186 protein-coding genes, 10 tRNA genes, 3 rRNA genes, 1 pseudogene, 2 riboswitches and 1 other annotated feature (2 of these 203 cut by a window edge) are annotated in these 230,686 nt (G+C 38.0%); of the genes and pseudogenes, 154 read left to right on the top strand and 46 right to left on the bottom strand.

Translation table 11 applies throughout. The features are described from left to right. The 3 genes from folP to ltrA (JP39_RS08380) all read left to right on the top strand — a co-directional run. Window positions 1-714, top strand: partial view of a dihydropteroate synthase gene (folP, locus tag JP39_RS08390; RefSeq protein ID WP_053856741.1) — the 3' portion only. 312 nt of this gene lie to the left of the window's left edge; the window shows 714 of its 1,026 coding nt (coding positions 313-1,026); its start codon lies off the left edge, out of view; its stop codon occupies window positions 712-714. Between the two features lie 48 nt (window positions 715-762). Next, a complete protein-coding gene (locus JP39_RS08385) occupies window positions 763-1,287 on the top strand; it encodes an NUDIX domain-containing protein (protein WP_245626322.1) in 525 nt (174 codons plus the stop codon). Between the two features lie 726 nt (window positions 1,288-2,013). Continuing rightward, window positions 2,014-3,399 carry a group II intron reverse transcriptase/maturase gene (gene ltrA, locus JP39_RS08380; RefSeq protein WP_041500509.1) on the top strand — a complete coding sequence of 462 codons (1,386 nt, stop codon included), beginning with the start codon at window positions 2,014-2,016 and terminating at the stop codon, window positions 3,397-3,399. Window positions 3,400-3,520: 121 nt separating this feature from the next. On the opposite strand, the gene JP39_RS08375 is transcribed toward ltrA (JP39_RS08380), so the two are convergent. The 5 genes from JP39_RS08375 to JP39_RS12685 all read right to left on the bottom strand — a co-directional run bounded on the left by JP39_RS08375 (window position 3,521) and on the right by JP39_RS12685 (window position 8,926). Next, entirely contained in the window at window positions 3,521-4,360 is an 840-nt protein-coding gene (locus tag JP39_RS08375) for a peptidoglycan recognition protein family protein (RefSeq protein ID WP_048698708.1), read from the bottom strand. A 186-nt stretch (window positions 4,361-4,546) separates the two neighbouring features. Beyond that, window positions 4,547-5,935, bottom strand: coding sequence for an ArnT family glycosyltransferase (locus JP39_RS08370; RefSeq protein ID WP_082330676.1), 1,389 nt, complete (start codon window positions 5,933-5,935; stop codon window positions 4,547-4,549). Window positions 5,936-6,088: 153 nt separating this feature from the next. Beyond that, a complete protein-coding gene (locus tag JP39_RS08365) occupies window positions 6,089-7,261 on the bottom strand; it encodes a glycoside hydrolase family 73 protein (RefSeq protein ID WP_048698710.1) in 1,173 nt (390 codons plus the stop codon). 193 nt (window positions 7,262-7,454) lie between these two features. Continuing rightward, complete coding sequence (locus JP39_RS08360) at window positions 7,455-8,207, bottom strand: LytR/AlgR family response regulator transcription factor (protein ID WP_041500512.1); 753 nt, start codon at window positions 8,205-8,207, stop codon at window positions 7,455-7,457. After that, window positions 8,207-8,926 (bottom strand): sensor histidine kinase, encoded by a 720-nt coding sequence (locus JP39_RS12685; protein WP_169751876.1) that lies wholly within the window; start codon window positions 8,924-8,926, stop codon window positions 8,207-8,209. The genes JP39_RS08360 and JP39_RS12685 overlap by 1 nt, the downstream gene beginning before the upstream one ends. Before the next feature lie 839 nt (window positions 8,927-9,765). Here JP39_RS12685 and JP39_RS08350 point away from each other — a divergent pair. The 8 genes from JP39_RS08350 to relB all read left to right on the top strand — a co-directional run bounded on the left by JP39_RS08350 (window position 9,766) and on the right by relB (window position 18,676). Next, window positions 9,766-10,614, top strand: coding sequence for a helix-turn-helix domain-containing protein (locus JP39_RS08350; RefSeq protein ID WP_041500515.1), 849 nt, complete (start codon window positions 9,766-9,768; stop codon window positions 10,612-10,614). A 93-nt stretch (window positions 10,615-10,707) separates the two neighbouring features. After that, a complete protein-coding gene (locus JP39_RS08345) occupies window positions 10,708-11,001 on the top strand; it encodes a hypothetical protein (RefSeq protein WP_041500516.1) in 294 nt (97 codons plus the stop codon). 78 nt (window positions 11,002-11,079) lie between these two features. Continuing rightward, complete coding sequence (locus JP39_RS08340) at window positions 11,080-11,565, top strand: hypothetical protein (protein WP_041500518.1); 486 nt, start codon at window positions 11,080-11,082, stop codon at window positions 11,563-11,565. 120 nt (window positions 11,566-11,685) lie between these two features. Further along, window positions 11,686-12,168: a hypothetical protein gene (locus JP39_RS08335; RefSeq protein WP_041500522.1), complete on the top strand. Its 483-nt coding sequence runs from the start codon at window positions 11,686-11,688 to the stop codon at window positions 12,166-12,168. Window positions 12,169-12,575: 407 nt separating this feature from the next. Continuing rightward, a complete protein-coding gene (gene nrdJ, locus JP39_RS08330) occupies window positions 12,576-14,816 on the top strand; it encodes a ribonucleoside-triphosphate reductase, adenosylcobalamin-dependent (protein WP_041500525.1) in 2,241 nt (746 codons plus the stop codon). Between the two features lie 854 nt (window positions 14,817-15,670). Next, on the top strand, window positions 15,671-16,093 hold the full coding sequence (locus JP39_RS08325; protein ID WP_041500527.1) for a CopY/TcrY family copper transport repressor: 423 nt from the start codon (window positions 15,671-15,673) through the stop codon (window positions 16,091-16,093). 13 nt (window positions 16,094-16,106) lie between these two features. Then, complete coding sequence (locus tag JP39_RS08320) at window positions 16,107-18,155, top strand: heavy metal translocating P-type ATPase (protein ID WP_082330675.1); 2,049 nt, start codon at window positions 16,107-16,109, stop codon at window positions 18,153-18,155. Between the two features lie 293 nt (window positions 18,156-18,448). Next, window positions 18,449-18,676: a type II toxin-antitoxin system RelB family antitoxin gene (gene relB, locus JP39_RS08315; RefSeq protein ID WP_041500529.1), complete on the top strand. Its 228-nt coding sequence runs from the start codon at window positions 18,449-18,451 to the stop codon at window positions 18,674-18,676. 263 nt (window positions 18,677-18,939) lie between these two features. Here relB and JP39_RS08310 read toward each other — a convergent pair whose 3' ends face one another. Next, complete coding sequence (locus JP39_RS08310; protein WP_041500531.1) at window positions 18,940-19,224, bottom strand: type II toxin-antitoxin system RelB/DinJ family antitoxin; 285 nt, start codon at window positions 19,222-19,224, stop codon at window positions 18,940-18,942. 194 nt (window positions 19,225-19,418) lie between these two features. Here JP39_RS08310 and JP39_RS08305 point away from each other — a divergent pair, with 194 nt between their 5' ends. From JP39_RS08305 to JP39_RS08295, 3 genes are read left to right on the top strand one after another with little or no spacing between them, the layout of a single operon-like run. Further along, window positions 19,419-20,162: an ABC transporter ATP-binding protein gene (locus tag JP39_RS08305; protein WP_041500533.1), complete on the top strand. Its 744-nt coding sequence runs from the start codon at window positions 19,419-19,421 to the stop codon at window positions 20,160-20,162. Then, window positions 20,137-21,246 carry an ABC transporter permease gene (locus JP39_RS08300; protein WP_041500534.1) on the top strand — a complete coding sequence of 370 codons (1,110 nt, stop codon included), beginning with the start codon at window positions 20,137-20,139 and terminating at the stop codon, window positions 21,244-21,246. The genes JP39_RS08305 and JP39_RS08300 overlap by 26 nt, the downstream gene beginning before the upstream one ends. A 15-nt stretch (window positions 21,247-21,261) precedes the next feature. After that, on the top strand, window positions 21,262-21,912 hold the full coding sequence (locus JP39_RS08295; protein ID WP_048698714.1) for a TetR/AcrR family transcriptional regulator: 651 nt from the start codon (window positions 21,262-21,264) through the stop codon (window positions 21,910-21,912). A 368-nt stretch (window positions 21,913-22,280) separates the two neighbouring features. On the opposite strand, the gene JP39_RS08290 is transcribed toward JP39_RS08295, so the two are convergent. Both JP39_RS08290 and JP39_RS08285 read right to left on the bottom strand, forming a co-directional pair. Further along, window positions 22,281-23,273: a sensor histidine kinase gene (locus tag JP39_RS08290; protein WP_041500535.1), complete on the bottom strand. Its 993-nt coding sequence runs from the start codon at window positions 23,271-23,273 to the stop codon at window positions 22,281-22,283. Between the two features lie 9 nt (window positions 23,274-23,282). Further along, window positions 23,283-23,957, bottom strand: coding sequence for a response regulator transcription factor (locus tag JP39_RS08285; protein ID WP_041500536.1), 675 nt, complete (start codon window positions 23,955-23,957; stop codon window positions 23,283-23,285). A 589-nt stretch (window positions 23,958-24,546) separates the two neighbouring features. Between JP39_RS08285 and JP39_RS08280 the strand changes: the two genes are divergently transcribed. Together JP39_RS08280 and JP39_RS08275 are read left to right on the top strand one after the other, a co-directional pair. Continuing rightward, window positions 24,547-25,317, top strand: coding sequence for an ABC transporter ATP-binding protein (locus tag JP39_RS08280; protein ID WP_041500537.1), 771 nt, complete (start codon window positions 24,547-24,549; stop codon window positions 25,315-25,317). Then, a complete protein-coding gene (locus JP39_RS08275) occupies window positions 25,298-27,298 on the top strand; it encodes an FtsX-like permease family protein (RefSeq protein ID WP_041500539.1) in 2,001 nt (666 codons plus the stop codon). The genes JP39_RS08280 and JP39_RS08275 overlap by 20 nt, the downstream gene beginning before the upstream one ends. A gap of 651 nt (window positions 27,299-27,949) precedes the next feature. Here JP39_RS08275 and JP39_RS12585 read toward each other — a convergent pair. Then, on the bottom strand, window positions 27,950-28,402 hold the full coding sequence (locus JP39_RS12585; protein ID WP_137619721.1) for a hypothetical protein: 453 nt from the start codon (window positions 28,400-28,402) through the stop codon (window positions 27,950-27,952). Between the two features lie 45 nt (window positions 28,403-28,447). On the opposite strand from JP39_RS12585, the gene JP39_RS08265 reads away from it, so the two are divergent. From JP39_RS08265 to JP39_RS08235, 7 genes are all read left to right on the top strand, one after another. After that, window positions 28,448-29,173, top strand: coding sequence for an MBL fold metallo-hydrolase (locus JP39_RS08265; RefSeq protein ID WP_041500542.1), 726 nt, complete (start codon window positions 28,448-28,450; stop codon window positions 29,171-29,173). Between the two features lie 258 nt (window positions 29,174-29,431). Further along, window positions 29,432-29,830 carry a transcriptional regulator SpxA gene (gene spxA, locus JP39_RS08260; RefSeq protein ID WP_041500544.1) on the top strand — a complete coding sequence of 133 codons (399 nt, stop codon included), beginning with the start codon at window positions 29,432-29,434 and terminating at the stop codon, window positions 29,828-29,830. A gap of 316 nt (window positions 29,831-30,146) precedes the next feature. Then, a complete protein-coding gene (locus JP39_RS08255) occupies window positions 30,147-32,624 on the top strand; it encodes a BspA family leucine-rich repeat surface protein (protein WP_041500546.1) in 2,478 nt (825 codons plus the stop codon). Between the two features lie 247 nt (window positions 32,625-32,871). Beyond that, window positions 32,872-35,355, top strand: coding sequence for a BspA family leucine-rich repeat surface protein (locus JP39_RS08250; protein WP_041500547.1), 2,484 nt, complete (start codon window positions 32,872-32,874; stop codon window positions 35,353-35,355). A gap of 354 nt (window positions 35,356-35,709) precedes the next feature. Further along, window positions 35,710-36,381: an adaptor protein MecA gene (locus JP39_RS08245; RefSeq protein ID WP_041500548.1), complete on the top strand. Its 672-nt coding sequence runs from the start codon at window positions 35,710-35,712 to the stop codon at window positions 36,379-36,381. A 183-nt stretch (window positions 36,382-36,564) separates the two neighbouring features. Then, complete coding sequence (locus JP39_RS08240) at window positions 36,565-36,846, top strand: type II toxin-antitoxin system Phd/YefM family antitoxin (protein ID WP_041500550.1); 282 nt, start codon at window positions 36,565-36,567, stop codon at window positions 36,844-36,846. Further along, window positions 36,836-37,099: a Txe/YoeB family addiction module toxin gene (locus JP39_RS08235; protein WP_041500552.1), complete on the top strand. Its 264-nt coding sequence runs from the start codon at window positions 36,836-36,838 to the stop codon at window positions 37,097-37,099. Before JP39_RS08240 ends, JP39_RS08235 begins: the two co-directional genes overlap by 11 nt. Before the next feature lie 112 nt (window positions 37,100-37,211). Here the strand turns inward: JP39_RS08235 and JP39_RS08230 are convergent, their stop codons facing one another. Continuing rightward, entirely contained in the window at window positions 37,212-37,541 is a 330-nt protein-coding gene (locus tag JP39_RS08230; RefSeq protein ID WP_041500553.1) for a hypothetical protein, read from the bottom strand. Window positions 37,542-37,690: 149 nt separating this feature from the next. On the opposite strand from JP39_RS08230, the gene JP39_RS08225 reads away from it, so the two are divergent. The 3 genes from JP39_RS08225 to JP39_RS08215 all read left to right on the top strand — a co-directional run bounded on the left by JP39_RS08225 (window position 37,691) and on the right by JP39_RS08215 (window position 39,510). Further along, window positions 37,691-37,975, top strand: coding sequence for a hypothetical protein (locus JP39_RS08225; protein ID WP_041500555.1), 285 nt, complete (start codon window positions 37,691-37,693; stop codon window positions 37,973-37,975). 24 nt (window positions 37,976-37,999) lie between these two features. Continuing rightward, on the top strand, window positions 38,000-38,293 hold the full coding sequence (locus JP39_RS08220; RefSeq protein ID WP_041500557.1) for a hypothetical protein: 294 nt from the start codon (window positions 38,000-38,002) through the stop codon (window positions 38,291-38,293). Between the two features lie 338 nt (window positions 38,294-38,631). Then, the gene (locus JP39_RS08215; RefSeq protein WP_041500559.1) at window positions 38,632-39,510 is read left to right on the top strand and encodes a competence protein CoiA; all 879 of its coding nucleotides are present in this window, start codon (window positions 38,632-38,634) and stop codon (window positions 39,508-39,510) included. A 27-nt stretch (window positions 39,511-39,537) separates the two neighbouring features. Here the strand turns inward: JP39_RS08215 and JP39_RS08210 are convergent, their stop codons facing one another. After that, window positions 39,538-40,185 (bottom strand): DsbA family protein, encoded by a 648-nt coding sequence (locus JP39_RS08210; protein WP_041500560.1) that lies wholly within the window; start codon window positions 40,183-40,185, stop codon window positions 39,538-39,540. A gap of 1,058 nt (window positions 40,186-41,243) precedes the next feature. Between JP39_RS08210 and yjbM the strand changes: the two genes are divergently transcribed. Genes yjbM through mgtE form a run of 4 tightly spaced genes read left to right on the top strand, consistent with a single transcriptional unit; the run spans window position 41,244 to window position 44,982 of the window. Then, window positions 41,244-41,897 carry a GTP diphosphokinase gene (yjbM, locus tag JP39_RS08205; protein WP_041500561.1) on the top strand — a complete coding sequence of 218 codons (654 nt, stop codon included), beginning with the start codon at window positions 41,244-41,246 and terminating at the stop codon, window positions 41,895-41,897. Beyond that, a complete protein-coding gene (locus tag JP39_RS08200) occupies window positions 41,897-42,709 on the top strand; it encodes an NAD kinase (protein ID WP_041500562.1) in 813 nt (270 codons plus the stop codon). The genes yjbM and JP39_RS08200 overlap by 1 nt, the downstream gene beginning before the upstream one ends. Beyond that, window positions 42,696-43,616 carry an RluA family pseudouridine synthase gene (locus JP39_RS08195; protein ID WP_048698716.1) on the top strand — a complete coding sequence of 307 codons (921 nt, stop codon included), beginning with the start codon at window positions 42,696-42,698 and terminating at the stop codon, window positions 43,614-43,616. Before JP39_RS08200 ends, JP39_RS08195 begins: the two co-directional genes overlap by 14 nt. Further along, window positions 43,609-44,982, top strand: coding sequence for a magnesium transporter (mgtE, locus tag JP39_RS08190; protein ID WP_041500564.1), 1,374 nt, complete (start codon window positions 43,609-43,611; stop codon window positions 44,980-44,982). Before JP39_RS08195 ends, mgtE begins: the two co-directional genes overlap by 8 nt. Before the next feature lie 292 nt (window positions 44,983-45,274). Here mgtE and JP39_RS08185 read toward each other — a convergent pair whose 3' ends face one another. From JP39_RS08185 to JP39_RS08175, 3 genes are all read right to left on the bottom strand, one after another. Next, window positions 45,275-45,919 carry a copper homeostasis protein CutC gene (locus JP39_RS08185; protein WP_041500598.1) on the bottom strand — a complete coding sequence of 215 codons (645 nt, stop codon included), beginning with the start codon at window positions 45,917-45,919 and terminating at the stop codon, window positions 45,275-45,277. Window positions 45,920-46,608: 689 nt separating this feature from the next. Further along, window positions 46,609-47,448, bottom strand: coding sequence for an undecaprenyl-diphosphate phosphatase (locus tag JP39_RS08180; RefSeq protein ID WP_041500565.1), 840 nt, complete (start codon window positions 47,446-47,448; stop codon window positions 46,609-46,611). Window positions 47,449-47,479: 31 nt separating this feature from the next. Then, entirely contained in the window at window positions 47,480-48,496 is a 1,017-nt protein-coding gene (locus JP39_RS08175; RefSeq protein ID WP_041500566.1) for a lactonase family protein, read from the bottom strand. A gap of 171 nt (window positions 48,497-48,667) precedes the next feature. On the opposite strand from JP39_RS08175, the gene JP39_RS08170 reads away from it, so the two are divergent. The 14 genes from JP39_RS08170 to JP39_RS08105 all read left to right on the top strand — a co-directional run bounded on the left by JP39_RS08170 (window position 48,668) and on the right by JP39_RS08105 (window position 65,282). Beyond that, window positions 48,668-49,780 carry an AI-2E family transporter gene (locus JP39_RS08170; protein ID WP_245626321.1) on the top strand — a complete coding sequence of 371 codons (1,113 nt, stop codon included), beginning with the start codon at window positions 48,668-48,670 and terminating at the stop codon, window positions 49,778-49,780. 717 nt (window positions 49,781-50,497) lie between these two features. Next, window positions 50,498-51,007, top strand: a complete 510-nt coding sequence (trmL, locus tag JP39_RS08165) for a tRNA (uridine(34)/cytosine(34)/5-carboxymethylaminomethyluridine(34)-2'-O)-methyltransferase TrmL (protein ID WP_041500570.1) — start codon at window positions 50,498-50,500, stop codon at window positions 51,005-51,007. Window positions 51,008-51,017: 10 nt separating this feature from the next. Next, entirely contained in the window at window positions 51,018-51,479 is a 462-nt protein-coding gene (locus tag JP39_RS08160; protein WP_041500572.1) for a DUF1149 family protein, read from the top strand. Window positions 51,480-51,881: 402 nt separating this feature from the next. Further along, window positions 51,882-54,290 carry a DNA translocase FtsK gene (locus tag JP39_RS08155; RefSeq protein ID WP_041500573.1) on the top strand — a complete coding sequence of 803 codons (2,409 nt, stop codon included), beginning with the start codon at window positions 51,882-51,884 and terminating at the stop codon, window positions 54,288-54,290. After that, entirely contained in the window at window positions 54,287-55,564 is a 1,278-nt protein-coding gene (gene yfmF / locus JP39_RS08150) for an EF-P 5-aminopentanol modification-associated protein YfmF (RefSeq protein ID WP_041500575.1), read from the top strand. The genes JP39_RS08155 and yfmF overlap by 4 nt, the downstream gene beginning before the upstream one ends. A 1-nt stretch (window position 55,565) precedes the next feature. Further along, complete coding sequence (gene yfmH, locus JP39_RS08145) at window positions 55,566-56,804, top strand: EF-P 5-aminopentanol modification-associated protein YfmH (protein ID WP_041500577.1); 1,239 nt, start codon at window positions 55,566-55,568, stop codon at window positions 56,802-56,804. Window positions 56,805-56,807: 3 nt separating this feature from the next. Beyond that, window positions 56,808-57,530, top strand: coding sequence for an elongation factor P 5-aminopentanone reductase (ymfI, locus tag JP39_RS08140; RefSeq protein ID WP_041500578.1), 723 nt, complete (start codon window positions 56,808-56,810; stop codon window positions 57,528-57,530). A 65-nt stretch (window positions 57,531-57,595) separates the two neighbouring features. Then, window positions 57,596-58,438 carry a helix-turn-helix domain-containing protein gene (locus JP39_RS08135; RefSeq protein WP_041500579.1) on the top strand — a complete coding sequence of 281 codons (843 nt, stop codon included), beginning with the start codon at window positions 57,596-57,598 and terminating at the stop codon, window positions 58,436-58,438. Window positions 58,439-59,093: 655 nt separating this feature from the next. After that, window positions 59,094-59,678: a CDP-diacylglycerol--glycerol-3-phosphate 3-phosphatidyltransferase gene (pgsA, locus tag JP39_RS08130; protein ID WP_041501701.1), complete on the top strand. Its 585-nt coding sequence runs from the start codon at window positions 59,094-59,096 to the stop codon at window positions 59,676-59,678. Window positions 59,679-59,701: 23 nt separating this feature from the next. After that, a complete protein-coding gene (locus tag JP39_RS08125) occupies window positions 59,702-60,244 on the top strand; it encodes a nicotinamide-nucleotide amidohydrolase family protein (protein ID WP_053085033.1) in 543 nt (180 codons plus the stop codon). An 88-nt stretch (window positions 60,245-60,332) separates the two neighbouring features. After that, window positions 60,333-61,469 (top strand): recombinase RecA, encoded by a 1,137-nt coding sequence (gene recA, locus JP39_RS08120; RefSeq protein ID WP_041501702.1) that lies wholly within the window; start codon window positions 60,333-60,335, stop codon window positions 61,467-61,469. A gap of 148 nt (window positions 61,470-61,617) precedes the next feature. After that, entirely contained in the window at window positions 61,618-63,183 is a 1,566-nt protein-coding gene (gene rny / locus JP39_RS08115; RefSeq protein WP_041501703.1) for a ribonuclease Y, read from the top strand. A gap of 117 nt (window positions 63,184-63,300) precedes the next feature. Further along, window positions 63,301-64,386 (top strand): glycosyltransferase family 4 protein, encoded by a 1,086-nt coding sequence (locus tag JP39_RS08110; protein ID WP_041501765.1) that lies wholly within the window; start codon window positions 63,301-63,303, stop codon window positions 64,384-64,386. Window positions 64,387-64,526: 140 nt separating this feature from the next. After that, entirely contained in the window at window positions 64,527-65,282 is a 756-nt protein-coding gene (locus JP39_RS08105) for a helix-turn-helix domain-containing protein (RefSeq protein WP_082330674.1), read from the top strand. 314 nt (window positions 65,283-65,596) lie between these two features. Here the strand turns inward: JP39_RS08105 and JP39_RS08100 are convergent, their stop codons facing one another. Beyond that, a complete protein-coding gene (locus JP39_RS08100; protein ID WP_041501704.1) occupies window positions 65,597-66,235 on the bottom strand; it encodes a YigZ family protein in 639 nt (212 codons plus the stop codon). Between the two features lie 31 nt (window positions 66,236-66,266). Between JP39_RS08100 and JP39_RS12580 the strand changes: the two genes are divergently transcribed. The 26 genes and pseudogenes from JP39_RS12580 to uvrA all read left to right on the top strand — a co-directional run bounded on the left by JP39_RS12580 (window position 66,267) and on the right by uvrA (window position 95,788). Continuing rightward, window positions 66,267-66,416: a hypothetical protein gene (locus tag JP39_RS12580; protein ID WP_157492459.1), complete on the top strand. Its 150-nt coding sequence runs from the start codon at window positions 66,267-66,269 to the stop codon at window positions 66,414-66,416. Continuing rightward, window positions 66,416-67,576: a DEAD/DEAH box helicase family protein gene (locus JP39_RS08095; protein WP_082330673.1), complete on the top strand. Its 1,161-nt coding sequence runs from the start codon at window positions 66,416-66,418 to the stop codon at window positions 67,574-67,576. Before JP39_RS12580 ends, JP39_RS08095 begins: the two co-directional genes overlap by 1 nt. Before the next feature lie 185 nt (window positions 67,577-67,761). Beyond that, a complete protein-coding gene (locus JP39_RS08090; RefSeq protein ID WP_245626320.1) occupies window positions 67,762-68,253 on the top strand; it encodes a ComF family protein in 492 nt (163 codons plus the stop codon). A gap of 96 nt (window positions 68,254-68,349) precedes the next feature. Then, the gene (gene hpf, locus JP39_RS08085; protein WP_041501705.1) at window positions 68,350-68,898 is read left to right on the top strand and encodes a ribosome hibernation-promoting factor, HPF/YfiA family; all 549 of its coding nucleotides are present in this window, start codon (window positions 68,350-68,352) and stop codon (window positions 68,896-68,898) included. A gap of 212 nt (window positions 68,899-69,110) precedes the next feature. Then, entirely contained in the window at window positions 69,111-71,471 is a 2,361-nt protein-coding gene (gene secA, locus JP39_RS08080) for a preprotein translocase subunit SecA (RefSeq protein WP_041501706.1), read from the top strand. Between the two features lie 42 nt (window positions 71,472-71,513). After that, window positions 71,514-72,627, top strand: a protein-coding gene (gene prfB / locus JP39_RS08075; protein ID WP_137619722.1) for a peptide chain release factor 2 whose coding sequence is annotated in 2 segments (ribosomal slippage) — window positions 71,514-71,585 and window positions 71,587-72,627 — 1,113 coding nt in all. Because the reading frame shifts where the segments join, the coding sequence is not laid out codon by codon here. Beyond that, window positions 72,627-73,292 (top strand): response regulator transcription factor, encoded by a 666-nt coding sequence (locus JP39_RS08070; RefSeq protein ID WP_041501708.1) that lies wholly within the window; start codon window positions 72,627-72,629, stop codon window positions 73,290-73,292. The genes prfB and JP39_RS08070 overlap by 1 nt, the downstream gene beginning before the upstream one ends. A gap of 1 nt (window position 73,293) precedes the next feature. After that, window positions 73,294-74,943: a sensor histidine kinase gene (locus tag JP39_RS08065; protein ID WP_041501709.1), complete on the top strand. Its 1,650-nt coding sequence runs from the start codon at window positions 73,294-73,296 to the stop codon at window positions 74,941-74,943. 98 nt (window positions 74,944-75,041) lie between these two features. Then, the gene (locus JP39_RS08060; RefSeq protein ID WP_041501710.1) at window positions 75,042-75,917 is read left to right on the top strand and encodes a phosphate ABC transporter substrate-binding protein PstS family protein; all 876 of its coding nucleotides are present in this window, start codon (window positions 75,042-75,044) and stop codon (window positions 75,915-75,917) included. A 1-nt stretch (window position 75,918) separates the two neighbouring features. Next, window positions 75,919-76,839, top strand: a complete 921-nt coding sequence (gene pstC, locus JP39_RS08055) for a phosphate ABC transporter permease subunit PstC (RefSeq protein WP_041501711.1) — start codon at window positions 75,919-75,921, stop codon at window positions 76,837-76,839. Further along, a complete protein-coding gene (gene pstA, locus JP39_RS08050; RefSeq protein WP_041501712.1) occupies window positions 76,839-77,726 on the top strand; it encodes a phosphate ABC transporter permease PstA in 888 nt (295 codons plus the stop codon). Before pstC ends, pstA begins: the two co-directional genes overlap by 1 nt. Before the next feature lie 3 nt (window positions 77,727-77,729). After that, window positions 77,730-78,536 (top strand): phosphate ABC transporter ATP-binding protein PstB, encoded by an 807-nt coding sequence (pstB, locus tag JP39_RS08045; protein WP_041501713.1) that lies wholly within the window; start codon window positions 77,730-77,732, stop codon window positions 78,534-78,536. A gap of 299 nt (window positions 78,537-78,835) precedes the next feature. Beyond that, window positions 78,836-79,984: an RNA-guided endonuclease InsQ/TnpB family protein gene (locus JP39_RS08040; protein ID WP_041501714.1), complete on the top strand. Its 1,149-nt coding sequence runs from the start codon at window positions 78,836-78,838 to the stop codon at window positions 79,982-79,984. Window positions 79,985-80,187: 203 nt separating this feature from the next. Then, window positions 80,188-80,523 (top strand): annotated as a pseudogene (locus JP39_RS08035) (phosphate ABC transporter ATP-binding protein); the annotation flags it as partial. A 72-nt stretch (window positions 80,524-80,595) separates the two neighbouring features. Beyond that, entirely contained in the window at window positions 80,596-80,853 is a 258-nt protein-coding gene (locus JP39_RS12495) for a PspC domain-containing protein (protein WP_082330671.1), read from the top strand. 29 nt (window positions 80,854-80,882) lie between these two features. After that, window positions 80,883-81,248, top strand: a complete 366-nt coding sequence (locus tag JP39_RS08030; RefSeq protein ID WP_041501717.1) for a phage holin family protein — start codon at window positions 80,883-80,885, stop codon at window positions 81,246-81,248. Window positions 81,249-81,925: 677 nt separating this feature from the next. Next, window positions 81,926-82,885 carry an HPr(Ser) kinase/phosphatase gene (hprK, locus tag JP39_RS08025; RefSeq protein WP_041501718.1) on the top strand — a complete coding sequence of 320 codons (960 nt, stop codon included), beginning with the start codon at window positions 81,926-81,928 and terminating at the stop codon, window positions 82,883-82,885. Then, window positions 82,885-83,694, top strand: a complete 810-nt coding sequence (lgt, locus tag JP39_RS08020) for a prolipoprotein diacylglyceryl transferase (protein WP_041501719.1) — start codon at window positions 82,885-82,887, stop codon at window positions 83,692-83,694. Before hprK ends, lgt begins: the two co-directional genes overlap by 1 nt. 65 nt (window positions 83,695-83,759) lie before the next feature. Further along, complete coding sequence (trxB, locus tag JP39_RS08015; protein ID WP_041501720.1) at window positions 83,760-84,701, top strand: thioredoxin-disulfide reductase; 942 nt, start codon at window positions 83,760-83,762, stop codon at window positions 84,699-84,701. Window positions 84,702-85,078: 377 nt separating this feature from the next. Further along, window positions 85,079-85,330, top strand: coding sequence for a helix-turn-helix domain-containing protein (locus tag JP39_RS08010; protein WP_048698728.1), 252 nt, complete (start codon window positions 85,079-85,081; stop codon window positions 85,328-85,330). Between the two features lie 135 nt (window positions 85,331-85,465). Further along, window positions 85,466-87,184, top strand: coding sequence for a phospho-sugar mutase (locus JP39_RS08005; RefSeq protein WP_041501721.1), 1,719 nt, complete (start codon window positions 85,466-85,468; stop codon window positions 87,182-87,184). A 732-nt stretch (window positions 87,185-87,916) separates the two neighbouring features. Continuing rightward, window positions 87,917-89,209, top strand: a complete 1,293-nt coding sequence (locus JP39_RS07995; protein ID WP_041501723.1) for an alkaline phosphatase family protein — start codon at window positions 87,917-87,919, stop codon at window positions 89,207-89,209. A 14-nt stretch (window positions 89,210-89,223) separates the two neighbouring features. Continuing rightward, window positions 89,224-90,468, top strand: a complete 1,245-nt coding sequence (locus tag JP39_RS07990; RefSeq protein ID WP_041501724.1) for an MFS transporter — start codon at window positions 89,224-89,226, stop codon at window positions 90,466-90,468. 97 nt (window positions 90,469-90,565) lie between these two features. Continuing rightward, window positions 90,566-90,787, top strand: a complete 222-nt coding sequence (locus JP39_RS12680) for a hypothetical protein (protein ID WP_169751875.1) — start codon at window positions 90,566-90,568, stop codon at window positions 90,785-90,787. 127 nt (window positions 90,788-90,914) lie between these two features. Beyond that, a complete protein-coding gene (gene uvrB / locus JP39_RS07985; protein ID WP_041501725.1) occupies window positions 90,915-92,924 on the top strand; it encodes an excinuclease ABC subunit UvrB in 2,010 nt (669 codons plus the stop codon). 2 nt (window positions 92,925-92,926) lie between these two features. Beyond that, a complete protein-coding gene (gene uvrA / locus JP39_RS07980; protein ID WP_041501726.1) occupies window positions 92,927-95,788 on the top strand; it encodes an excinuclease ABC subunit UvrA in 2,862 nt (953 codons plus the stop codon). 38 nt (window positions 95,789-95,826) lie between these two features. Here the strand turns inward: uvrA and JP39_RS07975 are convergent, their stop codons facing one another. Together JP39_RS07975 and JP39_RS07970 are read right to left on the bottom strand one after the other, a co-directional pair. Continuing rightward, entirely contained in the window at window positions 95,827-97,293 is a 1,467-nt protein-coding gene (locus JP39_RS07975; RefSeq protein WP_041501727.1) for an MDR family MFS transporter, read from the bottom strand. Between the two features lie 266 nt (window positions 97,294-97,559). Further along, on the bottom strand, window positions 97,560-99,584 hold the full coding sequence (locus tag JP39_RS07970) for a cation:proton antiporter (protein WP_041501728.1): 2,025 nt from the start codon (window positions 99,582-99,584) through the stop codon (window positions 97,560-97,562). A gap of 128 nt (window positions 99,585-99,712) precedes the next feature. Between JP39_RS07970 and rapZ the strand changes: the two genes are divergently transcribed. Genes rapZ through whiA form a run of 3 tightly spaced genes read left to right on the top strand, consistent with a single transcriptional unit; the run spans window position 99,713 to window position 102,577 of the window. Further along, complete coding sequence (gene rapZ / locus JP39_RS07965) at window positions 99,713-100,627, top strand: RNase adapter RapZ (protein ID WP_041501729.1); 915 nt, start codon at window positions 99,713-99,715, stop codon at window positions 100,625-100,627. After that, entirely contained in the window at window positions 100,614-101,648 is a 1,035-nt protein-coding gene (locus JP39_RS07960) for a gluconeogenesis factor YvcK family protein (protein ID WP_041501730.1), read from the top strand. Before rapZ ends, JP39_RS07960 begins: the two co-directional genes overlap by 14 nt. Next, window positions 101,648-102,577: a DNA-binding protein WhiA gene (whiA, locus tag JP39_RS07955; protein WP_041501731.1), complete on the top strand. Its 930-nt coding sequence runs from the start codon at window positions 101,648-101,650 to the stop codon at window positions 102,575-102,577. Before JP39_RS07960 ends, whiA begins: the two co-directional genes overlap by 1 nt. A 317-nt stretch (window positions 102,578-102,894) precedes the next feature. On the opposite strand, the gene JP39_RS07950 is transcribed toward whiA, so the two are convergent. From JP39_RS07950 to JP39_RS07940, 3 genes are all read right to left on the bottom strand, one after another. Further along, window positions 102,895-104,616 (bottom strand): hypothetical protein, encoded by a 1,722-nt coding sequence (locus tag JP39_RS07950; RefSeq protein WP_041501732.1) that lies wholly within the window; start codon window positions 104,614-104,616, stop codon window positions 102,895-102,897. Between the two features lie 191 nt (window positions 104,617-104,807). Beyond that, window positions 104,808-106,199, bottom strand: a complete 1,392-nt coding sequence (locus JP39_RS07945; protein WP_041501733.1) for a DHA2 family efflux MFS transporter permease subunit — start codon at window positions 106,197-106,199, stop codon at window positions 104,808-104,810. 618 nt (window positions 106,200-106,817) lie between these two features. Next, window positions 106,818-107,333, bottom strand: coding sequence for a MarR family winged helix-turn-helix transcriptional regulator (locus tag JP39_RS07940; RefSeq protein ID WP_053085034.1), 516 nt, complete (start codon window positions 107,331-107,333; stop codon window positions 106,818-106,820). A gap of 148 nt (window positions 107,334-107,481) precedes the next feature. On the opposite strand from JP39_RS07940, the gene JP39_RS07935 reads away from it, so the two are divergent. Both JP39_RS07935 and JP39_RS07930 read left to right on the top strand, forming a co-directional pair. Beyond that, entirely contained in the window at window positions 107,482-108,417 is a 936-nt protein-coding gene (locus tag JP39_RS07935) for an ATP-binding cassette domain-containing protein (RefSeq protein WP_048698731.1), read from the top strand. 20 nt (window positions 108,418-108,437) lie between these two features. Continuing rightward, window positions 108,438-109,214: an ABC transporter permease gene (locus JP39_RS07930; protein WP_041501734.1), complete on the top strand. Its 777-nt coding sequence runs from the start codon at window positions 108,438-108,440 to the stop codon at window positions 109,212-109,214. Window positions 109,215-109,431: 217 nt separating this feature from the next. Here the strand turns inward: JP39_RS07930 and clpP are convergent, their stop codons facing one another. The 3 genes from clpP to JP39_RS07915 form a co-directional block, all read right to left on the bottom strand. Continuing rightward, window positions 109,432-110,019, bottom strand: a complete 588-nt coding sequence (clpP, locus tag JP39_RS07925; RefSeq protein WP_041501735.1) for an ATP-dependent Clp endopeptidase proteolytic subunit ClpP — start codon at window positions 110,017-110,019, stop codon at window positions 109,432-109,434. A 155-nt stretch (window positions 110,020-110,174) separates the two neighbouring features. Next, on the bottom strand, window positions 110,175-111,302 hold the full coding sequence (locus JP39_RS07920) for an acyltransferase (protein WP_041501736.1): 1,128 nt from the start codon (window positions 111,300-111,302) through the stop codon (window positions 110,175-110,177). Window positions 111,303-111,388: 86 nt separating this feature from the next. Beyond that, window positions 111,389-112,264, bottom strand: coding sequence for a LysR family transcriptional regulator (locus tag JP39_RS07915; RefSeq protein WP_041501737.1), 876 nt, complete (start codon window positions 112,262-112,264; stop codon window positions 111,389-111,391). A 127-nt stretch (window positions 112,265-112,391) separates the two neighbouring features. Here JP39_RS07915 and JP39_RS07910 point away from each other — a divergent pair, with 127 nt between their 5' ends. The 7 genes from JP39_RS07910 (at window position 112,392) to JP39_RS07880 (ending at window position 119,336) form a co-directional block, all read left to right on the top strand. Continuing rightward, complete coding sequence (locus tag JP39_RS07910; RefSeq protein ID WP_041501738.1) at window positions 112,392-113,300, top strand: ACP S-malonyltransferase; 909 nt, start codon at window positions 112,392-112,394, stop codon at window positions 113,298-113,300. Continuing rightward, the gene (gene mdcA, locus JP39_RS07905; RefSeq protein ID WP_041501739.1) at window positions 113,293-114,933 is read left to right on the top strand and encodes a malonate decarboxylase subunit alpha; all 1,641 of its coding nucleotides are present in this window, start codon (window positions 113,293-113,295) and stop codon (window positions 114,931-114,933) included. The genes JP39_RS07910 and mdcA overlap by 8 nt, the downstream gene beginning before the upstream one ends. A gap of 1 nt (window position 114,934) precedes the next feature. Then, on the top strand, window positions 114,935-115,732 hold the full coding sequence (locus JP39_RS07900) for a triphosphoribosyl-dephospho-CoA synthase (protein WP_041501740.1): 798 nt from the start codon (window positions 114,935-114,937) through the stop codon (window positions 115,730-115,732). Window positions 115,733-115,920: 188 nt separating this feature from the next. Then, entirely contained in the window at window positions 115,921-116,220 is a 300-nt protein-coding gene (locus tag JP39_RS07895; protein ID WP_041501741.1) for a malonate decarboxylase subunit delta, read from the top strand. After that, entirely contained in the window at window positions 116,210-117,874 is a 1,665-nt protein-coding gene (gene mdcD, locus JP39_RS07890; protein WP_041501742.1) for a biotin-independent malonate decarboxylase subunit beta, read from the top strand. The genes JP39_RS07895 and mdcD overlap by 11 nt, the downstream gene beginning before the upstream one ends. Then, window positions 117,862-118,506, top strand: a complete 645-nt coding sequence (locus JP39_RS07885; RefSeq protein WP_041501743.1) for a malonate decarboxylase holo-ACP synthase — start codon at window positions 117,862-117,864, stop codon at window positions 118,504-118,506. The genes mdcD and JP39_RS07885 overlap by 13 nt, the downstream gene beginning before the upstream one ends. Before the next feature lie 170 nt (window positions 118,507-118,676). Continuing rightward, the gene (locus JP39_RS07880) at window positions 118,677-119,336 is read left to right on the top strand and encodes an alpha/beta fold hydrolase (RefSeq protein WP_245626375.1); all 660 of its coding nucleotides are present in this window, start codon (window positions 118,677-118,679) and stop codon (window positions 119,334-119,336) included. A 497-nt stretch (window positions 119,337-119,833) separates the two neighbouring features. Here JP39_RS07880 and JP39_RS07875 read toward each other — a convergent pair. After that, window positions 119,834-119,905: transfer RNA gene (locus JP39_RS07875), tRNA-Arg, on the bottom strand. Between the two features lie 234 nt (window positions 119,906-120,139). Here JP39_RS07875 and JP39_RS07870 point away from each other — a divergent pair. The 15 genes from JP39_RS07870 (at window position 120,140) to JP39_RS07800 (ending at window position 139,223) form a co-directional block, all read left to right on the top strand. Then, the gene (locus JP39_RS07870) at window positions 120,140-121,186 is read left to right on the top strand and encodes a sugar-binding transcriptional regulator (RefSeq protein WP_041501744.1); all 1,047 of its coding nucleotides are present in this window, start codon (window positions 120,140-120,142) and stop codon (window positions 121,184-121,186) included. Window positions 121,187-121,220: 34 nt separating this feature from the next. Continuing rightward, window positions 121,221-122,249 (top strand): type I glyceraldehyde-3-phosphate dehydrogenase, encoded by a 1,029-nt coding sequence (gene gap / locus JP39_RS07865; RefSeq protein ID WP_041501745.1) that lies wholly within the window; start codon window positions 121,221-121,223, stop codon window positions 122,247-122,249. Window positions 122,250-122,370: 121 nt separating this feature from the next. Next, window positions 122,371-123,585 (top strand): phosphoglycerate kinase, encoded by a 1,215-nt coding sequence (locus tag JP39_RS07860; protein ID WP_041501746.1) that lies wholly within the window; start codon window positions 122,371-122,373, stop codon window positions 123,583-123,585. 19 nt (window positions 123,586-123,604) lie between these two features. Further along, complete coding sequence (gene tpiA / locus JP39_RS07855; RefSeq protein WP_041501747.1) at window positions 123,605-124,357, top strand: triose-phosphate isomerase; 753 nt, start codon at window positions 123,605-123,607, stop codon at window positions 124,355-124,357. An 84-nt stretch (window positions 124,358-124,441) separates the two neighbouring features. Next, window positions 124,442-125,743 carry a phosphopyruvate hydratase gene (gene eno / locus JP39_RS07850; protein WP_041501748.1) on the top strand — a complete coding sequence of 434 codons (1,302 nt, stop codon included), beginning with the start codon at window positions 124,442-124,444 and terminating at the stop codon, window positions 125,741-125,743. A 723-nt stretch (window positions 125,744-126,466) separates the two neighbouring features. Beyond that, window positions 126,467-127,525 (top strand): oxidoreductase, encoded by a 1,059-nt coding sequence (locus tag JP39_RS07845; RefSeq protein WP_041501749.1) that lies wholly within the window; start codon window positions 126,467-126,469, stop codon window positions 127,523-127,525. 15 nt (window positions 127,526-127,540) lie between these two features. Beyond that, a complete protein-coding gene (locus JP39_RS07840; protein WP_041501750.1) occupies window positions 127,541-129,082 on the top strand; it encodes a ClC family H(+)/Cl(-) exchange transporter in 1,542 nt (513 codons plus the stop codon). A 76-nt stretch (window positions 129,083-129,158) separates the two neighbouring features. Beyond that, on the top strand, window positions 129,159-129,395 hold the full coding sequence (gene secG / locus JP39_RS07835; protein WP_041501751.1) for a preprotein translocase subunit SecG: 237 nt from the start codon (window positions 129,159-129,161) through the stop codon (window positions 129,393-129,395). 58 nt (window positions 129,396-129,453) lie between these two features. Beyond that, a complete protein-coding gene (locus tag JP39_RS07830) occupies window positions 129,454-130,191 on the top strand; it encodes an alpha/beta hydrolase (protein ID WP_041501752.1) in 738 nt (245 codons plus the stop codon). Between the two features lie 8 nt (window positions 130,192-130,199). Continuing rightward, window positions 130,200-132,530, top strand: coding sequence for a ribonuclease R (gene rnr / locus JP39_RS07825; protein ID WP_041501753.1), 2,331 nt, complete (start codon window positions 130,200-130,202; stop codon window positions 132,528-132,530). A 5-nt stretch (window positions 132,531-132,535) separates the two neighbouring features. Continuing rightward, window positions 132,536-133,006, top strand: a complete 471-nt coding sequence (gene smpB / locus JP39_RS07820) for an SsrA-binding protein SmpB (RefSeq protein WP_041501754.1) — start codon at window positions 132,536-132,538, stop codon at window positions 133,004-133,006. 184 nt (window positions 133,007-133,190) lie between these two features. Then, window positions 133,191-133,880 (top strand): hypothetical protein, encoded by a 690-nt coding sequence (locus tag JP39_RS07815; protein WP_041501755.1) that lies wholly within the window; start codon window positions 133,191-133,193, stop codon window positions 133,878-133,880. Between the two features lie 480 nt (window positions 133,881-134,360). Beyond that, the gene (locus JP39_RS07810) at window positions 134,361-135,326 is read left to right on the top strand and encodes a S66 family peptidase (RefSeq protein WP_041501756.1); all 966 of its coding nucleotides are present in this window, start codon (window positions 134,361-134,363) and stop codon (window positions 135,324-135,326) included. A 35-nt stretch (window positions 135,327-135,361) separates the two neighbouring features. Beyond that, window positions 135,362-137,161: a DUF2207 domain-containing protein gene (locus JP39_RS07805; RefSeq protein WP_041501757.1), complete on the top strand. Its 1,800-nt coding sequence runs from the start codon at window positions 135,362-135,364 to the stop codon at window positions 137,159-137,161. Window positions 137,162-137,414: 253 nt separating this feature from the next. Continuing rightward, the gene (locus JP39_RS07800; protein ID WP_041501758.1) at window positions 137,415-139,223 is read left to right on the top strand and encodes a DUF2207 domain-containing protein; all 1,809 of its coding nucleotides are present in this window, start codon (window positions 137,415-137,417) and stop codon (window positions 139,221-139,223) included. A gap of 59 nt (window positions 139,224-139,282) precedes the next feature. Here JP39_RS07800 and JP39_RS07795 read toward each other — a convergent pair whose 3' ends face one another. Then, on the bottom strand, window positions 139,283-141,496 hold the full coding sequence (locus JP39_RS07795) for an LPXTG cell wall anchor domain-containing protein (RefSeq protein ID WP_041501759.1): 2,214 nt from the start codon (window positions 141,494-141,496) through the stop codon (window positions 139,283-139,285). Window positions 141,497-141,756: 260 nt separating this feature from the next. On the opposite strand from JP39_RS07795, the gene JP39_RS07790 reads away from it, so the two are divergent. From JP39_RS07790 to JP39_RS07730, 13 genes are all read left to right on the top strand, one after another. Further along, complete coding sequence (locus tag JP39_RS07790; RefSeq protein WP_041501772.1) at window positions 141,757-142,401, top strand: deoxynucleoside kinase; 645 nt, start codon at window positions 141,757-141,759, stop codon at window positions 142,399-142,401. A gap of 467 nt (window positions 142,402-142,868) precedes the next feature. Continuing rightward, window positions 142,869-143,363, top strand: a complete 495-nt coding sequence (locus JP39_RS07785; RefSeq protein ID WP_048698734.1) for a QueT transporter family protein — start codon at window positions 142,869-142,871, stop codon at window positions 143,361-143,363. Window positions 143,364-143,442: 79 nt separating this feature from the next. Beyond that, complete coding sequence (locus JP39_RS07780) at window positions 143,443-144,642, top strand: glycosyltransferase family 4 protein (RefSeq protein WP_041501760.1); 1,200 nt, start codon at window positions 143,443-143,445, stop codon at window positions 144,640-144,642. Next, window positions 144,635-145,669 (top strand): glycosyltransferase family 4 protein, encoded by a 1,035-nt coding sequence (locus tag JP39_RS07775; RefSeq protein ID WP_041501761.1) that lies wholly within the window; start codon window positions 144,635-144,637, stop codon window positions 145,667-145,669. Before JP39_RS07780 ends, JP39_RS07775 begins: the two co-directional genes overlap by 8 nt. Then, on the top strand, window positions 145,669-146,712 hold the full coding sequence (locus JP39_RS07770) for a lysylphosphatidylglycerol synthase transmembrane domain-containing protein (protein WP_041501762.1): 1,044 nt from the start codon (window positions 145,669-145,671) through the stop codon (window positions 146,710-146,712). The genes JP39_RS07775 and JP39_RS07770 overlap by 1 nt, the downstream gene beginning before the upstream one ends. Beyond that, window positions 146,712-148,778: an LTA synthase family protein gene (locus JP39_RS07765; protein ID WP_041501763.1), complete on the top strand. Its 2,067-nt coding sequence runs from the start codon at window positions 146,712-146,714 to the stop codon at window positions 148,776-148,778. The genes JP39_RS07770 and JP39_RS07765 overlap by 1 nt, the downstream gene beginning before the upstream one ends. 679 nt (window positions 148,779-149,457) lie before the next feature. Next, window positions 149,458-151,024 (top strand): 16S ribosomal RNA (locus tag JP39_RS07760). Between the two features lie 85 nt (window positions 151,025-151,109). After that, window positions 151,110-151,184: transfer RNA gene (locus JP39_RS07755), tRNA-Ile, on the top strand. Between the two features lie 24 nt (window positions 151,185-151,208). After that, window positions 151,209-151,281: transfer RNA gene (locus JP39_RS07750), tRNA-Ala, on the top strand. A gap of 110 nt (window positions 151,282-151,391) precedes the next feature. Beyond that, a 23S ribosomal RNA gene (locus JP39_RS07745) occupies window positions 151,392-154,309 on the top strand. Between the two features lie 84 nt (window positions 154,310-154,393). Next, window positions 154,394-154,510 (top strand): 5S ribosomal RNA (rrf, locus tag JP39_RS07740). The 16S, 23S and 5S rRNA genes sit together here with 4 tRNA genes alongside, the layout of an rRNA operon. A gap of 9 nt (window positions 154,511-154,519) precedes the next feature. Beyond that, a tRNA-Asn gene (locus tag JP39_RS07735) sits at window positions 154,520-154,592 on the top strand. Between the two features lie 14 nt (window positions 154,593-154,606). Beyond that, window positions 154,607-154,697, top strand: a tRNA-Ser gene (locus JP39_RS07730). A 78-nt stretch (window positions 154,698-154,775) separates the two neighbouring features. Here JP39_RS07730 and JP39_RS07725 read toward each other — a convergent pair. Continuing rightward, window positions 154,776-155,243: a VOC family protein gene (locus JP39_RS07725; RefSeq protein WP_041501527.1), complete on the bottom strand. Its 468-nt coding sequence runs from the start codon at window positions 155,241-155,243 to the stop codon at window positions 154,776-154,778. A 182-nt stretch (window positions 155,244-155,425) separates the two neighbouring features. On the opposite strand from JP39_RS07725, the gene JP39_RS07720 reads away from it, so the two are divergent. Further along, window positions 155,426-155,499 (top strand) — tRNA-Arg (locus tag JP39_RS07720). 87 nt (window positions 155,500-155,586) lie between these two features. Here JP39_RS07720 and dapF read toward each other — a convergent pair. After that, window positions 155,587-156,552 (bottom strand): diaminopimelate epimerase, encoded by a 966-nt coding sequence (gene dapF, locus JP39_RS07715; RefSeq protein ID WP_041501528.1) that lies wholly within the window; start codon window positions 156,550-156,552, stop codon window positions 155,587-155,589. A gap of 16 nt (window positions 156,553-156,568) precedes the next feature. After that, on the bottom strand, window positions 156,569-157,927 hold the full coding sequence (locus tag JP39_RS07710; RefSeq protein ID WP_041501529.1) for an aspartate kinase: 1,359 nt from the start codon (window positions 157,925-157,927) through the stop codon (window positions 156,569-156,571). A 145-nt stretch (window positions 157,928-158,072) separates the two neighbouring features. Beyond that, window positions 158,073-158,254, top strand: a riboswitch (Lysine riboswitch). Between the two features lie 76 nt (window positions 158,255-158,330). On the opposite strand from JP39_RS07710, the gene lysA reads away from it, so the two are divergent. From lysA to JP39_RS07640, 11 genes are all read left to right on the top strand, one after another. Then, window positions 158,331-159,614 carry a diaminopimelate decarboxylase gene (gene lysA / locus JP39_RS07700; protein ID WP_041501531.1) on the top strand — a complete coding sequence of 428 codons (1,284 nt, stop codon included), beginning with the start codon at window positions 158,331-158,333 and terminating at the stop codon, window positions 159,612-159,614. A 15-nt stretch (window positions 159,615-159,629) separates the two neighbouring features. After that, window positions 159,630-160,334 (top strand): 2,3,4,5-tetrahydropyridine-2,6-dicarboxylate N-acetyltransferase, encoded by a 705-nt coding sequence (dapD, locus tag JP39_RS07695; protein ID WP_041501532.1) that lies wholly within the window; start codon window positions 159,630-159,632, stop codon window positions 160,332-160,334. 2 nt (window positions 160,335-160,336) lie between these two features. Continuing rightward, window positions 160,337-161,494: an N-acetyldiaminopimelate deacetylase gene (locus JP39_RS07690; protein WP_041501533.1), complete on the top strand. Its 1,158-nt coding sequence runs from the start codon at window positions 160,337-160,339 to the stop codon at window positions 161,492-161,494. Then, on the top strand, window positions 161,494-162,363 hold the full coding sequence (dapA, locus tag JP39_RS07685; RefSeq protein WP_041501534.1) for a 4-hydroxy-tetrahydrodipicolinate synthase: 870 nt from the start codon (window positions 161,494-161,496) through the stop codon (window positions 162,361-162,363). The genes JP39_RS07690 and dapA overlap by 1 nt, the downstream gene beginning before the upstream one ends. An 11-nt stretch (window positions 162,364-162,374) precedes the next feature. After that, window positions 162,375-163,148, top strand: a complete 774-nt coding sequence (dapB, locus tag JP39_RS07680) for a 4-hydroxy-tetrahydrodipicolinate reductase (RefSeq protein ID WP_041501535.1) — start codon at window positions 162,375-162,377, stop codon at window positions 163,146-163,148. 376 nt (window positions 163,149-163,524) lie between these two features. Further along, window positions 163,525-164,709: an aminotransferase class I/II-fold pyridoxal phosphate-dependent enzyme gene (locus tag JP39_RS07670; RefSeq protein WP_041501537.1), complete on the top strand. Its 1,185-nt coding sequence runs from the start codon at window positions 163,525-163,527 to the stop codon at window positions 164,707-164,709. 24 nt (window positions 164,710-164,733) lie between these two features. Beyond that, window positions 164,734-165,801: an aspartate-semialdehyde dehydrogenase gene (locus tag JP39_RS07665; RefSeq protein ID WP_041501538.1), complete on the top strand. Its 1,068-nt coding sequence runs from the start codon at window positions 164,734-164,736 to the stop codon at window positions 165,799-165,801. Window positions 165,802-166,242: 441 nt separating this feature from the next. After that, on the top strand, window positions 166,243-167,577 hold the full coding sequence (locus tag JP39_RS07655) for a hypothetical protein (RefSeq protein ID WP_041501539.1): 1,335 nt from the start codon (window positions 166,243-166,245) through the stop codon (window positions 167,575-167,577). A gap of 255 nt (window positions 167,578-167,832) precedes the next feature. Continuing rightward, a complete protein-coding gene (gene nrdD / locus JP39_RS07650; RefSeq protein WP_041501540.1) occupies window positions 167,833-170,043 on the top strand; it encodes an anaerobic ribonucleoside-triphosphate reductase in 2,211 nt (736 codons plus the stop codon). Continuing rightward, window positions 169,973-170,554 (top strand): anaerobic ribonucleoside-triphosphate reductase activating protein, encoded by a 582-nt coding sequence (gene nrdG, locus JP39_RS07645; RefSeq protein ID WP_041501541.1) that lies wholly within the window; start codon window positions 169,973-169,975, stop codon window positions 170,552-170,554. The genes nrdD and nrdG overlap by 71 nt, the downstream gene beginning before the upstream one ends. A gap of 282 nt (window positions 170,555-170,836) precedes the next feature. Continuing rightward, complete coding sequence (locus JP39_RS07640; protein WP_041501542.1) at window positions 170,837-172,636, top strand: heavy metal translocating P-type ATPase; 1,800 nt, start codon at window positions 170,837-170,839, stop codon at window positions 172,634-172,636. Here JP39_RS07640 and JP39_RS07635 read toward each other — a convergent pair. Further along, window positions 172,631-173,248: a DNA-3-methyladenine glycosylase gene (locus tag JP39_RS07635; protein WP_245626374.1), complete on the bottom strand. Its 618-nt coding sequence runs from the start codon at window positions 173,246-173,248 to the stop codon at window positions 172,631-172,633. The genes JP39_RS07640 and JP39_RS07635 overlap by 6 nt on opposite strands. Before the next feature lie 131 nt (window positions 173,249-173,379). Between JP39_RS07635 and JP39_RS07630 the strand changes: the two genes are divergently transcribed. Then, window positions 173,380-173,451, top strand: a tRNA-Glu gene (locus JP39_RS07630). A 5-nt stretch (window positions 173,452-173,456) separates the two neighbouring features. Continuing rightward, window positions 173,457-173,529 (top strand) — tRNA-Val (locus tag JP39_RS07625). A gap of 386 nt (window positions 173,530-173,915) precedes the next feature. Here the strand turns inward: JP39_RS07625 and JP39_RS07620 are convergent. Both JP39_RS07620 and JP39_RS07615 read right to left on the bottom strand, forming a co-directional pair. Continuing rightward, window positions 173,916-174,944 carry an IS30 family transposase gene (locus JP39_RS07620; protein ID WP_041501690.1) on the bottom strand — a complete coding sequence of 343 codons (1,029 nt, stop codon included), beginning with the start codon at window positions 174,942-174,944 and terminating at the stop codon, window positions 173,916-173,918. A 390-nt stretch (window positions 174,945-175,334) separates the two neighbouring features. Then, a complete protein-coding gene (locus tag JP39_RS07615; RefSeq protein ID WP_041501580.1) occupies window positions 175,335-176,009 on the bottom strand; it encodes a hypothetical protein in 675 nt (224 codons plus the stop codon). A gap of 92 nt (window positions 176,010-176,101) precedes the next feature. Beyond that, window positions 176,102-176,179: riboswitch (SMK box riboswitch) on the top strand. On the opposite strand from JP39_RS07615, the gene metK reads away from it, so the two are divergent. Further along, window positions 176,177-177,370 (top strand): methionine adenosyltransferase, encoded by a 1,194-nt coding sequence (metK, locus tag JP39_RS07610; protein ID WP_041501579.1) that lies wholly within the window; start codon window positions 176,177-176,179, stop codon window positions 177,368-177,370. Its footprint overlaps the riboswitch before it by 3 nt. Window positions 177,371-177,444: 74 nt before the next feature. Then, the gene (locus tag JP39_RS07605; protein ID WP_041501578.1) at window positions 177,445-178,920 is read left to right on the top strand and encodes an MDR family MFS transporter; all 1,476 of its coding nucleotides are present in this window, start codon (window positions 177,445-177,447) and stop codon (window positions 178,918-178,920) included. Here the strand turns inward: JP39_RS07605 and JP39_RS07600 are convergent. Next, complete coding sequence (locus JP39_RS07600; RefSeq protein WP_041501577.1) at window positions 178,867-179,517, bottom strand: phosphatase PAP2 family protein; 651 nt, start codon at window positions 179,515-179,517, stop codon at window positions 178,867-178,869. The genes JP39_RS07605 and JP39_RS07600 overlap by 54 nt on opposite strands. Window positions 179,518-179,597: 80 nt before the next feature. Between JP39_RS07600 and JP39_RS12830 the strand changes: the two genes are divergently transcribed. From JP39_RS12830 to JP39_RS07585, 3 genes are all read left to right on the top strand, one after another. Further along, window positions 179,598-180,851, top strand: coding sequence for a glucosaminidase domain-containing protein (locus JP39_RS12830; RefSeq protein WP_053085051.1), 1,254 nt, complete (start codon window positions 179,598-179,600; stop codon window positions 180,849-180,851). Continuing rightward, window positions 180,848-181,063 (top strand) — a binding site (T-box leader). (Overlaps the previous gene by 4 nt.) A gap of 43 nt (window positions 181,064-181,106) precedes the next feature. Beyond that, window positions 181,107-183,521, top strand: a complete 2,415-nt coding sequence (gene leuS, locus JP39_RS07590; RefSeq protein ID WP_041501576.1) for a leucine--tRNA ligase — start codon at window positions 181,107-181,109, stop codon at window positions 183,519-183,521. Between the two features lie 1,000 nt (window positions 183,522-184,521). Next, window positions 184,522-186,159: a putative polysaccharide biosynthesis protein gene (locus JP39_RS07585; protein ID WP_041501434.1), complete on the top strand. Its 1,638-nt coding sequence runs from the start codon at window positions 184,522-184,524 to the stop codon at window positions 186,157-186,159. Between the two features lie 60 nt (window positions 186,160-186,219). On the opposite strand, the gene JP39_RS07580 is transcribed toward JP39_RS07585, so the two are convergent. Continuing rightward, window positions 186,220-187,062, bottom strand: coding sequence for an NAD(P)H-hydrate dehydratase (locus JP39_RS07580; RefSeq protein ID WP_041501430.1), 843 nt, complete (start codon window positions 187,060-187,062; stop codon window positions 186,220-186,222). A 67-nt stretch (window positions 187,063-187,129) separates the two neighbouring features. Between JP39_RS07580 and JP39_RS07575 the strand changes: the two genes are divergently transcribed. Continuing rightward, window positions 187,130-187,214, top strand: a tRNA-Leu gene (locus tag JP39_RS07575). A 462-nt stretch (window positions 187,215-187,676) separates the two neighbouring features. Here JP39_RS07575 and JP39_RS07570 read toward each other — a convergent pair. The 4 genes from JP39_RS07570 to JP39_RS07555 form a co-directional block, all read right to left on the bottom strand. Further along, entirely contained in the window at window positions 187,677-188,018 is a 342-nt protein-coding gene (locus tag JP39_RS07570; RefSeq protein WP_041501429.1) for a hypothetical protein, read from the bottom strand. Then, on the bottom strand, window positions 188,011-188,508 hold the full coding sequence (locus tag JP39_RS07565) for a hypothetical protein (protein WP_041501428.1): 498 nt from the start codon (window positions 188,506-188,508) through the stop codon (window positions 188,011-188,013). Before JP39_RS07565 ends, JP39_RS07570 begins: the two co-directional genes overlap by 8 nt. A gap of 83 nt (window positions 188,509-188,591) precedes the next feature. Next, window positions 188,592-188,903, bottom strand: a complete 312-nt coding sequence (locus JP39_RS07560; protein WP_041501427.1) for a helix-turn-helix domain-containing protein — start codon at window positions 188,901-188,903, stop codon at window positions 188,592-188,594. Window positions 188,904-189,046: 143 nt separating this feature from the next. After that, complete coding sequence (locus tag JP39_RS07555) at window positions 189,047-189,433, bottom strand: hypothetical protein (protein ID WP_041501426.1); 387 nt, start codon at window positions 189,431-189,433, stop codon at window positions 189,047-189,049. 166 nt (window positions 189,434-189,599) lie between these two features. Here JP39_RS07555 and mscL point away from each other — a divergent pair, with 166 nt between their 5' ends. Continuing rightward, entirely contained in the window at window positions 189,600-189,995 is a 396-nt protein-coding gene (mscL, locus tag JP39_RS07550; RefSeq protein WP_041501425.1) for a large-conductance mechanosensitive channel protein MscL, read from the top strand. Between the two features lie 34 nt (window positions 189,996-190,029). Here mscL and JP39_RS07545 read toward each other — a convergent pair whose 3' ends face one another. From JP39_RS07545 to JP39_RS07535, 3 genes are read right to left on the bottom strand one after another with little or no spacing between them, the layout of a single operon-like run. Next, on the bottom strand, window positions 190,030-190,476 hold the full coding sequence (locus JP39_RS07545) for an ASCH domain-containing protein (RefSeq protein ID WP_041501424.1): 447 nt from the start codon (window positions 190,474-190,476) through the stop codon (window positions 190,030-190,032). 17 nt (window positions 190,477-190,493) lie between these two features. Next, window positions 190,494-191,828: a sensor histidine kinase gene (locus JP39_RS07540; protein WP_082330666.1), complete on the bottom strand. Its 1,335-nt coding sequence runs from the start codon at window positions 191,826-191,828 to the stop codon at window positions 190,494-190,496. Continuing rightward, window positions 191,791-192,483 (bottom strand): response regulator transcription factor, encoded by a 693-nt coding sequence (locus JP39_RS07535; protein WP_041501423.1) that lies wholly within the window; start codon window positions 192,481-192,483, stop codon window positions 191,791-191,793. Before JP39_RS07535 ends, JP39_RS07540 begins: the two co-directional genes overlap by 38 nt. Before the next feature lie 578 nt (window positions 192,484-193,061). On the opposite strand from JP39_RS07535, the gene JP39_RS07530 reads away from it, so the two are divergent. Next, window positions 193,062-195,485, top strand: coding sequence for a glycosyltransferase family 39 protein (locus tag JP39_RS07530; RefSeq protein WP_371851547.1), 2,424 nt, complete (start codon window positions 193,062-193,064; stop codon window positions 195,483-195,485). 110 nt (window positions 195,486-195,595) lie between these two features. After that, window positions 195,596-196,564, top strand: coding sequence for a glycosyltransferase family 2 protein (locus JP39_RS07525; protein ID WP_041501422.1), 969 nt, complete (start codon window positions 195,596-195,598; stop codon window positions 196,562-196,564). 587 nt (window positions 196,565-197,151) lie between these two features. Here JP39_RS07525 and guaC read toward each other — a convergent pair. Next, a complete protein-coding gene (guaC, locus tag JP39_RS07515) occupies window positions 197,152-198,129 on the bottom strand; it encodes a GMP reductase (RefSeq protein ID WP_041501420.1) in 978 nt (325 codons plus the stop codon). 906 nt (window positions 198,130-199,035) lie between these two features. On the opposite strand from guaC, the gene glnA reads away from it, so the two are divergent. From glnA to JP39_RS07495, 4 genes are all read left to right on the top strand, one after another. After that, on the top strand, window positions 199,036-200,364 hold the full coding sequence (gene glnA, locus JP39_RS07510) for a type I glutamate--ammonia ligase (protein ID WP_041501419.1): 1,329 nt from the start codon (window positions 199,036-199,038) through the stop codon (window positions 200,362-200,364). 530 nt (window positions 200,365-200,894) lie between these two features. After that, window positions 200,895-202,268 carry an Nramp family divalent metal transporter gene (locus JP39_RS07505; RefSeq protein WP_041501418.1) on the top strand — a complete coding sequence of 458 codons (1,374 nt, stop codon included), beginning with the start codon at window positions 200,895-200,897 and terminating at the stop codon, window positions 202,266-202,268. 8 nt (window positions 202,269-202,276) lie between these two features. Further along, window positions 202,277-202,888: a TetR/AcrR family transcriptional regulator gene (locus JP39_RS07500; protein WP_041501417.1), complete on the top strand. Its 612-nt coding sequence runs from the start codon at window positions 202,277-202,279 to the stop codon at window positions 202,886-202,888. Window positions 202,889-203,150: 262 nt separating this feature from the next. Then, window positions 203,151-203,588 carry a MerR family transcriptional regulator gene (locus JP39_RS07495; RefSeq protein WP_041501416.1) on the top strand — a complete coding sequence of 146 codons (438 nt, stop codon included), beginning with the start codon at window positions 203,151-203,153 and terminating at the stop codon, window positions 203,586-203,588. Between the two features lie 138 nt (window positions 203,589-203,726). On the opposite strand, the gene JP39_RS07490 is transcribed toward JP39_RS07495, so the two are convergent. Further along, the gene (locus JP39_RS07490) at window positions 203,727-204,008 is read right to left on the bottom strand and encodes a hypothetical protein (protein ID WP_041501415.1); all 282 of its coding nucleotides are present in this window, start codon (window positions 204,006-204,008) and stop codon (window positions 203,727-203,729) included. A 495-nt stretch (window positions 204,009-204,503) separates the two neighbouring features. On the opposite strand from JP39_RS07490, the gene JP39_RS12825 reads away from it, so the two are divergent. Beyond that, window positions 204,504-204,626: a hypothetical protein gene (locus tag JP39_RS12825; RefSeq protein WP_255312445.1), complete on the top strand. Its 123-nt coding sequence runs from the start codon at window positions 204,504-204,506 to the stop codon at window positions 204,624-204,626. 287 nt (window positions 204,627-204,913) lie between these two features. Further along, the gene (locus tag JP39_RS07485) at window positions 204,914-205,462 is read left to right on the top strand and encodes a TetR/AcrR family transcriptional regulator (protein ID WP_048699046.1); all 549 of its coding nucleotides are present in this window, start codon (window positions 204,914-204,916) and stop codon (window positions 205,460-205,462) included. A 105-nt stretch (window positions 205,463-205,567) separates the two neighbouring features. Here JP39_RS07485 and JP39_RS07480 read toward each other — a convergent pair. Beyond that, a tRNA-Gly gene (locus JP39_RS07480) sits at window positions 205,568-205,638 on the bottom strand. Between the two features lie 165 nt (window positions 205,639-205,803). On the opposite strand from JP39_RS07480, the gene JP39_RS07475 reads away from it, so the two are divergent. The 8 genes from JP39_RS07475 (at window position 205,804) to JP39_RS07440 (ending at window position 216,686) form a co-directional block, all read left to right on the top strand. Further along, window positions 205,804-206,286: a hypothetical protein gene (locus tag JP39_RS07475; RefSeq protein WP_041501414.1), complete on the top strand. Its 483-nt coding sequence runs from the start codon at window positions 205,804-205,806 to the stop codon at window positions 206,284-206,286. A 475-nt stretch (window positions 206,287-206,761) separates the two neighbouring features. Then, entirely contained in the window at window positions 206,762-207,991 is a 1,230-nt protein-coding gene (arcA, locus tag JP39_RS07470; protein WP_041501413.1) for an arginine deiminase, read from the top strand. Between the two features lie 60 nt (window positions 207,992-208,051). Continuing rightward, window positions 208,052-209,089, top strand: a complete 1,038-nt coding sequence (gene argF / locus JP39_RS07465) for an ornithine carbamoyltransferase (protein ID WP_371851546.1) — start codon at window positions 208,052-208,054, stop codon at window positions 209,087-209,089. A 282-nt stretch (window positions 209,090-209,371) separates the two neighbouring features. Continuing rightward, window positions 209,372-210,784: an arginine-ornithine antiporter gene (gene arcD / locus JP39_RS07460; protein WP_082330665.1), complete on the top strand. Its 1,413-nt coding sequence runs from the start codon at window positions 209,372-209,374 to the stop codon at window positions 210,782-210,784. A 310-nt stretch (window positions 210,785-211,094) separates the two neighbouring features. After that, on the top strand, window positions 211,095-212,201 hold the full coding sequence (locus tag JP39_RS07455; RefSeq protein ID WP_041501410.1) for an aminotransferase: 1,107 nt from the start codon (window positions 211,095-211,097) through the stop codon (window positions 212,199-212,201). A gap of 34 nt (window positions 212,202-212,235) precedes the next feature. After that, window positions 212,236-213,177: a carbamate kinase gene (gene arcC / locus JP39_RS07450; RefSeq protein WP_041501409.1), complete on the top strand. Its 942-nt coding sequence runs from the start codon at window positions 212,236-212,238 to the stop codon at window positions 213,175-213,177. A gap of 881 nt (window positions 213,178-214,058) precedes the next feature. Beyond that, window positions 214,059-215,753 carry an arginine--tRNA ligase gene (gene argS / locus JP39_RS07445; protein ID WP_041501567.1) on the top strand — a complete coding sequence of 565 codons (1,695 nt, stop codon included), beginning with the start codon at window positions 214,059-214,061 and terminating at the stop codon, window positions 215,751-215,753. A gap of 12 nt (window positions 215,754-215,765) precedes the next feature. Beyond that, window positions 215,766-216,686, top strand: coding sequence for a prenyltransferase (locus JP39_RS07440; RefSeq protein WP_041501568.1), 921 nt, complete (start codon window positions 215,766-215,768; stop codon window positions 216,684-216,686). Between the two features lie 71 nt (window positions 216,687-216,757). On the opposite strand, the gene JP39_RS07435 is transcribed toward JP39_RS07440, so the two are convergent. Further along, window positions 216,758-217,672: an RluA family pseudouridine synthase gene (locus JP39_RS07435; protein ID WP_048699050.1), complete on the bottom strand. Its 915-nt coding sequence runs from the start codon at window positions 217,670-217,672 to the stop codon at window positions 216,758-216,760. A 616-nt stretch (window positions 217,673-218,288) separates the two neighbouring features. Here JP39_RS07435 and JP39_RS07430 point away from each other — a divergent pair. The 7 genes from JP39_RS07430 to ltrA (JP39_RS07400) all read left to right on the top strand — a co-directional run bounded on the left by JP39_RS07430 (window position 218,289) and on the right by ltrA (JP39_RS07400) (window position 228,974). Continuing rightward, window positions 218,289-220,361, top strand: coding sequence for a PBP1A family penicillin-binding protein (locus JP39_RS07430; RefSeq protein WP_041501569.1), 2,073 nt, complete (start codon window positions 218,289-218,291; stop codon window positions 220,359-220,361). Window positions 220,362-220,370: 9 nt separating this feature from the next. After that, window positions 220,371-220,712: a YlbF family regulator gene (locus tag JP39_RS07425; protein ID WP_041501570.1), complete on the top strand. Its 342-nt coding sequence runs from the start codon at window positions 220,371-220,373 to the stop codon at window positions 220,710-220,712. Window positions 220,713-220,772: 60 nt separating this feature from the next. After that, entirely contained in the window at window positions 220,773-221,936 is a 1,164-nt protein-coding gene (locus tag JP39_RS07420) for a metallophosphoesterase family protein (RefSeq protein ID WP_041501571.1), read from the top strand. Between the two features lie 2 nt (window positions 221,937-221,938). Continuing rightward, window positions 221,939-224,371 (top strand): ATP-binding protein, encoded by a 2,433-nt coding sequence (locus JP39_RS07415; RefSeq protein ID WP_041501572.1) that lies wholly within the window; start codon window positions 221,939-221,941, stop codon window positions 224,369-224,371. Further along, entirely contained in the window at window positions 224,358-225,302 is a 945-nt protein-coding gene (locus tag JP39_RS07410) for a 3'-5' exoribonuclease YhaM family protein (RefSeq protein ID WP_048699054.1), read from the top strand. Before JP39_RS07415 ends, JP39_RS07410 begins: the two co-directional genes overlap by 14 nt. A 494-nt stretch (window positions 225,303-225,796) precedes the next feature. Then, window positions 225,797-226,867 carry a ribosome small subunit-dependent GTPase A gene (rsgA, locus tag JP39_RS07405; RefSeq protein WP_041501574.1) on the top strand — a complete coding sequence of 357 codons (1,071 nt, stop codon included), beginning with the start codon at window positions 225,797-225,799 and terminating at the stop codon, window positions 226,865-226,867. 730 nt (window positions 226,868-227,597) lie between these two features. Beyond that, the gene (ltrA, locus tag JP39_RS07400; protein ID WP_048698678.1) at window positions 227,598-228,974 is read left to right on the top strand and encodes a group II intron reverse transcriptase/maturase; all 1,377 of its coding nucleotides are present in this window, start codon (window positions 227,598-227,600) and stop codon (window positions 228,972-228,974) included. A 115-nt stretch (window positions 228,975-229,089) separates the two neighbouring features. Here the strand turns inward: ltrA (JP39_RS07400) and JP39_RS07395 are convergent, their stop codons facing one another. After that, window positions 229,090-230,457 carry an Nramp family divalent metal transporter gene (locus JP39_RS07395; RefSeq protein WP_048698891.1) on the bottom strand — a complete coding sequence of 456 codons (1,368 nt, stop codon included), beginning with the start codon at window positions 230,455-230,457 and terminating at the stop codon, window positions 229,090-229,092. Between the two features lie 53 nt (window positions 230,458-230,510). Next, window positions 230,511-230,686 carry the 3' portion of a universal stress protein gene (locus tag JP39_RS07390; RefSeq protein ID WP_041499518.1) on the bottom strand. The gene runs 286 nt beyond the window's last position, so only the last 176 of its 462 coding nucleotides appear in the window; the start codon falls outside the window, past its right edge; its stop codon occupies window positions 230,511-230,513.

Raw genomic sequence — 230,686 nt, 5'->3', positions numbered from 1 at the left:
ATAATAAATTGTACACCGGATTCTTTTTTTGATTCGGGAGTACGGGATACTACTTACAAAATTATTGATAAAATAGAAAATGATTTATATGAAGGTGCGTCTATAATCGAAATTGGCGGTAAATCAACGCGTCCGAATCATTTAGAAATATCTGATTATGAGGAATGGACGAGAGTAGAACCAGTTATTAAAGCTGTAAAAGAAAATTTTCCAAGTACTGTGTTATCAATTGACACAAACAGTTCTTTTGTTATGGAAAATGCACTTAATAAATATGGTGTAGATATTATTAATGATATTAATGGGTTTGAGAGCATCAAAAAATTAAAAATCATAAGTGAATATCAACCAAGTGTAATTGTAATGAATAATGGACGAGATGGTGGGAAAAACATTGTAGATTTATATAATTATTTTGATTCCAAATTGGATCAATTGTCATCTCTTGGTTTAAAAAAATCTCAAATAGCCCTTGATCCGGGCATTGGATTTTCATTGCATAGCAATCCGACAGATGACATGATTCGAATTAAAATCATTTCTCAATTAAATCATCCAACAATGATTGCAATTTCTAGAAAAAGTTTTATGGGAAAACTCTTTGATTTGGATGTGAATGATCGTTTGGTGTCGTCTATTATTCTAGAGGGAATAATGATACGGTCTGGGGAAGAATATTACGTGTACATGACGTTAAAGCAACAAAAAAATTAATTGAAATTGTAAATCTTTATGAGAAAACTACCTTGGGGGATAGTATTATTGCTTTTAAAAAATAGTATATTAAACAATTTAAAACATCTAAAAAAAAATACTTTTGACCCAAGTGATTTGAGAAGGATAAGCGAGGTAGAGGAATTAATTAAATTGAATAGAAATTTATTGAGAAAAGATAATTCAAAAATTCACTTATCTGCCAGTGCTGTTGTTTTCATTGGTAAAAAAATGATTTTAGTACAACACCCATATCTGAAAAAAAAGCTTTTACCAGCTGGACATGTGGAGGCTTTAGAAGATCCATTATCTACAGCCATTAGAGAACTTAGAGAAGAAACAGGTTATGTTGGTGAAAGCATAAGTACCTTCTCCCTTGTTGACGTGAATTTAATTAGTATTCCGCTAAATTTAAAAACAAACGAAAAAGAACACATCCATATAGATTATCGATATCAACTTAAACTTGGATCCGAAATCAAGTCGTTAGCTGCATTGCCAACATATTTACTAGATAAAGAAGCCACCCCTACAGAATTTAAAAAATATTTTGTATTTAACCGGATATTATGATTCACCAATTTGTATTTATGGATTATAAATTAATGAAATATGTATACGTAAGAGGTTAAGAATAAATACATGTAACTGACACTCGTGTATGGAAAGGTTAATAATAGATGATAGTTGTATGTTTGTTTACAAAAAATGTTTTAAGCGTCTGTTGTGTGGAATAAGTAAATCATTTTTAAAGCGTACTAAATATACTACTAAAAATTGAAAAAAGGGATAGTATGCTGTAGTTGCGCTTCTTTCTTAAACCTAGTTACCTTAAGCACTAATCTGATGTATTTTCAGATTAGCGCTTTTTGTGTGCGCCCGGCATGGGCGCTGACTTGGTGGTGAAAGTCCACTGTGAGCCGTAGTAGTCGGAATCACTAGCTGAGGACAAGGGTGTCTGCCGTGAGGCAGAATATGAAGGAAGTCTAAAGCAAAATACTGAGCTTACAAGAAGTGGCTATAAGGCTGTGTCTACTGGATAAGGATGCACAACAATCCAAAGTCCAATACTACTCGAAAGTAGATGCAGTAAAGCCAACAGCTACATGGTATGAAAGTTAGCGTTCTTACCCGGGGAGGTCTGTGTCATATGTTTGGCAAGGAAACGGAATGTATCCTACAAGCAAACTAGGCAGTGATGTCTAGCTGAATGGTACAGAAGTCAGCCGAGGTCATAGTAGTCGCTTGCGGCGAAGGACCGAACATTAATAACTCTTGTTGATATTGGGGGTGGAAGCGGTGCGAAAATCGCAGAAAGCAGAACAAAAAGCTGACCATCTGAAGAGGATAGGTCTGGAAGACCAAAGACAATCAGAGGCGCGTAGTACCGCCTCTGGTGAAAGTACGACGAAGAGTGGCATCTCATTCAAAGAACTAGTATTAAATAGAGAAAATCTCAACCTAGCTTACCAAAAGGTCTATGGAAATAAGGGTGCTGCTGGAATAGATGGTATGACTGTCTATGAATTATTTGATTACATCAGAGAGAATAAGTCTGAATTGGTTGAATCAGTGGCTGACCTTACATATAGGCCAAGTCCAGTCAGAAGAGTAGAAATACCAAAACCAGATGGGACTAAACGTAAATTGGGAGTACCAACGGTCGTTGACCGTCTGATACAACAGGCAATTGCGCAAGCGATGACGCCTGTCTTTGAAAGAGCCTTTTCAGATAACAGCTTTGGTTTTAGACCTAATCGAAGTGCTCACGATGCCATAAAACGTGTCACAGAATTTTATAATCAAGGCTATCACGTTGTGATAGATCTTGATTTAAAAGCGTATTTCGATACTGTCAATCATGACCTACTATTGAAGTTCATCAGACAATACATCGATGATGAATGGCTATTGAAAATGATTCGTAAGTTCCTAACTAGTGGAGTAATGGACGGACAATTGTTCCAAAAATCTGAAAAGGGTACACCGCAAGGTGGTAACCTCTCTCCATTGCTTGCCAATATCTATTTAAATGAGCTTGATAAGTTGTTGTCCGCTCGCGGGCACAAATTCGTTCGATATGCCGATGATTGTAATATATATGTCAAAAGCAAACGTGCAGGATATCGAGTTCTAGGTAATATTTCTAAATTTCTTGAGAAAGACTTAAAAGTAACGGTAAATCAGAAGAAGACCAAAGTTGGGTCTCCTTTAAGATTGAAGTTCTTGGGATTTTCGCTTGGCGTATCGGCCAAGGGCACTTACGTGCGCCCTTGCCAGCAATCCAAAAAGAGAGTTAAACAATCACTCAAGAAAATAACGAAGAGAAATCGAGGCAGAAGTCTCGATGAACTCTTCAAGGAAATTAACCAGAAAATGGTTGGTTGGATAAACTACTATGGAATTGGAAAAATGAAAGCATTTATCAAATCACTTGATGAATGGCTGCGTTCTAGAATCAGACAATACATATGGAAGTCGTGGAAGAAAATAAAAACCAGATTTAAAAATCTGATAAAACTAGGAATGACAAGAACCCAAGCTAGAACTTTCGACAACACCCGCAAAGGATATTGGCGAACAGCACATAGCAAGACGTTGTTGTACACTTTGACAAATGAAAAACTGGAATCACTTGGACTAATAAATATGTCCAAGAGACTCCAGTTTATTCAGAATGCTTAAATTAATGAACCGCCGTATACGGAACCGTACGTACGGTGGTGTGCGAGGACGATAAAAAGCAATTCCTACTCGATCAGCTAGAGAATATTTCCCAGCTCTGTAGACGGGATATTACAAAACATTAAGCCTTATAAGAATCAGCAACCCATTCATGAGTAGCAACACGATGGTAAGTAACCCCATCAACAACTTTCTTCTGATCAGTATACCAAACAGAATTATTACCTAAATCTCTATTTTCAATTGGCACAATCTGATTATCAGTATTAATACCAACAAGTGGAACAAAAGAACCATGAGCATTATGAACCTTTATAACATGATCATTATGACCATTAACATCGCCATAAGTTTTTAAATTATTATAGTAAGTTTTAATCAAATCATTGAACTGATCCATACTGTAACCCCAAGTACTGAAGTAGTAAACGGGATCTTGATGGTCAGTTTCGTGCCAAGTGTTGCTGGCTTGAGCGTGAGAGATGACCGTCTGACCAGGGATATCTGGTAAATTGTATTGAATCAATTTTGAAGCAATGTAATAAGCATCATTTGAAAGCGAGCGGGCAAAAGCATCATATGAATTAACCCGACAGAGTTCAACTTGAACGTAACGTGCGTTGGCTGTGGGACCGGCTCCCCAAACAGAATAATCAGTGTTGTGAATGTTGAGAATCTTATTGTCATCGACAAAAGCGTGAACGTAAGTTTCTAGAGTAGGCCAGTGAGCATTGAAACGGTCAGTAAATTGTTGTGCAGTCACGTTAGCTTCAGAGGTTTCATGAACAACAATGCCTTCGGGATGACCAACACCTTTGCGGTAACCAGTCCATTCACTGAAAGTACCTTTTTGATTTTGAATGGCAGCTGGTTTGATTTTGTTAGAAATAATGTAGTCATTGATTTTTGAGGCCGCTTTGACAGTGGTACTGTGAGTCAAGCTGATTAATGAAAATAACATAATAAAAAATGTGATTGAAAACAGTTTCTTTTTAGTGATAATAATTCCCCCTATAAATACCATTATCAAGGGTAACATAGTGGGGACTAAGGAAATTTTACATAATGGTTACAGTGTTTTCTTAATTCTAAATTACGTTAAAAAAAGACAGAATTCCTAGAAAATCTGGAAATTCTGTCTATTAATTTATAAAGTTTGATTCAATGGAACGCCTTTCTTCTGTCGCAAACGGATTGAACTGAAAATATGTAAGACTTGGTAGAATCCCACGCCACCAACAATTGCGATAACGGGTAAGAATTCAATTCGATAACGTCCTTGAACTTCAATCAATAATTGAACTACAGCGAAAGCCATCAATGGCAATAATAATAGGTACAAATTATCGTTGAACTTGGAGCGGAAGAGTTGCAATGAACCAATAAATGAGAAGACTATTAGGATGATTGAGCCAACGTAAGCTAAGAAATCGACTCGTGCAACTGTTGCGTCATTATGCATCATTTTGATATTGGCAAAATCGGTTGCCATGGTACGACTAGACCAGAGTACCTGAGTTTTGTGTAAGAAAAGTCGTAGCCAAGCATGATTTTCATTGAGATAAACAATTTCCTTATGTAACTGCTTCTTTTCAACTTTACTCATTTGAGCACGGGTATTACTTGGATCAATCAGCTTATCCATGTCAGGTGAATAAGTTCCGTTGGATTGATAGTTCAGACCAGTAACGAATTTCCACTCGGGGTCATTGTTAGTTAGACCGTAAGCGTTGATGTTGGAGGCTTTGATACCCCAACTTGCCATGGAGAAGAGGGCAAAGTAAATTACTAATGCTAAAAGCACTTTTAATGTGGCATGGAAATCGTGTTTCTTCATTAATAAGTAAATCACTGCGTAAACGACGATACCTGCAATAATTACAGGACCAATGGGGCGAATGAGACAGCCACCGGTCAAAGTAATACCTGCAAGAATGTAATATTTCAGTTTGTTTTGCATTAAAAGATAGAGTGTTATTAAGTAGAATAGTGAACCTAGGTATTGATTGCTGGCAACACTGTTGAGTGCAAACCAGTCGAGATCGACCATCAATATCAGAACGGAAAGTCGAGCCATTTTGATATTGTCGAAGACTTTGACAACCAGTAGGTAGGTGAACAGTAGAATCAATGCTTGATAGACGACGTTGAGAAATTGAACGGCAAAGATGTGATAGCCGAAGATTCTGGAAACTCCAAGGACGTAGACGAAGTAGCCTGATTGATAGGCATACTTAGAGAAGTAATCGTTGTCTGTTTGATAGAGTGGGTCGCCAACTTTGTAATCCAGTAGTCGGTCCCAGAAATTACCGAAGTCACTCAATTGAACTGAAGGAACTTTCGAAATCCAGAAGATAGCAGTTATCATGAAGACGAGTAACATCGTGATAAGAATCAACCAATTGAGGATACGGTCGTCAGTTTTAATCCGCGTTAGTCCATAGCCAAGAACGAGTACTAGGATGATGAAAGCTATGGCAATAATGACATTATGAGAATTCTCGAATAAAAAGTTTTGGTAATAGAAGACTAACATTAATAAGAAAACTGTTGTAGCGAAGATGGCAACACAAGTTAAAATAGTTTTGTTGATGATATTTTGAAATCTTTCGATAATGTTTTTCCCCCTTAAATGACAAAAGCAGCCTAAATTAGATGGGCTGCTTTTTAGTTTTAAAATTTAATTAGGTTATTTACCATTACCGAATTGTGTAAATTCCTTAGGAACGTATTCATCAGTAGCAATCTTGTACATGATTTGACCGTTAATCGTTGCTGCACCAGATGTTTTCCAAACTGAACCAGTCTTAAGAGTTTGGTTACTTCCGGGGATAGATGCGCCATTTAGATGATATCCGAGAACACCATAACCTTGGGTATAGTTGATAGTAACCGTGCCGTCAGCGCCAATAGTAGTGTACTGCTTGGGAATGTATTCGTTAGGAGATACTTGATACATTTCTTCACCATTGATTATCTTTGAACCAGCAGTTTGCCATTTAGTACCGTCAATAAACGTCTTGTTTGAACCACCGATTGAAGCACCTGAATCATTAAAAGCAAGGACTCCGTAGTTTTGAATATACTTGATAGTGATTACTGAAGTATCAACTGCAGCATGTGGAAAATCAGTTTCATTGAAAGCTTCTTGATCCCAACTAGTCAAACCAAAGGAGCTGATTATTCCATTTAATGAACGAGTATAAACTTTTGAAGTGGCGTAAGTACCTTGTAAGTAAGCTGTAACCTTTGTGTAGTCTCTTTGTCCAACTACAGGCTTATAGATAGGGTTTGTTCCAAGGAGAATATTATGATATTCCAAACAGTCAGAAAAAGATGCAAAATCTTTAAAATAAGCTTGTGTGGAGTAAGTACCATTTGGACCATCTTCTTGAGTCCAACATAATGTTCCTGGTTGACCTTTAATTCCTAAAAAATTATTTTTTCCGCTTATGTTCTGTCCCCAACCAGACTCCAAAGCTGTTTGAGCGGCGGTAACAGAAGGTAAAATTTTGTATTTTTTCCAACCGTCCATTGCTCCAGCTTTAACTTTTGCTAAAAAAGCTTCTTGTTGGGCTGGAGTTGCTGAAAGCGAGTTTCCAAATAAATAGTCTGATTTAGATGGTAATTTATAATATCCTGGACCTTTACTGCTATTTCGAGCAAAAACAGTAGCTCCGGCTGGAGCGGTTTCATGATCTTTATTATTTTCTTCGTTGTAATTCTGAGATGAACTTACATCTAACGTATCAGTTGTTTGATCGGCCGATTGATTGGTATCTGCTTTAGCAACTGTTAAATAAGTACTCGTCATAGATAATGAAGCTATGATCATTGAACAAATAAAAATTGATTTTTTCATTAAAGTAAAATCCCCTAAATGTTATTTATATCACAATTAAGAATATTACCACTCTTTTTTATATAACTAAATAGTATTTTAAAAATACTTTGAAAGTATTTTTTTTGCAAAAAAAACTTTGAATTCCTCTTATTGTTGTTTAAGAGAGATTCAAAGTTTTTAATAACGTGTTCAATTCTAGTTTCAAAACCACTTAATTCAGTTCATAAAGCTTCTTCAATGCTACTAACTTACGACGTGAAATATCGCAAGTTGATTTATCTTTGAAGTTCAGTTTATGATTTCTAATATCTATTTCTTTTATATTATCAATATTTACCACTAAACTTTTGTGTGCACGATAGAATTCTGGAAACTTTTGCTCGATAGATTTCAAAGTACCGGGAAATTCGATAACTTCAAAAGTAGAATGTAGAAATATATTATGGTTATTTTCAACTGATTCAAAATAATCAACCTGATCAAGTGTGAAACTATATTTTTTGGGACCAATATTAAATTCAAATGTGTTTTTTTTCTCATAAAGGTTTGGATTAATAGATTTTAATGCTTCATCAAGATCATCATACAATCGTTCTTTAATTTTTTCCATACCGATTTCCTTATCAATACAGTCCAACGGTTGTACTTTACGTTCAAAAATCAAAGGAGTCAATTCTTCATGAGTAGTAATGAAAATTATTTTAGCACGAGAATCCATATTTCTAATATCTGTTGCTAATTCGATACCTTTAATTTTTGAATTTGAAAATTCTATATCTAATAAAAAAAGTTTAACTTCATCAACTTGATTTTCAATATTTATGTCAACGTTCCTTGGATTTGAGGTTGATAATATTATTTTCATATCTACAGTAGGATGTTCTTTGATATAGTTCTTAATGATTAATTGATAGTACATTCTGAGTTCTTCGTTGTCTTCACAAATTATTATATTTAGTAACATTATTTTTCTTCCAATACAATTAGAGTAGTTGAATAATGATCGTTCTTTACTTTATTTTGCAAAAATAAATCATCATTCGAATTAACTATTTCTCTTACGGAAGCTAAACCTAAGCCACTATGATTTCTCTTTGTGGAATACCCACTTATATATATATTGTTGATATTGATAGAATCAGCAGAGACTATGTTATTTTTAATTATAAATTCACTGTACCCATCGAAAGAAATTAGAGCAAAGCTTAATTCGGGATGATCAGTCTCTAAACATGCATCGATTGCATTATCCAACAGAATCCCTAATATTCTAGTTATATCGACAGAATATTTAGAAGGTATTTTAACGTTATCGTCTATTTCAAAATCTGTCATGATTTCTTTGCTTTTTGCGAGCATTAATTTAGAAACTAGAATACCTTTTACTAATTTATCATTAATTCCGTAAAGATTTGTTCTATTTCTATTTGAATCAAGATTAACCCGCTTATAATGTAATAATTTATAAATTGATGACTTTAAATCCTCATTATCATTATTATTTATTGAGGCTGACAATGATAATAAAAGATTTTTATAGTCATGCTTAAAATTACGTAATTCATTATTATTTTTTTCTAATTCGTTAATGTATGAATTGCGTTCTTTAATTTGTTCAAGATTTAGCTTGGTTTTTATTTCTTTAACTTGACTATAAACCAATAATGAAATTCCGATAGTCATAAATATAATTGCTACTGTGATTATAACTAGTGTCAATTTTATATAAGACTGTTCTACTTTCAGTCGATTCGTAATATTATACAGCATTATATAGGATACATTTAATATAATCAGTGATAACAATATAGCTCTTTGAATTAACGGAGCTTCCAGAAATGAAAATATATGAGACTTTATATTTATGTATTTTAGTAAAAAGACTATAAGGAAAGAAAATGTATAGTTTAAAACTGTGAGGATGGTAAAAAGACATACTGATTGGATAGATGTTTTAGGATCTGATAGGGTAGGAAAGACGGTTAGTATTGCATTACTGGCTAATCCTTGTGTGAACGTGATTAAAAAGAATGAAAAGGTCCATCCGATTAGCTTTCCTACTAGTGTGTAATCAAATTTAATACAGATGGCAGAAGTAATAATTATTATAAGGGAATTTAAGCCTTGATGGTTAGAATTAAAAATATCTAATGAAACAAAAAGAATGCTTATAAATAATGATAAAAAATAATTTGATTTGTTCTTTGATTTTGGAAATATACATATAAATGTTATGAATAATAATAAATTATTTAGATAGTCATTTACAATCCAAGCAATATTGTAAATATTATTTAACATTAGTGTCCTCTGAGTCCCCACGTTTTTCCGATAGTTGATAGTACTTGAAAAATATTTAACATAGTTGCCATTCCTCCATTTATTAGTCTATTTATTTAGACAATACCAAGAATACTAACATAAATAGGTTCCTTATAAAATGACTAATCTGTGAAAGGTAAAATGTATCCTATAATGGTATAATTAATCGTAATTTGAATTTTTATTGTGGAGGTAGAAATATGTTCTTAGGATCAGTAATTTATGATAAAAGACGTAGCTTGAATTTAACTCAAGGAGAGCTTGCTAATGATATTTGTAATCAGAATACTATCAGTAAAATAGAAAAACATGATATGACTCCACATATTGATGTTCTTATTAAGATTTGTAATAGACTTGACTTGTCCTTAAATGATATTTTTAGCGATTTCTCTGGAGATACGAAAAAAGAAAAGGCTTTTGTTTTGGATGCCATTGAGGAAGAAGTCTTGCTTAATAATATTTCTGAAACAGCTGAAAAATTATCGTTAGTTGAGGCAAATCTTAATTCAAAAGATATGGCTCAGTTTTATTTTATTGAGGGTTTATTGAATTTTTGGCAAGGAAACTTGGAGCGGAGTTCTTTTAACTTGGACAAAGTTTTGCAGAAAACTAAATTGGATAATTACAATATTTATACATTATTATCTTACTTGGTTAAAGCTATGATTTACTTGGAGCAGAAACATGGTGATATGGCAGCATATTATGCTAAAACAATTTCAGATGAGCTTTCAGAAAATTTGAATGTGGAAAACTCTCGGGGAATAGAAATTTTATTTTTATGTAAAACATTAGGTGCAATTTATATTAATTTAAATGAGAATGATTTAGCAATTGAAACTTCTAAGCGGGGAGTCGAGTATGCTAATTCTAAGCATTTATCATATTTCATTGATGATCTGAACTATAATATTGCTTTAGCTATAAAAGAATCAAATGGTACAGATAAAGAGTTTGAGAAATATAAAAATATTGCTTATTACACAGCTGTTTCACAAGAAAACTCTAAGTTACAATTAAGAATTGAAAACGATAATGTTAAATAAATAGTTAAGATTCAAATATACGGTGGCTATTAATAATCTCCTGAGGTTATAGTATGTGTTGTTAAGGGAATTCTTACAAAGGGAGAGTTTACTATGCAGACGTTGGATCAATCGAAATCATATTACCGCCGAATTACAGTACTAGATATTGTAACTATGTTGATGATAATTGGATTGATGTTTTTTGCAAATGGATTTTTAATGTCATTATTATTGATAGTCGTTTATCCATTTAGTCATTCAAAAGTCTTAGTGTCAGATATTGGGGATAAGGATACTAAGATTTGGGTTCGCAAGATTGATTGGGACCACTATTGCAAAGGACATGGGATTGGTCGACTGATGCAGTATAAATCCCAGAGTACGGTTCATATGAAACAGGCTTAGCAGACTTTCGGGTCTGCTTTTTTTAATCCTCTTGAGGAGTATAATTAAATTAATAAATCGTATAGGGGGATATATATTATGAAGAAAATTACCACCTTTTTAGTAGCTTTCGCTGGTTTGTTGTTTGGTGCTTTGAGTTTAGCTAATACAACAACTGTTAAAGCTGATTCACCATTGCCTGCTGGTCGCTATAGTTTTGCCGTAACAAATAAGGCACAAACAAATGATATGCAAGGCAATGTTACGTCAACCGTTTTGGATGCCGGTTCCGTTTGGAAAATCAATAGTGAATATACTCATGGTGACCAAACATTCTTTGAATTAGCACCAAATATTTTGGTCAATCAAAGCGCTGGATATATGTATCTGCCAAGTGTTGGTACCTTAACTATCAGTAGTAAAACTGCTGCGCCTTTGTATGATCACAATGGTAAGTTGATTACTGACCGTGCTTTGTCACCAAAATCATCTTGGTATACTGACAGAACTATTTTCCGTGACAAGATGACATATTATCGTGTTGCAACTGATGAGTTTGTGTCATTAGGGGATGCACTCGATTAGTATCATATTTGAATAATGATAATTTTTAATATGAAGCAGCATAGGATACTCTATGTCTGCTTTTTTTATTTTTTATGAATCTATAATTAGGGCAATAAATATGTTAAGGAGGCTTTTAATATGAAGAAATTTGTAGCATATTTATCGGTAACAGTTAGTTTATTATTTGGTGCGTTGGCTTTGGAAAATACGACAACCGCTAAAGCTGATTCAACATTACCTTCAGGTCGATATGACTTTGCGGTTACTCAAAAGGCTCAAACGACTGATATGCAGGGCCACGTGACTCCAGTTATTTTGGATACAGGTACCGTATGGAAAGTTAATAGTGAGTTCTATCATGGAAATCAAACATATTTCCAATTGGCACCCAATGTTTTGGTTAATCAAAATGATGGTTATATGTACCTGCCAGAGGTTGGAGACTTAACAGTAATCAGAAAGACTCCAGCACCCTTATATGATCATAATGGTAAATTAATTACTGATCGCGAGTTAGCGCCTGGAAGTGTTTGGTATTCGGATAGAGCAATTTTTGTTGACCATATGTCATTCAATCGAGTTGCTACTAATGAATTTGTTTCAATTGCCGATGTTGATTAAAAATAAATTGGTATAGGTCCAATGATTTGGAAGTAAATCATTGGGCTTTTTTATGTCAAAAATTAATTATCTTGTGGAACACCTGATGTAACAACCATATGTTCGTGTCAAGGGAAATATTTGCCTTTATCCACTTGAATTTTGGCTCATAGTTTAAATTAAAAAAACCATTGCTAAGTCTCGAAGTGCAATATTAGAATAGTAATTGCGACCTTGGCTTTTCGCTTTGAATTCTGAAGAATTCATTAAGTTACAAGATGTATATTTTTATTTGAAATTGCCGAAATATCAACACTCAAAATAGCTCTTCAAAAGTCAATAACAATATTCGCATACAAGATATTGTCATTTTTTCTATTCGAGGGTACTATATATTGTGTTATTTAAAAAGTGTGGAGTGATTATTAATGGACGTAATTAATAAAGTTATTTTATCCGACGAATTCGTCGATGAAGTTAAGAAGACAATTAAACCTCACTGGGGTGAACTAGGCTGGGTTACATACAAACGTACATATGCGCGTTTCATTGACAAACTTGGCCGGACTGAAAATTGGTCCGAAACAGTTAAGCGTGTGGTCGAAGGAAATATCAATCTTGACCCTCGTTTAAAAGATAATAATTTAACTGATGAACAATATGCCGGATTAGTTAAAGAAGCTCAAAGTTTATACAAATTGGTCTATGGTTTAGCTGCCACTCCTTCAGGGAGAAACCTCTGGATTTCTGGTACTGAATATCAACATCGTAACGGGGATGCTTTGAACAATTGTTGGTTCATTGCTATCCGTCCACAAAAGTATGGTGACAGTCACATTGTGCCTAACTATCTTCAAAAGGAACAACTAGCTGTTTCAATGCCTTTCTCATTCATGTTCGATCAATTGATGAAGGGGGGCGGTGTCGGCTTCTCTGTCGTTCCTAGCAACATGAAGTTGATGCCTGTAGTTGATAACAAAGTCAGCTTAACTGTGCTTATTGGCAAGGAGAGTGCTTCATATAAGGACTCTATCGCTGCTGGTGCTGTTGACCGTGACGACTGGTTGGTAAAGAATGATATTTCTGCCACACGTCACTACGAATTGCCTGATACTCGTGAAGGTTGGGTCGTTGGAAATGCCAATATGATTGACGCTCACTTTAACGATACTAATGATGGTTTCAAAGATGTTGTCCTTGATATTACTGACATCCGTGCCAAGGGTGAAAAAATCAAAGGCTTCGGTGGAACTGCTTCAGGTCCCGTACCTTTGATTGAAATGTTCTTTGATATTAATGAAGTTTTGAACAGTGCTGTTGGTCGTAAATTGACTTCAGTTGACTGTACCGATATGGGTAACTTGATTGGTAAAACAGTTGTTGCTGGTAACGTTCGTCGTTCAGCTGAATTGGCTTTGGGCGGATCAACTGATGATGACTTTATTACTATGAAACAAGACCAAAAGAAACTTTATCACCACCGTTGGGCTTCTAATAATAGTGTTGCGGTTGATTCAGAATTCAACCGTTACGCTCCAATCGCTGATTCCATTACTCACAATGGTGAGCCCGGAATCGTTAACCTTGAGTTGTCACGTAATTATGGACGTGCCATTGATGGCTATCAACCCGGAATTGATGATGGCGTTGAAGGAACTAACCCTTGTGGAGAAATTTCATTGAGCAATGGTGAACCATGTAACTTGTTCGAAATTTTCCCATTGATTGCTGAAGAAGAGGGCTGGAATTTGAAAGAAGCCTTTGCCTTAGCAGCCCGTTATACAAAACGTGTTACATTCAGTAGTTACGATTGGGAAGTTTCACGTAATGTTATCCAAAAGAATCGCCGAATCGGTGTCTCAATGTCAGGTATTCAAGACTACATTTTGACAACCTTTGGCAACCGTGTTGTGACTGGTTTTGAACCTACCACTGATCCTGAATCTGGAGAAACAGTTCAAAAGCCTATCTACGATCAACGCGTTGTGAAGAAATTCGATGGCTTGTATCACACAGTCGTTGAAGCTGACAAGGAGTACTCAAACGCTCTTGGATGTAAACCATCAATCAAGCACACAACTGTTAAACCATCAGGTACAGTTGCTAAATTGGCTGGTGTTTCCGAAGGTATGCATTTCCACTATGCAGGTTACTTAATTCAAAGAATCAGATTCCAAGACTCTGATCCATTGTTGCCAGCTCTAAAGGCTTGTGGATACAAGATTGAACCTGACGTTTATACAAAACATACAATGTGCGTTGAATTCCCAGTTAAAGCTGCTAATGCCGACGACCCTAACTTTGCTTCTGCCGGTTCAGTTTCAATTGCTGAACAATTTGCTACACAAGCATTCTTACAAACTTACTGGTCAGATAATGCGGTTAGTTGTACGATTACATTCCAACCAAATGAAGCCGATCAAATCGCACCTTTGATGTATCAATACAGACATGTCACAAAATCAACATCACTATTGCCATACAGTGGTGCTGACTTTAAGCAAGCTCCTAAGGAACCAATCGATAAGAAAGTTTATCAAGAACGTGAATCAGAAGTAAACGAAAATGTTGCTGCTGTCTTCGCTGAACAAAATGATAATCACGATAAGAAAGATATCGAATTGGTTGATCAATCAGACTGTGCCGGTGGTGCATGTCCTATTAGATAGCTGTGCCGCCTACGGTCGACAGTGATGATGTAAGCCTGCTAACCGGTGTGAGCCAAAGTCTCACACCTCGATTTTGAACTTCGAGAAAACCACTCGAATTTCAAAATACGTCGGTGGAGTAAGGGATAAATCCCTAACTCCACTTGCACAGCTGTCTTCATCATCACTGTCGACCTCCGGCTAGGTTATCTTGATATTTGAATGTATAAATTGAAATTAATAATACCCATGATAGTTAGATTTATTTCTAACTTATCATGGGTATTTTTTTGTCCCTAAGTGTCTTCTGAATTATATTAATTTTTAGAATTTAAAATTTGAATTTTTGAACAATTATTAAGTATGTAATAGAATCAGTGAAAATGATTCGAGGTGGTTCTAATTTGGGTAATATAAATTGATTAATATTGATACTTTAAGTTCTGATATATCAAGCTTTGTATTGTATTCAGTCAATATAAAGTAGTGAACGTGACTTCGAATCCAGTATCAATTTTGTCAGATTCATTACTTTCAGATATACATAAGGTATTCTATGCAGTTTATATCAATCAACTAATCAAGCAGAAGCCAACAAAAACAAGAGCCAGCGGGAGAGAGATAGTCTACCAGCAGTGCAAGTGGAGTAAGAACTTCAGCTCTTACTCCACTGACGTATTTTGAGATTTGCGGTTTCTGCAAAGCTCAAAATCGAGGCGCGAGACCTTGGCTCGCACCGGTCACAGGGCGATGGCATCTATCTCTCCCGTTGGCGGAAAAACAAAAATAAGTAATAAGGCTTTACTTTTAAGGTTTACAGTTGTAAACTATGAATTGTTAAGAAGATTACAAATGTAAACCAAAGAGGAAATGACATGAAAGAAGTTGAAACAATGAGCCGGGCCGAATGGCAAGTGATGCGAATTATTTGGACTCTAGGACAGGCCACTAGTAAACAGGTCATTGAAATCCTAGAACAAAAGACTGATTGGAAAGCTGCCACAATTAAGACTTTAATTATTCGGCTCCAAAAAAAGCATTTTCTAAAAGCAATTGAAGATAAGCGTCCTTACGTTTACCAACCAACGATTCAAGAGGACGTAGCGATTAAAGAGAATGTGACTGATCTATTTGATAATCTTTGTTGCATGCGAAAAGGTAACGCTATTAATGAATTAATTGAATCTTCAGCAATTTCTCAAGCTGATATTGCAAAAATGATTGCTACATTGAATGAAAAAGCTAAGACAGCCCCAGAAGAAGTCGAATGTGACTGTTTGGAAGCTGATTTGAAGTAAGGGTGATGATACTATGAAAAATATGGATATGAAAGATATGGATATGAAGCACGAAGATATGAAAATGGATATGTCTAGTGGTCACGATATGATGATGCATGGTGGTCACATGATGGACATGGGTGATTTAAGACAAAAATTTTGGATTTCACTAGCTCTAGCGATTCCAGTCTTTATCTTGTCGCCATTTATGGGATTGCATTTGCCATTTCAATTTCAGTTTCCAGGCTCTGATTGGATTGTGTTGATTTTATCCACAGCACTTTACTTCTACGGTGGGAAACCATTTCTAACCGGTGCTCGTGGTGAATTGGCTGAGAAAAAGCCAGCGATGATGACCTTGATTACAATGGGTATCAGTGTTGCTTATATTTACAGTCTCTACGCCTTTGTTATGAACGACCTGTTACATTCTTCAACGCACATTATGGATTTCTTCTGGGAGTTGGCATCGTTGATTGTCATCATGTTGCTGGGTCACTGGATTGAAATGAAATCCACAATGAGTGCTGGTAATGCTTTACAAAAGATTGCTTCACTTGTTCCTAACCAAGTTCACATGGTTCATGGTGAAGAAACAATGGATCACGATATTTCAATGGTTAAAAAGGACGATATTGTTGAAGTTCGTGCCGGTGAATCAGTTCCTCTTGATGGTCACGTTATTGCTGGATCTGGTTACATCAATGAATCATTAATTACCGGTGAATCTAAAGCTGTTAAAAAGGAAATCGGCAGTAAAGTTGTTGGCGGTTCAATCAACGGTGACAGCACTATCAAAGTACAAGTTGATAAATCTGCTGGTGAAGGTTACTTGTCACAAATTAGTAAGTTGGTTTCTGACGCACAAAGTAAACGTTCTAAGACACAAATGTTAGCTGATCGAGTTTCTGGTTGGTTGTTCTATGCTGCTTTAACAGTCGGACTATTGTCATTCGTTTACTGGTTGATTTTCGGAGATATGAATACTGCTTTAAACCGTTTGGTAACCGTTCTAGTTATCGCTTGTCCACATGCTTTAGGATTGGCTATTCCACTAGTTATGTCACGTAGTACATCAATCGCTGCCACAAATGGTTTGATTATCCGTGATAACCAAGCTATTGAAAACAGTCGCAAAATTGATTACGTTGCCATGGATAAGACTGGTACTTTAACTGAAGGTAAATTTACTGTTAATGGACTTCAAAGTACTGATTCATCAATTGATAACAATGGCTTGTTAGCTATCATTGCTGGTATCGAAGGTAGCTCAAGTCACCCAATTGCCAACAGTATTGTGCAATATGCTAAAGATAAAAAAGTAACACCCGAAATTTTGGATAATGTCAAGGCTCTCAAGGGTTATGGTATGAGTGCCACTTTGAAGGACCAAGATTATTATCTAGTTAATATGAAGTATCTCAACGAAAACAAGATTGCAGTCGATAAGAAATTGGTTCAAACATACCTTGATAAAGGTAATACCATCAGTTTCTTAGTTAACAATGGTAAGGTTCTCGGATTCGTCGCATTGGGCGATACGATCAAGAAGAATACTGTTGAATTTATTAAAGAATTAAAAGCTAGAAATATTACTCCAATCATGTTGACTGGTGATAATAAAGAAGCTGCCGCTATCATGGCTAAACAAATGGGAATCGACGAGTTCCGTGGTGAATTATTGCCCGAAGATAAACACAATGTTATCAAACAACTCGAACTTGACGGTCACCATGTCATGATGGTCGGAGATGGTATCAATGATGCTCCAAGTTTGGCTTCAGCTACTATCGGTGTTGCTATTGGTGCTGGGACTGATGTTGCGATTGATTCAGCTCAAGTTGTCCTTTACAATTCAGATCCAAGCGACATCATTAAATTCTTGAAGTTGTCACACAACACTTATATGAAGACAATTGAAAATCTCTGGTGGGGAGCTGGATATAACATTCTAGCTATTCCATTAGCTGCCGGAATTTTAGCAGGTGTCGGATTTGTCCTCAGTCCTGCAGTCGGTGCGGTCATCATGTCATTGTCAACTGTCGTGGTTGCTTTGAACGCTATGACGTTGAAGATGTAGTGGATAGGTGCACTTGGAAAAGTTAACGGTACCAAAATTTTAATCAAAAAGTTTGACTATTTTACAGGTTTGAATCCAAATCAAAATACGGCTACCAGTAAGGTTGGGGGCCGTATTTTTGTGTCGTTATAGGCATAAATACATTAAATGCCAAAAATGTCTTTTGAGAATAAAAATAATTAATCAAATTATAGAATAATCTTTATATAAAGTTGAATTGTGAATAGGTTAACTATTGAAAAAAGCTATTCGACATAATAAACTGTATTTGAAAATAAGGTAGGTGACGGGAAATGGCAGTTATATCCTTTTATTTAGATGAACAGGACGAAAAGATGATCAAGAACTATGCGAAATCTAAAAATATCAGTGTTTCCGCCTTTCTTCGTTCAGCAGCGGTTGAAAAAATAGAAGACGAAATGGACGATCAACTTTATGAAAGAGCATTGTGCAATTCTGATGATCATTGTCCCGATATCTCGTTAGACCAAGTTCGTAAGGCGCTTGAGGCGTATTGTTAAATGGGCCGCTTCCGGTTGTCTGGGAAAATACAGTTCTGCCATGGGGACCGGTCCGAGCCAAAGAGCGGTCTCGCACCTCGATTTGAATCCTTGCCACAGTTCTGCAAGTATCCAAACTCGTCCCGTGGTGTAATGGCTAAAGCCATAACGCCACCTTCATGGCAAAATGTATTTTCCCAGACGACCTCCAGCTAGGTTATTGGTTTTATCTTATATATTGAAAACTCTGAGTTTTGGTTGGAGTTTTCTTTTTTTTGCCATTTTTATGAGTTTAGCATTCGGTTTAATTCTTCACGAGTGGTAGTAATATTTGGAGTGTCTTTCTGATTACTTATTACTTCATTAGCCTCTAATATTGAAGCAGTTAATTCTGAGGATGGATTTACGAAGTATTCAGGTAGTCCATTATTTGCGACATCTGTTAGGGCCATTTCCAAATATTCATTAATAGTTAAATCGTTGTTAGCGAGAATGCTTTGGGCCTTAATTTTAATATTATGATCAATAGTCGTACTAATCTGAACTTTTGATGTTTTCTCTAACTTCATTTTAATCACCTCGTATGTATATTGTGCTACAAGTAGTTCTGAATAGCATTAATTTAAAACGGCTTTAAAGAAAGAGAATAAGAAATGATACCCCAATTGTTGACAAAGTTTTTTTAGGGTATTATTCTTTATTCATCAAGTGAGTAACCAAACACTCACCTTTAAATTAATAAACAAGCTAGAAGGTAATAGTTATGGCAAATGCAATTATCTCCATGAAAGATGTTGTTAAAAAATTTGGTAAAGAAACTGTTCTAAACCATATTAATTTTGATATACCGCAAGGCAAGATAATCGGATTGATTGGGCCATCCGGTGCTGGTAAATCAACCATTATCAAGATTATTTTAGGGATGGAAAAGACACAACAGGGTACCGCCACGGTCTTTGGAAAAGTTATGCCGAATCGTCAATTGTTAAATCGAATCGGTTATATGGCACAGACGGATGCTTTATATGATGCCTTGACTGCCAAAGAAAATCTCCCGTTTTACGCTGATATGAAAGGCGTTGCTGGTCAAAAAGCTAATCGCCAGATTCTCCATGTTGCTGAAGTTGTTGAATTGACCAATGATTTGAACAAGCGTGTCAGTGGTTACTCTGGGGGAATGAAACGGCGGTTATCGTTGGCAATTGCGATGCTTGGCGATAGTGAAGTTTTGATTTTGGATGAACCTACTGTTGGGATTGATCCGGCGTTGCGTCGTCAAATCTGGGGTGAGCTGCATAAATTGCGGGATGAAGGCAGGACTATTTTGGTCACAACTCATGTTATGGATGAGGCTGAATTGGTTGATGATGTGGCATTGATTCTGGGCGGTCAGTTGATTGCTTATGATACTCCAGCCAATCTCAAGGCTCAATATAATGAAAATACAATCGAGAATGTTTTCTTAAAGGTGGAATACGAGAATGAAAAGAACGTGGTCTATCGCTAAACGTGTTTTAAAGGAGCTATTTCGTGACAAACGGACTTTAGCCTTAATGTTCGTCGCTCCAATCTTAATTTTAGTTTTGATGAAAGTCGTTTTTACGTCTAATTCGACAACCAATGTCAATATTGCGACCGTTAATGTTCAAAGCAGCTTGGTCACACAGATTAAGAAAGTTGACCATATCAAGGTTTATAAGTATGCAACTCAAGCCAAAGCTAACAAAGCTTTGAAAAATCAGAAAGTTGATGGGATTGTTCGTTATAAGAATGGTAATTTTTACGTAAAGAACGCCAATACCGATGCCAGTAAGACTACCGCGACAAAAGCAGCTTTGAAAGCTTCAATGGTTGCAACTAATATTGAGGAATTGAAAACTACATTAAAATCCCTGGCAGCCAACAATCCTCAAGCCGCCGCAATGATGCAATCTAAAAATCAGAAGACACCGAAGATTCACAATTCTTACGTTTACGGTGATAAAGATACGTCATTTTTTGATAAAATTTTGCCAATCTTAATGGGATTCTTTGTTTTCTTCTTCGTGTTCTTAATCTCGGGGATGGCACTGTTGAAAGAAAGAACGACCGGAACATTAGACCGCTTGTTAGCGACACCAGTCAGACGTTCCGAAATCGTTTTTGGTTATATGATCAGTTACGGCTTGTTAGCAATCGTTCAGACGCTTGTTATCGTTTTGTTCACAATTTATGTATTAAAAGTCGAAGTGATTGGAAGTATGTGGAATGTAGTTATCGTCAATGTCATTTTAGCGATGGTGGCTTTAGCATTCGGCATTTTGATGTCGACTTTCGCCAAATCAGAGTTCCAAATGATGCAATTTATTCCCATTATCGTGATTCCACAAGTATTCTTCTCAGGAATTATTCCGTTGGATACTATGGCACATTGGGTACAAAATATTTCGTATATATTGCCGCTCAAGTATTCTGGGCAAGCGACAGCCGATGTAGTTATGAGTGGAGCCAAGCTCAGTCAAATTCAGGCACCGATTGGCGCACTCTTGGTTTTCTTAGTAGTATTAACAATTTTAAATATCTTAGGACTGAAACGTTATCGTAAAGTATAGAAGGGACTTGATTTTGTGGCAGAGCAACAAATATCGAAAGATTTTAAAGCATGGGTAGAAGATTCTGACATGCCAGCTGGAAAGAAAAAGGTTGTTTTGGCAGCGTTGAAACTCTTTTCAGCACAAGGATTTGATGGTACATCGACTCAAGAAATTGCTAAAGAATCAGGGATGAGTCAAGCAACTATTTTTAAATATTTTAAGACTAAAGAAGATTTATTATATTTCATTATTGCTCCATTGATGGAAAATATTATTCCGGTGTACGTTGAGGACTTTCAGAATTCTTTGCAGGCTCACGGAAACAATTTAAAATCATTTATTCACTACGTGGTTCGTAGTCGCTATCAGTTCATTGCTGATAATCGTGAGGTTGCATCAATTATGCTTTCGGAGATTTTGACAAAGGATAAAGTTAAAGCTAAATTTATGGAATTAATCTCTGAACGTGGTGCAGGAATTTTTAAAGTGTTTACTGATTTAGTCGAGAACAGTGATGAAGTTAGGTCGGATATTAAACCGGAGTCAATCATTCGACTGATAGTTTCGCAGGTGCTGGTTTACTTTTTGCAAAATTACAAGATTTTTGGAGTTAAGAGCGATATGCAAGTAAATGAGGATCTTGATGAGATTGAAAAATTAATTATTTCTGCTATTGAGAAATAGGTTTCCGCCTCCGGGAGACAGGGATTTGGAAGCCGCTATGCGGACCGGTCCGAGCCGAAGTGCGGTCTCGAACCTCGGTTTTTGAAGCCTTACCACAGTTCGGTAAGTCTCCAAACTCGCCCGGTGGTGTAACGGCTAAAGCCGTAACGCCACTTTCACAGCAGTCTTCCAAATCCCTGTCTCCCTCCGACTAATGTATTCGTTGTTTTTTTGTTGGTTGGGGATTTAAAGTTAATAATTTGTGAACTCAAAAAGGATCAGTGAGAAATTTCACTGGTCCTTTTGTTGTGCATAAAATAAAAAAGCTGAAATCTATTTAGGCATTGATTCTTTACCAAAGAGATTTCAGCGTAGTAATAATTTTAAAATTACTTGTAGTATGGTAAATCCAAGAATGTAATTATGGTTTCGGTACCGTCGCCAGGATGTGAATTAACACTGATTGTATGGCCAAGTTTATCGACCATCTTCTTAGTCAAATACAATCCCATACCGGTAGACTTGCTGCCAGATTTCCGACCATTGCTACCGGTGAATCCTTTGTTAAAGATTCGACTGATATCTTGGTCAGCAATCCCGATACCGTTATCTTTAATATGTAATTCGATATTATTGTCGTCTGTAGTTGTGAAGACTGAAATCTTACCGCCGTTATCGGTATACTTCAAACTGTTAGCCAAAATCTGATTGATGATAAAGCTCAGCCATTTCTCATCGGTTAAAATTTTCTTATCGGTGATGTCAAAATTGATGCCGATACGTTTGCTGATAAATAGGCGTTTGTTGGTTCTGATGCAGGCTTTGACGATGTCGTTTAAATCTTGTTCTTGAATTAAATAATCATTCGAGAAATTATTTAAACGGGCAAAGTAGAGTGCTTGATCAACCAAATAATCGATTTGGTCTAGTTCTTCAGCAATCAAGTCGGGGTCCAAGTCGTCATCTTGGGATAACTTCAATGCCGCCAAAGGAACTTTAATGTCATGCACCCAAGATTCAGTGTATTCTCGCTGATCTTTTTGGTTCTGATAAAGTTCAGTCAACTCATTACGATATTCCATAGAAATATTGTTAATTTTTGATTGAATAAATTTTTGTTCATTATTTCGAGCACCGTATAATTCTTTCGACAGGTCCTCTTGATAATTTTCCAACTGTTGGAACCACGTCTTCTTGTGTGTATACGAAATAGCCAAATTTGCCACTAGGAAGACCATTGCCAGAATCCATGTGTAAATCAATGTACCCGGGTTAAAGTTAACGTGAGGGTCCAAATAGAGGACTAATTCGACAAAAGTCATCCCCACCAAGACAATGAGAATTGAATAAATATGATCGCGTAAGTATTTAAAAAATGTCATATTTCACCTCTAGGGAATGATGTATCCTTGTCCAACTTTAGTAACAATATAATTCTTCAAGCCAAACTTTTCGATTTTTCCACGGAGACGATTGATGTTAACGGTCAAAGTGTTGTCATCAACGAAACGCTCGTCATCCCACATAAAATTCAAAAGTTGCTCACGTGTGACAATTTTGCCTTGGTCCTTCAAAAGCCGTTGCAACAATTTGTACTCATTTTTAGACAAGTCAATTTTGTTATCAGCGATTTCCACCGAGCCGCTCGAAAGGTTGAGTTTGAGACCATTGTGTTCAATTACATCGCTGGTACTCTTGGTAAAGTCATATGTCCGGCGCAAAAGGGCGTTGATTTTAGCAATCAAGATATCAATTGAGAAAGGCTTTTCCACAAAATCGTCAGCGCCCATGTTCATTGACATGATTTGGTCCATGTTAGAATTACGAGATGAGATAATAATAATCGGAGTTTTGGAAACCTTGCGGATTTCTTGATTCCAATAGTAGCCGTCATAAACGGGAAGATTGATGTCGAGCAATACCAAGTCAGGTTTGTATTCGTTAAACTGATCCATGATATTATTAAAGTCTTTGGTAATATAAGAATTCATTTGCCACTTTTCAAGATTTTCACTGATTAGTTGGGAGATAGATGGATCATCTTCAATAATCATAATTTTAGCCATTATAAAATTCCCTCCGTGCTAGAATAAAGACACTATATAGTATGATAACAATAATCATTGTAAAAATGTAGATTCTTCCGCTGCCGCTTCCGGCTGTCGGGGAAAATGCAGTTCTGCCATGAGGACCGGTCCGAGCCGAAGTGCGGTCTCGAACCTCGATTTTGAACTTCGCACAGTTTGCGAATTTCAAAACTCGCCCTGTGGTGTAATGGCTAAAGCCATAACGCCACCTCCATGGCAGACTGCATTTTCCCCGACAACCTCCAGCTCATGCATTTTTGGATTGATTGTTGTTAGTAATATAGTTGTTATTATAGCTGATTCTTTGATTTGGTTTATGGATATAACTTCATTTCCATAATAATTTGAAAAGTTTCAGAATACTCTCACGTTTAAATATTTAATGTATTGATTTTAATAACAATACTCAATATCAAAAAATTAAATGTAAACTAAAAATATCCTAGCCGGGGGTAGTGAGTGATGAAGACAGCGAGGCTCAAGACCGTACTTTGGCTCGAACCGGTCCCATGGCAGACTTCGTCACTCGCTCACTGCCTCCGGCGGCTACCCAAGAAGGTAATTATTTATGCAAATTGCTGTAAAAAATATTTCAAAAGATTTCGGTAAAAAAAGAAACGCTGTGCATGCTATTAAGGATATCAGTGTTGAAGTTGAACATGGCGAATTCTTTGGTATCATGGGTCCCTCAGGGGCTGGGAAAACCACTTTGTTGAATATGATTTCAACTAATGAACGTCCTGATCACGGACAAATCATTATTGATGGCATGGATTTAACACAATTACATGATCGTGACCAAGCTAAATATCGTCGTAATAAAATGGGCTTTATTTATCAAAGTTTTGAATTGCTCGATTCTTTGAACGTTAAAGAAAATGTTATTCTGCCACTAGCTTTGAATCGTTCCAATAAACGATTAATTGAAGAGAGATTTAAATATATGATGCAACTGCTCAATATTGAAAATCTGTCCGATCGGGCGGTGGATGAGTTGTCGCTTGGTCAAAGGCAGATTGTTGCGGCAGCGCGTGCTTTGATTAATCGTCCCGAGATTTTGTTTGCGGATGAGCCTACGGGTTCGTTGGATTCGAAGTCAGCGACGATTTTGTTGAACTATATGCAGATGGTCAATGAGAAAGAAAAGACGACTATTTTGATGGCAACACATGATGCTTTTACGGCTAGTTATTGCAGTCGAGTTGTCTTTATTAAAGATGGGGTGATTTTCTCAGAGATTGTTAATCCGGGCAACCGTGACAAATTCTTTGAGCAAATTATCAACATGCAACGGACTATTGGCGGAGGGGATTATTTCAATGTATCGCAAAATAATTAAACGAAGTCTGTCCAATATGCGCGACAGTTATCTAATTTATATTTTAGCCTGCAGTTTCGCAATTGGAGTTTTCGGAATCCTGCTGTCGATGGGCGATAATCCGTCGGTTCACTATGCTTTGCGGTGGTGGAATTCGCTGATTTTTGATGTTGCAATCATTATGAGCAGTATTTTCGGTTTCTGTGCATTCGTATATATGGCGTACGTCGGAGGATTCTTCGTTAAACAGCAGCGAAATGAGTTTCTGACATTTGAAAAGCTAGGTATGCAACGCTGGACAATCATTATGATCAGCTTTCTGCAGACGACTATCGTTCAAGCGGTAGCCTGGATTATCGGACTGACATTTATGGTGATTTTTCAGAAATTTATGGGAATGCTATTAGTCTATTTGATGCAGATGCATTTTGATTTCGTGATGCACATTGGGATGAATAATATTCAATTGTTAATCGCGACATTTGTCTGGACAACGCTGACGTTGAGCATTATCAATGCTATTAAAACATATCGAATTTTGAAAAAGAAAGAACGCCGGACGATTGTCAAAACTCGTTGGTGGCTACGTGTTCCTGCGGGACTTTTTGGAGTTGTCTTACTAATTACTGCCGAAATTGCAACATTTTATCTGTTCAAAAATATGCGGACAATCAGTTATTCATCCAAGCCACTGACAGAAATTGTCTATATTTTGGGCTCCGATATTTTTGGAACGTATCTGGTTTACTTCGGTTTTCTGCCCACAATTTTAAATATTATGGAGAAAATTCACTCAGTTTCATATTCAGGTATCAATATTTTCTCGTTCAAATATATGAAAGAACGACTCTTTCAAAATATTTCTATCCTCTGGTTCGTTACCGAATTGTCAGCTTTGGCCTTGGCATTATTGACGTTTTGTTACTTCGGTTATCAAGCTGTTCATCAAAATTACAACAGCGCTTATCCGTTCGAATTGGCTGCCAACAAGGATACTGTCAATGTTATTCGTCATGAACTCAAAAAAAATGACGCCAAAATTAGGGGTAGTTACAAGACGGACGTTAAGATAAATCTGGTTTCTTACTATAACAAGTCCAGTGAGTCGTACATTCGCCAACCAATGACGTTTATGTCGTATTCAGATTACAAATCTTTGCCAAAAAGAATGCGAAAAAATAATTCCAAAATCAATGCTCACCAATTTTTGAAGATTGATTACAGCTCTTCAATTATGTATAGAAACAAGTCCGATGAGCACAATATCGAGGTCAAAGGTGCGCCAATGATTCAGACTGCCAAGCAGGGAAATTCGTTCCCATATGGAAGTTCGATGCATTTTGGCCCCATGATGATCGTGCCTAATAGCTATTATCAAAAGATGCCGAGCGAGGTCAAAGATACATTCTACGGTTGGGATTTCAAAAAAGGTGACCGCCTGAAACGTTCGCAATTACAGAAATTGGATAGTTATCGCGATGCTTATTATATGAGGGTTAAATTCAGGTCGTCATTGGCAGATTCTTCAATCGAAGTCATGAAAAAAGAACCCAATAAGTATGAGACCGCAATCTATACTCAATCTGGATTCTTACGACAAGGCAGTATTAAAAAGCATTTCAAACAAGGTGGAGGATTCTATCTCTTCATCGTGGCACTGTTCAGTGTGGCCTTGTTAGTTGCACTGGGAAGCGTGTTAACGTTACGAATTTTATTGCGTGATGATTATCAGTCAAGCCAATTAAGGACGTTGCAAAAAATCGGTGTTGAAGAAAGTGAGATCAAGGGGATTATCCGACGTGAAAATACCTTGACGTTCTTGATACCAATTGTGTTTGCGTTAGTGCAGTCCTTTGCGGCCATTGCGATGTTTGATTTTGGACGCCATATATCTAAGAACATTATCTTAATTTATGGTGGCTACATTGTACTTTATGGATTATTTGGAATTATCAGCTTTAAAGTTTCATGGCGGTGTGTTAAACAGAAATTCAAACTATGATTTGGATTTATTGAAATATGCCGCCTGCGGGTGACGGGAAAAATGCAGTTCTGCCATGTGGACCGGTCCGAGCCAATGTCTCGGGCCTCGATTTGAAGCCTTGCCATAGTTCGGCAAGTCTCCAAAGTCGTCCGTGGTGTAAGAGCTAAAGCTCTAACGCCACCTTCATGGCAGACTGCATTTTTCCCGTCACCCTCCGGCTCTAGTTACTCGGTTAGTTTGAATGTCTGTTTTATTTCCGCAGTGTTTTTAAATTATAATCGAATTGATCCAACGCTTTTGTCTTTATTATTATTTTACGTAATGTAATATGACTGGATTAAAGGATAGAAAATACTAAAATCAGTATCAATATATTAGGTAAAAGGGAATATCAAACAAATTCTAAAACAAGTAGCGCAATACTCTAGAAGATTAGTTACTGGTTTCAACCAACTAAATTTTTAAATAAAATAGCCTCCGATTGCCAGAGTTTTCGCCCGCAGTGAAACTAAAATAAGGACGAAGTCCTTATTTTAGGGGACGATTTTGAAATTCGCAAAGGTCCATGGCGAAGTTCAAAATCGAGGTTCGAGACCGTACTATGGCTCGAACCGGCCCCACAGCAGGCGAAAAACTCTGGCAATCGGAGGCGGCAGATGTCAATACAACCTAATCAGCAAGTGAGTAAGCTTTGGAGAAGAAACCAAAGTCCTCTTCAGTAGTGCCTTGAATTTGTTTTTGAATCTCTTCTTGAAGCATGAGCTGCCAAGCTTTAATCTGGCTGGTTTCAGAGAATGTCCGAATAATTAAATATTCTCGTGGACTTTCCCTTTTTTGCAAGGTAGCAGTTGCGTTAGAATTAAAGGAGTATTGGTGGGTACCAAAGAGCTTATCTTCGAATAATTTGGCTTGATCAGCGTTTAATTTCAAATAAGTCAAGGAATACAAATTGTTCATAGGTTCGTAAACCCCATTGATACTGCGATATTGTGCAAATGTCGATAACTTTTTTATTAAAAGGTGGTCCGCATTAGCATGAAATAAGGGTTTTAATAAAGTATCAGCAGATGTTAGCTGACTCTTTAAAAAATTATATGTGCCTAGCTTTAATGTTATGTTCATAATTATTGAAATCCTTTCAACTTAAATTTTTTATGGAGGTTTTCTATGTTAGTTACAGTATTAGGCTTTTATGGTGGGTATCCCCATGATGGAATCGGAACGTCTGGTTACTTGTTACAGGCTGACGGCAAGAAATTGTTGATCGACTGTGGTAGTGGCGTTTTGAATGCTCTATCAAAGTATATGAAACCAACTGATTTAGATGCTGTGGTTCTTTCACACTATCACCATGATCATACAGCAGATGTCGGTGTTTTGCAGTACGAATGGCTGGCCGCTAAAAAAGAAAATCTACTTCCTATTTATGGTCATACACAGGATTTTGTCAACTATGCACAACTGACAGTGGAAAATGCAACGAAGGGAATCGCCTACAACGACTACGAACCAACTGAGATTGGCGACTTGAAATTTGAATTTCTCAGAACCGTTCATCCCGTCCCAGCATATGCAATGCGTATCACTGACAAAGAAGGTAAGGTGCTCGTTTATACAGCGGATACAACTTACTTCGACGGTTTAGTCGATTTTGCCAAAGATGCTGATTTGTTGATTGCTGATACTAATTTCCCAGAAAATGTTACTGGTAGAAAGGCTCATCTGAATACTAAAGAAGCCGGAACGTTGGCTAAAGACGCTAAAGTTAAGCGCTTGATGATCAGCCACTTGCCACAAACAGTCGATTTGGAAACTATGTTAAGCCAATCACAAAAGTATGCTGGCGATGTTCCCGTCGTTCATGCATTCGAAGGGCTAGAAGTAGATCTCTAATCGCAGTCTCACAGTGATTAGTTTACAATGAAAGTCATATAAAGTTTAACTAATGCTAAAAATAATTTATTATTTATGTAATTTGTGAACACTTTACATAAAGGGCTATTTGTCGGGTGCATGTTTTCACAAGTAAACAAATTTCGAACAAATATTCGTAACTTTTTATTGAAAAGGTATAGATTTTATTATGGTAGTAAGTTACAATATTTATGTGTTTAAAGAGTTTGATACTACACAGGAAAGGAGAGATTATATATGGTAACCATTTATACATCTCCAAGTTGCACTTCATGTCGTAAAGCCAAGGCTTGGCTTGAACAACATGACATTCCTTACAAAGAAAGAAACATTTACTCTGAACCTTTAAATAAGCAAGAAATCAAACAAGTACTTCAAATGACTGAAAACGGAACAGAGGAAATTATCTCTACTCGTTCAAAGGCATTCCAAAACCTTAAGGTTGATTTAGACGATTTAACAGTTGATCAATTGTTAGATTTAGTTCAAACAAACCCAGGTCTCTTGAAGCGTCCAATCATCATGGATGACAAACGTCTTCAAGTAGGTTTCAACGAAGATGAAATCAGAAGATTCTTGCCTAGAAGCGTTAGAACTATGGAACTTCAAAAGGCTCAATTAATGGCTGGCTTATAAAATAAAACTGGGATCACTATACGTTTACGTATGGTGGTTTTTTTTGCTTTAAAATACTTTTTTGGATATAAACGTCTTAAAAAGAGACCAATGTACACCATGTATACCGTTGTGATTTGACTAATTTAAGCAAAATAACAAGAAATTTCACGAGTTAATACTCATATTTTACTGCGATGAGTATTATCTAAACCCTATGATACCGGGATTCATATTAGAAGAAAGTGCTTTATATAAAATGAAATTAAATAATATGAATATTTTGATAAGATTCACTTAGTTAAAAAGTTATCAATTAACAAGGGTGGATATAATCATGGCAGGAGCAAAGTTGAAACATAAACAGAAAACGATGCAATACGCTTTAAGGCTGATTGTCTTTCTTTGTAGTGCCATTTCGCCGTTATTTTCAATGCAAGTCGCTCATGCAGATGATATTCAAGATTTGGTTAGTCAAAACAAAATTGTAACTGATGATAATAATTCTACTAGTACAATTATGCCTTTGGCTGCCACTAATGCCGCCGATCCGACTGATATTGCTAGTGGGACTTGGGGGAATTGTGATTGGAATATTGATGTGAGTGGAAAACTTAGTATTTATACTCATGATGGTGCTCTATCAGGAATTACACAGCCATTTGAAACTCTACCGAGCGGAAAACCCATAGGACTTCCTTGGGACAATTTTGTTGATGATATAACAAGTGTTTACGTTGGAAAGGGCATAGTTGCTAATAATTCTTCCGCAGGTTTGTTTTCAAATATGCCTAATGTGGAGGAGATTGATGTTGGAAATTTAGATGTTAAGTATGTTTTAGGATTGGATAATTTTTTTGCACATGATGATAATCTAAAAGTTATAAGCGGATTGGGAAATTGGAATATATCAAATGCAATAACTATTAATAATATTTTTGCTTATGATGAGCAATTATCATCTATTTCTGGTATTGAAAAATGGGATACATCAAATATTACGAATATGGGTTCCATGTTTTTAAATGATGAAATGCTTAATTTTAGTGATTTCGAAAACTGGAATACGTCAAATGTTACAAGTATGGCCTCAATGTTTAATTCTTCTGGAATATCAGACTTTACACAGCTAGCAAATTGGGATGTTTCTAGTGTTGTTGATATGATGGCGATGTTTTCAAGGGATACGGCAATGACCAATATTGATGTATCACATTGGAATACCGACAGTTTGGCCAATACCTCAAATATGTTTAGTGGATGTAAATCTTTGAATGATATAAAAGGTTTAGGATCTATGAATATGAGTAAAGTAACGGATATTAGTATAATGTTTAGTCAGGATTCATTATTATCATCATTATCAGGGGTAGAAAACTGGGATGTTAGTAATGTTGCTAATATGACTTCTCTTTTTAATGGGTGCAGTAATTTACAGTCTCTAGATTTAACCAGATGGGACACCTCCAATGTTACAAACATGTCGAGTATGTTTGGAGGAGATTTAAATTTGGATGAGAAAACCTTACTAGGTATTTCAAATATTGATACATCAAAAGTAACTAATATGTCAGGAATGTTCAGTAATACAGGTTTTGTGATTTTAGATTTAAATCATTTCAATACTGACAGTTTGACAAATATGAATAATATGTTTTCTAATACAAAAAAATTGCAGCAATTAAAAGGCAATTTTAATATTAGCGGGTTAACTGAATTAACAAATGTATTTATGAATTCAAATGTTTCAGATTTCTCAAACTTTAACATAGAAAACTGGGATACTAAAAATATAGAAAGTTTTAACGGAACATTTAAAGGAACAAATTTTGAGACTTATGATTTTTTGAAAAATTGGAATGTTAGTTCAGGACAGATTTTTCAATATATGTTCAGTGATTGTAAAAATATAGTTACTGCCCCAACAGCTAAGTGGTCAATTAAAAGTATTGTAGGAAAATTAAATCTTTTTGAGATGTTTGGTAATGATCCGGAACTTATTAGTGCTGATATGTCTAACTGGACCCCAGCCGTACCTGTATCATCCATGTATTATATGTTTCTTAATGATAACAAGATAACTTCATTAGATTTGTCAGGTTTTGATATATCTAATGCTACAATGACCTCAGCATTTGCCAATACTACTGATCTATGGAAAATAAAATTAGGACCAAATTCAGTTATTCCTTTGGGTACAGGTTTGACAACGCATGATAAGGGTTCGATAATCAATGATCCAATTGATCCTGACGGTTCGTATAAGGCGGTTGGGTCGTATTGGCAAGCAGTAGGAACAGGGACTGATCATGAACCAAATGGAGATTTATATTCTCAGGATCAATTGCTGGAATTATACGCTAATCCCGGTGGAAAGACGGAAACTTACGTGTGGCAACAACAGGCAAAAATTGATATGAAGATGACGGTTCCTGATATTGATTTTGGAACTACTTCCAATGCTGCAGGGATTGTTCATCGTAAGAGTGATTTTGCAATATCAATTGATAATGAAAGCTATCCAACCGATGCCGTACCATCTGATTTGTCGGTTTCGATGGATGCTCCTTTGACTGATGAAACAGATAAGACTAAAACGCTTAATGATGTTTTGGTCTTTAAAGATAAATCTAATAACGAAAGTATCTTATCATCTGAGGATACTAAGATTTACTCGGGTGATATCGCTAATGGCTCCAATACAATATCATGGGATGACGACCACGGAATTCTTTTGAATATGAATCATGATCGATACGCGGAAAATGGTCATTATTCAACCACGCTTAAATGGACTCTAACTAACAGTATTTAATATGTTATTAACAAAAAATAAAGCTACTATACATCACGTATAGTGGTTTTTCTTTACCAATTTTTCGACCAAATTTCATCAGATTTTACGAGATAATACACAGATTTTTTCACGGTGAGTATTATCTAAAGCCCGTTATAACAGTATTCATATTAAGAAAAATGTGTTTATACATATTGAAAAATTACATTATGAATATATTGATAAAATTCACTTAGTTAAGAAATTATCAAAGGCGGATAATATCATGACAAGGATGAATTTGATATATAAACATAAGTATACTTTGAGATTGATTATCTTTCTTTGTAGTGCACTATTGCCGTTATTTTCAATGCAGGTTGTTCATGCAGATACAAATGATATTCAAGATGTAGTTAGCCAAAATAAAATTGCGACTGATGATAATAATTCTACTAGTACAATTATGCCTTTGGCTGCCACTACTGCTGCCGATCCGACTGATATTGCTAGTGGAACTTTTGGCAGTTGTAATTGGGTCATTGATGCAGGTGGAAGGTTGAGTATAAGTGTACCTGATGACAAATCAGCATTATTGGGTCAGGTTCAATTAAATAATTCGATTCCTGATATGCCTTGGTACAATTTTCGTAACCAGATAACTAGTGTTTACGTGGGAGAAAAAGTACTGGCCTATAATAATTCGTCATATCTATTTAGCTTCTTACCGAATGTTACTAGTATTGATGTTAAGAACCTAAATGTTCAATACGCAAGCACTTTGTCCAGCATGTTCTATTTAGATCCCAGTTTGACTTCCCTTACAGGATTAGAGACGTGGAATATTTCACATGCGACTAATATCGAGTCATTGTTTTCTAGTGATAGCTCCTTACAGTCAATTCAAGGGTTAGAAAATTGGGATACTTCAAATGTTACAAGGATGGTCTCAATTTTTTCTGGTGATAAAAAGTTGAATATAACCGGAATAGAGAATTGGGATACGTCCAAAGTTATTGAAATGAGTTCAGCTTTTTCTGGAGTTCAAATGGAAGACTTATCGCAGGTTAGAAATTGGGATGTTTCCAAAGTTGTGAAGATGCCTTTTATGTTTAGTCAGAATTCGAATATTAAGAGTATTGATATTTCAAATTGGAAAACAAATAGTTTGGAAGATACTGGTAGTATGTTTTCCGGTTGTAAATCATTAACGGAAGTTATTGGCATAGACTCGATTGATATGACACATCTTACAAATATCAGTAGTATGTTTCAGATGGATAGTAGTTTAATAACTTTACCGTATTTAAGCAATTGGGATACTAGTAATGTAGTGTCTATGTTAGGCGTGTTTTCCGGCTGCAGTAAACTTGAATCTTTGGATTTAACAAATTGGAATACGGGTAATGTTGAAACCATGCAAAATATGTTTAGTGGGTGCTCAAAGTTAAATGAAAACAATCTGAAAGGATTGTCTTTATTTGATACGAGTGAAGTTACCAATATGGCTTATATGTTTCAAAGTACAGGCTTTGTAAATCTTGATTTAAACAATTTTAATACTAGTAAAGTAACCGATATAAATTATATGTTTGGGAATACGAGTAAGTTACAGGAAGTGAAAGGAAATTTTGATACCAGCTCAGTGAATCGTATTAATAATTTATTTTACAATTCCAATATCAGTGATATCAGTCAATTGAATATTGCAGATTGGGATGTTTCAAAAGTTACTAGTCTCACATATGTTTTTTCTAAGGATAATAATTTGAAATATATTCCAGTCGGTAAATGGGACGTTTCAAACGTTACTGACTTTTCATACACCTTTTATCTGTCCCCAAGTTTTGAGAATTTACCAGTAAGCAATTGGGATGTTTCAAGTGCAACGACTATGCGTGGAATGTTCTGGGGGACGGGTGTTAAGACCTTGGATGTTTCAACTTGGGACACTTCCAATGTGGATACATTTTATGCAATGTTTGATGCCATGTCTAATTTGGAGACACTTGATATCTCTAATTTTGATACTACTAATGCGACCGACGTACAGGCAATGTTGAAAAATGATACCAATCTATGGAAATTAACATTAGGTCCTAAATCTGTTTTGACTAATTTAAATGGTCCAGCTTTGGAGCAAACGGCTTCTGTTCCAACGCCCGTACCAGGTACCGCCATTAAAGACGATTCAACCGACAAAACTTATTCAGCAATCAGTGACAAGTGGCAAGTGGTCGATACAGCCGATGGTGGAACTGATCATGAACCATTAGGTGATTTAGTTTCCGCACAGGATATTATGGATAAGTTTTCTACTGTTGGTAATCCTGTAACGACTTATGTCTGGCAGCAACAAACAAAGGGCGATATGAAGATGACCGTTCCTGACATTGATTTTGGGACTACTTCGAATGCCTCTGGCCTTGTCCGACGTAAGAATGACTTCGCGATAAATGTTACTAATAGCACATATCCAACCGATGCTGTGCCGTCTGACTTATATGTATCAATGGATGCGCCGTTGACTGACGAGACGGATAAGACTAAAACACTCAACGATGTTTTAGTTTTTAAGGATAAATATAATAATGAAAATGTTTTGTCATCTGCCGATACGAAAATTTACTCAGGTGATATCGCTAATGGCCCCAATACAATATCATGGGACGATGACCACGGAATTCTTTTGGATATGAATCATGATCGATATGCGGAAAATGGTCACTATTCAACCACACTTAAATGGACTTTGACAAATAGTTTATAGATGAATGATATGAATCGAGACATCTCTCAATTGAGGTGTCTTTTTTTGAATCAATTCCGTCCGCTACCGATACTTAAATTTACTCGAGTGCTATTAATATTGGTGAAAGTATCCTGTTTGGGGATGCAGATTATAGAACCTCGTTGAAGATAGCTAATAAACGATATGCCAGAAACTGGTGCTAATCAACAACTCTCAAGTTAAACACGACAAATAGCCTTTAAAAAGGTCGTTTTCTTTGACTAACTTTCCGACATTTAGTATATTGTTCGAATGACTTTTAATATCGATATGAGATAGTTGAAATAGTTTTTGAGACTGTTAAAATGTAGATACAGAATTGAGGTGACTATGATGGAAATGGATCGACTTAATGAGAACACGATCAGAGTCATTCTTAGTACAGAGGATTTACAAGAACGTGGAGTGACTGTTTTGGATTTGCTTGGCAATAAAAAACAAATAGAAACGTTCTTCTACAGTATTTTGGATGAAGTTGATAAGGATCACGCTTTTACGAATAATGAACCCGTTACTTTCCAAATTATGCCTAACAAGGCTGGCTTGGAGCTGTTAATTAGCAAGAGTGATGATTCCGACGGCACAGGTTCATTGCCATTAAATGGGCTACAAGATTCAACCGATAATGACGATAATAGTCTGGACGATGAGAAGATTGGTACTGAAGAATATGACAGCGATACTGCTCCATATTTGAATGACCCCGATACACCAACTAAGACAGTTATTGTTGAATTTAAAGACTTTGAAGATTATGTCCAATTGGCTAATTTGTTACACTTGGAAAGTGGTATCTCAAACCTTTGGGAATACAAAGATAAGTATTATTTGCAATTGATTCTGTTCACAGATGAAATGCATGAAATGACTTACAGCGATGTTTTGGCATTGCTAAGCGAGTATAGTTTCAAGACTAAAGTTACAGCGGCTGTCTTATCAGAGTATGGTAAGAAAGTTATGACGAAGACGGCTTTGGAATTGACTAGATATTATTTTGGAAATTAAGCAGATCAACCTATTTGAGGTTGGTCTTTTTTGTTTTATTGAAGTATGCTTCAGTATTTGTTTATAAAATATATAATTATAAATGTACTAATTATTGTAATGAATAAGAAAATTGGTACGTATTATTGTACAATAATTAAAACGTCATGATATAATAAATTTGTTCTTTGAAAGGAGAATAAGATGGCAACTACTGCAGTTAGTATTTCAGAAATTAGAAAAAATTTAAAAAAAATAACAGATGATGTGGTTGATTATGATGATCATGTTATTATTACTAAACCACAAAATAGAAATGTCGTTCTTATGTCTGAAAAAGAATTTGATTCTTGGAAAGAGACACTATATTTATTAGGAACTGAAGCAAATAGAAAAGAATTAGATGAATCAATAAAGCAGGTAAAAGAAGGACATATAAAGACTCTTTCTAAAGAAGAGTGGGATAAAATGTCTCATGAAAATTAATCGAGTAAGTTTTTCTTTGAAAGGTCTAGCTGATTATCAGTATTGGCAAGGACAGGATCGAAAAACACTTAAGGTTTTGAATAAATTGATTGACGACATTATTAGACATCCGTTTACGGGAATCGGAAAGCCTGAGCCGTTGAAGTATAGTATGGATAATTATTGGTTAAGAAGAATTAATAAAAGTGACAGAATTGTATATGCTGTTTCCAGAGATTCAATAATTATTATTCAGTGCCGCTTTCATTATTGAATCTAGAAGAACCACTAAATAGGTTTTCGTTTTAGTAAGACTTTATGAAATGTTTTTTATAATTGTAACTAAATAGCTCACAGGAATAAGTTAATATTCGTGTGAGCTTATTTTAACTCCAAGGTCCTAACATCGTTACTAATAAAATTACGATAATAACAGTTCTTATCAAATGATGTGACCAATTAATTTTCTTTTGAGCAAAACCATGAACCAGTGCTGCTGACCAAATTATTGGAAGTAAAATAGCCGTCACTGGATAGATTTTACTTCTGAATATAATGATTGTGATTAATAGAATTACTAAACTCAAGATATTTAAAAATCCTGAAAATTTCATTAGATTGTTTTTTTTTCGATAACTAGGGATGTTTAGAATAGACACGACACCCATTAAGACGATAAATAATATCGCTAAGCAAAGTCCAATTAGATTTATCATACTGACACCTTCAGTCGACATTTTCTAAAGTTTACCATAATTGTTTTTGATCAGTATATTTAATGCCTAAAGTCGCTAGATGGCATCTTGTCAAATGTGTGAAACCGCATACAACTTTTGCTACAATTATTTTAGGTGGTGAGGATAATATGGTAGAAAAAACTCAAGTTATTGAAGCAATGCAGAAATTTAGTCAAGAATTGAATCGGGTTCATGGCAATTCGCAGACAGCTCGGTTTGTCAGTGAAAGTTTAGTAGAGCTACAGAAAAGTGAAGGCATGGCTTTTACTGGTTCGTTGCAATATTTTTTAAATCGAGTGCCAGTAGTTAAATTATCCGATGGCATTGAATTTAATGAAGTTGAAAAGAAGTTGTGGCATGAAGTTCGGTCATTCAATGATTTAGGTAACAATCTATGGGGAGCAAGATTGTAGAAATAGTTTGAAGGTGAAGATAATATGAAACAAGCAGATCAAGAAAGAGTTTTGAAGGCCATGAGAAGTTTGAGCGAAGCATTGAATAAATATCATGGTGGGACTCAGACTGCTCAGTATGTGGAAGAAACAATTTCAGAATTGGAGAAGTGTGAGAGTAAAGCTTTCGTCGGTGGTTTTGAGTATTATATTGTCAAAGCTGGAATGTTGCGAACATCAGAAGGGGTCAAATTGAATGACATTGAATATAAAAGATGGCATGAATTAGCGTCGATGAAAGATTTAGGAAACGATTTATTCTTTGGCCTGGGGTTGTGATAAGGAGTTTTAATTAAGTTTCAAATATTTGGCAGAGATTAAATTTTTTTCTACTCCAGATAGGCTACATATTTAAATACCTCTGATAGAAACAGAAAATATATTAGCCGGAGGTAGCCAGAAAATGGGGAGTACGCAGTGAAGGTGGCGTTATTGCTTTAGCAATTACACCACGGACGACTTTGGAGACTTGCCGAACCATGGCAAGGCTTCAAATCGAGGTGAGAGACCTTGGCTCGAACCGTTCCTCACAGCGGACTGCCCATTTTTCTGGCTACCGGAGGCGGCAGTGAACAAAAAATATATTTTTTGCGTAATTTCTATCAGAGGTGATAAAAATGTATGCAGCATTGGATGAAGAAGGAACACTAATTTATGCCAAAGAAGCAATCGAGAATAGAAACTACTACTGTTGTCACTGCGACCAATTAGTTCAACTGATCCTAACTGACACCAGAAAATACTTTCGCCATACGAATAAAACAGCCAATAATATCAACGAACGCTTGATTCATCGAAAAGGTAAGCAGCTGATAATTGATGAATTACAGAAATACAATTTTGAATCATTAGAAAGCGAGTATTACTTGCCAGAAATTAAACAACGACCAGATATTTTGATCAATCAAAAATTAATCGTGGAGTATCAGTGCGCCAAAATAGATGAGAATATTTTATCCGACCGCGTGGATGGATATCGAAAGGTTGGCCTGCGCAGTATTTGGATTTTAGGTGAAGCCTATTTGGATGTTCAATTGCGCCGAGAGCACTTGAAGTTTATTGATTATAGCGAAAATTTTGGTTATTACATTTTAATGCTCGATTCATTAAATCAGCGTTTCACACTCTTTCATCACGTTAAATTCTTGGGTCCATTCAATAAAATTTTCTTCCAGAGAGAGATTTTTGAAAAGGGTGGATTGCCAGATTTGTTTTCGTATCAACCGGAAGAGTATCCCATCAAATCACAAGTAATGAGCGCGTATCTGCTTAAAAAATTGCGTAAAAAAAATGATCCACAAGCACAGTGGGTCAAAATGAATTTTTATCAACAACGGAATCAGACCGTTGAAAGCTATTTAAATAAACATGTTTTTACGCCACAACCGCCAATTTACCAACTTCCAATTTGGCAGATGGTTTGCGGCAAGAAACCAAAGCTTTTACAACAGCCGTTATTAGATTATGCACAAATCAAAAAGCCTCCACAGCCGTGAAGGCTTTTTTTCAATATGTTCGTCTGATTAACGTCTGAATTTATCCAAACTGATAACGGTACTAGAATCGACATATTTTTCCGATTGAGGAAGTTCGCGTTCCAACATCGCATTAAGATTGTTGTTGATACTTTCTGGATCACACGAATCGCCGAAATCATTAATCATGACACCGGGTTTTTCTTCGTGGTCGAGATCGAAGACAATAGCTGTGGGAGCCTTTTGAATCTGCATTTCCATTGATAGTTGTTGGTCACGTTTAAGACCTTGAACGACACATTGACTTTCTTTATCGGTCATAATTGCCTTATAGTCGAGCCCACTATTGTTAATTGCACGTTTGATAGTGGTATCATCAAAGGGATTGTTTAGAACATTAACTTGTTCTTGAAGATTCATTAAAAAGTTACGTGCTTTCTTATTTCCTTGGCATGAGGCTGCCTTATATAATTTAGCGGCTTCAAGCACTTCTTGGGAAGCGGTAGTACGTTCCTCAATATCGGTAATTTTGAAACCTTTTAATTGCATATAATCATTAATTGTAGCCATATTATAGTTCGTTACGAAATGATATTGTGTATCAATGTCGTGCTTTCTAGTGAAGTCGATAATAGCTTGTTCCACTGTTAAACAATACGAACATAAGGGATTAATATATAAGAATATTTCCCACATTACGTTTTCCCTCCATCTCTCTATTGCATAGTCATTCTACCAACAATTTTTAAAAAGGTAAAATTATAAACTCATGACGTTGCTGCCGCCGAAGATTATCAGCAATATAGTCTGCTGTGCGACCGGTGTGGGCCAAGGTCCCACGCCTCGATTTTGAGGTTTGCATAAACCGCAAATCTCAAAATACGTCGGTGGAGTAAGAGAGGAAAAACGCCTTTCTAACACCACCTGCACTGCTGACTATATTACTGATAACCTCCAGCTAGTGTTTTTTTAATTGCTAAGTTGTTGTGTTGATATATGCATAGTAAAGGATATCGGAGAAATTTACTAATAATAAGTTTTAAAATGATGAGTCAATTTTGCAAAGTTGAATCATTTTGTTTAATCAAATATATGGATAGATCTTACCAAAATATTGGTGTGACTAATTTTGTGCGGTGTTTTAAGTATTCCGTCTACAGAGCTGGAAAATATTCACTAGCTGTGCGGAACGACTCGAGCCAAAGTTCGGTCTCGAGTCTCGGGTTGAAGCCTTGACAAAGTTCGTCAAGTTTCCAAACATGCCCTTATACCACAACCACGGCACACAAATATTTCCCAGCTCTTCCGACTAATTAATCGTTATTAGTTGAGTGTAAAAGCATGTAAACTGTTTTAGAATATGGAATATTTGTAGTAGGTTATCGACTAGAGCCATGCGTATCTATTTGTCGTATACTCTGAAATTGACGTGAATATTTACAATAGACTATCAACTAAAATTAGTAATTAGATTATCCAAAAATAACCTAGCCGGAGGTAGCCAGAAATGGGGAGTACGCCGTGAAGGTTGTGTTATGGCTTTAGCCATTACACAACGGACGACTTTGGAGCCTTACCGAACTGTGGTAAGGCTTCAAATCGAGGTGAGAGACCTTGGCTCGAACCGGTCCTCACAGCGGACTGCCCCATTTTCTGGCTACCGGAGGCGGCATATATATAAAACTTTGTAAGAATAAAGTGAATCTAAATCGAATATAAGATATATTTAAAGAAGTAAGTAAAGCGAGGTCATTATGTCAGAAATCAAATGGAATGAATTTTTGATACCATATTCACAGGCAGTAGACGAATTAAAAATCAAATTTAGAAATTTACGTAAGGAATTTCTGGAGAAGAACGAACATTCTCCCATCGAATTTGTGACCGGACGTGTTAAGACAGTCGATAGTATCAAAGAGAAGATGCGTCGTCGTTTTATTAATGAGGATTTGCTGGAACAAGATATGCAAGATATCGCCGGAATTAGAATTCAATGTCAGTTCGTGGAAGATATTTATGACGTTGCCAAATTGCTTCATATCAGAGAAGATATGCGGGTGATTGAGGAACGTGATTATATTGCCAACAGTAAGCCGAGCGGTTATCGTTCGTATCATGTGGTGATTGAATATCCGATTCAAACTGCTAGTGGTCAGAAAAATATTTTAGCTGAAATTCAGATTAGAACTTTGGCAATGAACTTCTGGTCCACGATTGAACACTCTTTGAACTACAAATATAAGGGTGATTTTCCAGATGAAATTAACGAACGATTGAAACGAGCTGCTGAAGCTTCCTTCATGTTGGATGAGGAAATGTCCAAGATTCGTGAGGAAATTCAGGATGCTCAACAATACTTCACAGATCGAAAGCGTGACCTAAATAATACATCGGAGCACGATAAATAATGAAATTATGGATTAATAATAATAGTAAAGAAAAATCAGTTGCTGCGGCTAACAAATTGCGCAGTAAATTACTTGATGCTGGCCTAATTTTGGACCGTCGTGATCCCCAATTAGTTATCAGTGTCGGTGGTGATGGTACGCTTTTGAGCACTTTCCACGCTTATGCAGCCCATTTGGACCGCGTTAAATTTTTGGCTTTGCACACAGGTCACTTAGGATTTTATTCTGACTGGACCGATACTGAGATTGACGATTTAGCCAACCGGATTATCGAGTGCAAGGACAATATTCCCTCCACAAGTTATCCACTTTTGGACGTTATGGTCGAAAACAAAGAAGGCTCATTGTTCCACGGAATTGCCATCAATGAAACAGTGGTTAGACGTTTATCTTCCTTAACAATGAAGGCCCGAGTTGACTTAGATAAGGAATTTTTCGAAAGTTTTCGTGGCGATGGTTTGTGTTTTTCAACTCCAACGGGTTCAACAGCTTACTCGAAGTCAATCGGTGGAGCATTGATTCATCCAAAAATCAGTGTTTTTCAAATGATTGAAATTGCTTCGATCAACAACCGAGTTTACCGGACAATTTCATCACCAATCATCATTCCTCACAATCAACAAGTCGACCTTTATCCACAGACAGCGGACGATTACGTCATCAGTTGCGATGGGATTACAACGAAATTGAAGAATGTAAAGAAGATTACGATCAAATTGAATTATCAACGTGCTCAATTTGCCCAGTATCGCCACCGTCACTTCTGGACTAGAGTAGAGACAGCTTTCTTGGGACAAGATGAACAAAAATAATCGTATCTTAAAGTTCACAATTGATGATGACGACAAGAAAATTGTCCGTAAGTTTTTAGTCCAACACAAATTTTCCTCTAGTCAATTGCACAATTTAAAAAACAAAGGTGGACTGATCTTTGTTAATCATAAACAACGCCATTTCGACTTCAAGATGAAACCAGGCGACGTGATCCTGATTATTATGAATGAGGAAGAACCGTCTGACTTGATTGCACCAATGTATGGGCCAGTTGACGTTATTTATGAAGATAGTTATTTATTAGTTGTGAACAAGCCGCATGGGATTGCTAGTTTGCCCGCTAAAGCTAAGTCTGGTAAAACGATGGCCAATTTGGTCAAAGGTTATTTGCTGAGCAAAAAAGAGAATTCAACAATTCACTTGGTAACACGATTGGACCGTAATACTTCGGGTCTGATGGTGTTTGCCAAGACTTCGTATGCCCATTCGTTGCTAGATCGAATCTTGCATACAGAAGATTTTCAAAAATTTTATCTAGCGATGGTTTATGGTCAAGTAGAACCAGAAAGTGGTCTGATCGATTTGCCAATTGGGATTGATCCGGACGTTTTTTATATGCGTAATATTGACCACGAAAAAGGTAAGGCGTCTCAAACTGTGTATGAAACAGTGGAAAAGTTTTCAACTGGCAGCTTATTAAAGTTGAAACTTTTGACGGGACGCACGCATCAAATTAGAGTTCACTTAACTGCGATTGGTCATCCGATAATTGGTGACGATATGTACAGTGGCAAAGTTGATTCACGAATAGACCGCCAAGCGCTGCACTGCTACCGTTTGAACATTGTTCATCCTGTGACCAAGCAGTTATTAAAACTTCAAGCACCGTTGCCAGCAGATATGGTAATGTTAAAGAGTGTGTTAAGGGGTGAGAAGAATGGATGAAAATGAAAAAAGACTCCAAGATAAATTTACGCAATTAAAGAGTTATCTTGATGGTGGTGATAAAAAGCGTTTCCGAAAAACTTATTTGGATATGCATTTTTACGACCAGAGTACTTTTTACCTCACGTTAAATAAGACCGAACGTGTAACTTTATACTCAATTCTAGAACCAGATGAAATGGGTGATATGTTCGATACGATTGAGGACGACAATCCGGAGATTCCAGAACTTTTGAAAGAAATGGATCTCGGATATGCTTCCAAGATGTTGAACGATATGTACGATGATAATGCGGCCGATGTTTTGGAACATTTGGACAAAGTCGATGTTGATCGATTCCTTGAACAAATGCCAACTAGTGATGCCAACAACCTTCGTGGATTGTTGCATTACGATACCGAAACAGCCGGTGGTATTATGACCACTGATTATGTTAAGTTTCATGAAGAAGAGAGAGCTGCCGATGCTATTAAAGCTTTGAAAGGCTATGCTCAAACAGCTGAAACGATTTATTACTTATATATTTTGGATAATCACGATGATTTAGTCGGTGTTATGTCATTGCGTGATTTGATTTTGCTAGATGATAACGATACATTGGGCGAAAAAATGAATAGTGACATTATTACAGTCAACGTTGATGCAGAACAGGCAGAAGTTGCGCAAGTCTTTAGAGATTACGAATTTTTAGCCGTTCCTGTTGTTGATCATTCCAATAAATTAGTTGGTATTGTCACCGTTGATGATGTTATTGAAGTTATCGATGACGAAGCCCAACAAGATTACTCTGGTTTGGCCGGTGTTAGTATGGATGAAACCAATAATGACGGACCATTCAAGGCAGCTTCCAAACGTTTGCCATGGTTGATTACGTTGTTATTACTGAGTATGATTACCGCAACATTGATCAATCATTTCGAAGGATTGTTGGCAGAAGCCAGTATTCTAGCCGTCTTCATTTCAACAATCACCGGTACAGCTGGTAATGCAGGTACCCAAAGTTTGGCCGTTGCCGTCAGACGATTAGCAGTTGAAGAAATAAATCGCAGCGAATTTTTAAAGCTGATTGGTAAAGAACTACTAACTGGATTTGTGACCGGAGTAGTAACCGGAATTTCCGTCTTTATGTTAGTCGGAATCTGGAAACACAACTTCGTTCTAGGAATGGTAATCGGTTTAGCAATGTGTGCAGCTATTACCGTAGCCAACTTAGCCGGAAGTTTGATTCCAATGTTGATGTCCAGTTTCGGTTTCGATCCAGCCGTAGCCAGTGGACCATTTATTTCAACATTGAGTGATTTGACATCAGTATTGATTTATTTCAGTATTGCGGGAATGTTTATGCAGTATTTTGTGGCGTCTTGACGCCACAAGAAATTGGCCTGCGGAACTCGTTTAAGTGAGAGAGCGGAGCAAGGGCGGTCAGCTCCCGAGCATTTGCGTACTTTTAGCAATTACACGCCGGTTTTGCGTGTGATTGCTAAAAGTATGCAAAGCGGAAGGAGTTGCCCTTGCAGAACTCGTTTTAGAGCCACTGCATGCCCAGCAATCTCTAAAACACAACTGAATATATATACAAAAAAATAGGTTCGAATTCAAAACGGGAATATAGTCAAAATATCCCAATGAATTCGAACCTATTTAATTTACCAAAGAGTTAATTATTAACCCCATCAATAATCTTAGTACCATGCAATTCCTTAACCCCAAGCTTTTCAGCAATGCTATCAACATTCTCAAAGTTAACACCACCGCCAGGCAAGATAAGAATCCGACCATCAGCGTAATCAATATACTTTTTAATATTGTCCAAAGTCATATCAATAGGAGTAGTCAACGGACCACCGTGAGTCAAAATACGGTCAACATCGTGGTCAACCAACCAGTCGATAGCGTTTTTCTTGTTATCCTCAGCCAAAGCGTCAAAAGCCATGTGGAAAACGATTTGCATACCAGCAGAAGCAGCAATCAATTGTTCCATGGCTTCCTCGTCAATGTCGCCGTCCTTAGTCAAAGCACCAAAGGCAACCGCATCGACACCCAGCTTTTGAGCCTCAAACAAGTCAGCTTCCATCATTTTAATTTCCAAGTCGTTATAGACGAAATCTCCACCACGAGGACGGATCATTTCGACAAGCGGAACCGATTTTTCTTGAAGGTATTTAGTGGCTTCTTGCAAGACACCGTGGCTAGGAGTAGTTCCTCCAACAGCCAAATTATCATTTAATTCGATTCGATTAGCACCCTTTAAAACAGCGGTGGGAATCTTAGTAAAGTTTTCTACAGCTACTTCTTTAAAGATAATAGTCAACCCCTCTTCATTGTTGTGGTTATATTCTAACAAATATTCTTCTAAAAGTCTGATGATATATGTTTGATATATGCCGCCTCCGGTCGTCAGGAATATAGTTCATGCTATGAGGACCGGTGCGAGCCAAGGTCTCGCACCTCGATTTTGAGCTTCGTATAATGCGCGAATCTCAAAACTCGCCCTGTGGTGTAACGGCTAAAGCCGTAACGCCACCTCCATGACATGACTATATTCCTGACGACCTCCGGCTAGTGTTTTGAAGGACTGATTGGAATTGGTTATAACGTAATCCAGATTAGGTAAAATATTATATTTTAAGGTTTCTGAATTTATATTGATATAAATATTCGGTTAACCTATCTTGAATTAATTTATCAAGTCCAAATAAACGAAAACCAGACTACAAGGTACAACTATGATCTTAAAACATTAAGGAGTCTCCGGGCCTTTAAATACAATAGCCTCCGGGTGACAGTGATTGGTGCCAGCAGTGATAGTGATGTTAGGGCTTCAGCCCTTACATCACAGGACGTTTTTGAGACGCGGGTTTCGGCTCAAAAGCGAGGCTCGAGACCGCACTTTGGCTCGAACCGGTCCCACAGCGGCAATCAATCACTGTCACCCGGAGGCGGCAGATATAGACAAAAAAAGAACGCCCCAAGGGACGTCCTTAATTAATGTTAAGCAACCATAGCTTTGATACCGAAGTAGGCAATAACAACGATAGCTAAAACAATTCTGTACCAACCAAATGCCTTAAAGTCATTACGTTTAATATAATCAAGCAAGAACTTGATTGAAGCGTAAGCAACGATAAATGATACTAAAGTACCAACGAGCAAGATGATTGTTTGACTGCTAGTGAAGGCATTGCCTTTCATGAAGTACTTACCAATCTTCAATAAACTAGCACCAAACATAGTTGGAATAGCTAAGAAGAATGAGAACTCAGTGGCAACAAATCTTGATGTACCGACTGTCATACCACCCAAGATAGTAGCTCCGGAACGTGATGTACCGGGTACTAATGAAAGGACTTGGAAGAGTCCAATTTGGAAGGCTGTCTTGTATGAAAGACTTTCCAGATCAGCTGTTTGTGGTCGTTTACCCTTGAGCCAGTTTTCAACAACGATGAATAAGATACCGTAAATCAATAGTGTGGCTGAAATAACTTGCCAGCTTGTCAAATGGGCATCCATCCAGTCATTCAATGGCAATCCGATAATTACTGAAGGTAAGATAGCGACTAAAACTTTGAACCAAATACTCCAAGTTTGACTCTTCTCACGGTGATTTTTCTTAGGTGAGAATGGGTTTAATTTGTGAAAGTAAATAAGGATAACCGCTAAGATGGCTCCGAATTGAATAACTACCATGAACATGTTGATGAAAGCTTTTGACTCATTCAATTTGATGAATTCATCAGCTAAATACAAGTGTCCAGTTGAACTGATAGGTAGAAATTCTGTAAAACCTTCGATGATACCTAAAATGATGGTTTTAATAATTTCAATGAACATGATTGATTAATTCTCCTGATTAAATTTAAAGCTAGATAAAGTGTACACAAGTACACTCAGGAATAGCAACGTTATTGTCCAAATTAGTCAAAATTCCTTTGTTAGGATTGCGTTTTAAAATACTCAAATCATTTGAATCTTGGTTAGCTGCAATGACATATTTTTCTGAAGGGTCGAGGTCGAAATCTCTAGGACCGTTGCCAGTAGCGGTTGTGCTGAGTTTCTTGATGCGGTCGCCGTTTGGATCAACACTAAATGTAGTAATTGTGTCAGCGCCACGAGTTGAAGCGTATAAGAACTTGCCATCCTTGCTAATTCTAATAGCAGCAGTGGTATTCTTTTGTTCATCCTTGGCAGCTTCAGCTTCATCAACAAGCGTTAGACGGGCAGTTTCAGCGTCATATTGCATTACAAGTACCTTTGATGATAGTTCACAAGCAACGTAAACAAAAGGCTTTGTAGGGTGGAATACTAAATGTCTAGGGGCATAGCCAGAAGGAGCAATGTAATTGTTCATCAATTTTGGTTCTTTAGGATTGTCGATGTCGTAAATATAAATTCTGTCGGCACCGTAATCACAAATAATTAATTTTCCATCAGGTGTTAAAGCACTGAAGTGAGGTTTCGATTGATCTTGTTCAACACGAGGACCATGACCTTCAAATTTAACTTCTGAGTAGTGTTCGATTTTGCCGTCAGCAGTTAAATGGTCAATCTTAACCTTGCTCAAGTGGAAGTAAGCACTGAAAATCAAATTGCGACTAGGGTCAAATTTGACGTATGAAGGTGAAGTTGATTCTGAATAATCTTCATCCAAAAGTTTTGGTTCGTCGCCAGAAATATCATAGACAACGATACCGCCACGGTCATCTTTTTTAGCAAGTGCGATTAATTTCATATCGTTAGTTACATCGATATAAGTAGGTCCATTCAACTCAACTAGGGCCTTAGGTGTGGTTAATTCACCATTGTCAGAATTAAAATCAGCAGAATAAACACCTTTTCCACCATTCTTGGTGTAGCCACTTAAAAGAACTTTTTCAATCATTATCGATTCCTCCAAATAATGTATAGTATTATAATATACAGTATAATCTTACTATAAAAATTTGGGGTGCAGTTTATGAAAGAAACGCCAGAGAGAAAAAAGAGTTGGTTTTACAAATGGTTTCTTAATAACCAGCTAACGGTGGTTCTGATTAACATTTTTTTGGTATTTTTGATTATCTTTTTATTTTCGAAAATAAGTTTTGTCTTTCAACCAGTTAATCAAATCTTAGGTATAACGATGCCGCCAGTAATTTTGGCACTGGTATTGTATTACCTGATAAATCCTTTGATCAATGTGCTGGAAAGTAAATTCCATGTTAATCGAATTATTTCAATCACATTTGTCTTTATTATTATCTTGGCCTTGTTAATCTGGGGCGTTATGTCCTTGATTCCATTTGTTCAAAGTCAGGTCGATTCATTGGTTAAGAATTGGCCACAGTATTGGAATTCACTAAACAAGAGCTTGCAAAATATGTTCTCTGATCCCAAGCTTCATATGGTAAAGGAGCGCCTGATTCAAACAAATACTAGCGTAACGAAGAGTTTTGAAAAGTCGATGGATCAAATTTTGCCACAGACAATGAACAATCTCAGTTCGGCTGTCAGCGTTTTAACAAATGTGGTCGTAATCTTGATGACTGCGCCATTCATCCTATTTTTCATGTTGAAAGATGATAAGAAATTTAAAGAATCTGTCATTAAATTTGTCCCTGATCGTGTCAAAGGCTCAGTGGGCGATATGCTTTCAGAAATTTCACAATCATTGAGTTCTTATATTACCGGACAGTTGACTGTAGCGTTCTGGGTTGCCGTGATGTTCTTCGTCGGTTATCTCATCATTGGTCAGCGTTATGCCTTGATTCTTGGTATCGTTGCCGGAGTATTGAACCTGATTCCATATATCGGATCAACCTTGGCGTTAGTGCCATCACTAGTAATTGCAGCTTTTATTGCGCCATCAATGGTTTTGAAAGTTATCATTGTCTTCGCAGTTGAGCAGACCGTTGAAACACGTGTTATTTCACCAATCATCGTTGGTAACAAGATGCAAATGCACCCAGTGACAACTATCTTAGTATTGCTAGTTTCAGCCGGAATGTATGGATTAATTGGTATGATTGCTGGTATTCCAATCTTCGCTATTTTAAAGATTATCTGTGCCAGAATTTTCAACTGGTTCAAGCGTAATTCCAGCTGGTATAGTGAGGAAGAGCTGCTAGAAACAAAGGAAAAAGACGATTCTGATGACACGGAAACTTCTGAGAAACTTCACAAATAATTCAAAATTCCATTGTATAGATTGAGTTTATCGTATATACTAGCTATTGAGTTTTGTGTGTTATTTGTTTTTCTCAGAAGCGATTTTGACAAAAGCAAGTAAACAAGAGGCTAAACTAGCGCATGTCCTTGCTGTGGTTGTCACCGAGGGTATGCGCTTTTTGTTTGCTTCCGTCTCCGGTAGCCAGTGAAGTGCTTGAGCCTGCTGTGCGACCGGTTCGAGCCTTGGTCTCGAACCTCGATTTTGAGCTTTGCATAGTTCGCAAATCTCAAAATACGTCGGTGGGGTAAGGGGCTTACGCCCCTAACGCCACCTGCACTGCTGGCTCAAGCACTTCACTGGCTACCTCCGACTGGTTTTATTAAAAATGCATAAACCAACTCGGGACAACCACAGTAAGGGCTGCTTTCGTGGAATAAATTGAATTTATTGCGTAATTTTATTAAGAATCAAAAATTAAAAGCAGATTCAAATCATAATAAGTTAATTAAATTTGTTCTAAACATAGAACAAACTAATAAAAAAAGAATTAGCCGTAGGTGAGGGGAGAATTCACCTGTAGTGAAGGTGGCGTTACGGCTTTAGCCGTTACACCACGGACGACTTTTTGAGACATGGTCTTCGACTCAAAAGCGAGGTTCGAGACTGTACTGTGGCTCGGACCGTTCCTCACAGCAGGTGAAATTCTCTATCCACCTATGGCGGCAGGAGAGAAAAATGACTAATCATATTGCATTGTACGAACCTTTGATGCCAGCTAATACTGGTAATATTGCTAGAACTTGTGCTGGTACTAATACTAAATTGCACTTGATCCGTCCGCTTGGTTTTAATACTGATGATGCCCACATGAAACGTGCTGGGCTTGACTATTGGGACAAGGTTGACATTACGTATCACGACAATTTGGATGATTTTTTGAAGTCGGTTCCTGATGACAAGTATCTTTATTTGATTACTAAGTTTTCTGACAAGGTTTACAGTGACCAAGATTTAAGCGATACTTCAGTTGATCACTATTTCTTATTCGGTAAGGAAACAACTGGTTTGCCGGAAGATTTCATGCGTCGTAATCCAGAGAAATGTTTACGGATTCCAATGAGTGACAATATACGAGCTTTGAATTTATCTAACAGTGCAGCTTTAGTTATTTATGAAGCTGTTCGCCAACAACATTTTGCTGGACTAGAATTAAGTCATCATTATGATCACGATAAATTAGATTAGGGGTAGAAAAATGAAAATTACTAAAGGTGCAGTTAGTGTTCAATCATTCCATTATGACGTCGAGGCTCCAACAGCTGACGTTAAAACTGATTTAAATATCAATATCGAACATCCTGAATTAAAGGATGAAAATGGCGAACCATTGAATGAAGACGAAGGAAAGATTCTTCAAGTCGTAGTTCCTTTTGAAATTCATATGGAAGATGCACCATTCAAAGTTTCCGGTTTAATTGGTCAAGTAGTTCAACCAATCGGTTTCCACGGTGAAATTCAAGACCTTGATGGCAAACAAGTTCAACAATTGTCACGTTCAGTCGTTGAATACATCGAAACACTAACATATCAAGTAACCAGCGTTACATTGAATCACGGTGTGTCATTGAACTTTACAAACAATGCTGAAATCAAACCAAATGGCACGATTGAGGAATTAAGAGAAAAAGAAAACGAAGATAAAAAAGAAGATAAGTAATTTCTAGATTTTGGGTCTTGGAGTTTTGTATTTAAGTTTATTGAAGAAATACTAGTTCAGTAATAAATATGCATTAAAAAAAGCCCTATGCTAGAGTATTAAAAATACACTAGCCGGAGGTTGTCAGAGATTTCACCAGCAGTGGAAGTGGCGTTATGGCGATAGCCATGACACCACAGGACGACTTTTGAAATTCGCGGTCTTTGCGAAGTTCAAAAGCGAGGTTCGAGACCGCACTATGGCTCGGACCGTTCCTCACAGCAGGCGAAAATCTCTGACAACCGGAGGCGGCATTCTTAAACAGTGAACAAACAATCAAACAGTCCAGTAGGGCTGTTTTTTTTAAGGCTCAAAAAAGGTATAATTTTAGATGATTACTTTTTAAATTCATGTGAGGTACTTATGGTTAGAAAAAAGGCAAGTGCAACGCCTAGAAAGAAGAAAAAAACAGTCAATAATTCACGACTAATTCGTTCGTTAGTCAGTTTGTTGTGGATTATTCTGTCGATTTTAGGATTATTTAAATTCGGTATTGTGGGCAAAACGTTCGATAATTTGTATCGAATCTTTGTCGGTGACAGTTATCCAGTTCTGTTGATTGTCAGCATTTTTGCGGGTGCCATTATAATCGCTACGGGACGAATACCCGTTATGACGCCGAAGAGAAACTTTGGTTTACTGTTCATATATCTGGGCTCATTAATTATTTTACACGGCATCTTTTTCTCGAATATGTCGTTATATCACAACTATAATCTCGTCACATGGAACACGTTAGCGGCTGATATGACTCAAGTTTCAGTCGATGGTTCAGTCGGTGGGGGAATGATTGGCTCGTATCTATACAGCTTTTTCATGCCGATGTTTTCGAGTGTTGGAACGTACTTCGTTACGGCGTTATTGATTTTTATCGGTGTTCTGATGATGTTTAACGTTACGATGAAACAAGTTTCAATTGCTACAACAGATGTTTTGGTTAAATGTAAACATTTGGCTATTAAGATTAAAGATGTCCTTTCTGGTCACTATAACAACTATGTTGATCAACGTAAATCAGCTAAAAAGACGCCGAGAAATGTTGTTCCAAAGCCTACTTATGAAGAGCAGGAACCTGAGGTTACACGTGATGGCGATAAGATTGCGGATGGCTTGAGTAGTTTCAAGAGTCATGCTGTTAATCATGATGAAGATTTCAAAATTGAAGGTGTTCCAACTCCAAGTGAACCTGTTATGCCTGATTCCGATGAGGCTAAAACGGCTGAAGTAATGTCGAAACCTTATGGGATTGACGGAGCTAAAGATAAAGATTTACCTGATCCTGTCAGCACTAAACATACTGAGGGGACAACGAATAATGATGATTATAAGTTGCCAACAACTGACTTGTTGAAGCAGGTGCCACAAGTTGATCAGACTTCTGAAGTACATTTGATTGAAGACAACAAGGACACATTGCGCCAGACTTTCAAGAGTTTTGGGGTCGATGTTGAAGTTAAAAAGGCTAGTTTGGGACCAACGATTACTAAATATGAAGTCCAACCAGCGGTCGGTGTGAAGGTAAGCAAAATCGTCAATTTGGCGGATGACTTGGCCTTAGCTTTGGCAGCGAAGGATATTCGTATTGAAGCGCCAATTCCTGGGAAGCCTTTCGTTGGTATTGAAGTGCCTAATAAGACTATTTCAACAGTTTCCTTTAGAGAGATTACTGAGAAACAAAAAGATAAGACTCATCCATTGATTGTGCCGTTAGGTAAGGATGTTTCTGGTAACATTATTGAAGCAGATATTACAAAGATGCCCCATTTACTTATTGCTGGTTCAACTGGTAGTGGTAAATCTGTTGCTATCAATACCATCATTACGGGTATCTTGATGAAAGCTAAACCAAATCAAGTTAAATTGATTCTGATTGATCCTAAGATGGTTGAACTGAATGTTTATAACGGCATTCCACAGCTTTTGATTCCGGTCGTTACAGATGCCAGACGAGCTGCCGGGGCTTTGCAAAAAGCTGTTAAGGAAATGGAACGGCGTTATAAACTGTTTGCGGAAACGAGTCACCGTAACATTGGTGAGTACAACGATGATGTTGATAAATTCAATGAAACAGCGGCAGACGAGGATAAAATGGAACGTTTGCCATATATCGTCGTTATAGTCGATGAGTTATCTGACTTGATGATGGTAGCAGGACATGAAGTTGAAGCGGCCATTGTTCGTTTGGCTCAAATGGCTCGTGCTGCTGGTTTGCATATCATTATTGCAACGCAACGTCCTTCTGTTGATGTTATTACTGGTTTGATCAAAGCCAATATCCCATCACGTATTGCGTTTGCGGTTTCCAGTGGGGTTGATTCACGAACAATTTTGGATTCCGTCGGAGCTGAAAAATTGCTTGGACGTGGTGATATGTTGTTCCAACCAATTGGTAAGAGTAAGCCAGTTCGACTTCAGGGTGCTTATATTTCTGAATCAGAAGTTGAGAATGTCGTTAAATTTGTCAGTGAGCAACAAACTGCTGAATACGACGAAGATATGATTCCAACCGATGTTGATGAAGGTGGATCAGATGGCGATAAGCCTGATGATGAATATTGGGAAGATGCAGTGGATTTGATTGTTAAACAGCAGTCAGCCAGTGTTTCCATGCTCCAAAGACGATTCGCTATCGGGTATAACCGTGCTGCACGTATGGTTGACGAGATGGAAAATCGGGGTATCGTAGGACCTTCAGAGGGTAGTAAACCAAGAAAAGTATTGATTACACCCGAACAACTTGAAACAATTAGAAAAAATCAGGTGAAAAATTGAGAAAAACACTAGCAAAGAATATTTTCTTAAATATCAATCCAATCAAAAAATTTCGGACGATCAAGATTCAAATTGACTTTCTTCGTCCATTGAAAAAGGAAGAGACGACAGCACGCCGCTTATTAGCTAACGTTATGTCTAACTCGACGAAAGATTATCCCAGTTTTCGGGCGATAAATGACCGTGAAATGGAACTCTATGGTTCAGAGATTAACGTCTATACACGCAACCTATTGAACTTTAACGATTTGGCTTTTAGTGTCGAGTTCGCTGATCCTAATTTCTTGATTGATGGTAAGACACAGCTCAAGGATAATTTGGATTTATTAGGTGAAATCATCTTTAAACCAAATTTGACGGCTGATAATAAATTTGACGAGACTGCTTTTGAAACTGAGAAACGTAATCTATTGTCAAACTTGATGTCGATTGAAGATAATCAAGACTTGGTCAGTTCATTGGGTCTAGCTAAGTTGATTTATCGTGACAATCCTGACCGCCAAGTGCCAATTTTTGGTACTATCGACGAATTGAAGGAGCTCACTAATCAAGAGTTATTGAAGACGTATCAAGACGTGATTCAAAACGATGCTGTCGTGATCAATGTTGTTGGTAATGTGGATGAGGAAGAGTTCTTAGCTGAATTGAATGACAGTATTTTTGAAAGCAAGCTCCAAAATGACCGTAACGACTTAACGGTACAATTTGATAGATTTAATGATTTGATTGCAAAACCTGCTAGTCAAATCGACCACAAACATCTTAATCAGAGTCGAATTGCTTTGGCATATGCGACTGAGGGTGTCTCAAAAGATTTCAGTCGTTTAGCACCACAGATTATGAATCTGATTCTTGGTGGCGACGACCAGTCACAATTGTTCTTGCAAGTTAGAGAGAAGAACAGTTTGGCATATTCTGTTTCCAGCGTTTACCAACCACTCAGCCATTTGGTCATGATTCAAGCTGGACTGGATGCTGATTCAGTTGATAAAGCATTGGATTTAATCAACCAACAGATTAACTTTATCAAGCAAGGTAAATTCACCGATGCACAAGTCGAACATGCGCAAAAAGTTATGTTGACACAACGCAAGATTTCTAGCGATACGATTCAGCACTACATCATGCACAGTATTTGGGAGACTGTCTATCCTAAAACTTTATTGACCGATGCCCAATTCCAAGCTGAATTGGATAATTTGGACAAAAAACACATTGCAAGTGTGGCAGATCATATGCACGCAATTGCTCAGTATCAATTGATTGGAGATTAGGATGACAGAGAAATTAGAGAAACAGACAAAAAAATTAACTAATGGTTTGCAGATCAGCGTGGTTCCTTTGGCCGGATTCAGTCAAGTTTATGGATTAGCCATGGCAAACTTTGGTTCCGTTGATACAAAAGCGGGCGACAAGACATTGCCATCAGGAATTGCTCACTTTATTGAGCATAAATTATTTGCCAAACCAGACTATGATATTTCGGAAAAGTTTGCCAAATATGGTGCTAATTCTAACGCCTATACGAGTTATACAAAGACTGGCTACTTGTTCCAAACATTGGAAAATCCTTATGACAACTTAGAAGTTTTGTTGGACTTGATTCAACATCCATACTTTACTGAGAAAAACGTTGCTTCCGAACGTGGCATTATCGATCAAGAAATTCAGATGTATTTGGATATGCCGGAATGGGTTTTGGAACAAAGAATCCTCGGACAACTTTATCCTAATGATCCAATCGCTGAAGATATTGCTGGTTCGAGCGATTCGTTACAACAGATCAATCATGAGAACTTATTAGAGACTTATCGACAAAACTATCGTCCTGATAACATGGATATTGTCTTAGTCGGTGACGTTGAGTTTGAAAAAGTTGAAAATATTGTTGAAAATTCTGATTTTCACACGATTGAGCAACCATATTCAAAAACTTTTAACAAATTTGAAAAAATTGGTGCTGGTGGTCAAGAAGGTATGGACATCACTCAAGCTCGTTCTGCCTACGGAATCCGGATTGATACTGAGATGACTGGCTATGAATTGGTCAAGAAACAGTTCGAATTGAACATGATCATGGAAACTTTAATTGGCGAGTCGTCAAAGAATTATCAAGAAATGAGCCGTTTGAACTTAATTGATGACAGTTTTTCTTATAATGTTGTTGCAGAAAATAACTATTGTTTTATCATAATTAGTGGGTCTACTAATAATCCTGAAAAATTTCAAGAATATTTACGCAAAAATCTTTCATATGAAACGCTCAAGGATGTTTTGACAGATGCTAAATTCGAACGTATCAAGCGTGATGCAATCGGATCTTACTTGTTTGCTCAAAATTCACCCGAGGCAATTGCCAACCAAATGGCTGAGTTATATTTCTATGATGTTGATTATTTACAATTGATTCATATGATTGACTCAATTAAAAAAGATGATGTGTTAGAAATTTCTGATAAATTCTTACAAGATGATAATTGTACCTACTACAATCTTTTGCCGAATAGGAAGTAAAAAATGTATGCATTAGTTATGGGCAGTTCTGGCGATATTGGAACTAGTACTGCTAAGAATCTAGCCGCAAAGGGCTGGTCGCTGTATCTGCATTACAATCGCAACTATGATCGAATCGACAAGTTGCGCACGGAATTGGTGGAAAAGTATCCCAAACAAGATTTCATTCCGATTAAGTTCGATATGGAACATGACAAAGTTGACGATTTGACCAAACAAATTTTTGGCTTGGATGCTGTTGTCTTTGCCCAGGGGAACACTTACTACAAGCTGTTAGTCGATATTTCGGAAGAGGAGATTGATTCGCTGTGGAACATTCACGTGAAGTTGCCGATTCTGATTTTGAAACAGCTACAAGATAAGCTTGCCAAAACTCATCATGGTCGCGTGGTCTTCATCGGTTCAATCTATGGCAAAGTCGGCTCAGCAATGGAAGTCGTTTACAGTACTGTTAAAGGTGCGATGTCCTCATTTGCGGATGCCTATGCCAAGGAAGTTGCGTCTCTCGGATTATCCGTCAATGTCGTGGCTCCTGGAGCTGTAAATACCAAGATGAACACTCAAGAATTCTCCAGTGAGGACCTTGAAAGTGTCAAAGATGAGATACCAGCTGATAGGTTGGCAAATCCGGATGAAATAGCTGATTTAGTCAGTTATTTAGTCAATATCAAATCAAATTATCTGACAGGGCAAACGATTTATTTTGCTGGTGGTTGGTTGCTATAGGCTCGCTAGTAGTTGGATAATAATATATGTTATACTTAGAAAAATTAGTTAATCGGTGGTAAATAATGGACGAAATTGGCCAAAAGTTAAGAAACGCTCGTATCAAAAAGGGCTACACAATTGATGATTTACAACAAATCACCAAAATTCAAAAGAGATATTTAATCGCTATCGAAGAAGGTCAATTTGATCATCTTCCTGGTGATTTCTATGTTCGTGCTTTTATCAAGCAATATTCTGATGCTGTTGGTATCTCAAGTGACGACTTGTTAGAAGAGTACAAAGCAGATATCCCTAATTCACAACCAACTCAAGAATCAGCTCCAGAAGAAACAAAGACTCGTACTATTAAAGAAGAGTCAAATTCATTCTTCTCAAACTTGGGTAACTACATTCCTCAAATCGTAGTTGGTATCGTTGTGATCGTTATTATCGGCGTAATTGCCTTTGGAATGGTGCACCGTAATCAAAATGCTTCAAGTGTAACGATTCCTAAGGACAATACGACACAAACAACTAAGAAGAGCACTAAAAAGACTCCAGCCAAGAAAACTCCAGCTAAAAAGGCCGAAGCTAAGACTAAAGAGTTAACAGTTAAAGAATCTTCAACAGAAGGTACTTATACTATTACTAATGCTCCAACAGACGGTGTTAAAGTCGATGTTGAAGGTAGTGGCGGTCAAGCTTGGATTCAATTCAAAGAAGGCTCAAACACAACTTGGCAACAAGCTTTGAGCTCAGGTGAAAAGAAATCAACTACAGTACCAAGCGATACAACAACATTCACAGTTCAAACAGGTAACGTTACAAACACTAAGGTGACAATTGATGGCAAGGCTGTCGATTTGTCAAAATCACAAAGTGGTAGCACTATCGTTAAAACTTTGACATTTAATATTGAAAAATAAAATAATGGTGTCTAATCTTTTGGGGTAGACACCATTATTTTGTTGGTTGGGGTTTTTAGGGATGCCGCCACAGGTTTCGAGGGAGTTGAGCCTGCTGTGAGGACCGGCTCGAGCCAGAGTGCGGTCTCGACCCTCGATTTTGAGCCGAAGTTCGTGTCTCAAAATCGTCCTAGTGGTGTAAGAACGGGAAAATCGCCCGTCCTAACACCACTCTCACTGCGGGCTCACTCCCTAGAAACCTGTGGCTAGTTGGTTGGTTAATCTGATATTTTGTCTTTATGGATGTAGATAAATGGTTGTTTTTGTAATTGATTTATTTATGATTACTATGATAAAAATAGTCAGGTTAATCGTGCAAAATAGTTAAGTAATATCGTAATTTAATAATTGTATTGAGAGTGTTAATGAATCTTCATTAACAAGAAACACTAGTCTCCGGCTGTCAGCAATATAGTCAGCAGTGAAGGTGGCGTTATGGCTTCAGCCATTACACCACAGGACGACTTTTGAGACGCGTTTTTCGGCTCAAAAGCGAGGTTCGAGACCGTACTTTGACTCGAACCGGTCCTCACAGCGACTATATTGCTGACAGCCGGAGACGGCAGGCATATATATATATATATATATTTTTATAACAGTATGGAGGATATTTTAAATGGTTTGGAATGTACCAAATAAATTGACAATGCTACGAATTATTTTAATTCCAGTATTCATTATCTTGTTAGCTTTTAATTGGAATGGTTTAGGAGACATCTATGTTGCTAATGATTTGATTCCAATCAATCACGTCTTAGCCACAGTTGTATTCGTAGTGGCATCATTAACTGATCTACTTGATGGTAAGATTGCTCGTAAGTATAATTTAGTTTCTAATTTCGGTAAATTTGCCGACACTTTGGCTGATAAAATGCTTGTTATGACAGCTTTTATCTTCCTTGTAAGTTTCAAAATGGCTCCAGCTTGGGTAGTAGCAATTATCGTTTGTCGTGAGTTAGCTGTTACTGGTTTGAGAACGATTGTTTTGGAAGTCGGTGGCAAAGTCATGGCCGCTCAAATGCCTGGTAAGATTAAGACTACAACGCAAATGCTTGCTATTATTTTCCTATTGATGCACAATATTTTCTTCTCTGCTATCAATATTCCCATCGGTGAGATCTTCTTATACATCTGTTTGATCTTTACAATTTATTCTGGTGCTGATTATTTCTGGCAAAGTCGTGAAATTTTTAAATCATAATACGTAATTTGAAAGAGAGAGCAATGAAAGATAAAGTAGCTGAAATTTTGAATACTGTTGAAAAAGCTGATTTTGAAGCCGGCGTACCCAATGAATTTAATGATTTAGCTAAGCAAACGGTCGATTTGTTGAAAAAAGACAAGTTGAAGATTACTGCGGCTGAAAGCTTGACTGCCGGAATGTTTCAAGCAGCTGTGGCATCAATTCCGGGAGCTTCTAACGTCTTTGATGGTGGTTTCGTTACCTATGCCGATGAGGTTAAAATTGGACTCTTAGGCATGGACCCACAGCTGATTGAGCAATACACAGTTGTCAGTTCACCCGTTGCGAGTGCAATGGCGAAATTGTCTGCTAAAAAATTATCTGCGGATATTGGTGTTGGTTTTACGGGTGTCGCTGGTCCTGATCCACTTGAAGGAAACCCTGTGGGGACGGTCTTCATCGGCGCTTATAACGGTAAAAATAACGAAGAAGTAGTCAAAGAATTTCATTTTACAGGCTCTAGACAAGCGATTCGTGAAAAGTCAGTTCTTTGCGGATTTGCTCTCGTTCAAGAAATAATATAACGAACAAACATTTGTTCGCTTTTTTCTTGCTTTTTTGATGAATTACTAATAATATATCTAGTGATGAATGCATTAGGAGGAAAGCAATTTGGCTAAAGATGAACGACAAAAGGCTTTAGATGTAGCCTTAAAAAAGATTGAAAAAGATTTTGGTAAAGGGGCCATTATGAGAATGGGTGATGATCTCAATACTCAAATCTCAACTGTTTCTACTGGTTCACTAGCCCTTGATAACGCGCTTGGTGTCGGTGGATTTCCACGAGGAAGAATCGTTGAAATCTATGGACCTGAAAGTTCTGGTAAAACAACTGTAGCTTTACACGCCGTTGCTGAAGTACAAAAGCAAGGTGGTACTGCTGCTTATATTGATGCTGAAAATGCGATGGACCCTGCATATGCTACCGCTTTGGGTGTTAATATTGATGACTTATTGCTATCACAACCTGATACTGGTGAACAAGGACTCGAAATTGCCGATGCCTTGGTTTCCAGTGGTGCCGTTGATATCGTCGTTGTCGATTCCGTTGCTGCCTTGGTCCCACGTGCTGAAATTGAAGGGGACATGGGTGATGCCCACGTTGGTCTACAAGCTAGATTGATGTCACAAGCTTTACGTAAGCTTTCTGGCTCAATTAACAAGACTAAGACCATTGCTCTTTTCATTAATCAAATTCGTGAAAAAGTTGGTATCATGTTTGGTAACCCAGAAACTACACCTGGTGGCCGTGCTTTGAAGTTCTATTCAACAATTAGACTTGAAGTACGTCGTGCTGAACAAATTAAAGACGGTACCGATGTTATTGGTAACCGTACTAAGATCAAAGTTGTAAAGAACAAGGTTGCGCCACCATTTAAGGTTGCCCTTGTTGATATCATGTATGGTCATGGTATTTCTCAAACTGGTGAGTTGGTTGATATGGCCGTTGATAAGGATATTATCGACAAGTCTGGTTCATGGTACTCATACGGTGACGAGCGTATTGGTCAAGGTCGTGAGAACGCTAAGACTTACTTGGCAGAAAACACTGACAAGATGGAAGAAATCAAGCAAAAGGTTCGTGCTGCCTATAACATGGACGGTACACCTGATGAAGAAGTCGCTGAAAATGACGATGAAGCTAACAAGTCAGAAGATAAGTCGACTGATAAAGCAGATTCTAAAGCCAAAAAAGGCGATGACAACATCGATTTAAAGCTTGATTCTGATAAAAAAGATAGCGAATAATAAAAAAAGAGGCTGATTAAGTCTCTTTTTTTCGTTTTATTTGGTTGACAGGTCATATTTATTCTATAATATTAAGTTGTATGTAAATATTCTGTAACATATATGTTTTACAAACAAACTTTCTTAAAGCAAACATGGAGGTGATGGCATGTATCCTGCTATCATAACCTTCTCTTTCGCTATAGTAACATTAATCGTAGGGGTCCTTTTCGGATATGCTCTCTGTAAAGACGCTTACGAGAAAAAACTTTCACAAGCAAAACAAACTGCTGGGGATATCGTATCAGACGCAAAAAAGGCTGCAAAGTCTCTTAAAAAGGAAACTTTGCTAGAAGCCAAAGATGAGATTCATCAATATCGTGAAAAACAAGAAGATGAGTTGAAAGAACGCCGCCGCGATGTTCAAAAACAAGAGAATAGAGTTCTTGAACGACAAGACATTTTGGATAAAAAGGACCAATCGCTTGAAAAGCGTGAGGAAAATATCGAAAATAACGAGAACAATATTTCAGCACGACAACATAAACTTGATGAAAAAGCTAAACAATTGACTGATACTCTTAATGAACAGCAAGCGGAGCTGACAAGAGTAAGTAACTTAACTCGTGAACAAGCAAGAAAGATTATTCTTGATAAGTTGAACAAAGAATTAGTCCATGAACGTGCCAAGATGATCCAAGAAAGCGACGAACAAGCCAAACAACGTGCTGAAAAAGACGCTAAGGCTTTAATTGTTGCCGCTATTCAAAGAAGTGCAGCTGATACAGTTTCTGAATCAACTGTAACGACCGTTACATTGCCTAATGAAGACATGAAAGGTAGAATCATTGGCCGTGAGGGTAGAAATATCCGCACGATTGAAGCGCTTACAGGTGTTGATTTGATTATTGATGATACTCCTGAAGCAGTCGCTTTGAGTGCCTATGATCCTGTCAGACGAGAAATCGCTCGAATGGCTTTGGAGAAATTGATTGAAGATGGTCGGATCCATCCTGCACGCATTGAGGAAATGGTCGACAAGTCCAGAAAAGAAATGGACGATCATATTCGTGAGGTTGGTGAACAAACCGTTTATAGTTTGGGAATCAGCTCAATGAATCCAGATTTAATCAAGATTATCGGACGAATGGAATATCGTACGAGTTACGGTCAAAATGTTTTGAATCACTCTATTGAAGTAGCTAAATTATCCGCTGTAATGGCTGCTGAAATGGGTGAAGATGTTATGTTAGCAAAACGAGCAGGTTTATTGCACGATATCGGTAAAGCTATCGATCGTGAAGTTGACGGTTCCCACGTTGAAATTGGCGTGGATATCGCAACCAAGTATAAAGAACCAGAAGTAGTCGTTAATACGATTGCTTCACATCATGGGGATGTGGAACCAACATCATTAATTGCAACAATCGTTGCTGCGGCTGATGCTATTTCGGCATCACGTCCCGGCGCTAGATCAGAGTCGATGGAGAATTATATCCACCGTCTTGAAAAACTAGAAGAGATTGCCAACAAGCACGAGGGTGTTGATCATAGTTATGCTATTCAAGCTGGTCATGAGATTCGTGTCATGGTTAAGCCAGAAGAAATTTCCGATGATCAAGCTGCAATTTTAGCTCGTGATATGAAAGGTGAAATTGAAGATAACCTTGAGTATCCAGGTCATATTAAAGTTACAGTTGTTCGTGAAATCAGAAAAGTCGAATTAGCGAAATAATTTTTAATGGGGTGTATCGAAATGGTACGCTCTTTTTTAATTTCTTTTTGGAATAAGCCTAGGGTATTGTATAATTGTTTTATTAATGGAAAGTGAGTTTTTCTAAAAATGTCGGGTATGTTTAGTGTAATAGTAAAATTATTTTTAACGATGATTCTATCGGCTGCGATAACTCCTTTCGTAGTGAAATTAGCTTATATTTTGGGAGCTGTGGATAAACCTAACGCTCGGCGTGTAAATATCAAGCCAATGCCTACAATGGGTGGTCTGGCTATTTTTATTGCGTTTAACTTCTCAACGTTTGTGTTATTGCGAGAACAGTTTCCGACGCATGAGTTGTTCAGTGTTTTCTTGGCTGAATGTATTATCATTTTGACTGGTATCATTGACGATATCCGTGAGCTATCGCCCAAAGCCAAGTTAGCTGGTATTTTAGCAGCAGCTTTAGTTATCTATTTCTTGGCTGGAATCAGGATGAATGAAGTAACGTTGCCATTGATCGGTTCGTTTGAATTAGGTTGGTGGAGTTTGCCAATCACCATCATTTGGATCATTGCCATTACTAATGCGGTCAATTTGATTGATGGACTGGATGGATTAGCTACGGGAGTTTCAATCATTGCCTTATTCACTATGGGAGTCATGGCGTACTTCTTCTTGAATATGACGAATGTGTATGTAGCCATTTGGATTTTTGCCATGGTAGCAGCTCTAGTTGGCTTTCTACCGCATAATTTCCACCCAGCCAGTATCTTCTTAGGGGATACCGGTTCGTTGTTCATAGGCTTCATGATGGCCGTCTTCTCACTGAAAGGTCTGAAGAACGTAACGTTCATTACATTGTTGATGCCAGTTGTGATCATGGGTGTGCCAATTACCGATACTGTCTACGCAATTTTGAGACGATTATTGAACAAGAAGCCAATTATGCAAGCTGATAAACATCATTTGCACCACAGACTGATGCAATTAGGCTTGTCGCACAGACAAACAGTTTTAGTCATCTATGGTTTGTCATTGGTTTTCGCCTTTATCTCAATGCTTTATCCACTATCAACTTTGTGGGGTAGCGTGTTATTGACGGTCGGTGTCCTGTTTGGTTTGGAACTATTCATCGAATCAATCGGATTATTGGGTGATAATCGACAGCCTTTACTAAAAGCAATTCAAAGATTTGTGAAACGATTAGAAAAGAAAGATTAGCAAGCGCCGTTATAGCGCCTGCTTTTTTTGTCCCTAGAGTTAATTCCACAAGCAATAGACAAGGAATCTATTGAGTTCCACGTTCGGGGGATGGTATATATAGAACAACACCTTTTAAATGGGTTTTGAGGAGAATAGAGATGGAATTAAGCGAGCAACTAAAGAAGTATCGTAAGCAAGAAAATTTAACTCAGAAACAATTGGCATTAAAACTGAATGTTTCTGATAAGACGATTTCCAGTTGGGAGACCGGTCGAACTTATCCAGATATTTCGTTGTTGATCAATCTTAGTTCCGTTTTGAATGTTTCCTTAGATGACTTTTTAAAGGGAGGTACTGAAACGGTGGAAAAAATTGATAAGGATTTGAAATTAAAGCGAGTTTATAAATGGACATTGGTGGCCGTGGCAGTTTGTATTGCCATATTTGCGGGCGGTTATGGATTCTTGTCCACATACCAATATCAAAATGAGATGGTTGACCGTTTCAATCCATTGATCAAAACAAAAGTGGGTTATGCGGCTTTACCAACAGAAAAGAATGCTATCGACTCGGACTTTGCACGTATGAAAGATGAACATGGTAAGACTAAGAAAGTTCTGGGGACACCATACCAACATATGGTTGTAACGGATGATGCTTGGGGGAATTCTTCATTTTTGACTTTTTACGGAGGACTGCCACCAGTTGATAAACCATATGCAATGGTTGAACATCGGGGGATGTACGTTTCGCGGATGAATTTTGTTGATTGGGATTCGATTCCGAAAACAATTCGCAACAATATGTTTAAAGATTATTCTGAATATCGTGGGATGTATGATACTTGGAAGAGTAGCGGAGAAAAAGGTCATGGTTCTGAGAAAGTCTTTTCTATGAGAACTGGTAAGTATTAGGCGGGTTTTTGGTTTGCCGCCGGAGGTGACGAGAGATGGAGTTCGCAGTGGGACCGGCTCGAGCCAAAGAGCGGTCTCGACCCTCGTTTTTGAGCCGAAGTTCGCGTCTCAAAAGACGTCCTGTTATGTAAGACTGGAAAACCGCCAGCCTAACATAACTATCACTGCTGAACTCCATCCCTCGTCGCCTCCGGCTATGTTATTTTTTTATGCAGCGTTATTTAAAAATGTAATTATTTTTTCAAAATAAAAAACGTCAGATATTCCAATAGGAATTGTCTGGCGTTTTTGCTTTAGTAATTAATTTTGATATTTTAGTTAGCTTCGACAGGAACTTGTTTATAAGTTTTATCAGTTTCCTTGATGATAATTTGGTTTTGAAAGAGGTCCTTAATATTTTGGACTGATTCTTCGGCATTGGTGACGTCTAAATAAATTTCACACTGAACGTCTGATGTGAACTGCTTATTCTCTAAATTAATATTTTCTTTACGAGCATAGTTATCGAATTTATCAAACATATGATATGGAATTGTTAATTCATATCCTTGTTGGATACGATTTTCGACTAAACCAATCTCCTTGACGGCTTCGGCGGTTGTTGATGAATAAGCTCTGATCAATCCACCAGCACCCAATTTAATGCCACCAAAGTAACGTGTAACGACGACGGTAACGTTTTGGAGGTCTTGTTGCTGCAACACGTTCAAAATAGGGGAACCTGCAGTTCCGCTTGGTTCGCCGTCATCTGACATCCGTTCGATTTTGACGTTCTCTAATACGATAAAAGCCGTACAGTTGTGTGTTGCACCGGATTCTTGTTCGCGGATCTTTTTGATAAATTCATTAGCTTCAGCTTCAGAAAAGGTTTGAGCGATGTGGGCTATGAAACGTGATTTCTTGATGTCTTTTTCGTGACTACCAGTTTTAGCGATTGTTTTATAATTTTGCAAAAAAGTATGTCTCCTTTACGTAGTTTTGATTATGGACAATTTAAATGAGTATTTAGGCGGTCGAATTATTCAGACTACCGACTTAAAACCTGAAGTTTTACAATATCTTCAAAGTTGTGGTGGAAAAGTTGTTCCGACCACGTTTAAGAAAAATGATAACTATTTTGCCGTCGTTGCCTAATGAAACTCGATCGGTTGCCGATTAAACTGCAATATTGTCGAAGTTGTATCAATTTGGGCAAGTTGCCGATAGACGGTCAGTTGCTTATAACGCCGACAGCAATTAATTATCCCCAGCAGAACGATTATTTGGTGTGGGATGGTACATTGACAGCCAATCAAGAGAAAGGTGTCAGAGAGCTGTTAATGGCGTTTGAGAATCATCGGAGTCATTTGGTTTGGGCCGTGACTGGTGCAGGTAAAACGGAAATGATTTTCCCTTTGATTGAGCAAGTTTTAAAACAAGGTCAACGGATTGCTATCTGTTCGCCTAGAGTGGATGTTTGTATTGAATTGTTTCCCCGAATTCAAAAGGTTTTTCCAAATACGACTGTGGGCTTGTTTCACGGTAAAAGTGAGGAGCCTTATCAATTAACGCAAATCATGTTGGCAACTGTTCATCAACTGATCCGTTTTGAAGCGGCGTTTGATGTGTTGGTGGTTGATGAAGTTGATTCCTATCCGTTGGCGGGAAATATGATGTTGCATCGAGCGATTAAGAAGGCTAAGAAACCAACGGGGATGATTGTCTATTTGTCAGCCACGCCGCCGAAAGAATTATTATCGCAAGTTAAGCAACAAAAAATTTCAATAACTAAATTATATCAAAGGTTCCACGGTCATCCATTGCCGGAGCCTCACTGTCATTTATTATTAAAACCAATTACCTTTGGCAAGATAAATCCGCGGTTAAGATTGAAACTTCAACGTCTCATCAAAAACAATGAACGATTCATGTTATTTTTTCCACAGATTCCAACAATGAAAAATTTTGCTAAGCAATTAATAAAATTATATCCATTATTAACATTCGTTGATGTCAGTTCTAAAGATGAGCATCGCTTAGAGAAAGTCCAACAATTTCGTGACCAACGTGTTCAAGCCATTTTGACCACAACAATTTTAGAACGAGGTGTGACCTTCAAAAAAATCACCGTTATTGTTTTGGATGCCCAAGCTAAGGAGTTCTCTAAGACTGCCTTGATTCAAATAGCTGGTCGAGCTGGACGTGGGAGCGATTCGTATGATGATGAAGTTCATTTCTACTATCAATATTATAATCAACAGGTTCGCTTAGCATGTTCTGAAATTGCTTATTTGAATCAGCAGGCGAAGAAATGAAATGTCTCAATTGTGGCAATTCAATTAATAATAGTCTCTCGATAAAAGAAATATTTTTATTTAAAGAAATAGTCCCAAATTATATCTGTAATTTATGCCGAAAGCAGTTAGCACCACTGATAGGACGGAATAATTGTCCCCGTTGTTTGAAGCCGGATAGTGATGGCGTTTGCACGGATTGCTATATGTGGGAACAAAAATATGGCATTATCAATTGCCATCAGGCTTTGTTCGAGTATAATCAGTTCATACACAGCTACTTCAAGCTGTATAAGAGATATGGAGATGTCTTGTTAGCTCGATTATTTTTTCAGGACATAAAGAACTGGTCTTTACGGAATAACTTTGATGTAGTCACATATATTCCTGCTAGCGAAAGCCATCTTCAAGCACGCGGATTTGATCCCGTTTATGAATTATATGCCGATATTTTTGATCTGAAGCCGCTTTTGGTTAAAGTCGACGCTGATAAACCACAAGCACAGAAGAATCGAATTGAACGACTAAATACGCCACAGACTTTTTCGGCGCTGCCAGAGTTCAGTAAAATTCAAAAAGAGCAACGGATTTTAATATTGGATGATATTTACACGACCGGACGCACTTTAATGCATGCTCATGATATATTTTTGAAGACTGGATTCGAAAATATTTCCACATTTTCATTATCTAGGTAATGGAAACGTTGTCATATTGGCATAAGAATATTATAATTACACTAAAGAGATGTAAGAACACTCTTTAATTTCCTATCGTCGGAAGGAGAGATTATTATGTTAACTATTAATGTACGTGGTGAAAATATTGAAGTAACTTCATCAATTCGCGAATATGTCGAGAAGAGAATTTCCAAAATGGAAAAATACTTCAGCGATGAAAGTAATCCAATTGCTCATGTAAACTTGAAAACATACCCTTCAAAAGGTACAAAGGTTGAAGTAACAATTCCATTGCCATATATCACATTGAGGGCTGAAGAATTGAACGATGATTTGTACGCAGGTATCGATCTCGTTGTTGACAAGCTTGAAAGACAAGTTAAGAAATTCAAGACACGTGTCAACCGTAAGAGTCGTGAAGGCGGCAGTCTAAAGGATATTCCTTTGGATGATGTCACACCTGATGACACAGATGAGGATAAGTCACAAATCGTTAGAACAAAGCGTCTATCATTGAAGCCAATGGATGCTGAAGAAGCTGTTCTACAAATGGAAATGCTTGGCCACGAATTCTTCATTTTTGAAGATTCAGAAACAAATGGAGCCAGTATCGTATACAAACGTAATGATGGCAAATATGGTCTGATTGAAACAAACGAATAAAAAAATAAATTTAAAGCTGAGGCGGCCTTACTGTCTCGGCTTTTTTTGTACTCCGGAAGTGCGTTTGTAAAGCTTTCTTAACACAAAGATTTTAGAAATGGTGTATCATTGTAATCCTGAAAAGTCTGTTTAATTTATATTAAGTTTAAAAGTCTAAAAAAAAATGCTACTATTAAGAGTATGTTTATAACACTTAGGAGAGATATATTAATATGGCAAATCCACTAAGAAGATGGGTCGAAAGCGATAAAAGAGAAGTTAAACGTATGGGCAAAATTGCCGATAAGATTGAAAGCTATGCTGATGCTTACAGCAAACTTTCTGACGAAGAACTTAAAGCTAAGACTCCAGAATTTAAAGAAAGACTAGCAAAGGGCGAAACTCTCGATGATATTTTGCCTGAAGCATTTGCTACAGCCCGTGAGGGTGCTAAAAGAGTCCTTGGATTGTACCCATTTAGAGTGCAATTGATTGGTGGTATTACTTTACACGAAGGTAATATTGCTGAAATGAAAACTGGTGAAGGTAAAACTTTGACAGCTACATTGCCTGTTTACTTGAATGCGCTTGATGGCAAGGGTGTTCACGTTGTTACAGTTAACGAATATCTATCTGGTCGTGATGCTAAACAAATGGGTGAACTATACAACTGGTTAGGCTTAACCGTTGGTTTGAACATTAATAGCATGGACTCAGAAGAAAAACGTGCTGCCTACAATTGTGACATCACTTATTCAACAAATAGTGAACTTGGATTTGATTACTTGCGTGACAACATGGTTGTTTACAAGGAACAAATGGTTCAACGTCCATTACACTATGCCATTGTCGATGAAGTTGACTCCATTTTAATTGATGAAGCTAGAACTCCTTTGATCATTTCTGGTGCTGCCGAAAAGTCAACAGCCATGTATGTGCGTGCTGACCGTTTTGCTAAGACACTTGAAAAAGATGATTACAAGATTGATTGGCCTACAAAGTCAATCAGTTTAACTGAAACAGGTATTAGAAAGGCTGAAGATTACTTCGGCCTCGATAACCTTTATGATATTGATAATACTGTCTTGAACCACCATATGGATCAAGCTTTGCGTGCTAACTACATCATGAGTCTAAATATTGACTATGTTGTTCAAGAAGGCGAAGTTAAGATCGTTGACCAATTTACTGGTCGTGTTATGGATGGTCGTCGTTATTCTGATGGACTACACCAAGCTATTGAAGCTAAGGAAGGTGTAGAAATTCAAGATGAAACCAAGACTATGGCTAACATCACTTATCAAAACTTCTTCCGTATGTATGACAAGTTATCTGGTATGACTGGTACTGCTAAGACAGAAGCTGAAGAGTTTAGAGAAATCTACAACATGGAAGTTATTTCAATTCCTACTAACAAGCCAGTTATCCGTGATGATAAGGATGATTTGCTTTATCCAACTTTACAAAGTAAGTTTAAAGCTGTTGTTGAAGACATCAAACGCCGTCACGCTAAGGGTCAACCTTTACTAGTTGGTACTGTTGCGGTTGAATCTTCAGAATACCTATCTAAATTACTTGATAAAGAGGGCATTCCTCATGCTGTTCTTAATGCTAAGAACCATGCTAAGGAAGCTGAAATCGTTATGAATGCTGGTCAACGTGGCGCCGTTACAATCGCTACTAATATGGCTGGTCGTGGTACAGATATCAAACTTGGACCTGGCGTTGTAGAACTCGGTGGTCTATGTGTGCTTGGTACAGAACGTCACGAATCTCGTCGTATTGATAACCAACTTCGTGGACGTTCAGGTCGTCAAGGTGATCCTGGTGTAACACAATTCTACATGTCACTTGAAGATGACTTGATGAAACGTTTCGGTTCAGAAAGAATCAAACGTGTCTTGAAGACATTGAAGATTGAAGATGACGATGCCGTTATCCAAAGTCGTATGATGACTCGTCAAGTTGAATCCGCTCAAAAACGTGTTGAAGGTAATAACTACGATACTCGTAAGAATACTCTTCAATATGATGATGTTATGCGTGAACAACGTGAAGTTATCTATAAAGAGAGAATGGAAGTTATCAACGAAGAACAAGATCTTGATAAAGTTCTACTTCCAATGATCGAACGTACTATTAAAGCTCAAGTTGCAGTTCATACACAAGGTAAAGAAGACGATTGGGAACTCGAAGCAATTGCTGACTTTGCTAAAGCTGCTTTGGTTAACGACAAACAAATGGATGTCGTTGATCTACAACTTAAATCACAAGATGAAATCATTAAGTACTTGATGGACTTTGTTCACAAGAATTACGAACAAAAGAAAGAACAACTTGGTGATCCTTCACAAATGCTTGAATTTGAAAAGGTTGTTATCTTGAGAGTTGTTGATGAACACTGGACAGATCATATCGATGCTATGGATCAACTACGTCAATCAATTGGTCTCCGTGGTTACGGACAATTGAATCCTTTGGTTGAGTACCAAGAAGAAGGATATCGTATGTTTGAAGAAATGGTTTCTGATATTGAATATGATGTTACAAGATTATTCATGAAGGCCGAAATCAGACAAAATATGGAAAGATAAAAAGCAGGCCGCTTGGCCCGCTTTTTTTATAAGGGTGATTACATGGAATTCGGAGAAATTAAAAATAGAATTTCCGACATGGAAAACAAAATAACTCAATTCAGGGGGTCTCTTTGACTTAGAAAGTCTAGAAGAGCACATCGCTGAAAATGAAAATAAGATGACTGAGAATGGCTTTTGGGATGACCATGAAGCTGCTCAGAAGTTGATTGATGAAAATAATGATTTGAAGGATCAATACGACAACTTTAAGTCGCTGAGCGAAGGCTTGGATGACATCAAAGTGTTGGCGGAACTTTACCAAGATGATCCAGAAGACGAACTGATGCAACAATTAGTAGACGATTCGGATCGTTTGGCCGCAAAGCTTCGTTCTTATGAGTTAATGATGTTGTTATCTGAACCATATGATTCGCATAATGCAATTTTGGAAATCCATCCAGGTGCTGGTGGGACGGAATCTCAAGACTGGGGCGAAATGTTGTTGAGAATGTACCAACGTTGGGCAGATCAACATGGTTTCACTGTCGAAATTGAAGACTATCAACCTGGTGAAGAAGCCGGTATCAAGAGTGTTTCAATCATGATTCGTGGTAAAAATGCCTATGGGTTGTTACGTTCTGAGCGTGGCGTGCATCGTTTAGTTAGAATCTCACCATTTGATTCAGCTGGCCGTCGTCACACATCATTTGCTTCAGTTGATGTGATGCCTGAACTTGATGACAGTATCAAAGTTGAAATCAATGATGATGACTTACGAGTAGACGTCTTTCGTTCATCTGGTGCTGGTGGTCAACATATCAATAAGACTTCATCAGCTGTCAGAATCACGCATTTACCAACTGGTATCGTAGTCAGTTCCCAAGCACAACGTTCACAATTGCAAAACCGTGAAACAGCCATGAATATGTTAAAAGCTAAACTTTTCCAAAGAGAACAGGAAGAGCAAGCTAAGAAACACGCTGAAATTCAAGGTGAGCAAATGGATATTGGTTGGGGCTCACAGATTCGTTCATACGTTTTCCACCCCTATACGATGGTCAAAGATCACCGTTCTAATCTCTCGGTCAGCAATGGTCAGGGTGTGATGGATGGCGATCTAGATCCATTTATTTATGCTTATCTCCAATGGAAATTACAAGGAGCCAAACAATAATGAAAAAGAAAATCTTAGTTGTCGACGATGAACCATCAATTCTCGAATTAATTGAATATAACTTGGAAAATAATGACTACCAAGTTTCCACAGCCACAGACGGCCAAATGGCTGTTGATAAAGCTAATGAGGGTAACTTTGACTTGATTTTATTGGATCAAATGTTGCCTAAATTGAGCGGAATCGAAGTACTCAAGCAGCTGCGAAAAATTGGCAATTTAACGCCGGTTATATTTTTAACTGCAGTTGATGCTGAAGACAATAAGATTGAGGGCTTGATCAGCGGGGCAGATGACTATATTACTAAGCCATTCAGTATCAAGGAACTATTGGCTAGAATTGAAGTGGTTTTGAGAAGAACTTCACATACCGATAAAGAAAAATCTTTCGAACTTGATACAGATGTCAAAGGTTTAGTAATTGATGGTCAAGAAATTTCACTGACAAAAAAAGAGTACGAGTTACTGGAGTTTCTGATTAGAAATAAAGGTATCGTCGTCTCTAGAGAACAAATTTTTGATAATGTTTGGGGAATAAATTCTAATTCACAAATGCGGATGGTTGATATCCAAATTAGCCACCTCCGTGATAAAATTGAACAGGATACAAAGAACCCACAAATAATTAAAACCGTACATGGATTCGGTTATATTTTAGAGGTATAGGATGAAAAGAAGATTAGGACCAGTAATTGCTATCTTTATTTCGATAGTTATCTTTCTCATTTTGGTAACGTTCTCTGATAGTATCTTGGGCGATTCGCAAAATGATATGTTCACTGATGAAACAGTTTCTTATGTTGAATTGAAGAAAAACCATGAGCCAGCTGATGCTGCCAAGATTGCTGGTCTGGATTACATCGATACATCTAAGGAAAATACCACGATGCAGCGTAAGGCCTATGATATGTACCACAATGGCCGGACTGAACCAGGTAAGGATTACGTCACTGATACAACAATGACTACCAGAATTATGTATTTCATGTCTGGGTCTGAACGTCATATTGTAGCTAAAAAGTACAATCGTCTGTGGAGCCAGAGTCCAATGACTTTCTTGATTGTTGCTTTGATGTACTTCTTGATTACTGATTCAGTTATCTTGTTCTATTACCGCAAACGTCAACAATTGAGTGAAGATATTCAGAGTGTGACGGAAAACTTGCGTCGTGTTAGAAAGAGTAAAGAGATGGCTTCGTTGATCTTGTCACCAGGCGATGAATTGTATGGCTTGGTTGAACAGACTAACAAGATCAGTATGGATATCAACGACCTTCGTGATGATGTGCAATTACGTGAAAGACGTTTCCGCGGGTTGGTTGGTCACTTGCCAATTGGTGTTATGTTGTTGAACTCACAAGGGGATGTACTGTTACATAACCAAGCAATGTCGAGTTTATTGGACGTCAATATTTCCAATGACATTCATCCATTTATCGAAGATGTTAAAACTTACAACTTAAGTCAGATGATTGAACACACCTTGCGTAAGAACAAGAATCATCATCGTGAAATTCAATTGGTTGGTAACTCGCAAAAATTCGTTGATGCCAATGTTATTCGTCTGATTCATTCACGTGAAGATTATGATCAACAAGTGTTAGTTATCTTGTATGATTTGACGGAGAGCCGTCAGATTGAACGGATGCAAGTCGATTTTGTCAACAATGTCAGTCACGAGTTGAAGACACCAGTAACTTCAATTGAAGGTTTCTCAGAAACACTCTTGAATGGTGCCAAAGATGATCCAAAGAAATTGGACCACTTCCTCAACATTATTCATGACGAAAGTGTTCGTTTGTCGGAACTAATTCAGGATATTTTATCCTTGTCGAAAGTCAAACGTGATACTGAAAAAATTGATACTATCAACTTGAATGAAGATATTAATCGCATTTTGGATCGTCAATCGATTACGATTAAGAAACATCACATCAAGGTAAACCAACAATACTTTGGTAGTCCTGATGTGACAGCTAATAAAGAGAAAATCAATTTAGTATTCCGTAATTTGATTAAGAATGCTATTTCATATAATAAAGAAAATGGTCAGATTGACTTGGAAGTTCACCACGATGAAATTGAAAACCGTATCAAGTTCATCATCAAAGATAGCGGAATTGGAATATCGGAAGATGACCAAGCTCGTATTTTTGAAAGATTCTATCGTGTTGACCGTTCACGTAGTTTAGAGACTGGGGGAACCGGTCTTGGACTCGCGATTGTTAAGGAAACTTTGGATACACTTGATGGTGATATTCGGATTGAATCGCACAAAGGATTGGGTACAACTTTCACAGTTGACATACCATTGTAAAAAAATTGCTGCAACAAAATATTTTATTTTGTTGCGGCTTTTTTTTATACAAAAAATATACAAAGTTGTACTATTCTAGTTGGATAGAGGTGAGAACATTGAAAAAAAGACTTGTCGCATTATTTGCAATTATGATTCCTTTAGTAGCAGTTTTGAGTGGTTGCAAAGGCAGCGGGAGCCAAGAAACAATTACAGCGGTTGGATCATCAGCTGCTCAACCATTAGTGGAACTTGCCGGGGAAGAATTTTCAAAGAATAATCCAAACGAGTACGTCAACGTGCAAGGTGGCGGTACTGGTACAGGGCTCAGCCAGATTCAACAAGGTGCTGTCAATATCGGTAATTCTGATTTATATGCAGAACAAAAAAAGGATATTGATGCTAGTAAACTTGTTGATCATCGGATTGCTGCAGTTGGGATGATTCCGGTTGTGAATAAGGATGTCAAAGTTAAATCATTGACAATCAAGCAATTGAGACAAATTTTTTCTGGTCAAGTTACAAACTGGAAAGAGGTCGGCGGTCAAGACCTACCAATCACTATTATCAATCGTGCGGACGGATCGGGAACCCGTGCAGCGTTTGAGAGTGATGTTATGGACGGAACGCCTTTCGTGCGCTCTCAGGAGCAAGATTCCAGCGGTATGGTTAGACAAATTGTCTATAACACTGCCGGATCTATCAGTTATTTGGCGATGCCTTATCTTAATAATACTGTGAAAACAGTTAACGTTAATGGCATTGAACCCACCATTGAAAATATCGAAAACAACAAGTGGAAGATTTGGTCATACGAGCACCTATATACAAAGGGTAAGCCTACTGGTATGACTAAAGAATTCCTTGATTTCATTATGACGGAACATGTTCAGACTAATGTTGTTAAGAAAATGAATTATGTTCCCATCAACGAAATGAAATATGAAAAAGATTATAAGGGCAATATTACGCCCGTTTCAAAGGGGGTAAAGTAATTTGAAAGATCCAATTAGAGAAAGTCTAACCAAGAAATCTGTTTCCGCTAAACGTGAAACACGCGGTAAAATTATTTCTTTCAGTTTTACTGCAATTATCGTTTTATTAGTTATCACAATTATTGGTTTTATCGCATCACGTGGTTTGATTATCTTCTTTAAGGATGGGGTCAATCCGATTGATTTTCTGACTCACTCAGTTTGGGCACCTAGCAAATTGGACAGTGCTGGACATCCAATTGTTGGGGCAGCTCCAATGATTGTCGGTTCGTTTGCGGTTACATTGATTGCAGCCCTTATTGGGACACCATTTGCGATTGCCGCAGCCATCTTTATGACGGAAATTTCACCTAAATGGGGTCGAAAAGTTTTACAACCAGTTATCGAATTATTAGTTGGTATCCCTTCAGTAGTTTATGGATTCTTCGGTTTAACGATTGTCGTTCCATTTGTTAGGAAAATTGCTGGCGGAAGTGGTTTCGGTATTTTAGCCGGGTCATTCGTCTTATTCGTCATGATTTTACCAACGATTACATCAATGTCAGTAGATGCTTTGAAGGCAGTACCAAGATATTATCGTGAAGCTTCGTTAGCTTTGGGTGCCACTAGATGGCAAACTATTTCCAAAGTTATTTTACGCGCAGCGACGCCAGGACTTTTGACTGCCGTTGTTTTTGGCATGGCCAGAGCCTTTGGTGAAGCTTTAGCTGTTCAAATGGTTATTGGTAATGCGATGTTATTGCCACACAATTTAGTTTCACCATCATCAACCTTAACAAGTGTTTTAACAATGAACATGGGTAATACAATCATGGGCTCAACATCAAACAATGCACTTTGGTCATTAGCCTTATTGCTCCTATTAATGTCATTGCTATTCAACTTCGTTATTAGAAAAATTGCTAAGCGAGGTGAGTTCTAGTGTTTAATGAAAAAGTTAAAGACAAAATAGCCACAGGTGTGATTTACTTCATGTCTGGCGTTATTGTGCTCATCTTGGCAGGTTTGTTGGTTTATATTTTAGGTAGTGGACTACGTTATGTTAATTGGCATTTCTTGATATCAGGTTCCAAAGCCTTTCAAGCTGGTAGTGGTGTTGGAATCCAATTATTCAACTCGTTTTTCCTATTGATACTTTCAATGTTGATTTCCATTCCAATTTCAATCTGTGCCGGTATTTATTTATCTGAATACGCTGGTAAGAATAAATTGGTAGATTTGATTCGTGTATCAATTGAAGTTTTGAGTTCATTGCCTTCAATCGTTGTTGGTTTATTCGGATTCTTGATTTTCGTTATTAGTTTTAAATTTGGTTTCTCAATTCTCTCTGGTGCTTTGACACTGACAGTGTTCAACTTACCGATTTTGACGAGAAATGTGGAAGATTCCTTGAGGTCAGTCTCACAGTCACAACGTGAAGCCGGCTTGGCTTTGGGTCTTTCAAAATGGGAGACTGTTATCCACGTTATTATTCCCGATGGTTTGCCAGGTATCATTACCGGTATGATCATTGGTGCTGGTAGAGTCTTTGGTGAAGCGGCTGCCTTGATTTACACAGCTGGTCAGAGTGCTCCACCATTGGACTTCACTAATTTCAATGTTTTCAGTATTACCAGTCCTTTGAATTTGATGAGACCGGCCGAAACTTTAGCTGTTCATATTTGGAAAGTTAACTCAGAAGGTTTGATTCCTGATGCTGTCCAAGTTTCAGCTGGAGCTTCAGCAGTATTGATTATTGCAGTTTTGATATTTAATTTATTAGCCAGATATATAGGCAATATAGTTTATAAAAAGATGACGGGTGAGTAAGATATGGGCGTACAAACAGATGAACAATACATCCTTCATTTAAACGAGGATGAACACGAAATCGCCATGAAGACGAAAGATTTACAAGTTTTTTATGGCGAAAAAGAAGCCATGCATAAGGCATCGCTTCAGTTCGAAAGATATAAGATAACATCCTTGATTGGAGCTTCTGGTTCTGGTAAGTCGACATATTTGAGATCCTTGAATCGCATGAACGACAATGTACCTGGTGCTACGGTCAAAGGTGAGATCATGTACCGTGGTTTGGATATTAACAAAAATAATGTTGATATTTATGAAGTTAGAAAACATATTGGGATGGTTTTTCAACGTCCTAATCCATTTTCGAAATCAATTTATGACAACATTACTTTTGCGCTGAAACGTCATGGATTGCATGATAAAAAGCAATTAGATGAAATTGTCGAGACAACTTTGAAGCAGGCCTCACTTTGGGACCAAGTGAAAGATGATCTCGGCAAAAGTGCATTAGCGCTCTCTGGGGGTCAACAACAACGACTATGTATTGCCCGAGCAATTGCGATGAAGCCGGATATTTTATTGATGGATGAACCCGCAAGTGCTTTGGATCCAATTTCAACGTCAAATGTTGAAGAAACAATGTTGAGTTTGAAGGATAAATTTACCATTATTATCGTGACGCACAACATGCAACAAGCAGCTAGAATCAGCGATTACACGGCATTTTTCCACTTGGGACATGCTGTCGAATTTAATGAAACTAGAAAAATCTTTACTCGTCCACATATTAAGACGACTGAAGATTATGTTTCTGGACACTTTGGATAGGAGAAAGTAATCATTAACTAAAACATAGAAAAATGTCGAACAATGTAGAAAAGAATACCAAGTTCCCCACAGAGAGTAAATATGGAGGTGGCGAACTTGGTAATGATTAAATCTAGCGATAATCCATCACAGTTCGTACGCTGTAAAAATTGAAAACTTGCACTGCATCTTACCCGACCTGATCAGTCTTATTTATACCAAAGAAATTATCTTCAATGATCAAATCACTGAAATCAATAACGATCTAAATTATAATGAGAAGTGAAAAGAAAACATTGACTTGGTAGGTGAAGATACTGATGATCCGGACACAGAAAGTAAGACTTTATCCTAATCGTCATATGAAAAAGGTGCTCGATAGCCTTTGTGATTATCGGCGATACTGCTGGAATGAGGGGCTGGCTACTTGGAATGACATGTATGACTTACGTACGCTTGATTCAAGTAGTCCCCCTCCCAGTGCTTATTCAGTTCGGAATGAATTAGTTGCGAATAAAGCTGATTGGCAGTATGAGTTATCAGCACGTACGCTACAACTAGCGATTGCTGATCTAGGAACGGCTTGGCAGAATTTTTTTGATAAGGCACAACCTGATTGGGGAAAACCCACTTTCAAATCAAAAAAAGCTGCTCGACAAGGATTCAAAACTGACCGAGCTAAAATTATCGCTGGTAAGCTTCGTTTGGATAAACCACATGGCGTTAAGGATTGGTATGACATCAGGATTAGTCAACACGTTGATTTATCAGGTGTACTTAAGTTGGTCAGTGTTTACCGTGAAAACGGTAAATACTGGGCCAGTCTTCCCTTCGAAGTTGAACTTGATGTCAAGCCAAAAACTGGTGATAGTTCAGCTGTTGATGTGAATGTTGGTCATTTGAATTACACGGCTGGCGTTATTAACACCTTGCCGAAACGATTACGTAAGCTGTATCAGCGAATCAAGTTTTACCAAAAGCAATTAGCTCATAAGCGAGTCATGAATGGGAATAAGGCAACTAAAAGTACTAATTACGTTGCAATAAGAGCCAAATTACAGCGTGATTATCGCAAAGTTGCCAATATCCAGCATGACATCATGCAAAAATTCACGACAAAACTTGTCAATAATTACGACAAAATCGTGATTGAAGACCTATCCGTTAAAGCGATGCAGATGAGCCACGTTGCTTCTAAAGGTTTGCAACGGTCAATGTTTGGCTACTTCCGGCAAATATTAAGCTATAAGTGTGACTGGTACGGTAAAGAGCTTATTCTGGCAGATCACCAGTATCCTTCAACACAGCGTTGTTCAAAGTGTGGTCATATCAAAGTTGGGAACGATAAAATCACGTTACAAGGTAATTGCGCACATCAGACTAAGCATAATGAATATGTTTGTTATAACTGTGGCGCAATAATGGATCGTGACGAAAATGCTGTTTCCAACTTACTAGATTTAATCTAAAAAATAGTAACTTAACGGGGCTGGCTAAAGTCCTTAAGCTGTCATAGTTGGTCAATGTGATTACTCCCTATGGAATATCGGGACACCGACGTTATAACGGTAGCAAGCAAAAATCAAGAAAGGAAATATGCAACCTTTCTAAATGTAGAAATCAGTAATATTTTTCTATATTTCTCCATATTTTGCATAGCAGCACAATAATTTTGTCAGAAAAAATTTTAACATCATCTGATGTACATTTATTTTATGGAAAAAAAGAAGCACTAAACGGGATTAACCTCGATTTCAACAAGAATGAAATCACAGCCTTAATCGGTCCATCAGGATGTGGAAAGTCAACTTATCTTAGATGTTTGAATCGGATGAACGACTTAATTCCGAATGTAACGATAACTGGAACGATATCTTTGAATGGTAAAAACATCTATGCGCCCAATATTGATACGGTTGAATTGCGAAAACAAGTTGGAATGGTTTTTCAACAACCAAACCCATTTCCTTTCTCAATTTATGATAATGTAATATTGCGGATGAAGATTATCCTAACCAAGGTTAATTGATAAATTTGTTAATATGTAGTATATTTTTCGAACAAGTTGAGGTGATAATACATGAAAAATAGAATCACAAGATCCAGTACTGATCGGATGCTTGCCGGTGTTTGTGGAGGCTTAGGAGAGTACTTTGGGGTTGACTCAACTTGGATTCGCCTAGCTTTTGTCTTCTTATTGCCATTCACATATTTTCTACCGGTATTAGTTTATGTAATATGCGTCTTTTCTTTCCCAGAAAAGCGTAATATTCAGAGAACTAGTTCGTATCGAGGCAGAAGACGTCTCAAGGCTAAGTCTTCCAAAAAATATTACTGACTCAAAAGAGAGTTAAATGAGGGTATAAAATGAAGTTTTTAATCAGATTGGTGATACAAACGTTGTTGTTCTTAGCAATTGCGCGTTTATTACCGGGTATGTTTCAAATTGATAGTTTAGGGACGGCCATTGTCGCAAGCTTGGTATTGGTCTTTCTAAATTGGACTATCAAACCATTGTTGCATATCATTTCTCTACCAATCACGTTTATTACTTTTGGTCTATTTTCCTTCGTGATAAATGCGATTACCTTGGAATTAACTTCAGTATTAGTCGGATCATCAAGTTTTCACTTTAATGGTTTTGGCTCAGCTTTAGTGGTTGCTGTTATTCTAGCAATCTGCAATTCCATTATTAACAGCTATACCATGGACAATTTTCAAAGGCGCGTCTAGAACGCGTTTTTTTTGTCTTTATAATTTGGTGGGTATTGAAGGATTGTCGCCGGAGGGCGCGAGGGATGGAGTTCGCTGTGGGACCGGCTCGAGCCAAAGAGCGGTCTCGACCCTCGCTTTTGAGCCGAAGTTCGCGTCTCAAAAGACGTCCTGTTATGTAAGACTGGAAAACCGCCAGCCTAACATAACTATCACTGCTGAACTCCATCCCTCGCGCCCTCCGGCTCTGGGTTTACTACGGACTAAAAAAATGTTCTTGAGGCTATTTGAATTCTTGATGTATATCATTTTTTATTATGTATTGGCGATGTTTAATAGAAGTAGTTTATTAAAATATTTTTTGTTCGCCAATATTTTTTGTTGACTGATAAATCAAAATATTTAATTGCTAAACAAGTTTCTAAATAAATTAGCCTCCGGGTGTCAGTAATGTAGCCTGCAGTGAAGGTGGCGTTAGAGCTTTAGCTCTTACACCACAGGACGAATTTTGAAATTCGCGGGTTTTGCGAAGTTCAAAATCGAGGTTCGAGACCGTACTTTGGCTCGAACCGGTCCTCACAGCGGCTACATTACTGACACCCGGAGGCGGCACCGCACCACAAAGATTCAGATTTAAGTTTCAACCTAAGTTATTAATGATAAAATTGGTATAAAAATAGATTTAGTGAGGGTTGGCTATGACAAATTTTGTTACTGTATCTCAAATGGTAAAAGATAATGAACTAAAAGTTTATAATGACGAAGCTTTGATGAACAACAAGAAGGTCACAACGAGTGATATTTCTCGTCCCGGAATTGAATTGACTGGTTACTTTGATTACTATCCTAGTGAGCGTATTCAATTGTTTGGGCAAACTGAGTCTGCATATTCACGTTCAATGACTGCTAATAACCGTTACAAGGTTATGTTGGAATTATGTCGTGAAGATACACCGGCACTTTTAATTTCTCGTAATATTCAACCTAGTGAGGAATTACTGAAGGCTGCCAGTGAGCATAAGGTGCCTGTCATTGGTTCTGAGTTGCCAACAACTAGACTTTCAAGTATGATCACCGAATATTTGGATGAAAACTTAGCTCCTAGAGAGTCAATTCATGGGGTTTTAGTCGACGTTTATGGTATCGGGATTTTGCTAACTGGTCACTCTGGTATTGGTAAAAGTGAAACTGCTTTGGAATTGATTAAGCGTGGTCACCGTTTGATTGCTGATGATCGTGTCGATGTTTACCAACGTGATGAAAAAACTATCGTGGGTGAAGCACCTAAGATTCTCAATCATTTGCTAGAAATTCGTGGTATTGGTATTATCGATGTCATGAACCTCTTTGGTGCTGGTGCCGTTCGTTCACAAAGTGAGATTCAATTGATTATCAATTTGGAAAACTGGTCAGCTGATAAGAACTACGATCGAATCGGTACTTTGGAAGATAAAAGAACATTCTTTGACGTTGATGTGCCACAAATTACTGTTCCTGTTAAAGTTGGTCGTAATATTTCTATCATTATCGAAGTCGCTGCCATGAACTATCGTGCTAAGAAGATGGGTTATGACGCTACTAAGAAGTTTGAAGATAACTTAGGATTATTGATTAAAGAAAATGAAGAAAAAACAAAGAATGACGAAGAAGGTAAGTAATGAGTTTATTAGCATTAAATCCGATTGCGTTTGATCTGGGGGGATTACAAATTCATTGGTACGGCGTCATCATTGCTTTGGGTGCCTTAGTAGGTGTTCTGATGGCGATGCGTGAAGCCAAACGTAAACACATGGATCCTGATAATATCTTGGATCTCGTCTTGTGGGGCGTTCCAATTGCTTTAGTCGGTGCAAGGTTATACTATGTAATCTTTGAACTACCATTCTATCTGGCTAACCCCGGTGAGATTATCAAAATTTGGCATGGTGGAATCGCTATTTATGGTGGTTTGATTGCGGCGTTTATCGTCTTGCTAGTTTTGTGTCGCAAGCGGAAGATTTCGCCATGGTTGATGTTAGATATTGCTGCTCCATCAGTTCTTTTAGGCCAAATTGTTGGTCGTTGGGGTAACTTTATGAATCAAGAAGCCTTTGGTGCTAAAACCACTTTGAGCTTTCTACAATCGCTACATATTCCACATTTTATTGTCGAACAAATGTATATCAATGGCGCTTATCGTCAACCAACTTTCTTGTATGAATCAGTTGGAAATTTGATTGGATTAGTGCTGATTTTGGTTTTGCGTAATAGAAAGCATCTGCTTAAACGTGGGGAAGTATTCTTAAGCTATTTGATTTGGTATCCAGCAGTTAGATTTTTCGTTGAAGGTATGCGAACGGATAGTTTGTACATTTTACCTGGCGTAAGAGTTTCACAAGTACTTTCATTAGTATTATTTGTAGTAGCAATCACCTTGTTCATTTATCGTCGAAAGAAACAAAATGAACCTTGGTATAATGAATTGTGAGCAACTTAATTGCCAAGTTAAAAATAAATGGTAATATTTGTTGAGTAATTAGGAGGTAATCGACGATGAAAACATATGATGTAGTAGTTATTGGAGCAGGTCCTGGTGGTTTAACCGCCGCCCTCTATGCTTCACGTGCTAACTTATCAGTAATGATTCTTGATCGTGGTATCTACGGTGGTCAAATGAATAACACCGCTGCGATCGAAAACTATCCAGGATTTGATTCAATTCTCGGACCAGACTTGAGTGAAAGGATGTACAAATCTTCAACTCAATTTGGTGCTGACTTTGGCTATGGTGCCGTTGAATCCGTTGAGGATAAGGGGAATGTTAAAATCATCCATACTGATGATGGCGACTACGAAACAAAAGTTTTAATCATTGCAACTGGTTCACAATATAAGAAGATTGGCGTACCTGGCGAGGATGAACTCTCAGGACGTGGTGTTTCTTACTGTGCCGTCTGTGATGGTGCATTCTTTAAAGGCCAAGACGTTGCCGTTATTGGTGGTGGCGATTCAGCCGTTGAAGAAGGTATTTATTTAACACAATTAGCTAAATCTGTAACAATTATTCACCGTCGTGATCAACTACGTGCTCAAAAGATTTTGCAAGACCGTGCATTTAAGAATGACAAGATTAAGTTCGTTTGGAATGCTGACGTTAAGGAAATCACGAGCGAAGATGACAAAGTTGCTGGTGTCAGATATATTGACAAAGAAACTGGTGAAGAACATGTCGTACCAGCTAAAGGTGCCTTTATCTATGTTGGTATCGACCCAATGACAACACCATTCAAGGATCTTGGTATTCTTGATGAAGCTGGCTGGATCAATACAAATGAACATATGGAAACTAAAGTACCTGGTATTTTGGCTGTCGGCGACGTTAGAAAGAAAGATCTTCGTCAAATTGCTACAGCTGTTGGTGAGGGTGGTATCGCTGGACAACAAGCATTCAGTTATATCCAAGAACTCTCTGATGACAAAGTTTCAACTAAGTAATTAGTTTAATAATATGTGGTGCTAGTTAAGTATCCTGTCTACAGAGCTGGGAAATATTTCCCAGCTCTGTAGACTAATTTAATCGTTATTAATTGAATATATAAGTATTCAGATGCTTTAATATTTGGTACGTTTTTGATACTGAAATATAGGCGAGTATTGATAATGGATTATAAACTAGGCACCGTACATTTTAATAATAAAAGTAAATTGAGGATTATATGATAAGGCGATTGCTGCCTTTGTCATATAATCCTTTTTTATTAATTAAATTATGACTAATTGTCTAATTATTGAAAAGATAATTGTTGAAATTTGATTCCATTGCGTATATGTTTAAATATATAATGAACTTAAAAAGTCAGGAAGTGATTCTTATGCGCGAAGTAGCAGATAAAAACTTGAACCAATTAATGCACGAATCAGGTTTCAACATTGCGAAAAATCTGAAGCAACTCAGACGTGAAAGAAACGTAACTCAAAAAGAAGTGGCTCAACATTTGAATATTGATGTTACGACTTTGTCTCACTATGAGACTGGTATCCGTATGCCAGATATCGACACTTTGATTGCCTTGGCTAGATACTACGATACCGATATCAACAGAATCATTAGTAGCGAATCTTAATAATTTGAATATTTGAAAATAGAACTTTAAGGATATTTTAAATATTTATTGTTAAAGTTGCTAAATCAAATTTTAATAGTACTTCATGATTGCTATAATAGATGTAAGTACTTACAAATTAGGAGGATAATTCTAATGACTTGGCAAGATAATATGCAACAATGGCTTGATTATAAGGATTTAGATCCAGATATGAAAGAGCAACTAAACGAAATTAAAAAGGACGATAAAGTCGCTGAAGAAGCATTTTACGCACCTATGGAATTTGGTACTGCTGGTATGCGTGGCTTGATTGGTCCTGGTATTAACCGGATGAACATTTACACAGTTCGTCAAGCAACCGAAGGTTTAGCTTCATTTATGGACACTTTAGACGATAAAGTTAAAACTCAAGGTGTCGCCATCAGTTATGATTCACGTTACTATTCTCAAGATTTTGCTTATGAATCAGCCAAAGTTTTGGGAGCTCACAATATTCACAGTTTCGTATTCGATAGTTTGAGACCTACTCCTGAATTATCCTTTGCTGTAAGAAGCCTACACACATATGCAGGAATTATGATTACAGCCAGCCATAATCCTAAGCAATATAATGGTTTCAAAATCTATGGACCAGATGGCGGTCAAATGCCACCAGCTGAATCAGATAACATTACTAACTTTGCTCGTAAAGCTAGTGACCTCTTTGCTATCAAGGTAAAAGCTGTTCAAAAGTTAAGAGCTGAAAAATTGCTTACTTTGATTGGTGAAGATGTCGATATTGATTATATGAAGAACCTCGAAACAGTTATCGTAAATCCTAAGTTGATTGAAGAATATGCCGATAAAATGAAGTTTGTTTACTCACCACTTCACGGTACAGGTAAGATGATTGCCCCACGTATTTTCCAACAATTAGGATTTAAGAATTTCAACATGGTAACTGAGCAAGCTATCCTTGATCCAGAGTTTGCTACAACACCTTTCCCTAATCCAGAATTTGCCCAAACTTTCGACCTCGCTATTGAACGTGGTAAAAAGATTGGTGCCAACATTCTGATTGCAACCGATCCTGATGCTGATAGATTAGGTGCTGCTGTTAGACAACCTGATGGTTCTTATAAACTAATGACAGGTAATCAAATTGCTTCAGTTCTTTTGAATTACTTATTACATGCTAAGAAGAACTTGAATGCATTGCCTACTAACGGAGCAGTTGTTAAGTCAATCGTTTCATCTGAATTGGCTACGGCAATCGCTGATAAATATGATATTAAGATGTTCGATGTTTTGACAGGATTCAAGTATATTGCTGAAAAGATTGAACAATTTGAAGAAACAGGTAGCAACGAATTCCTATTCGGTTTTGAAGAAAGTTATGGATATCTAGTTAAACCATTTGTTCGTGATAAGGATGCCATGCAATCAACACTTTTGTTGGCTGAAGCAGCTGCTTACTATGAATCAAAAGGTAAGACAATCTACGATGCACTCGAAGACCTTTATAAGGAATTTGGCTATTATCGTGAAAAGACTATTTCTAAGACATTTGCTGGTATCTCAGGAAAAGATAAGATGGCTCAAATCATGAAGACACTTCGTGAAGAGGGGATCGACGAAATCAATGGTGTTAAAGTCGTTGAATCAATCGATTACTTGAATGATACCGATACAACAGCAGCTGGTACTAAAGAAACAGGTTTACCAAAGGCTAATGTATTGAAGTACGTTTTAGCTGACGATACTTGGGTAGCTGCTAGACCTTCTGGTACAGAACCTAAGATGAAGTTCTATATTGGTGTTAAAGGCGATACTGAAGATGGAGCTGCTACAAAGCTGGAAGAATTCGGTAAAGAAATCGAAGGCTGGGAATAGTTTTTCCTAATTAAGGAATAAGGGTGTAAAAACCTTTGTTCCTTTTTTTGTATTGAAGTATGTCGCCGAAGGGCGAAACGGATGAAGTTCGCTGTGGACCGGTGCAAGCCTTGCGTCTCGCGCCTCGATTTTGAGCTTTGCAAGGTTCGCAAATCTCAAAAGTCGTAGTGGAGTAAGGACTAAAGTCCTAACGCCACTCCCACTGCTGAACTTCATCCGTTTCGCCCTCCGGCTAGGTTGGTTTAAATATTTAGTTTGTTAAGTATTCCTTGATTATATTTGGCTTGTTGTAAGTTGAATTTGATTTTAAATATATTACGGATAATTCCAGATCTTTTTGGAGTTATCTTTTTTTATTTAATTTTATAAAACATAAAATCTATTCCGCTAAAACAATGATCAAAATTGATTGTCATTATTTAGAATAATAGATTCCCAATGAACAGATACATTAGTCGGAGGTTGTCAGAAATATAGTCAGCAGTGGAGGTGGCGTTAGAGCTTTAGCTCTTACACCACGGGACGAGTTTTGAGACGCGGTTTTCGGCTCAAAATCGAGGTTCGAGACCGTACTTTGGCTCGGGCCGGTCCCCACAGCAGACTATATTTCTGACAACCGGAGTCATAACTATAACCAACAAAATAAACGTTTTGTCTCAACATTGTGTGTAACATGGTTTTCCTATCTGCGATATAATATTTTCATGTAGTTTGTGAAAAGAGGAAATCAATTTGCTGACAAATCAACATTTAGTAATTATTTCACTTGATGCTTTAGGGTTTCGTGATATCAATGAACATCAGAGTGAATTACCAACTTTAAATAAATTAGTTAACGGTGGAACTTGGGTCAAAGAGGTCAAGGGTATTTACCCAACTTTGACGTATCCATCACACACAACAATCATCACGGGGCAATATCCTAGTGTCCACGGAATTGTCAATAATACTAAGATTCAGCCAGAACGTCGCTCACCGGATTGGTTCTGGTATCAAAAGGATGTCAGATCGCCAACGTTATATGATTTGGCTAGAAAGCAGAAGTTAACTACGGCGGCTTTTTTGTGGCCTGTGACTGCTGGTAGTAAGATTACTTATAACTTGGCTGAAATTTTTCCTAATCGCATTTGGACTAATCAAGTGTTGGTTTCAATGCGTGCTAGTTCACCATTATTTATTTTAGAAATGAATAATAAGTATGGAAAACTTCGTAACGGTATTAGACAGCCAGAATTGGATGATTTCATTACAGCCTGTGCAGTTGATACGATTAAGAATAAAAAGCCGAATTTAACGCTGTTACATTTGGTCGATATGGACAGTATGCGTCACCGTTATGGCGTTCGTTCGGATGAAGCGATGGAAGCCTTGCATCGATTAGACAATCATGTTTCGCAAATTATCAAGGCAACTAAGGAAGCTGGGACGTTTGACGACACCAACTTTGTTATCTTAGGAGACCACTATCAAATTAACGTTGATCGCATGATACATTTGAATACTATGTTTGCTAAACGTGGCTGGTTGACTGCTAAATCTGACCAAACCTTTAAGAAGAATTGGCAAGTTATGGCTAAGACTTGCGACGGTAGTACATATATTTATACGAAAGATTTCGGTCAAATTGATCGATTACGTGATTTGATTTCTGGCGTTGAAGGGGTCGAAAAAATCCATTCCGGTCAGGAAGCGGCCCAGCGAGGTGCCGATCCTAAATGTACTTTGATGGTTGAAGCCAAAGCAGGGTATTATTTCACTGATGAAAGTGACCGTGCACAAGTTGTGGAAAAAGTTTTGCCAGATATGATGGGGGATGCTGACCGTTATCGAGGCGTTCATGGTTATGATCCAGACAAGCCTGGTTATAAGACGACCATGATTTTCAACGGACCAATGATTAAAGAAAACAACACAGTTGAGAAGGCTGATTTAGTTGATGAAGCACCAACTTTTGCGAAATTATTAGGATTAAAGTTCCTCGAGCCTTTGGCAGGTTCCGCAATTGACGATGTTTTTGTAGATTAGGATTGAGGGATGATATGGGATTTAATAAAAAGCAGTGGAGTTGGATTTTTTATGATTGGGCAAACTCAGGTTATGGAATAATTGTCACGACAGCCGTTTTGCCAGTTTATTTTAAATCCGTAGCTCAAAATGCAGGCGTTACACAAGCGAACGCTACAGCTTATTGGGGTTATGCAAATAGTTTTGGAACATTGATAGTTTCAGTTATGGCACCAGTTCTAGGAGCTTTAGCTGATTATCCACATCACAAGAAGCGCCTACTGAGTACATTTTCATTTCTAGGTATCGTTATGACGCTGGGATTGGCACTTTTACCACCAAATCAGTGGCAGTTATTACTGGCTGTGTATATCCTGTCGATAATTGGGTATTCTGGGGGAAACCTCTTTTATGACAGTTTCTTAACTGATGTGGCGGACAATAAAAGAATGGATTCGTTGTCATCAAATGGTTACGCATACGGATATTTAGGTGGCGTGATCGCATTCATTCTCTTCTTAGTTTTGCAATTAACTAGTGGTTTTGGAATGTTATCAAGTTACGGCGTAGCGAGATGGAGTTTTCTACTGGCAGCGTTATGGTGGATAATTTTCTTCATTCCACTTTTGAAAAATGTACAACAAGTTTATTCATTACCAGAAAATCCGCATCCGATAACCTCGAGTTTCAAACGGGTCTGGGCAACAGTGACACATTTGCGAAAGTATAAAGCAGCAGCTTGGTTTTTAATTGCGTACTTCTTTTACATAGACGGTGTCGATACGATTTTTACAATGGCGACATCAATCGGGATGGATATGGGAATCACCACGACAACCTTGATGATTGTCTTACTAGTCGTTCAATTAGTAGCCTTTCCGTTCTCCATTCTGTATGGCTGGATTGCCAATCATTTTTCAGCAAGAAAAGGTATTTTACTAGCAATTATTTTATACTTTGGAATTTGTCTATATGCCTTGAAACTGACAACAACAGTCGATTTCTGGATTTTGGCAGTCTTAGTCGGAACCAGTCAAGGTGGAATACAAGCCTTGAGTAGATCGTACTTTGGTAAGCTAATCCCCAAAGAATCGGGTAGCGAGTTCTTCGGATTCTATAATATTTTAGGAAAATTTTCAGCAGTCATGGGTCCAGTATTAGTCGGAATCGTGACACAGATAACAGGCAAATCAACAATAGGTGCAGCATCGTTGAGCATTTTGTTCTTGATAGGTTTGGTGATTTTCTTGATGTTACCTCGATTAACTGCGGAGAAATGATGACCTTTAAGTCTCTTTGAATGGATAGATAAATATTTGTTGTGTTGACATTTCAATCGACAATTTATTTATAGAATCAGAAATTCTCATACTTTTATTGGATTCAAAAAACAAATTAGTTGGAAGAGCTGAGAGTATTCATCAGCAGCGAAAGTGGCGTTATGGCTTTAGCCATTACACCACCGGGCGTGTTGGAGACTTGCCGGTTTTGCAAGGCTTCAACCGAGGTTCGAGACCGTTCTTTGGCTCGGGCCGTTCCGCGCAGCAGATGAATACTCTCAGCTCTGGAAACGGCAAAATTAAACATTTTAATCAATAAGTAAAAATATGGCGAAAATATGTTCGCTATGGTAATATAGAGCCAGCGAAATAAGCCGGTATTAATTACATCTAATTCATAACAAAATTAGATGTATTTTTTAGCTTAAAGAGGGGGTAAGTCGTCTGTGATAGATAGAATTACTGATAATAAGTTTGATTTAGTTTCAAAATATGCTCCTGCTGGTGACCAAGCACAGGCAATTGAGACAATTGACAAGGATTTCAAGGCTGGTGACAAAGAAGTCATTTTGGAAGGTGCCACTGGTACTGGTAAGACCTTTACAATGGCCAACGTCATTAAAGATTTGAATAAACCAACGTTGATTATTTCACATAATAAAACTTTGGCAGGTCAATTATATGGTGAGATGAAAGAGTTTTTCCCCAATAATGCTGTTGAATACTTTGTTAGTTATTATGATTACTATCAACCAGAGGCTTATGTGCCTTCTAGTGATACTTATATTGAAAAAGATTCTAGTATTAACGATGAAATTGATAAGTTGCGTCACTCGGCAACAAGTTCACTTTTGGAACGTAACGATGTAATTGTGATTGCCTCAGTTTCATGTATCTTTGGTTTAGGTGATCCAAGAGAATACGCGGACAGTATTATTTCATTGCGTGTCGGCGAACAAATTGCCCGTGATAAATTATTAGAAGAATTAGTCGAAAATCAATTTGAACGTAACGATATTGACTTCCAACGTGGTAGATTTCGTGTGCGTGGCGATGTTGTGGATATCTTCCCAGCTTCACGTGACGATAATGCCATTCGTGTGGAATTTTTTGGTGATGAAATTGATCGAATTATCGAAATGGATGCTTTAACAGGTGAAGTTAAAGGTTCAATGGATCATATCGGAATTTTTCCAGCAACTCACTTTATGATTAGTGATTCTAAGATGGAAGAAGCACTCACTCGAATTCAAGATGAGATGGATGTTCAAGTTAAGAAATTTACTGAAGAGGGTAAGTTACTTGAGGCTCAACGAATCAAGCAACGTACTGAATATGATATCGAAATGATGCGTGAGATGGGTTATACATCTGGTATCGAAAATTATTCACGTCACATGGAAGGACGAGCTGAAGGTGAACCACCATTTACTTTGCTCGACTTCTTCCCCAAAGATTTCAATATTATGATTGATGAATCACACGTTACTATGCCACAAATTCGTGGTATGTATAATGGTGACCGTGCTAGAAAGCAACAATTAGTTGACTATGGTTTCCGTTTGCCAAGTGCTTTGGACAACCGTCCTTTGAAATTGGAAGAGTTTGAAAAACATGTTAACCGCATTCTCTATGTTTCAGCTACACCTGGTCCTTACGAACTAGAGCGGACTGATCACAAAGCGGAACAAATTATTCGTCCAACTGGTTTGCTCGATCCGAAGATTGAAGTCCGTCCAATTATGGGACAGATTGATGATTTAGTTGGTGAAATCAATGATCGTGTTGAAAAGCATGAGCGTGTCTTTGTCACGACTTTGACCAAGAAGATGGCTGAAGATTTGACCGATTACTTCAAGGATTTAGGTATCAAAGTTCGTTATCTCCACAGTGATATCAAGACGTTGGAGCGTTCCAAGATTATCCGTGATTTACGTTTGGGTAAATTCGATGTCTTGATTGGTATCAACTTATTGCGTGAAGGTATTGATGTGCCCGAAGTTTCCTTGATTGCCATTTTGGATGCTGACAAGGAAGGCTTCTTGAGAGCTGAACGTTCATTGGTTCAAATCATCGGACGTGCTTCTCGTAATGAACATGGTAAAGTTATCATGTATGCAGACTCAGTGACCGATTCGATGAAGGGTGCTATTGATGCAACTGCTCGTCGTCGTAAGTTACAAGAGAAATTCAATGAGGAACATGGAATCACGCCAACAACCATCGTTAAACCAATCAGAGATGCAATTTCAATGTTCCAGAAGGTTGATAACAGCTCATCCGAAACAGAAAAGATCAATGATGATATTGACTTCAAGGATATGACTAAGAAAGAACGTGAAGAACTCTTAGCCAACTTGAAAGAACAGATGGAAAATGCCGCCAAGAAGCTCGATTTCGAGGCAGCTGCCAACTTGCGTGATTCGATTTTGGAATTAAAGGCGGAAATGAAATAAATATGTTAAATGATAAGATTGTTATTCATGGAGCACGTGCTCACAATTTAAAGGATATTGATGTCACTATTCCACGTGATAAATTGGTTGTCATGACTGGTCTATCAGGTTCAGGAAAGAGTTCGTTGGCATTCGATACACTTTATGCTGAAGGTCAAAGACGTTATGTGGAAAGTTTATCTTCATATGCACGTCAATTTTTAGGTCAAATGGATAAGCCGGATGTCGATTCGATTGATGGTTTGAGTCCTGCTATTTCAATTGATCAAAAGACCACTTCAAAGAACCCTCGTTCAACTGTTGGTACAGTTACCGAAATTAACGATTATTTGCGTTTGTTATGGGCTCGTGTAGGAACTCCAATTTGTCCAAATGATGGGACTAAGATCACTAGTCAATCAGCGCAACAGATGGTTGATGCTATCTTGAAATTGGATGATGGTACAAAACTACAGATTCTTTCACCAGTTGTTCGTGCTAAACGTGGTCAACATAAGAAAGCTTTGGCACAAATCAAGAAACAAGGTTATGTCAGAATTCGAGTTGACGGTGAAGTCCGTGATATCGGTGAGGATATTGAATTAGATAAGAATAAGAAGCATGATATTGACGTTGTTGTTGACCGTATCGTAATCAATGACCATATCAAGTCACGTTTGTTTGATTCTGTCGAAGCTGCCTTACGTCTATCGGACGGTTACATGAATGTTGATGTAATTGGTCAAGATATGATGGTTTTCTCAGAAAAGAATGCTTGTCCAATTTGTGGATTTACTGTTGGTGAACTAGAACCTCGTTTGTTCTCATTCAATGCACCATTTGGCGCTTGTGATAACTGTGATGGTCTAGGAATGAAGCTTGAAGTCGATATGGATTTGGTTATTCCTGATCCAAGTAAGACTTTGGCTGAAGGGGCAATCGAACCCTGGAATCCTATTAGTTCGCAGTATTATCCAGAAATGTTAGCTCAAGCAGCTAAAGAATTTAAGATTGATATGAATACTCCTTTTGAGAAATTATCTGAAAAGGCACAAAATATCGTCTTGAATGGTTCTGATGGCAAGAATTTCCACTTCCACTATGAGAATGATTTCGGTAGTGTCAGGGATGTTGATGTACCTTTTGAAGGGGTTGTCCCTAACATCAACCGTCGTTATCACGAAACTAACAGTGATTTCACACGTGAAGTTATGCGTAAGTATATGACTGAATTGACTTGCCCTGTTTGTCACGGCAAACGTTTGAACCGTCAGGCTTTGGCTGTCAAAATTAGTGGCAAAGATATCGCCGATGTTTCAGAAATGTCAATTAAGGATGAACTTCCATTCTTCAAAGCTGTTGTTTTGGGTGAACAAAATACTGTAATTGCCAAGCCTATTTTGAAGGAAGTTAAGGACCGCCTTAGCTTCTTGATTAACGTTGGTTTGGAATACTTGTCACTTTCCCGATCAGCCGGAACACTTTCTGGTGGTGAAGCTCAACGTATTCGTTTGGCAACTCAGATTGGTTCTAACTTGTCAGGTGTTATGTACATTTTGGATGAACCATCAATTGGTTTGCATCAACGTGATAATGATCGTTTGATCAGTTCATTGAAGAAAATGCGTGACCTTGGGAATACTTTAATTGTCGTTGAACATGATGAAGACACGATGCGTGCCGCTGATTATTTGATTGACGTTGGCCCGGGTGCTGGTGAAGCTGGTGGTAGAATTGTCGCTGCCGGAACACCTGCAGAAGTCGAAAAGAACCCTAAATCTTTGACGGGACAATATTTAGCTGGTAAGAAATTTGTACCAGTACCATTGGAACGTCGTAAGGGTAGCGGTGATTTTGTCGAAGTTTATGGTGCCGCTGAAAATAACTTGAAGAACCTTAATGTTAAATTTCCATTAGGTAAATTTATCGTTGTGACTGGTGTTTCAGGTTCTGGTAAATCAACCTTGGTTAATATGATTTTGAAACGTGCATTGGCTCAAAAGATGAATCATAATTCTGAGAAACCTGGTAAGTATAAGAAGATTACTGGGTACGAAAATCTTGAAAAGATGATTGCCATTGACCAAAGTCCAATCGGTAGAACACCTAGAAGTAATCCAGCCACATATACTGGTGTTTTTGATGATGTGCGTGATCTCTTCTCACAAACTAATGAAGCTAAGCTACGTGGCTACAAGAAGGGTAGATTCTCATTCAATGTTAAAGGTGGTCGTTGTGAAAATTGTCACGGTGACGGAATCATTAAGATTGAAATGAATTTCTTGCCTGACGTTTACGTTCCTTGTGAAGTTTGTCATGGTACACGTTATAATTCTGAAACTTTGGAAGTTACTTATAAGGGCAAGAACATTGCGCAAGTCTTGGATATGAAAGTTAAAGAAGCACTCGACTTCTTCAGCAATATCCCTAAGATTAGACGTAAGTTGCAGACAATCGTTGATGTCGGTTTAGGTTACGTTTCACTCGGACAATCAGCCACACAATTATCTGGTGGTGAAGCTCAACGTATGAAGTTAGCTTCTGAATTGTATAAGAAATCTAATGGTAAGAACTTCTATATCTTGGATGAACCAACAACTGGTTTACATACCGATGATATTAAACGTCTGTTGGAAGTTCTCCAACGCTTAGTCGATGAAGGTAATACTGTCTTGGTTATTGAACATAACTTGGATGTCGTTAAGTCAGCAGACTGGTTGATTGATTTAGGACCAGAAGGTGGCGAAGGCGGCGGTACGATTGTTGGTACTGGTACACCTGAGAAGATTGTTAAAGTTAAAGAAAGTTATACAGGTCAATATTTGAAGCCTGTCTTAGTGCGTGATACGAAGCGTACTAAAGATGCTGAAAAAAATAGTAAATAAAAAAATCTCCCAATTCTAAAAATGAATTGAGAGATTTTTTACTCTTGTTTCCAATTATGTTTGTCCAAACTGTTGATGAAAAATGATAGTATTACAAAAATAATTCCGATTATATATACCCAATGTAGGCCAGTATAAAGAACTTGTCTCAGGTCAGGCAACAGGTTTTTCGGTAATTGATCGGCAGTTCTGGGATTAATCAATTTGTTCATCATCGAAAGCGTTGTGCCCGGATGACTTTTTAATCCATGCTGCATACCGATATTTAAAATGATTCCAAATATTGAAACCATTAATGTTTGACCAATTGTTCGACCTAGTGTATTGAATGAAGTTGCGACTCCAACGTTCTTTTCAGCTACTAAATGTTGAGAAGTAACTGTCGTTGTTGTCATTGCGATTCCAAATCCAAAGCCACTGATGGCTGTAATTAAGAAAAACCAACCGAATTTGGTTGTGATTGGTAGTAAGGCAAACCATGTACCGGCAACAAAAATAAAACTTAGACTGAAATAAAGAATATGGCGTGGGGTCCACTTTGCTAATAGATAGCTGGTTACGAATGAACCGATGATCCAAAATATTGAACTAGGTGTAAGTGCAAATCCTGCAAAAGATGCCGGAACTCCCAAGATACCCTGTGCCCAAGTAGGTACGTAAACACTAATAGACATCAAGTATCCATTAATCAGTGCAGCAATTACGTTTTGAATAATGAATGGTCGATTCTGAAATAGCTTTAGTGAAATGACAGGATTTGTAGCTCGACTTTCACGCTTAATAAATTGCCAAAGGCTAATAATACTGATCAGTAATTCGAATAAAACAATTCCCCAATTTATAATGGCATTACTAAGACTTTGAAAACTAAGCATTAAACCCAACAAACACAACATTAACCAAAAACTACCAGGATAGTCGATTTTTTCATGTTTATTATGTTTAGGTTCATGTAAAAATATTTGGAAAAGAAACATAGTTATAATTCCAATCGGCACATTGATAAAAAAAATCCAATGCCAACTTAGTTTATCAATGATAATACCACCGATTAGAGGTGCCAGAACCGCGGCAATCCCCCATGCAGAATTATTGATTCCTAAAACTTGAGCTCTTTTTTCGTAAGTATAGATATCCGCAATAATGGTCATTGATACCGGAAGTAAAGCTCCAGCACCAATCCCTTGAACCGCTCGCCAGAAAATTAAGATAGGCATATTGTTGGCTAAGCCACTCATAGCTGAGCCAACAATAAAAATAGCTAGACCAACTTGAATGACAGGTTTGCGGCCGACTAAGTCTGCTAATTTCCCGTAAATGGGTGTAACCATTGCTGTTGTTAATAAATAAATTGAGAAGACCCAGTTCATTAAGGAAACACCGTGAAGTTCCCCAACAATTGTTGGTAAAGCTGTGGAAACGATTGTGCCTTCAACAGCACTAACAAATGTTGCAGCGTAAATTGCAATAGTGACCGCAATTACGTTTGTTTTTGATTGTGACATGTTTTTCACACTCCCCGCAAAATTAAAGTGGCACAACGGTGACTATGTTAGCACTGCTAAACTTTTCTCGCTAGAATAAAAGGGGGACTGTGACATAACTATTTTTGTCTTAAATACGCAGCATAAACGTGCGACAAAACATAACTTTTTCCGCTTAAAACAAATATGGACTGTAATCCAAAATCGGATTACAGTCCATATTTGCCTTAATGCTCGAAAGTTGACCATGTTTTGTCACACTCTCGTATTTTAATCATTTCTAATATTTATTCTTCATTAACTGATTGTAAGTAAACCAATTGGTCAGTGGAAATTTGTTCATATAAAGCACTACCAAGTTCAGTACTGAATTCCTTAGTCGCAATCTTGGATTGAATGTAGTTATTTTCTTGTTGAAAGGCTTCAATCAAGAGTTCATTTTGTTCGTCTTTGAAATTCTCGTCCTCAACAAAACTACGGGTTAATCGACGGTGTCTTTCATCATATGCACGGCGTACTAGGTTGATTTCACGACTATTTTCGTGGTTGTTAACTAGACTTTGTGCTAAATAACTTGTGATTCTTTCGAAAGGTTTCTTCTCCGTAATCGCCATTTGTTGCCACATTTGGCGATTGCGTTTGATCATATCGGAGCGGTTGTCAGCTTGATGATGTTTCATTTGATGAAAGATTTTACGGCGTTTACGAGCTTTTTTGCTAGGTGAAAATCTCTCTAAAATACCAAAGCGAACAGCTAATGTGAACCTTTGCCAATCTGTCTGTTGATATTGAACGATTGTCCGTTTTGCCACACGCATATATAGGTTAGCGTTTAATTCATCAATCTCATTATTTTCTAACATTTCGTTGATAGCTTGTTGTTCCAATTCGAAACAGTTGTCAAAGATGATATTTAGCTTAGCTTTGTCAATATGTCCTTCAATGGTTCTTTGACCATCAAGAATGTTGATAACTTGACTAGTGTTAACATCTTGTCCGTGTTGAGTTTGAAGCGAGACGATGGCATTATCAACCATCTCTATTTTGGCGTGAGCTAATTCTTCTTCGCTGTATTTATTGACTTGTTGAGGTAATAGGAAAGGCAAGACGAATGTTGGGACCAATAAACTGGTTAAAATAACTATCGCGGCCACGAAGATAATATCGGTTCGATAAGGGAAAGGTTGACCATTCAATTTCAGTGGCAATGAGAAAGCCATCGCTAAAGTAATGGTTCCATGAACTCCGCTCAGAGCCATGATAGTACTGTTAGCCTGCTTTTCTTTTTTATCCCAAGCACGAATACGTGCCAAATCTAAAACGGTCCACAAGTAACGTAAGGCGGTCATGATGGCATATAGTAAAATACCAATGCCCAAAAGGATGGCGACTGAGCTGGTATTGCGTTCGTGCAAGTCAATAATTACTTTTGGCAATGATAAGCCTAGTAGGACAAAGACGATTCCATTTAAAATACTGGAGACGATTTGCCAAGTACTAGTCATAACAATTTGTAATCGTGAACTGGTTAGGCGCAGACGATTTTGCTGAATGCCGTGCATTAAACCAGTAACAACGACTGCCAGAATTCCAGAAACACCGACAGCTTCGGCTATTAGGTAGACGACAAATGGTGTTAAGAGTGTAAAAGGCACCATGACTGAAGGCGTGTCGACGTGCATATTGATCAGGCGCAATCTTAATGCAACGATAAATGCACCCAGAATTCCGCCGAGGATAATTCCTCCGAAAAAGACATACATGAAGTTGCCGATTCCGTTTAAGAGTGAAAATTGACCAGTCACCGCAGCTCCAATCGCTAAATTTAGAGCCACGATACCAGATGCATCGTTGAATAGCGACTCATTTTCCAAAGTTCCCATAACTTCGGTTGGGACTAACATGTTGCTAGTAATTGAACCGACTGCCACGGCATCGGTTGGGGTGATGATGGCTCCCAATGCAAAAGCCAGTGCTAGTGGCATGCTGGTAATGAGTGAGTGGGTTATGAATCCGACAATTAAGATTGAAATAATTGCCAGTTCGACCGATAGTGAAAAAGTTGTTCCAAATTGGTGTGTTAAACGTGAAAGGCTGGTGTGCTGACCATCGTTAAACATTAACACTGAGATAATTACTAATAAGAACACCTCAGGTTCTAGTTCAAAGTGACTATAAATAGGTATAAATGACAAAACTAATCCGGCTGCAATCTGAATGAATGCAATCGGAATTTTCGAGAATTTTCCTGAAATGATATTGGCGACTACTACAGCCGCAAGCAATAAGAGAATTAAAAAGACCGTCTCCATATAATGCCCCCTTTGACGTTCTTTATTGTATCGTAAATGGGTGAAAAAAATTATCTTTATCTTTTAAATTACAAAACTGACACGCCAGGGATGTTGTGTTATGCTTATATGCGAATGTGAGGTGCAATATGGCAGAAGATATGCTTAGTTTGGTCATTGTTACCGGAATGAGTGGCGCTGGTAAAACTGTTGCCATGCAATCCTTTGAAGATTTAGGATATTTTTGTATTGATAACATGCCGCCTAACTTGCTTCCCAAATTCTGGGAGTTAGTTCACGAATCTGGCACAATCAAAAAGGTAGCACTAGTTGTAGATATTAGATCACGTTCATTTTATGATGAGATTTTTTCTATGCTCTCAAAAGTGGATGAAGATGAACAAGAAGAACAACAAAAGGTTGATATGAAGATTCTCTTCCTGAATGCTTCCGATGAAGAATTGGTTTCTCGTTACAAAGAGACCCGTCGCAGTCATCCGTTAGCTATGGAAGGCCGTTTGTTGGATGGTATTCAAAAGGAAAGAGAATTGTTATCTGAAATTAGAGGACGTGCTTCAGTTGAAATTGATACGACTGATTTAACTCCTCGTCAACTTCGTGAAGAAATTTTTGATAATTTCCAAGAGAGTTCAGTCGTTCCAACTTTCCATATTGAAGTATTATCATTTGGTTTCAAATATGGATTGCCAATTGACGCTGATATTGTCATGGATGTGAGATTTTTGAGAAATCCGTTCTACATTAAAGAGTTGAAGACTCAAACTGGAATGGATAAACCAGTCTATGATTACGTCATGGATGATGATGAAACTCAGAATTTTTATAATAAATTTTATGGTTTGTTGAAAGATATAGTTCCCGGTTATGAAAAAGAAGGGAAAACTAGTTTAACGATTGCAATTGGCTGTACTGGTGGTCAACATCGTTCCGTTGCAATTGCCCAACGACTTGGTATGGATTTGAAGAAGAAGTACTATGTCGATATTACTCACCGTGACATGGAAAAATCGCAAAAGAAGGTAATCGAACATGGCAACAAATAGGATAGTTCGGGTTGTTAAAGGACGTCGTCCAAGAGTTGTAGTTATAGGTGGGGGTACTGGTTTACCAGTTGTATTAAACAGTTTAAGAAACATGGACGCTAATATTACCGCAATTGTTACCGTAGCCGATGATGGGGGATCATCTGGTATCATTCGTGACTATATCAACGTTGTCCCTCCTGGGGATATTCGAAACGTTTTAGCATCTCTTTCAGATTTACCTAAAGTGGACTTAGATGTCTTCCAATATCGTTTTAGAACCAATGACGATTTCTTCTCAGGTCATGCGATTGGAAATCTCATCATCGCTGCTTTAACGGAAATGTCACCTAATATTTTTGACGCCGTACAAGAACTATCTAAAATGATGCACGTTGATGGTCATGTTTACCCAGCTAGCAATACCAAGTTGACATTGCATGCTGAGTTTACTGATGGAACAAAACTCGCTGGAGAGCACGAAATCACGCACTCTGGTAAGCATGTTAAACGAGTTTGGGTCACAAATTCAGATGAACCAGAAGAGGAACCAAAGTCAGTTATTTCAGTTATTGCTTCAATTATGCAAGCTGATGTCGTTGTCTTGGGTCCTGGTAGTTTGTTCACAAGTATTTTGCCTAATTTGATGATCAGCGATATCGGTGAGGCAGTTAAGAAAACATCTGCCGAGGTCGTTTATATTTGTAACATCATGACACAGATTGGTGAAACTGAAGGCTTTACTGATGCTGATCACGTCAAGGTTTTGAATGAACATTTGGGCGGTAACTTTATCGATACTGTCCTAGTTAATACGAGAAAAATCCCTGAGGGATATATGGATCATAAGAAGTATGACGAGTATGTCAATCAGGTACAAACAGATTTTGAAGATTTACGAGACATGGGCTGCAAAGTTATCCAAGATGACTTCTTGTCATTGCACGATAAAGGTGCTTTCCATGATGGAGAAAAGGTTGCCAAGGAAATTATTAATCTATCCTTGCAATCTGGAAATAGAAAAAATGAGGTGAGACGTTAGTGGTTTCTTACGCAAGTGAGGTCAAACAGGAACTCACAAAGTTAGTCGTCCATCCAGAACATGCTCGAGTAGAATTATCAGCATTGTTACGAATGAATGGCTCATTAAGCATACAAAATCATCACTTCGTCTTAACCGCACAAACTGAGAACGCTGCAATTGCCAGAAGAATTTTTTCTTTGATAAAGCAAAAGTATGGTATGGAATCAGAATTGCTTGTGCGTAAAAAGATGAAATTGAAGAAAAATAATCAATATCTAGTTCGGTTGAAACATGATACCAACAAAGTTTTGACGGACTTAGATATTTTGGATGAATCTGGCCTATCGATCAATACCGATGTACCAGAAGAAGTATTGACAGAAGATCAAAGGATGCGTTCATACCTTCGTGGAGCCTTTTTGGCTACCGGAAGTGTTAATAATCCGGAGACTTCCAGATATCATTTGGAGATTTATTCATTATACGAAACTCATAATGAGGGAATCGCTCAGATGATGAATTACTTCCATTTGAACGCTCGGACAACGAAACGTCGGAATGGTTATATCGTTTACTTGAAGGAAGCTGAAAAAATTGCGGACTTCTTGCAGGTGATCGGTGCTACTAATTCGATGTTGAAGTTTGAGGATATTAGAATTGTTCGTGATATGAGAAATTCAGTTAATCGTTTGGTTAATTGCGAGAACGCTAATATCAATAAGACTGTAGCTGCTGCCGAACGTCAAATTGAAAATATTAAACATTTACAAGCTACAGTTGGTTTGGATTCTCTACCTGATAAATTACGTGAGATTGCGGTCTTGCGTTTGGAAAATCCCGAAGTTTCTTTGAAGGAATTAGGCGATATGGTTCCTAGTGGACCTATTTCAAAGTCAGGTATCAATCATCGTTTGAGAAAGTTGAACGAACTGGCTGAGTCAGCTTAAGTATGCCGTTTCCAGAGCTGAGAGTATTCATCTGCTGCGCGGAACGGCCCGAGCCAAAGAGCGGTCTCGAACCTCGGTTGAAGCCTTACCAAAAAACGGTAAGTCTCCAACACGCCCGGTGGTGTAACGGCTAAAACCATAACGCCACTTTCGCTGCTGATGAATACTCTCAGCTCTTCCAACTGATTTTTTAGTTAAATTAAATTATCACTGAATTGTTACGACAATGGCTATGTTGGATTTTTGTCATGCAGTCTTCAGTAATTTAAAATAAAAATGAGTCGATAATCTTTTTATGATTATCGGCTCATTTTTTTTTACATTCTTAATTGTTTAATAGTTGGAAATAATAATACGATTACCAAAGCGAAGAACAGTGTAAATGATAACCAAATCAACGGACGATAAAGTGTTGGCTGAATTTGAATTATTTTATAACTTACTCGCTTGTAGGCATGTTGATTGTTGATATTGATAAAACCAGTGCTGTCAATTTTGAACGGAACTAATTTGCCATTGGATGTGATGCGATAGTTTAGTGTTCGATAACCGAAGACTGGCAATTTGATATTTCCTTTGGGAACATTTGATGCAGTTAAAGTTAATGAATTAGCTGTTGTCGAATGTTCTAATGGAATATCACGTTGTTCGGTGACAGCCAAGTGGTGAGAAATTAAGTATGAAACTTGCGGATCCAAACTAGCACCATCTGATCCTTTTTGGACGGGAACGGAATTGGGAGCGTAGTCTGGGATTAATGTTCGCATGAGTTTGTCACTGTTGATACCAGTTGAAGTGACTTTGGCATTGGCATTCAATGGGACGACTGTTTTGGAATATTGAGTGACGATGGGACTGTTAGAAGTTTTGTGATATTGGTCGTGGAAAGCCGTCTGGACTGACATTATGTATGATAGAACGACCATGCTGACGAAAATGATTCGTGTGCGTTTCTGATTGAAATTAATTAGGACTAAAACTAGTGGAATCATGCCCAAGAAGGGAGCAAAGCGCCAGTTTGCATATTGAAAGGTATTGATGATTGGCAGTTTACTGAATAAATTCCAAGGGATGATATTAGTACTGAATAAAATTAATGCCAGTTCAACATAAAACCATGGTAATAATTGCTTGAGTTTATCTTTTTTGAGACCAACTATGGTGATGACTAGCAGGATAATTGCCGTTATAGAGATAGTTGATTTAGCGTTCCAACGAGTCGTCATAAATAACGTCCAAATTGGCTCACTGATAACGTGACCCTTACCAAATGGTGCCAGTAAGCCGGTTTTAGAAATCCGGATAAGCCGATAAATTATCGGTAGACAGAGGACAACTGTTAAAAAAGCGGCGATGATTAAGTTTAACCAGGCTAAGTAATTCTTTTTAATAATCGTTTCAATGATTAAGAAGATACTAGCGATTATTGTGATAGCAACAGCACTTAGCAGGTGAGAATTGATGACAATAGTCATTAATAATGCTGTTTTGATAATTAAAGGTGGATCGATTTTATCACTTTCAATTGCATCTTTAAGTGTAAAAAGCAATGGAAAAGCGAAAATCATAACGATCGCCGTACCGGTTTGCATTTCACTAGTTAAATCTTTAATGGCTGAACCTGATAGGACAAAAATTGATGCGGCTAAAACGGCGTTACGACTGTCAAAACGCTTGTTTAAGGAAATGAATGAAACGATAAATGTTAAAGCATAAATTAACGTTTTAATCGCAATTTGTTGATGGATTGGTGTTAAGAAATTTGTTATCCAAACAAAGGGCCAGAGCGTAAAATCAGGATACATGCCATTGACGGCTTGTCCAGTGTTGAAGAAAGTATTGAAATTGACCCAGCTTGGCAGTGAATGTTGCTGAAAAGCCAGTCTGATTTCATAAATACGCTGGGAATGAAAGTATGTATCATACATGGAGACCATGTAATTAAAGTGGAATTGCCACAGTGTCCATGCTAATAAAACTACGAAAAATAATAGGGTAATAAAAATAGTTTGTAGAGCGGGTTTATTCTTTGAATTCAAAATTTCCCCTCCTAAATAAAATAGATAATCCAGAAGTTAATTATACTTCACTTAGGTTGATTGAAGAAATAGCTCCTTTCTCGTTGCCAACTATTTTTTTAATTTTCTTTTAAAACAATCCAATCTTAAGTAAACAAAAAAGTCAGATATTTTCCGTTTGGAATTTATCTGACTTTTTGAATTTGAGAATTTTAAGCTGTCTTCTTATTATTTTTAATTAATAAAGCAAATATCAAACCGATAATCGCCATGCCAAAGAAGAATGCGAAAACCTTTTGAAAACCGATTAAACCGGTATTGGCAGGTAAATGATGATTTTGATTAGTTGTAACCAAAATCAATGTTGCTAAGCTGACGCCTAATGAGCCGAGCAATTGACGAACGGTTGTTATGATTGCAGTACCGTGAGGCAATAATTCTTCTGACAAAGAATTTCCACCCAAAGTTGTGGCAGGCATCATAACAAAGGCATTTCCGCCTTCAATTAATGCAGCAATCAAAATCATTGGCCAGATACTTAATTTCGTGTGGATGGCAAATAGTAAGAACCAACCGACAACAATCATTGACATACCGATTAATAAAGTCGATTTGAATCCGATTCGATCGGCAAGTTTACCAGTCAATGGATTCAAGATGCTGAGGACGATGGCTGGTGGAACTAAAGCCAAACCTGACATCAGAACCGAAGTATGCAAAATATTTTGATAATAAAGTGGATAAATAATTGTTACGACAATCAGTGAAATATAAGAGAATCCTGTGAGCAGAACTGCTAAGTCGAAATTGAAGTTTTTCATAACTTTCAAATCGAGTAGGGGTTCCTTTTTGGTTAACTGACGGCGAATAAATAAGAACGTTAATAAAAGACTGATGACGAGTAGAATCACCAAGTTAGTGCCAAAACTCTTAGTTGCTCCAGCTTGATTGACCACATAGAGCAGGCCAATGATACCAAGTAGGTAGACGGTTGAAATTAAATCCAGACTAGCTTTGTGACGAGGCATGACATCTTTGATATAAATAAGACCACTGATAAAAATTACGATCATAATTAACAAAAAGATGACGAATAGTCCTTGCCATTGAACAAAGTTTAGAACAATCCCGGAAATAATTGGACCACTAGCTAAAGCTGAGCCCATGACTAGTCCGGCGTAACCCATAGTTGCACCACGTTTTGACTCGGGTGTGATGGACATTAGAACAGATTGAAATGATGGGAATAAAACCCCGACACCGATAGCTTCCAAAGCCCGACCTAACATGGCGATGGGAAAGTTTGGTGCAATGATAATAACGAAAGTTCCGAGTGCAAAAATTGCGACAACACTTAAAAAGATTTTTTTGAATGAAAAGTTATTTAACAGCCATGGACTGATTGGCATCATGATACACATAATCAGCATGAAACCAGTAGTTAACCATTGGATTGTGGGAGCCGTAACACCGAAGAATTTCATCAAGGTTGGATAGGCAGTTGATAGTGATGACTGACTGATCGACATTGTAAAAGTTCCGGATAACAAAGTGATGATAAATAACTTACGAGCCAGGCTATTTTGAATTTCACCTTTATTCATAAAAATACCCCTTTCTTTTGTTTAGTCTAATAACAATTTAAGGATAGCCTAAAATAAAAACACTGTCCAATTGATTGATTAATTTATAACAATTTTGGCAGTGTTTTTAATGTCCATTATGTATTTAAGGTGGTGCCGTTTCCAGAGCTGAGAGCATTCATCTGCTGCGCGGAACGGCTCGAGCCAAAGAGCGGTCTCGAACCTCGGTTGAAGCCTTGCAAAACCAGCAAGTCTCCAACACGCCCGGTGGTGTAATGGCTAAAGCCATAACGCCACTTTCGCTGCTGATGAATGCTCTCAGCTCTTCCAACTCATTTGTTACAGATGTTTGTATTAATTATATTTTGGTTTCAAAAGTGGATTCAATATAAGAACATTTGAATGTTCCTATACTTAATTAATAATGATTAACTAGTCGGAAGAGCTGGGAAATATTTGTGTGCCGTGGTAGTGGTATAAGTACGGGAGGTATCTCCCGTACTTATACCACCGGACGTGTTTGGAGACTTGACGAACTGTGTCAAGACTTCAAACCGAGACTTGAGACCGTACTTTGGCTCAAGTCGTTCCGCACAGCTTGAGAATAGTTCCCAGCTCTGTAGACGGGATATTTAAATTTTAAAGGAACCAATCGCGGATACCATCTTTTATCATTTGCTTAGATCTATTAAATAAGTTTTGATGGTCAGTGTTTTCGATTTCGTCATATAGGTGAGTGTTTATTTTACTCAGAATATTGGCAAATTGATCAAGTTCTTCATCGGTCAAAGCATTTAGAAATTCGGGCACTGTTGATTCCATAGTAGCTGTTTGGCGTCCTAAATCAGTTATTCGAATAATTGTCATGCGGCGGTCGGTGGTCGACTTTTCTTTAGTGACCAGTTGTTTTTTAACTAATTTATTGACGAACTCAGCGGTCGATTGGGCGCTCAAGTCAAGTCGTGTAGCTAATTCTTTTTGTGAAAGACCATTAGATTGTGACAGGGCAAGCAGGATTTTACCTTGGCCTTGAAACATGAATTTTCTTTCGTCTTCATCGGTATTTCGATGGGCAACTTTGTCAGCAACGTGTCGCACCATACCGAATTCAATTAATTTTCCAGCGGCATTTTTTTGTTTAAGTAAATCAGGCATAAGCATTACCTCCAAAGGCTATTATACAGCTTAAATAAAAAATATTCAGGTGGCCTGATTAAAATGCTTGCATTTTTAGTCAGGTACCCTTATGATTAATTTTAATCAGGTGACCTGATGAATTAATAAAACAACGAGGCAATAAATAATGACACTAAATAATGCAATCGAAGTTAGCCACTTAACAAAAAAATTTAACGATAAAACAGCAGTTGATGATATTTCCTTTAACGTCAAACAAGGTGAGGTGTTCGGACTCTTGGGACCCAATGGTGCCGGGAAAACAACCACTTTGCGAATGATAACGACATTGTTAAAATCCACTAGCGGCACGGTCAAAATTTTTGGTCACGATACTGCTAGTGAAGGGAAGTTGGCCAGATCGATGTTTGGACTGACTGGGCAATATGCATCGGTTGATGAAGATATCTCCGCCCGTGAGAATTTAATGATTTTTTCAAGATTAAATGGTTTATCACGAGCAGATTCAAAAAAGCGGACCGAAGAATTGCTAGAAGAATTCTCACTGGTCAATTCAGCTGATAAGTCATTAAAAGATTTCTCAGGTGGGATGCGCCGCAGATTGGATTTGGCAGTTAGCTTGATTACTCGTCCGGCTTTGATTTTCCTAGACGAACCAACTACTGGATTGGACCCTCGAACTAGAACGCAAATGTGGGATACGATTAGAAAATTGGTAGCTCAGGGTTCCACAATTGTATTAACGACACAATATCTTGATGAAGCAGATCAATTGGCAGACAGAATTGCAGTTATCGATCACGGTAAATTAGTAAAAATCGGAACACCTTCAGAATTAAAGCAACAGATTGGTGGAACTAATTTAAGTTTTACTGTGAGTGATAATCAGCAAGTTGATTCAACGGTTAAATTAGTTACCGATAAATTAGGCGCAACTGTTCATCTGGCAGGGCAACGCTTGAGCACCAACTTGGCTGGAGTTGATCAATTATCAAAATTATTGGCAACTCTACAGCAGGATAAAATTTCAATTACTGATTTAACAGTCCAAGAACCATCTTTGGATGACGTATTTATGAATTTAACCGTTGGTAAAAATTAAAAAGGATAGAGGCTTTTATTATGGACGTACAAACACACCGTGGAAATTTAATTATGAATACTGCAACAATGGCTTACCGTAATTTATTAAAGACAATTCACAACCCTGATAGAATGATGGATGTAATTATCCAGCCGGTCATGTTTATGTTGATGTTTGGCTATTTATTCGGAGGTGCAATCGCCGGTAATGTTAAAAATTATTTACCAACAATTGTCCCCGGAATTTTGATTCAAACAATGCTTTCAGCGTCATCAGGTTCTGGTTCACAAATTAGAGAAGATTTGGATTCAGGAGTATATGATCGTTTCAAATCATTGCCAATGGCACATATTGCACCTTTGGCAGGTCAACTTTTCGCTGATATTCTAAGATTAACAATCGCCACAATAACTTCATTAACGACCGGTTATATCATGGGTTGGCGTCCAGCTGCCGGCTTCGGTGGAATTGTTGTCAGCGGATTACTTGCTATCTTTATCGGTTGGGCAATGTCTTGGATTTTCGCATTGCTAGGGATGTTAGCCAAGAGTGCCACAACGGTTGAAAGTTTCTCATTGATGATTATGTTGACTTTATCATTTCTATCAAATGCCTTTATTCCAATTCACACATTGTCAAAAACTATGCAAGTTATAGCATATATGAATCCCATTACTTATGTGATTATTGCTATCAGACAGATTTTGGCAACAGGTCGCTGGACCAATGAGGCCTTTCTAGTATTGATTTTTGGAATTATGATCGTGGTTGTATTTGCTCCATTAACAGTTTGGGCATATAACCGTAACAACTAAAAAACTGTGTTTTATTGCACGTTTCTGGCTGCGTATTTAAAACAAAAATAGTTATGTCACAGTTCAGTTTTTTTAATTCTTCAAAGTAAACAAAAAAGGTAAACAAAAAAACATGACTTCGATAAAATATCGAAATCATGTTTTTTTAACTAAAAGTATCATTGAAACGAGTTACAAACGACAGAAATTTAAACGGCCGCTCTGCACCCTCTTCTTTTTACTTGTCAGCCTTGTTTGTCATAATATCATCAATCAAACCATAGTCCTTAGCTTCTTGGGCTGTCATGTAGTTATCACGATCAGTATCCTTTTGAAGTTTTTCGAATGATTGGCCAGAATTATCAGCCAACATGTGGTTCAATCTCTTTCTTGTCTTCAAAATTTCTTGAGCAGCAATTTCAATTTCAGTCTGTTGACCTTGTGCGCCACCTAATGGTTGGTGAATAAGAACAGTTGAGTTTGGAAGTGCAAAACGTTTGCCCTTTGTACCTGATGACAAGATAACTGATCCCATTGATGCAGCTAATCCTGTAGCGATAGTTTGAACATCAGATTTAACAAAGTTCATTGTATCAACAATGGCTAAACCGTCGGTAACTGAACCACCGGGTGAGTTGATGTACATTGAAATATCTTTGTCTGAATCTTGAGCATCTAGGAATAGAAGTTCAGCAATGACTGTATTGGCCATTTGACTGTTAACTTCACCAGATAACATGATGATTCTATCTTTTAATAATCTTGAGTAAATATCATAGGCACGTTCGCCACGTGAGCTTTGTTCAATAACTGTAGGAACTAACATTTAAAATGCCTCCTGTTTTTAATTAGCACTCTTAATAGCACAGTGCTAATTTAGCATAATATGATTTGTGGGTCAACAAACAAACCTTAAAATATAAAAAAAATTAGGATTTGTACGATAACTTTTTCATTATCGCACAAATCCTATTGTTTTAATCATTGTTTGACTTGCTCTGAGACTTCTTTGGAATTAAATCCTGATTTTACACGTGACCAGATAATGTGGAATGTGTAAGCAGATGTGAATGCTAGACACCATGTAATCAAGTAACAAACGACAATGGCAACGATTGGATGAGCCAGAGCCAAATTGTGGCCGAAGATTCTCCAGATGATCTGGAACCAGAAAACGTTTGATAGGTATGCACGGTAAGCATAGACAGCTAAGAAGTGAAATACAGGTAGAGCCTTGGAGTTGTTGCGCAAATGATACATTGATAATGCGGCAACTAAACTAATAACTAATAATGCATACAAAGTCATTGATGGCTTGTAGTAAGGAGCATTAGTCAATTGAACAGGGAATCCATAAGCTGATAGTTCACTGTTCGTCCAATAATAAACGGCAATGATTGCTACAGCTAGGAAAATCCAAGTCTTTCTAATAATTGTTTCAAATTTTTCACGATATACCCAAGCGATAACACCAAATATTCCATAAATAACGAAACTAACAAATAGTCTATCTAATAGGTACCAGTTAGTAGCTTGGGGTCCGTGGAATACGTTGGCATCGTAAAAGTATAGCCATGCCGCATAGCCGACAACTGTCAAAGCAATTGCCCAGATAGCATTAGTAGTACTTTTCTTGACCCAATGTCCGAGTGCCCAGAAGAATGGCATTAAAATGATAAATTGAAGCATCATAGTGTTATACCACAGGTGCGGTGCAGCATTACCGTTTATAAAGTTCCATAAGAAACTGCCGACACTATTAAATTGATTTACTTGTTGAACGTCTGGAAATATTAGTAAATATGCCAATGTCCACCAAATTGTAGGTACAAAAAGAGCAGACCATTGTTTCTTCATATATCCACCATAGTTATTCCAGCTGTTGTTGCCAGTAGTTCTGGTAGTTGTGTATAAAATACCAAAAATAAAGGCTGGAGCTGTGAATTTAACTAGATTATAAATAATCCCAATAAATGTTTGGGCGTTGTCTGGTGGATTGGTGCCTAGAACGACACCAAGAACAGTCTGCATCATAACGGCAGTACAAGCGAAGACTTTCATGTAGTCCCCGATATCAGCGGGTCTTGTATTGTCTAATCTTGAATTCATTAGTCATTTCCCCTTTTGCTTGATTGTGAGATCAACAAAGGGACTTCTTACGAGCTAATATAATCGCTTCCAAAATAAATTGCAAATTAAATTTTTAGTTCAGAACGTTGAAAACTCAAAAATAACTTGATTAATTCATTACTGATTTCTCGTTGAATGTCGGTCAAATTACTAGCAGGTGAGCATAGAAAAATCGTTCTCTGCAATGGTTCGGGAGTCAGTCTAGCCAGTTGCACTTGCTCATCAATAGTCTGCCAAGTAACTGAAGGGATGAAACTTAATCCAATACCAGCTTCAATGAGACCACGGATAGTTGCTGGATCGTCAGTTTCGTACATGTAATTTAAAGAAATCCCTCGTTCGTTGAAATAACGGTCGATGGTATTTCGTAAGGGATTATTCTTAGTCAGACCGATAAATTTTTCACTTTTAATTTCTGTTGGGTTAATAAATTTCTTGGTATAGCCAAATTTGGAATTCCAACCAACGAAGATTTCTTCTTTTAATACAGGAACGTTTGTCAGATCTTTGAGTGGGTGACTGGTAACGATAAAGTCGAATTGTTTAAAGTCAGCTTCTCTGACCGTATGCTGTGCCAGACTTAGTCTAACATTTGGAAATTTATCTTTAATATTGGTTACAATACTGGGAATAAAAGGAGATGCCACTTCCAACAAGATTGAAATAGGTTGATCGGAATTATCAACTCCGCCTTGAACAGCATTAACACCACGATCCAATTCTTTCAAACTATCATTAACATAGCTGAAGAATAATCTACCAGCACGATTTAGTTTTAGAGTTCTACCAGTTCGATCAAACAGCTGGACTTGTAACTCGTCTTCCAATTGTTTGATGGTTTTACTGACAGCTGGTTGTGAAATATAGAGTATTTCAGCAGCTTTGGTAATACTTTCTTGATTCGCAACGACTGCAAAGCATTTTAATTGTGTTAAATTCATCCCAATATTCTCCATTCATAACCGTTTAGTTATGTATCATTCAATTTATGTATTATACATGTTATGATTACGCTTTTATACTAGGAAATGTGAGATCAGCAAATAAGGATGATTTGGAGGTGAATGTATGCGTACTTTATGGATATTCCCAGGACAAGGTGGACAACGTTCGGGGATGTTGGATAACGTACCACAGGATTTAAAAACTAAAGTTAAAGATTTGACTGGGGTTGAGTTGACCGATGATGAAGAGGCCTACAAAGATTCCATACAGATTCAATTAGGGATTTTGATTTTACAATTATTTAACATTAGACAGTTACACAGTATTGATGAAAAGCCTGATGTTGTTGCTGGGCATTCTTTAGGAGTGTTTGGTGCCGCAGTTGCTGCTGGAGTTTTGACGGAAGAAGATGCAATTAAGATTGTCTTTCTCCGTTCGACCAAGATGAAGGAAGCTTATCCAGTTGGATATGGCATGGGAGCAATTGTTGGATTGACTCGCAAGGAAGTAACCGCACTAGTTGAAAAGGTCAATGCGCCTGATGTTTATGTTTCAAATCAAAATTCAGAGTTGCAGATAGCATTGTCTGGCTCATTGGATGGTATCAAGAAAGTTTTGGCTTTAGCAAAAGACAATGGCGCTCAAAAGGCACTTATCTTGAAGGTACCGAATCCATCGCATTCACCGTTGATGCAATCAGCTGCCGATGCTTTGCGAGAAGCATTCAAGACAGTCGAATTGAAACGTCCCAATTGTACTTATCTAACTAATTACAACGGTCATGCCGTTCACACAGTAGATGAGGTTAAAAAGGATATGATCAACAATCTGATTTATCCGGTTTATTGGGACACGATGATGAGTGTTGCCAGTGAATTGGGTATTGATACAACGGTTGAAGTGATGCCGGGGCATGCATTCACCAAGTTGGTTCATTCTAAATTGCCTGATCTGAGAAATATTACCATGAGTGAAATGGGAATTGATGATACTGAATTTCTATTAAAAAAATGGAGGAAAATAAATGACTAAAAGAAGTTGGACTACACATCGTGATGCCAAAAACGCTAAGTTAGAAAAAGTTGCACCAATGATGGATGGTAAGTTTGTACAAACTGAAAACGCAAAGGAATTGTTGGAGGACTTAATTACCCCCGGAGACAAAGTTGTCTTGGAAGGAGATAACCAAAAGCAAGCTAGTTTCTTGTCAAAAGTATTAGCTTCGGTTGATCCAGAAAAAGTTCATGACCTACACATGATTATGTCATCTGTTTCAAGACCAGAACATTTGGATATTTTCGAAACAGGTATTGCTAGCAAGTTGGACTTTTCATTTGCCGGACCACAAAGTACTCGTATCTCACAAATGATTGCTGATGGAACAATGACCGTTGGTGATATCCATACATATCTTGAATTGTATGCACGTCTATACGTTGACTTGATTCCTAATGTCGTCCTAGTTGCTGCCGATAAAGTTGACCATGACGGTAACTTGTACACTGGTGCTAACACAGAAGAGACACCTGTAATCGTTGAATCAGCTGCTTTCAAAGACGGAATCGTTATTGTTCAAGCTAATGAAATCGTTGATAAAGTTCCACGTGTTGATATTCCTGGTGACTGGGTCGATGTTGTTATTCAAGCCGACCAACCATATCAACTAGAACCACTATTCACACGTGATCCACAAAATATTACCGAATTACAAATTCTGATGGGTATGATGGCAATCCGTGGTATCTATGAGAAACATAATGTACAAACAGTTAACCATGGTGTTGGTTTTAATACTGCCGCTATCGAACTATTGCTACCTACATATGGTGAACAACTAGGCTTGAAAGGCAAGATTGTTCCTAACTGGGAAGTTAACCCTACACCGACATTGATTCCTGCTATTGAAAGTGGCTGGGTCAAGACTATTCACAGTTTCGGTGGTGAAGTTGGTATGGAGAATTACATCGCTCACCGTCCTGACATTTTCTTCGTTGGTAAAGATGGAACAATGAGATCAAACCGTGCTTTTGGTCAAATGGCTGGTCAATATGCACTTGATATGTTCGTTGGTTCAACTCTACAAATTGATAAATATGGTAACTCTTCAACTGTTACAAATGGTCGTCTATCTGGATTCGGTGGTGCTCCTAACATGGGTAGTAACCCAACAGGCCGTCGTCACTCAACACCAGCATGGCAAAGTCTACGTCCAGACAATGATCCACTAGGCAAAGGACAAAAACTAGTCGTACAAATGGTTGAAACATTTGGCTCAAACAAGAAGCCAGTTTTCGTTGACCACTTGGATGCTGAAGAAGTTAGAAAAGAAGCTAAATTAGCTAATGTTCCTATCATGATCTATTCAGAAGATACAACTCATATCGTTACTGAAGAGGGTATCGCATACTTGTACAAGACAGATAGTATGGCTGAAAGACAAGCTGCTATTGAAGCTATTGCCGGAGTTACACCAGTTGGATTGAGAAGTGATCCTAAAAAACTTGCTGACTTACGTGCACGTGATATCGTCGCATTGCCAGAAGATCTTGATGTACATCGTAAGGAAGCTAAACGTTCACTTCTTGCTGCACAAACAATGGACGACTTAGTAAGCTGGTCAGATGGACTATATAATCCACCAGCTAAGTTCAGAAGTTGGTCATAAAATGCAAATTAAAACATCTGTTGCACAATTAGCAGTTGATGCTCTGAAGTGGGAAGTAAACTTTACCCCCAAGCCCGGATTAGTAGATGCATTATCCAATGGGTCACATGATGATATGGATTTAAATTTGTTCTTAAAGTCAGCTGATAGTTTACTATCGGGATTCCAACAGACAGCTGAAGTCAGTTTTGATCGAGACATCGATATTAATTTACGTGAAGATATCGGTGCAATCGGTAGACAGACAGAGGCGGACATGTTCCAAGCAACCAATGGGGTTAATACTCACAAAGGTGCTATCTGGACCATGAGTCTGTTGATAAGTGCTGCAAGCGCATTGCAGACCAATGATATAGGACAAATATTACTATCGGCGCAGACATTAGCTAATTTACCAGATAAATATGTTCCACAAAGTGCTAAGAAGACTCACGGTATGGCAACAAAGAAAAAGTATGCTTTATCGGGAGCTCGTGGTGAAGCTCAGAATGGATTTCCTAACATTAGAAAAGTTTTGAGTTACACGAATGATGCGGACGATTTGTGGATCCGTCGTTTGATGTTGTTATACAGCAATGTTAACGATACAAATATTGTTTATCGCAGTAATTTAAAAGTTCTGCAAATATTACAGAGAATTTCAAGAGAAATATTTGAAAGCAACACGCCGGTTATTGAGAATTCAAAGTTTGTCGAGTTGGAGAAATTCGTCAGTGAATACAATATTTCACCAGGTGGTTGTGCAGATTTATTTGCAGCAAGTTATTTTTTAGATAGTTTAGCGGATAGGGTAAATTAAGTATTCCGTCTACAGAGCTGGGAAATATTCACCAGCTCTTCCGACTAATTAATTGTTAAATGTAAAAATATTCAAATACCTTTTATATTCAGTTCATTTTGGATACTGGAATGTAATTGATGCGAATATTTATAATAAATTATCAATAAGCACTATGAATTAATTTAAAAAATGTAGGAGAAAATTAAATGGAAAAATTACATTATAAATTTGAAACTAAGAATCCCATTCAAAAACCAGTTCACATTGGTGTAGTTGCTTCTGGTGACCTTGAAGTAATCTTTCGCCCAACAGATTCTGATGAAACTGTTGTAAGTATTGTTACTGGTAGTGATGGTTTTAAAGAAGTTTGGAAAAACGTTTTGGACCGTTTCTTTGCAAGATATCCAATCCAAGCAAATATTGAAATCAATGACTTCGGTTCAACGCCCGGTGTCGTAAATCTTCGTTTAACTCAAGCAATGGAGGCATTACACGATGAAAAATAGTTTTGTTGAATTACATGCACGTGAACGTGCTGAGGCATTGCTTGACGATAATGCCCGTGAATTAGTTGGACCACTTGATAATATGATTTCACCACACTTGGAGCCACAAGGTATCGTGCCTGAAAGTGATGATGGTGTAGTTTTAATGCGTGGCACTATCAATGGTAAGAATGCTCTAGTTATTTCTATCGAAGGTAAATTCCAAGGCGGTGGTATTGGTGAGGTTAGTGGTGCCAAGATTGTTGCTGCATTGGAGAAGGCCTTAGAAGATAACAAGGCTGGAAAGACGATCTATCCAGTTATTGTTCTTGATACTGGTGGTGTTCGTCTACAAGAGGCTAACTATGGTTTGCTTTCAATTTCAGAAATCCATAATGCCGTTATTGCTTTGAAGAAGTATGTTCCAGTTATCGGTCTAGTTCCTGGACGTGTTGGTTCATTCGGTGGTATGTCAATTACTGCTTCAATTCTTTCATATTTAATTGCTACTAAGAAAGCTAGAATCGCTCTAAACGGACCAGAAGTTATTGAACAAGAGGCTGGCGTTCGTGAGTTTGATTCCAGCGATAAAGATTTGATTTGGAATACATTGGGTACTAAACAAAGATTAGCAACTGGACTTGTTGATGAAGTTGTCGATGATACAGTTGATGACATTAAAAAGTCAGTTTCAGATGCTATTGACGCTAAAAAAGATGCTCACAGAACTGAACATGTCGATTTCTACCTATCATTGTTGGATCAACTTGATCCTAGTAAGAAACTTGATATTGAAGGATATCGTAAGCTTTACCCAGAAATTAAGGCTGAAAAACATGTTATTGCTGATGCGGTTGAAGGAAACGAACCAGGTACAAAGAGCCGTGGCCGTCTATGGTTTGAAAAACTAACAGGTATCAAGAACGCCAAAAGTTCTGTATCTACAGTTTTGCACGCTGAAAAAGATGGTAAGGAATATGTTGCGATTGTCCCTGATGCTGACAATAAGTTTCCTCGTGTCCGTGACGGTGAAGTAGGTCTTGAAGAAGGATTTGCTGTTGCAAGTATCGTCAACAAAGTTGTTGCTGATGATGCTGACAAGGATGTAAAACGTCCTATCATCATGGTTGTTGATGTACCTAGTCAAGCTTATGGTTATCAAGAAGAATTAATTGGTATCCACGTTGCCTTGGGTTCAAGTGCTGCAGCATATGCTAAGGCTCGTCAAGCTGGACACCCAGTTATCGCCTTTATTCCGGGGGATGCTGTCTCAGGTGGTTTCTTAGCACATGGTCTACAATCAAATAGATTGATTGCCTTGGACGATACATCAATCACTATCCAAGCCATGTCAAAAGCCAGTGCTGCACGTATTACACAACGTACAATTGCTGAACTTGAGGAAGCTACCAAGCATGTTCCAGCAATGGCTTATGATATCGACAATTATGAAAAACTGGGTGCTCTATATAAGCTAGTTAAGGGTATCGGTTCATATGAAGCTACTGACGAAAATGTAACTAAGATCAATTCAATTATTGATGAAGCTATCCAAAGTACAGTTGGCAAACCAACAGATTTGCATTTCCGTTATGAAACACCTATCGCTGTTGCAAGTGGTCGTAAGGCTACAAATGCAGTTCGTAAGGCAGTCTTTGAACAATGGAATGCATAGAGCTTTTACCACACAGTTTAGTTAAAATTGATCCTGAAGAATTTTTTAGTGATGAAAAAAAGCCTGAATGGGTGGTCGATAGTTTGATCAAAGTGCCATTGGTGATAGTTCGTCGTGGAAATGTTATTGATGGCAAAGTACCAGTAGGTGTTAGAGGCGTCAAACGTGAGCAGAGATTTGCCGGCTATATTCCTATTAAGTCCGTGGTATCAGAAAATATAATCACTCCGGACTCACTGATACATGATTCGTGGGATGTATTTTCGAAAAGTCGTCGAGAGTTACCGGCAATCAATGCTTTACCAAAAATTGTTCCCATTTTGAAAGAATATAAGTGGGGAATTGGCGGTAGCGTTGGCTTTGAATTGGCTAGTCGACAAGCAACTGCTAATAGCAGTAGTGACTTGGATTTGATTTTATATGAAAAGAATCGTTTATCACGTGAAGAGGCAAGCGCACTTCTAAAACAGTTGAATCAATTTGGAGTTCACGCGGATTTACAAGTTGTTCACGGTCAAAAAGGCTTTTCGTTAGAAGAGTTTGTAAATGATACTAGTGAAACAATATTAGTTAAAACTGCTAATGGACCAAAACTTTCGCGAGATCCGTGGACAGAAATAGAGAAGGATTAAAATCTTGGATAATTTTCCAAGATTTTTTTGGTAGACAATGGAATTTTTAACAGATGACAAAATTAAATTGGATTATAACGTTTATGGAACTGGAAAGCCGGTTGTCTTGATTGCTGGATTCGGGGGCTATCAGCAGATAATGGAAATTACAGATTGAATATTTGGTAAATATGGGTTATCAGGTGGTAACTTATGATCATCGTAGCCATGGTGCATCTCAACGAACTAATCAGGGATTAAATATCATGCGTTTGATTACCGATTTACATGAGTTGATAGAGTTCTTGCATTTGGATAAACCTTTGCTGATTGGTCACTCCATGGGGGCAAGTATTTGTTATGGCTTTTTAGCGAGATATGAAAATGTGGCAGCAGTTATGGGCATCGACCAAACAGTCAAAATGTTAAATGATTCCAGTTGGAACTACGGATTTATGAATATTAATAAAGATAATTATCGTGTTGCAACTGCCACAGCTGCCAATGTTCATGAGACTTTGAGGGGAATAGATCCACGTATCATATCAGATTTAAATGATGCTAAGAATAAGAATCCTTTTGATAGAAGTTCAAATCTACCTTTACTATATGATCATGTAACAAAAGATTGGCGAGAGGCTTTAGAAAAAAGCAGTCATCCAGTTATGCTAGTGGCCGCCCAAGATAGTCCATATTATAATTCTGATTTTGCGAAGTTGATGTCTGATTCATGTAATAATGTCACATCTGCTGTGGTAGATAATTCTGGACATGATATTATGGCCGAAGTTCCTGACCAGTTTAATCAGTTGTTGCGGCATTTCGTATTGTCTAATCGAAGATATCAATAGTTCTTGTAGGGATAGGCGAGAACTCCCATATAATCACCCATATCAGTAGTTCGGAGATGATTTGGCGGGTTCATCTAACATAACTTTCTTCCATTATTCATAGTTACATCATATAAAACTTAAAAACCAAAAAATAAGAGGATATTTCGGATGTAAAACCCGAAGTATTCTCTTATTTTCTCTGGATAATATTCTGTTTAAACTCTAATTAAATTAGAAATGTTGTTTTATCAACACTTACAAGCAAAACTTTGTGAAACAAATGTATCAGGTAAGATTTAAGCGGAGATGTTCATATTGTGAAAGCTTTTTTGTACAAAAAAAACGCCAGTCTTAATTGACTGGCGACTCTAAATTTAGTTCCCACTTATTTTTTCCGTGGCTCATTCGTGACTCACTTTTGATACATATTATCGAAAACTATCGAAAAACTTAAAACTAAGAATGCTGATATATCAGCTATTCAAGGCTATTTGTAAAACATAGCCGTTACTAAATGCGCCATGCGGGAGTCGAACCCGCATTTCAGGAACCGGAATCCTGCGTGCGATCCATTACACTAACAGCGCCTTACTCTCATACCACTATCTTATTCTATCGCACACCCGAGTAAAAAGTAAATCATGAAAAAAATAATATAAATTTAACTTTTTGCGACCATATGACTTGATATTTTCACAAGAGAGTTTATACTTATAACTGTGCTTGAGAGATGGATTTAATTCATCTGGGCTTTTATTTTTTGAGTACATGGGTCGTAAATGGACATACAGGGACAGTAATTGCCCCATGGAGTATATCAAATGACTAATAATGAAGATTTAGAATTGCTGGATTTAGTTGCCCCAGACTTCATTAAGACTCTGGAAAAGCGATTTAAAATACTTCAGAGTATCTCATTAATGGAGCCGGTCGGACGCAGAGTGTTAGCCGATGATCTTAACATCACTGAACGTGGTTTAAGAACTGAAACCGATCTACTAAAGAAACAAGGTTTACTTATTTCTTCAAAATCTGGGATGTCTTTGACAAGAACAGGTAGCGACGTAGTAGCTCGATTGACCGATGTATTAGCTAATTACCAAGGAACAGCTCTTTTAGAGAAGCAGTTGAGCCAGAAGCTTGGAATTAGTCGTTGTATCGTTTTACCTGGTAACGCTGATAAGCAATATCGGGTGGTTGATTCATTCGGAAGAAGACTTAATCAACTCTTAGGATCACTTTTACCATCTGGACAGTCAATGATTTCTGTCACTGGTGGAAGTACCTTGGCACGTGTAGCTCGAAATCTTTCACCTGATTTATCGAAAAACCGTCAGTTGGTATTTGTACCAGCTCGTGGTGGAGTAGGGGAGTCGGTAACGATTCAAGCAAACAGTGTCTGTGCAGAGATGGCTTTGAAAACTCAAGGTCAGTACCGCGCAATGTACCTTCCTGAGGACATTAGCGAAAAAAGTTTTGAATCTTTGCAAAAAGAGACTTCAATTAAATCGGTTCTTGAACTAATATATAGAAGTAATGTTGTGATTCACAGCATTGGCACGGCAAGTATTATGGCCGACCGGAGAAATCTTTCCGAAAAGGAACAAAGTATTGTTGACAGTGGTAAAGCTGTTTCCGAAGCTTTTGGTGATTTCTTTGATCGAAGTGGTAAACTTGTATATAAGGTACCTAGGATTGGACTTCACGTCCAGGACCTTGATAAAATAGAACATGTGATTGCAATTGCCGGTGGTCAAAGTAAGGCTGAAGCAATTCAATCATATATGAAAAACGCACCTCATCATACAGTATTAATTACTGATGAAGGTGCCTCAAAGCTGATTTTAAGGGATAACCCTTTAAAATAATATTTTTTTGATTTCCTGAAGGAGGAATTTTTGTATGACTACAAAAGTTGGTATTAATGGATTTGGCCGTATCGGTCGTTTGGCATTCCGCCGTATCGCTGCACTTCAAGCAGCTGGCAAGACAGATTTGGAAGTTGTTGCAATTAACGATTTAACTTCACCTGCTATGCTTGCTCACCTATTGAAGTACGATACAGCTCATGGTAACTTCGAAATTGACAAGATCACTGCTGAAGATGCAGCTATCGTTGTTGATGGTAAGAAGATCCCTGTATATGCTGAAATGAACGCTGCAGACCTTAAATGGGTTGCTAACGACGGTGTTGACATCGTTCTTGAATGTACTGGTTTCTACACATCATCAGAAAAAGCACAAGCTCACCTTGATGCTGGTGCAAAACGTGTATTGATCTCAGCTCCATCAGGTAACATGCCTACAGTTGTTTACGGTGTTAACGATGACGTTCTAACAAACGACGTTAAGATTGCTTCAGCTGGTTCATGTACAACAAACTGTCTTGCACCTCTAGCAAATGCCGTAAACGAAGAATTCGGTATTAAAGCTGGTACAATGACAACTATCCATGCTTACACAGCTACTCAAAAACTTCAAGATGGTCCAGAACGTAAAGGTAATGTTCGTGCTGCACGTGCTGCTGCTGCTAACATCATCCCTCACTCAACTGGTGCTGCCAAAGCCTTAGGTATGGTTGTTCCTGCATTGAAGGGTAAGCTTGATGGACATGCACAACGTGTTCCAGTTATTACTGGTTCAGTTACAGAATTAGTTGCAACTCTTGGTAAAGAAGTTACAGTTGACGAAGTAAACGCTGCTGTTAAGAAGTATACAGAAAACAACCCTTCATTCGGTTACAACGATGATGAAATCGTATCTTCAGACGTTATCGGTACATCATTCGGTTCAATCTTTGACCCAACACAAACACAAATTGTTGGTTCAGGTGACTCACAAGTTGTAAAGACTGTTGCTTGGTATGACAACGAATCAGGATTTACTGCACAAATGGTTCGTACACTTGAAAAATTTGCTACATTAGACTAATTCATTAGTTTAACTAGTAACTAATTTAAGATAAAACCTAATTTAGTGTGATTTAAATTGGCGGAGGGAGGATAACTCCTTCCGCCTTTTTTTAAGGAAAATATTGGAGGATTTATTTACAATGGCTAAACTTATTGTTTCTGACGTTGACGTAAAAGGCAAAAAAGTCTTGATGCGTGTAGATTTCAACGTTCCTATTAAAGATGGTGTTGTCGGCGATACAAACCGTATCGTTGGTGCTATCCCAACAATCAAATATGTTTCAGAACATGGTGGAAAGGTTATCTTGCTATCTCACTTGGGTCGTATTAAGAGTGATGAAGACAAGAAAGCTTTGTCATTGAAGCCAGTTGCTGCAAAACTTCAAGAATTAAGTGGAATGCCTGTTAAGTTCGTACCTGTTAACGAAGGTAAAGAACTTGAAGACGCTGTTAACGAATTAAAAGACGGCGAAATTCTACTTATGGAAAACACACGTTTCCAAGATATCGACAACGATTTCGGCAAACGTGAAAGCAAGAACGATCCTAAACTTGGCGAATACTGGGCATCACTTGGTGACGTATTTATCAACGATGCTTTCGGTACAGCCCACAGAAGCCATGCTTCAAACGTTGGTATCTCAACAGCTATGAAAGCTGCTGGCAAGCCCGTTGCTGCTGGCTTCTTGATGGAAAAGGAAATCAAGTTCTTAGGTAACGCCGTTGCTAACCCTGTACACCCATTCGTAACAATTCTTGGTGGTGCTAAGGTTTCAGATAAGATCGGTGTTATTGAAAACTTAATTCCAAAATCAGACCACATTATCATCGGTGGTGGTATGGCTTATACATTCTTAGCTGCACAAGGCCACAAGATTGGTAAGTCACTATTCGAAGCAGATAAAGTTGAACTAGCTAAGGACCTCCTTCAAAAAGCTGACGACAAGATCGTACTTCCTGTAGACCACATTGTTGCTAAAGAATTCTCAAACGATGCTGATGCAACAACTACTGATGGTGTTGATATTCCTGATGACGAAATGGCTCTTGATATCGGACCTAAGACAGTTAAATTGTTCCAAGACACTCTAAAGGGTGCTAAGACTGTTGTATGGAATGGACCAATGGGTGCATTCGAAATGAGCAAATTTGCTGAAGGTACTCTAGAAGTTGGACGTGCTATGGGTAACTTGTCAGATGCTATTACTATCGTTGGTGGTGGTGACTCAACTGCTGCTGCTAAGAGTCTTGGTATTGCTGATAAGCTAACACACATCTCAACTGGTGGTGGTGCTTCACTTGAATATCTTGAAGGTAAGACATTACCTGGTATCGATTCAATCACAAACAAATAGTCATTAAGGAGAAATATTTATGCGTACACCTATTATTGCGGGTAACTGGAAGATGAACAAAAATCCTAAAGAAACCCAAGAATTTTTAGACGGTATCAAAGGTAAATTACCAGAATCTGGCGTAGAAACTATTATTGGTGCTCCAGCCATTGACCTTACAACACTTGTTGCAGGTGCCGAAGGTACACCATTAAAGACTGCTGCTGAAAACTCATACTTTGAAGAATCTGGTGCATTTACTGGTGAAACTTCACCAAAGGCTCTTGACGAAATGGGTATTGACTATGTAATTATTGGTCACTCAGAAAGACGTCAATACTTCGGTGAAACTGATGAAGACATTAACAAGAAAGCTCACGCTATCTTGAAGAACAACATGTTGCCTATCATCTGCTGTGGTGAAACTCTAGAACAACGTGAAGCTGGCAAGGCTGAAGACTGGGTTACTGGTCAAATCGAAAATGCTGTTAAAGGTATTTCTGCTGCTGACTTAGCTAAATCAGTTATCGCTTACGAACCAATCTGGGCTATCGGTACTGGTAAGACTGCTACTGCTGACCAAGCACAAGAAATGGTTCATGTAATCCGTGAAAAGGTTGCTAGTCTTTACGATGCAGATACTGCTGACAAAGTACGTATCCTTTACGGTGGTTCTGTTAAACCAGCCAATGTTAAAGAATTAATGGCTAAAGAAGATATTGATGGTGGACTTGTTGGTGGTGCATCAATGGATCCAGAATCATTTATCGCTTTAGCAACTTTCAATAAATAATAACTTTGCTGTTAGATATTTATTTTAAGCGTTAAAAAGGTTAAAATTAGTTTGTAATAAAATCATAAAGGAGATTTTTAAAATATGTCTGTAATTACTGATATTTTAGGCCGTGAAGTTCTTGATTCACGTGGTAACCCAACTGTTGAAGTTGAACTATATACTGAACTAGGTGGCTTTGGCCGCGCACTTGTTCCATCAGGTGCTTCAACTGGTGAACACGAAGCTGTTGAATTACGTGATGGCGACAAATCACGTTTTGGTGGCAAGGGTGTTCTTAAAGCCGTTGCTAACGTAAACGACAAGATTGCTAAAAAGGTTATCGGCATGGATGCTACTGACCAACGTGCAATTGACCAAGCAATGATCGACTTAGATGGTACACCTAACAAGGGTGAACTTGGTGCTAACGCTATTCTTGGTGTTTCACTAGCTGCTGCTCGTGCTGCTGCTGACGAATTAGGTCTTCCATTGTACGAATATCTTGGTGGTCCTAATGCTCACGTAATGCCAACACCTATGATGAACGTTATCAATGGTGGTAAGCATGCTGACAACAACGTTGACTTCCAAGAATTCATGATCGTTCCCGTTGGTGCAAAATCAATGCGTGAAGCTGTTCGTATGGGTTCAGAAACATTCCACTCACTTAAAGCTGTTCTTGAAAGCCGTGGCTTGAACACAGCCGTTGGTGATGAAGGTGGATTTGCTCCTGACCTTGAAAACAACGAAGCTCCTTTCAAGATTTTGGTTGAAGCTATTGAAAAGGCTGGTTACAAACCTGGCGAAGACGTTGCTATTGGTTTTGACTGTGCTTCATCAGAATTCTACAATGCTGAAACACACAAGTACGAACTAAAGGGTGAAGGCGAAAACGGTGCTGTTCTTTCAACAGACGAATTTATCGACTTGCTTGCTGGTATCGTTGACAAGTACCCAGTTATTACAATCGAAGATCCTATCGATGAAAATGAATGGGAAGACTGGCAAAAAGTTACTGCTAAACTTGGTAAGAAAGTACAACTTGTTGGTGATGACTTGTTCGTTACAAACACAGACTACTTGAAGAAGGGTATTGAAATGGGAGTTTCAAACTCAATCCTTATCAAGCTTAACCAAATCGGTACACTTACAGAAACATTCGAAGCTATCGAAATGGCTAAAGAAGCTGGCTTTACAGCCGTTGTTTCTCACCGTTCAGGTGAAACAGAAGATACTACAATTGCTGACCTTGTTGTTGCTACAAACGCAGGTCAAATCAAGACTGGTTCAATGAGCCGTACAGACCGTATTGCTAAGTACAACCAATTGATGAGAATTGAAGATCAACTTGGCGACCAAGCTGAATACAAAGGTATCAAGAGTTTCTACAACTTGAAGAAATAATTACAAATAAGTAATGAATTAAACAGCCTTAGGGCTGTTTTTTTTGTACAATAAAATAGGTGGTAATTAAGAATCTAGGGTATTGAAAAATGGCCGCCGGAGCTTGGCAGTAATGTTAGCCTGCGGTGTGACCGACTCGAGCCAAGGTCTTGAGTCTCGATTTTGAGCTTTGAGAAAATCGCTCAAATCTCAAAATACGTCAGTGGAGTAAGGACTAAAGTCCTAACACCACTTGCACTGCGGGCTACATTACTGCCAAGCTCCGGCTCTGGTATTTTTAATTAACTAGAGTTTTAAACCAAATTGGTATTAGTGGATATAAATTTGAACTAGAATATCCTAATTGTATTTAAATGGGTTAATAGGGAATTAGAGATCTCATTATAGATTTAATAAAGCATATCCATGTATAAGCTAATAAGTTAGAGTTACCGATTTTATATTTAGTTCCTTTAATTCCAAACCAAGGAACAGTACCCCTAGCTGGAGGTTGACAGAGAATTTCACTTGCAGTGGAAGTGGCGTTATGGCTTTAGCCATTACACCACAGGACGATTTTGAGACTTGCGGGTTTTGCAAGGCTCAAAATCGAGGGTCGAGACCGCACTCTGGCTCGAGCCGGTCCCACAGCAGGCGAAAATTCTCTGTCAACCGGAAGCGGCATCATTCAATCAACTAATGTACAATAATAATATAGAAACAAAACATTTGGAGGAAACAAACATGACCTTAAAAATTGCATTTATTGGTTTTGGTAAATCAGCCAATCGTTACCACTTGCCTTATCTTAATATCCGAGATAATTTCCAAGTTAAAACTGTCTACACTCGTAAGGCAGTCAATGAAGAACTCGCTAAACCTTATCGTGACAAGGGTGTTAACTTTACCAATGATTTAGCCGATATTTTAAATGATCCGGAAATTGATTTGGTAACCATTTGTACTCCTGCACAAACGCACTATGATTTAGCTAAACAAGTTATTGAAGCTAAAAAGTCCGTTATTGTTGAAAAGCCTTTTGTTGATACTTTGGATCATGCCAAGGAATTGATTCAATTAGGTAAGGACAATGGTGTTTTGGTCATGCCTTATCAGAACCGTCGTTTCGATGGTGATTATTTGGCCGCTAAGCAAGTTATCGACCAAGGATTTTTGGGTGATATTGTTGAGGTTGAATCACATATTGATTATTACCGTCCTAATACTGTTAACGCCAAGGGAACTAAAGAACAGGGTGAATTTTACGGCTTAGGGATTCATTTGATGGACCGGATGGTGGCTTTGTTTGGTCGTCCTGACAAAGTGGTTTATGATATACGTAACACTGAAGTTCCTGATGCGGTTGATAATTACTTTGATGTTGATTTGCATTATGGTACACAGATGAAAGTTAAAGTTAAAGTCAGTACCGATGTTGCTGAAGATTATCCACGTTTTATCGTGCACGGAATGAATGGTTCTTTCATTAAATATGGTGCCGATCAACAGGAAAATGATTTGAAAGCTGGTATTATGCCCGGTACTCCTGGTTTTGGTGAAGACAGTCCGATGTATTATGGTATTGCCAAATATCGTAATTCTAATGGCGATTGGATCAAGAAACAGATTAAGACGCCGCTAGGGGATTATGGTTTGTACTATGATTCAGTTTATGAGACTTTGGTTAATCACAAAGCACGTTTAGTAACTGATGAAGAAATTTTGACTGATATGGAGCTGCTTGAAGCAGGATTTTATCAACCGGCACCAGCAGTTTATGATGTTCCAAAATTAGATTTATAGTTATAGGGGAGAAAAATGAAGGTAGCGTTCACTGATAATGAAAAGTTAAGACTGACGGCCGAAGGAATACTAGTGGGGATTATTTCTGGATTGGTTGTCAGTATGTTCCGATGGTCGATTGCATATTCTTTGAAGGTGTTCCAAGGATTATATATTGCGGCTAGAACTAATGTAATGTTGATAATAGGCTTAGTCGTATTGATGATTGCCATTGCCATTGTTGTTGGCCGTTTGCTGAAAAAAGAACCTGATATTTCAGGATCAGGTATTCCACAAGTTGAAGCTCAATTGGGTGGAGAAATGCAGATGAAGTGGTGGTCAGTTTTATGGCGTAAGTTCATCGGTGGAATATTAAGTATTGGACCAGGCTTGTTTCTTGGACGAGAGGGTCCCTCAATTCAACTTGGTGCAGCCGTTGGTCAAGGTGTTGGTGATTTAACGCATGATAATATCGGTGTTAATCAACGAGTATTGATTGCCAGTGGTGCGGCAGCGGGATTATCTGCAGCTTTTAGTGCCCCAATTGCGGGTGCGATGTTCGTTTTGGAGGAAGTTTATCATAACTTTTCACCATTAGTGTGGATAACATCTTTAGCTAGTGCAGTGAGTGCCAATGTTATTGCACTGTATGTTTTTGGATTACAACCAGTTTTGCAAGTACCATATAAATATAGTTTGCCAATCAAGTACTACTGGCACTTGGTTGTGTTGGGAATTGTCCTCGGTCTAATGGGACGTTTGTATCAAATTTGTACATTGGCAATGCCATCGGTATTTAATTTGACACGTCTACCACGTTATATTCAATGTATTATTCCACTGATTTTGATTGTTCCATTGGGAATGTGGGTCCCACAATTTATCGGTGGTGGAAATGAAATCATCGTCAGCTTACAAGAGTATGGTCCCAGTTTGGGATTAATGGCTGGTTTGCTAGTTATACGTTTTGTCTACTCAATGATTTCATATGGCTCAGGAGTTCCAGGTGGAATATTCTTGCCAATTTTAAATTTGGGTGCAGTTATCGGTGCACTCTATGCGATTGCCATGCATCAAATGGGTTTATTGCCACTGTATTTTGAAAGTAATTTGATTATTTTCGCAATGGCTGGATACTTTGCATGTATTGGTAAAGCACCTTTTACAGCTATTATTTTGGTAACTGAAATGGTCGGTTCACTGAAACACTTAATGCCTTTAGCTGTGATATCATTAGTGGCGTATATTGTCGTCGATCTCTTGAATGGAGCTCCAATTTATGAAGCCTTGAAAGAACGTCTTAATATCAATTCGAATTATCTCAATCGTGTCAGCAAGTTTAATGATCGACTTGAGGTTCCAATATATGAAGGCAGTTCAATCGATGGTAAATATATACGGGATATTCCTTTTCCTAAAGATATTTTAGTTGTTGCCGTTTATCGCGGTGAGAGACAATTGATACCTCGTGGCGATACTTTGATTAAAGCTGGCGACCGATTAATTTGTATGGTTAATGCCGGTCAACGAGCTAAGATGTCGGAAAAGCTAAACAATTTGTTTAAAGGAATGGACTAGAAATTTGACTCCATTTATGTTATTGTTTTAGGAGTGATTTCAGCTTTTTTTAACACCATGAACGGAGGTTTTACAGGTGTATAACATTATCGAAACATTGTTGATAATCGTATCCATTTTGATAGTAATTGCCGTGTTAATGCAACCTACAAAGCAACAAGATGCTTTGAATGCATTGTCTGGTGGTGGTGGGGACCTATTCAGCAACCAGAAGAAACGTGGTTTTGAAGCCTTCATGGTTAAGGTTACCTACGTTTTACTAGTATTGTTCTTTGTGTTCTCACTCATACTAGTATACTTATCATCTCACTAAGCAATTTATCCTCCTGAAAGTTACTCAGGAGGTTTTTTGTTATAAGGAGCAAAATAGTATGAAAATATTACGACCCAGACCATTCTATTTTGATAGTGGATCGACAGCAGTCTTGTTGTTACACTCATTTTCAGGCACTTCCAATGATATGCGACTACTTGGTCGTTTTCTTGAAAGAAGCAATTATTCGGCCTATGCACCAATGTTTGCCGGACACGGAACAGCTGAACCGTTGGATATTTTAGAATTCGGTTCGCCTGAAAAATGGTGGCAACAGACTCAAGAAGCAATTCAATTTTTACAAGAACAGCAGAAGACTCAAATCTATGTCTTTGGACTATCGCTTGGTGCCATCTTCGCTACGAAAGCTTTAGAAGAAATTCCTGAAGTTTCCGGAGGCGGAGTCTTTGGGTCACCATTAGGCAGTACAGGGTATCGTGGAATCAAGGAAGCCTTTTTGACTTATGCGAAAAAGGTGTATTCTGTTCAACAGGACTTAACAGAAATTGAAATTGATTCTAAAATGAGAATTGTAAGTTCTAAAATTGATGCTAAGTTGACTGAGATTAGAAAGACTTCCGTCGGTGTAACAAACCAATTAGCTGAAATAAAGCGACCATATTTTATTGGTCAAGGTACGAACGATAAATTAGTTAATCCGGATGCTGCAACAGAAGTGGCTAAGGACGTTAAAACATCACAGCTACATTTATATAATGCAGGGCATGTTTTAACTATCAACCACGCACATTCTCAACTCGAGAGTGACGTGTTAAATTTTTTAGAAAATAATTGAGGATAGAAATGCCAGATAAAGATAATAAATTAATTGCAGACATACTAGAGGTTTTCAGAAGCAATCCTGACCGTCGTTACAAGTCTGAACAGATTGAAGACGTGTTAAGAATGCATGGAGCATCAGCTTTCAAGCGTGTTGTTCAAGCCCTAGCTGTCTTAGAGGGTGAAAGCAAAATTGCTTTGACCAACAAAGATGAATTCAAGATGGCCGCACCAGAGACTGTCGTTGAAGGAACATTTAAGGGTAATGATAAAGGATTCGGTTTCGTTAGATATGACGAAGTTGACCCTGACGCTTTCATTGCCAGAACTAATACGATGTTCGCTGTTAATGGCGATACCGTTAAAGTTAAGATTACTAAGCCTTCAAATCCTTGGATCGACAAGGGACCAGAAGGAGAAATTATTGAAATTGAAGAACGTTCATTAACCAAGGCTGTGGGTGAATTCCACGCTTATAGTGATGCTCAAGTTGAAAAGACTGGCCATTACGGTTACGTTCAAAGTCATGAAAAGAAGATTGCTTCTTATATGATTTTCATTTCTGACAAGGGACTACACCCACAAATTGGTGATATGGTACAAGTTTCTATCGATGAATATCCTAATGTTAAACACCCTCAAAGTATGGAAGGTACAGCACTAGAAGTTATCGGTAATAAGAATGACCCTGGTGTCGATATTATGTCAATCGTTGTTGATAATGATATTAACCCTGAATTCCCTAATGAAGTGTTGAAAGAAGCTGAAAAGGTTCCAGACCACGTATTGGATTCAGATCGTGTTGGTCGTAAAGACTTAACCGAAAATATGGTTATCACAATTGATGGGGATGACTCAAAAGATTTCGATGATGCCGTTGGACTAGATATGTTGCCAAACGGAAATTATCATTTGGAAGTCGATATCGCCGATGTTACTCACTATGTTAAAGAAGGTTCTCCACTTGATGAAGAAGCTTACAGTCGTGGGACAAGTACTTACTTGGTTGACCGAGTAATTCCTATGTTGCCATTTAGATTGTCAAATGGTATTTGTTCATTGAATCCTGGTGAAGACCGTTTAGCTTTAACTTGTGAGATGGAAATTGACCACGAAGGTAATGTCGTTAAACACGATATTTATCCTAGTGTTATCAGATCTAAGTATCGTATGACTTACAACAACGTTAATGAAATTCTTAAGGGCGACGAAGAGTTGACGGAAGAATACGCTCCAGTTGTACCAATGCTAAAGGAAATGGCTGAACTACATGAAATCTTGTTCAACAAGCGTCATGAACGTGGTGCCATTGACTTTGAGGAAACTGAAGCTCAAATCATCGTTGATGAAAATGGTAAGCCTATCGATATTAAGTTAAGAGAACGTGGAACATCTGAAAAGATGATTGAATCATTCATGTTGGCTGCTAACGAAACAGTTGCTGAACACTACAATGTTAAACATGTTCCTTTCTTATATCGTGTCCACGAAAAGCCTGATGAAGACAAAGTTAAGAACTTCTTTGAATTTGCTGCTGCTATGGGTGTGCAAGTTAAGGGTAATTTGAAAGAGATTACTCCTAAGATGTTCCAAAATGTTTTGGCAAGTGTTGTCGGTACTCCTGAAGAACAAGTTGTTACAATTATGTTGTTGAGAAGTTTACAACAAGCTAGATATTCTGACGAACCACTAGGTCACTTTGGTTTAGCTGCTAAGTACTACACTCACTTTACATCTCCAATCAGACGTTACCCTGACTTGACAGTTCACCGTATGATTCACAGTTATGCTGAAAATGGCTTTACTGACGAGGAACAAACTAAGTGGGGCAACAAGCTTCAAGAAATTGCTGAACACACATCTGGTCGTGAAAGAATTTCAATTAACGCTGAACGTGCTGTTGATGACTTGAAGAAGACTGAATACATGGCTGACCAAGTTGGAAATACTTTCGATGCTGTTGTTAGTTCTGTAACTAGCTTTGGGATGTTCATTCAATTGGATAATACCGTTGAAGGTTTGATTCATATTTCAAACATGAAGGATGACTTCTATGAATATGATGAAAAGAGTATGTCAATGCATGGCCGTGGTACAGGTAAGACCTTTAGAGTTGGTGAACCAATTAAGGTTAAACTTATCAGAGCTGACGTTGAACATCGCCAAATTGACTTTGAGCGTGTCTTGACTCCAGAAGAACAAGAACAAGCAGATAAGCGTGAAGCAGAATTTAAGAAGAAGCGTTCAATGCAACATGGACGCGGACGTGGTGGTCATGGTCGCCACAATGATAACAATAAAAACCATGGTGATAAGAATAGCCATAAAAGACGTGGTAAATACGAAAGTCGGTGATTCTTTTGAAGAAACATCATACAAAAGCTGCTAATGAAGTAGCTAATAATCGTAAAGCTCGTCATGATTATAATATTTTAGAGACATATGAAGCCGGAATCTCTTTGACAGGGACTGAGATTAAATCAGTTCGTGCCAGCAAGATTAATATCAAGGATGGATTTGTCCAAGCGAGAAATGGTGAACTTTGGTTAGAAAATGTTAATATCGGCATTTACAATCAAGGAAATCAATTCAACCATGATCCATTGCGTAACCGAAAGTTACTTTTGCATAAAAAAGAGATTCGAAAGATTTCTGGAAGTGTTCAAGAAAAAGGTATCACTGTGGTACCTTTGAAAGTTTACTTGAAGCACGGATTTGCTAAAGTATTGATTGGCGTGGCTGAAGGTAAGAGACAATACGATAAACGTGAAACAATTAAAAAACGTGATCAAGAGCGAGAAATTAGACGTGTTATGAAAAATGCGTTCTAGTTTTGAAGCGATGATCGCTTTTTTTTTGCCTTTTTAATGTAAGTCTATACAAAGCGTTCAGTTTTAAAAGTTGCATAATGCAATACATCATTAAATCCTTAATAATTATTTAATTAAACAATTTTTTTGACATTCAGTATGATAAACTTAAACCATATTTAAATTATGTTAAGGGGAGTTAATTATGAAGAAAAATTTAATGATTATCGCATTATCTCTAAGTATGATTTTATTAAATGTGGATGTGGCCAATGCTGCTAGTAATAAGGACAATTATCGAGCTGGAGATGTAGTTACTAGTTCAAATAAACTGGATAAAAAAGGCAATATTTATCAAAAACTGTCAGATTATGCTGGTAAAGATACCGTTATTATTGAAAATAGTCCTGATTCATCAAATACTAGTATTAATTTATATGAACTTGAAAATGGAAAATTAGTGAAGACTGGGGACAAGATTAGTCAATTCAGTAATCACTACATGCTCTTTTGGAAAGCTGACCCGGTAAGAATAAATGGAAAAGAATCCTGGAAAATTGGGGACAATTTATTTGTTAAATCGTCACGAGTTTCTCAGATAAATACTCAAAAGATGCAAGCAATCAATCAAAAGGTTCAAAATTATGGTAATTATTCTGTAGGCAATACTACTAATAATAATGAAATGGATACTATTAAGGTCAACAATGATAGTTATGGGTATGTACCAGTAATGTCGCTGCAAAAAGATGGTTCATTCGTTTTAATTAATGATAGGGTTTTGTCTAATGGTTCGAATTGGAAAATTGATAAAATAAGAAGATACAAGGGTGCTGTTTATTGTCAAATAGCAACTAATGAATGGGTCAATGCAACTGACTATGTTGTAAAGTAACTTAGTAAAATGCCGTCTCCAGAACTGGGAAAGGGTAACTGGCTGTGCGGAACGCTTCGAGCCAAAAGGCGGTCTCGAAGCTCGGTTTGAAGCCTTGCCAAGGTTCGGCAAGTCTCCAAACTCGTCCGGTGGTGTAAGCACGGGAAAAGAACCCGTACTAACGCCACTTTCACTGCCAGTTAACCTTTCCCAGTTCTTCCGACTAGTTCAGTTAAAAATATCGAAGATTTAATCACGTGTCTATTTACTGTTCATATGATTTTTTTTAATTTCTAATATGCGCACGTGGGAATCAAAGATGACATTCAAATTGATTCATTAGCAAAAGTACCAAAGCTAGTAAAAATATAAAGAAGAATATGTCTGTAACTTGGCGTCTGAATGAAGATGTAAAGTTATAGGCCTATTCTTCTTTATTTTTATTTTGAGAAATCCTGTCTATGATAAAATTAAAGCAATTAGTTCTAGGGGATGATATAAATGAAAATAGGCTATTTTTCCAGTTCCACGCCGATTACCAAGATATCGCAAAAACGTTTTAATCGGGCTAAGCAATTTTTGCAGAGTAAGGGGTGCGAACTAGTTGCTGGCAAACTAACTGGTCAAAGCGATTTTTACCGTTCAGGAAGTATTAAAAAGCGAGCTGCTGAAATCAATCAGTTAATTCATGATGAAACAATTGATATTTTGATGGCAACAATTGGCGGTCTGAATAGTAACGCTATTTTAAAGTATGTGGATTTCGATTATTTGCAAAGTCATCCTAAGATTGTCGTCGGTTATTCAGATACGACAGCCTTTTTACTAGCCGTGTATACTCAAGCACCAGCTTGTCGAGTTTTGTATGGTCCGGCATTGGTCGCTTCTTTTGGTGAATTTTCACCATTGGTTGATTACACTTGGAAAAGTTTTAAACAAGTTATCGACAACCCACAACAAGTTTTACAAACGGCACCTGAATTTTGGACCGATGAGCGTTTGAATTGGGACGATTTTACGAAAGCCAAGAAATTGTTGCCTAATTATTGGGGATATACACAAACTTCATTTTTAGAAGGACGGATAATTGGTGGTAATTTGGATACAATGTCGGGAATTATTGGCTCTAAGTATTTTCCAAAGTTTTCAAAGGACAATTTACTGTTGATTGAGGACGCCGAAAAAGATGCATCTATCGTTGAGAGAAACTTTTCGATGTTGGATAACAGTGGTATTTTTGATCAGGTTAAAGGGATAATTTTAGGAAAACATGCCCTATTTGATGATTTGGGTACGAACCGTCGGCCAATTGATATTTTGTTAGAAATATTGGATGGTCGGCCAGTACCGATAATTTACGATTACGATGGATGTCATACTGTGCCAATGGTAACAACTCCACTTGGCGATTATGCTAAATTTAATGCGAAAACCAGGCAGGTCCACTTTTCAAAATACTTAGTATGATAAAATTAAGATAATCAGTTCTAGCGGGGGAAATAATGAAAAAAATATGGACTTTTGTCCTAGCTTTTTTAGGGATTATTTTAGCTTTTCAAGTAACTTCTACTAATGTTTCGGCTTCGAGTAAATATCAGATTAAAAAATATAATATCGAAGCTAACGTTAAGAAAAACGGCGATGTCGAATTGACGCAACGTTTGAATTATCATTTTGAAGGTGACTTTCACGGGGTCTTCTATAACCAAAGTCTGAAGGGTGTTAAAGGTGTTACTCAACCGAAAGTTTACGTTGATACTGGTTTTCAAACTTTACCGGTTCGTGAATCGAATAGTGGGGCTAACAATACCTTTAAGGTTACGAAGACCAATAAGAAATTGGGTTTAAAGGTTTACCATGAGATGTCAACTGGGGATGCCGCTTTTATTTATAAATATACTCTCAAAGGGCTAGTCAGAAATTACAATGATACGGCAGTTTTGAATTGGCGAGTCCTCTATGGTTGGAACAATATTTTGAGCAATGTCAAAATTACGGTTAACTTGCCACAGAAGAATATTCCCCAATTGCAAGCGTGGTCACATGGACCTTTAAATGGTCATAATCGAGTGGATCGTAAAAAGGGACGTGTCATTATTACCGTGCCTGAATTGCCTAGTGATGAAATGATTGAGACACGTATGCTTTTCCCAGTATCGGTTACTGCCAATAATAAGTATGTTATTAATAGGAATATGAAACAAAAAGTTCGTGCTGAAGAAAAGCAGTTGGCTATTCAAGCTAATCAGACGCGTCAAAAGCAAACTGGAATTTATTGGTCATTGATGGTTTTTGGAGTTTTAGTTATTTTGGGAATTTACCTCTATAAATACGTTACAATGCGTAAGCGACCTGGCACTAAACATCAAATTCCAACGCCGTTATATCACAGCTTTGATGCACCAGAATTTTTACCTAGTTTTAGTAAGGTGATTTTGGAACGGTTGCATGATGCTGATACGTCGTCATTGACGGCTGACATGATGAATGAAGTTGGTCATCGTCGAATGAAAATAGAAAAAGTTGGTACAACATTTGAAATTACCGCTTTGGTACCGCCAACTAATGACTTTTTCAAGTATATGATCAATGACATTGGCGATGGAAAGAAAGTTACATTGCGAGAAATTAGACATGAAGCTCAGGACTTTGATGGTAAACAACGAGTTACTAAGAATTTCGAAGATTGGGCTTCAAATGCGGCTAAGAATCGAGAACAATATTTGGATTTGCATAATATAGATATTGTCAGTGGATTCAGTTTGGCAGCCATTTCAACCGATATAATTGCGGCTATTATGTTTGTCATAACATTACTCTTTAACAGACCAATGTTGTGGCCGGGAATTACTCTAGCAATTTTAGCTTTATTAGTTTGGGGAGTTTATTATTTTATGAGTAGAAAAATCACTCCATATACTGATAAAGGTGAAATAGCCGTTAACCAAATTCGTGCCTTTAAACGGATGCTTGAGGATATCGACGATATCAAAATGGCTGAAGTAGGTGACATTATTTTGTGGGAACAGTTCATTCCATATGCCATTGCTTTCGGTATTTCTGAGAAAGTAATCAAGGCATTGAGAGTTAACTTTACCCCTGAGCAATTGGGACAATCAGCTGTCCTAGTTAATTACATAGGCTTCAGTACAGCATTCGGAGCATCCAGCGGTACTGGATTCCAGAATTCCTTTGCCGGTGCAATTGGAGCCAGTGGTTCTGCCAGTATCACCGGTGGATCAGGCGGATTTTCAGGTGGTTCATCCGGAGGATTCGGAGGAGGATCTGGGGGAGCATTTTAGGAAGAGAGAGCGGAGCAGGCCTGGGAATTTCCGAGCATTTGCGTAGCTTCACGAATTACGCACCGAACTTGTGCGTGATTTGGGAAGCTATGCAAAGCGGAAGAAATTGGCCTGTGTAGCTCGTTTTAGAGCCACTGCCTATATAAATTCAAATAAACTAAAGGCATCAACAATCACATTCAAGATTGTTGATGCCTTTTTCATTACACCAAAATCATGATAAAATATGTCTACCAAAGATTGAGGGGTACAAATGAGAAAAATATGGGGATTGCTTTTCACTTTGCTAGGCATAATCTGCGCTTTTAACTTCACCACAACGGTTAAAGCTGATGGCGACTATCAGATTGAAAAATATCATGCACAGGCTGACGTTCAAGAAAACGGCGATATCGAGTTGACCCAAAGAATTGATTATAAATTCCAAGGTGATTTTCATGGTGTTTACTATAATCAAAATATCGAGGGAATTAAGGGTGTCACGGCACCACAGATTTCAATTCAAGATGGACAACAAATTACGCCTTTAACGCCAGGTGATTCAGGGCAGGAGAATACTTTCAAGGTCACTAAGACTGATAATTACATGCGTATGAAAGTTTATCATTCAGTCAAGAATCGTAATCTGACATTTATTTACAAATATCGCTTGCTTGGTGCTATTACCAACTATACTGATACGGCTGAACTGAATTGGAAAATGATTGGTGGTGGCTGGGATAAAACCTTACATAATGTCGTTTTAACAGTCAATTTACCTCAATCCAATATTTCCAAATTACAGGCTTGGACGCATGGACCTTCCGATGGCTACACCAATGTTAGTCACGAAAAAGGTCAAGTTGTAATGAAGCTGGCTAAGCTACCGCCACATGAAACAGTAGAAACTCATATGATTTTCCCAACAAGTGTGACGGCAGCTAATCAGAATATCGTTAATAAGAAACATAAAGCAAAGGTTTTGGCGCAAGAAAAACAATTGGTTTTAGACGCTAATGCTAGTCGTCGTCGTAAAAAAATAATTTATCGGGCATTGATTGGCTTTGGTACATTAGTTGTTCTGTTGATTTACATTGTTCGTTTCTATGGATTCCACAAGCATCCGGGAAATAAGCATGTTATTCCAACGCCATTGCATCACTTCTTTGATGAACCAAAATTTTTGCCCAGTTTTACCAAGGTGATTCTTGATCAAACGGATAAAGCCGACAGTCTTTCGTTAACTGCCGATTTGCTTGTCGAAGTAGGGCAACGTCGGATGAAGATTGATAAGGTGAAACGTAGTTATGAAATCACGGCATTAGTCCCTCCAATCAATCCATTTTTCAAGTACTTGATTGAAGAGATTGGCGATGGTACAAAGGTTAGCCTGAAACAGATTAAGCGGTCAACTAAGGGGAATCGTCACAGCAGTCGTAAGTTAGGTAAGAAGTTTGAGAAGTGGTCCAAAGCCGCAGCTGAAGGTAGAAACAAGTATCTTGATTTAGATAATTTGAATATCGTTAAAGACTTTCAATTGGCTGCTATTTCAACAACTATTATTATTTTTATAATGTGGATAATTACGATTATTTTTGATCGAAATGTACTTGTTTCCACGATTATAATGCTTGTTGCAGTTGCGATTGCTTGGATTATTTATGCGATAGCTAAGAAAAAGATTACACCGTATACTGATTTGGGCGAGATTGAAATCAATCAAATTCGAGCTTTTAAACGGATGTTAAAAGATATTGACGATATTAAGATGGCAGAAGTTGGTGACTTGATTCTCTGGGAGCAATTCCTGCCTTATGCGGTCGTTTTTGGAGTATCGGATAAAGTTATTAAGGCTTTGAAGATTAACTTCAGTGCGGAGCAATTAGACAATTCTATGGTAATTCCATATTACATTGGCGCACACAGTTTCATCAATTCAAGTTCATCAGGTTTCCAAGCTTCATTTGGAAATGCTATTACTGGTGGTAATGGTAGTTCCTCAAGTATTTCCGGAGGTTCAGGTGGATTTTCTGGAGGGTCATCAGGTGGTTTTGGTGGCGGCTCCGGTGGTGGAGCTTTCTAAAAAAAGTGTAAAAAAATAGGCTGAGATTTTTTCTCAGTCTATTTTTGCGTCAAATTAAATTAAGCGTGACGACGTTTGAAGTAAACAGTGCCTAGTAGAACACCAAAGCCAAGCAAGCTGAATGCAATTCCAGATTTAGCACCTGTTTGAGGAAGTGTACCGTTAGAATTGTTATTGCTGTTTGAGTTGTTGCCAGGGTTAGTAATTAATCCGCCATTATTGTCGTTGCCATTGTTGTTTGAACCAGGGTTTTCTGGATCAACAACGATGCCACCACCATTATTGCCGCCTTCGTTACCACCGTTATTTTCATTACCGCCATTTTCGTCGACGTCAGGGTCTGTAGTGTTTCCACCATTTCCATCGCCGCCGTCTTCACCATCTTTATCGTCAGTGTCGGGGTCAGTACCACCATCGCCGCCATTGCCTTCAGTACGAGGGTCAGATGTTACGTTAGGTTTAACAGTTTGTTCACCTGAAACGATTGTAAAGTAAATTCTGTCAGGATTTAAATCATATCCATCAGGAGCTTTAGTTTCAAGGAAGTAGTAGTCGCCGGGTTTTAGACCATCGACTGTAATCATTCCTGTTTCATCAGTAACTTGTGTTTCGATTGGGGTATCATCGTGAGCGTTATATAAAGTATATTCAGCTCCGGGAACGCCAGTCGTCATATCGTCACGATCAAACTTTTGAAGCCTTGCGAAGTATGTATCATCAAAAACATATTCTTTAATATTTTCAAAATATATCATTGAAGGTGTTGGATTGTCTTGATTGATAACAACTGTATGTTCTTTGTCAGAAGCCAAGTAACCGTAAGGTGCCCCAGTTTCTTTGACAGTGTAAGTACCATATGGAAGATCATAGAAATGAGCAATCCCGTTAGAATCAGTTGTAGTTGATTCTAACTTTTTACCATTTTCATCAAAGAGCGTGAATTCGGCACCTGATAAACGATAACCAGTTTCCTCATCAATCTTCATAATGACGATAGAACCTTCTTGACTGGCTACTTTTTCGTCTTTAGCGTCGACTGAAACATTTTGTTGATCTTTATTGATTGTAAATGGAATCTCATTGCCATTAACGACGTAATCGCTAGGAGCACTTACTTCTTTAAAGTAGTAATCCCCATAAGCTAAGTCTTTGACATTGATTTGACCATTTTCATCCGTTGTCAGACCAGTTTTAATTGCTTCATCTGAACCATATTTGTAAAGGTCATAAGTAGCTCCGGGGATGAGTGTTTCGTTACCGTCAGAACTCTTCTTTGTTAGAGTTGCTGAACCTAAAACGTCATTACCGTTACCACTACCACTGTTGGTATTACTTGTTACACTACCATCAGCAGAACCATAATTTTTACCACCACTGGTACCAAAGCCATCGGCCCATTCAAAATCAGCGTGGTTTCTGAATTTTACGCCAGCCATATTTGCAGGATCATCAATAGTTGTCTGTAATGTGATGGCATAGAATTGATCGTCTTTAGGTAGGTTACTTATAGTAAAGCCATTTGAACTTTCGTCAAAATCATAAGAACCGCTGTCTATAGGACCAGTCTTCTTATAATAGCCTTCATTATCAGTCCAGTGAGCTTCATATACATCGACTGAACCTGGAACGTAAGTTAGACCAGAGCCGTCTTTGATGTAATCACTAACTTTTAAATTTGGATAATTTTGACTGTTACGATTGACTAAGATAGTCCATGTAACAATCGGATTACCATGTTCGTCAGTACCGATAGTACCTTTCTTAGAAAAGTCAGCGTCAGAAGTTACAACGGTCATATTGTCATTTTGACTACCAATGACAACATCGTTATTACCAATTGAGGCACCTTTACCAACACCAACTCCAGAAGGAATGCTGAGTGAACCAGAGAAGTCCGGTCTTTCCTCAACTTTATCTGTGAAGACAACAGTAATAGTATTATCTGCGTTTAAAGTTGCGTTACCAATGACAGTGCCATCTTTATCTTTAACTTCGAAGGTATTGCCTGGGTCTGTGACTTTAACAGTATTGGGTAGGTCAATTGTCCAAGTATCTCCACCTTGTAGATTCTTGCCAGTGGCGTCCCAATTAAGTGTCAAGTTAATATCACTAGCGGTACCATAATTTTTTTGCTGAATTGACATACCAGTTAGTAAATCATCAGTAGTATAGTTAGTTGCAGCTTGAGTAGTAGTCTGACTACTAAAAGCCAAGACAACTAATCCTAGGGCAGCTACAAAACCAACAAGAAAATTGCGTAATTTTTTCCCCATAAATATTTTCCCCTTTCTATTTAAATACAATTTTAATTATAGAATGAATGAGTTATAGAAAAAAGGGTAAGTCGAAACAAATTATTAATAAATTAATTTTATTTTGCAAAGCCTACTAATAGGAAGTTTCTAGTTTGAAACTGCTACCATATATTGTGAAATTATGAAAATTGGTACAATATCTAGCATAGAAGTGATATTATTATGAATGTTGTTTTTTTACAAATAGAGAATAAATTGAGGTATGGAGGAGAATAATGATGATCGTATTGAGCGGCGCAATCGGAGCCGGTAAGAGTTCATTGGCAAAATTGTTATCAGAACATTTAGGAACAGAGGCTTTCTATGAACAGGTTGATAACAACCCAGTTTTGCCACTATTTTATAAGGACCCAAAGAAGTATGCATTCTTGCTACAAATTTACTTCTTGAACAAACGTTTTGAATCAATCAAGAAAGCTATGGTACAAGATAACAATGTTTTGGACCGTTCTATCTATGAAGATTCACTATTTTTCCATATGAACGCTGATATGGGAAGAGCTACTCCACAAGAAGTTAAAGTTTATGATGAATTGCTAGATAACATGATGCAAGAATTACCATATGCCGCAGCTAAAAAAGCTCCTGATTTGTTGGTACACTTGGATATTTCATACGACACAATGATTCACCGTATTGAAAAACGTGGCCGTTCATACGAACAACCAGAACAAGACCCAACATTACCAGAATACTATCACCAATTACTTGACCGTTATGACGGTTGGTATGACGATTACGATTACAGTCCCAAGATGAAACTTGACGGTGACAAATACGATTTCGTTGAAAATCCAGAAGATCGTCAAAAAGTTCTTGATATGATTGATGAACAATTACGTCAACGTGGTACATTAGATTAATAATTAAGATTTTTACATATTAAAGAAGCCACAACAGGAATTTGATTTTCTTGTGTGGCTTTTTTCGTTTCGCTGATATTTCATATTTAACGCGTGGTGCTAGTTGATAACCTATTATAAATATTTCATAGTCTAAAATTGTTTGAATGCTTTCACATTCAACTAATAACGATTAATTAGTCGGAAGAGCTGGGAAATATTTGTGTGCCGTGGTAGTGGTATAAGTACGGAAGGAATCTTCCGTACTTATACCACCGGACGTGTTTGGAGACTTGACGAACTGTGTCAAGGCTTCAAACCGAGGTTCGAGACCGCATTTTGGCTCGGACCGTTCCGCACAGCTTGAGAATATTTCCCAGCTCTGGAGACGGCATACTTAACTTGCGACCAAAGGAAAAATAAGATAACCTATTAGAGGCAGTTTGCACTGGTAACCTGCTATTAATTAAAACAGTGGAGGTTTTACTTTGAGTAATTTAAAAACAAGAGATATCACCCAATTGGCGTTGATTGCGGCACTTTACGTTGCTATCACAATTGCACCAGGGATTTCCGCCTTTTCATATGGCCAGATTCAATTCCGTGTTTCGGAGATTTTAATGTTATTGCCATTTTTCAATCATAAGTACAGTTGGTCTTTGATTGCCGGATGCTTCATTTCAAATCTTTTCAGTGCCCAATTAGGGATGTACGATATCGTCTTAGGAACTTTAGCAACAGCAGTTGCCTGTCTCATCATTACTAGAATTCCCGCACGTAATAGCTTATTGTGGACTGTGCCGGTCGTTTGTGCCGTCGTTAACGGTATTATTGTCGGCGCAGAATTACATTTCGTTTTGAAATTGCCATTCTGGTTGAATCTAGTAACAGTTGGCTTTGGCGAACTTGTCGTTGTTGCTATCGGAGCTGTCGTGTTCTATTTCTTAATGGAAAACAAAAATTTCAGCAAATTAATAAGGTAAGACGAAGGATGGGGGAAGTGATTCCTCCATTTTTTTGTTATAATCTACTCTATAGAGTATTGTGAGGAGATGTGTTTATATGAATATCGGAATTTTTACCGATACATACTTCCCCCAAGTGAGTGGGGTAGCAACATCAATCCAGACATTGAAAAATGACTTGGAGCGTAAAGGTCACTCAGTTTATATTTTTACAACGACTGACCCTAATGTGCCAAAGAACACAGTTGAACCAAACATCTTTCGTTTAGCTAGTGTGCCTTTTATCTCATTCACCGATAGAAGAATTGCTATCCGCGGGATGTTTCATGCGGTTGATTTAGCAAAAGAATTAAAATTGGATATTATCCATACACAGACTGAATTTTCATTGGGAATGATTGGGAAGTTTGTTGCCAAGCAGTTAAAGATTCCATTCGTTCACACATATCACACAATGTATGAAGATTATTTGCATTATGTTTTGAATGGTCATTTATTGAAGCCATATCATGTTAAGCAAGTAACTCGTTTATTTTTAAAGAATGCTTCCGGAGTGGTTGCTCCAAGTGTGCAAGTTAAAGAGACAATGGATCGTTATGACATCAAGACACCAATTTCAATTATTCCAACGGGTGTTGATTTATCCGAGTATACTAAGCCAGTTAATGTGTCTAATTTACGTGAAAAGTTAGGACTAGCCGATGATACACCGGTTATTTTGATGTTGAGCCGGATTGCTTTGGAGAAAAAAATTGACCATATGTTAAAGTCAATGCCAGAGCTTTTGAAATACAATCCTAAGATAATGTTAGTGATTGTTGGTGATGGGCCTGATATGGATGAATTAGTCCAAATGAGTAAGGACCTTGGTATCAGTGACAATGTTATCTTTACTGGTGAAGTCGAACATGATCAAATTTCACCTTATTATCACATGGCAAATATTTTCGTTTCTTCCAGTGATACTGAATCGCAAGGTTTGACTTATATTGAAGCGATTGCATCTGGAACAAAGATTATTGTTAGAAGCGCACCATATACGGATGCCTTGTTGACTGATCCTTCAGTTGGTGTAACATTCAACGAAGATGATCAGTTAGTACCTAAAGTTAAGACGTATCTCGATCACCCTAATTCATTTGATGACCGTGAAGCCCGTCAAAAAGTGCTTTATGGTATTTCATCTGATGGATTTGGTAATGCGATTCTTGACTTCTACCGTCGAGCTGAAGATTACTTTATAAGGGAGAAACTTTCAGATTCATCAATTGATCCAGAGGAGTATTCGAATGATTAAGATTAATATGTTTTCATCTGCAGATAAAGTAGCTGGCCAAGGTGTCGGTAGTGCTTATAAAGAATTGATTGACTTGTTGAAAGATCACTTTAGTGACGAATTCGACGTTAAGATAAATGATTATCATGCCAGCGATTTGAGTCACTATCATACAATCGACCCACAATTTTATTTGTCGACTTTTTCTAAAAAGCGTGGTCGTAAGATTGGCTACGTTCATTTCTTGCCTGAAACACTGGAAGGCAGCATTAAATTGCCTGAACCAGCTAAGAGTGTTTTTTACAAGTATGTCATCAGCTTTTACAAACGCATGGATCAAATCGTCGTTGTAAATCCAACATTTATCGACAAATTGGTTGCCCACGGTTTGGACCGCAATAAAATCAAATATATTCCTAATTTTGTTTCAACTGAGAACTTCTATGAGAAGACTGCTGAAGAAAAAGCTGATTTTCGTAAAAAGTTGGGAATTCCGGCAGATAAATTCGTAGTTTTTGGTGATGGACAAGTTCAAGAGCGTAAAGGTGTCGATGATTTCTACAAGTTGGCACAGACTAATCCAGATATTCAATTTATCTGGGCTGGTGGCTTTTCATTTGGCAAAATCACTGATGGTTACGACCGTTACAAGGATATGATTGATAACGCTCCAAGCAATATGAAATTTACAGGGATAGTTGATAGAAATGATTTAGTAAACTACTATAATATCTGTAATTTATTCTTATTGCCTTCATATGACGAATTGTTCCCAATGTCAGTTTTGGAAGCCTTCAGTTGTGGTGCACCAGTTCTCTTGAGAGATTTGGATTTGTACCGTGCGATTATCGATGGCTACTATCAAAAGGCTGATGGCTTTGCCGATATGAACGCGTTCATCAACAAGGCTAATCATGATCGTTCAATTTTGGATGATTTCAAGAAGAAGTCTAAAGAAGCAAGTACACAATACTCAGAAGAAAATTTGAGTAAAATTTGGTATGATTTCTATACGAGTCAATATAATATTGCACAACAGGACAAATAATGAGTAGAAAACAAATTGCTGCACTTTTTGTAATGATTGGATTGGGTGTTGGTATTTTCTGGTGGGAAGCTAGAAAAATCAACTTCAGTTCTTTAGTTTCAACTTTTAAGAGTTTGAACTACTTCTGGCTAGCGGTGGCATTCTTATCAATTATACTATCGTATGGCGTTGAAGCCTTAGTTTTGCATACACTCTTAAAAAAGAAAGAAGACCGCAAGTTTGGGTGGTGGGAAATGTACCGGATTCCTTTACTCCAAGCTTTGTTTAACGCGATAACGCCATTTTCATCTGGTGGACAACCTGCACAATTACTCGGTTTAATGCAATCAAAAATCGACGGTGGGCGGGCTAGTTCCGTGTTATTGATGAAATTCGTTATCTACCAAGCAATGGTTTTAGTTAACTTCATTGTCGCAATGTTAGTTAGTTTCAACAGTGTCGCTAAGCATTTTTCGGGTTTAGCGACCTTGATTGTTTTTGGGATGGTCATTCACGTTGTTACCATTTCTTTCTTGTTGATGATCATGTATTACTATGATTTCACAAAAAAAATGGTACAAATTGTTTTGAAACCGGTTTTATTTTTTCTTAAATCGGAAAAACGTGATAAAATTTTACAGTCAGCTATGAATTATATCGATAGCTTCTATAAAGAGAGCTTAGTTCTGAAGCGTGAAAAGAAGAAAGTTATCAAAGCTTCACTACTAACTATCGTGCAGCTATTCCTATATTACTTCGTAGTCTACTTTGTTTTACTGGCATTGAATTGCGATCATGTTAATGTTGTGGATGTTTTAGTAATGCACATTATGATCGTTATGATTGTCTCAATTTTCCCAATCCCTGGTGGATCAGGTGGGGCAGAATTCAGTTTCAAGACATTGTTTGCTGGATTTATACCTTCTCCTTCAGGATTGATCTTGGGTATGTTTTTATGGAGATTTATTACGTATTATTTGGGGATGTTCTTAGGGATTATTGCTGTTTCGAAGAAACCGAAAATTGAACAACAAGTTGCTAATAAATCTATGGAGCGAAAATAATGAAGCGTATTACTAAAGGTATTTCTAATTTCTTGAATACTAGGCTGGGTTTTGTAATCCTAGCTGTATTTCTATACACTCTTAAAACTATTTATGCTTATGAAACTAAGTTTAACTTAGGTGTTAAGGGTTCGATTCAAACTTTCTTGATGATTATCAATCCGATTCCAGTCATGTTATTGCTGTTCGGTATCTCATTGTATATGAAGGGAAGAAAGTCCTACATTTTCCTATTGATAATTGATTTCTTGGATACCGTCTGGTTATTCTCTAACATCTTGTATTATCGTGAATTTTCAGATTTCTTGACGATGGTTTTGATTAAGGGGTCCGGTTCAGTTACAAATAACCTAGGTAAGAGTATCTTAGGTATCTTGAAGCCAACCGACTTCTTAGTCTTTGCCGATGTGATTATTCTGATATTGTTATTGGCTTTCCATGTCATTAAGATGGATATTAAACGCCTCAACTGGCGGATTCCAGTTCTAATCAGTTCACTGGCTGTCTTGTTATTTGGTGCTAATCTAACTTTAGCTGAAAGTGACCGTTCACAACTTTTGACAAGAACTTTCGATAATAACTATATCGTGAAGTATTTGGGACTAAATGTCTTTAATGTGTACGATATGGTTAAGACAACACAGACTAATGCTGTTAAGTCGCAAGCCAAGAGTTCCGATATCAATTCAATTGAAAAGTATATGAAAGACAATTACGTACAGCCTAATGTGGAATACACAGGAGTTGCTAAGGGTAAGAATGTCTTTATTATCCATTTGGAGAGTTTGCAACAGTTCATGATTGACTATAAGGTCGATGGCGAAGAGGTAACTCCAAACTTGAACAAACTTTATCATCAAGACGATACCTTGAGTTTTGACAACTTCTTTAACCAAGTTGGACAAGGTAAGACTGCCGATGCGGAATTGATGCTGGAAAACTCACTCTTTGGATTACCAGAAGGTTCAGCTATGGTTACTGATGGTACGACAAATACCTTCCAAGCTGCTCCAGCCATTTTGGATCAAGAGGCCGGCTATACGTCCGCTTCATTCCATGGGGATGTTCCAAGTTTCTGGAATCGTGACAATGCTTATAAGTCATGGGGATACGACTACTTCTTCAGTTCTAACTATTATAAAGAGAAGAAGAGCTATAACGTCGGCTATGGTATGAAAGATAAGATTTTCATGCGTGATTCTGCACAATATATTGAACAATTGCCACAGCCTTTCTATGCAAAACTGATTACCGTTACGAACCACTATCCATATACTCTAGATAAGAAGAACCAATCAATCGAAAAGACTGATACTGGCGATAAGACTGTCGATGGCTATGTCCAAACAGCTCATTACTTGGATCAATCTATCGGTGAGTTTATGGCATGGTTGAAAGAAACTGGCCTAGATAAGAACAGTATGGTTGTACTATATGGTGATCACTACGGTATTTCTAATAACCATAAGAAAGCCATGGCTAAGTTGACAGGTATTAAAGGATTCAATGAATTCAATGATGCTCAATATCAACGTGTACCATTTATGATTCATATGGATGGACTAAAAGGTGGAATCAACCATACTTATGGTGGTGAAATCGATGTTCTTCCTACACTATTGAACCTATTAGGAATCGATAATAAGAATATGATTCAATTTGGTAGTGATATGTTATCTAGTGAACATTCACAAGTCGTAGCGTTTAGAAATGGTAACTTCGTCTCGCCAACGGTATCGAAGGTCGGGGGAACTTACTATAATACTAAGACGGGTAAAGTGGACAAGAAGATTTCTAAAGAAGAGAAAGAGAAACTCTCTAACCGTGTAACAACAGAATTGTCGTTGTCAGATCGTGTTATCAACGGAGATCTCTTGAGGTTCCATAAACTACCTGGATTTACAACTGTTAATAAGAAAGACTACTCATATAAGAAGAGTACTGCCTTGAAAGCACTCAAGAAGGCACAAAAGGAGAAAGGGACTAGTCTATTGGCTCAGAATGACAATAAGTCAATGGTTGATCTCTATCAAACAGACGCGCCAGAATTGAGTTCTGACAAGTAAATAGAAGCGAGAGTGTGACAGACATGGTCAACTTTCGAGTATTAAGACAAATGGCTCCAGTAATCCAATTTGGGATTGCTGGGGCTATTTGTTTGTTTAAGTGGAAAAAGCTATGTTTTGTTACGTGTTTATGCTGTATGTTTGAGGTGAAAAATCACCATTTTTTGTATGGACAGAGTCCGTTAATAGGTAGTAAGATAGTGTTTAACAGCGGATATGATTAATCTTTTGAAAAAAATTCAACTTTTTTGTAAAAAAGGGTTGCGCAAACTTAATCTAATTGGTAATATATATCTTGTTGTTGCGACAGATGACAACGGCGTCAACGGATTCAAGCTTAATTGCTTATCTTAATCGCCTTTAATTATTTTAAAAAAGTTCTTGACTTGGTCTTGTAACTTCGATATGATAACTAAGTTGTCTGTTGGATAACTCCTAACAATTTATCATTTGTTTGATAGATTGTTAGGAAAATTATTTTAAAAAGTTCTTGACATTCATTTGTCAGCTTGATAAAATAATTAAGTCGCTGATGAGCGTAAGCGCTTAATCAGCTGGTAGACCTTTGAAAACTGAACAAAGTTTTAACACTAAAATTGTGTAGGCCAACATTTATTTGTTGGATTTACAACGAAGTCAATTCGCTAGTATTTAATATTTTTATTGAGTCACAAACTTTTAATATGAGAGTTTGATCCTGGCTCAGGACGAACGCTGGCGGCATGCCTAATACATGCAAGTCGAACGAACTTTCCCGATGATTGAAGCTTGCTTCATGAATCGGATCTAAGTGAGTGGCGGACGGGTGAGTAACACGTGGGTAACCTGCCCAAAAGTGGGGGATAACATTTGGAAACAAGTGCTAATACCGCATAACAACTACTTTCACATGATCGTAGTTTAAAAGATGGCTCTGCTATCGCTTTTGGATGGACCCGCGGCGTATTAGCTAGTTGGTGAGGTAAAGGCTCACCAAGGCAATGATACGTAGCCGACCTGAGAGGGTAATCGGCCACATTGGGACTGAGACACGGCCCAAACTCCTACGGGAGGCAGCAGTAGGGAATCTTCCACAATGGGCGAAAGCCTGATGGAGCAATGCCGCGTGAGTGAAGAAGGTTTTCGGATCGTAAAACTCTGTTGTTGAAGAAGAACATGCGTGAGAGTAACTGTTCACGTACTGACGGTATTCAACCAGAAAGCCACGGCTAACTACGTGCCAGCAGCCGCGGTAATACGTAGGTGGCAAGCGTTGTCCGGATTTATTGGGCGTAAAGAGAATGTAGGCGGTTTATTAAGTTTGAAGTGAAAGCCCTCGGCTCAACCGAGGAAGTGCTTCGAAAACTGGTAAACTTGAGTGCAGAAGAGGAAAGTGGAACTCCATGTGTAGCGGTGGAATGCGTAGATATATGGAAGAACACCAGTGGCGAAGGCGGCTTTCTGGTCTGTAACTGACGCTGAGATTCGAAAGCATGGGTAGCAAACAGGATTAGATACCCTGGTAGTCCATGCCGTAAACGATGAGTGCTAAGTGTTGGAGGGTTTCCGCCCTTCAGTGCTGCAGCTAACGCATTAAGCACTCCGCCTGGGGAGTACGATCGCAAGATTGAAACTCAAAGGAATTGACGGGGGCCCGCACAAGCGGTGGAGCATGTGGTTTAATTCGAAGCAACGCGAAGAACCTTACCAGGTCTTGACATACCATGAAAAGCTAAGAGATTAGTCTTTCCCTTCGGGGACATGGATACAGGTGGTGCATGGTTGTCGTCAGCTCGTGTCGTGAGATGTTGGGTTAAGTCCCGCAACGAGCGCAACCCTTATTATCAGTTGCCAGCATTCAGTTGGGCACTCTGGTGAGACTGCCGGTGACAAACCGGAGGAAGGTGGGGACGACGTCAAATCATCATGCCCCTTATGACCTGGGCTACACACGTGCTACAATGGTCGGTACAACGTGCTGCGAACTCGCGAGGGCAAGCAAATCACTTAAAACCGATCTCAGTTCGGATTGTAGGCTGCAACTCGCCTACATGAAGCTGGAATCGCTAGTAATCGCGGATCAGCATGCCGCGGTGAATACGTTCCCGGGCCTTGTACACACCGCCCGTCACACCATGAGAGTTTGTAACACCCAAAGCCGGTGGGGTAACCCTTCGGGGAGCTAGCCGTCTAAGGTGGGACAAATGATTAGGGTGAAGTCGTAACAAGGTAGCCGTAGGAGAACCTGCGGCTGGATCACCTCCTTTCTAAGGATATGATGCGTAAGCATCAACGGAAATACACAATTGTTAAAACTTTGTTTAGTTTTGAGAGGCCTACCGGGCGTTTTTCGGGCCTATAGCTCAGCTGGTTTAGAGCGCACGCCTGATAAGCGTGAGGTCGATGGTTCAAGTCCATTTAGGCCCATTCTCATATTAATAAGTACCATATGGGGGCTTAGCTCAGCTGGGAGAGCACCTGCTTTGCAAGCAGGAGGTCATCGGTTCGATCCCGTTAGCCTCCATTGGCAGAAATGCCAATGTTCGTACCTTGAAAACTGGATATTAAGAAATAATGAATTAAAGAAACACCGAAAACTGCGCGATAAAAATGATTAATTTCATATTTTGTCAAGATTAAGTTATAAAGGGCGCACGGTGGATGCCTAGACACTAGGAGCCGATGAAGGACGTAACTAACGACGATACGCCTCGGGGAGCTGTAAGTAAGCTTTGATCCGGGGATTTCCGAATGGGGGAACCCAAATATCGTAATGGATATTTACTTGTTTGTGAATACATAGCAATCAAGAGGAACACGCAATGAACTGAAACATCTAAGTAGTTGCAGGAAGAGAAAGAAAATTCGATTCCCTGAGTAGCGGCGAGCGAAACGGGAATAGCCCAAACTAAAGAGCTTGCTCTTTAGGGTTGTAGGACTGATGTTGTGAGAACAAAAGGTAATGATAGTTGAACAAGTTGGAAAGCTTGGCCAAAGAGAGTGAAAGCCTCGTAAACGAAATCTGACCCACTCCATTCAGTATCCTGAGTACGGCGGAACACGAGAAACTCCGTCGGAATCTGGGAGGACCATCTCCCAAGGCTAAATACTCCCTAGTGATCGATAGTGAACCAGTACCGTGAGGGAAAGGTGAAAAGTACCCCGGAAGGGGAGTGAAATAGATCCTGAAACCGTGTGCCTACAAGTAGTCAGAGCCCGTTAATGGGTGATGGCGTGCCTTTTGTAGAATGAACCGGCGAGTTACGTTAACATGCAAGGTTAAGATGAAAAGTCGGAGCCGTAGCGAAAGCGAGTCTGAATAGGGCGACTAAGTATGTTGATGTAGACCCGAAACCAAGTGACCTACCCATGACCAGGTTGAAGATGCGGTAAAACGCATTGGAGGACCGAACCCGTGTATGTTGAAAAATGCTGGGATGAGTTGTGGGTAGCGGTGAAATTCCAAACGAACTTGGAGATAGCTGGTTCTCTCCGAAATAGCTTTAGGGTTAGCCTCGGGGATTAGGATTATGGAGGTAGAGCACTGTTTGGACTAGGGGCCCGTCTTGGGTTACTGAATTCAGATAAACTCCGAATACCATCAATCTATACCCGGGAGTCAGACGATGAGTGATAAGATCCACCGTCGAAAGGGAAACAGCCCAGATCACCAGTTAAGGTCCCAAAATTCATGCTAAGTGGAAAAGGATGTGGAAACGCATAGACAACTAGGATGTTGGCTCAGAAGCAGCCATTCATTCAAAGAGTGCGTAATAGCTCACTAGTCGAGTGATTCTGCGCCGAAAATGTACCGGGGCTAAGCATGATACCGAAACTGTGGATGTGTCGTAAGACACGTGGTAGGAGAGCGTTGTAAGAGCATTGAAGCTGTACCGTGAGGAGCAGTGGAGTTCTTAGAAGTGAGAATGCCGGTATGAGTAACGAAAGACCAGTGAGAATCTGGTCGGCCGAAAGACTAAGGTTTCCTGGGGAAGGCTCGTCCTCCCAGGGTTAGTCGGGGCCTAAGATGAGACCGAGAGGTGTAATCGATGGATAACGGGTTGATATTCCCGTACTAGTTTATTTTGTTTGAACGATGGAAGGACGCAGGAGGATGATGTGTGCGCGCTGATGGATATGCGCGTCCAAATAGCAAGTCTTGGTAAGAGTCAAATGCTTTTACCTTTAAGGACAAGTTATGATGGGGAGTGAAATTTTAGTAGCGAAGCACAGTAACTCACACTGCCGAGAAAAGTTCCTAGTTAGAAATAAACTACCCGTACCGCAAACCGACACAGGTAGTCGAGGAGAGTATCCTAAGGTCAGCGAGTGAACTCTCGTTAAGGAACTCGGCAAAATGACCCCGTAACTTCGGGAGAAGGGGTGCTGGTGTAACAGCCAGCCGCAGTGAATAGGCCCAAACAACTGTTTATCAAAAACACAGGTCTATGCTAAATCGTAAGATGACGTATATGGGCTGACGCCTGCCCGGTGCTGGAAGGTTAAGAGGATCAGTTAGCTTTTGCGAAGCTGAGAATTGAAGCCCCAGTAAACGGCGGCCGTAACTATAACGGTCCTAAGGTAGCGAAATTCCTTGTCGGGTAAGTTCCGACCCGCACGAAAGGCGTAATGATTTGGGCACTGTCTCAACGAGAGACTCGGTGAAATTATAATACCCGTGAAGATGCGGGTTACCCGCGACAGGACGGAAAGACCCCATGGAGCTTTACTGTAGCTTGATATTGAGTTTTTGTGTGACATGTACAGGATAGGTAGGAGCCGTTGATTTCGGAACGCTAGTTTCGAAGGAGGCATTGGTGGGATACTACCCTTGTTATATGAAAACTCTAACCCACGCCGCTCAGCGCGGTGGGGGACAGTGTCTGGTGGGCAGTTTGACTGGGGCGGTCGCCTCCTAAAATGTAACGGAGGCGCTCAAAGGTTCGCTCAGAATGGTTGGAAATCATTCGCAGAGTGTAAACGTATAAGCGAGCTTGACTGCGAGACTGACAAGTCGAGCAGGGACGAAAGTCGGAGTTAGTGATCCGGTGGTACCATATGGAAGGGCCATCGCTCAACGGATAAAAGCTACCCTGGGGATAACAGGCTTATCTCCCCCAAGAGTTCACATCGACGGGGAGGTTTGGCACCTCGATGTCGGCTCATCGCATCCTGGGGCTGTAGTCGGTCCCAAGGGTTGGGCTGTTCGCCCATTAAAGCGGTACGCGAGCTGGGTTCAGAACGTCGTGAGACAGTTCGGTCCCTATCCGTCGCGGGCGTAGGAAATTTGAGAGGAGCTGTCCTTAGTACGAGAGGACCGGGATGGACATACCTCTGGTGTACCAGTTGTGCCGCCAGGCGCATCGCTGGGTAGCTACGTATGGAAGGGATAAACGCTGAAAGCATCTAAGTGTGAAGCCCCCCTCGAGATGAGATTTCCCATTCCTTTATGGAAGTAAGATCCGTTAGAGATTATGACGTAGATAGGCTGCGGGTGGAAGTGTAGCGATACATGGAGCTGAGCAGTACTAATAGATCGAGGACTTAATCGAGTAAGAGTTTACAGCAGTTCGAAGTGATTCAAAATTTAATTCATTGTTCTTAATATCTAGTTTTCAGGGTACGAGCGAAAATAGTGTGGTGGCGATAGTGAGAAGGATACACCTGTTCCCATGCCGAACACAGAAGTTAAGCTTCTCCGCGCCGAAAGTAGTTGGTGGGAAACTACCCGCGAGGATAGGGAGCTGCCACGCTGTTATTATTCCGGTTTAGCTCAGTTGGTAGAGCACCTGACTGTTAATCAGGTTGTCGTCAGTTCGAGTCTGACAACCGGAGTTTTTTTTTATCTTGGAGAGTTGTCCGAGTGGTTGAAGGAGCATGATTGGAAATCATGTATACGAGTATTGACTTGTATCAGGGGTTCGAACCCCCTACTCTCCGTAAACTCTAATTCAAAAGGGTAATATAACACTTAAAAAAGGATTCATATCATTCGATATGAATCCTTTTTTGTTACGATTAATCGTTTTTATGATCTTGTGATTGTGACCATGGAGATGTGTGCAACATCCAATTGATACCATATTTATCAGTAAAGCCACCCATTTTGCCACCCCAGAATTGTTCCTCGAAGGGCATAGTGATTTCAACTTGACCAGATTCTTCGAGGTGTTTGTAGAAATTGTCAGCAGCTTTAACGCTTTCGGGATCTTCGTTATTTATATCTAACATTAATGATATTTGTCCACTAGGTTCAGCATTGCCACTAAATGCATCAGAACATTCAATTTTCATACCAAGAACAGTAAAACCGGCATGCATAGTTAAATCTTCTAAGTTTAAATCTTCAGGAAGACCAAACTGCTTAGCTTGTTCAAGTTGAGGACTGATACGATAAACTTCAGTCGCTCCAAAGACATCTTGATAGTACTCAATAGCTTCCTTAGCGCTATTAAATGCAATGTAAGGGTAAATTTGTGATTGCATCGGAATCATCTCCAGATTTGATTTTATGACCAAATTGTACCAGTTATAGTGTTAGATATATATAATTTTACTCAGAAACTATGAATTAAATTTGATCTAAAAATTGTTGTTAAAAAATAAAAAAAGTCGTATACAAATTTACAATATGTATGCTATAATTATTTTTGTTGAGTTATTGATATGCGCCTATAGCGCAATTGGATAGAGTGTCTGACTACGAATCAGAAGGTTGTAGGTTCGACTCCTACTAGGCGCACTAATTTGAAAGACTTATGAGTTTATCTCATAGGTCTTTTTTTTATGCAAAAAAATAGACATCATCTAAATGATGTCCATTGTGAAATTATTGCGAAATACTTTCAACGAATGCTTGGTAATCTTTCTCTTCACCAGTTTCTGCAACGTCAATGTCGTTGAGATTGTTGCTATGAAGGTTGAATTCACTAACTTCAAGTGTATGAGTGAATGTAGCATTACCAATTAGTCTTAATTGACTGTTTTCTTTGACTGGATTTAAAGTGATTTTAGTTTTAACCATGCCGCCAGGATTGTAAACACTGATTTCTTTATCAGGGTCGAATTTATCTGGGTGCAACATTGCAAAGGCGAGACTGGTAGCTGACATACCAGTACCGCAAGCATTGGTAAAGCCAACGCCACGTTCGTATGTTTGAACAAAGATTTTATTAGTGTCGAGAATCTGACTGAAACTGACATTAACACCTTCAGGGAAGTATTCGTTCTTGCCATTAAGTTTCTGACCTAGGTCACCTAATTCTAATTGACTGACTTCAGGCACAAAGCTGATTAAATGAGGATTGGGCACCGCTATAGCGGTAAAACTCTGGTCTGGTAAAAATTCAGGAACCATCATATCGATCATTTCATCATTTTGCTTATATGAGAAGGGTAAATCGGCTTTTTGGAAAGAGATTGGTGAGATTTCAACACTGAATGCTGGAACGCCGTTATAAAGATCTGGAGCCTTTTCAACATCTAGGTCTGACTCCATAGTTTCAATTTTAAAATTATCTAGCTGATATTTTTCGGATAGGTAACGACTGACTGTTCTCAAGCCATTGCCACACATCTTAGCTTCACTACCATCGGCATTGATAACACGCATCTTGCCAAGACAGTTTTCACTTGTATCGATAACTAATAATCCATCGGCACCACCAAGAATATTGTCACAGAAGTTAATTGCGACAGATTTTAATTCATCATCATTCAAAGTTGTTTCGAGTAGCGTTTGATCTAAGATAAAAAACTTATTTTCTGAACCATGTACTTTGAGTAATTTTACCAAATTGTTCACCTCATTATTAATCGAAGAATGTCTTATAAATTTGTTTAACTGCATCGTCAGCATCTGACTCCTGAATCCCAATCATGATGGAAATGCGTGATGCACCTTGGTTGATCATGTGAATAGCAATATTATTGTTAGTCAATGAATCGATAATTTGACCGAGTGTATTGACGTTATGGGCGATACCTTCACCAACCACCATAATAATTGCATAATCGTCGATCCATTCCAAGTAATCAGGCTGGAGGACTTCTTTAACGTCGTGGCAAAGGTGTTTGATAGTTGTCTTATCAAGCTTAGTGCGGTCAAAGATAACGGTCAGGTCATCAATTCCGGAAGGCATATGTTCATAAGAAATATTATATTTATAAAAGATTTTTAATAGCTTGAGGGTAAAGCCAACTTCCTTATTCAACAAGTAGCGATGAATGTATAAGGCTGAAAAGCGTTTTGAACAAGCAATTCCCGTAATTTGATTAGAAGGGTTGAAAAGAAATTGTTCTGGTACGATTAGGGTTCCTTCAGCACTAGGATTGTTAGTATTTTTAACGTTAACAGGGACTTGACCCTTGATAGCGGGAATAATTGCTTCATCTTGAAAGACTGAGAAACCGGCGTAAGAAAGTTCACGCATTTCACGATATGACATTTTCTTGATTGCCTGTGGGTGCTTGACTACATGGTTGTTAGCAACATAAATTGCATCGACATCGGTAAAGTTTTCATATAGGTCGGCATGTAATCCGCGACTCAATAGTGCACCGGTGATATCAGATCCACCACGAGAAAAGGTATAAATATTACCATCTTGGCTGTAACCGAAGAATCCTGGGAAAACGGCTTTTGTATCATCAGGTAATTCAAGTTTGTCCAAATTAAGATAAGTTTCTGGTGAAATATCCGCGTCATTTGGTTGACCGTGGACGATAATACCGGCATCTTTGGGATCAACAAAGATTGATTTGATACCTTTAGCATTCAGGACTTCATTTAGAAGAATGGCATTGAGAAATTCTCCATGAGCTTTAAAAGCTGCCATCAGATATTCATCATCAACGAACTTAGTAGTAGCAAGATTAACTAATTTTTCTTTTAGAAGTTTGATAACTGAATCATCGAGTTTAAAATAGTCGCTTATTTCGCGGTATCTTGAGATAATCTCTTTGACAATATTAGTATGATCCACATTTTCGATAACTGCGGTAGCGTACTCAATTAATAAATCAGTAACTTTGGTATCACCAGCAAAACGTTTTCCAGGAGCGGAAGTAACGATAACTTTCCTTTCAAAATCATCATTTACGATATTGATGACCTTCTCAAACTGTTCTCCGGTGGCGAGGGAACTACCCCCAAACTTGACGACCTTCATACAATACACCTCTAAAATTAAATTGTTTTTAATGATGAGTGTATCATTTTTCGTTGTTATGACAAGAAAAAATTACTTTTTATTTATAAAAATGAGAAATTTACTAATATTACTTGACGAATTATGAGCACTGTTATAATCTTATACCAACAAAAGAGGTCGCAATTAACATTAGTAAATGAGGGAGCTTCTGTAAAAGCCGTGAACTTATTGAAAGGGAAGATTGCCGAAGCACTAAATTTTACAGAATTTAGCAAGCTGGGGCGTATTAATAAGAGAATACGAACTGTCGTGGCTATTGGTAGGTCACGTTGAGCTTATGACAAAATTGATGCAGATTATTGATGGGTCTCTTTGTTATTAAGCAAAGAGGCTTTTTTATTTGGTAAAAGGAGAAAATATTATGATTACAAATGATTTAACGAGCAAGAATGGACATTTAATGATAGGCGGAGTTGACAGCGTCGATTTAGCCAAGAAATATGGCACCCCACTATATGTATTCGATGTTTCCCAGATCCGTAGCCAAATAAGAAAATTCAAGTCAGCTTTTGAAGGCGCTGGTTTGAAATATCAAGTCAGTTATGCCAGTAAGGCATTTGCAGTCAAAGCAATCTATCAAGTTATGAAACAAGAAGATGTTCATATTGATGTCGTTTCTGGTGGCGAGTTGCATACCGCATTGGCAGCCGGTTTTCCCAGTGAGAAGATCAGTTTCCATGGTAACAACAAGTCCTTTGACGAATTAGTCATGGCTGTTCAAAATCATGTCGGTGTAATTATGTTAGATAATTTTCACGAAATTGAAATGTTATCACGTATTTTAAAAACAGACGACGAAAAAATTAATGTTATGTTGCGATTGACTCCCGGAATTTCAGCCCACACTCACAAGTACGACCAAACTGGTCAAACTGATAGTAAATTCGGATTCGATGTTGAGTCTGGACAAGCTAAAGAAGCCATGAAACAAGTCTTAGATGATTCTAATATGAATCTTTTAGGAATTCATGCCCATATAGGTTCACAAATTTTTGGAACACAAGGTTTCGTTATGTTAGCCCAAAAGATGATTGCCATTTCCAAAGATTTTCAAAAGGAATTCAACTATTGGCCAGAAGTAATCAATCTTGGTGGTGGCTTTGGTATTAGTTATAACGAAGATGATGATCCAATTACTGCTAACGAATTTATCAAACAGATTGCCGATGAGCTGAAGCAGAATTGCGACAATGTTCCTGAAATTTGGATCGAACCTGGTCGTTCAATTGTTGGACCTTCCGGTTATACACTTTATGAAATCGGTTCTCGCAAGGATATTCCTGATTTAACACCTTATGTTTCGGTTGATGGTGGTATGGGTGACAATATTCGTCCAGCGTTATATCAAGCAAAATATGAAGCAGTCGTTGCTAATAAGATGGACGAACCAATCGTCGAAACAGCCCACATTGCTGGTAAGTATTGCGAATCAGGCGATATCATGATTGATCAGCAACCACTTCCAGAGACCGTACCCGGAGATATCTTGGCAGTACTTGATACCGGAGCTTATGGTTACTCGATGGCAATGAATTATAACCGCAATCCTAGACCGGCAGTTGTCTTTGTGGAAGATGGTCAGGACAAATTGGTTGTTAAACGTGAAACTTATCAAGATTTAACTAGTTTAGACTTGGATTACTAATTGGAGGAAATTTTAATGACAAAAATGGATGCACAAGAAATTATCAATTATATAGGAAACTCAAAGAAATCTACGCCCGTAAAAGTTTATTTACAAGGGGATGTTTCCCACATTGAATTTCCTTCCGAAATCAAAGTTTTTAAGAGTAACGACTTGGCAATTATCATCGGGGACTTTAAAGTGATCGAACCAATCTTGAAAGCTAATTCATTAACTGATTATTATGCTGAAGCAGATGGTCAAAATACTGGTGTACCAATGCTAGATACCAAGCATATCAACGCTCGGATCGAACCAGGTGCCATTATCCGTGACCGTGTTGAAATTGGTGATAACGCCGTTATAATGATGGGCGCTGTAATCAACATTGGTGCTGAAATCGGTGCTAAGACAATGATTGATATGGGTGCCGTACTTGGTGGTCGTGCTATCGTTGGTGAAAATTCACATATCGGTGCTAATGCCGTTTTGGCCGGAGTAGTTGAACCTGCTTCTGCCCAACCAGTTCGTATTGGAAATAACGTCATCGTGGGTGCCAACGCCGTTGTCCTTGAAGGTGTTCAAGTTGGCGATGATGCTGTTGTCGGTGCCGGAGCTATTGTTACTAAAGATGTGGCTGCCGGAACTGTTGTTGCCGGTGTACCTGCTAAAATTCTTAAAGTTAAAGATCAGAAAACGACTGATAAAACTCAAATTGAGAGTACTTTAAGGAAGTTGTAATTATGACATTATCAAATGAACAGTTGATTCAGATCAGACGACATTTACATTCCATTCCGGAACTAGCAATGCACGAGATTAAGACACATGCTTATGTGTTGCAAGTGATTCAATCATTTTCTCAGACTAATTTGGAAATTAAAGAGCTACCAGAATTACCAACTGCTCTGTTGGTGTTAGTCAAGGGTTCGAACCCACAAAGAAATATCGGTTATCGTTGCGACATGGACGCTTTGCCCGTAACAGAAACACATGAATCAAGTTATAAATCAACTAATCCCGGCGTGATGCATGCTTGTGGACACGATATTCACACAACTGTGGCGTTAGGAATTTTGAATTATTTCAGTGAGAATCAACCCAAAGATAATCTAGTGTTCTTCTTTCAACCAGCTGAGGAAAGTGAAAGTGGCGGTAAAGTTGCCTATGATTTAGGGGCGTTTAGTGGTGATTTTCACATTGATGAATTCTATGGATTACATGACAATCCACTTTTGAAAACTGGTGTAATTGGTTGTCGAATGGGCACATTATTTGCTGGTACGACTGAGGTTAACATCACGATTCATGGTAAGAGTGGTCATGCGGCATACCCACATTTAGCTAATGATGCGATTGTAATTGCGGCTAACTTCATCAACCAAGTTCAGACAGTGATTTCTCGTAGTATTGATCCAATCAAGTGCGGTGTGATTACGTTTGGCAAGCTGGACGCTGGTGTGATTAGAAATGTCATTGCCGGTGAGGCTAGAATTGAAGGGACCATCCGTGGATTGACTCAAGATATGATTGAATTTATCCGTCAACGTATTTCAGAGATTGCTGAGGGATTGGAAAAATCATTCATTTGTCAGATTGATGTTGATTATAATCAGGGCGGTTATTATCCTGTTGAAAACAATCCTAAATTAACCAAAAGATTTATTAATTATATGAAAGAAAATAAAAATGTTGCTTTTGAAGAAACTGAACCAAAGATGACTGGTGAGGATTTTGGTTATTTAATCAATAAAATTCCCGGAACAATGTTTTGGCTAGGTGTTGAAAGTAAAGGTGCACTTCATTCAGCAGATTTCTTGCCGAATGAAGCAGCAATTCAAAAAGGTATTGAGGCGATGGTTGGTTTCTTAGGCTATCGGATGAATTTGGAGGAAGAGTAATGGATGACGAAATTGATTTAATGACAGCAATCATTACACCGTTTGATGATAATGATCAGATTGATTATGCGGCACTGGAGAAGTTGACTGAACACTTGTTAGCAACTGGTTCAAAAGGATTTGTAATCGGTGGGACAACTGGTGAAACACCAACTTTAACCGAAACTGAGAAGTTGGATCTGTATCAGAAATTCGTCAAAATCGTCAATGGACGAGCTCCAATTATTGCCGGTGCTGGTAGTAACAATACTGCTGGAACAATTGATTTTATTCACAAGTTGGCAAAAATCGATGGCATTGATATGGCGTTGGTCGTAGTGCCTTATTACAACAAGCCCAATCAACGAGGGATGATTGCTCACTTTGAAACCGTTGCTAAAAATTCTCCATTACCAATTATGATTTATAACATTCCTGGTCGGACAGGCGTTTTGATGGAAAAGGAAACTGTTGTCCAATTGTCGAAGAATCGCAATATTTACGGTGTTAAGCAGTGTAATACCATGGAAGACTTGGAATATATCGTTGAACATACTGACGATGATTTTGCCGTCTTTAGTGGTGAGGATGCTCAAGCCTTGTTTGCCAAAGTTATCGGTGCAAATGGCGTCATCTCAGTTGCTTCACACATCTATGGCGATGAAATGACTGAAATGTTCAAGTCATTGGATGAAGGCAATTATCAGATTGCTGGTAAGATTCAACGCCAATTAACACCAAAGATGGCCGCATTATTTATGTATCCATCGCCATCACCAGTTAAGGCAGCTTTGAATCGAGCTGGTTATCAAGTCGGCAGTTGTCGTTTGCCAATCCTGCCATTAAATAAAGCTGAGCAAGACACATTATTTAAAATCTTAGATGTTTAGGGAGTTTTTTGATGATAAAAGTTATAATTTCAGGTTTCAGTGGTTCAATGGGCCAAAAAGCTATCAAAATGGTTGCCGATTCAGAGGATATGGAATTAGTTGCTGGATTCAATCCCATCGTGACTGATTTGGATCCGAAGACTTATGGATTAGCTGAAAATGTGAAAATTTTTAATAAACTATCTGATATTGATGTTGTAGCAGATATTTGGATCGACTTTTCAATTCCAAGTGCGGTTTTCGATAATACTAAATTTGCGATTGAGCACGGAATTCGCCCAGTCATTGGTACAAGTGGGATGAGTGAAGAACAAACAGCTGAATTAAAGAAACTCGCTGATGCTAAACAGCTTGGGGGCATTATTGCTTCTAATTTTGGTTTATCAGCAGTTTTAATGATGAAGTTCGCTCAAGTTGCAGCCAAGTATTTTGAAGAATCAGAGATTGTTGAAAAACACCACGAAGACAAGCTAGATGCACCATCAGGAACAGCTCTAAACACAGCTAGATTGATTTATGAGGCACGTGGACACAATCAACCACAACACAGTGATGATGACCCTATGGGCACAAGAGGCGGCGATTATCATGGAACAAAAATCCATGCGTTGCGTCTACCAGGGTTCGTAGCTGATGAAGAAGTTATCTTTGGTGGAGTAGGCGAAACATTAACCATTTCTCAAAGTACAACCGATCGTCAGAGCTTTATGACAGGGGTTAAGTTGGCCGTTCATGAAGTTATGAAACAAAACGAGTTGGTAATTGGGTTGGAACAAATTATCTAGGCTATTTTTTCTTAGGTTTTTTAATAAATCAGTATTATGTAGTTGCTTCAATGGTGAGTAATACTCGAGCAACCAAAAAAAGAATAGCCGGATGAGACCAGAAAATTGTACCAGCAGTGAAGGTGGCGTTATGGCTTTAGCCATTACACCACGGACGAGTTTTGAAACTCGCGGGTTTTGCGAGGTTCAAAATCGAGGTCCGAGACCGCACTATGGCTCGGACCGGTCCTCACAGCAGTGTGACAAATTTCTGGTCTCATCCGGCGGCAGTAAACCAAAAATTAAGAAAAAACTTAAAAAGATTACAAAAACTCTAATAATTTAGTCAGATTTGTTATATTATTAAACTACATTAATTTTTAAGGAGTGTTGAAGGATGCCAGAATTAGATTCGTCAGTAAAAAATGTAGTAAATGAAACGATTGCCCCAATGGGTAGATCAATGATCAGAGAGTTTGCCGAGAAATTTGCAAAAATCCCTGGGTTAGTAAAATTAACGCTTGGTGAACCAAACTTTAACGTTCCTGAACACGTTAAGGATGCTGCCATTGAAAGTATTAAGGAAAATGAATCTCACTACTCAGACCAAAAAGGTTTCTTGAGTTTGAGAGAAGCCATTTCGGGATACTTGGACAAACAATTCGATCTTAAATATGATCCAGAAACAGAGATTATCGTCACAATTGGTGCTACTGAAGCAATCTTTGATTCATTGGCTGCTATCATCAACCCTGGTGACAAGGTAATTATTCCTACACCAACATTTGCATTGTACATTCCAATCGTTAAGATTCTTGGCGGTGTGCCTGTGCAAGTTGATACTACCGATGATGGTTTCTGCATGACTGGTAAACATTTGGAAGAAGTTATCCAAGCAGAAGGTCCTGATAAAGTTAAGGCAATGATGCTTAATTTCCCAGGAAACCCAACTGGATTTGTTTACTCAAAGGAACAATTACAAGAAATCGTTGATGTCGTTAAAGATAAGAATATGTTTGTTATTTCTGATGAAATCTACGCTGAATTAACTTATGGTCACAAACACTTGTCACTAGCTAAGTTGATGCCTGGTAAGACTATTTTGATCAATGGTCTCTCAAAATCACATGCTATGACAGGTTACCGTATCGGTTATATCGCCGGTCCTAAAGACTTTGTTGAAGAAGCTAACAAGATGCACGCCTTTACCGTTACAGCTCCTTCAAACCCAGCTCAATTTGCTGCCGAAGAAGCCTTGAAGAATGGGATTGATGATCCAATTGCCATGCGTAAAATTTACCAAGAACGTCGTGATTACTTAGTTGGTGAGTTGAATGACATGGGTTATGAAACAGTCTTGCCAGAAGGTGCATTCTACACATTCTCTAAGATTCCTGCCAAGTACAACTTAGATTCAATTGAATTTGCTAATAAATTAGCTGAAGAAGGACTTGTTGGTGTTACACCAGGAGTTGCCTTTGGTAAAGGTGGCGAAGGTCACTTCAGAATTTCATACGCTGCTTCAATGGAAGATATTCAAGAAGCTATGAAACGTTTGAGAAAGTTTACTGATAATTTATAAATAATAGTTAAGGGATGGATTTTTATGAGTGGATATACAGTAGCAATTTTAGGTGCCACAGGTGCCGTTGGAACACGTTTAATTCAACAATTGGAACAGTCAACTATTCCAGTAAGTAAAATTAAGTTGTTGGCTTCATATCGTTCTGCAGGTAAGAAACTACAATTTAAAGGTCAAGAAGTAACCGTTGAAGAAGCCAAACCAGAGTCATTTGAAGGTGTCGATCTAGTGTTGGCATCAGCTGGTGGAGCCGTTTCTAAGAAACTCTTGCCTGAGGCAGTTAAACGTGGTGCGGTCTGTGTCGACAATACCAGTGCTTTTAGAATGGATGAAGATGTGCCATTGGTTGTCCCCGAAGTTAACGAAGCTGCATTGTATAACCACCGTGGGATCATCGCAAATCCTAACTGTTCAACAATTCAAATGATGGTCGCATTGGAACCAATTAGAAAGGCTTTTGGTTTGAAGCAGATTATCGTTTCAACTTATCAAGCAGCTAGTGGTGCCGGTCAGAGTGCTTTGAATGAATTATACGCAGAAGCACAGGACTACTTGGATGGTAAAGACATGAAAGCAGATATTTTTCCAACGAAGGGCGATAAGGAGCATTATCCTTTAGCTTTCAACCTCTTACCACAAATTGATGTTTTGGAAGATAACCTTTATTCTCATGAAGAGTGGAAAATGATTCATGAAACAAAGAAGATTATGTTGGGTGATATGAATTCACCTGAAATCAAAGTCACAGCTACTTGTGTCAGAGTTCCTGTTCCAATTAGTCACGGTGAGTCAGTTTATATTGAAGTTGCCGATAAGTCAGCCACAACTGAAAAGATTCAACAACTTATCAGAGAAGCACCGGGTGCCGTATTACAAGATGATCCAGATCACCAAGTTTATCCACAACCAATCAATGCGGTTGGCAGTCGTGATACATTTGTTGGTCGGATCCGTCCCGATTTAGAAAACGAAGGGGCCTTCAATATGTGGGTTGTTTCCGATAATCTATTGAAGGGTGCCGCTTGGAATACTGTACAGATTGCTGAAAGATTAGTTGCTGACGATTTAGTTTCAGTGCCAGCTGCTGAATAATGGTTCAGCTCTTTTGATTAATTCAAATCTCTAGTGTATATAAAAACACTCATTCTTTAATGGAATGGGTGTTTTTGTGTGTTTAGTCGATATTCATAGATATAGTTTTCAATTGGAATTTAGAACTAAATGAAGGAATTAGTCGGAGGTTGTCAGTAATATAGTCCAGCAATGGAAGTGGTGTTATGGCTTTAGCCATTTACACCACAGGACGACTTTGGAGACTTGCTGGGTTTGGCAAGGCTCCAAAGCGAGGGTCGAGACCGTACTTTGGCTCGAGCCGGTCCCATAGCAGGACTATATTACTGACGACCGGAGACGGAAGAAATAAAAGCAAGCAATAATTAAAGATAAGGAATACATAAATTGCCCTGTGTTCCTTATTTTTTTTGCTATATCTGTTAAAATGTTCAAAGACATTTAATTTCAGGTGAGAAAATAATGAAGCGAATAATGAGTATATTTAACGAAGGTGTGTTGGATCTTTTAGCCAACGCTGGAGTCGCGATACCGTATTTTTTCTGTTTGACGTTATATAACCAAAATAAGAGTGTTTTTGCGTATGCCTTACCATTCTTAATGCTATATACTTTCAGAGCATTAGGGATGTTATTGACGACGTTTATCACGCTGCCAGCATCAACGATGTTAGCTATGTCCAGTTTATTCGGGGTGATGGGTTCACTCTTCATCTTAGATGCCGCTGATCCAGTTATGGGAATCATCGGTGGTGTCTTGTTGGGACTAGCATCGAGTTGGATCTGGCCATATTATTTAACCGTTCGTTCGCGAGGACAGATGGATAAAGAGTTTAAATTCAATCGAATGCATTTATTGTCGGTTGTTTTGACTTTGATTATTTTGTTGGTTGTGCAATTAATTGCTACGAAGACGAGATTTTTGAATCTATCATTCCTTCTTTTAGCCGTGCTTTTCTTTGCTGCAATGGTTGGAGGAATGCAGATAACACATCGTTTGACGTTCTATCAAGGGATGGAGAAGAAACCAAGGTTTCGAGTCAATTCGCTCTTTAGTTTGATCGTCATGGCCAGTTTAGTTATGTTGGTCTTTATTATTCGTTACACGAGACTCAAAGCAGTTTCAAATTCCTTTGATTTAATCATCAGTATCGCTGCTATCGTCTTATTCTTTTTCTTAGCCTATTATCAAATTGATATTCATAAAAAGCTTTTCCCATTGAGTATGTCTGCAGTCAACCGTGGGGTAGTTATGAATTATGTAATGCTTTATGCCATTTTTGACAGTACGATTCGTTTTGGATTTAACAGTTTGATGCTTGTTTACGCGATATATTTGGTGGGCTTTCAATGTGGGCCACTACTCAATAAAAAACATCGTGAAATTCGTTATCCATTACTGTTAATCGGACTAATCTTGGCGCTATTCAATCCAACATATTTTGTCGGACTGTTCTGCTGTTCCGTCTTCGTTGGGGCAGATAACCGAATCCTAAATGATGAATTATATTCAAATACCAATATCGACAATGAACGTGCCTTCTTGATCAAGTATCAGCTTTCAAGCGTCGGTAACGTTTCACAACAATTGGTATACATGACAACAATTTATTTTGTCAGTTACTTTACTAAAATTAATGCTTTGGGATTCTTCAATAATAGTATTGCTGATGGTCCTACGATTAGCGTTCTGTATAATGTACATATTTTTATTACTGCTGTCGTTTTCGTTTGCGCAGCAATTACATTTTATTTTATTCGCAAGCGAGAGCAAAAATCGACCACTACAACGCTATAAGTTTTAAAATATCGGAAATTTTTGAGCATGAATGAATGTTTGCATATCAAGATTATTTGTAAACGTAACGACGATTTGTGAAACCGTTAGAGTGATGTTTTTGCTGAAATCAAAATAAGACTACTATATATTGTATGATTGTGCTATATAACACATCATCTGGTATTTAGTAGTCTTATTTTTTTATTAATAATTTTGTAGAATGGTAGCAGTATTTAACGTTACCGCAAGGTCAGAAGTTCAGGAGGATTTTTTATGAATGCCAAATTAGATGAATTAGTAGCCATTCCTGTAGAAAAACGTAACGGGGTCAAAACTAACTTTTATGCTTATAAAATTATGTTTGTTTTGGACCAATTACAGTTGAATGATAATCAAAAACAGTTAGTTGTCGACAAGTTAGTGAACAATTTTTGTGAGCAAGAATTGATTACAGCGACAGGATTGCACAATGTTATTTTTCGTGTTTTGAAAGAAAATGGTATGGTCAGCCAGGCTGATTCATATGAAGAATACTTTCAAAAAGATCAGGAGAAGTTTGCCCGTGCTACAAATGTCCAACTGAATATTGAACGCCTATTTGACCGTAACGAAGAAGTTGTCCATGAGAATGCTAATAAAGATAGTAATATCTTTAATACTCAACGTGATTTGGAAGCCGGTGTAGCAAGTCGTGCCATGGGGTTAAAAATGTTGCCAGAACTTGTTGCTAAAGCACATTTACGTGGTGATATTCATTGGCATGATCTTGATTATTCACCGGTTACACCTGAGACTAACTGTTGCTTGATCGACTTTGACGAAATGTTGAGCCATGGTTTCAAAATTGGAAACGCTTGGGTATCTTCGCCACGCTCGATTCAAACGGCAACTGCTCAAATGTCACAAATTATTGCTAATGTGGCTTCACTGCAATATGGTGGTTGTTCGGCCAATCGAATTGACCAATTATTGGCACCATATGCGGAAATCAACTATCAAAAACACCTGAAAGATGCGAAAAAGTGGATTGTTGAAGATAAGCAAGAAGCGTTTGCTAAAGAAAAGACTCGTAAGGACATTTACGATGCCATGCAGGCACTTGAATATGAAATCAATACACTTTACTCATCTCAAGGACAAACGCCGTTCACGACTATTAATTTCGGTTTAGGGACGAATTGGCTGGAACGTGCTATCCAAAAATCAATCTTAGAAATCAGAATTAAAGGTTTAGGTAAAGAACATCGGACAGCCATTTTCCCTAAGCTGACATTTACTGTCAAACGGGGGTTGAACCTTAATCCTGGTGACCCCAACTATGATATTAAAACGTTGGCATTAGAGTGTTCAACTAAACGGATGTATCCTGACTTGTTAATGTATGACAAAATCAAAGAAATCACCGGTAGTTTTAAAACACCAATGGGTTGTCGTTCATTTCTTCAAGGTTGGAAAGATGAGAACGGTAAAGAAGTTAATTCTGGTCGAATGAATCTAGGCGTTGTAACGGTTAATTTGCCGAGAATTGCTCTGGAATCCAAGGGAGACGTGGATTTATTCTGGAATATCTTTGAAGAAAAAATGCAGATTTGTCACGCCGCTTTAGCCTATCGTATCGAACGTACTAAGCAGGCTAAACCTGAGAATGCACCGTTACTGTATATGTATGGTGCGTTCGGTAAACGTCTCAAAAAAGATGACAGTATTGATGAGCTATTCAAGAATCAACGTGCTACCGTTTCGTTAGGTTACATCGGTCTATATGAAGTATGTAGCGAGTTCTTTGGCGATAAATGGGAAGGTAACCAAGCAGCACATGACTTTGCCGAAAGTATCGTTAAGGCGTTACACGAGAAATGTGTTGAGTGGGCTAATGATAGTGGTTATCACTACAGTCTGTATTCAACACCAGCCGAATCTTTGACAGACACATTTTGTCGCGACGATTTAGAGAAATTTGGCGTTATACCAAACATAACGGAGAAAGAATACTACACAAATAGTTTCCACTTTGATGTTAGAAAGCATCCTAATCCATTTGAGAAGCTGACTTTTGAAGAGGCGTTTCCGAAGTACGCATCGGGTGGGTTCATTCATTACTGTGAATATCCTAATTTGCGTCAGAATCCTAAAGCATTGGAAGCTGTTTGGGATTGGGCTTATGACCATGTTGGTTATTTGGGAACGAATACTTCCATTGACCAATGCTTTGAATGCGGATTTAAAGGTGAGTTCAATGCCACAGCACGCGGGTTCGTTTGTCCGCAATGTGGCAATCATGATCCACAAACATGTGATGTTGTTAAAAGAACCTGTGGATATTTAGGCAATCCACAACAACGTCCAATGATTCACGGTCGACACGTCGAAATTGCTTCACGTAGAAAAAATATGACTTCGGAGATGATACAGCATGCGGCAAAATATGAGAGAGCCAAACAATCCGACTCCCAAAGAATGGTTAAGCAAGGACCACAGTCTTAAAAGAATTGCAGACTATAAGCCATTTAACTTTGTAGATGGTGAAGGTGTTAGATGCAGTCTGTATGTTTCTGGCTGTCTTTTTAGATGTCCAGGGTGTTATAACGTTGCAGCACAAGATTTTCGTTATGGAAAACCTTACACTAAAGAGCTCGAAGATCAGATCATCAAAGACCTTGGGCAAAGCTATGTACAAGGTTTGACGTTACTTGGCGGGGAGCCATTTCTCAATACTGAAGTCTGTTTATCGTTATGCAAGCGAATTAGAAAAGAGTTTGGTCATACGAAAGATATCTGGTCATGGACTGGTTATTCATGGGACGAATTAATGCAGGAATCAGATGATAAATTAGAAATGCTGTCATTGATTGACATCTTAGTCGATGGTCGGTTTTTATTACGTAAGAAGGACTTAACGCTACAATTTCGAGGGTCATCTAACCAAAGAATTATCGATGTGCCCAAGTCTCTAGCCAGTGGGGATGTAGTGATCTGGGAAAAGCTAGTTAAATAATAATTATCAATTGATAAATAAGAATAAAGCAAACAGTCATATCGAAATTGGATATGACTGTTTTTCTTTGCCAAAAATGACCTTAATTTGACATAATATTGAGTAAATGAATATCTTTCCAATTGAAAAAGTATGCCAAAAGTCTACTATTGTAGCTAATTATAAGCGTTTATTTGAAATGATATTTAAATGAGAATGATTCCAGATGAAGGTTCACTTTCGTAACTAAAGAATGTATAATCAGGGTAAAAGAAGGATTATATTTGGGAGGGTTGTGTTTTTATGAACTCAGACAAGATTAAATTATATGGAACGTTAACAATTGGTTTTATCGCAGCCGTTTTGGAATTCGGATTTCATTTAAACGGTTATGCCCAACTGATTATTAGTATCCTTGGTTTATTATTGGCGTTAATTATGTTTGTTGACATGATCAAAGTTCTCAAGTCGGGTAACTTTGGTATCGATTTGTTGGCAATTACCGCCATCGTGGCAACTATCAGCCTTGGTCAATATTGGGCTGGTTGGATTGTTCTATTGATGCTGACTGGTGGAGATACGCTTGAGGAGTATGCCGCTAACAAGGCTAAGAGTGAATTGAAGTCTTTGCTAGATAATACGCCATCGAAAGCTCATATGATTGATAACGGGCATATTAAGGATGTTGATATTGATGATGTAAAAATCGGTGATGAACTCTTAATTCGTCCGAAAGAACAAGTTCCAGTTGATGGGACGGTTTTTGACGGCCAATCAGAAGTTGATGAATCATCACTGACTGGTGAATCCGTTCCAGTTAATGTAGCAAAAGGTAAGTATGTCATGTCAGGCTCCATCAATGGTGAAAATCCGTTCAAGATTACAGCTGATAAAGTCGCTGCTGATTCTGAATATCAAGCTATCGTTAAATTAGTTAAAGAATCAGAAACACATCCAGCACATTTTGTTCGTTTAGCTGACCGTTATGCCGTACCCTTTACTTTGATTGCCTACATTATTGCGGGTATCGCATGGTACGTTTCCAAAGATCCGATTAGAATTGCGCAAGTATTAGTTGTTGCTTCACCTTGTCCATTGATTTTGGCAGCACCAATTGCTTTTGTCTCAGGTATGAGTCGTACAAGTAGAAACGGTATCATTATTAAATCTGGGACCGCTTTGGAAAAATTGAACTCTGCTCAGACAGTTGCCTTTGACAAAACAGGTACGATCACAATGGGAAAATTAGTTGTTGATCAATTTAAAGCAGCTAATAATTTTAAGCCAGAAACTGTTATGGCTTATGCTGCTTCGATTGAGCAAAATTCTAGTCATGTCATGGCTGAAGCGATTGTTAATTATGCCAAAGAACGTAATTTAACATTGACAGATGCCGAAGATTTGAAGGAAGTTACAGCCGAAGGTATTGTTGGTACGATTGACGGACATGTAGTTAAAGTTGGTCAAGGTGAGTTTGTTACCAATGAAGTAGTTGATGAAGTTAAAGGCTCAGGAGTTTACATTTCAATTGATGGCAAATATGCCGGTGTTTACAGCTTGTTGGATCAAATTCGTCCGGAATCTAAATCAACTATTCAGAAGTTAAAAGATTTCGGTATCAAAAATATCTTAATGATTTCTGGGGACAAAAAAGAAGCCACCGAAATGGTCGCTTCAGAAGTAGGTATTACGAAGGCTTATCCTTCGAGTTTACCAGCTGATAAAGTTAAGATTATCAACGGTTTAAGTAAAGAATATCACCCAACTGTTATGGTCGGGGATGGTGTCAATGATGCGCCTGCCTTAGCTTTAGCGGATGTCGGTATCGCAATGGGTTACAAGGGTGCCAACGCCGCCAGTGAATCCGCCGATGCGGTTATTTTACAAGATGACCTCAGCAAGGTGAGTCTAGTCGTTAAAATTGCTCACGATACGATGAAAGTAGCTCGTGAAGCCGTCTTGATCGGTATATTCATCTGTATTGCTTTGATGATCATTGCTGCCTTTGGACTAATCCCAACCGTTATCGGGGCATTGCTCCAAGAAGTTGTCGATACCGTAGCAATCCTTTATGCCTTGCGTGCTCGTAGCGACCGTTTATAGCCAACCGTAAGTGTCAAGATTCATATCACGTTTTGGTAATTTTGAAACATAAGGATTACCTTCAACAATAAAACGCATATTTTTCGAAGTCCATGGCTCCTTATTTTTCACACCAATACGTGGTGTTGCTAAAATGTTTTGGGGAGTCTGGACTTTTTTTGCTGAAAAAATGAAATTATTTTCATTCAACTTAGTGCCAGAGAGTGATTTATCTTTGATGCCAAAGGCCGCCATCCATTTAGCAGGCCCGTTAGTCGTCTCAAAGCCAGTTCTATTACGATTGACTTCCATTTGCTCAATACCCTCAATTGGTTGCAGAGCGCGAATAAGAATGCCGTTTGGAGTGCCAGCTGTTTGAATGCTAATATCCATATCAAGCCAACTGTGAATTGAATAAATGTAAATTGTTCCACCGGCTTGGTAGAGTGGATCATTGGCAGGGGTGTGACGACCATTGTAACTGTGGGCCGCCATATCGATTGGTCCCAAGTAGGCTTCAGTCTCAACGATTAAGCCTGAGAAGGTACCTTCGTCAGATTTGTAAGTAAAAGTATGTCCAAGCATATCTTGGGCCAAGTCCATAGTTTTACCGGTTTCAAAGTATTTTTGCACGTTCAAAGTTCATTATCCTCCTGTTTTTAAAAAAAGTTCGAAAAAATGTAAAAAAAAGCTTGCTACACCTTTATTATTATTGTATTATATTTCTTGTGCTTGAGAGAGCAATATATCAATTAAATATTTATGACTCCTTGGTCAAGTGGTTAAGACACCGCCCTTTCACGGCGGTAACATGGGTTCAAATCCCGTAGGAGTCACTTTTGGAGGATTAGCTCAGCTGGGAGAGCATCTGCCTTACAAGCAGGAGGTCACAGGTTCGATCCCTGTATCCTCCATACCAAAAGCGCTTAAACATCTAACTTAATTGTTAGGTGTTTTTTTATGTCTTTGTATATATATTTGCCGCCTTCGGTTGTCAGAAATATAGTTCTGCTATGGGGACCGGTCCGAGCCGAAGAGCGGTCTCGAACCTCGACTTGAAGCCTTGCAAAAACCGCAAGTCTCCAAGCTCGTCCCGTGGTGTAACGGCTAAAGCTGTAACGCCGCCTCCATTGCAGACTATATTTCTGACAACCGGAGGCTAAGTTTATTGTTAACTTCAATTTTAATTGATGTTAAAGCACTTTTGTATGGATTTTTTTCTTTCGAAAATTACAAGAACAAGTTAGCCACTTGTCCAAAAAATAAATACGAAATATATCAGTGCCAGAAAAGTGCATTTCTAAACTCCACAGAAACTAGTGAATAGTTCCCGTGGAGTTTTGTAGTTCAACAACTTTCTAGGCATATCATTGAGCTTTGATTCAATAGAGGATACTAAATCTGGAGCAATAGAATCGAGTGACAGCCCTTTGGGCAAGTCACGACGAATCATTCTATTATGTGCTTCATTGGTTCCTCTTTCTGAGGAAGTATATGGATGTGCAAAATAAACATCTGAAACTCCAGACATAACAGAATCGAGATTAGCAAATTCAGGACCATTATCTGCGGTTATCGAGTTGATAATGTGACCGTAATTATGTTTGATCTCTTCCATAGCGTAATCAACAGAGTCGGCATCTCTACCGTCAATAAGTCGCATTATCTCGAATCTGGATTTACGCTCAATAAGTGTTAAGACTACGCTCTCGTGACCATTTCTCTTACCAACGATAGTATCAATTTCAAAGTCACCAAAATCTTCTCGCAAGTCAACGCTCTCAGGACGTTCCTCGATACTTCTACCCAATAGACGCTTATGTTTCTTCGAAACGTGTAGCTTGGTAGATCTATTCATTTTGTCGGTTAAGTCTATATTACGTATCTCTAAACGTTGTTCATCGATGTACTTATAAAGAGTGGTAGTTGATACCATTTCATCTTTAAAGAATAACCCATCGACACGTGATCTACCTGCGATTATATCTGGAGACCACCCCTGTTTGAACTGTTCTACAAAGTAGCTTAGGAATTGTTTAACTCGATTAAACTTAGAAGGTCGATGACACTGCTTACGCAGCGTGTCATAACGTAATTGAGCGGTATCAGGGTAATAATCATTAGAGAAATATTGTTTCCCATTAACCTTTTTAACCTGTCTTACGGTCCCTCTGCGGATCTCATTATTAATAGTTTGAGGGCAAACGCCAACGGCGTGAGCAATCTTACGATTTGAGAATCCCAAAAGGTGAAGCGAAGCTATTTCACCACGTTCAATTTCAGTTAAATGGTGTCCCTTAGGTCGTATTATGGTATCATTTTCTTGCATCAAGACGAAAAACCTCTTTCATTGTTTGTGTAGGAACTCCAATGATACCTGATTTTTTCGTCTTGGTGTTTTTATTTTGAGCTTTTATTGAAAGTGGCTAACTTGATTATAAAATTCGCCGATTTTTTTCTTTTAATATATATATGGATTTTAGTTGAATTTAAGGAAATGAGAAATATCCATTAGTTAAACTAATCCACTGCCCAATACAAAAAAGGCGGAGGGTACAAAAAAGATGAAGTCCGCAGTGCAAGTATTGTTATGGCTTTAGCCATTACAATACCGACGTATTTTGAAATTCGAGTGATTTTCTCGAAGTTCAAAATCGAGACTTGAGACCTTGGCTCAAGTCGGTCGCACAGCAGACTTCATCTTTTTTTGTACCCGGAGCTAAACAACAAGAATCAAATTGCCAATAACTCGATAAAAAAGATTCGACTGGTTGAAATTTTTATATTTTTTCAATAATGACATCGCAACTATAAATACGATGATTGCTAAGGCTGTCCACAGGCTGATGTAATTTAGCAGGAATAAAATCACACAAAGACCTGAAATAACTGCTAATTCGATGTAATCAGCTTTAGTTCCTTCAAAGTAATTGATCAACACGGTCGCTAGATTGACCAACAATAGTGGGACAACAAAGTTTACCGAAATAAAGTGCATGTAAGTGAAGGCTAAAGCTATTGACATGAAACTTGGAACAACGAAATCTTCCACTAATGAAACCAAGTTTTGATATTTATCTGGTAAATATCTTGTCATATATAGGAAAGCTAATTGTGCAAAGACTAAAACTATTACGAAAAGATTCAGTGAATGCAACGACAGCGCAGCCAATAATATATAGATGACACTGTATAAAATATGGAAGTACTTATTGGGATTCAACGTTAAAATGTATTCCTTATATAAAGCTACCATCGCCACCATGATGATTAAAAATCCGTGTAGTGAGTAATTATTCAAATCGTGGACGAAAATGAAGATAAACGGAAAAATATGGTAGCTAATGAATTCAATAAAGGCTGATAATATTTTTTTAGATTTTAATTTATCCATGTGAACTCCTTTGGCTCATAAAAACATATTAATGTAGAAAAAGTTGCACGTCAAACCGAGTTTTTTCATGAAAATGAATTAATTTTGTGTTAACCTATTAAAAGGTTCCTGATGGGATCCTTTTTTTGTTTAAGGAGAGGCCCTGTAACCGAAAAGGTGGAAAAGATATGTCAAAAAATTATTTATTTACTTCTGAATCAGTTTCAGAAGGACATCCAGATAAAGTTGCTGATCAAATAAGTGATGCAATTCTCGATGCTATTTTAGCAAAGGATAAAGATGCGCGTGTTGCCTGCGAGACAACTGTTACAACTGGTTTAGTACTAGTTGTAGGTGAAATTTCAACTTCTGCATATGTTGATATTCAAAGTGTCGTACGTAAAACAATTACCGATATTGGCTATGATGGTTCAAACCCAGGCTTCAATGGTAATAGTTGTGCCGTATTAGTTGCACTAGATGAACAATCTCCTGATATTGCTCAGGGTGTTGACGATGCATTGGAAGAACGTGGTAACGACGATAAGGATCCATTGGATCAAATCGGTGCCGGAGATCAAGGTTTTGTTTTCGGTTTCGCTACAAATGAAACTAAAGAATTCATGCCATTGCCAATTTCTCTCGCTCACAAGTTGATGAGAAAGACGGCCGAAGTTAGAAAGAACGGTACTATCGACTACTTGATGCCGGACGCTAAGTCACAAGTCACAATTGAATATGATGAAAATGATCATCCAGTTCGTGTCGATACAATTGTTTTGAGTACACAGCACAAAGCTGAAGCAAGTTTGGAACAAGTTCAAAAAGATATCAAGAAATATGTTATCGATGAAGTTGTCCCAGCAAACATGATGGACGACAAGACAAAGATTTTAATTAATCCTACTGGTCGTTTCGTTATCGGTGGTCCAGAAGGAGATTCCGGACTTACAGGACGTAAAGTTATCGTTGATACATACGGTGGTTTTGCTCGTCACGGTGGTGGTGCCTTCTCAGGTAAGGATGCTACTAAAGTTGACCGTTCAGCTAGTTACGCTGCCAGATACATTGCTAAAAACCTTGTAGCTGCTGGTGTAGCTGAAAAGGTTGAGATTCAAATTGCTTACGCTATCGGTGTGGCAAAACCTGTGTCAATTCACGTTGATACATTTGGTACTAGTGATTATTCCGAAGAACAACTTGAGGAAGTTATCAACAAGTTCTTCGACCTACGTCCACTAGGTATCATTAAAATGCTTGATCTACAAAGACCAATCTATAAGAAGACGGCCGCATATGGCCACTTCGGACGTACAGATATCGATTTACCATGGGAAAAACTTGATAAAGTTAATGATATTAAGAGTTTCTTGAAAATTTAATCGGTGATTACAGAGGCGTTCTTTAAAGTTTTTACTTTAGGGAAGGTCTCTTTTTTTATGGGAGGAATTATTTAATGGAACAAAAAAATCAGTCAAATGTTGTAATCGTCACGATTGCGGTATTTATTGCGACATTCATGACGGCAATTGAGGGAACTATCGTTTCGACTGCGATGCCGACAATTATCGGGAGTCTACATGGGGTCAGTTTGATGAACTGGGTCTTCTCAGTTTATCTGCTGATGACTGCCGTAGCGACACCAATTTATGGAAAATTATCAGATATAGTCGGTCGTAAACCAGTTCTATTGATTGGTTTAGTGATCTTCGTCATTGGTTCGACTTTGTGTGCGATGTCGAATTCAATGTTGACGTTAATCTTGGCGCGTGTAATCCAAGGTATCGGTTCTGGAGCAATCCAACCGTTAACATTTACGATTATTGCGGATATATATCCATTGGAAAAACGTGCTCGTATCCTGGGCTTAAACGGTTCAGCGTGGGGGATTGCTGCCGTTATAGCACCGTTATTAGGTGGATTTATCGTTGAACGCTTGAGCTGGCACTGGGTTTTCTTAATCAATTTACCAGTTGGTTTATTGACGATGGCTTTGATTTGGATCTTCTTTAAAGAAGACAAACGAGAGCATGAGAAAATTAGAATTGACTACATGGGAACTATCATGTTGATTTTAGTATTGTTGCCATTGATGCTGGCATTACAAAATATTGGTACTAGCGCAATGGTTTTGCCAATTGGTTTAGTTTTAGTTTCAATTATTTCGATATTTGTCTTTATTCATGTTGAAAAACATGTTGCTGATCCAATTTTACCTTTGGAATTATTTAAGAATAAAACTTTCGTTATTCAAAATGTTTTAGCTTTGTTGGTCAGTGGCTTCTTGATTGGATTCGAAGCTTATATTCCAACTTGGATGCAAGGTATTCTAGGTTTGAGTCCATCAATGGGTGGATTCGCCGTTACACCAAGTTCAATCGTTTGGATTTTTGGATCATTCTGGGCTGGTTCATTGATAAAAAAAATGGCTCCCAATCGAGTCATTTATATCAGTCTATTCTTCTTAGCCATTGCTAATGCATTATTATTAGCTGCTGGACCAACAACACCGTTCTGGTACTTCTGCATGTTAGCCGGAATCGCTGGACTTGGTTTTGGTCTAACAATCACGACAACTACCGTTACATCACAGACTGTTGTTGAACCGGAGAATGTCGGAGTTGCCACAAGTTTCAATACTTTATTGAGAACTATTGGTCAATCAATGATGGTTTCAGTTTACGGAATCGTTTTAAATACAGCTTTAGCAAAAGGTGCTGCCGGAAACAAGCATATTACGGTCGATATGATGAATAAATTGATTGATCCACAGACCGCTAACTCCTTGCCACATCAGCTTTTACCCAAAATGAGACAAATTCTTTTTTCAGGATTGCATAATATCTACGTCGCTACTCTTGTATTATTAATAGTGGGTCTAATTCTTAACGCCTTTGAGCTGAAGAACCGAAAGATTCTTGGCTCTAAATAATAGAGTATTGAAAGTTATGATAGTAGCTGCCAAAAGATAGCCACCGAAAACGTCGCTAGGGTAGTGAACTCCTAGAAAGATACGACTGTATCCAATCAGCAGTACCATAGCAATACAAATGGCACTGATAACAATCTTTAAGCTGAGTTTTTTGAAAATATAGAGACTGATAATCAAAACCGAAATGTATAACGCAAATGAACTAGCCGAGTGTCCACTGGGAAAGCTGTAGCCACCAGCATAAACAAAATGATGATGACTTGGGCGTGGACGGTCAATAATAGTTTTAATGATGCTGTTAGTTCCGGAAATGACTACTTTGTTCAGCACTAAAAAAATCGCTGCATAATGATATTTTTTAACAATTAAAAGTAGAAAAATAATTGCGGTTACAACGATAGTCGCAAAAGTGTCACCGATACTCGTTATGAACCGAAAGATGCCAAGTGTCAGAGTATTGTGATGATAAATTTGACTAATCAAGGCTGTATCGAAATTTTTGATGAGATTAGTGTGTTGTGAAACATTAATGGTCCAGAAGACAAAAAGCAACAGTAAAAACACATTAAAGATGGATATTTTTTTAGATATTTTCATATTTTTTGATCTCTCTATTGTTTAAGTTTTTGTTAAGAAATATAATAAAGTATAAAGATTTTGAGGGAGAGCAGATATTTATGGTTATGACACGTCATGAACGCAAAATCGAAGATAGTCGTTTGACTAGATTAAATAATAAAAGAAGTAAGAACGCAAACTTACGCAAAAATATGACGATTTTAGGATCAAGCATGTTTGTTGGTGCTGCGGTGGCAGAGATTACTAATATTTCTGCTCCGACACCTGTTAAAGCCGAAGCATTGTCTGTTAATAATTTGTTGAATCAAAATTCTGCGATTGCTGCTCCAGTTACTTCGACTGGTGTTGGTGATCAACAATTTGTTGACTACATTGGTAATTCAGCTCGTAAGTTGGCCGCAAATAACGATCTCTACGCTTCAGTAATGATTGCGCAAGCAATGGTTGAAAGTGGCTGGGGTACAAGTGGACTAGCTACTGCACCTAATTATAATCTTTTTGGTATTAAGGGAGATTATAAAGGCGCCTCTGTTAATATGGGTACACAAGAAGACGACGGTACAGGTAGTCTTTACTCGATTAGCTCTGACTTCAGAAAGTATCCTTCATATAAGGAATCACTTGAAGATTATGTTTCATTGCTTCGTGGTGGAACTTCAGGCAATTCACAAATTTATGCTGGTACTTGGAAGAGTAATACCGCATCATATAAAGATGCTACTAAGTATTTGACTGGCCGTTATGCTACCGATACAACATATGCTGATAAGTTGAATAGTGTTATTGAAAAATACAATTTAACGCAATACGATACTGCTGCCACTGATAAGGACCAAACTTATACAGTTGCCCAAGGCGACACATTACAATCAATTGCCGATAAGTTTAACATGACAACTGATACGTTGATGAGTTTGAATAATTTGAAGACTGATAATTATATTTATCCGGGTAAGACTTTGACGATTACGCAAGTAATTGGCGCTAACGGTCAACCATTGGCAGTAACTAACTTGGCTAATAGGACTTCAAATACAACTGATACTGGCAATGTTGGGGATGCTTACGGCAGTCAACAAGCACCAGTTATGGTTCAAGATGAACGTGATGGCGTGAAGAAGTTTGTCCCATCAGAAAATGATTCATCTGACTCATCATCAATCAATGTCCAAAATGATTACAGCTCAAATGATAGTGATTCAAGCAATCAAAAGAGTATGTCAGTAACCGTTAAAAGCGGTGATACGATTGACTCTATCGCTTCAAAAGCTGGAACAACTGTTGATAACGTTCGTCAATTAAATGATTTAAATTCTGATTTATTGGTTGTCGGACAAACATTAATGGTATAAGATATAAACACGGAAGTAGTAGATAATAAAATTTCTTTTCAGAAAGCGCATGGGGATGTGAATGCGTAGAATTTTATTTTCGAACTCGTCCACTGATAATAGTTGCCGAACCTTTAGTAAGTGACTACGAATAATCCTCGTTAAGGATTTTGAGAGTCGTACTTATTTTGTGGTGCGGAACTTAGGTGGTAACGCGATAACTCGTCCTATGATTAATTTATAATCATAGGACTTTTTTTGTATAGGAGGAGAAACATGTACAATCACAATACCGTAGAAAAGAAATGGCAAAAGTATTGGAAAGAAAATAATACTTTTAAAACAACTGAGGATCCAAACAAGAAGAACTTTTATGCCTTAGATATGTTCCCATATCCATCAGGCCAAGGTCTTCACGTTGGACATCCAGAAGGTTACACAGCTACAGATATTATTGCTAGAATGAAACGTGCTGAAGGTTACAACGTATTGCATCCAATGGGCTTTGATGCTTTTGGATTGCCTGCAGAACAATATGCTTTGAACACAGGTCACAATCCTGCTGAATTTACTGAAAAGAATATTCAAAACTTTAAGCGTCAAATCAATTCACTAGGGTTCTCATATGATTGGGAACGTGAAGTTCAAACAACTGATCCTAAGTTCTACAAATGGACACAGTGGATTTTCGAACAAATGTACAAAAAGGGTTTGGCTTACGAGTCAGAAACATTGGTTAACTGGTCACCTGATTTGGGTACTGTTGTTGCCAACGAGGAAATCATTGATGGTAAGACGGAACGTGGTGGTTTCCCAGTTGTTAGAAAACCAATGCGTCAATGGATGTTAAAAATCACAGCTTACGCTGACAGATTGCTCGATGACCTTGATGATATTGATTGGCCTGAAAATATCAAAGAAATGCAAAGAAATTGGATTGGCCGTTCTGTTGGAGCTCAAGTTACTTTTGATGTAGCCGGCACAGATGACAAGATCAACGTCTTTACAACTAGACCTGATACAATCTTCGGTGTTGAATACATGACTTTGGCACCAGAACACAAACTTGTTGAGAAGATTACAACTCCTGAACAAAAAGCTGCTGTTGAAGCTTACAAGGAAGAAATTTCTCACAAGTCAGATCTTGATAGAACTGATTTGAATGACGAAAAGACTGGTGTCTTCACTGGTGCTTACGCAATCAACCCAGTTAATGGCAAGAAACTTCCAATCTGGATTTCAGACTATGTTCTTGTAACTTATGGTACAGGTGCCGTTATGGCTGTTCCTGCACATGATGAACGTGACTATGCTTTTGCTAAGAAGTTTGATCTACCAATGACTCAAGTTATTGAAGGTGACCTTGATAACGGCGTTATAACGGAAGATGGCAAGCATATCAATTCCGATTTCTTGAACGGTTTGAACAAAGCTGATGCGATTGAACGTGCAATCGAATATATGGAAGACAAAGGTTTCGGTGAAAAGAAAGTTAACTACCGTCTCCGTGATTGGGTCTTCTCACGTCAAAGATACTGGGGTGAACCAATTCCTGTCATTCACTGGGAAGATGGTACAACTTCACTTGTTCCAGAAGATGAATTGCCACTTAAATTGCCTGAAGATACTAATATCAAGCCTTCAGGTACTGGTGAGAGTCCACTAGCTAACCTAACTGATTGGGTTAATGTGGTTGATAAGAACGGTCGTAAAGGTCGTCGTGAAACTAACACAATGCCACAATGGGCCGGTTCATCATGGTATTACTTGAGATATATCGATCCTAATAATGACAAAGCACTAGCTGATTACGATCTATTGAAGCAATGGCTACCAGTTGATCTATATATCGGTGGTGCAGAACATGCCGTGCTTCACTTGCTATATGCCAGATTCTGGCACAAGGTATTGTATGATTTGGGCGTTGTTCCAACAAAGGAACCTTTCCAAAAGCTATTTAACCAAGGTATGATTCTTGGTAAAGGTCATGAAAAGATGTCTAAATCAAAGGGTAACGTTGTTAACCCTGACGATGTAGTTGAACAATATGGTGCCGATACGTTGAGAGTTTACGAAATGTTCATGGGTCCTTTGGATGCGTCAATTGCTTGGTCAGAAAATGGCTTGTCAGGTGCATACAAGTTCTTGGACCGTGTCTGGAACCTATTTATCAACGACGATGACTACAGTACATTGAAAGATGGCTACTTGACTGATTCAAACGATGGTAAACTTGATAAAGTTTATAATGAGACAGTTAAGAAAGTTACTGAAGATTACGATGCATTGCACTTTAACACTGCAATTTCACAAATGATGGTCTTCGTAAATGAAGCACACAAGGTTGATACAATGCCAAAGGCTTACGCTGAAGGATTAGTTCAATTGTTGGCTCCAATCGCACCACACATGATGGAAGAGCTATGGAGTAAGTTTGGTCACACAGAATCAATTTCTTATGCTAAATGGCCAACTTATGATGAAGCAAAACTTGTTTCTGACACAGTTGAAATCATCGTGCAAGTTAATGGTAAGTTGAGAGATAAGGTTGAAGTTGCTAACGGAACTTCAAAAGATGATCTTGAAAAACTTGCTACAACAGATGAAAAAGTTCAAAAATTTATCGAAGGTAAGAACATCGTTAAGGTGATTGTTATCCCTAACAAGATTGTTAATATCGTAGTTAAATAATGACAAATAAAAAAGACTTCGGAAATTTTTCCGGAGTCTTTTTTGGTTGCGTAGAAAGCAAGCTGAAAATAATATTGTTTAAGCGTCTTATATATTATATGAAGGAATTTCAAACTTGTGTGAATAATTGCAAAATAGAGATTTTTAGGTGAGTTCAATTAATTAATTGCTTGCTTTCTAACCTGCAACAAGATTATTCTATCATTGTTTAAACGATAACGCGCTTTACAATTTTCTTATTTTGTAAAAATCAGTGGTATGCCGCCAGAGCTTGCGAGGGATTGAGTTCGCTGTGGGACCGGCTCGAGCCGTAGTGCGGTCTCGACCCTCGCTTTTGAACTTCGCAAAGTTCGCGAATTTCAAAAGACGTCCTGTTATGTAAGACTGGAAAACCGCCAGCCTAACAATAACTATCACTGCTGAACTCAATCCCTCGCAAGCTCTGGCTAGTGTATTAAAAAAAGCTTTGGTTTCCTATATGTGGCGGTTTTAACTGCTTAGATATAAAGTGTTGAATAGTATTGGTCAAAATGACTAGAGACTAAAGTTAGAGAACGTGTTTTAATCAATAGGGATGCATAGGTAATCGAATTCAAAGTTTTCGTAATATTAAAATAGAATACATTCAGTATATTTATACGGACTAATAAAAAGGAAAGTATCCAATTAGTTATTAGAAATAGTCGGAGGGTGACGGTACAATGTTTAGCCAGCAGTGCAGGTATTGTTAGGGATTTATCCCTTACAATACCGACGTATTTTGAAATTCGAGTGATTTTCTCGAAGTTCAAAATCGAGGTGCGAGACCTTGGCTCGCACCGGTCGCACAGCAGGCTAAGCATTGTACTGGCACCCGGAGCTTGCAAAATTAATTTGCTTTTTACTTAATTTAAGTGTAATTTAAATTTTTTAGGTAGATAACTTTGCTATAATTAAAAGGATAGTTTTTAAGGTGGTGCAGGTTTTGGGCGCAAATAATAGCCATGATGATGAAGAAGTAATGCCAGTGATTGATCCTGAGCCTTCTTCGCAAGACACAATGCTGAAGGGTTCAGCATGGATGACTGCTGGTAGTATTTTTTCTCGTATTTTAGGTGCGATATATATCATTCCATGGATGGCGTGGATGGGATCATATTATCCCGCAGCTAATGCCTTGTATGCTAAAGGTTATAACATTTATAGTCTGTTCTTGATTATCTCTACAGCCGGAATTCCTGGTGCGATATCAAAACAGATTTCACATTATAACGCACTTGATCAGTATGCAACTGGTAATAAATTGTTTAAGCACGGTCTAAAGATTATGACATTCATGGGTGTGATTTTTGGAGCCGTTATGTATTTTGGAGCGCCAGTTTTGGCCGCTATATTTACTGACGGTGATCCAAGAAGTATCCCAGTTATCAAATCTTTGGCAGTTGCCGTTTTGATTATTCCAATTTTGAGTATTTTGAGAGGTTATCTACAGGGATATTCTGATATGGCCCCATCCGCTATATCACAATTTATCGAACAAATTGCTCGTGTTATCTATATGCTTTTGGCGACATATGTCATTATGATTGTGAACAAGGGAAGCTATATCAATGCCGTTGTTCAATCGACTTTTGCTGCTTTTATTGGGGCAGCAGTTGCCATTGGGATTTTAGTTTTAGCATTGTTGAGGCGTTTGCCAAAGCTGAGGCGATTATCGCGTAATGGTCAGCCAATTGCTAATGTGAATGAGCGAAACTTTACTCGTGAAATTTTCCAACAGGCTGTTCCATTTATTATTTTGGATGCCGGAATAACATTCTTTAATTTGTTTGATCAGTCAACATTCAATCAATTTATGCGAATGTTTGTTAACGCTACTGGAGCCCAATTGGATAATTATTATTCATTATTTGGTTTCCAAGCTAACAAATTAATTATGATTATCGTTTCGCTGTCGACCGCTATGGCCGTTACAGCCGTTCCAATCTTGTCAGGATTGTATTCTAAAGGTGATAAGAAAAATATTGAAAATCAAATTTCAAACACTTTGGAATTGTTCTTTTTCATTATGATTCCCGCATCACTAGGGATGTACGCCGTGGCACAACCATTATGGACAACATTTTATCGTTATGATGCACTCGGTGTTTTGATGTTACAATTCTCATCAATTATCTCTATCTTACTGGGATTGTTCACTGTTTTATCAGCTGTTTTACAGGCGTTATATCGTAACAGATTGGCAATCAAATACTTTGTATATGGCTTGATTGTTAAGGTTGTTGTGCAATTGCCAATGATTGGCTTGTTCCATGAGTTTGGACCATTGATTGCTACAAGTATTGGTATGGCTGTGGTGTGCTGGTTAATGATACGTGAATTACATGTGATTTATCCATTCAATACTGGTCGAATCTCTCGTCGTATCAGTGGGATAATTTTGTTCTCATTGATTATGTTCGTTTCAGTTATGTTTGTTAACTGGGTAGTATTCCACTTTGTTGGTAATTCAGATCGAATCATTTCCGTGGTCGTATTGGTAATAGAAGCTGGATTGGGTGGCGTTATATATGGTTACTTGGTTTTGAAGACTTCTTTAGCTGATAAGATTTTAGGACCTCGAGTGGAAAGAATTAGAAGAATTTTTAATATTAGATAAAAAATAAAAGACATAATGATATTTATCCAATCGTTGCTTGGAGATATCATTACGTCTTTTTTATTTGTTCAGTAAACTAAACTTTTGCATATACTTTGGAAGTTTTTCGATGATTTTAGAAGGTAAGACAACATATTCTTTTTCAAATAGTTTGTCACCGATAACGCTGTGAATCAATAGAGCCGCTTGAATCGTCGCTAGAGAGTAACCAAATTGACCAATGAATCCAGCCATGATTCCCGTTAAAGTGTCACCCATGCCACCAGTTGCCATGCCGGCATTTCCAGCAGTTATTTTAAATGACATGTCTTGGAAGTAAATTTCTGAATTGTGCTTTTTTAAAATTAGGACGGCTTCAGGATTAATATCTTGAAGTTTTTCGAAATTATTGAGCTCGGTCTGCTCAGGTATTTCCAATTGTGAAAGTCGTCTCCATTCGCCTTGATGTGGTGTGAGAATGATGTGGGCAGTGGTTTGTAGTGGAATCTTTTCTTCAGCAATGATTGTTAAAGCTGAGGCATCTAAAATCACTGTTTGGTCAGTTTTGGTATTATTCAAGACTGCTTTAACTAAACCGATGGCAACACTTGATGTACCAAGTCCGGGGCCGATAGCAATAACGTTGTTATTTAGAATAGCGGTTAATAATTCTTTCTTGTTGTGATAATCAATGGTCATTGCTTCTGGAATACGAGTATTGATTGCTGTGAACTTTTCAGGAGTCGTTGCGACGGTTACTAGACCAGCCCCAGAGTGAACGGCAGCACTGCTGGCCAAGATTGCGGCACCTCCGAAGTGAGTTGATCCAGCAATAATTAGGACTTTACCGTAATTTCCCTTGTAGGATTCAGGATTGCGGGGCAGAATTACTTGATTTAAGATATTTTTACTAATTTTTTCCATTACAAGACCCTCCATTTGTAGTATCATTTTCATTGTAATCTAAATAAGTAATTATTTGAATTATAAAGCCACTGTGGCGGAATTGGCAGACGCGCAGCGTTCAGGTCGCTGTTCGGGTTTCCCGAGTGCAAGTTCGACTCTTGTCAGTGGCATTAAAAGAGCAAAATAGAATAAAAAGACTACGGTCAAAAAAATAGAAGTGCTTTTACAAAGGCATTTCTATTTTTTTACTTTATACAAATAATAGGAGTTTTTAAATATGTTTTGCCCAGAATTTTACGTAAGATAAAGGTGTTCACGGATTATGAACACTTTTACGAAAATAAAGAATCAATTTTACTATTCTAATCATTGGTACTCCTTTCCATTAGACGTAAGTACACTTTTAAGTGTTAGCATGTTCGACCCTGCGAGAAATATAAAGTGGACTAAATCCATGCTCAAATAAATGGGAGACGTGTGTATGCCTCAAATCGGCTTTGTTCTTACATTTGGTTATAAGGTTATTTAGATAAATCTCAGTAGATTTTTTTGATAGAGATACTGAATTTGATATAGTACCATTTGTACTTTCATATAGGAGATAGTCAAAAAGAAGTTTAAGAAAGAAACGGTTATTTAGTAAGTAGTTTAATTAGTAGTGAAGTGAGAATGGTACCGAAAATTCCTAAAATCCAATATAATATTTTATTGCTTGATTCTATTTGAGACTTTACACTCACAATTTTTTCTTCAATTACATCGGACCTGTGATCGATTTTTTCGGATAGTAACTCTTGGGTATGTTTTAATTCTTCTTTTGTAGCAAACTTATCCATATTATGATTACCTCCATCATTATTACGATTATTCGAATTGCCACTGTTTTTTTTAATATTTGTACCATCATTGAAGGAATCCATGTCACCTGGAGCAACCTCTTTATAATCCGTTATGTTAACTACATTTTTATTCATCGCTATCCCCTTCAAGATAATATGTAGGAATAACAGTAGTAAAAATATTTTTCTTTGTTATTTCTCCATTTTTCATGGACTCATTATTAGTAACGATATTGATTCCAAGCAAGTTAAAATCGGTTCCAATAAACGGAGAGGTAAATTCAAAATTATAGTTCAATTTAAAAATACCATTTTCAGACCTTAATTTTAGATTATTGGATTTTCTGATTCTACTAACGTTTGTTTTTAATCCCATAATTGGTTTTAAGTAGGTAGTATCGTTTGAATTTTCAGTGTCCAATTTATCATTCATGGTATACAAATTGAAGTCGAGTGATTTAATTGTATGACCCCCGAAAGGAATGTAGATATCGGCAGTTAGATTTAACTTTACGTTTGAATCGTCAGTAGATTCAACATTTAATTTTCCATTAACTAATTTAATATCGAACTTTACAACGCTCGGATCATTAAGTATAGCGTATTTGTCAAATGGATTTTCCATATTTTTGTCTCCTTGATTAAACATTTTAATAATAATAGTATTGATTATTTTGTGAATATTCAAATTTGTTTATCTGTGCATTTCTAATCTTTATCTTGATTTCTTATAAAATTTATAAAATTGTCTACTTGTTGTTTTTGATAAGGTGAGAGGTTTTTATAGTCAATATCCAAATGGTTTGCTAATAAAGTCGGTTCTTCACTATTTTCAAGCAGGTAGTCTATAGAAACTTTAAAATACTTAGATAAATTTTTTAAATCTTTATTGCTGACATTACGCTTATCTGATTCCCACATAGCTACGCTACTTTGACTTAAATGTAAAATGTCTGCTAATTGTGGTTGTGATAGGCCCTTTTTTATCCTTAATTTTGCTATGCGTTGTCCAGTTGTCATGTATACACCCAACTCCTTACAAGTAATAAATTATCATATATTGTGATAAAAGGATGAAAAAGCAATTAAAATTACAAATAGTGCTTACAGCTTAGAATCGGTAAAGATTCAATATGGAAACTTTTTTATTCCGTTCGTAATAATTAAAATATTAGTGAAGACAATGCCGATGTTAATGTCTTAGGATTTACTGGTTGGTTATTACTATCTAAGATAGCCTTAACTTCTTTTTCAACGTCGTCTTCCTTCATTTTCTTGAGATATTGGAATCCCTCAATAGTTAGACCGTTGATCTTAATTAAAGTAACGTACTTCAAGGGACTAATAATTCCTGCAATCAAGCCATCATTGACCATGCTGATTACGTAATCTTGCAAGTCTTGGATCAGAAATTGATTGGGATTGTCGCTGGCAATGTAGTCTTTAACGATTTGGTACTTTTGAGCATCGTCTAATAGTTCTTGGAAATCCTTGGGATTTTTTTCGGAGATAATTTCTAGAATCATTTTATAAATATCAAATTTATTCATACTTTCACGGCCTTTCATATCAATTATAAATGAAAAGCTTTTCAAAACTCAGTTTAAAATGAACTTTTTTGACGATACGTATAGAATATTCCGGCGAAAAATTTGCACAAAACGCTGGTAAACATTCATAATTAGGGGTAGAAATCATTTTTAGGAGATTGGGAATATGATAAAAGAATTTAAAGACTTCATTAGTCGTGGAAATGTGATGGACTTGGCTGTCGGTGTCATTATGGGTGCTGCTTTTACAGCAATCGTTCAATCATTAGTTAGCAACTTGATTAATCCACTGATTGGTTTGTTTTTAGGAAAAATTGATCTCAGTAACTTGGTATTCAAAGTTGGGGATGCAACATTCAAATATGGGACTTTCATTGAGTCCATCATTAATTTCTTGATCATTGCCTTTGTAGTGTTCTTGTTAGTCAAAATGATGAATAAGATTATCAAGGGTCGTGAAGAAGAGGAAGAAACAGAAGCAGAGGACGATTCGAAGGAAGAAGAAATTGTTATGTATCTTAAGAAAATTTCAGAATCTTTGGATGAAAAATCTGACAAGTAAAAAAGTTTGAGGCTAATTAAGTCTCAAACTTTTTTTAATATATACGTTCAAATACTTCACACAAGCAGGGCATATCGAAAGTAAATTCTTGACCAAATTCTTTATATTCTTCTCTAAAGAAATGTTCATGAACTTTGCGCCATTCTTCCAGCGTCCGTGAATCTTCACCTTCATGGTAAGCATGCTCAGCACTGACTTGATTGAAAGGGACAACTTCAGTTACAAGTGTTTTCGTAATACAGAGTGGATTTTCTTGACCGTCTAAAATAATGTTGTAGTCACCAACTTGAGGCATGTATTCTGTTGGTTCGTACAGAGCGTATGAAGAGGTAGTGGCAGTTTTAGTGCCTTTGTAAACTAATTGGGCCAATGTGTCAGGATCATCGCCACCAAAGAGCGTGATGTCGCCTAGAGGGTAGTCAAGTGGATTCTTGTCTTTTAAAAAGTCGAACCAGTATTTTTTAATTTTTTCTTTATCCATGAATTAATACCTCTTTATTAGTTGTGTTTGATTGGAAGTTCAACGACGAATTCACTGCCTTGAGGCAAATTATCGCGTACAAAAATGTGTCCGTGGTGGATATCGACGATTTGTTTGGCGATGGCTAGACCCAAGCCGTGACCACCGCTATTGCTATTACGTGATTTATCAACTCGATAGAAACGTCCAAAAATCTTATCTTTATCTTTGTCGTTAATACCAATACCGGTATCGGAAATAACAAGTTGATATTTTGCACCTTCAACCTGATCGTAAATCTTAATAGTGCCATTTTTAGGCGTGTATTTGGTGGCGTTATCCAAAAGAATGATCAATAATTGCTTAATTTTATCACGGTCCAAATAAAGTGTCGGTGTGTGATAAAGGTTGATTTGAAAGACTTTTGATTGAGAATTGATGATATCCTTGAAAGGTTCAATAGGATCTTTTAAGAAAAAGTCTGGCGTAGTCATTTCAAAATTATACTTCGTGGTAGCTGAATCCGAACGAGCCAAAACTAATAGATTATTGGTCAATGAGTTTAGTCGGCTAACTTCATCCAATGAAACAGAGATTGCTTCGGCTTCATCAAGAATAGTTTTATTTGGCTTCGTCAGCATGTACTCCAACTTTCCCTGAATAATTGTCAGTGGCGTACGCAATTCATGGGCAGCGTCGTTGACGAATTCAGTTTGCTGCTTCCACGATTTAACAATCGGCAACATATTGATACGAGCTAGGAAGTAAGAAATAACCAGAGCAATGATCCAGAATATAAAGAAAGTAATAATTAATATTTCTTCAAAGTTATTAATTGCTTGGATTTGTGTATCAATATTCTGCATGATTAGAATATAATTACCGGCATACATGGGATTATTGTTCTTTTTAGAAACCTTAATCAATATTGAACGAAAACTCATTTTATTGACGAGCAATGTTTGTTTCACGTTAACGTTTTTTTTACGTAATTTAATATTTTTTAGAACAGAATAGCGATTACCAAGGCTAGTCTTGTTTAGTAATTTGCCTTTATCATCAAAAACCAGAATCGAAGCTTGAAATGGAGCTTTGGGGTCTGGTTTTTTATTTTTATTCATTTGGTGGTTGAGAGCAGGGCCAACTCGTTTTGCCATATTCGGTTGCTTTTGAATGGCAGTGACTTGGTTACGGATATCCTTATCAATGCTGTGATAAGTTGATGACTGGAAGAGGTTGAAAATGATAATCCCAAGTGTCAAAAAGAGAATCGCAAAGGCGCCCATGATTGATAGAAAGAGTTTAAATTGCTGGCGGCGGGTGATTTTATTTTGTCTAGTTTTCTGTGTCATCTTGGAAAATATACCCAACATTTCTAATCGTCTTGATTAAATTATCATTCTTTGAAGGACGTAGCTTTTTGCGCAAATTACTCATATACACTTCAACAACGGTAATTGATGTGTCAGAGTCAAAGCCCCAGATACGTTCGAAAATTTGGTCTTTAGTTAGAATAGTATTTTTATTTTGCAATAAATAAACTAATAAATCATATTCCTTACCATTGAGTGCAATTTGTTCGCCAGCAGCGTCAATCTCATGGTTATTCAAATTTACTTCAAGATTTTTAATTTTTAAGATTGAATCATCAGCTAAGATACCACTCCGTTTCAAGAGCGCCTTAACACGAGCTTGCAACTCCTCACGGTGGAAGGGCTTAGTCAGATAATCGTCAGCTCCAAGGTTGAAACCATGGATTTTATCGTCAATTTCAGCTTTGGCAGTCAAGATTAAAACAGGTGTATTAATTTTATCGTTACGAATATTTTTCAGCACATCATAACCGTTCATTTCTGGCAACATGATATCCAAAATTATTAAATCGTAGACATCTTCGGTAGCCGCAAATTTACCACTAAGACCATCGTTTTCAATATCGACTTCAGAAAAATCAGATAGGAAGGAAGCAATATTATTAGCTAAGTTTTCATCATCCTCAACTACCAAAATTCTAATGTTATTTGACATAAAGCACTCCTTTATTAATGTTTAGCCGTCTCCCGTCTCCAGAGATGTGAATTACTGAGTATATTCCATCATTTTTTATTACAATCCGAATATCTACTAATTCATTAGAAATGAGGTTAAATCAGTAGTTTCCATAAATTATCTAAACTTTTTATATCCAATTAGAAAAGAAATAACTAGTCGGAGGCGCTGATAGTATTTACTCGCAGTGGAAGTGGCGTTATGGCTTTAGCCATTACACCACCGGACGAGTTTGGATACTTGCGTTTTTTGCAAGGATTCAAACCGAGGTTCGAGACCGTTCTTTGGCTCGAGCCGTTCCGCACAGCAGGGGAATACTATCAGCGCCGGAGACGGCATATTTAAATAGCCACTATTATTTACTCATAATTATAAAGCATAAATTTCGATTTAAGCTTAATTTAAGTTAGTTTGTCTAATCTTGTCCCTGTTGTTAAGAAAGGAATTAAAACAGATGAAAAATAATTTGCAATTAAAGCCAATCTTATTTTCAATATTTGTTTATTCAATCATTTGTTTTTTTGTAAATATAGCTTTTTAGAGATAGGAGAAGATAAATGATGGAATCAAAAGAATCCACACGTGTTCAGAAAAATGAAAAATTTAGTTTTTTCAATAAGTTAAGAAATATTAAGTATGATTACTGGTTAATTGCCATTTTGATCCTGGCAGCATTCTTGTATGCTTGGAACATTTGGGAGGCAGGGGAAGCTAATAGCTTCTACACCGCTGCAATTGTCAGTATGACGAAAAGTTTTAAAAATTTCTGGTATGCCAGTTTTGATCCTGCGGGGTTCATTACAGTTGATAAGCCTCCGGTAGCTCTCTGGTTTATGACTATCAGTGCCAAAATTTTTGGTGTACATGGTTGGAGTGTCGTTTTACCGTCGATTCTCTTTGGAATTGGCTCGGTATATTTGATCTACAATCTGGTGTCAAAACGTTTTGGTAGAATTCCAGCTCGAATTGCGTCCTTGATTATGACTCTAACACCAATCGTGGTAGCTGATTCCAGAACTAATAATATGGATGCCACTTTAGTGTTCTTCCTATTGTTGTCAATCTGGTTTGTGCAAAAAGCTGTGTTAAAGGAGCAGCAACGTTATCTTTGGATTGGATTTGCCTTAATGGGCTTTTCATTCAATATCAAAATGTTACAAGCTTTCATGATTTCGCCGGCACTATACCTTTATTATTGGTTAGCAGCGAAAGTCAATTGGAAGAAGAAATTGGTACACTTATCAATTGCAACAATTTTTCTAGCGGTCTTCACCTTATTCTGGCCTTTGTCAGTTGATATGACTAATTCAAGTAGTCGTCCTTATGAAGGTGGTTCGGAAACAAACTCAGCTTTGGAATTGGCCTTTGGATATAACGGTACCCAACGTTTACTTGGTCAAACTACTGGTACTGGTGGAGCTTTTCCTGGTATGGGTAACAGTTCTTCTAAAAAGGGCAACAATAAATCAATGACGCCGCCAAGTGGCAGTAGGTCTAAGAAACCTAGTGGTATGAAGTCTTCAAGTAATGCTCCAACAACTCCAAGTGGATCAAAGAAATCTGCTAATGGAATGCCTCCAGCTAAGCCATCTGGTTCAGCCAAAGGTGGACCTGGAGGAACTAAAGCAACTGGTGGTGGAAATGGTACAGGTGGTGCCGGTGGCGGTGCCTTTAATATTGGTACAGCTGGACCATTCAGATTGCTTCAAAAAGAATTGGGACCTCAAATTAGTTGGTTGATGTTACTGGCAGTTTTTGGCGTAATTTCTAGTTACATTTACTATCGAGACCCTAAGAAAAAATGGTATTCGCTTAATAATCAAAGAAAAGAACTCTGGCTATGGCTTGGTTGGATGGTTCCAGTAGCGGGATTCTTCTCCGTTGCCAGTTTCTTCCATCCATATTACACAATCATGTTAGCTCCAGCGATGGCAGTTTTAGCCGGAGTTGGAATTTATACCATGATTAAGCAGTGGCGTGAAAAGTCAATTTGGTCAATGCTTTTACCAGTTTCGATTTTGTCGACAAGTATTTTGCAAGCTTGGTATTTGACGGATTATTATCCAACATTAGCTTGGGTATTGTTGATTGCCGGGATCATTATCTCAATTCCACTGTTCGTATTGCCTTGGATTGCCATTCGTCTAAAGAACAAACGCGTTTGGCCGATAGCCGCCTTGATTATCGTCATGTTGGCTCCAACGTGGTGGTCATTAACTCCAACTTTAGCTGGCTCAAGTGACGGTATTCCAAGTGCTGGTCCATCATTATTATCAGCCGCAGGTGGTGGCGGTGGCATGGGAGATTCCAAAGTGGATTCAACTTTGCTTAAATATCTTGAAAAACATCAAGGTAATGCTGAATACTTATTCGCAACCGATGATTCAAGTACCGCTGCACCATATATTATTTCTACCGGTAAAGCTGTTATGGCAATGGGTGGATTTAACGGAACTGATAATGCGATTACTTTGAAGCAATTTAAGAAACTTGTTAAAGAAGGCAAGATTAAGTATTACTATTCCGGTGGTAAAACTGGTGGTAATAATAGCGAGATTGTTTCATGGATCAAGAAACATGCCAAGAAAGTTAAATTATCTAATAGTAGTAGTACTGCAACGAATAACTCCAGTTCAGTTACTGTAGCTTCAGAAGTAAGTTCTGCAAGTACAACTGGACAAGCTCCAAGTGGAACAGCTCCTGGCTCATCCGGTTCAAGTTCTAGTTCAACACCACCTGCTAAGCCAAGTGGTTCTAACAGTGGTCAAGCTCCTTCAGGAACAGCACCTAGTGGCACCAAAGCACCATCTGGTACTAAGGCACCAACAGGTAAGAAGAAGTTGACTAAAGCACAACTCAAGAAAATGAAAGCACAAATGAAGAAATCCGGTAAATCTGGTACACCATCAATGGGTGGTGGCATGGGTGGACCTGGTGGTCAGTCAGGTACACTTTACGATTTATCAAGTATCTACAAGTAGTTGGCGTCTCCAGAGCTGAGAGTATTTTTTCGGATGTTGACAATAATATCGTCAGCAGTTGAGGCACACTAACTTTCAAACGAATCAATCAATGAAAGGAAAGCTCGCTTATGAAAGATCAATTAATTTCAATCGTCCTACCAGTTTTTAATGAAGAGGCTGGGATTCAAGCGACGATTGATACGTTATTAAATTATATCGAACAACAAGAAGAGAAATATGAACTAATATTCGTTGATGATGGATCACAGGATAAATCAGTTCGAATTATCAAACGTGCACTTGAACAACACGATAATATTAAGTTGGTCGAGTTTTCCCGTAACTTTGGACATCAACTGGCCATTACCGCTGGTTTGCAATATACCAAAGGGGATGCCGTTGTCGTTATGGATGCTGACTTGCAAGACCCTCCAGAAGTCATTCCGCAAATGATTAAGAAGTGGAATGAAGGTTATGAAATTGTCTATGGCAAGCGAATGCAACGTGATGGTGAGACATTTTTCAAGAAATTCACTGCTAAAATGTTCTATCGGACGTTCAAGAAGTTAGCCACGATTGACATGCCACTTGATACTGGTGATTTTCGACTAATGGATAGAAAAGCTATTCATCAATTGTTGAAATTGCATGAACAAGATCCATTTGTCCGTGGACAAGTTACTTGGATTGGTTTCAAGCAGACTAGTGTGCAATATCACCGTCAAGAGCGCCTTGCTGGTGAAACAAAGTATCCACTTTCCAAAATGGTTAAGTTAGCCTTGGACGGAATTACGTCTTTCTCAATGAAACCATTGCAATTCGTCAATATTTTTTCAATCGTGCCATTGGTCAGTGGTGTTTTCTCACTTGGCTATATGATTGCAAGTGGAAGTTTTAGTTTAGCTGGTGTCGGCGTAACGATTCTCTTGTTTACATTAGGATTATTGATGCTATCGATTGGAATTTTAGGCAGTTACTTAGGCCGTGTTTTGGATCAAGTCAACAATCGTCCTAGATTTATCGTTAGCAAGACTGAAGGGTTCGAAGAACGAAATAAAGGAATCCATCATTTTACCACTCGCCAGATGAATAATTAATCGAGTGCAACCGATATTTTAAAAAGACAAATTGTCCTACCAAATTTTTAAATATCTGACAAATGTAGTTCATTACTAGATGTATAGTCTGAAAAAATTAGAAAAAATCTTTTTTACCTTAAAAGTTTTCACGCTTTTTAATTATCTGGTAATGTGTTACAGTAATGATAAATTTGATACTTCTAAAGTTGTTTGATGGACAACCGATTATATCAAATTGAACATGAACTATCCCATTCATAAAAAAAGAAGCTGACGAACACCCAGTCGTCTGCTTCTTTTTCTTTTTGTCTAAATATGCCGCCTGAGGATTCGAGGGATTGGGGTCTGCTGTGGGACCGGCTCGAGCCAAAGTGCGGTCTCGACCCTCGATTTTGAGCCGAAGACCACGTCTCAAAATACGTCCTGTGGTGTAAGGCCGGAAGTTCACCGACCTAACACCACTATCACTGCTGACCCCATCCCTCGAACCCTCAGGCTAGGGTATTGAAAAAAAGCAGGTTCCGGCTGAATTCATCCTCAGGAACCTGCTTTTTTTTGAATATTTAATTTTTGAAGTCAATATCTAATATTTATCTAATTTAAGATTAGTAAACATCACCATTGTAAATAGAGTTCTTTACGATTACGTAATCTACTTTACGAAGGGATTTGAGATCTTTGCCACCGGCGTAGGAAATTGATGATTGTAAATCTTGTTGCATCTCAGTCAATGTATCCATGATTTCGCCTTTATATGGAACTAACATACGTTTTCCTTCAACGTTCTTGTATTCACCTTTTTGAAATTGTGAAGCTGAACCGAAGTATGCTTTGAATTTTTGACCATCTTTTTCAATAATTTTGCCGGGTGATTCTTTATGACCAGCTAGTAGGGAACCAATCATGACCATATCAGCTCCAAAACGGATAGATTTGGCGATGTCGCCGTCATTTCTAACGCCACCGTCAGCGATGATGGGCTTACTTGCGGCTTTGGCACAGAGTCTTACAGCAGCTAATTGCCAACCACCAGTACCGAAACCTGTCTTTAATTTAGTGATGCATACTTTACCAGGTCCGATTCCGACTTTAGTTGCGTCAGCTCCGGCATTTTCCAACTCGCGTACACCTTCAGGAGTACCAACGTTACCGGCGATTAGAAAAGATTCAGGTAGGTTTGTTTTGATATATTTAATCATTTCGATGACACGATCACTGTGACCGTGAGCCACGTCAATGGTAATGTAATCGGGCTTTAAGTGTTCAGCAACAAGGGAATCAATGAATTTAAATTCGTCCTTTTTGATACCAACGCTGATGGAAGTAAATAATCCTTTTTGATTCATATCTTTAATGAAATCAACACGTGTTTCGGGTTCAAAACGATGCATAACGTAAAAATAATCGTTCGCAGCTAATTTTTCAGCCAGCTTTTCATCGATGATTGTCTGCATATTGGCAGGGACAACCGGAATTTTAAATGTTTTTGGACCAAATTTGATCTCAGTATTACATTCTGAACGACTATCGACGATACATTTATTCGGTATTAGTTGAATATCTTCATAATCAAATACTTGCATTTTATCATTCACTCCATTAATAACGAACAATTATTATTTTTATATTTCATTTCGTTCGTATCTATAATTTAACGGGAAAAAGGAAATAAGTCAAACTATTTATACGATTAATGGGTTTAATTATGATAAAATTTTCATATGCAATTTGTAGTGCTGGTTAAGTATTCCGTCTACAGAGCTGGGAAATATTCACTAGCTGTGCGGAACGGTCCGAGCCAAAGAGCGGTCTCGAACCTCGGTTTGAAGCCTTGACACAGTTCGTCAAGTCTCCAAACACGTCCGGTGGTATAAGTACGGGAGGTCCTCCCGTACTTATACCACTACCACGGCACACAAATATTTCCCAGCTCTTCCGACTAGTTTGTCTATGATTAGTTCCTTTTAGATATTGAAATATAGTTGATACAAATGTTTATAATGAATTATCAACTAGTACTATGTTTTATTCAGTAATTGTGAAAATGAAAACTGAAAGAAATAAATTGTGACCAGTATTCTAACAATACAATTTGTAATCTATTTATGACAATTGGATATTTTCATTTAATTATTTATTAAAATAAATTAGTCGGAAGGACTGAGAACATTTGCCAGCTGTGGGTGTGGCGTTACGGCTTTAGCCGTTACACCACCGGGCGAGTTTGGAGACTTACCGGGTTTTGGTAAGGCTTCAAACCGAGATTCGAGACCGCACTTCGGCTCGGATCGGTCCGCATAGCAGGTAAATGTTCTCAGTCCTGGAGACGGCCCCGTGTTAAATATTAAAATTATTGAAAATGATAATGAAAATATTTGACACTATGATTTGTAATTGGTATTATCATCATATTATTAATAGAACGGTATATTAATAACGTTTGTTAGTTGTCTCAAAAAAATCGGTATATCCAATAGGAGTGGTTAAAAGTGCAACATTATACTGCAGAAGATATTACAAAAATGGTTAACGATGAAAACGTTGAATTTATCTGTCTAATGTTTACAGATATCAACGGAATCATTAAGAACGTTGAAGTTCCTGTTTCTCAACTAGATAAGGTTCTAGCAAACAAGATTACTTTTGATGGTTCATCAATCGATGGTTTCACACGTATTGAAGAAAGTGATATGCTACTACATCCCGACTTATCAACATGGTTGATTTTCCCATGGGGTGAAGAACATGGGAAGGTTGCTCGTTTGATTTGTGATATTTACAAGACAGACGGCACACCATTTGAAGGTGATCCTCGTGTAAACTTGAAGAGAATCATCAAGAAGATGCGTGACATGGGCTACACTAACTTTAATATCGGACCAGAACCAGAATTCTTCTTATTCAATACAGATGAACATGGTAATCCAACACTTCACCTTAATGATGATGGTAGTTACTTCGACTTTTCACCAGTTGATTTAGGTGTAAATGTTCGTAAGGATATCGTTCTCGGACTTGAAAAGATGGGCTTTGAAGTTGAAGCTAGTCACCATGAAGTTGCACCAGGACAACAAGAAATTGACTTTAAGTACGAAGATGCTTTGTCAGCTGCGGACAGTATCGAAACATTCAAGCTTGTTGTTAAGACAATTGCTAAAGAACATGGTTTGTATGCCACATTTATGCCAAAGCCAATGCAAGGTATCAATGGTTCAGGTATGCACATTAACATGTCATTATTTAACGGCGAGGACAATATCTTTGACGATGAAAACGATATGTTGTCAGATACAGCCAAGAAATTCTTGAGTGGTATTTTGAAACATGCTCGTGCCTTGACTGCTGTCAATAATCCAACAGTTAACTCATATAAACGTTTAGTACCAGGCTATGAAGCACCAACTTACATTGCTTGGTCAAGTAAGAACCGTTCACCACTTGTACGTGTACCTGCTGCTAAAGGTAAGTCAAAACGTATTGAAATGAGAAGTGTTGATCCAACAACTAACCCATACTTAGCAATCGCATGTATCCTTGATGCCGGTCTTGATGGTATTAAGAGCGATTACGATTTGATGCCAGAAGTTAAAGATAATATCTACGAAATGTCAGAAGACAAACGTCGTGAAGAAGGTATTGTCGATCTTCCTTCAACTTTACACAACTCCTTGAAAGCACTACGTAAAGATGAATATGTTCAACAATCACTTGGTAAGGGTCTAACAAACAGTTTCTTCGCTGCCAAGAATGCTGAATGGGCTAGATACCAACAAACAGTTTCCCAATGGGAACGTGATACTTATATGTCACAATATTAATTGCCGTCTCCAGAACTGAGAGTATCTATCTGCTGTGCGGACCGGGTCGAGCCAAGGTCTCGCCCCTCGATTTGAAGCCTTGCATAAACCGCAAGTCTCCAAATTCGTCCGGTGATGTAAGGACTTTAGTCCTTACATCACTTTCACTGCTGATAATACTCTCAGTTCTTCCGACTAGTTTGATTCTATTTTTTTAGTTTTTTAAATAATAGAATTAAACAGGTAATTCGTATTGAGCTTAATTTTTTAAATGTAAATAAAAAGACTTATTTCGGAATATTTCGGAATAAGTCTTTTTTTTGCAAAAATATTTGTAAAATCGTAAAAAAAAGCCTGTATTTTTCTGTAAATCGTGATATAGTATCAATGGTTAATTGAGCGCACGCTCAAATTATTCAAAATATAATAATTTATATAGCTGTATAGTTTAATCGTGTGCTTAATTTGTCTGAAAAATACGGAGATAACGTCATAAGTTCAAATGATAATATATCACCGAATTTCTAAACCAATAGAAAAGAGGTACTACTATGAGGGATGGTAGTGAAACAGAAACAAACAAGAAATTTGTCAGCTCAAGTACAGCTGATAACAAGAGTCTAGATGAAATCAACGGCAGTATTGAAGTGCCGGAAAACGCTGGATTCTGGAAAACATTAATGACCTTTACTGGTCCCGGTGTTTTAATCGCGGTTGGATACATGGATCCTGGTAATTGGATCACATCAATCGCTGGTGGAGCACAATTTAAGTACACACTTTTGTCAGTGGTACTTATCTCCAGTTTGATTGCGATGTTGTTACAATCAATGTCAGCCAAGCTTGGAATCGTCACAGGTAAGGATTTGGCTCAATTGACGCGTGAGAAGACTTCTAAGACCGGAGGATTCATTCTTTGGATAATTGCTGAACTAGCTATTATGGCGACTGATATCGCTGAAATCATCGGTTCTGGTATTGCTATTAAATTGTTGTTCAATATTCCACTGATTGTGGGTATTTTGATTACCGCAGCCGATGTTTTGATTCTGTTGTTGCTAATGAAATTGGGCTTCAGAAAGATTGAAGCTATCGTAGCTACTTTGGTTACAGTTATTTTATTAGTATTTTTATATGAAGTATTTTTAGCTAAGCCAAGTATTTCGGGAATTATGGAAGGTTACTTGCCAGCAAGTAGTATCATTACTAACAAATCAATGCTTTACCTATCATTGGGTATCGTTGGTGCGACTGTTATGCCACATGATTTGTACTTAGGTTCATCAATTTCACAAACTAGAAGAGTTGATCGTAGTAATAAGAAAGACGTTGCTAAGGCAATTAAATTCTCAACAATCGATTCAAATATTCAATTATTCTTAGCTTTTATCGTTAATAGTTTATTGTTAATCTTAGGAGCTGCATTGTTCTATGGTACTAACAGTGATTTGGGACGTTTCGTTGATTTGTTCAATGCATTGAGCAACAAGCAAGTCGTTGGTGCAATCGCCAGTCCAATCTTGAGTATGTTATTCGCCATCGCACTGTTGTCATCAGGTCAAAGTTCAACTATTACAGGAACACTTTCCGGACAAATCATCATGGAAGGTTTCATCAGATTAAAGATGCCACTTTGGGCACAACGTTTGTTAACAAGACTTTTGTCAGTAACACCAGTTTTGATTTTCGCCATTTACTATCATGATAATGAAGCTAAAATTGAAAATCTTTTAACTTTCTCACAAGTATTCTTGAGTGTAGCGTTGCCATTTGCCATCATTCCACTAGTTATTTTCACAAGTGATAAGAAGTTGATGGGAGATTTCAAGAATAAGAATTGGGTTAAATACAGTGCCTGGTTCGCAACAATCGTCTTAATCATCTTGAATGTTTATCTTATTTTCCAAACAATAATGGGAGCCTAGAGGTATATATGAAGAAAAGCGACATCCAAAAAGAAAAAATTTTAGAAGTTGCTCAAGATTTATTTGTTAAAAAAGGCTTCGAAGCCACAACAACTCGTGAAATTAGTCGTTCCGTTGATATATCTGATGGTTCACTTTACTATTATTTTCCAAAGGGTAAGAAACAAATCTTGGATTTAATTGTTCAAAAAGGAATGGATTATCGAGAACATTTCGTTCATGAAATACATCTTGATATAAATGACTTAGCTGGTTTTGAAAAGTTGATTGATAGTATTTATGAAGGAATATGTGAGCTATTCTCAAATGAAGAAGGTTATCGTTCCTTTATGATTACGATTCGAGAGCGTGCAATTTTATCAAATGACCAGTCGAAATGGATTTCCCAAATTTTGGATCGACTGAAGAGCAGTTTAGTTATCAGCGTGAAGTCGATTCAGGATAAAACCAAGATTGCCAATGACGAAGAGATAGGCAGTTTGGTCGATACGGTAGTTTCAATTTTGCAGAGATCTATTTATGAAGAATTAATTATTAAAAATAAAAAAATAATCAGTGATGATATTCGTGATAAAACAATGTCACAGATACATCTACTGATTCAGTTGATTAAAAAATGAAAGTGTGACAAAACATCGTCAGCTTTCGAGTATTAAGGCAAAAAAACTAGTAATCCGATTTTGGATTGCTAGTTTTTTTGTTTTAAGCGTAAAAATCTATGTTTTGTTGCACGTTTATGCTGCATATTTAAGACAAGAATAGTTATGTCACAGCCTGTTTTTTTTTTGTAATAGTTCAGTTTGAAATCTATAAAAGTACAAAAATTTTGTTAGTAAAGGTATACTGGTATTAATATTTTTTAAAGAAAAGAGGGAGACCAATATGGCTTATTCAATTGGAGAAGTGGCAGAGAAGACTGGTCTTTCCAGCTACACACTACGTTATTACGATAAAGAGGGTTTAATGCCATTTGTACATCGTGGGAATGGTGGTCGCCGTGAATTTACTGACGATGATATGGACTTTGTAGATTTGATTGCGTGTTTGAAAGAAACAGGGATGTCCCTGAAGGAAATCCGTGAGTTTATCAACATGTCGATGGCAGGTAATGATACTTTGCAGGCGAGATTGGAAATGTTTAAGCGTCAACGTGATGAAGTTATGAAACAAATTGAACAATCACAGAGATATTTGAAGAAACTTGATTATAAAGTTAAGTATTTTGAGGCAGCTTGTAACAATGGATCAGAAGATGGTTTAGAGAATTTTTGTGGTACATTGAAAGCTACTTCAAAAGCTTGTCAATCAATGAATAACTAAATATTTGTATACAGGCTTTTCTCTGGAATTTGTGTTTTTTTCATGTTAAGATTTGGCGTAATCAAAATTCTGATTACTGCTTTCCCCCAGAGAGCATAAAGGACCCAGTCAATTGACTGGGTCCTTTTTAGTGTGCAATTAATCTCTGGTGATACTTAAAACAGCGGTAGTTTTCAAAGAGTTCTTGTTGTCTTTACCAATTGTCAACCAATCGGCTGCGCTGATAAGACCTTCCAATTTGTTCTCTTCGTCTTCTTCAGTGATCTTGCCGTCCTCAAAACCACCCTTAAAAATACAATCTAGATAATAGTGGTCCGCATTACTTGCCATCATTGATGATTGATATTTCCATGCAATAATATATGTTTCGTCAGTGATATGAATGCTACGGCCGTTTACCAAGTTAATATTCAAAGCCATGTTACCGCCTCCTTAATTTAATTATAGCAAATTTGGAATATAAAAATATAACATTAGTTGTTAATATTTGGTTTGTACATTGATCTTGCTGAATTTTGACAATAAAAAAGGAGCAGTGTTTGGAATATATGATCCAAACGTTGCTCCTTTAGTCTAATGATTTATGATAAGTAAAAAAATCGCAAAAAAGATAACATCCAGAATGGCCGACCATTCGTACCATTTATCTGGCTTATTAAACTCTACTGTGTTATGCCCCCGTTTACGAGGGTACCACGACGGATATTCTTTTTTGGACATGTTCTTCATTTTGCATCTTCTCCTTATACTCTGTACCTCATTATATCGAGAATTTAAAAATTATGCCACTGTAAAAATCATCATTAGGTCAATTTATTAAAAAGAAAGGGCTTGCATTTTAATAAATAAAGAATATAATTTCATTTATTATCCGTTGAGCAGATATAAAGAAATAATTAATTGGGAGGTAGACAAATGAAGTATCGCGTAGAATTAAATACAAAATCTCAGTTGTTTACTGTTGAAGATAAAAACACTCACGTTTTTGCAGATGGTAAAACAATTGAAGAAGCTGTCGGAAAATTAAAGATGGCTTAATTTAAAGTTTAATTTAAGGGATCACTTCCGATGAAGTGGTCTTTTTATTTTGGTCGTTTCCAGAGCTGAGAGTATTCTTATAAAAATAATTAGTAAATGAATACGTCATCATAAGTATTACATGCTAATTTAACAGGGATGTTTCTATCAATAAATCCATGGTGAAATACATTTTATTCAATGTTTTTTAATTCAAAAACCGTATTGTATTCGCTACCAAAATAGTGGAAAATAAGGAAATATTTTTAAGCCACAAGTTAGTTGAATTTGTTGCAAGGGAGATAATTATGAATAATACAGATGAAAAAATTCAGACAGCCTTATTGGTGTTGATGAAAGAAAAAAGTTTGGAAGAAATCACGATTATGGCAATTGCCGACTACAGCAAGGTCAACCGGACTACAGTTTATCGTCATTATGTTAATAAACTGGCTATTTTGGAAGCTATCGAAAATGATATTTTGAATGGTCTGGATAAAATTGATCAATATGGAATTAGTGAAGAGGATGATAGATCTCAAGTGTTAAAGGTCTTAGAATCGATTAATGAAAAAAGAGCGATTATCACCATTTTGTTGAGTCCTAATGGTGATTCTAAGTTCTATGATAGTTTTGTTAATTTCTTAACCGCCAAAGGTTTAAAGACAATTGAGAATTCACACCGTTTCAATGGATTAGATAGTAGGCAGAAGGAACTGTTGGCTCAATATATTTCTTCAGCTTTGTTGGGATTGGTTAAATATTGGTTGAGTCATCCGGAAATGAGTGTTGAGGAATTAGATACATTCTTTGAAAAGTTATTTCGAAAAGGTATTAGTAGTTTTACTGCACAGTAAAGATAAATTAGATTAATATTGAAATATTTCTAAAAACAAAAAAACGCTAGTCAATTAAGACTAACGTTTGATATAACATTGTTTCACTACTTGAAAAAGCTCTAAAGCGAACTACGAGAATCGAACTCGCGACACTAGCTTGGGAAGCTGGTATTTTACCATTAAACTAAGTTCGCATTTCACAACTCTCTTATTATACAATAACTTTTTCCAAAAAGATAAAGTTTATCTAAAATTGTTCGGAGAATTTACAATATAAATTGATTTTTGGTTTTCATTACCATAAAATCAGAAGTAATGATAGATTTCTATCAATAAATTGCTTCAAGGAGAAGATTATAATGAAAAAGACATTGGTTACTTTTTTGGCCGCTGTTTCATTAATGGGTGGTTTTGCTACCGTTGCTACTGGTTGTTCTAACACAAACAGTACAAAGCAAGTTGAACAACATTCAGCTAAAAAGATTACAAAATCTGAAATCAAGAACCATGACTACGTTGGTGTAAGTGATGGCAATAAGGATGAGTACCTTACATTCTTTACTGGTAAGGATCACAAGACAGTTCAATTCGTTCGTGTCGCAAAGAATGGTTCAAAGACAGTTATTTCTGACTTTAAGAAATCTAAGTTAGTTATGGATAAGAAAGATCCAAAGAAGTTCAAGATTGACGGTTTCAGAGTTATGAGAGAACCTGACTTTAACAACTGGGTCTTCGTTAAGACAGGCAAGACAACTATTAAAACTCCTGATGGCAAGAAATGGAAACTATACAACGGTACACACAAGCAAGCAGTTAAAGCTGTTCAAAAGAACGGTAAATAACGTAATGTAAGGAGAGGCAATCAATTGCCTCTCTTTTTTTGTACTCAACTTTCAAATAAGAATAGACTTATAAAACGATAATCTTTTTAACGTATAAGAAAAAACTAAATAAATCCCAATCCATCAACTAGTTTACAATTATAAATTAACTCAGATCATTCAATTCCAAAATTGAATGGTCTTTTTTTGATTCTTTTTTGACTTTTTTATTGCACAAAATATTATAAATCGGTTGATTTCAGAAAGCACTTACAATATCTTGTCCTGCATTTTGCCCATTTTAAAAATTTATTTTTGATTAGAAATTTTTTAATTAGTTCTATCCCTTGCTAGATATGGAGCCAATCGTGATTCGTTGTAAAATTAAAATATATATACCATGAAGTAAAATAGTTATGAAACCGCTTGCAAAAGGTATAGCTGTCCGATATAGTAGATGTCGGTAACGAAATTCAAAATTAAGGAGTGATTTTTTATGACAAAACCAATCCATGTTACTTCAGAAATTGGCAAATTAGATGTAGTAATGTTGAAACGTCCCGGACAGGAAGTTGAAAACATTACACCCGACACAATGCCCCGACTATTGTTCGATGACATCCCATATTTACCAATTGCTCAAAAAGAGCATGATAACTTTGCACAAATTTTGAGGGATAACGGAACAGAAGTCCTTTATCTTGATGATTTAGCTGCTGAAGCAATCGACGCCGGAAACATCAAAGATGCTTTCGTTGAAAAGATGCTTCGCGAATCTGATTACGCTACTGGCGCAGATCATGACGCATTGAAGGAATTCTTGATGAGTCTTGACACACCAGCTTTAGTTAATCAATTGATGATCGGTGTTCGTAAGAATGACATTGACTTTACCCCGACAGACCTTGTCAGTGCCGCTGAAGACTCAGATTATCCATTCTTCATGGATCCTATGCCAAACCTCTATTTCACTAGAGACCCGGCAGCTTCAATCGGTGAAGGACTAAGTATCAACCATATGACTTTCGCTGCAAGACAACGTGAATCAATGTTTATGGAAGCAATCATTGACCACCACCCACGTTTTGCTGACAAAGGTTTACATGTATGGCGTAACAGAAACCACACACACCGTATCGAAGGTGGAGACGAATTAGTTCTTAGTGATCACGTCTTAGCAATTGGTGTTTCTCAAAGAACATCAGCAACTGCTATTCAAGATATTGCTAGAAATCTATTCGCTGAGGGCACATACGATACAGTTGTTGCTATCAAGATTCCACATAACCACGCAATGATGCATTTGGACACTGTATTTACAATGATCAACTACGATCAATTTACAGTTCACCCAGGTATTCTTGGTGAAGGTGGCAAGATCGATACATGGACAATCCATCCAGGTAAAGATGGCGACTTAACAATGGAACACAGTCAAGACTTGAAGGGTGTACTAAAGAATGTACTTAACCTAGATGACCTTGATTTGATTCCAACAGGTAACGGTGATCCAATCATTGCACCTAGAGAGCAATGGAATGATGGTTCAAACACTTTGGCAATCGCACCCGGTGTCGTAGTTACTTATGATAGAAACTACGTATCGAACGAAATCCTAAGACAACACGGCTTGAAAGTTTTGGAGACAGTTTCAAGTGAATTATCACGTGGTCGTGGGGGCCCTCGTTGTATGAGTATGCCATTAGTTCGTGAAGACTTAAAATAGTTTTAATATAATTAGAACTAAGTGATAAACTAATTCTAATACTCACTAGGAGGAATGATTTTGGATTATAAAGGTAAAGAAACTTCAGTATTTCAAGGTAGAAGTCTATTAGCAGAAAAGGACTACACACCAGAAGAATTAGAATATTTAATTGATTTCGGACTACATTTAAAGGCCCTAAAGAAGAAGGGTATTCCTCATCATTATCTAGAAGGCAAGAACATCGCATTGTTATTCGAAAAGAATTCAACACGTACACGTTCAGCTTTCACAACTGCAGCTATTGATTTAGGCGCACATCCAGAATTCTTAGGATCAAACGACATTCAACTTGGAAGCAAGGAAAGTGTTGAAGATACAGGTCGTGTACTTGGTAGTATGTTCGACGGTATCGAATTCCGTGGATTCTCACAAAAGACTGTTGAAGGGCTTGCTAAATTCTCAGGCGTTCCTGTATGGAATGGTTTGACAGATGAATGGCACCCAACACAAATGCTTGCTGATTTCATGACAATGAAAGAAACATTTGGCGACATCAAAGGTAAGACTTTGACATTCGTTGGTGACGGTCGTAATAACATGGCAAACAGTTTCTTAGTTACAGGTTCAATGTTGGGTGTAAACATCCATATCGTTGCTCCTAAGGAATTGTTCCCAGAACAAAGTGTTGTTGACACTGCTCAAGCATATGCTGACAAGTCAGGCAGCAAGTTCATGATTACTGACAACATTGAAGAAGGTGTTAAAGGCACTAACGTTATCTATACTGACGTATGGGTATCAATGGGTGAAGAAAGTCAATGGGACGAAAGAATTAAATTACTCAAACCATATCAAGTAAATATGGATATGATCAAGAAGACAGGTCAACCAGATGACCAAATCATCTTCATGCACTGTCTACCTGCTTTCCATGATACAAATACAAAGTATGGACAAGACATCAAGGCTAAATATGGTCTAAATGAAATGGAAGTAACAGACGAAGTCTTCAGAAGCAAATATGCACGTCAATTTGAAGAAGCTGAAAACAGAATGCACTCCATTAAAGCCATTATGGCAGCAACTCTAGGTAACTTGTTCATCCCTAAGGTTTAATCAGTTATTGGAGAAGGGGCTAATCGTAATGGTTGGCCCTTTTTTCATTCTGAATTTTTAATAAAGGAAACGTGTAGTGCTAGTTAAATATCCCGTCTACAGAGCTGGAAAATATTCACTACCACGGCACACAAATATTTTCCAACTCTTCCGACTAATTAGTCGAATGTAAAAATATTAAAATCCCTTAATATTCAGCCAACGTTAGTTACTGAAATACTGTTGATATGAATGTTTATAATAAATTATCAACTAGCACTATGCGCTAAAGGAATGATTAGTATGGAAGAAAAGAAGGGTCTATCACTAGGAGCTCTGACAGCGGCTGTTGTTACGAGTTCCATTGGCTCAGGTGTATTTACCTTAACGAGCTCACTTGCAGGAGGAGCTGCCCCTGGTCCGGTTTTACTAGCATGGTTAGTGGTTGGGTTCGGTATCATGATGTTGGCTTTATCGCTGAATAACTTGTTACTGAAACAACCTGAATCAGAAGGGATCCAAGCTTATGCACAAGCTGGATTCGGCAACTTTGCTGGCTTTGTCAGCGGATGGGGGTATTGGTTAAGTGCATGGCTCGGAAATGTGGCCTTCGCGACTGTATTGATGAGTTCGTTAGGTTATTTCTTCCCAGTCTTTAAAGGTGGACAAAACATTCCGTCGGTAATCTTCGCGAGTATCGTTTCCTGGACGTTGACCTTTATTGTTAATCGCGGTGTTGAATCAGCTGCAGCAATGAATACGATCATTACTATTTGTAAGTTGATTCCACTGTTTGCATTTATTGTAATAGGTATCTTTGTTTTCAAAGGTGGTATTTTCACAGCTCACTTCTGGTCGAACGTGGCTTCTGGAGTAGCAGGAAATACTAGTGTCAGTGGACAGTTTAGATCTTGTTTGATGATTATGATGTGGGTTTTCGTAGGTGTCGAAGGAGCAAGTATGTTGTCATCACGTGCTCAAGATAAGAATGATGCTGGAAAAGCTACAATCATCGGAATTATCAGTTTATTAGTTATTTATGTTTTAGCATCAGTTTTGCCATATGGTTACTTGTCACAAAGCGAGTTAGCTCGAATCGATCAACCAGCTATGCTTTATATTTTCCAAGCAATGGTCGGAAAATGGGGCGGCGTTTTCATTGGCGTTGGTTTAGTGGTTGCAATCGTTGGAGCTTGGTTGTCATGGACAATGCTGCCAGCAGATACGACAATGTTGATGGCTGAAGAAAAACTCTTGCCAGCTTCATTTGGTAAAAAGAATAAAAATGGTGCACCAACCTTTTCATTGGTGTTAACAGCTTCATTGATTCAAGTGTTTTTAGTTGTTCTATTGTTCTCTCAAGAAGCTTATAACTTTGCGCTTTCACTTTGTACGGCAGCTATCGTCGTTTGCTATATCTTTGTTGGTTTATACCAAATCAAATTTTCACTCCAAAATAAAGATATGAAACAACTTTGGATAGGAATCTTCGCAGCTGCCTTTCAAGTTATTGCCATTGTCTTAGCGGGACTGCATTTCTTAATGTTAGTTTGTATCGGTTATCTACCAGGAATTTACTTCTATTACCGAGCTAAGAAAGATTACAACTTAGATGGTGGAAAGCTTACTAAAGCGGAAATCTTCTGGTCAATTTTGATCGTAGCTTTCGCAATTATAAGTGTTTTCATGGTCGCAACAGGAGCAATTAAAATATAGGATGCTAGTTAAATATGCCGTCTCCAGAGCCGGAAAATATTCTCTAGCTGTGCGGAACGGTCCGAGCCAAAGTGCGGTCTCGAACCTCGGTTTGAAGTCTTGACATAGTTCGTCAAGTCTCCAAACACGCCCGGTGGTATAAGTACGGGAGATTCCTCCCGTACTTATACCACTACCACGGCACACAAATATTTCCCAGCTCTTCCGACTAGTTAATCGTTTATTACATTGAATATAAAATATACAAATGTATTTATATTATTTTTGGACGATGAAATATTATCGGTATCCTGCATTAGGATGTGTTGAAATGAAAATAGCCGGATTTGGTGTTGAAGAGTGGTTGAATGTCCACGAACGAGAGGCTAAATATGATTTAGCTCAGAGTACGATTACTTCATTTTCAATGAATGAACTCCAAAATTTAACACAGGCTGATATCTACGGTCAGCTTGATGAACAAAAAATGAATTATGGGTGGATTGAAGGTTCACCAACGTTTAAAAAAGAAGTTAGTCAGATGTATCAGAATGTTGACCCCGATAATATTCTGCAGACAAATGGCGCAACGGGTGCCAATCTCTTAGCAATTTATTCACTGATTGAGCCTGGTGACCATATCATCAGTGTTTATCCAAGTTATCAACAACTCTACGATATCCCGAGATCATTAGGAGCTGAGGTTAGCTTTTGGAAATTACGTGAAGAAAAGAATTGGTATCCAGATATTGAAGAATTAAAAGAATTGATTCGTCCCGATACTAAAATGATTTGCATTAATAATGCTAACAATCCGACTGGAACAATTTTGGATAGGAAGTTTCTGGAACGGGTTGTCGCAATTGCACGAGAAGTTGGTGCTTATATTTTAGTGGATGAGGTGTATTTACCATTTGACGAATCAGTTGATTTCGCACCGATTGTTGATCTTTATGAAAAAGGTATTTCGACAAATTCATTGTCTAAAACTTATTCCATGCCCGGAATTCGTGTTGGTTGGACGGCAACTAATAGTGAGCTGGCTGATATTTTTCGTAAATATCGTGACTACACGATGATCTGTTCCGGAGTCTTCAGTGACCAAATGGCTTGTTTAGTTTTAGAGAACAAGGCGAAAGTTTTGGCACGTAATCAGAAGATAGTTTTAGATAATTTAGCTTATTTCAAAGACTGGGTGAAGAAAACTCCCAAGGTCAGCTGTGTCTTTCCAAATGGTGTGTCGACGTCATTTGTTAAATTAGAGACTGAGAAATCAAGCTTAGAATTTTGCCGTGATTTATTAAAAGATACTGGGGTTCTACTTGTCCCAGGTGAAGCATTCGATGTACCCGGCTATGCAAGGTTAGGTTACTGTGCACCGCACGCAACTCTTACCAAAGGTTTAGAAGTTTTAGGAGCATATTTACAAGACAATTAAAAACAAATTCGCTTATTCTGAGGAGAAAACGATTATGACAAAAGAACGTATTGTGGTTGCTTTAGGTGGTAACGCTATTTTAAGTACAGACGCAAGTGCAAAAGCTCAACAAGAAGCTGTTAAGAAGACTTGTGAATCACTAGTTGAATTCGTTAAAAGTGACAAAGATTTGATTATTACTCATGGTAATGGTCCGCAAGTCGGTAACTTGTTATTGCAACAAGCTGCTGCTGACAGTGTAAAGAATCCAGCTTTGCCACTTGATACATGTGGTGCCATGACAGAGGGAAGTATCGGTTATTGGTTCCAAAACTCAATGAAAGAAGTCATGCTTAAAAATGATATTAACAAGCAAGTTGTGACTTTGATCACTCAAACAATTGTTGACAAAGATGATCCAGCTTTCAAAGATCCAACAAAGCCAATCGGACCATTTTATACAGAAGATGAAGTTCCAGGCCTTCAAGCAGACCATCCAGATTGGACAATTGTTGAAGACGCTGGCCGTGGCTACAGACGTGTAGTTCCATCACCAAAGCCAGTTGAAATTAACGAATATCCAGCAATTGAAGCAATTTCAAAAGCTGGTGTAATTCCTATCGTTGCCGGTGGTGGCGGTATTCCAGTAGTGAAAGACGGCGACCGTTTAATCGGTAAAGAAGCTGTTATTGATAAAGACTTCGGTGCCTCAAAGATTGCTCAATTAGTAGACGCTGATCAGTTGATTATTTTGACTTCTGTGGGGGGAGTATTCTATAACTTCGGCAAACCTAATCAAGAAGAAATTTTTGATGTTAGTGCCGACGATATTCAAAAGCATATTGATAATGACGAATTTGCTAAAGGCAGCATGATGCCTAAAGTTCAAGCTGCGGTTGCCTTCGTTAAAGCAACAGGCAAACCAGCCGTTATCGGTGCTTTGGATGATGTTAAAGAAATTATTGCAGGAAATAAAGGAACAGTTATTCACAAATAATAAATTGTCTGCCGTCTCCAGAGCTGGGAGCATTCATCTGCTGCGCGGCACGGTCCGAGCCAAAGAGCGGTCTCGAACCTCGGTTGAAGCCCTGCAAAACCGGCAGGTCTCCAACACGTCCGGTGGTGTAATTGCTAAAGCAATAACGCCACTTTCGCGGCCAATGAATGCTCCCAGCTCTTCCAACTGATTTGTTTTTGTGGATGATGAAATGTTCATATTTGGTTTTTGTTTATCGACTTTTGATTGAGTATAAAAATATTCAGAAATTTAATATGTAATTACAGATTCAATTTTCTTCCTTCAGAAAAATAAGATATAAATATGTGAATCGTAATTGATATGAATTATTTAAGATTGGGAAAATTCAAAGAAGATATAAATTTTATTACGATGGTTTCAAATACGTTCGTGTCATGCTAAAAGAGTCGTAAGGGCAGAGAATATTTACCCGCTGTGGGTGTGGCGTTAGAGCTTTAGCTCTTACACCACCGGGCGAGTTTGGAGACTTGACGAACTGTGTCAAGGCTTCAAACCGAGGCTCGAGACCGTACTGTGGCTCGAGCCGGTCCGCATAGCAGGTGAATATTCTCTGACCTGGAGACGGCAAATATTTAAAAATATTATTGTTATTGATAGTTTTATGTGCTATCATACTTGTGCAAAAGAGGGATTAATTGATCGTGAGAATTAAAGCGAGGCTAAGCGTTGGTGAGAGTTAGCCATTTCGAAGATCAAGTCGCACCCGTCTTAATAAAATTAAATAATTCAATTAATGAGTGGATATTAATCAATTAGAGTGGTACCGCGGGAAATCTCGTCTCTTTCAATGAACAACTGTTTATTGAGAGAGGCGTTTTTTTTATCTAAAGGAGGAAAATATGGATTTTAAACAACAAGTAGTAGATACACTAGTTAAGGTTTTACCAGCAGAAATTACAGAGGAACAAGTTTCAAACTTGATTGAGAAGCCTAAGACTTCAGATCTTGGTGACTATGCTTTCCCAACATTTATCTTGGCAAAGACATTGCACAAAGCACCTAACATGATTGCTGAGGATTTGGTTGGCAAAATCGATACAACCGGCTTTGAAAAGGTTGTAAACACTGGTGCCTACATCAATTTCTTCTTAGATAAAGCAGCTTTCTCAGATAATGTATTACACGAAGTTCTAACAGAACAAAATGAATATGGTAATGCTGATGACGGTAAAGGACGCAACGTTCCTATCGATATGTCATCACCTAATATTGCTAAACCAATGTCAATGGGACACTTACGTTCAACTGTTATTGGTAACTCAATTGCTAAAATTATTTCTAAATTAAACTACCAACCAGTTAAGATCAATCACTTGGGTGACTGGGGAACTCAATTTGGTAAGTTGATTGTTGGTTACAAGATGTGGGGTTCTGAAGCTGAAGTTGAAGCTGACCCAATCAATAACCTTTTGAAGTATTACGTACGTTTCCACAAGGAAGCAGAAGATAAGCCAGAACTTGATGACGAAGCTCGTGCTTGGTTCAAGAAGATGGAAGATGGCGACAAAGAAGCCCTAGCACTTTGGTCATGGTTCAAGGAACTTTCATTGAAGGAATTCCAAACAATCTACGATCGTCTTGATGTTCAATTTGATCACTTTACTGGTGAATCATTCTACAACGACAAGATGGACGCTATCGTTGATACACTTGAAGAAAAAGGCCTTCTAAAAGAAAGTCGCGGTGCTGAAATCGTTGACTTGTCAGAATACGACCTTTCACCAGCTTTGATTAAGAAGACTGATGGTGCAACACTTTACATCACTCGTGACTTGGCCGCTGCTAAGTACCGTAAAGATACTTTCGACTTTGTTAAATCACTTTATGTTGTTGGTAGTGAACAAGCAGAACACTTTACTAAGTTAAAGATTGTTTTGAAGAAGATGGGCTACGACTGGTCAGATGATATTGACTACATCCCATTTGGTTTGATCACAACAGGTGGTAAGAAGCTTTCAACACGTAAAGGTAACGTTATCTTGCTTGACGACGTGCTAAACGACGCTGTTAACCTTGCTAAGAAACAAATCGAAGAAAAGAACCCAGATCTTAAGAACAAAGATGCCGTTGCTGAAGCAGTTGGTGTCGGTGCGGTTGTCTTCCATGATTTGAAGAATGATCGTCGTGACAGTTTCGACTTTAACCTTGAAGAAGTTGTTCGTTTTGAAGGTGAAACTGGCCCTTACGTTCAATACACAAACGCTCGTGCATTAAGTATCTTGAGAAAAGCTGGCGAAGTTGATTATAGCGATGCCAAAGACTTAGCTGTTACAGCTCCAGAAGCTTGGGATACTATCAAGTTACTTCAAAGTTTCCCTAGCGTTGTAGAACGTGCCGCTAAGGATTACGAACCATCAGTTATTGCTAAGTATGTTTTGAAGCTTGCTAAGAGTTTCAACCAATACTATGCACACAGTAAGATTTTGGCTGATGACGAAGGCTTGAAGGCTAGACTTGCATTAGTTAAGTCAGTTTCAGTCGTGCTACAAATGTCATTAGGACTATTAGGTGTTAAAGCCCCAGAAGAAATGTAGGGTGAATCAGTTTTGGATAGAAAACTTTTCAGCGAACTATCAGAAATAAAAACAACCACACTAGATTTAGCGTGGTTGTTACTGGCAATAGGTTTCTCTTATCTGAATTATGAAACTTTCAATTTCTTCTATGGTCTCTTAGGTTTCATAGTTGTGTTCTTTATTCATTTATTTATTAACTTCCATAATAATTATATGGATTATAAGAATTCAACTAGCGAAGAGTATCGTGAAAAAATTAGTACCATCGGTATTAATCGCGAATCATTGGCAATAGTCAGAAAATGGATGTACGGTTTGGCCATTTTTCCATTAATTATTGGGGCCTATCTAGTATATAAAACGGGTTGGATTACATTGGCGATCGGGGTCGTCGGAGTTTTAATCGGTTTGTTATACTCAGCAGGTCCTAAGCCGCTGAACTCAACAATGTTTGGGGAAGCAGCGGTGGCTATTGCCATAAGCCAGCTAGTTCCAATGGCCTACTCCTATCTAGGGCTAGTCGGAACAGCTAAGTTTGATTCTAGTACTGCCATTTCGGTAATCATAATCTGTTTGCCCAATACATTCGCATTCTTCTGTGCGGAGTTGAGCAATGGGACTTGTGATCTAGAAGCAGACATTAAAAATGGTCGTCATACATTGGTTAGTAAAGTAGGAAAAGCCAATGCATTAAGTTTGTTCAAAGCTAGTTGGTCCTTAGCCTTCCTGCTAGTTCCAATTTTAGCTATTTTAAAAGTAGTGCCTTACATTACACTGTTAATCGTGCTGCTTTATCCAAGTATTTGGGACGACATTCGTCCTTATCTGAAGGAACAAGTTAAAACAATGACGTATCCTTTAGTAATCAAAGCTGTAAGCAAATTCTCCGTAACATATATTTTATTAATTGCTGTCGGGGCAGTTATTAAATTAGTTATGTCAGTGATTTAATTACAGTCGAATCAGAAAAAGTCAAAAAATCACTCCTAAAACTTCTTTCTGAATATAAAAGAAGAGCTCACCTAATTGTCGGGATTAGGTGAGCTTTTTGGTTGCTTTAAATCAGCACATATTAAATTATACATATTTTCGGGTAATTTTGCTTGAATAATTTTAGATTTTCCCGTAAAAGGTTGGCTAAATGTCAATTTATGAGCAAATAATAGTAACATTCCCGCCTTTTTATGGGGATTATAAAGAATATCATTTACGATTGGCCAATGATTATGTGCCAAGTGGACACGCAATTGATGAGTTCGACCGGTCAATAAATTTAGTTTTAAGAGGGCAAAATCGGCATTTTTCTCAATAACTTGATAGTTAGTCGTGGCGCTCAAACCATCTTCTGTAACCATGCGTTTACGAACATCAGTCGGATCTTGACCAATCTGTTGATCAATTGTTCCAGAGTCATTAATTGGAGCATCCAAATTGACCAAGGCCAAATATTCACGATGCAACGTTTTACTACTCAATTGGCGATTGAAAATGGGAACCAAATAAGGAGTTTTACTGATTAAAACCAATCCAGACGTTTCCATATCAATTCGATGAACCATGTAGGGATGCCCATCCTTGAGATAAGTTTCAACATCATTCATTAAAGAGTCATCTTCAGTGGATAAGTTGGGATGAGTTTTCTTACCAGCAACCTTATTGACGACAATAATATCATCATCTTCATAAACAACATCGACAGGGTCATGCCCAGGCAAGTAGTGTTGCTCAGTCCGCGGTGGAAAGTCAAAGTTTAAAGTAACGACATCCTGGTCTTGGACAATTGTGTTAAAAGAATGGTATTGCCCGTTGATGAGAACATCCTCTTGAATACGAAAGAAGTGCTGCCATTTTTTAGGAATCAGCCATTTTTTCAAGAGTTCCCGAATGGACAATTCTTCATTGTTTTCACGGTGATACGTGATGATTTTTTGATACATTTTAGGGCTCCTTTAAATATGCCGCCTCCGGTTGTCAGTAATGTCAGTCTGCGGTGCGACCGGTGCGAGCCAAGGTCTCGCGCCTCGATTTTGAGATTTGCAAGGTTCGCAAATCTCAAAATACGTCGGTTGTGTAAGGGCTAAAGCCTAACACAACTTGCACTGCGGACTGCATTACTGACAACCGGAGGCTAGATTATTTTAGTAGATGATTGGTTTGTGTAATTCAGGTAAATTATTTATTAAATTGGAAACTAATCTTTTTATGGTTCTTATTGGTAAATAATTTTTTTAATTATAGTAATTATTTTGCGTAATTATTTTATTGCTAAAACGTACTATCTTGAGTTCAAGTCAAACTAGTCGAAGGGTATCAGTAATATAGTCATGCCATGGAGGTAGCGTTATGGCTTTAGCCATTACACTACAGGGCGAGTTTGGAGACTTTCCGGTCTGTGGAAAGGCTTCAAACCGAGGTTCGAGACCGCACTGTGGCTCGGACCGGTCCTCATGGCAGGACTATATTACTGATGCCCGTAGACGGCCATTCCCAAACAACTTTTTAAATCTTCAGATAATGTGATAAAATTTGTTCTTATACAGAGGTATTTAAACAATGAATAATAACAATGGTTTTTGGGCTTGGCTTAAGCCTAAATTACTAGTTGCTTGGTCTTTTATAAAAAAATATTGGAAGAGATATCAGCTTACTAGATGGTTAATCTTGCTTGTTTTGACATTGATCCTAGTCTTGAGTAGTTATTGGACATATAAGGCTAAGACAAGTAACGTGGACGATTTACAGTCATCATTGCAAACGAAGACGACTATTTTAGATAAAGACGGCGATGATGCCGGTCAGCTTTACGCTAATAAGGGTACTTACGTTAGTTATGATAAAATTTCCAAAAATATTCAGAATGCAGTTACTTCAACTGAGGACCGAACTTTTTGGACTAATCCAGGTTTTAGTATTAAAGGTTACGCTAGAGCGGCAATCGGTTACGTCATTCACCATGGTATTTCCGGTGGTGGTAGTACTTTAACGCAACAATTGGCTAAGAATTCACTTTTAACTCAGAAACAGACTTTAGCTAGAAAAGGTGAGGAACTTTTCTTATCGATTGAAATTAATCGAGTTTATTCAAAGAAAGAAATTATCACCATGTATTTGAATAACGCTTACTTTGGTAATGGGGTCTGGGGTGTTCAAGATGCTTCCGAAAAATATTTCGGTAAAAATGCATCTGAATTGAATCCCGCTGAAGCTGCCGATTTGGCTGGTATTTTAAAGGCTCCAAATAATTATAATCCAATTGACAGCATGAGTAATTCGACTGCTCGCCGTAATTTAGTATTGGACTTGATGGTTGAAAATAATAAATTGACAGCTTCTCAAGCCACATATTATAAGAATACCGCAATTGCCTTGAATGACAATTATGAAGTCAGCAGTTCTTACAAGTATCCATATTTCTTTGATGCTGTTATTGATGAAGCTGTTAATAAGTATGGTCTCAAAGAAGACGATATTTTGAATAAAGGTTATAAGATTTACACAACTTTGGATCAGAGAATTCAAGGCTCAATGCAGTCATCATTTGATAGTAGCTACTTGTTCCCAAATAATGCTGCTGATGGAACCAAGGTACAAGGTGCTTCAGTTGCAGTTGATCCAAAAACTGGTGGTATTTTAGCCGTTGTTGGTGGTCGTGGAGATCATACTTTCCGTGGCTTTAATCGAGCTACTCAGATGAGACGTCAGCCGGGTTCAACAATTAAACCATTAGCCGTTTATACGCCAGCTATTGAAAATGGTTACAGTTACGATTCAGAATTGCCTGATAAAATCACTAGTTTTGGTAAAAATAAGTATACACCAACGAATGCTGATGGAATTTATCAAGATTCATTGCCAATGTACAAGGCTTTGTATCAAAGTGAAAACGTTCCTGCTGTAGCGTTGTTGGATAAGATTGGTGTCAAAAAGGGTGTCAATTCAGTTGAAAACTTTGGAATCAAGGTACACAAGAATGATCAAAACTTGGCCTTAGCTTTAGGTGGGTTGGAGACAGGTGTTTCACCAATTCAAATGGCACGTGCATATACAGCCTTTGCTAATGAAGGTAGACTTTCTGATACTCACTTTATTACAAAAGTTGTTGATTCAACTGGGACTGTTTTGGTCAACAATACAAGCAATTCAACTAAGCAGATTATCAGTAAAAATACTGCGAAGGAAATGACTAGTATGATGCTTGGCGTCTACAACGAGGGTACTGGTAAACTTGCTAAGCCTGCTGGCTATCAAATTGCTGGTAAGACTGGTAGTACTGAAGTTCCTGAATCTTACGGTTATGCCGGTACCAAGGATCAGTGGATGATTGGTTATACGCCAGACGTCGTAGTCGCTAGTTGGATGGGATTTGACAATACTGACCAGAATCACTTCCTCTCCGGAGCTAATGAGAATGGTATGTCGACCTTGTTTAAGAACGAAATGACTAATATTCTACCTGCGACAAAAGCTACTAGTTTTGGTGTTAAAGATGCTTCCAGTTTAGCCCAAGGCAACACATCTGATAGTGGTGATAACGATATTGCTAAATCTATCCAAGATGGGGTAAACAACGTTAAAAATAAAGCTACAGAATGGTATAATGATATTAAGAACTTTTTTGGTCAATAGGAGGACTATATGAACATTTACGATAGCGCCAATCAACTTGAACAAGATTTGAGAAAGACAACTGAAGTTGCTGATTTGAAGCTTGCTTTCGAAGCTGTTAAAGCTAACGATTTGGCTTACAAGCTTTTCGACAAAGTTCAAAACAAACAATTTGAACTTCAACAAAAACAAATGCAAGGTCAAGAAATTACAGACGACGACATTAAAGCAATGCGTGAATTGACAGATCAACTTTCAAATTACACTGAAATCCAAAACTTAATGGAAAAAGAGCAAAAGATGAATTCGATGATGGATGAATTGAACAAAATCATTTCAAAGCCTATCGCAGAAATTTATCAAGATAAATAACAAGGACTTAGGGCTTAAGTAATTTGCTCAAGTCCTTTTCTTTTACAAGGGAGTTTTAGCATGAAGTTTTTGCACGCAGCAGATTTACATTTAGACACACCTTTTATTGGCATTAGCAATTTTTCAAAAGAGTTACAAAAGCAGTTGCAAGATTCAACTTATCAAGCGGCTAAGAAACTCTTTGAAACCGCGTTAGCTGAACAAGTTGATTTCGTTATTTTAGCGGGCGATATCTTTGATGATACCGACAGTTCACTGAAAGCACAGATGTTTTTGCGAGACGAGTTTGAAAAATTGAACCAAGCCAATATCAAGGTATATTTAATTTACGGTAATCATGATTATTATCGTAATAATTTTGCTGTGGTGAAATTTCCTAGTAATGTGACAGTTTTTGGACCAGAAGTTTCAACTGTTGAACAGATAACTAAAGACGGTCAACGTGTTGGGCTGACTGGTTTTAGTTATCACCAACAACATATTAATCAAGCAATTGGTAAAGAATATCCTAACCGTGGCGACTTTGACTATCAAATTGGGATTTTGCACGCTGGTGTCGGGGATGACAATTATGCGCCATTCCAAGTCAGTGATCTGTTGCAAAAAGGCTATGATTACTGGGCTTTGGGACACATTCATAAACGTCAGATTCTTCATGAATCGCCAATGGTCGTTTACTCTGGTGACATTCAGGGACGTAACCAAAATGATATTACTCCAAAAGGCTTTTACATCGTTTCAGTTGAGAATCACGTTACGGAGATGAAGTTCGTTAAGAGTAGTATTTACACTTGGGACAAAGCTACGATTGAAGCCCGAGCTGAAGATACCGTGGACTCCTTGATCAATAAAATCACCGATATGTTGGATAATCCGGCTGTATTGTTGACGTTGAATATTAATAACGCTCAGAAGTTGAGTGCTGATGTAGTAAAAACTATTAATCGTAATGAAATTTTGCAACACTTTAATCAAGTTCAAACGCAAAGTGTTCTGTATAAAATCTATTTGAAATTCAATGACAATCCGCAATTGTCACAAATTGACCAGAAGTATTGGGATGAGGCTGAACAAAAGGCCATTAATTTAGATGATATTAAGGATCTCGATAGTAAGTTGTATTCATCAAGTATTATCCGTGATCATATTAATGATCCTGATTTCTTGAAAGTCATCACGGAAATGACTCGTAATACGATCAATCAAAAATATACTGGAGAGTAATCGTGAAATTAGTTAAAGCAAATATCTACGGTTTCGGTAAATGGATCGACCAAAAATTTAACTTTGAACAAGATTATCAGGTTATTTTTGGTGATAACGAGGCTGGAAAAACGACACTGTTGAACTTTATTCAAAGCATTCTCTTTGGATTTGCTTCAGCACGTGGCGATAATAAATTTTTACAATATAAACCCCGTAACAGTGGTAAATACGGTGGTGAATTAGTTTTTAAGGCTGATGATGAAAGTCTCTGGACTGTACGTCGAGTCGATGGTAAAGGTGATGGAGAGGTGACACTTTATCATGGGGATGACGAAGTTCCAGTTAGTTTGTTGTCGGAAATTATCGGTAGCTTTACAAAAGATGACTTTGAGAATACTCATGTTTTTGACGATAAAAGTATTCTCTCAATCTATGGCTTAGACGAGACCAAATTGGAAACTGAAGTCATGTCGATTGGTGCTGTTGGTAGTAAAGAATGGTTGGCTACTGCGGATAGTTTGGAACATGCGGCTGACGATATTTATAAGCCTCGTGGTCAAAAACAACCGTTAGTTGTCAATTTGAAAAAGGAAACAGAGTTAGTTGAAGATAAGTCTGAGATTGAGAATCAACAAGTGGCGTATCAACGAGTCAAGTCAGAATTAGATAAAACTGAAAAAGACTTTGACGATAATGCCGTTTTATTGAAACAAGCTAGTGAAGCTGAAAATAACTTACGTAATTTAGATAAGAAGTGGTCACGTTACGAGCAATTGCAACAGAGCCACGATCCGAATCATACGCCAAGCCGATTGATTCAAAATGAAGACTGGGAGCGAGTTTTAAAAGCTAATCAGGAATTGAGCACGCTCAAGGAAACCTCAACCCCTAATAAAATTGCCGATTTAGATAACGTTGAAAAGAACGTTCTCAAAAATTATCGAATTAATCAGACACGATTGGATTATGTTCGGAATCAGAAGTTTGAATTACAAAACTTACAATTTCACCGTGACGATATGAATTCCAAGCTTTTGAAAGTTGATACACAAGTGGACCAGCTCTTCAAAAATCATCCCGAATTGTCGGAGCATATGTTGCCGTTGACTGGGGATGAGATTGATCAGTTGACGCCACAAGCTAATAAGGCAAATAATATGCCATTGATTGTCTGTGGTGTGGCCGTAATTCTAGCTTTTATCATCAATCCATTACGTTGGGTATTCGTGTTAGCTGCTATTGCTAGTGGTGGTTGGTATTGGTATCAAGAACGTGTTAATAGTGCCAAGGCTGACTTGGGCAATTATCCATTTTTGCAGGAGAAAGGTTACGTTGGACTATCTCGAGAAGCAATTTTAGGTATTCAAGGAACGGTAATTGCTTTGGATAACTATCACACGACTCAAAAGGGTTTGGCTGATGGCATCAAGTCGATTGAGGTTGACCTGAACAAGTGGCGCAATATTTTGTTGGAATTGAATGTGGTTGATGAATCTTACAAAGATGATAATTATAATGAACAGATTGAAAAATACTTTGCTCGTTTGGACCAAATTCAAGCTAAAGCTGATATTGCTGAACAGAGTCAGGCTCAGACACAAAAGATTGCTGACAATCGAGATAGACGTTTGCATCAGTTGAATAAGGAAATTTTTGCTATTTTGCAGAAGTATCAAGCTGTTAATATGAATATGTTCACGCAGATGCATACGCAACAAATTGAAAACCAAAAGACTTTGTCTCAAATTAAACAAGACAAGGACTTCCTTGGAAATGATCTGTCAGAATTACAAAAGTATGCGGATCACAATACTTTGAGTGAAGAGTTGAATCAGGCCACTTCCAAGAAGAATGCTCTGGCTGACAAAAACAATGAGTTGAGTCGTCAGATGGGTTCATTGAAGGAACAGATGCAACAGATTTTTGACAATAAACAGTATCAACATATTGTTAGTGAATTGGCTCAAAATAAGCAGGATATTATTGAAAACTATGATGAATGGATTTCCAACAAATTGGCCAGCAGTTGGATTCGGAATATGTTGAATATTGCGACTGAAAATCGTTATCCAAAGATGATTGAGAAGGCAACGCAGTATTTTAGTTTGCTGACGAATCATCATTATATTAAAATTGATTTCAAGAGCCGAGATATTGTGGTCACGAGTGCCAATAAGAATGTTTTCGATGTCCATGAGTTATCAAAAGCAACAACGATTCAGTTGTATTTAGCTCTACGCTTGGCCTTTGTCACTGAAATTTCTGATTTGATCAAGTTGCCAATTTTGATTGACGATGCTTTCGTTGATTTCGACCTTTCTCGTAAAGAGAACGTGTTCGAATTGATTCAAGAGATTGCCGAGACGAATCAAGTTATTTACGTGACAGCTAATCAGCCTGAAGGTGTTCCAGAAGACCATATTCTGAAATTGGAGGAGAATGAGATTGCCTAAACAAATAATTGATTTTAATAAGGGCGAAGACATGAGTTTGGAAGTTATTATCAAACGTTCCGACTTTCGTTTAGCCAAGAATGGTAAAAATTTCTTGTCATTAGTATTTGAAGACAAGTCAGGTCAAATCCCTGGTAAATATTGGGATGCTAGTGAAGCCGATGCCGAAAAATATCACGTAGGCACGATTGTTCAACTAGAAGGCCGACGCGACTTGTACCAGGGTAAACCTCAAGTTAATATTACTCGTTTGGGCCTATTAGACCCTGAGACAGTCGACATGTCACAGTTCGTTCAGACTGCTCCAATGAAAAAAGTCGATATGGAAAATGAATTTGACGATGTTTTCTTACAAATTACCAATGGTGCATGGAATCGAATTGTCAGATTTCTATTTAAGAAGTATCACGACCGCTTCTTTACCAGTGCTGCAGCTAAGAGCAATCACCACGATTTCCAAGGTGGCTTAGCTTATCATACATTGAGCATGGTACGGATGGCTGAAAGTATTTCTGACCAATATCCACAAATTAACCGAGCATTACTAATTGCCGGTGCATGTTTGCATGATTTTGGTAAAATTATCGAATTGACAGGTAGCCTAGATATTGAATATACCTTCGAAGGTAACATGTTAGGCCACATTACGATAGTTGATGAAGAAATTGTAAAAGCTGCTCAGGAGCTAAATATCAGCCTTGAAAGCGAAGATATGATCTTACTTCGTCATATGATCTTGTCGCATCACGGATTATTGGAATATGGTTCACCAGAAAGACCTAAAATTTTGGAAGCCGAAGTTTTGCATAATATCGATATGATGGATGCTTCAATCAACATGATTACTAAGGCAATCGACAAGACAGAGAATGGCAAGTTTTCTGAACGAATCTTTGGTTTAGATAATCGAGCATTTTATAAACACAGTTAACTTGGGATTCCGCCAGAGGTTGCCTCATGTTTTGTGAAAAGTAGTATGATTATAGTATTTTGAATTGATGTAGTTAAATTAGATTTATTTGAATAGGTAAAAAGCTTAGTAATCAGATTCTTTGGTTACTAAGCTTTTTTAGGTATTGGGATGTGTGATGGAAGTTGATTAAATTTACCATCAATAAAAAAATTAGTTGGATGAATACTCTCAGTTCTGGAAACGGCGGTACAAATTGACAATTAACTTCATATCGTGATATTGTATGCCTAATAAATATGAGAGGTACGTATATGCTGGATATTCAATAAGGTAGTTTTAAACGAACACAAAATTTTAGCAGACAATGTTCTGCTTTGTTTAGTGTACCCACCTTATTGATAACTGAAGAAGCGTAGCTCTCATTACTTCTAGTTATTTGTGCGCAGTGGGTAACTGCGCTTTTTTGTTCTCGCGAGTTGTGGGTATGCCCAACGCGAAGGGAAAAATAAAAATTGAATAATACTTTAAAAAAATACGGATTAACAGAAAAAATTGAATTGGAATCAAAGCAATATAATGATTTAAGTCTTGCTCGTGTAATTGAACAGCAACGTAATATGTATAAAGTGATAAGTGCTGAAGGTGAATTGAATGCCAAAGTTTCAGGTAAGTTTGAGTATCAATCTGATTCACAGGATGGTTTTCCAGCAGTGGGAGATTGGGTAATGGTTTCCATTATTGATGATACGCAAGCGATAATTCATAATATTTTGAAACGTAAAAGTTTAATGAAACGAAGTTCGTCTGGTTCACAGAAGTCAGGGCAAGTGATTGTTGCCAATGTTGATTATATTCTCATCTGTATGTCGCTGAATGAAAACTTCAATGTCCGCAGAATTGAACGTTATCTGACAGTCGTTTGGGATAGTGGTGCAACACCAGTTATTGTTTTGACAAAATCAGATTTATGCCAAGACTTGGAAGAAAAGATGCTTGAGTTAGAAGAAGTAAGTTTAGGGACGGATATTGTCGTCTGTTCAGCGGAAAATAATGAAGGATTTGAAAACTTAGACAAATATACTGTGGCCGGAAAAACAGTTGCTCTAGTCGGATCATCAGGCGTTGGTAAGTCGACTTTGATAAATCATTTAATCGGTAAAGCAGTTTTAACAACTAAGACGATTAGAGCAGATGATGGCAAGGGAAGACACACAACGACACATCGACAAATGTTACCAGTACCCAATGGCGGAGTCGTAATAGACACCCCAGGAATGCGTGAGTTAAAAATATTTACAGGTAACTTGTCAAAAACATTTGATGACATCGAAGAATTAGCAGGACAATGCAAGTTTAGAAATTGCACACATACCAATGAACCAGGGTGTGCAATAAAAGCTGCCATTGAAGTCGGAGATTTAGATCCCGATAGATTTAAAAGTTATCAAAAGTTGCAACACGAAATGTCATACAATGGATTGAATTCGAAGCAGTTAGAAAATGAAAAAATAAATCGATTGTTTGGCAGTAAAAAAGAAATGAAGGCGCACATAAAAAAATATCGCAAAATGGGAAAAAGATAGACTGTGGTTTAGCTGAAATGTCTAGATGACCTTAACTGAAACGAAAAAGCTTAGTAACCAGATTGATTGGTTGCTAAACTTTTTTGAATTGTATAAGTTAATTTTAAAAAATATTTTTAGTTTGATTATTTATTAATTTAAAAAATAAATTAGTTGGAAGAACTGAGGGTATTCATCAGCAGCGAAAGTGGCGTTATTGCTTTAGCAATTACACCACCGGGCGTGTTGGAGACTTTCCGGGTTTTGGAAAGGCTTCAACCGAGGTTCGAGACCGCTCTTTGGCTCGAACCGTACCGCGGTGCGCCTGGCATGGGCGTTAACTTAGAGGTGAAAGTCCTCTGTGAACCGTAGTAGTCGGAATCACTAGCTTAGGACAAGGGTGTCCATCGTGAGGTGGAATCTGAAGGAAGTCCAAGGCAAAGTACCGAGCTGATGTACAAGAAGTGGCTATAAGGCTGGATTTGCAGGATAAGGGTGCCGCGGAATTCAAATCCGATCACTACTGCAAGGGCAAATCAAGTAGAGCCAACAGCTACATGGTACGAAAGTTAACGTTCTTACCCAGGGAGGTCTGTATCGAATGTCTGGCAAGGACTCGAAATGAGTCCTACAGACAAATTAGGCCGTGATGTCTAACTGAACGATGCAGAAGTCAGCAGAGGTCATAGTAGTCGCTTTGCGACGAAGGACTGAACATTAATAATTCTTTTCGATATTGGAGGTGGAAGCGATGCGACAATCGCAGAAAATAGAATGTAAATTCGACCATTTTAATGCTCACATATGTGAACAAATGATGGTACGTAGCGCCGCTTCTGGCGAAAATACGAATAAGAATGGCATTTCATTTAAGCAACTAGTTTTAGATGAAAATAATCTCAATAGAGCCTATAAGCGAGTCAAGGAAAACAAGGGTGGAGCTGGCATAGATGGAATGACTGTCTATGACTTGTTCGACTATATTCGTAAGAACAAGGAAGCACTACTTAAGTCCTTAAGTGATTCAACTTATAAACCTAGCCCCGTCAAAAGGGTAGAAATACCTAAGCCAAATGGGACTATGCGTAAGCTTGGTATACCAACAGTCTTCGACCGTGTGGTACAACAAGCAGTGGCGCAGGTTATGAGCCCTATCTTTGAGAAAATCTTCTCTAACAACAGCTTTGGATTTAGACCAAATCGAAGTGCCCATGACGCAGTAAAACAGGTTGTGAGTTTTTACAAGCAAGGCTATCACGTTGTGATAGACCTTGACCTAAAGTCTTACTTCGACACGGTGAACCATGATTTACTTATCAAGTTCATCAAGCAATATACTGATGATGAATGGTTGTTAAATCTAATTCGTAAGTTCCTAACCAGTGGCGTAATGGATGGAAAACTATTTCAAGAAATGGAAAAAGGTACGCCTCAAGGCGGTAACCTTTCTCCACTCTTGGCCAACATATATTTAAATGAGCTGGACAAGTTATTGACCACCCGTGGTCATAAATTCGTCCGCTACGCTGATGACTGTAATATTTATGTCAAAAGTAAACGAGCAGGAAGAAGAGTCCTGAATAGTATTTCAAGGTTCCTAGAAAGTGGTTTAAAGCTAACTTTAAACCAAGAAAAGACCAAAATTACAGTGCCAACAAAGTCAAAGTTTTTAGGATTCTCTTTAGGCTTTACCAACAAGGGCGTATGTTTACGCCCGAGCTATCAAGCCGAAAAGAGGGTCAAGCAATCGCTAAGAAAACTCACAAAGAGGAATCGAGGTCGAAAGCTTGAAGTTATCCTGAAAGAAATAAGACAAAAGATGGTTGGATGGCTCAATTACTATGGAATTGGTGCGATGAAGGATTTTATCAGAAAACTTGATTCTTGGTTGCGAGCACGTATTAGACAATATATTTGGAAGTCATGGAAAAGACCCAAAGCAAAGTATAGGAAGTTGGTTAAATTAGGCGTGACACGGCGTCAAGCGTTTATCTGTGCAAACTCCAGTAAAGGATACTGGCGAACAGCGCACAGCAGTGTGGTGCAACACGCCCTAAGCAAGAAAAAGCTAGAATCTTTTGGCCTAATAGACATGACCAAAAGACTCCAGTCTTTGCAAAATGCTTAAATTAATGAACCGCCGTATACGGAACCGTACGTACGGTGGTGTGAGAGGTCGGTATCGTGAGATACCTCCTACTCGATCAGCAGATGAATACTCTCAGTTCTGGAAACGGCAAACCCTAAAACAATGTAGTCCAAATCAACTGAAGATTTAAAATAATCAAAATGACAGCCACGACCCAAGAGACATACTTGACCCATTTCCGATTAACAAATGACCCCATCAACTTCTTATCACTAGTAAAGATAATCAATGGGATCATTGCAAATGGCAACGCTATTGATAGGAAGACCTGTGAGAATGTTAATAGACTTTCAATTTTAGCTTCGTTACCTTTGTAATAAATGGCGAAGGCCAAAACTGGGGTGATTGAGATTAGACGTGTTAAAAGTCTTTGTGCCCAAAGAGGCATTCTCAAGTGAATAAATCCTTCCATAATCATCTGTCCAGCAAGGGTCCCGGTGATTGTTGAACTTTGACCAGAAGCTAGGAGGGCAATTGCGAAAAGCATACTCAACATTGGGCTGGCAATCGCACCAACGATTTTCGAATCACTTAAAGCATTGAATAAGTCGGCGAAACGGCCTAAATCACTATGAGTTCCGTAAAATAAAGCAGCACCTAAGATCAGTAACAAACTATTGACGACAAAGGCGAGTGTTAATTGAATATTTGAATCAGCAATCGTAAACCTAATTGTCTTTTTGACTGAAGCATGATCATGAATATCATACTTTCTAGTTTGAGAAATTGATGAACCAAGGTATAAGTCATGGGGCATAACGGTTGCACCAACGATACCTAGGGCCATGTACAACATTGGTTGATTAGTTAGAATTTTAGCTCTAGGGACATATCCACCCAAAACACCTAAGGCATCAGGCTTTGACAAAAATACTTCATATGCGAAGACAAACAGGATAACGGCAACTAAAGTAGCGACAATCGCTTCAATTTTATGAAATCCTAAACGCATTAGGAACAATAAGATCAAAACATCAAAGGCAGTGATAGTAATACCGAGAATCAGTGGAAATCCGAATAGCAATTCCAGTGCAATACCAGAACCGATGATTTCCGCCACATCAGTTGCCATGATAGCAGCCTCAGTGATAATCCACAGGATAAGGCCACCAGTTTTTGAAGTTCGTTCACGGGTTAGTTGTGCCAAGTCACGTCCGGTAACAATACCTAAGCGAGCTGACATTGCCTGCAACAACATCGCAATTAAACTAGATAGTAAAACAACGCTCAGCAGGATGTATTTGAATTGCGCACCACCACCGATAGATGTAATCCAGTTACCAGGATCCATGTAACCAACCGCAATTAGCGCCCCTGGTCCAGTGTAGGCTAATAGAGTTTTAAAATAACCGGCATTGTCAGGAACATCGATTGAGCCATTGATCTCGTCAAGACTCTTTCGTTGCTTGCCAGTATCCTCGATGAATTTGCTTTCGTGTTCTTTATCATTCTTGTGTTTCAAAATGACAAGACCTCTTTTCGTAGTTTGTTAATTCTACTTGTGAGGTTCCTTTTTTAACGAACGACAATAACTGAAACAGGGGCACGCTTAGCTAATCTAGGTCCAATCGCACCACTAATTTTAGAGTGGGGGAATTGAGTGTCAGCTCCAGTTACTATCAAATCCGGTTTAAAATCTGGAATCACACGTTCTAGGATGACGTCGTCAACGTCGCCACCTTCATAAGCAA

It is taken from the genome of Companilactobacillus heilongjiangensis, assembly GCF_000831645.3.
In the GTDB taxonomy this organism is placed as follows: domain Bacteria; phylum Bacillota; class Bacilli; order Lactobacillales; family Lactobacillaceae; genus Companilactobacillus; species Companilactobacillus heilongjiangensis.
This window is presented reverse-complemented; position numbering and strand designations above follow the sequence as displayed.

What these genes read in the sequence shown, in the direction of transcription:
- JP39_RS08375 (WP_048698708.1), bottom strand. Translation starts at nt 4,360, where the DNA reads ATGTTATTTTCATTAATCAGCTTGACTCACAGTACCACTGTCAAAGCG.
- JP39_RS08370 (WP_082330676.1), bottom strand. Translation starts at nt 5,935, where the DNA reads ATGTTAGTCTTCTATTACCAAAACTTTTTATTCGAGAATTCTCATAAT.
- JP39_RS08365 (WP_048698710.1), bottom strand. Translation starts at nt 7,261, where the DNA reads ATGAAAAAATCAATTTTTATTTGTTCAATGATCATAGCTTCATTATCT.
- JP39_RS08360 (WP_041500512.1), bottom strand. Translation starts at nt 8,207, where the DNA reads ATGTTACTAAATATAATAATTTGTGAAGACAACGAAGAACTCAGAATG.
- JP39_RS12685 (WP_169751876.1), bottom strand. Translation starts at nt 8,926, where the DNA reads ATGACTATCGGAATTTCATTATTGGTTTATAGTCAAGTTAAAGAAATA.
- JP39_RS08350 (WP_041500515.1), top strand. Translation starts at nt 9,766, where the DNA reads ATGTTCTTAGGATCAGTAATTTATGATAAAAGACGTAGCTTGAATTTA.
- JP39_RS08345 (WP_041500516.1), top strand. Translation starts at nt 10,708, where the DNA reads ATGCAGACGTTGGATCAATCGAAATCATATTACCGCCGAATTACAGTA.
- JP39_RS08340 (WP_041500518.1), top strand. Translation starts at nt 11,080, where the DNA reads ATGAAGAAAATTACCACCTTTTTAGTAGCTTTCGCTGGTTTGTTGTTT.
- JP39_RS08335 (WP_041500522.1), top strand. Translation starts at nt 11,686, where the DNA reads ATGAAGAAATTTGTAGCATATTTATCGGTAACAGTTAGTTTATTATTT.
- nrdJ (WP_041500525.1), top strand. Translation starts at nt 12,576, where the DNA reads ATGGACGTAATTAATAAAGTTATTTTATCCGACGAATTCGTCGATGAA.
- JP39_RS08325 (WP_041500527.1), top strand. Translation starts at nt 15,671, where the DNA reads ATGAAAGAAGTTGAAACAATGAGCCGGGCCGAATGGCAAGTGATGCGA.
- JP39_RS08320 (WP_082330675.1), top strand. Translation starts at nt 16,107, where the DNA reads ATGAAAAATATGGATATGAAAGATATGGATATGAAGCACGAAGATATG.
- relB (WP_041500529.1), top strand. Translation starts at nt 18,449, where the DNA reads ATGGCAGTTATATCCTTTTATTTAGATGAACAGGACGAAAAGATGATC.
- JP39_RS08310 (WP_041500531.1), bottom strand. Translation starts at nt 19,224, where the DNA reads ATGAAGTTAGAGAAAACATCAAAAGTTCAGATTAGTACGACTATTGAT.
- JP39_RS08305 (WP_041500533.1), top strand. Translation starts at nt 19,419, where the DNA reads ATGGCAAATGCAATTATCTCCATGAAAGATGTTGTTAAAAAATTTGGT.
- JP39_RS08300 (WP_041500534.1), top strand. Translation starts at nt 20,137, where the DNA reads ATGAAAAGAACGTGGTCTATCGCTAAACGTGTTTTAAAGGAGCTATTT.
- JP39_RS08290 (WP_041500535.1), bottom strand. Translation starts at nt 23,273, where the DNA reads ATGACATTTTTTAAATACTTACGCGATCATATTTATTCAATTCTCATT.
- JP39_RS08285 (WP_041500536.1), bottom strand. Translation starts at nt 23,957, where the DNA reads ATGGCTAAAATTATGATTATTGAAGATGATCCATCTATCTCCCAACTA.
- JP39_RS08280 (WP_041500537.1), top strand. Translation starts at nt 24,547, where the DNA reads ATGCAAATTGCTGTAAAAAATATTTCAAAAGATTTCGGTAAAAAAAGA.
- JP39_RS08275 (WP_041500539.1), top strand. Translation starts at nt 25,298, where the DNA reads ATGTATCGCAAAATAATTAAACGAAGTCTGTCCAATATGCGCGACAGT.
- JP39_RS12585 (WP_137619721.1), bottom strand. Translation starts at nt 28,402, where the DNA reads ATGAACATAACATTAAAGCTAGGCACATATAATTTTTTAAAGAGTCAG.
- JP39_RS08265 (WP_041500542.1), top strand. Translation starts at nt 28,448, where the DNA reads ATGTTAGTTACAGTATTAGGCTTTTATGGTGGGTATCCCCATGATGGA.
- spxA (WP_041500544.1), top strand. Translation starts at nt 29,432, where the DNA reads ATGGTAACCATTTATACATCTCCAAGTTGCACTTCATGTCGTAAAGCC.
- JP39_RS08255 (WP_041500546.1), top strand. Translation starts at nt 30,147, where the DNA reads ATGGCAGGAGCAAAGTTGAAACATAAACAGAAAACGATGCAATACGCT.
- JP39_RS08250 (WP_041500547.1), top strand. Translation starts at nt 32,872, where the DNA reads ATGACAAGGATGAATTTGATATATAAACATAAGTATACTTTGAGATTG.
- JP39_RS08245 (WP_041500548.1), top strand. Translation starts at nt 35,710, where the DNA reads ATGGAAATGGATCGACTTAATGAGAACACGATCAGAGTCATTCTTAGT.
- JP39_RS08240 (WP_041500550.1), top strand. Translation starts at nt 36,565, where the DNA reads ATGGCAACTACTGCAGTTAGTATTTCAGAAATTAGAAAAAATTTAAAA.
- JP39_RS08235 (WP_041500552.1), top strand. Translation starts at nt 36,836, where the DNA reads ATGAAAATTAATCGAGTAAGTTTTTCTTTGAAAGGTCTAGCTGATTAT.
- JP39_RS08230 (WP_041500553.1), bottom strand. Translation starts at nt 37,541, where the DNA reads ATGATAAATCTAATTGGACTTTGCTTAGCGATATTATTTATCGTCTTA.
- JP39_RS08225 (WP_041500555.1), top strand. Translation starts at nt 37,691, where the DNA reads ATGGTAGAAAAAACTCAAGTTATTGAAGCAATGCAGAAATTTAGTCAA.
- JP39_RS08220 (WP_041500557.1), top strand. Translation starts at nt 38,000, where the DNA reads ATGAAACAAGCAGATCAAGAAAGAGTTTTGAAGGCCATGAGAAGTTTG.
- JP39_RS08215 (WP_041500559.1), top strand. Translation starts at nt 38,632, where the DNA reads ATGTATGCAGCATTGGATGAAGAAGGAACACTAATTTATGCCAAAGAA.
- JP39_RS08210 (WP_041500560.1), bottom strand. Translation starts at nt 40,185, where the DNA reads ATGTGGGAAATATTCTTATATATTAATCCCTTATGTTCGTATTGTTTA.
- yjbM (WP_041500561.1), top strand. Translation starts at nt 41,244, where the DNA reads ATGTCAGAAATCAAATGGAATGAATTTTTGATACCATATTCACAGGCA.
- JP39_RS08200 (WP_041500562.1), top strand. Translation starts at nt 41,897, where the DNA reads ATGAAATTATGGATTAATAATAATAGTAAAGAAAAATCAGTTGCTGCG.
- JP39_RS08195 (WP_048698716.1), top strand. Translation starts at nt 42,696, where the DNA reads ATGAACAAAAATAATCGTATCTTAAAGTTCACAATTGATGATGACGAC.
- mgtE (WP_041500564.1), top strand. Translation starts at nt 43,609, where the DNA reads ATGGATGAAAATGAAAAAAGACTCCAAGATAAATTTACGCAATTAAAG.
- JP39_RS08180 (WP_041500565.1), bottom strand. Translation starts at nt 47,448, where the DNA reads ATGTTCATTGAAATTATTAAAACCATCATTTTAGGTATCATCGAAGGT.
- JP39_RS08175 (WP_041500566.1), bottom strand. Translation starts at nt 48,496, where the DNA reads ATGATTGAAAAAGTTCTTTTAAGTGGCTACACCAAGAATGGTGGAAAA.
- trmL (WP_041500570.1), top strand. Translation starts at nt 50,498, where the DNA reads ATGACTAATCATATTGCATTGTACGAACCTTTGATGCCAGCTAATACT.
- JP39_RS08160 (WP_041500572.1), top strand. Translation starts at nt 51,018, where the DNA reads ATGAAAATTACTAAAGGTGCAGTTAGTGTTCAATCATTCCATTATGAC.
- JP39_RS08155 (WP_041500573.1), top strand. Translation starts at nt 51,882, where the DNA reads ATGGTTAGAAAAAAGGCAAGTGCAACGCCTAGAAAGAAGAAAAAAACA.
- yfmH (WP_041500577.1), top strand. Translation starts at nt 55,566, where the DNA reads ATGACAGAGAAATTAGAGAAACAGACAAAAAAATTAACTAATGGTTTG.
- ymfI (WP_041500578.1), top strand. Translation starts at nt 56,808, where the DNA reads ATGTATGCATTAGTTATGGGCAGTTCTGGCGATATTGGAACTAGTACT.
- JP39_RS08135 (WP_041500579.1), top strand. Translation starts at nt 57,596, where the DNA reads ATGGACGAAATTGGCCAAAAGTTAAGAAACGCTCGTATCAAAAAGGGC.
- pgsA (WP_041501701.1), top strand. Translation starts at nt 59,094, where the DNA reads ATGGTTTGGAATGTACCAAATAAATTGACAATGCTACGAATTATTTTA.
- JP39_RS08125 (WP_053085033.1), top strand. Translation starts at nt 59,702, where the DNA reads ATGAAAGATAAAGTAGCTGAAATTTTGAATACTGTTGAAAAAGCTGAT.
- rny (WP_041501703.1), top strand. Translation starts at nt 61,618, where the DNA reads ATGTATCCTGCTATCATAACCTTCTCTTTCGCTATAGTAACATTAATC.
- JP39_RS08110 (WP_041501765.1), top strand. Translation starts at nt 63,301, where the DNA reads ATGTTTAGTGTAATAGTAAAATTATTTTTAACGATGATTCTATCGGCT.
- JP39_RS08105 (WP_082330674.1), top strand. Translation starts at nt 64,527, where the DNA reads ATGGAATTAAGCGAGCAACTAAAGAAGTATCGTAAGCAAGAAAATTTA.
- JP39_RS12580 (WP_157492459.1), top strand. Translation starts at nt 66,267, where the DNA reads ATGGACAATTTAAATGAGTATTTAGGCGGTCGAATTATTCAGACTACC.
- JP39_RS08095 (WP_082330673.1), top strand. Translation starts at nt 66,416, where the DNA reads ATGAAACTCGATCGGTTGCCGATTAAACTGCAATATTGTCGAAGTTGT.
- JP39_RS08090 (WP_245626320.1), top strand. Translation starts at nt 67,762, where the DNA reads ATGTGGGAACAAAAATATGGCATTATCAATTGCCATCAGGCTTTGTTC.
- hpf (WP_041501705.1), top strand. Translation starts at nt 68,350, where the DNA reads ATGTTAACTATTAATGTACGTGGTGAAAATATTGAAGTAACTTCATCA.
- secA (WP_041501706.1), top strand. Translation starts at nt 69,111, where the DNA reads ATGGCAAATCCACTAAGAAGATGGGTCGAAAGCGATAAAAGAGAAGTT.
- JP39_RS08070 (WP_041501708.1), top strand. Translation starts at nt 72,627, where the DNA reads ATGAAAAAGAAAATCTTAGTTGTCGACGATGAACCATCAATTCTCGAA.
- JP39_RS08065 (WP_041501709.1), top strand. Translation starts at nt 73,294, where the DNA reads ATGAAAAGAAGATTAGGACCAGTAATTGCTATCTTTATTTCGATAGTT.
- pstB (WP_041501713.1), top strand. Translation starts at nt 77,730, where the DNA reads ATGGGCGTACAAACAGATGAACAATACATCCTTCATTTAAACGAGGAT.
- JP39_RS08040 (WP_041501714.1), top strand. Translation starts at nt 78,836, where the DNA reads ATGATCCGGACACAGAAAGTAAGACTTTATCCTAATCGTCATATGAAA.
- JP39_RS12495 (WP_082330671.1), top strand. Translation starts at nt 80,596, where the DNA reads ATGAAAAATAGAATCACAAGATCCAGTACTGATCGGATGCTTGCCGGT.
- JP39_RS08030 (WP_041501717.1), top strand. Translation starts at nt 80,883, where the DNA reads ATGAAGTTTTTAATCAGATTGGTGATACAAACGTTGTTGTTCTTAGCA.
- hprK (WP_041501718.1), top strand. Translation starts at nt 81,926, where the DNA reads ATGACAAATTTTGTTACTGTATCTCAAATGGTAAAAGATAATGAACTA.
- lgt (WP_041501719.1), top strand. Translation starts at nt 82,885, where the DNA reads ATGAGTTTATTAGCATTAAATCCGATTGCGTTTGATCTGGGGGGATTA.
- trxB (WP_041501720.1), top strand. Translation starts at nt 83,760, where the DNA reads ATGAAAACATATGATGTAGTAGTTATTGGAGCAGGTCCTGGTGGTTTA.
- JP39_RS08010 (WP_048698728.1), top strand. Translation starts at nt 85,079, where the DNA reads ATGCGCGAAGTAGCAGATAAAAACTTGAACCAATTAATGCACGAATCA.
- JP39_RS08005 (WP_041501721.1), top strand. Translation starts at nt 85,466, where the DNA reads ATGACTTGGCAAGATAATATGCAACAATGGCTTGATTATAAGGATTTA.
- JP39_RS07990 (WP_041501724.1), top strand. Translation starts at nt 89,224, where the DNA reads ATGGGATTTAATAAAAAGCAGTGGAGTTGGATTTTTTATGATTGGGCA.
- uvrA (WP_041501726.1), top strand. Translation starts at nt 92,927, where the DNA reads ATGTTAAATGATAAGATTGTTATTCATGGAGCACGTGCTCACAATTTA.
- JP39_RS07975 (WP_041501727.1), bottom strand. Translation starts at nt 97,293, where the DNA reads ATGTCACAATCAAAAACAAACGTAATTGCGGTCACTATTGCAATTTAC.
- JP39_RS07970 (WP_041501728.1), bottom strand. Translation starts at nt 99,584, where the DNA reads ATGGAGACGGTCTTTTTAATTCTCTTATTGCTTGCGGCTGTAGTAGTC.
- rapZ (WP_041501729.1), top strand. Translation starts at nt 99,713, where the DNA reads ATGGCAGAAGATATGCTTAGTTTGGTCATTGTTACCGGAATGAGTGGC.
- JP39_RS07960 (WP_041501730.1), top strand. Translation starts at nt 100,614, where the DNA reads ATGGCAACAAATAGGATAGTTCGGGTTGTTAAAGGACGTCGTCCAAGA.
- JP39_RS07945 (WP_041501733.1), bottom strand. Translation starts at nt 106,199, where the DNA reads ATGAATAAAGGTGAAATTCAAAATAGCCTGGCTCGTAAGTTATTTATC.
- JP39_RS07940 (WP_053085034.1), bottom strand. Translation starts at nt 107,333, where the DNA reads ATGCCTGATTTACTTAAACAAAAAAATGCCGCTGGAAAATTAATTGAA.
- JP39_RS07935 (WP_048698731.1), top strand. Translation starts at nt 107,482, where the DNA reads ATGACACTAAATAATGCAATCGAAGTTAGCCACTTAACAAAAAAATTT.
- JP39_RS07930 (WP_041501734.1), top strand. Translation starts at nt 108,438, where the DNA reads ATGGACGTACAAACACACCGTGGAAATTTAATTATGAATACTGCAACA.
- clpP (WP_041501735.1), bottom strand. Translation starts at nt 110,019, where the DNA reads ATGTTAGTTCCTACAGTTATTGAACAAAGCTCACGTGGCGAACGTGCC.
- JP39_RS07920 (WP_041501736.1), bottom strand. Translation starts at nt 111,302, where the DNA reads ATGAATTCAAGATTAGACAATACAAGACCCGCTGATATCGGGGACTAC.
- JP39_RS07915 (WP_041501737.1), bottom strand. Translation starts at nt 112,264, where the DNA reads ATGAATTTAACACAATTAAAATGCTTTGCAGTCGTTGCGAATCAAGAA.
- JP39_RS07910 (WP_041501738.1), top strand. Translation starts at nt 112,392, where the DNA reads ATGCGTACTTTATGGATATTCCCAGGACAAGGTGGACAACGTTCGGGG.
- mdcA (WP_041501739.1), top strand. Translation starts at nt 113,293, where the DNA reads ATGACTAAAAGAAGTTGGACTACACATCGTGATGCCAAAAACGCTAAG.
- JP39_RS07900 (WP_041501740.1), top strand. Translation starts at nt 114,935, where the DNA reads ATGCAAATTAAAACATCTGTTGCACAATTAGCAGTTGATGCTCTGAAG.
- JP39_RS07895 (WP_041501741.1), top strand. Translation starts at nt 115,921, where the DNA reads ATGGAAAAATTACATTATAAATTTGAAACTAAGAATCCCATTCAAAAA.
- mdcD (WP_041501742.1), top strand. Translation starts at nt 116,210, where the DNA reads ATGAAAAATAGTTTTGTTGAATTACATGCACGTGAACGTGCTGAGGCA.
- JP39_RS07885 (WP_041501743.1), top strand. Translation starts at nt 117,862, where the DNA reads ATGGAATGCATAGAGCTTTTACCACACAGTTTAGTTAAAATTGATCCT.
- JP39_RS07880 (WP_245626375.1), top strand. Translation starts at nt 118,677, where the DNA reads ATGGGTTATCAGGTGGTAACTTATGATCATCGTAGCCATGGTGCATCT.
- JP39_RS07870 (WP_041501744.1), top strand. Translation starts at nt 120,140, where the DNA reads ATGACTAATAATGAAGATTTAGAATTGCTGGATTTAGTTGCCCCAGAC.
- gap (WP_041501745.1), top strand. Translation starts at nt 121,221, where the DNA reads ATGACTACAAAAGTTGGTATTAATGGATTTGGCCGTATCGGTCGTTTG.
- JP39_RS07860 (WP_041501746.1), top strand. Translation starts at nt 122,371, where the DNA reads ATGGCTAAACTTATTGTTTCTGACGTTGACGTAAAAGGCAAAAAAGTC.
- tpiA (WP_041501747.1), top strand. Translation starts at nt 123,605, where the DNA reads ATGCGTACACCTATTATTGCGGGTAACTGGAAGATGAACAAAAATCCT.
- eno (WP_041501748.1), top strand. Translation starts at nt 124,442, where the DNA reads ATGTCTGTAATTACTGATATTTTAGGCCGTGAAGTTCTTGATTCACGT.
- JP39_RS07845 (WP_041501749.1), top strand. Translation starts at nt 126,467, where the DNA reads ATGACCTTAAAAATTGCATTTATTGGTTTTGGTAAATCAGCCAATCGT.
- JP39_RS07840 (WP_041501750.1), top strand. Translation starts at nt 127,541, where the DNA reads ATGAAGGTAGCGTTCACTGATAATGAAAAGTTAAGACTGACGGCCGAA.
- JP39_RS07830 (WP_041501752.1), top strand. Translation starts at nt 129,454, where the DNA reads ATGAAAATATTACGACCCAGACCATTCTATTTTGATAGTGGATCGACA.
- rnr (WP_041501753.1), top strand. Translation starts at nt 130,200, where the DNA reads ATGCCAGATAAAGATAATAAATTAATTGCAGACATACTAGAGGTTTTC.
- JP39_RS07815 (WP_041501755.1), top strand. Translation starts at nt 133,191, where the DNA reads ATGAAGAAAAATTTAATGATTATCGCATTATCTCTAAGTATGATTTTA.
- JP39_RS07810 (WP_041501756.1), top strand. Translation starts at nt 134,361, where the DNA reads ATGAAAATAGGCTATTTTTCCAGTTCCACGCCGATTACCAAGATATCG.
- JP39_RS07805 (WP_041501757.1), top strand. Translation starts at nt 135,362, where the DNA reads ATGAAAAAAATATGGACTTTTGTCCTAGCTTTTTTAGGGATTATTTTA.
- JP39_RS07800 (WP_041501758.1), top strand. Translation starts at nt 137,415, where the DNA reads ATGAGAAAAATATGGGGATTGCTTTTCACTTTGCTAGGCATAATCTGC.
- JP39_RS07795 (WP_041501759.1), bottom strand. Translation starts at nt 141,496, where the DNA reads ATGGGGAAAAAATTACGCAATTTTCTTGTTGGTTTTGTAGCTGCCCTA.
- JP39_RS07790 (WP_041501772.1), top strand. Translation starts at nt 141,757, where the DNA reads ATGATCGTATTGAGCGGCGCAATCGGAGCCGGTAAGAGTTCATTGGCA.
- JP39_RS07780 (WP_041501760.1), top strand. Translation starts at nt 143,443, where the DNA reads ATGAATATCGGAATTTTTACCGATACATACTTCCCCCAAGTGAGTGGG.
- JP39_RS07775 (WP_041501761.1), top strand. Translation starts at nt 144,635, where the DNA reads ATGATTAAGATTAATATGTTTTCATCTGCAGATAAAGTAGCTGGCCAA.
- JP39_RS07770 (WP_041501762.1), top strand. Translation starts at nt 145,669, where the DNA reads ATGAGTAGAAAACAAATTGCTGCACTTTTTGTAATGATTGGATTGGGT.
- JP39_RS07765 (WP_041501763.1), top strand. Translation starts at nt 146,712, where the DNA reads ATGAAGCGTATTACTAAAGGTATTTCTAATTTCTTGAATACTAGGCTG.
- JP39_RS07725 (WP_041501527.1), bottom strand. Translation starts at nt 155,243, where the DNA reads ATGCAATCACAAATTTACCCTTACATTGCATTTAATAGCGCTAAGGAA.
- JP39_RS07710 (WP_041501529.1), bottom strand. Translation starts at nt 157,927, where the DNA reads ATGAAGGTCGTCAAGTTTGGGGGTAGTTCCCTCGCCACCGGAGAACAG.
- lysA (WP_041501531.1), top strand. Translation starts at nt 158,331, where the DNA reads ATGATTACAAATGATTTAACGAGCAAGAATGGACATTTAATGATAGGC.
- dapD (WP_041501532.1), top strand. Translation starts at nt 159,630, where the DNA reads ATGACAAAAATGGATGCACAAGAAATTATCAATTATATAGGAAACTCA.
- JP39_RS07690 (WP_041501533.1), top strand. Translation starts at nt 160,337, where the DNA reads ATGACATTATCAAATGAACAGTTGATTCAGATCAGACGACATTTACAT.
- dapA (WP_041501534.1), top strand. Translation starts at nt 161,494, where the DNA reads ATGGATGACGAAATTGATTTAATGACAGCAATCATTACACCGTTTGAT.
- dapB (WP_041501535.1), top strand. Translation starts at nt 162,375, where the DNA reads ATGATAAAAGTTATAATTTCAGGTTTCAGTGGTTCAATGGGCCAAAAA.
- JP39_RS07670 (WP_041501537.1), top strand. Translation starts at nt 163,525, where the DNA reads ATGCCAGAATTAGATTCGTCAGTAAAAAATGTAGTAAATGAAACGATT.
- JP39_RS07665 (WP_041501538.1), top strand. Translation starts at nt 164,734, where the DNA reads ATGAGTGGATATACAGTAGCAATTTTAGGTGCCACAGGTGCCGTTGGA.
- JP39_RS07655 (WP_041501539.1), top strand. Translation starts at nt 166,243, where the DNA reads ATGAAGCGAATAATGAGTATATTTAACGAAGGTGTGTTGGATCTTTTA.
- nrdD (WP_041501540.1), top strand. Translation starts at nt 167,833, where the DNA reads ATGAATGCCAAATTAGATGAATTAGTAGCCATTCCTGTAGAAAAACGT.
- nrdG (WP_041501541.1), top strand. Translation starts at nt 169,973, where the DNA reads ATGCGGCAAAATATGAGAGAGCCAAACAATCCGACTCCCAAAGAATGG.
- JP39_RS07640 (WP_041501542.1), top strand. Translation starts at nt 170,837, where the DNA reads ATGAACTCAGACAAGATTAAATTATATGGAACGTTAACAATTGGTTTT.
- JP39_RS07620 (WP_041501690.1), bottom strand. Translation starts at nt 174,944, where the DNA reads ATGCAAGAAAATGATACCATAATACGACCTAAGGGACACCATTTAACT.
- JP39_RS07615 (WP_041501580.1), bottom strand. Translation starts at nt 176,009, where the DNA reads ATGGATAAATTAAAATCTAAAAAAATATTATCAGCCTTTATTGAATTC.
- metK (WP_041501579.1), top strand. Translation starts at nt 176,177, where the DNA reads ATGTCAAAAAATTATTTATTTACTTCTGAATCAGTTTCAGAAGGACAT.
- JP39_RS07605 (WP_041501578.1), top strand. Translation starts at nt 177,445, where the DNA reads ATGGAACAAAAAAATCAGTCAAATGTTGTAATCGTCACGATTGCGGTA.
- JP39_RS07600 (WP_041501577.1), bottom strand. Translation starts at nt 179,517, where the DNA reads ATGAAAATATCTAAAAAAATATCCATCTTTAATGTGTTTTTACTGTTG.
- JP39_RS12830 (WP_053085051.1), top strand. Translation starts at nt 179,598, where the DNA reads ATGGTTATGACACGTCATGAACGCAAAATCGAAGATAGTCGTTTGACT.
- leuS (WP_041501576.1), top strand. Translation starts at nt 181,107, where the DNA reads ATGTACAATCACAATACCGTAGAAAAGAAATGGCAAAAGTATTGGAAA.
- JP39_RS07585 (WP_041501434.1), top strand. Translation starts at nt 184,522, where the DNA reads ATGCCAGTGATTGATCCTGAGCCTTCTTCGCAAGACACAATGCTGAAG.
- JP39_RS07580 (WP_041501430.1), bottom strand. Translation starts at nt 187,062, where the DNA reads ATGGAAAAAATTAGTAAAAATATCTTAAATCAAGTAATTCTGCCCCGC.
- JP39_RS07570 (WP_041501429.1), bottom strand. Translation starts at nt 188,018, where the DNA reads ATGAATAAAAATGTAGTTAACATAACGGATTATAAAGAGGTTGCTCCA.
- JP39_RS07565 (WP_041501428.1), bottom strand. Translation starts at nt 188,508, where the DNA reads ATGGAAAATCCATTTGACAAATACGCTATACTTAATGATCCGAGCGTT.
- JP39_RS07560 (WP_041501427.1), bottom strand. Translation starts at nt 188,903, where the DNA reads ATGACAACTGGACAACGCATAGCAAAATTAAGGATAAAAAAGGGCCTA.
- JP39_RS07555 (WP_041501426.1), bottom strand. Translation starts at nt 189,433, where the DNA reads ATGAATAAATTTGATATTTATAAAATGATTCTAGAAATTATCTCCGAA.
- mscL (WP_041501425.1), top strand. Translation starts at nt 189,600, where the DNA reads ATGATAAAAGAATTTAAAGACTTCATTAGTCGTGGAAATGTGATGGAC.
- JP39_RS07545 (WP_041501424.1), bottom strand. Translation starts at nt 190,476, where the DNA reads ATGGATAAAGAAAAAATTAAAAAATACTGGTTCGACTTTTTAAAAGAC.
- JP39_RS07540 (WP_082330666.1), bottom strand. Translation starts at nt 191,828, where the DNA reads ATGTTGGGTATATTTTCCAAGATGACACAGAAAACTAGACAAAATAAA.
- JP39_RS07535 (WP_041501423.1), bottom strand. Translation starts at nt 192,483, where the DNA reads ATGTCAAATAACATTAGAATTTTGGTAGTTGAGGATGATGAAAACTTA.
- JP39_RS07530 (WP_371851547.1), top strand. Translation starts at nt 193,062, where the DNA reads ATGATGGAATCAAAAGAATCCACACGTGTTCAGAAAAATGAAAAATTT.
- JP39_RS07525 (WP_041501422.1), top strand. Translation starts at nt 195,596, where the DNA reads ATGAAAGATCAATTAATTTCAATCGTCCTACCAGTTTTTAATGAAGAG.
- guaC (WP_041501420.1), bottom strand. Translation starts at nt 198,129, where the DNA reads ATGCAAGTATTTGATTATGAAGATATTCAACTAATACCGAATAAATGT.
- JP39_RS07505 (WP_041501418.1), top strand. Translation starts at nt 200,895, where the DNA reads ATGAGGGATGGTAGTGAAACAGAAACAAACAAGAAATTTGTCAGCTCA.
- JP39_RS07500 (WP_041501417.1), top strand. Translation starts at nt 202,277, where the DNA reads ATGAAGAAAAGCGACATCCAAAAAGAAAAAATTTTAGAAGTTGCTCAA.
- JP39_RS07495 (WP_041501416.1), top strand. Translation starts at nt 203,151, where the DNA reads ATGGCTTATTCAATTGGAGAAGTGGCAGAGAAGACTGGTCTTTCCAGC.
- JP39_RS07490 (WP_041501415.1), bottom strand. Translation starts at nt 204,008, where the DNA reads ATGGCTTTGAATATTAACTTGGTAAACGGCCGTAGCATTCATATCACT.
- JP39_RS12825 (WP_255312445.1), top strand. Translation starts at nt 204,504, where the DNA reads ATGAAGTATCGCGTAGAATTAAATACAAAATCTCAGTTGTTTACTGTT.
- JP39_RS07485 (WP_048699046.1), top strand. Translation starts at nt 204,914, where the DNA reads ATGAATAATACAGATGAAAAAATTCAGACAGCCTTATTGGTGTTGATG.
- JP39_RS07475 (WP_041501414.1), top strand. Translation starts at nt 205,804, where the DNA reads ATGAAAAAGACATTGGTTACTTTTTTGGCCGCTGTTTCATTAATGGGT.
- arcA (WP_041501413.1), top strand. Translation starts at nt 206,762, where the DNA reads ATGACAAAACCAATCCATGTTACTTCAGAAATTGGCAAATTAGATGTA.
- arcD (WP_082330665.1), top strand. Translation starts at nt 209,372, where the DNA reads ATGGAAGAAAAGAAGGGTCTATCACTAGGAGCTCTGACAGCGGCTGTT.
- JP39_RS07455 (WP_041501410.1), top strand. Translation starts at nt 211,095, where the DNA reads ATGAAAATAGCCGGATTTGGTGTTGAAGAGTGGTTGAATGTCCACGAA.
- arcC (WP_041501409.1), top strand. Translation starts at nt 212,236, where the DNA reads ATGACAAAAGAACGTATTGTGGTTGCTTTAGGTGGTAACGCTATTTTA.
- argS (WP_041501567.1), top strand. Translation starts at nt 214,059, where the DNA reads ATGGATTTTAAACAACAAGTAGTAGATACACTAGTTAAGGTTTTACCA.
- JP39_RS07435 (WP_048699050.1), bottom strand. Translation starts at nt 217,672, where the DNA reads ATGTATCAAAAAATCATCACGTATCACCGTGAAAACAATGAAGAATTG.
- JP39_RS07430 (WP_041501569.1), top strand. Translation starts at nt 218,289, where the DNA reads ATGAATAATAACAATGGTTTTTGGGCTTGGCTTAAGCCTAAATTACTA.
- JP39_RS07425 (WP_041501570.1), top strand. Translation starts at nt 220,371, where the DNA reads ATGAACATTTACGATAGCGCCAATCAACTTGAACAAGATTTGAGAAAG.
- JP39_RS07420 (WP_041501571.1), top strand. Translation starts at nt 220,773, where the DNA reads ATGAAGTTTTTGCACGCAGCAGATTTACATTTAGACACACCTTTTATT.
- JP39_RS07410 (WP_048699054.1), top strand. Translation starts at nt 224,358, where the DNA reads ATGAGATTGCCTAAACAAATAATTGATTTTAATAAGGGCGAAGACATG.
- ltrA (WP_048698678.1), top strand. Translation starts at nt 227,598, where the DNA reads ATGCGACAATCGCAGAAAATAGAATGTAAATTCGACCATTTTAATGCT.